Origin of the sequence: Rhodococcus oxybenzonivorans (assembly GCF_003130705.1) — a bacterium.
Taxonomy (GTDB): Bacteria; Actinomycetota; Actinomycetes; order Mycobacteriales; family Mycobacteriaceae; genus Rhodococcus_F; species Rhodococcus_F oxybenzonivorans.
The window spans coordinates 6,422,540-6,611,769 of the sequence record NZ_CP021354.1 but is presented as its reverse complement, the minus strand read 5'-3'; the positions used below and the strand labels follow the sequence as shown (position 1 = coordinate 6,611,769).

165 protein-coding genes and 6 pseudogenes (1 of these 171 cut by a window edge) are annotated in these 189,230 nt (G+C 65.3%); 94 read left to right on the top strand and 77 right to left on the bottom strand.

Annotated elements, in window-relative coordinates; translation table 11 throughout:
• Positions 1–706 precede the first annotated feature (706 nt).
• The 9 genes from rpmH to CBI38_RS30635 all read left to right on the top strand — a co-directional run bounded on the left by rpmH (position 707) and on the right by CBI38_RS30635 (position 8,855).
• Complete coding sequence (gene rpmH / locus CBI38_RS30680; protein WP_005263481.1) at positions 707–850, top strand: 50S ribosomal protein L34; 144 nt, start codon at positions 707–709, stop codon at positions 848–850.
• Positions 851–877: 27 nt separating this feature from the next.
• Positions 878–1,243 carry a ribonuclease P protein component gene (rnpA, locus tag CBI38_RS30675; protein ID WP_109334762.1) on the top strand — a complete coding sequence of 122 codons (366 nt, stop codon included), beginning with the start codon at positions 878–880 and terminating at the stop codon, positions 1,241–1,243.
• Between the two features lie 6 nt (positions 1,244–1,249).
• A complete protein-coding gene (gene yidD / locus CBI38_RS30670) occupies positions 1,250–1,642 on the top strand; it encodes a membrane protein insertion efficiency factor YidD (RefSeq protein ID WP_109334761.1) in 393 nt (130 codons plus the stop codon).
• Between the two features lie 4 nt (positions 1,643–1,646).
• Positions 1,647–2,756 carry a membrane protein insertase YidC gene (gene yidC / locus CBI38_RS30665; protein WP_109334760.1) on the top strand — a complete coding sequence of 370 codons (1,110 nt, stop codon included), beginning with the start codon at positions 1,647–1,649 and terminating at the stop codon, positions 2,754–2,756.
• Positions 2,757–2,775: 19 nt separating this feature from the next.
• Positions 2,776–3,330, top strand: coding sequence for a Jag family protein (locus tag CBI38_RS30660; RefSeq protein ID WP_109334759.1), 555 nt, complete (start codon positions 2,776–2,778; stop codon positions 3,328–3,330).
• 1,849 nt (positions 3,331–5,179) lie between these two features.
• Positions 5,180–5,863: a 16S rRNA (guanine(527)-N(7))-methyltransferase RsmG gene (gene rsmG / locus CBI38_RS30650; protein WP_109334757.1), complete on the top strand. Its 684-nt coding sequence runs from the start codon at positions 5,180–5,182 to the stop codon at positions 5,861–5,863.
• 69 nt (positions 5,864–5,932) lie between these two features.
• A complete protein-coding gene (locus CBI38_RS30645; protein WP_109334756.1) occupies positions 5,933–6,946 on the top strand; it encodes a ParA family protein in 1,014 nt (337 codons plus the stop codon).
• The gene (locus CBI38_RS30640; protein WP_109334755.1) at positions 6,943–8,004 is read left to right on the top strand and encodes a ParB/RepB/Spo0J family partition protein; all 1,062 of its coding nucleotides are present in this window, start codon (positions 6,943–6,945) and stop codon (positions 8,002–8,004) included. The genes CBI38_RS30645 and CBI38_RS30640 overlap by 4 nt, the downstream gene beginning before the upstream one ends.
• A 155-nt stretch (positions 8,005–8,159) precedes the next feature.
• Positions 8,160–8,855, top strand: coding sequence for a hypothetical protein (locus tag CBI38_RS30635; protein WP_109334754.1), 696 nt, complete (start codon positions 8,160–8,162; stop codon positions 8,853–8,855).
• A 3-nt stretch (positions 8,856–8,858) separates the two neighbouring features.
• On the opposite strand, the gene CBI38_RS30630 is transcribed toward CBI38_RS30635, so the two are convergent.
• The 5 genes from CBI38_RS30630 to CBI38_RS30610 form a co-directional block, all read right to left on the bottom strand.
• Positions 8,859–10,058: an N-acetylmuramoyl-L-alanine amidase gene (locus CBI38_RS30630; protein WP_109334753.1), complete on the bottom strand. Its 1,200-nt coding sequence runs from the start codon at positions 10,056–10,058 to the stop codon at positions 8,859–8,861.
• A gap of 168 nt (positions 10,059–10,226) precedes the next feature.
• Positions 10,227–10,550 carry a thioredoxin gene (gene trxA, locus CBI38_RS30625; RefSeq protein WP_109334752.1) on the bottom strand — a complete coding sequence of 108 codons (324 nt, stop codon included), beginning with the start codon at positions 10,548–10,550 and terminating at the stop codon, positions 10,227–10,229.
• A gap of 48 nt (positions 10,551–10,598) precedes the next feature.
• Complete coding sequence (gene trxB / locus CBI38_RS30620) at positions 10,599–11,582, bottom strand: thioredoxin-disulfide reductase (RefSeq protein ID WP_109334751.1); 984 nt, start codon at positions 11,580–11,582, stop codon at positions 10,599–10,601.
• Between the two features lie 108 nt (positions 11,583–11,690).
• Complete coding sequence (gene nox, locus CBI38_RS30615) at positions 11,691–12,878, bottom strand: 4,4'-dithiodibutanoate disulfide reductase (RefSeq protein ID WP_109334750.1); 1,188 nt, start codon at positions 12,876–12,878, stop codon at positions 11,691–11,693.
• A 36-nt stretch (positions 12,879–12,914) separates the two neighbouring features.
• The gene (locus tag CBI38_RS30610) at positions 12,915–13,886 is read right to left on the bottom strand and encodes an NAD-dependent epimerase/dehydratase family protein (protein WP_109334749.1); all 972 of its coding nucleotides are present in this window, start codon (positions 13,884–13,886) and stop codon (positions 12,915–12,917) included.
• An 88-nt stretch (positions 13,887–13,974) separates the two neighbouring features.
• Between CBI38_RS30610 and CBI38_RS30605 the strand changes: the two genes are divergently transcribed.
• Positions 13,975–14,532 carry a TetR/AcrR family transcriptional regulator gene (locus tag CBI38_RS30605; RefSeq protein ID WP_109334748.1) on the top strand — a complete coding sequence of 186 codons (558 nt, stop codon included), beginning with the start codon at positions 13,975–13,977 and terminating at the stop codon, positions 14,530–14,532.
• Positions 14,533–14,543: 11 nt separating this feature from the next.
• Here the strand turns inward: CBI38_RS30605 and CBI38_RS30600 are convergent, their stop codons facing one another.
• The 5 genes from CBI38_RS30600 to CBI38_RS30580 form a co-directional block, all read right to left on the bottom strand.
• Entirely contained in the window at positions 14,544–15,290 is a 747-nt protein-coding gene (locus CBI38_RS30600; RefSeq protein WP_109334747.1) for a hypothetical protein, read from the bottom strand.
• Positions 15,291–15,368: 78 nt separating this feature from the next.
• Positions 15,369–15,950, bottom strand: coding sequence for an RNA polymerase sigma factor SigM (gene sigM, locus CBI38_RS30595; RefSeq protein WP_109334746.1), 582 nt, complete (start codon positions 15,948–15,950; stop codon positions 15,369–15,371).
• A gap of 47 nt (positions 15,951–15,997) precedes the next feature.
• Positions 15,998–19,870 carry a murein biosynthesis integral membrane protein MurJ gene (locus CBI38_RS30590; protein ID WP_204165005.1) on the bottom strand — a complete coding sequence of 1,291 codons (3,873 nt, stop codon included), beginning with the start codon at positions 19,868–19,870 and terminating at the stop codon, positions 15,998–16,000.
• 113 nt (positions 19,871–19,983) lie between these two features.
• Positions 19,984–22,374 (bottom strand): DUF6049 family protein, encoded by a 2,391-nt coding sequence (locus tag CBI38_RS30585; RefSeq protein WP_109334744.1) that lies wholly within the window; start codon positions 22,372–22,374, stop codon positions 19,984–19,986.
• Positions 22,375–22,376: 2 nt separating this feature from the next.
• The gene (locus tag CBI38_RS30580; protein ID WP_109334743.1) at positions 22,377–22,952 is read right to left on the bottom strand and encodes an NUDIX hydrolase; all 576 of its coding nucleotides are present in this window, start codon (positions 22,950–22,952) and stop codon (positions 22,377–22,379) included.
• Between the two features lie 149 nt (positions 22,953–23,101).
• Between CBI38_RS30580 and CBI38_RS30575 the strand changes: the two genes are divergently transcribed.
• The 6 genes from CBI38_RS30575 (at position 23,102) to CBI38_RS30550 (ending at position 32,057) form a co-directional block, all read left to right on the top strand.
• On the top strand, positions 23,102–24,553 hold the full coding sequence (locus CBI38_RS30575; RefSeq protein ID WP_109334742.1) for a CCA tRNA nucleotidyltransferase: 1,452 nt from the start codon (positions 23,102–23,104) through the stop codon (positions 24,551–24,553).
• Between the two features lie 232 nt (positions 24,554–24,785).
• The gene (locus CBI38_RS30570) at positions 24,786–28,919 is read left to right on the top strand and encodes a bifunctional nitrate reductase/sulfite reductase flavoprotein subunit alpha (RefSeq protein ID WP_109335491.1); all 4,134 of its coding nucleotides are present in this window, start codon (positions 24,786–24,788) and stop codon (positions 28,917–28,919) included.
• 87 nt (positions 28,920–29,006) lie between these two features.
• Positions 29,007–29,411, top strand: a complete 405-nt coding sequence (locus CBI38_RS30565; protein ID WP_109334741.1) for a TOBE domain-containing protein — start codon at positions 29,007–29,009, stop codon at positions 29,409–29,411.
• Positions 29,408–30,178 carry a molybdate ABC transporter substrate-binding protein gene (modA, locus tag CBI38_RS30560; RefSeq protein WP_109334740.1) on the top strand — a complete coding sequence of 257 codons (771 nt, stop codon included), beginning with the start codon at positions 29,408–29,410 and terminating at the stop codon, positions 30,176–30,178. Before CBI38_RS30565 ends, modA begins: the two co-directional genes overlap by 4 nt.
• Positions 30,175–30,981, top strand: a complete 807-nt coding sequence (locus tag CBI38_RS30555) for an ABC transporter permease (protein WP_109334739.1) — start codon at positions 30,175–30,177, stop codon at positions 30,979–30,981. Before modA ends, CBI38_RS30555 begins: the two co-directional genes overlap by 4 nt.
• Positions 30,978–32,057 (top strand): sulfate/molybdate ABC transporter ATP-binding protein, encoded by a 1,080-nt coding sequence (locus CBI38_RS30550; protein WP_109334738.1) that lies wholly within the window; start codon positions 30,978–30,980, stop codon positions 32,055–32,057. Before CBI38_RS30555 ends, CBI38_RS30550 begins: the two co-directional genes overlap by 4 nt.
• Positions 32,058–32,089: 32 nt before the next feature.
• On the opposite strand, the gene CBI38_RS30545 is transcribed toward CBI38_RS30550, so the two are convergent.
• Positions 32,090–33,604, bottom strand: coding sequence for a DUF4185 domain-containing protein (locus CBI38_RS30545; RefSeq protein ID WP_109334737.1), 1,515 nt, complete (start codon positions 33,602–33,604; stop codon positions 32,090–32,092).
• Between the two features lie 244 nt (positions 33,605–33,848).
• Between CBI38_RS30545 and CBI38_RS40365 the strand changes: the two genes are divergently transcribed.
• On the top strand, positions 33,849–34,340 hold the full coding sequence (locus CBI38_RS40365; RefSeq protein ID WP_335743609.1) for a hypothetical protein: 492 nt from the start codon (positions 33,849–33,851) through the stop codon (positions 34,338–34,340).
• Between the two features lie 37 nt (positions 34,341–34,377).
• Entirely contained in the window at positions 34,378–34,788 is a 411-nt protein-coding gene (locus tag CBI38_RS30535; protein WP_109334736.1) for a PaaI family thioesterase, read from the top strand.
• Between the two features lie 19 nt (positions 34,789–34,807).
• Here the strand turns inward: CBI38_RS30535 and CBI38_RS30530 are convergent, their stop codons facing one another.
• The gene (locus CBI38_RS30530; protein WP_109334735.1) at positions 34,808–36,115 is read right to left on the bottom strand and encodes an MFS transporter; all 1,308 of its coding nucleotides are present in this window, start codon (positions 36,113–36,115) and stop codon (positions 34,808–34,810) included.
• Positions 36,116–36,125: 10 nt separating this feature from the next.
• Positions 36,126–37,067, bottom strand: coding sequence for an NAD-dependent epimerase/dehydratase family protein (locus tag CBI38_RS30525; RefSeq protein ID WP_109334734.1), 942 nt, complete (start codon positions 37,065–37,067; stop codon positions 36,126–36,128).
• 136 nt (positions 37,068–37,203) lie between these two features.
• Between CBI38_RS30525 and CBI38_RS30520 the strand changes: the two genes are divergently transcribed.
• The 3 genes from CBI38_RS30520 to CBI38_RS30510 all read left to right on the top strand — a co-directional run bounded on the left by CBI38_RS30520 (position 37,204) and on the right by CBI38_RS30510 (position 38,868).
• A complete protein-coding gene (locus CBI38_RS30520; RefSeq protein ID WP_109334733.1) occupies positions 37,204–37,899 on the top strand; it encodes a TetR/AcrR family transcriptional regulator in 696 nt (231 codons plus the stop codon).
• A 69-nt stretch (positions 37,900–37,968) separates the two neighbouring features.
• Positions 37,969–38,574, top strand: a complete 606-nt coding sequence (locus CBI38_RS30515; RefSeq protein ID WP_109334732.1) for a YqgE/AlgH family protein — start codon at positions 37,969–37,971, stop codon at positions 38,572–38,574.
• An 84-nt stretch (positions 38,575–38,658) separates the two neighbouring features.
• Positions 38,659–38,868, top strand: coding sequence for a hypothetical protein (locus CBI38_RS30510; protein WP_109334731.1), 210 nt, complete (start codon positions 38,659–38,661; stop codon positions 38,866–38,868).
• Here the strand turns inward: CBI38_RS30510 and CBI38_RS30505 are convergent.
• The 3 genes from CBI38_RS30505 to CBI38_RS30495 all read right to left on the bottom strand — a co-directional run bounded on the left by CBI38_RS30505 (position 38,856) and on the right by CBI38_RS30495 (position 41,122).
• The gene (locus tag CBI38_RS30505) at positions 38,856–39,638 is read right to left on the bottom strand and encodes a Mut7-C RNAse domain-containing protein (protein WP_109334730.1); all 783 of its coding nucleotides are present in this window, start codon (positions 39,636–39,638) and stop codon (positions 38,856–38,858) included. The two genes, CBI38_RS30510 and CBI38_RS30505, sit on opposite strands and share 13 nt — an antisense overlap.
• A gap of 94 nt (positions 39,639–39,732) precedes the next feature.
• Positions 39,733–40,698 carry a DUF1648 domain-containing protein gene (locus CBI38_RS30500; RefSeq protein WP_109334729.1) on the bottom strand — a complete coding sequence of 322 codons (966 nt, stop codon included), beginning with the start codon at positions 40,696–40,698 and terminating at the stop codon, positions 39,733–39,735.
• A 22-nt stretch (positions 40,699–40,720) separates the two neighbouring features.
• Positions 40,721–41,122: an SdpI family protein gene (locus CBI38_RS30495; protein WP_109334728.1), complete on the bottom strand. Its 402-nt coding sequence runs from the start codon at positions 41,120–41,122 to the stop codon at positions 40,721–40,723.
• A 117-nt stretch (positions 41,123–41,239) separates the two neighbouring features.
• Between CBI38_RS30495 and leuS the strand changes: the two genes are divergently transcribed.
• The 5 genes from leuS (at position 41,240) to CBI38_RS30470 (ending at position 48,511) form a co-directional block, all read left to right on the top strand.
• Complete coding sequence (gene leuS, locus CBI38_RS30490) at positions 41,240–44,077, top strand: leucine--tRNA ligase (protein ID WP_109334727.1); 2,838 nt, start codon at positions 41,240–41,242, stop codon at positions 44,075–44,077.
• 120 nt (positions 44,078–44,197) lie between these two features.
• On the top strand, positions 44,198–44,572 hold the full coding sequence (locus CBI38_RS30485; RefSeq protein WP_109334726.1) for a nuclear transport factor 2 family protein: 375 nt from the start codon (positions 44,198–44,200) through the stop codon (positions 44,570–44,572).
• A gap of 63 nt (positions 44,573–44,635) precedes the next feature.
• Positions 44,636–45,712, top strand: a complete 1,077-nt coding sequence (locus CBI38_RS30480) for a DUF6777 domain-containing protein (RefSeq protein WP_109334725.1) — start codon at positions 44,636–44,638, stop codon at positions 45,710–45,712.
• A 79-nt stretch (positions 45,713–45,791) separates the two neighbouring features.
• Entirely contained in the window at positions 45,792–47,531 is a 1,740-nt protein-coding gene (gene kstD / locus CBI38_RS30475; protein ID WP_109334724.1) for a 3-oxosteroid 1-dehydrogenase, read from the top strand.
• The gene (locus tag CBI38_RS30470; RefSeq protein WP_109334723.1) at positions 47,531–48,511 is read left to right on the top strand and encodes an alpha/beta fold hydrolase; all 981 of its coding nucleotides are present in this window, start codon (positions 47,531–47,533) and stop codon (positions 48,509–48,511) included. Before kstD ends, CBI38_RS30470 begins: the two co-directional genes overlap by 1 nt.
• Here CBI38_RS30470 and CBI38_RS30465 read toward each other — a convergent pair.
• Both CBI38_RS30465 and CBI38_RS30460 read right to left on the bottom strand, forming a co-directional pair.
• Positions 48,508–49,185 carry an IF2 family translation initiation factor gene (locus CBI38_RS30465; RefSeq protein WP_109334722.1) on the bottom strand — a complete coding sequence of 226 codons (678 nt, stop codon included), beginning with the start codon at positions 49,183–49,185 and terminating at the stop codon, positions 48,508–48,510. The two genes, CBI38_RS30470 and CBI38_RS30465, sit on opposite strands and share 4 nt — an antisense overlap.
• Positions 49,186–49,213: 28 nt before the next feature.
• Complete coding sequence (locus CBI38_RS30460) at positions 49,214–49,771, bottom strand: CsbD family protein (protein WP_109334721.1); 558 nt, start codon at positions 49,769–49,771, stop codon at positions 49,214–49,216.
• Positions 49,772–49,958: 187 nt separating this feature from the next.
• On the opposite strand from CBI38_RS30460, the gene CBI38_RS30455 reads away from it, so the two are divergent.
• The gene (locus CBI38_RS30455; RefSeq protein ID WP_109334720.1) at positions 49,959–50,609 is read left to right on the top strand and encodes a maleylpyruvate isomerase family mycothiol-dependent enzyme; all 651 of its coding nucleotides are present in this window, start codon (positions 49,959–49,961) and stop codon (positions 50,607–50,609) included.
• Between the two features lie 3 nt (positions 50,610–50,612).
• Here the strand turns inward: CBI38_RS30455 and CBI38_RS30450 are convergent, their stop codons facing one another.
• The 4 genes from CBI38_RS30450 to CBI38_RS30435 all read right to left on the bottom strand — a co-directional run bounded on the left by CBI38_RS30450 (position 50,613) and on the right by CBI38_RS30435 (position 52,975).
• Positions 50,613–50,954: a hypothetical protein gene (locus tag CBI38_RS30450; protein ID WP_109334719.1), complete on the bottom strand. Its 342-nt coding sequence runs from the start codon at positions 50,952–50,954 to the stop codon at positions 50,613–50,615.
• Between the two features lie 172 nt (positions 50,955–51,126).
• The gene (locus CBI38_RS30445; RefSeq protein ID WP_109335490.1) at positions 51,127–51,795 is read right to left on the bottom strand and encodes an SDR family oxidoreductase; all 669 of its coding nucleotides are present in this window, start codon (positions 51,793–51,795) and stop codon (positions 51,127–51,129) included.
• Positions 51,796–51,839: 44 nt separating this feature from the next.
• Positions 51,840–52,253 (bottom strand): TIGR03668 family PPOX class F420-dependent oxidoreductase, encoded by a 414-nt coding sequence (locus tag CBI38_RS30440; protein ID WP_109334718.1) that lies wholly within the window; start codon positions 52,251–52,253, stop codon positions 51,840–51,842.
• Positions 52,254–52,354: 101 nt separating this feature from the next.
• Entirely contained in the window at positions 52,355–52,975 is a 621-nt protein-coding gene (locus CBI38_RS30435; protein ID WP_204164850.1) for a LysE/ArgO family amino acid transporter, read from the bottom strand.
• 72 nt (positions 52,976–53,047) lie between these two features.
• On the opposite strand from CBI38_RS30435, the gene CBI38_RS30430 reads away from it, so the two are divergent.
• Complete coding sequence (locus CBI38_RS30430; protein ID WP_109334716.1) at positions 53,048–53,923, top strand: LysR family transcriptional regulator ArgP; 876 nt, start codon at positions 53,048–53,050, stop codon at positions 53,921–53,923.
• 44 nt (positions 53,924–53,967) lie between these two features.
• Positions 53,968–54,972, top strand: coding sequence for a PHP domain-containing protein (locus CBI38_RS30425; protein ID WP_109335489.1), 1,005 nt, complete (start codon positions 53,968–53,970; stop codon positions 54,970–54,972).
• On the opposite strand, the gene thiG is transcribed toward CBI38_RS30425, so the two are convergent.
• Positions 54,923–55,723 carry a thiazole synthase gene (gene thiG, locus CBI38_RS30420; RefSeq protein WP_418328356.1) on the bottom strand — a complete coding sequence of 267 codons (801 nt, stop codon included), beginning with the start codon at positions 55,721–55,723 and terminating at the stop codon, positions 54,923–54,925. The genes CBI38_RS30425 and thiG overlap by 50 nt on opposite strands.
• A 199-nt stretch (positions 55,724–55,922) precedes the next feature.
• On the opposite strand from thiG, the gene CBI38_RS30415 reads away from it, so the two are divergent.
• Positions 55,923–56,138 carry a hypothetical protein gene (locus tag CBI38_RS30415; RefSeq protein WP_109335488.1) on the top strand — a complete coding sequence of 72 codons (216 nt, stop codon included), beginning with the start codon at positions 55,923–55,925 and terminating at the stop codon, positions 56,136–56,138.
• A gap of 10 nt (positions 56,139–56,148) precedes the next feature.
• Here the strand turns inward: CBI38_RS30415 and CBI38_RS30410 are convergent, their stop codons facing one another.
• The 5 genes from CBI38_RS30410 to CBI38_RS30390 all read right to left on the bottom strand — a co-directional run bounded on the left by CBI38_RS30410 (position 56,149) and on the right by CBI38_RS30390 (position 63,529).
• Positions 56,149–58,326: a serine/threonine-protein kinase gene (locus tag CBI38_RS30410; RefSeq protein WP_109334714.1), complete on the bottom strand. Its 2,178-nt coding sequence runs from the start codon at positions 58,324–58,326 to the stop codon at positions 56,149–56,151.
• Between the two features lie 11 nt (positions 58,327–58,337).
• Positions 58,338–59,360 carry a glutamate ABC transporter substrate-binding protein gene (locus CBI38_RS30405; RefSeq protein ID WP_109334713.1) on the bottom strand — a complete coding sequence of 341 codons (1,023 nt, stop codon included), beginning with the start codon at positions 59,358–59,360 and terminating at the stop codon, positions 58,338–58,340.
• Positions 59,360–60,691, bottom strand: a complete 1,332-nt coding sequence (locus tag CBI38_RS30400; RefSeq protein ID WP_109334712.1) for a hypothetical protein — start codon at positions 60,689–60,691, stop codon at positions 59,360–59,362. Before CBI38_RS30400 ends, CBI38_RS30405 begins: the two co-directional genes overlap by 1 nt.
• Positions 60,692–60,832: 141 nt before the next feature.
• On the bottom strand, positions 60,833–62,236 hold the full coding sequence (locus tag CBI38_RS30395) for an amino acid permease (protein ID WP_230990291.1): 1,404 nt from the start codon (positions 62,234–62,236) through the stop codon (positions 60,833–60,835).
• A gap of 366 nt (positions 62,237–62,602) precedes the next feature.
• Positions 62,603–63,529 carry a hypothetical protein gene (locus CBI38_RS30390; protein ID WP_109334710.1) on the bottom strand — a complete coding sequence of 309 codons (927 nt, stop codon included), beginning with the start codon at positions 63,527–63,529 and terminating at the stop codon, positions 62,603–62,605.
• A 280-nt stretch (positions 63,530–63,809) separates the two neighbouring features.
• On the opposite strand from CBI38_RS30390, the gene CBI38_RS30385 reads away from it, so the two are divergent.
• The 4 genes from CBI38_RS30385 to pdxS all read left to right on the top strand — a co-directional run bounded on the left by CBI38_RS30385 (position 63,810) and on the right by pdxS (position 68,954).
• Positions 63,810–65,069 carry a hypothetical protein gene (locus CBI38_RS30385; RefSeq protein WP_109334709.1) on the top strand — a complete coding sequence of 420 codons (1,260 nt, stop codon included), beginning with the start codon at positions 63,810–63,812 and terminating at the stop codon, positions 65,067–65,069.
• A gap of 82 nt (positions 65,070–65,151) precedes the next feature.
• Positions 65,152–66,318, top strand: a complete 1,167-nt coding sequence (locus CBI38_RS30380) for a glutamate--cysteine ligase 2 (RefSeq protein ID WP_109334708.1) — start codon at positions 65,152–65,154, stop codon at positions 66,316–66,318.
• A 201-nt stretch (positions 66,319–66,519) separates the two neighbouring features.
• Positions 66,520–68,067, top strand: coding sequence for an amino acid permease (locus CBI38_RS30375; protein ID WP_109334707.1), 1,548 nt, complete (start codon positions 66,520–66,522; stop codon positions 68,065–68,067).
• Positions 68,064–68,954 (top strand): pyridoxal 5'-phosphate synthase lyase subunit PdxS, encoded by an 891-nt coding sequence (pdxS, locus tag CBI38_RS30370; RefSeq protein WP_109334706.1) that lies wholly within the window; start codon positions 68,064–68,066, stop codon positions 68,952–68,954. The genes CBI38_RS30375 and pdxS overlap by 4 nt, the downstream gene beginning before the upstream one ends.
• Before the next feature lie 23 nt (positions 68,955–68,977).
• On the opposite strand, the gene CBI38_RS30365 is transcribed toward pdxS, so the two are convergent.
• From CBI38_RS30365 to CBI38_RS30350, 4 genes are read right to left on the bottom strand one after another with little or no spacing between them, the layout of a single operon-like run.
• Positions 68,978–69,661 (bottom strand): phosphonatase-like hydrolase, encoded by a 684-nt coding sequence (locus CBI38_RS30365; RefSeq protein ID WP_109334705.1) that lies wholly within the window; start codon positions 69,659–69,661, stop codon positions 68,978–68,980.
• Positions 69,662–69,704: 43 nt separating this feature from the next.
• Positions 69,705–71,411 (bottom strand): cobaltochelatase CobT-related protein, encoded by a 1,707-nt coding sequence (locus tag CBI38_RS30360; protein ID WP_109334704.1) that lies wholly within the window; start codon positions 71,409–71,411, stop codon positions 69,705–69,707.
• Between the two features lie 10 nt (positions 71,412–71,421).
• Positions 71,422–72,390 carry an AAA family ATPase gene (locus tag CBI38_RS30355; protein ID WP_109334703.1) on the bottom strand — a complete coding sequence of 323 codons (969 nt, stop codon included), beginning with the start codon at positions 72,388–72,390 and terminating at the stop codon, positions 71,422–71,424.
• A gap of 10 nt (positions 72,391–72,400) precedes the next feature.
• Entirely contained in the window at positions 72,401–73,234 is an 834-nt protein-coding gene (locus CBI38_RS30350) for an IclR family transcriptional regulator (RefSeq protein WP_109334702.1), read from the bottom strand.
• A gap of 199 nt (positions 73,235–73,433) precedes the next feature.
• On the opposite strand from CBI38_RS30350, the gene xsc reads away from it, so the two are divergent.
• Together xsc and CBI38_RS30340 are read left to right on the top strand one after the other, a co-directional pair.
• Positions 73,434–75,242 carry a sulfoacetaldehyde acetyltransferase gene (xsc, locus tag CBI38_RS30345; protein WP_109334701.1) on the top strand — a complete coding sequence of 603 codons (1,809 nt, stop codon included), beginning with the start codon at positions 73,434–73,436 and terminating at the stop codon, positions 75,240–75,242.
• A 139-nt stretch (positions 75,243–75,381) separates the two neighbouring features.
• A complete protein-coding gene (locus tag CBI38_RS30340; protein WP_230990025.1) occupies positions 75,382–76,158 on the top strand; it encodes a sulfite exporter TauE/SafE family protein in 777 nt (258 codons plus the stop codon).
• Positions 76,159–76,178: 20 nt separating this feature from the next.
• On the opposite strand, the gene pdxR is transcribed toward CBI38_RS30340, so the two are convergent.
• Both pdxR and ald read right to left on the bottom strand, forming a co-directional pair.
• On the bottom strand, positions 76,179–77,648 hold the full coding sequence (gene pdxR, locus CBI38_RS30335; protein ID WP_109334699.1) for a MocR-like pyridoxine biosynthesis transcription factor PdxR: 1,470 nt from the start codon (positions 77,646–77,648) through the stop codon (positions 76,179–76,181).
• A gap of 105 nt (positions 77,649–77,753) precedes the next feature.
• A complete protein-coding gene (gene ald / locus CBI38_RS30330) occupies positions 77,754–78,875 on the bottom strand; it encodes an alanine dehydrogenase (RefSeq protein WP_109334698.1) in 1,122 nt (373 codons plus the stop codon).
• Positions 78,876–79,094: 219 nt separating this feature from the next.
• On the opposite strand from ald, the gene CBI38_RS30320 reads away from it, so the two are divergent.
• From CBI38_RS30320 to CBI38_RS30310, 3 genes are all read left to right on the top strand, one after another.
• Positions 79,095–80,465 carry an aspartate aminotransferase family protein gene (locus CBI38_RS30320; protein ID WP_204164849.1) on the top strand — a complete coding sequence of 457 codons (1,371 nt, stop codon included), beginning with the start codon at positions 79,095–79,097 and terminating at the stop codon, positions 80,463–80,465.
• A gap of 89 nt (positions 80,466–80,554) precedes the next feature.
• Complete coding sequence (locus CBI38_RS30315) at positions 80,555–81,583, top strand: phosphotransacetylase (protein ID WP_109334695.1); 1,029 nt, start codon at positions 80,555–80,557, stop codon at positions 81,581–81,583.
• A gap of 40 nt (positions 81,584–81,623) precedes the next feature.
• The gene (locus CBI38_RS30310; protein ID WP_109334694.1) at positions 81,624–82,355 is read left to right on the top strand and encodes a sulfite exporter TauE/SafE family protein; all 732 of its coding nucleotides are present in this window, start codon (positions 81,624–81,626) and stop codon (positions 82,353–82,355) included.
• Between the two features lie 10 nt (positions 82,356–82,365).
• On the opposite strand, the gene CBI38_RS30305 is transcribed toward CBI38_RS30310, so the two are convergent.
• Complete coding sequence (locus CBI38_RS30305) at positions 82,366–83,271, bottom strand: LysR family transcriptional regulator (RefSeq protein ID WP_109334693.1); 906 nt, start codon at positions 83,269–83,271, stop codon at positions 82,366–82,368.
• A gap of 101 nt (positions 83,272–83,372) precedes the next feature.
• Between CBI38_RS30305 and CBI38_RS30300 the strand changes: the two genes are divergently transcribed.
• The 4 genes from CBI38_RS30300 to CBI38_RS30285 all read left to right on the top strand — a co-directional run bounded on the left by CBI38_RS30300 (position 83,373) and on the right by CBI38_RS30285 (position 86,996).
• A complete protein-coding gene (locus CBI38_RS30300; protein ID WP_109335487.1) occupies positions 83,373–84,428 on the top strand; it encodes a YeiH family protein in 1,056 nt (351 codons plus the stop codon).
• 49 nt (positions 84,429–84,477) lie between these two features.
• A complete protein-coding gene (locus tag CBI38_RS30295) occupies positions 84,478–84,825 on the top strand; it encodes a DUF4193 domain-containing protein (protein WP_109335486.1) in 348 nt (115 codons plus the stop codon).
• A 300-nt stretch (positions 84,826–85,125) separates the two neighbouring features.
• The gene (locus CBI38_RS30290; protein ID WP_109335485.1) at positions 85,126–85,404 is read left to right on the top strand and encodes a hypothetical protein; all 279 of its coding nucleotides are present in this window, start codon (positions 85,126–85,128) and stop codon (positions 85,402–85,404) included.
• An 83-nt stretch (positions 85,405–85,487) separates the two neighbouring features.
• The gene (locus CBI38_RS30285; RefSeq protein ID WP_109334692.1) at positions 85,488–86,996 is read left to right on the top strand and encodes a protein adenylyltransferase SelO; all 1,509 of its coding nucleotides are present in this window, start codon (positions 85,488–85,490) and stop codon (positions 86,994–86,996) included.
• Positions 86,997–87,035: 39 nt separating this feature from the next.
• Here CBI38_RS30285 and CBI38_RS30280 read toward each other — a convergent pair whose 3' ends face one another.
• Positions 87,036–87,572 carry a DUF488 domain-containing protein gene (locus tag CBI38_RS30280; protein ID WP_109334691.1) on the bottom strand — a complete coding sequence of 179 codons (537 nt, stop codon included), beginning with the start codon at positions 87,570–87,572 and terminating at the stop codon, positions 87,036–87,038.
• A 189-nt stretch (positions 87,573–87,761) separates the two neighbouring features.
• On the opposite strand from CBI38_RS30280, the pseudogene CBI38_RS30275 reads away from it, so the two are divergent.
• The 10 genes and pseudogenes from CBI38_RS30275 to CBI38_RS30225 all read left to right on the top strand — a co-directional run bounded on the left by CBI38_RS30275 (position 87,762) and on the right by CBI38_RS30225 (position 94,178).
• Positions 87,762–87,976 (top strand): annotated as a pseudogene (locus CBI38_RS30275) (FitA-like ribbon-helix-helix domain-containing protein).
• 18 nt (positions 87,977–87,994) lie between these two features.
• Positions 87,995–88,162, top strand: a complete 168-nt coding sequence (locus CBI38_RS30270) for a hypothetical protein (protein WP_230990024.1) — start codon at positions 87,995–87,997, stop codon at positions 88,160–88,162.
• A gap of 81 nt (positions 88,163–88,243) precedes the next feature.
• Positions 88,244–88,447 (top strand): zinc-ribbon domain-containing protein, encoded by a 204-nt coding sequence (locus CBI38_RS30265; RefSeq protein ID WP_109335484.1) that lies wholly within the window; start codon positions 88,244–88,246, stop codon positions 88,445–88,447.
• 1,412 nt (positions 88,448–89,859) lie between these two features.
• Positions 89,860–90,786 carry an amidohydrolase family protein gene (locus tag CBI38_RS30255; protein WP_230990290.1) on the top strand — a complete coding sequence of 309 codons (927 nt, stop codon included), beginning with the start codon at positions 89,860–89,862 and terminating at the stop codon, positions 90,784–90,786.
• A 162-nt stretch (positions 90,787–90,948) separates the two neighbouring features.
• Positions 90,949–91,575 carry a VOC family protein gene (locus tag CBI38_RS30250; protein WP_109334688.1) on the top strand — a complete coding sequence of 209 codons (627 nt, stop codon included), beginning with the start codon at positions 90,949–90,951 and terminating at the stop codon, positions 91,573–91,575.
• A 47-nt stretch (positions 91,576–91,622) separates the two neighbouring features.
• Positions 91,623–92,213 carry a GTP cyclohydrolase I FolE gene (gene folE, locus CBI38_RS30245; protein ID WP_109334687.1) on the top strand — a complete coding sequence of 197 codons (591 nt, stop codon included), beginning with the start codon at positions 91,623–91,625 and terminating at the stop codon, positions 92,211–92,213.
• Between the two features lie 282 nt (positions 92,214–92,495).
• Entirely contained in the window at positions 92,496–92,996 is a 501-nt protein-coding gene (locus CBI38_RS30240) for a DoxX family protein (protein ID WP_230990023.1), read from the top strand.
• A 130-nt stretch (positions 92,997–93,126) separates the two neighbouring features.
• Positions 93,127–93,252, top strand: a pseudogene (locus CBI38_RS30235) (peroxiredoxin); the annotation flags it as partial.
• A 203-nt stretch (positions 93,253–93,455) separates the two neighbouring features.
• Positions 93,456–93,686, top strand: coding sequence for a hypothetical protein (locus CBI38_RS30230; protein WP_230990022.1), 231 nt, complete (start codon positions 93,456–93,458; stop codon positions 93,684–93,686).
• Between the two features lie 141 nt (positions 93,687–93,827).
• On the top strand, positions 93,828–94,178 hold the full coding sequence (locus tag CBI38_RS30225) for a Sua5/YciO/YrdC/YwlC family protein (protein ID WP_230990021.1): 351 nt from the start codon (positions 93,828–93,830) through the stop codon (positions 94,176–94,178).
• 21 nt (positions 94,179–94,199) lie between these two features.
• On the opposite strand, the gene CBI38_RS30220 is transcribed toward CBI38_RS30225, so the two are convergent.
• The 6 genes and pseudogenes from CBI38_RS30220 to CBI38_RS40680 all read right to left on the bottom strand — a co-directional run.
• Positions 94,200–94,565, bottom strand: coding sequence for a cupin domain-containing protein (locus CBI38_RS30220; protein WP_109334684.1), 366 nt, complete (start codon positions 94,563–94,565; stop codon positions 94,200–94,202).
• Between the two features lie 3 nt (positions 94,566–94,568).
• Positions 94,569–95,564: a zinc-binding dehydrogenase gene (locus CBI38_RS30215; RefSeq protein ID WP_109334683.1), complete on the bottom strand. Its 996-nt coding sequence runs from the start codon at positions 95,562–95,564 to the stop codon at positions 94,569–94,571.
• Positions 95,565–95,682: 118 nt separating this feature from the next.
• Positions 95,683–96,783: a thiolase family protein gene (locus CBI38_RS30210; protein WP_109334682.1), complete on the bottom strand. Its 1,101-nt coding sequence runs from the start codon at positions 96,781–96,783 to the stop codon at positions 95,683–95,685.
• Positions 96,784–96,814: 31 nt separating this feature from the next.
• Positions 96,815–97,654, bottom strand: a complete 840-nt coding sequence (locus CBI38_RS30205; RefSeq protein WP_230990020.1) for an HpcH/HpaI aldolase family protein — start codon at positions 97,652–97,654, stop codon at positions 96,815–96,817.
• Positions 97,655–97,844: 190 nt separating this feature from the next.
• Positions 97,845–98,513 (bottom strand): amidohydrolase family protein, encoded by a 669-nt coding sequence (locus CBI38_RS40055; protein WP_250645713.1) that lies wholly within the window; start codon positions 98,511–98,513, stop codon positions 97,845–97,847.
• 67 nt (positions 98,514–98,580) lie between these two features.
• Positions 98,581–99,060, bottom strand: a pseudogene (locus tag CBI38_RS40680) (amidohydrolase family protein); the annotation flags it as partial.
• A 400-nt stretch (positions 99,061–99,460) separates the two neighbouring features.
• Between CBI38_RS40680 and CBI38_RS30190 the strand changes: the two are divergent.
• Positions 99,461–100,147, top strand: coding sequence for a FadR/GntR family transcriptional regulator (locus tag CBI38_RS30190; protein WP_230990019.1), 687 nt, complete (start codon positions 99,461–99,463; stop codon positions 100,145–100,147).
• A 59-nt stretch (positions 100,148–100,206) separates the two neighbouring features.
• Here CBI38_RS30190 and CBI38_RS30185 read toward each other — a convergent pair whose 3' ends face one another.
• Positions 100,207–101,790, bottom strand: coding sequence for a class I adenylate-forming enzyme family protein (locus CBI38_RS30185; protein ID WP_109334677.1), 1,584 nt, complete (start codon positions 101,788–101,790; stop codon positions 100,207–100,209).
• Positions 101,791–102,040: 250 nt separating this feature from the next.
• Here CBI38_RS30185 and CBI38_RS30180 point away from each other — a divergent pair, with 250 nt between their 5' ends.
• The gene (locus tag CBI38_RS30180; protein ID WP_109334676.1) at positions 102,041–104,011 is read left to right on the top strand and encodes a helix-turn-helix domain-containing protein; all 1,971 of its coding nucleotides are present in this window, start codon (positions 102,041–102,043) and stop codon (positions 104,009–104,011) included.
• Here the strand turns inward: CBI38_RS30180 and CBI38_RS30175 are convergent.
• On the bottom strand, positions 103,980–107,288 hold the full coding sequence (locus CBI38_RS30175) for a protein kinase domain-containing protein (RefSeq protein WP_109334675.1): 3,309 nt from the start codon (positions 107,286–107,288) through the stop codon (positions 103,980–103,982). The genes CBI38_RS30180 and CBI38_RS30175 overlap by 32 nt on opposite strands.
• A 394-nt stretch (positions 107,289–107,682) precedes the next feature.
• Here CBI38_RS30175 and CBI38_RS30170 point away from each other — a divergent pair, with 394 nt between their 5' ends.
• Entirely contained in the window at positions 107,683–109,191 is a 1,509-nt protein-coding gene (locus tag CBI38_RS30170) for an MFS transporter (protein ID WP_109334674.1), read from the top strand.
• 613 nt (positions 109,192–109,804) lie between these two features.
• On the opposite strand, the gene CBI38_RS30160 is transcribed toward CBI38_RS30170, so the two are convergent.
• Positions 109,805–110,536 carry a MerR family transcriptional regulator gene (locus tag CBI38_RS30160; protein WP_109334672.1) on the bottom strand — a complete coding sequence of 244 codons (732 nt, stop codon included), beginning with the start codon at positions 110,534–110,536 and terminating at the stop codon, positions 109,805–109,807.
• 55 nt (positions 110,537–110,591) lie between these two features.
• Here CBI38_RS30160 and CBI38_RS30155 point away from each other — a divergent pair, with 55 nt between their 5' ends.
• Positions 110,592–110,891 (top strand): hypothetical protein, encoded by a 300-nt coding sequence (locus CBI38_RS30155; RefSeq protein WP_109334671.1) that lies wholly within the window; start codon positions 110,592–110,594, stop codon positions 110,889–110,891.
• A gap of 88 nt (positions 110,892–110,979) precedes the next feature.
• Here the strand turns inward: CBI38_RS30155 and CBI38_RS30150 are convergent, their stop codons facing one another.
• On the bottom strand, positions 110,980–112,023 hold the full coding sequence (locus CBI38_RS30150; protein WP_109334670.1) for a helix-turn-helix domain-containing protein: 1,044 nt from the start codon (positions 112,021–112,023) through the stop codon (positions 110,980–110,982).
• Between the two features lie 576 nt (positions 112,024–112,599).
• Here CBI38_RS30150 and CBI38_RS30145 point away from each other — a divergent pair.
• The 5 genes from CBI38_RS30145 (at position 112,600) to zigA (ending at position 118,161) form a co-directional block, all read left to right on the top strand.
• Positions 112,600–114,153: an amidase gene (locus tag CBI38_RS30145; protein WP_109334669.1), complete on the top strand. Its 1,554-nt coding sequence runs from the start codon at positions 112,600–112,602 to the stop codon at positions 114,151–114,153.
• A gap of 254 nt (positions 114,154–114,407) precedes the next feature.
• Positions 114,408–115,481: an aliphatic aldoxime dehydratase gene (gene oxdA / locus CBI38_RS30140; RefSeq protein WP_109334668.1), complete on the top strand. Its 1,074-nt coding sequence runs from the start codon at positions 114,408–114,410 to the stop codon at positions 115,479–115,481.
• A 64-nt stretch (positions 115,482–115,545) separates the two neighbouring features.
• Positions 115,546–116,169, top strand: coding sequence for a nitrile hydratase subunit alpha (nthA, locus tag CBI38_RS30135; protein WP_109334667.1), 624 nt, complete (start codon positions 115,546–115,548; stop codon positions 116,167–116,169).
• 26 nt (positions 116,170–116,195) lie between these two features.
• Positions 116,196–116,834 (top strand): nitrile hydratase subunit beta, encoded by a 639-nt coding sequence (gene nthB, locus CBI38_RS30130; protein WP_109334666.1) that lies wholly within the window; start codon positions 116,196–116,198, stop codon positions 116,832–116,834.
• Positions 116,835–116,949: 115 nt separating this feature from the next.
• The gene (zigA, locus tag CBI38_RS30125; RefSeq protein ID WP_109334665.1) at positions 116,950–118,161 is read left to right on the top strand and encodes a zinc metallochaperone GTPase ZigA; all 1,212 of its coding nucleotides are present in this window, start codon (positions 116,950–116,952) and stop codon (positions 118,159–118,161) included.
• Between the two features lie 930 nt (positions 118,162–119,091).
• Here the strand turns inward: zigA and CBI38_RS30120 are convergent.
• Positions 119,092–120,312, bottom strand: a complete 1,221-nt coding sequence (locus CBI38_RS30120) for a helix-turn-helix transcriptional regulator (protein WP_109335482.1) — start codon at positions 120,310–120,312, stop codon at positions 119,092–119,094.
• Positions 120,313–120,502: 190 nt separating this feature from the next.
• On the opposite strand from CBI38_RS30120, the gene hxlB reads away from it, so the two are divergent.
• Both hxlB and hxlA read left to right on the top strand, forming a co-directional pair.
• Entirely contained in the window at positions 120,503–121,084 is a 582-nt protein-coding gene (hxlB, locus tag CBI38_RS30115; protein ID WP_109334664.1) for a 6-phospho-3-hexuloisomerase, read from the top strand.
• A gap of 45 nt (positions 121,085–121,129) precedes the next feature.
• A complete protein-coding gene (gene hxlA / locus CBI38_RS30110; RefSeq protein ID WP_109334663.1) occupies positions 121,130–121,759 on the top strand; it encodes a 3-hexulose-6-phosphate synthase in 630 nt (209 codons plus the stop codon).
• Positions 121,760–121,860: 101 nt separating this feature from the next.
• On the opposite strand, the gene zwf is transcribed toward hxlA, so the two are convergent.
• A complete protein-coding gene (gene zwf, locus CBI38_RS30105) occupies positions 121,861–123,477 on the bottom strand; it encodes a glucose-6-phosphate dehydrogenase (protein WP_109334662.1) in 1,617 nt (538 codons plus the stop codon).
• A 240-nt stretch (positions 123,478–123,717) separates the two neighbouring features.
• On the opposite strand from zwf, the pseudogene CBI38_RS30100 reads away from it, so the two are divergent.
• Positions 123,718–124,104, top strand: a pseudogene (locus CBI38_RS30100) (GTP-binding protein); the annotation flags it as partial.
• Between the two features lie 16 nt (positions 124,105–124,120).
• On the opposite strand, the gene CBI38_RS30095 reads toward CBI38_RS30100, so the two are convergent.
• Positions 124,121–124,999, bottom strand: coding sequence for a DODA-type extradiol aromatic ring-opening family dioxygenase (locus CBI38_RS30095; protein ID WP_162603306.1), 879 nt, complete (start codon positions 124,997–124,999; stop codon positions 124,121–124,123).
• 164 nt (positions 125,000–125,163) lie between these two features.
• On the opposite strand from CBI38_RS30095, the gene CBI38_RS30090 reads away from it, so the two are divergent.
• The 3 genes and pseudogenes from CBI38_RS30090 to CBI38_RS30080 all read left to right on the top strand — a co-directional run.
• The gene (locus CBI38_RS30090) at positions 125,164–125,664 is read left to right on the top strand and encodes a MarR family winged helix-turn-helix transcriptional regulator (RefSeq protein WP_230990018.1); all 501 of its coding nucleotides are present in this window, start codon (positions 125,164–125,166) and stop codon (positions 125,662–125,664) included.
• Positions 125,665–125,779: 115 nt separating this feature from the next.
• Complete coding sequence (gnd, locus tag CBI38_RS30085) at positions 125,780–126,751, top strand: phosphogluconate dehydrogenase (NAD(+)-dependent, decarboxylating) (protein WP_335743608.1); 972 nt, start codon at positions 125,780–125,782, stop codon at positions 126,749–126,751.
• Positions 126,752–126,792: 41 nt separating this feature from the next.
• A pseudogene (locus tag CBI38_RS30080) lies at positions 126,793–126,961 on the top strand (glucose-6-phosphate isomerase); the annotation flags it as partial.
• Positions 126,962–126,990: 29 nt separating this feature from the next.
• Here the strand turns inward: CBI38_RS30080 and CBI38_RS30075 are convergent.
• The 3 genes from CBI38_RS30075 to CBI38_RS30065 form a co-directional block, all read right to left on the bottom strand.
• Positions 126,991–127,992, bottom strand: coding sequence for an NADP-dependent oxidoreductase (locus tag CBI38_RS30075; protein ID WP_109334659.1), 1,002 nt, complete (start codon positions 127,990–127,992; stop codon positions 126,991–126,993).
• A 37-nt stretch (positions 127,993–128,029) separates the two neighbouring features.
• The gene (locus tag CBI38_RS30070; RefSeq protein WP_109334658.1) at positions 128,030–128,932 is read right to left on the bottom strand and encodes an SDR family oxidoreductase; all 903 of its coding nucleotides are present in this window, start codon (positions 128,930–128,932) and stop codon (positions 128,030–128,032) included.
• A gap of 74 nt (positions 128,933–129,006) precedes the next feature.
• A complete protein-coding gene (locus CBI38_RS30065; RefSeq protein WP_109334657.1) occupies positions 129,007–129,732 on the bottom strand; it encodes a TetR/AcrR family transcriptional regulator in 726 nt (241 codons plus the stop codon).
• A 172-nt stretch (positions 129,733–129,904) separates the two neighbouring features.
• Between CBI38_RS30065 and CBI38_RS30060 the strand changes: the two genes are divergently transcribed.
• Genes CBI38_RS30060 through CBI38_RS30045 form a run of 4 tightly spaced genes read left to right on the top strand, consistent with a single transcriptional unit; the run spans position 129,905 to position 134,578 of the window.
• Entirely contained in the window at positions 129,905–130,873 is a 969-nt protein-coding gene (locus tag CBI38_RS30060; RefSeq protein WP_109334656.1) for an enoyl-CoA hydratase/isomerase family protein, read from the top strand.
• A gap of 8 nt (positions 130,874–130,881) precedes the next feature.
• A complete protein-coding gene (locus tag CBI38_RS30055) occupies positions 130,882–131,829 on the top strand; it encodes an alpha/beta hydrolase (RefSeq protein WP_230990016.1) in 948 nt (315 codons plus the stop codon).
• A gap of 11 nt (positions 131,830–131,840) precedes the next feature.
• On the top strand, positions 131,841–133,304 hold the full coding sequence (locus tag CBI38_RS30050) for a class I adenylate-forming enzyme family protein (protein ID WP_109335479.1): 1,464 nt from the start codon (positions 131,841–131,843) through the stop codon (positions 133,302–133,304).
• 29 nt (positions 133,305–133,333) lie between these two features.
• On the top strand, positions 133,334–134,578 hold the full coding sequence (locus CBI38_RS30045) for an NADH:flavin oxidoreductase/NADH oxidase family protein (protein WP_109334654.1): 1,245 nt from the start codon (positions 133,334–133,336) through the stop codon (positions 134,576–134,578).
• A gap of 43 nt (positions 134,579–134,621) precedes the next feature.
• Here CBI38_RS30045 and CBI38_RS30040 read toward each other — a convergent pair whose 3' ends face one another.
• Positions 134,622–135,215 (bottom strand): TetR/AcrR family transcriptional regulator, encoded by a 594-nt coding sequence (locus CBI38_RS30040; RefSeq protein WP_109335478.1) that lies wholly within the window; start codon positions 135,213–135,215, stop codon positions 134,622–134,624.
• 152 nt (positions 135,216–135,367) lie between these two features.
• Between CBI38_RS30040 and CBI38_RS30035 the strand changes: the two genes are divergently transcribed.
• The 3 genes and pseudogenes from CBI38_RS30035 (at position 135,368) to CBI38_RS39450 (ending at position 137,160) form a co-directional block, all read left to right on the top strand.
• On the top strand, positions 135,368–136,234 hold the full coding sequence (locus CBI38_RS30035; RefSeq protein WP_109334653.1) for an alpha/beta fold hydrolase: 867 nt from the start codon (positions 135,368–135,370) through the stop codon (positions 136,232–136,234).
• A gap of 157 nt (positions 136,235–136,391) precedes the next feature.
• A pseudogene (locus CBI38_RS39455) lies at positions 136,392–136,751 on the top strand (CocE/NonD family hydrolase); the annotation flags it as partial.
• Complete coding sequence (locus tag CBI38_RS39450) at positions 136,723–137,160, top strand: nucleotidyl transferase AbiEii/AbiGii toxin family protein (protein WP_335743630.1); 438 nt, start codon at positions 136,723–136,725, stop codon at positions 137,158–137,160. The pseudogene CBI38_RS39455 and the gene CBI38_RS39450, both read left to right, overlap by 29 nt.
• 304 nt (positions 137,161–137,464) lie before the next feature.
• Here CBI38_RS39450 and CBI38_RS30025 read toward each other — a convergent pair whose 3' ends face one another.
• Both CBI38_RS30025 and CBI38_RS39445 read right to left on the bottom strand, forming a co-directional pair.
• Positions 137,465–140,941 carry a serine/threonine-protein kinase gene (locus CBI38_RS30025; RefSeq protein WP_109334651.1) on the bottom strand — a complete coding sequence of 1,159 codons (3,477 nt, stop codon included), beginning with the start codon at positions 140,939–140,941 and terminating at the stop codon, positions 137,465–137,467.
• Between the two features lie 309 nt (positions 140,942–141,250).
• Positions 141,251–141,607 (bottom strand): formate dehydrogenase accessory sulfurtransferase FdhD, encoded by a 357-nt coding sequence (locus tag CBI38_RS39445; protein ID WP_230990288.1) that lies wholly within the window; start codon positions 141,605–141,607, stop codon positions 141,251–141,253.
• A gap of 233 nt (positions 141,608–141,840) precedes the next feature.
• Between CBI38_RS39445 and CBI38_RS30015 the strand changes: the two genes are divergently transcribed.
• Positions 141,841–143,166 (top strand): HNH endonuclease signature motif containing protein, encoded by a 1,326-nt coding sequence (locus CBI38_RS30015; protein ID WP_109334650.1) that lies wholly within the window; start codon positions 141,841–141,843, stop codon positions 143,164–143,166.
• 185 nt (positions 143,167–143,351) lie between these two features.
• Here CBI38_RS30015 and CBI38_RS30010 read toward each other — a convergent pair whose 3' ends face one another.
• The 5 genes from CBI38_RS30010 to CBI38_RS29990 are packed head-to-tail and all read right to left on the bottom strand — an operon-like array spanning position 143,352 to position 149,208.
• Positions 143,352–145,415 (bottom strand): heavy metal translocating P-type ATPase, encoded by a 2,064-nt coding sequence (locus CBI38_RS30010; protein ID WP_109334649.1) that lies wholly within the window; start codon positions 145,413–145,415, stop codon positions 143,352–143,354.
• 36 nt (positions 145,416–145,451) lie between these two features.
• Positions 145,452–145,769, bottom strand: a complete 318-nt coding sequence (locus CBI38_RS30005) for a metal-sensitive transcriptional regulator (RefSeq protein ID WP_109335477.1) — start codon at positions 145,767–145,769, stop codon at positions 145,452–145,454.
• Positions 145,770–145,771: 2 nt separating this feature from the next.
• Positions 145,772–148,033 carry a heavy metal translocating P-type ATPase gene (locus tag CBI38_RS30000; RefSeq protein WP_109334648.1) on the bottom strand — a complete coding sequence of 754 codons (2,262 nt, stop codon included), beginning with the start codon at positions 148,031–148,033 and terminating at the stop codon, positions 145,772–145,774.
• Positions 148,033–148,968, bottom strand: a complete 936-nt coding sequence (locus CBI38_RS29995; RefSeq protein WP_109334647.1) for a hypothetical protein — start codon at positions 148,966–148,968, stop codon at positions 148,033–148,035. The genes CBI38_RS30000 and CBI38_RS29995 overlap by 1 nt, the downstream gene beginning before the upstream one ends.
• A gap of 33 nt (positions 148,969–149,001) precedes the next feature.
• Complete coding sequence (locus tag CBI38_RS29990; RefSeq protein WP_109334646.1) at positions 149,002–149,208, bottom strand: heavy-metal-associated domain-containing protein; 207 nt, start codon at positions 149,206–149,208, stop codon at positions 149,002–149,004.
• 179 nt (positions 149,209–149,387) lie between these two features.
• Between CBI38_RS29990 and CBI38_RS29985 the strand changes: the two genes are divergently transcribed.
• From CBI38_RS29985 to CBI38_RS29975, 3 genes are all read left to right on the top strand, one after another.
• Positions 149,388–150,818 carry an amino acid permease gene (locus tag CBI38_RS29985; RefSeq protein WP_109334645.1) on the top strand — a complete coding sequence of 477 codons (1,431 nt, stop codon included), beginning with the start codon at positions 149,388–149,390 and terminating at the stop codon, positions 150,816–150,818.
• Positions 150,819–150,862: 44 nt separating this feature from the next.
• Positions 150,863–152,200, top strand: a complete 1,338-nt coding sequence (ggh, locus tag CBI38_RS29980) for a glucosylglycerate hydrolase (protein WP_109334644.1) — start codon at positions 150,863–150,865, stop codon at positions 152,198–152,200.
• 73 nt (positions 152,201–152,273) lie between these two features.
• Positions 152,274–153,020, top strand: a complete 747-nt coding sequence (locus CBI38_RS29975) for a glycoside hydrolase family 25 protein (RefSeq protein WP_109334643.1) — start codon at positions 152,274–152,276, stop codon at positions 153,018–153,020.
• Positions 153,021–153,078: 58 nt separating this feature from the next.
• Here the strand turns inward: CBI38_RS29975 and CBI38_RS29970 are convergent, their stop codons facing one another.
• Positions 153,079–155,148 (bottom strand): PhoX family protein, encoded by a 2,070-nt coding sequence (locus CBI38_RS29970; protein ID WP_109334642.1) that lies wholly within the window; start codon positions 155,146–155,148, stop codon positions 153,079–153,081.
• A gap of 154 nt (positions 155,149–155,302) precedes the next feature.
• Between CBI38_RS29970 and CBI38_RS29965 the strand changes: the two genes are divergently transcribed.
• The gene (locus CBI38_RS29965; RefSeq protein ID WP_109334641.1) at positions 155,303–156,319 is read left to right on the top strand and encodes a PHP domain-containing protein; all 1,017 of its coding nucleotides are present in this window, start codon (positions 155,303–155,305) and stop codon (positions 156,317–156,319) included.
• Positions 156,320–156,369: 50 nt separating this feature from the next.
• Complete coding sequence (locus CBI38_RS29960; RefSeq protein WP_418328355.1) at positions 156,370–157,137, top strand: alpha/beta hydrolase; 768 nt, start codon at positions 156,370–156,372, stop codon at positions 157,135–157,137.
• Between the two features lie 41 nt (positions 157,138–157,178).
• On the opposite strand, the gene CBI38_RS29955 is transcribed toward CBI38_RS29960, so the two are convergent.
• The 3 genes from CBI38_RS29955 to CBI38_RS29945 are packed head-to-tail and all read right to left on the bottom strand — an operon-like array spanning position 157,179 to position 160,017.
• The gene (locus CBI38_RS29955; RefSeq protein ID WP_109334640.1) at positions 157,179–157,790 is read right to left on the bottom strand and encodes a LutC/YkgG family protein; all 612 of its coding nucleotides are present in this window, start codon (positions 157,788–157,790) and stop codon (positions 157,179–157,181) included.
• Entirely contained in the window at positions 157,790–159,268 is a 1,479-nt protein-coding gene (locus tag CBI38_RS29950) for a LutB/LldF family L-lactate oxidation iron-sulfur protein (protein WP_109334639.1), read from the bottom strand. Before CBI38_RS29950 ends, CBI38_RS29955 begins: the two co-directional genes overlap by 1 nt.
• Positions 159,265–160,017 carry a (Fe-S)-binding protein gene (locus CBI38_RS29945; protein ID WP_109334638.1) on the bottom strand — a complete coding sequence of 251 codons (753 nt, stop codon included), beginning with the start codon at positions 160,015–160,017 and terminating at the stop codon, positions 159,265–159,267. Before CBI38_RS29945 ends, CBI38_RS29950 begins: the two co-directional genes overlap by 4 nt.
• Before the next feature lie 77 nt (positions 160,018–160,094).
• Here CBI38_RS29945 and CBI38_RS29940 point away from each other — a divergent pair, with 77 nt between their 5' ends.
• Complete coding sequence (locus CBI38_RS29940) at positions 160,095–160,778, top strand: FadR/GntR family transcriptional regulator (RefSeq protein ID WP_109334637.1); 684 nt, start codon at positions 160,095–160,097, stop codon at positions 160,776–160,778.
• 13 nt (positions 160,779–160,791) lie between these two features.
• Here the strand turns inward: CBI38_RS29940 and CBI38_RS29935 are convergent, their stop codons facing one another.
• Both CBI38_RS29935 and CBI38_RS29930 read right to left on the bottom strand, forming a co-directional pair.
• Positions 160,792–161,517, bottom strand: coding sequence for an amino acid ABC transporter ATP-binding protein (locus CBI38_RS29935; protein WP_109334636.1), 726 nt, complete (start codon positions 161,515–161,517; stop codon positions 160,792–160,794).
• 4 nt (positions 161,518–161,521) lie between these two features.
• Complete coding sequence (locus tag CBI38_RS29930; RefSeq protein WP_109334635.1) at positions 161,522–163,336, bottom strand: ABC transporter substrate-binding protein/permease; 1,815 nt, start codon at positions 163,334–163,336, stop codon at positions 161,522–161,524.
• Positions 163,337–163,627: 291 nt separating this feature from the next.
• On the opposite strand from CBI38_RS29930, the gene CBI38_RS29925 reads away from it, so the two are divergent.
• Positions 163,628–164,842, top strand: a complete 1,215-nt coding sequence (locus CBI38_RS29925; protein WP_109334634.1) for an acetyl-CoA C-acetyltransferase — start codon at positions 163,628–163,630, stop codon at positions 164,840–164,842.
• A gap of 68 nt (positions 164,843–164,910) precedes the next feature.
• Here the strand turns inward: CBI38_RS29925 and CBI38_RS29920 are convergent, their stop codons facing one another.
• Positions 164,911–165,705 carry an LLM class F420-dependent oxidoreductase gene (locus CBI38_RS29920; RefSeq protein WP_109334633.1) on the bottom strand — a complete coding sequence of 265 codons (795 nt, stop codon included), beginning with the start codon at positions 165,703–165,705 and terminating at the stop codon, positions 164,911–164,913.
• Between the two features lie 178 nt (positions 165,706–165,883).
• On the opposite strand from CBI38_RS29920, the gene CBI38_RS29915 reads away from it, so the two are divergent.
• Both CBI38_RS29915 and surE read left to right on the top strand, forming a co-directional pair.
• Positions 165,884–166,831: a 1-phosphofructokinase family hexose kinase gene (locus tag CBI38_RS29915; protein WP_230990015.1), complete on the top strand. Its 948-nt coding sequence runs from the start codon at positions 165,884–165,886 to the stop codon at positions 166,829–166,831.
• Complete coding sequence (surE, locus tag CBI38_RS29910) at positions 166,828–167,595, top strand: 5'/3'-nucleotidase SurE (RefSeq protein WP_109334631.1); 768 nt, start codon at positions 166,828–166,830, stop codon at positions 167,593–167,595. Before CBI38_RS29915 ends, surE begins: the two co-directional genes overlap by 4 nt.
• A gap of 31 nt (positions 167,596–167,626) precedes the next feature.
• Here the strand turns inward: surE and CBI38_RS29905 are convergent, their stop codons facing one another.
• Together CBI38_RS29905 and CBI38_RS29900 are read right to left on the bottom strand one after the other, a co-directional pair.
• The gene (locus tag CBI38_RS29905; protein WP_109334630.1) at positions 167,627–168,151 is read right to left on the bottom strand and encodes a TIGR04338 family metallohydrolase; all 525 of its coding nucleotides are present in this window, start codon (positions 168,149–168,151) and stop codon (positions 167,627–167,629) included.
• On the bottom strand, positions 168,148–168,966 hold the full coding sequence (locus CBI38_RS29900; RefSeq protein WP_109334629.1) for a DUF2786 domain-containing protein: 819 nt from the start codon (positions 168,964–168,966) through the stop codon (positions 168,148–168,150). Before CBI38_RS29900 ends, CBI38_RS29905 begins: the two co-directional genes overlap by 4 nt.
• Before the next feature lie 141 nt (positions 168,967–169,107).
• Between CBI38_RS29900 and CBI38_RS29895 the strand changes: the two genes are divergently transcribed.
• From CBI38_RS29895 to CBI38_RS29870, 6 genes are all read left to right on the top strand, one after another.
• A complete protein-coding gene (locus CBI38_RS29895; RefSeq protein ID WP_109334628.1) occupies positions 169,108–170,181 on the top strand; it encodes an ABC transporter ATP-binding protein in 1,074 nt (357 codons plus the stop codon).
• Between the two features lie 180 nt (positions 170,182–170,361).
• The gene (locus tag CBI38_RS29890) at positions 170,362–171,636 is read left to right on the top strand and encodes an ABC transporter substrate-binding protein (protein ID WP_109335475.1); all 1,275 of its coding nucleotides are present in this window, start codon (positions 170,362–170,364) and stop codon (positions 171,634–171,636) included.
• A 31-nt stretch (positions 171,637–171,667) separates the two neighbouring features.
• Complete coding sequence (locus tag CBI38_RS29885; protein ID WP_109334627.1) at positions 171,668–172,717, top strand: carbohydrate ABC transporter permease; 1,050 nt, start codon at positions 171,668–171,670, stop codon at positions 172,715–172,717.
• Positions 172,714–173,607: a carbohydrate ABC transporter permease gene (locus tag CBI38_RS29880; RefSeq protein WP_109334626.1), complete on the top strand. Its 894-nt coding sequence runs from the start codon at positions 172,714–172,716 to the stop codon at positions 173,605–173,607. The genes CBI38_RS29885 and CBI38_RS29880 overlap by 4 nt, the downstream gene beginning before the upstream one ends.
• Positions 173,608–173,613: 6 nt before the next feature.
• Positions 173,614–173,805: a hypothetical protein gene (locus tag CBI38_RS29875; protein WP_109334625.1), complete on the top strand. Its 192-nt coding sequence runs from the start codon at positions 173,614–173,616 to the stop codon at positions 173,803–173,805.
• A 132-nt stretch (positions 173,806–173,937) separates the two neighbouring features.
• Positions 173,938–176,148: a transglycosylase domain-containing protein gene (locus CBI38_RS29870; protein WP_109334624.1), complete on the top strand. Its 2,211-nt coding sequence runs from the start codon at positions 173,938–173,940 to the stop codon at positions 176,146–176,148.
• A 14-nt stretch (positions 176,149–176,162) separates the two neighbouring features.
• On the opposite strand, the gene CBI38_RS29865 is transcribed toward CBI38_RS29870, so the two are convergent.
• The 6 genes from CBI38_RS29865 to CBI38_RS29840 form a co-directional block, all read right to left on the bottom strand.
• The gene (locus CBI38_RS29865; RefSeq protein WP_109334623.1) at positions 176,163–177,413 is read right to left on the bottom strand and encodes a T3SS (YopN, CesT) and YbjN peptide-binding chaperone 1; all 1,251 of its coding nucleotides are present in this window, start codon (positions 177,411–177,413) and stop codon (positions 176,163–176,165) included.
• A gap of 129 nt (positions 177,414–177,542) precedes the next feature.
• Complete coding sequence (locus tag CBI38_RS29860; protein ID WP_005249652.1) at positions 177,543–178,625, bottom strand: inositol-3-phosphate synthase; 1,083 nt, start codon at positions 178,623–178,625, stop codon at positions 177,543–177,545.
• A complete protein-coding gene (locus CBI38_RS29855; RefSeq protein ID WP_109334622.1) occupies positions 178,618–179,175 on the bottom strand; it encodes a PadR family transcriptional regulator in 558 nt (185 codons plus the stop codon). The genes CBI38_RS29860 and CBI38_RS29855 overlap by 8 nt, the downstream gene beginning before the upstream one ends.
• 184 nt (positions 179,176–179,359) lie before the next feature.
• Positions 179,360–180,148, bottom strand: coding sequence for a DUF1707 SHOCT-like domain-containing protein (locus CBI38_RS29850; RefSeq protein WP_109334621.1), 789 nt, complete (start codon positions 180,146–180,148; stop codon positions 179,360–179,362).
• 6 nt (positions 180,149–180,154) lie between these two features.
• Positions 180,155–180,979 carry a DUF1707 SHOCT-like domain-containing protein gene (locus CBI38_RS29845; protein WP_109334620.1) on the bottom strand — a complete coding sequence of 275 codons (825 nt, stop codon included), beginning with the start codon at positions 180,977–180,979 and terminating at the stop codon, positions 180,155–180,157.
• Positions 180,980–181,003: 24 nt separating this feature from the next.
• Entirely contained in the window at positions 181,004–181,864 is an 861-nt protein-coding gene (locus CBI38_RS29840; protein ID WP_109334619.1) for a DUF1707 SHOCT-like domain-containing protein, read from the bottom strand.
• An 88-nt stretch (positions 181,865–181,952) separates the two neighbouring features.
• Between CBI38_RS29840 and CBI38_RS29835 the strand changes: the two genes are divergently transcribed.
• The 3 genes from CBI38_RS29835 (at position 181,953) to CBI38_RS29825 (ending at position 186,668) form a co-directional block, all read left to right on the top strand.
• Positions 181,953–182,384, top strand: coding sequence for a DUF5318 domain-containing protein (locus tag CBI38_RS29835; protein WP_109334618.1), 432 nt, complete (start codon positions 181,953–181,955; stop codon positions 182,382–182,384).
• A gap of 278 nt (positions 182,385–182,662) precedes the next feature.
• Entirely contained in the window at positions 182,663–185,029 is a 2,367-nt protein-coding gene (locus CBI38_RS29830) for a transglycosylase domain-containing protein (protein ID WP_230990014.1), read from the top strand.
• Positions 185,030–185,051: 22 nt separating this feature from the next.
• Positions 185,052–186,668, top strand: coding sequence for a glycosyltransferase family 87 protein (locus tag CBI38_RS29825; RefSeq protein ID WP_109334616.1), 1,617 nt, complete (start codon positions 185,052–185,054; stop codon positions 186,666–186,668).
• Here CBI38_RS29825 and CBI38_RS29820 read toward each other — a convergent pair.
• Together CBI38_RS29820 and CBI38_RS29815 are read right to left on the bottom strand one after the other, a co-directional pair.
• Positions 186,665–186,952, bottom strand: a complete 288-nt coding sequence (locus tag CBI38_RS29820; protein WP_109334615.1) for a CD225/dispanin family protein — start codon at positions 186,950–186,952, stop codon at positions 186,665–186,667. The two genes, CBI38_RS29825 and CBI38_RS29820, sit on opposite strands and share 4 nt — an antisense overlap.
• A gap of 111 nt (positions 186,953–187,063) precedes the next feature.
• Positions 187,064–189,230 carry the 3' portion of an ATP-binding protein gene (locus tag CBI38_RS29815; RefSeq protein ID WP_109334614.1) on the bottom strand. Its footprint extends 128 nt past the window's final position, so only the last 2,167 of its 2,295 coding nucleotides appear in the window; its start codon lies off the right edge, out of view; it ends in the stop codon at positions 187,064–187,066.

The following is a 189,230-nucleotide window of genomic DNA, read 5'->3' as shown; positions in this document are numbered from 1 at the left end:
GTGGTTCCTCCCCAGTTTGTCGAGATGTCGGTGCCGTCGCCGAGGTGGAATTGGGCGTTCCCCGACCTGAGGATGGACCCCGTACGGACCTACGAATATGCCATCTGAACTGTGTTTCCACACAATTATCCACAGATGTGGACAAAGCTTGGAGGACTGGTGTGAAGACGTCGTTACGAGGTGAAACTTCCAGATTTACCGCCCTGAACTGCGGTTTTGCGCAGGACGTCTGGATGAAGGGGGTGGACCGACCCGGGATGTGACGTGCGTCAGCAACCCTCGGGGTGACCGAAGGCGGGACACCGTCTGTGCCCTGTGGATGAATTCTGGTGAATGTGCAGATGAGAACGGTGAAGTCGAGAGCTGGGCACTCGATCAGGGTTCATCGGCGAGACCATGCTTCAACGCTAGCAACAGTGTCGGCAACCTCACAGCGGTTTGGCACATCGGAAGTTGGGGTGCAAGCATTTATCGAACCTCGGCGTGTCGGTCATCCCGTTCGCAGAGGAAGTGCAGGTGAGCGAGTTTGACCTGACCGGGAGTCATCAGTACTCTCGAACAGTCACCCTGTGGTGAGGTGGCGGTATCGTGCTGGATTCAGTCCAGCGGCGATGTCGTGTGTCACTGCTGGTTGACCACCTGAGTTTTCGACCATGTTAGATCCAGGACGCCGGGAGGCGTCGATGAATTTCGAGGAGTGTTGACCGTGGCCAAGGGCAAGCGGACGTTCCAGCCGAACAACCGACGCCGCGCGCGCGTTCACGGCTTCCGTCTTCGTATGCGGACCCGTGCGGGTCGTGCAATCGTTTCGGCGCGTCGCCGTAAGGGCCGCGAATCCCTCACCGCCTGATCCCGATACTGGGTTCAGGAGCTCGGGGTGTTGCCTGAGCCGTACCGATTGCGTCGTCATTCAGACTTTTCGTTGACTGTACGACGCGGTCGCCGGATGGGAAGACGCGATCTGGTTGTCCACGCATTCGACCGTGGACAGACAGATGAGCTGGTGAGTAGCGGCGGTCCACGATTTGGACTGGTTGTGAGTAAGGCTGTCGGGCCGGCGGTGATTCGACATCGAGTCGCACGCCGGCTTCGTCATATCTGCATCGACCTGGTGGGTGCTGTTCCAGCCACCACCGATGTGGTGATTCGGGCTCTTCCGGGAGCCGCGACTGCAAGTAGCCGGGATCTGGACAAGCAACTTCGTGCAGGTCTCTCCCGATTGGATCTTCTTGCGCATGAGTAACTTCGCATGAAAAGCGCACTCGACGAGTCGCGAGCCGCGGTGGCGGGTGCCGATACCCCGACGACGTCCACGTGGGCGACCATCCGTGCCCTGCCGGCGCGAATCCTTATCTTTCTGATCGAGTTGTACCGGACATATGTGTCGCCCCTGAGGTTGCCGACCTGCCGGTTCACACCCACCTGTAGCGAGTACGCAGTCGAATCCCTGCGCACCCACGGGGTTCTCAAAGGTCTTGTCTTGACGGTGGTCCGGCTGGCGAAATGTGCGCCCTGGCACCCTGGTGGGTGGGATCCCGTGCCCGGTGGGCCGGATTCGGTCCCTCACCAACATGCGGGTAGCCGTCATCCGGGTAGCCGTCACCACTGTCCGGTGAACGTGGACGAACAGAGGAGTACATAGAGCCGTGCTCGACTTCATTTACTATCCGGTGTCCGGGATCCTGTGGGTCTGGCACAAGGTTTTCGGGGCGATTCCCTTCCTGGGACCGGACAGTGGCTTCACGTGGGCCCTCTCCGTGGTATTCCTCGTCTTCACCTTGCGCGCCATCCTGTACAAGCCTTTCGTCAAGCAGGTGCGTACCACGCGCCAGATGCAGGAACTGCAACCGCAGATCAAGGCACTGCAGAAGAAGTATGCAGGTGACCGCCAGCGGCAGGCCGTCGAGATGCAGAAGCTCCAAAAAGAGCACGGATTCAACCCGATCATGGGCTGTCTACCCGTGCTTGCTCAGGCGCCTGTGTTCATCGGTCTGTTCCACGTTCTTCGGTCGTTCAACCGCACCGGTACCGGTTTCGGACAGCTCGGCATGTCGGTCGAGGACAACGCGAATACGCCGAACTACTTCTTCAGCGTCGAGGACGTCCAGTCCTTCCTGAGTGCCCGACTTTTCGGTGCACCGATTTCGGCTGCGATCACCACCCCGTCGGATCAGCTCGAGGCGTTCGCGATCTACGGTCCGGTCCCGACCATGCTGAACATTGCAGCGGTTGCTATCCCGCTCATGGTCATCGCGAGCGTTGCGACGCACTTCAACTCCCGCGCCTCCGTCGCTCGACAGAGCCCTGAGGCCGCCGCGAACCCGCAGTCCGCGATCATGAACAAGCTTGCGCTGTGGATTTTCCCACTGGGCGTCCTTGTCGGTGGCCCCTTCCTCCCCATCGCAATCCTTCTCTACTGGGTGAGTAACAACATCTGGACCTACGCGCAGCAGCACATCGTCTTCCGGAAGATCGATGCGGAAGAGGAAGAGAAGAAGCAGGCAGCGCTGGCTCGTCGAGCGGAGAACGCCCCGAAGCCAGGTGCGCGCCCCAATCTTTCGAAGAAGAAGAAGGCTGCGGTAGACGGAGCCCCGGGCGAACCAGAGGTCGTCGACGGAGTGGTGGAAGACGACGCCTCCGAACAGTCGACGGGAACTGTGAGCGGTGACGGTTCACCGACGGGCACGTCGAAGCCGAAACCCGGTGCCCGGCCTCAGACGAACCGCGGAAAGTCCCCTAAGCGCAAGCGGCGCTGATTCAGAAAAGAGAACGAGTATGGCTACTGAGCCTGACATCGCAGTGGACGGAGATGAGACAGACGTGACGGCTCCGACGCAGAACCCGGACACCGAGGTTGACTCCGATTCTGACGACTACCTCATCGAGGAAGGCGAGATCGCCGGCGACTACCTCGAGCAACTCCTCGACGTGCTCGATTTCGATGGCGATATCGATCTGGACGTCGAAGGCGATCGAGCAGTCGTCAGTATCGACGGGGGTGACGATCTCACCAAGTTGGTCGGCCGCAAAGGTGAGGTACTCGACGCACTCCAGGAGCTCACACGCCTTGCTGTGCAACAGGCAACGGGTGAACGCAGCCGACTGATGCTGGACATCGCTGGTTGGCGTGCCGGGCGTCGCGCGGAACTCACCGAGTTGGGTGCGTCCGCAGCACGCCGCGTGCTCGAGACCGGCGAACGGGAGGAGCTCACTCCGATGACCCCGTTCGAGCGGAAGATCGTGCACGACGCTGTTGCCAAGGTCGCTGGGGTCTCCAGCGAGAGCGAGGGCGCCGAGCCGTCGCGTCGCGTAGTCGTGATCAAGGACTGACTCAGCACACCACATTCGGAAGGCGGGCCCAGGGTATCCCTGGGCCCGCTTTCTTTCGTTCCGGCAACGCCAATCGGTGTCTCTCGTTTCACGTGAAACACACCAGACCCTCCCCTCCCCCACCTGAGTCGTCGGCCGGACGGCACGTGCACCGTCACTCACTGCAAGACATGGTGACGATCCACGGCCCTCGTGCGTGCAACTGCTGACGTGAAGCGCAGGACGGCCGTCCCGGACGGGCTGGGTAGGAGGAGACATCCGCAACTGCCGATTTTGCGAACTCGTCCTGGACCGGAACCGGTGAGTCGAGTCGACGTGCGTGGTCGTGACTCGACGAAGGACTGGTGCCACGCGCGTTAGGGCCTGGGGCCGGAGGGGCGTCGGTTGGCGGCACCGGCGAAAGGAAGGGGTTCTGGTCGATTGAGTTCCGCTGCAGCGAACCCGGGCGCCCGGGCCACCTTGCCCCGCGTCATACATCCACCGAGGGTGCCGACTGCCTACGACCCCGTGATCGTGATGCTCGTTTCGATCGAAGCGCGCGAAGGTGTGTGCCCGGAGCGTCGAAGCAGGCTGGTCTCGGTGTTGGCATGTGCGCCCCGCGGCAGGCGGTCGATGGTCCGGGATTCCTCTGGTTCAGGTGAGCCGGGCCGTGCCAGTACGAAAAATTGCCGAAACATTGAGTCGGTTTCCGGCCATCCAACCACCCATCGGAGTTTCGTCACTGTGATGATTCCGATTCGCCCTCGTCGACGCGCCGCAATGGGCGCGTCTCGGGATTCGTCAGGCAATCGGAGATACAGCGTTCGTGGCGGCAGCAGCGGCAGGATCGGAGGGCGACGATGTGACTTCTGGTGTCGACGGTCTCGTCAGCCGAGCGGGTTCGAATCGTATGCTCCCGCCCCGGGGGCGATGTTTCACGTGGAACCACCAATGGTGGCCGATGATGTTTCTCGGACTGACGCCGCCCGAGAAACTTGCCGAACGGCCGTTCGGAGTAGAGACCTCGCACCTCCACACGCCGGCCGCGCTGTGGTGATGCCTGAACTCGGGGGCACCTGCCGCCGGCACAGCGGCAGCCTAGCTTCTTCGCGTTCAATTTAGTGTTCGGTAGCTTCTAGGCCGCCGAACGGAAACATCGGTTCCCGGCAGCGCGCTCATCACGTCCCGGCAGGGCGCCCAGCGTCGCCGGTACCGCATGCCGCCGTCCTACCCACTGATTGTCGACGCCGGGCGCGCGGGTTCACCGACGCCGAGCTGAAGTTGAGGATGCGCCCAAATTGGGTGAAACCCTCGCAGTTTGGAACGCGAGGTCCGCCACAGCTAGTCAATGTTTCACGTGGAACCGGCGTCATTGCGGTACATCTGTGTCGAGGGTTGAAATCCGACGAAGAGATGCGCTTCAAGTCCTAATCGACTTCGCTAGGCCGGGCCGGGCCATGCGTATCCGCAGTGAAGTCGGAGACGATGCCGCGAAGCGTGTCAGCATGTTCCACGTGAAACACAGGCCGGATGCGACCCCTATTGGCCCCCACGGAACAGACGTCGCGGCGTGTGTCCGAGGGCCGCGCACACACGGCACCGCTTCCAATCGGGCACGGAAGCGGATGCCTCAAAGATCTAAAGCCCTCGACTGTGAGCAAGGCGGTAGCACAGCTTTCATCGTGCGCCGCTGATCGCCTGCTGTCCGTTCGGCGCCGGGTTTTCACCTACACCCCCTCCCCTCCCCCACCGCGGGTGTGGCGGTCTAGACACTCTTCGGCGTTGCGAGTGGGTGTTAGGGGACGCAGTCGGGAATCAGGGCGGATAATGGAGAGGCTGAGTTTGTAGAAGATGAGCTCTTCGCGGGAGGATGTTTCACGTGGAACCGAATGGTGAGAAGCCGGCCGACTGGGACGAACAAGCGGCGGCTCGCCAGGTGTTCGGTGAACGATTCGACATCGCGGAGCGGTACTACAAGTCTCTCGCAAGTGACGGTGTAGAGCGTGGCCTGATCGGGCCACGAGAGGTTCCTCGCCTGTGGGAACGGCACCTTCTCAACTGTGCAGTGATCGGTGAGTTGATCGCTGAGGGCGAGTCCGTGGTGGATGTCGGCAGCGGAGCGGGACTGCCCGGTATTCCGTTGGCGATTGCCCGTCCCGACTTGCGGATCACCTTGGTCGAGCCCCTGCTGCGACGATCTGTATATCTTGCGGAGTTCGTCGAGTCGAACGGTTTGGATGTGTTGGTTGTTCGTGGTCGCGCGGAAGAGTCTGGCGTGGTGAAAGAAGCCGGTGGCGCGGACGTTGTCACATCGCGGGCAGTGGCACCGTTGGAGAAGTTGGCCAAGTGGTCGCTGCCGTTGATCCACGAGCATGGGAGAATGCTTGCACTGAAGGGTTCGAGCGCGGCCGACGAGATCGCCCGCGACCGTGCCGCTTTGACTCGGCTGGGTGCTGGCAAGCTGGACATCGTGGAATGTGGAGTGGGTCTTCTTCCGGTTCCTACCGTGGTGGTTCGGGCAGAGCGTGTACCGAAACGCCGTCAGCGCCGATGAGACACTCGGGCGACGGATGCGGAGTGAGTATGTCGAGTAACGAGCGATTCCCAATCGAAGGAGTAATCAATGTCGGGTGGGCCTGAATCCGCCGTTTCACGTGAAACAGTTTCACGTGAAACCGAACATCGATCCGACCACGCGACGAGCTCGGGAAACGGAGACGACGGATTCACGGCTCCGTATAACGGCATCTCCGTCGAGGAGACTCCGATTGGCGCGGCCGCGCATAGAGCCAGCCAGGTACTCCACCCCCACTCCGTGACGCTACCCAAACCGCCGGAGCGCCGGATTCTCACAATCGCCAATCAGAAGGGCGGGGTCGGCAAGACCACAAGTGCGGTCAACCTCGCCTCCGCTCTCGCAGTGCAGGGTCTGACGGTCCTCGTGATCGACCTCGACCCCCAGGGCAATGCCAGTACCGCCCTCGGAGTGGCCCACCATTCGGGTATCCCGTCGAGCTACGAACTGCTCCTGGGTGAGGTAACCGCCGCCGAGGCGATCCAAACGAGCCCACACAACGAGCGACTCTTCTGCATCCCGGCGACCATCGACCTCGCCGGCGCCGAGATCGAGCTGGTGTCGATGGTGGCCCGCGAGGGCCGGCTGAAGGGGGCGCTGTCAGAAAAGGCGCTCCGAGATATCGACGCCGACTTCATCCTCATCGACTGTCCTCCATCGCTCGGCTTGCTCACGGTGAACGCGATGGTCGCGGCCAAGGAAGTTCTGATTCCGATCCAGTGCGAGTACTACGCGCTCGAAGGCGTCGGTCAATTGCTGCGGAACATCGAGTTGGTACAAGCCCACCTCAATCCGGACCTGCATGTCTCGACCGTGCTACTGACGATGTATGACGGACGCACGAAGCTCGCAGACCAGGTGGCAGCGGAAGTCCGGTCCCACTTCGGAGACGCCGTCCTCCGCGCGGTCATCCCCCGAAGTGTGAAGGTCTCCGAAGCGCCCGGATACGGGATGACGGTGTTGGACTACGACCCCGGTTCACGTGGCGCGATGAGCTACCTCGACGCGGGACGTGAACTCGCAGCGCGTACAGCACAGATCACGAAGCAGGAGCAGAGATGAGTCAGACGCGTAAGGGTGGACTCGGCCGCGGATTGGCCGCGCTGATTCCGACCGGTCCCACGACGGCACCGGGGCTGGGCACCGCCGCCGCCGATGTAGTGATCGGCACCGACAAGCGCCACATCCCCGCCCCGCCCACCCCGAACTCGTCGACCTCACCTTCCGACAGCGACCGAGCTTCTGCATCCACGGGAAACAACGGCGATGGGAAGGTTACGAATGGGGCTGAGCCCGTCCCCTCCCCCACCGGTGCGGTGTACCGGGAAATCGCCCCGAACCTGATCGTGCGCAATCCGAAGCAGCCGCGACAGGTCTTCGATGACGAGGCGCTGGCGGAACTGGTGCACTCCATCCGCGAATTCGGTTTGATGCAGCCGATCGTGGTGCGCCCGGTCGAAGACGGCAAGTTTCAACTGGTCATGGGTGAGCGCCGCTGGCGGGCCGGCCAGGAGGCCGGACTCGACACGATCCCGGCCATCGTCCGTGAGACGGGTGACGACGCGATGCTCCGCGACGCCCTTCTCGAAAACATTCATCGGGTGCAGCTCAACCCGCTCGAGGAGGCGGCCGCCTACCAGCAGCTGCTCGAAGAGTTCGAGGTGACTCACGAGGAACTGGCTGCGAAGATCGGCCGGTCCCGCCCCGTGGTGACCAACATGATCCGCCTCCTCAAGCTTCCGATTCCCGTCCAGCGCCGCGTTGCCGCGGGAGTACTGTCCGCAGGACATGCCCGTGCACTGCTGTCACTCGAGGCCGGCGCCGACGCACAAGAGGTGATGGCCGCTCGAATCGTGGCGGAGGGAATGTCCGTCCGCGCCACGGAGGAGGCGGTCACCCTGGCGAACCGCAATGACGATCAGATTGCTCCTCCGCAACGCAGGAAGCCGATCCAGATGCCCGGACTACAGGATGTTGCCGAACGGTTGTCGGACTCCTTCGACACCAGGGTGACCGTCAGCCTCGGTAAGCGCAAAGGCAAGATCGTCGTCGAGTTCGGTTCGGTCGACGATCTGCAGCGAATTGTCGGAATGATGGAGGCGCAACGAGCCGATTCATGACTGTCTGGGCGAGGTAGAAGCACCCGCGGGTAATCCGTCACTGTGACAGCACCGGTGACAGCATCTCGGGGGCAGATCAGCGAGGACAACGAGCAGTGAAGATCAGAGGACAACACATGACTTGTAGTAGTGACATTTGGAGGCTGATCTAGCCAGTGTCGACTCACGTCACGTCGCTCACCCTCGACGGCCTGGACAAGCTCTCCGCTCACGCTCGTCGTTGCGTCTTCTGGGAGATGGATCCCGCGGCCATCCATAGTTCGCGCGGATTCTGTGACCAGGAATTCGAGAAGGAAGCATGGCTGTCGATGGTCATGCTCGAGTGGGGTTCCTGCGGTCAGGTCGCCGTCATGGATGGCAAGCCGGTCGGCAGCGCGCTATACGCTCCCCCACGCACGGTGCCTCGGGCACAGCTTCTGCCGACCGCTCCGGTGGGTGCCGATGCCGTCCTTCTCACCAGCTTGCGACTAGAGCCTGCCGGCGAAGAACAAAATCTGGGTGCCACCCTCATTCAGGCGGTGGTCGCTGATCTGGTGAGGCGCGGTGTCCGCGCCCTGGAGGCCTTCGGTATTCGAGACGGTGGGTCGAGCGATACCGACCACTCCGGCATCGCATCGGCGACCGCTGCCATGGAATGCTCCCCCGAGGAATGCATGATCCCCGCGGAGTTCCTCGAAGACAATGGCTTCGAGATCGTCGCTCCACACTACCGGTTCCCTCGGCTGAGGCTCGAGTTGAATCGTGACCACGGGTGGAAGGAAGACGTGGAGGCTGCTCTGGAACGCCTGTTGCATACGGCATCGGTGAGCATGGTCGACATCGGTGAGCGCACCCCGGTCGGAGTGCGCTGACGGTCAGGACCGTTCTGAAGAGGACAGTTCCTCGGCGAGCAACTCAGCGAAGGTGAACGTACCGGTGGGCTGATCGTCCTGCCCGAGCAGGTACAGACGCTTCACCGAAATGAGGATGGCCTCCGCGATCGCGTCACGTGCCCGCGGGTTGGACAGGACGGCAGCATCGGACCGGTTGGTGAGATAGCCGAGATCGATCTGCACGGTCGGCATCTTGGTCAGGCGGAGCAGATCCCAGGTGCGTCCGTGCGTCCGGCAGTCTTGCAATGGGGTGCGGGCCACAATCTCCCGCTGGATGAAGCCGGTGAGAACCTGGCCGATCATCGACGTCGAACCGTGCGAGTTGCCGAAGTGGAAGCTTGCAACGCCGTTGGCAGCGGGGCTGGAGTTGCTGTCACATCGTAGGGAGATCATGAGGTCGGCGTCGAAGGCATTCGACGTGGACGCGCGTTGGATGTCCGAAGGGTTCGCGTGGTGCGGCCGGGACAGGAAGGTTTCCATCCCTGTCGCCGCCATCCGGCCTTCGAGCCGGCTGGCGAGATCCCAAAGGATGTCCGACTCCGAGATGGTGCCATACGGAGAATGGACAATCGTGCCGTAGGTGTCCCCACCGAGACCGGGGTCGATGACGATGCGCTTGCCGCTGAGCTGTGGACCCGAGCTGCGGACCATTTCTTCTTCGCTCATCGCGTGGGGCGAACCACCGGTGACCCGGGTACCGAGCAACTCGAGCGAACGGAGGGTGGCAGGGCCGCAGATTCCGTCGGCTGCGATCCCGATCTCCCGCTGGAACGACGACAGCGATTCGTGTGTCTGCGGTCCGAAGAATCCGTCGACCCGGCCGACGTAGAACCCGAGGTCCTGCAGCCGTGTCTGCAACGTAGCGACGTCGTCCCCGTACAGGGGTGCAGACAGTTGGTAGATCAGCGTGCGTGCGCCCAGGCGGTAGGACGCCTCTTTCATGGACCGATAGGTGGCCGGACCCACGACTCCGTCCACGAGGAGCCCACGTTGCTGCTGGAAGGCCCGCACGGCGCTGTCGAGGTGGTGGTCGAAGACGGCGTCGGGCGCAATCCAGTGCGAACCATTATTGGTGTCGCGGCGAGTGTCGGCGACACCGTCGTGGAGGAACCCGAGACCGGCGAGAGTGCCCCGAATCTCAGCGACGGCCGGACCATGGTCGCCGTGACGGAGTCGGTGCATGTTCGGGCCTCTCAGTCTGATTCCACGGCCGTGTGTATCACTACAGCACAGCTCTCTACAAACGAGTCGATCGACGTGTCCCGTTCGCGGATGCGACAGGAGCACATCGATCGATTGTCTCAGAGATTCCCACAAAATCGGGAATCGGGCAGGCTGTTCAGGTGTCGATCAGAGAACGTCGGCCAGCTCTTTCAGCAGCGCAGCCTTGCCCTTCGTACCGACGATGGTGTTGATCGGCTTGCCGTCCTTGAACAGGATCAGCGTGGGGATCGACATCACCTGGAAGTCGCGGGCGGCACCCGGGTTCGCGTCGATGTCGAGCTTGGCGATCGTCAGCTTGTCGCTGTGCTCGCCGGCGATTTCCTCCAGCACCGGAGCGATCATCTTGCACGGGCCGCACCAGGTAGCCCAGAAATCGACGAGCACAGGCTTGTCGCTGCCCAGCACATCCTGTTGGAACGAATCATCGGTGATGGTAACGGTGTTCGACACGGGAAATCCCCTTACTCGACGGATAAAACTTGGACGATCGTGGACAACTCAGGCGTCGACCGGTGCACCGGCGGCCGCGATGGTGTTCGCGGTGATGTCGCCGCGCTCGGCGAGCCAACGCTCGGCGTCGATGGCCGCGGAACATCCGGTGCCGGCTGCGGTGATCGCCTGACGGTAGGTGTGGTCTACCAGATCACCGGCAGCGAAGACGCCGTCCAGCGAGGTGGCGGTGGTCGGCGTCTGCACCCGTACGTAACCGGCCTCGTCGACCTCGACCTGTCCCTTGACGAGTTCGCTGCGCGGGTCGTGACCGATGGCCACGAACATTCCGGTGACGGGAAGCGTGGACTGCTCACCGGTGACGGTGTCGCGCACGACCAGACCGGTGACGCTGTTCTCGCCGAGCACCTCGATCGGTTCTGCGTTGGTGACGAACCGGATCTTCTCGTTCGACTTGGCGCGCTCGAGCATGATGCGGGACGCCCGGAACTCCTCACGGCGGTGGACCACCGTGACACTGCGGGCGAACCTCGTGAGGAAGGTCGCTTCTTCCATTGCGGAGTCGCCGCCACCGACGACCACGATGTCTTGGTCCTTGAAGAAGAAGCCATCACAGGTGGCGCAGGCGCTGACGCCGCGGCCCAGGAGCTTCTCCTCGCCGGGGATGCCGAGGTATCGGGCAGCCGCGCCCATCGCGAGTACGACCGCGTGTGCCTGATAGGTCTCGCCACCGACGACGACCTTCTTGATCGGCCCGGTCAGATCGAGTTCCTCGACGTCCTCGGTACGGATGTCGGCGCCGAAGCGCTTGGCCTGCTCGCGCATCTCGTCCATCAGGTCGGGGCCCATGATTCCTTGCCGGAATCCGGGGAAGTTCTCGACCTCGGTCGTCGTCATCAGAGCACCGCCGAACTGGGTGCCCTCGAAGAGCAGCGGTTCGAGTTCCGCCCGCGCCGCGTAGACGGCTGCGGTATATCCGGCAGGTCCCGAACCAACGATGATGAGTTCATGAACCGTCGATGGAGTGGTCATGCGGGCCTTCCGATAGGGAGCGTGCACAGTCGAATTGATCAACACCAGACTAAAGGGTGTTGTTCCCGGACTGTAGGTGATACCGATCGCTCCCCCACGGGCCTCTGATCAGCGAAGAGTCTCTCGGATGACACAGCGGGTGCCGGTGTAGATGGTGGGCATGCATTTGTTGCAGTGAATGCACAGGCCTTCCGCTACGTGCTGGTCGCGGAACTTGTTGACGAGGTCCGGGTCGCGGAGCAGTGCGCGGGCCATCGCTACGAACTCGAACCCTTCACCCAGTGCGGTGTCGATGGTGTCGAGTCTGTTGACGCCCCCGAGAAGAATCAAAGGCATGGACAGCGCTTCGCGGAACTGGCGAGCCATCGGCAGGAAGAACGCTTCTTCGAACGGGTAGGTCGGGAAGATACGGGGTCCGTAGAGCTTCAGGCCGTACCCGACCAGTTTCGGTTGTGATGCAACGAATTCGGCCATCGGCACCTCTCCGCGGAAGAAGTACATTCCGTTGAGGAGGGAACTGCCGCCGGTGAGTTGCAGCGCGTCGAGATGCCCGTCCCGTTCGAGGAGTCGAGCGATGCGGAGGCTCTCGTCGAGCCACAATCCCTTGGGAACACCGTCGGTCATGTTGAACTTCGCGGTGACGGCGATCGTGTCGCCGACGACGCGGCGAATACCCTCGACCACACGGCGTGGGAAGGCTGCCCGCTTCTCCAGGCTGCCCCCGTATTCGTCGGTTCGCTTGTTCAGGTTGGGGCTCATGAAGGAACTGAGCAGGTAATTGTGGCCGAGATGAACCTCGATGGCGTCGAAGCCGGCATCGACGGCCGCCCGCGCAGCGTTCTCGAAGTCCGCGACGACCTGATCCAATTCGGTGTGGGTGGCACCACGCACCAGTCCCATGGCGGGCGGACTCAGGCGCGTGGACGGGGCCAGCGTCTTCGTGCGATTCGAGAGCGTGTTCGCGACCAGTCCGGCGTGCCCGATCTGCGCCGACGCCAACGCTCCTTCGGCATGGACGGCATCGGTGAGCCGCCGAAGTCCGGGAACACTGGCCTTGTCGAGGACCAGGGTATTGGCGTGGACCCGTCCGCCGGGTGAGACGGCGCAGTAGGCAACGGTGGTGAGCGCGGCGCCGCCACGGGCCACTTCGGCGTGGAATTCGACGAGCTTGTCGGTGACCTGCCCGCGAGGCATGACTCCTTCGAAGGTGGCGGCTTTCATGATGCGGTTGCGCAGGGTCAGAGGGCCGAGACGGGCGGGTTCCCAGATCGTGCGCCGGTCGGTCGGAGTGGTCATTGTGTCTGCCTTCGGGCGAGGAGGTGAGTGCTGCGATCAGGCGAACGTCGACGCGAGGGCGTCTCGGGGCGGACGCCACTTCAGACCCAGTTCGTCGCGCGTGCGGAAGTCGTCGGTGGCAGTGGCCGAAGTGAGCAGCCAGGCGGCTTCGTAACTGAAGCCTGCGCTGACCGCGGTGTATTTGCCGACGGCATCGGCGAGCCGTCCCAGGAACCGCACAACTCCCCCGGGCAGCGAGATCCGGCGCAGTCGTCGTCCCGAAGAATGTTCGAGGATGTCGATGAGGTGATTGAACTCGATCAGCTCGCCGCCGCAGACGTAACGCCGAGGTCCGCGGCCGGGCTGCATCACGGCGGCGTGGACAGCGGCAACATCGCGCACGTCGATCATCTGCATGCCGCCGCGGAACCGCGGAGCTACCCCGCTGCCCAGTAGGACGGCCCAACCCTGTTCGGTGACACCTTTGGTGCCTTCGAGGCCGGGACCGACCACACTGGTGGGATAGGTGATGACGACCGGTGCTCCGGCGTCCTGCAGAGCACGGGCGACACGATCGGCGGCCGCCTTCGTCCGCCCGTACGCGCTGCGTCCCGCCGCGGTGGGACTGTCGGGCCCGATCACGGGATCCGGGGATGGAAACAGCGCGCTGAAACTCGCGACATGGACGATCGGGTCGAGACCGAGGAAGGCGGCTCGGACGAGAATGGCGGCGGTGGCCTGAGCGTTGACCTCCCACATCAGCTGCTCACGCCGGTCGTCCGTGCCCACGACCCCTGCACCGTGCAGAAGTGCGTCACACCCGTCGAGCAGCTGCTCGATGGACGTTCGGTCGCGGATGTCCCCCACTACGACTTCGATCCGAGCCGAGGCGTCCCCCGCCGACGCCACCACAACGTCGATCGACTCGTGTGGAAGGACGAGCAGGCGGACGGTGTGGCCGTCGGCGAGCAGCGCCAGGGTCGTGTGAGCGCCCACGTACCCGGTGCCGCCCGTAACCGCAATCTTCATGTGCCCGTCCTGTCGAATTACGATGCCAGTGGTCTCGTATTAGGTACGATATAGCGAGGACGGCGCTTTTGTCCCACAATTCGAGCTGATGAATGCCACCGGAACAGGACGACCCCGTGACCCGCGCATCGACACCGACGTGCTGGCCGTGACCCGCGCGATGCTCGTCGAGTCCGGCTGGGAGCAACTGAGCATGCGGGCAATCGCCACCCGTTCCGGGGTGAGCAGGGCGTCGATTACCAGGCGGTGGCCGTCCAAAGCGCATCTTGTGCTCGACGCGATTCTCGGTGCCACCCCCGACCTGACGCCGTTCGAGGGCACCGATCGGGAAGGCTGGATTCGGTGGGTCGTGACCGGCAGTGCCGAGCTGTTCGCACGGCCTGAGGTTCGCGCGGCAACTCCCGGCCTCCTCGCCGCGATCCGGGATCACGCCGATCTGCGTAATGCCTTGTGGCAGGGGTTCAGCGGGCCCAGCACCCGCCTGTTCGACGATGATCAGGGTGAGGCGAGTACCGCGAAGGCTCTTCTCGTCCTCGCTGCTGGTGCCGCGATGTTCGCGAGTCTGATCGCCGTGGAGGACGACACTCCCGAGTTGCGTGCCAAAATTCTCGAGCTACTCGTTCCGTCTGCGCACAGCACGACATGATGCGTTGTCGCTCAACCGATATCGGTGACCGACATGGTGGCCGGATTCGTGGCACTGCAGCTGTTTCCCACAACCAGCGCGGTGATCTGCGGTGGCTGAGGCCCGGCAAGAAGGAGGAGTACTCCGGGGGCGCCGTCGAGCCGCACTTCCCCCGACCCCAGGAGCGTACGAGACGGCTCGATTCCGTTCGCGCGCAAGCACTCTGCGAGGACTTCCGGGTTCTCGAGCGCGCCCAGTTGACGGGATCCGATCACGGTGAGGAGGCGCGCGGCGTCGAGATCGGCGTCCAGCTCGAGAACCGCTGGACCGGAGGAAGTTTCGGAGGTGCTCGGAGAAGCAATCGGCGGATCGGTGGGATTGCTGGTCGGCGTGACGACAGCGATCGCCACCACGACCGCAGCGGCCGCGGCCACTGCGCCGCCTGCCACAGCCGCCCACCTTCTGCGCCGCGCGAGGGGCACCACCCGAGAGACCGAGGACTCCCTTTCCTCCGCGAGTGCGCGAGCGATGCGGTCGGCAACGTCGTCGGGAATTGGTGACGCGACGGAATGGTCGCGGCCCAGTGCCCCGAGCTGCTCGGTGACCCTGTCGAGCGCGGAAATGACCTCCATAGCTTCTGGATCGTTCCGCACCAGGGGCCAGAGGCGCTCACTCACGGACTCGGGCAGCACTCCGGCGTGAAGATCGGACAGCAGATCGGCGGAGTACGGCGGAGCCGGCAGCTCTCCATCCGAAGAGCCGACATCATCAGTGGCCATGACACCTCCTCACCGATTCCGCTCGGTCCTGACCGGCCTGACAGTCCTGCGCTCCTATAAGAGTTTGACGCCACAGGATCATGATCGGTTCCCCTCGTCCCGGAAATATTCGAGAGAAGCGGCCAACTTCTTGCGGCCACGCGCGCATCGACTCTTCACCGTGCCCTCCGGAACACCGAGCAGCCTGGCGGCTTCACTGGTCGAGTGACCTTCGAGGTCTACCGCCACGATCGCGGTCCGCTGGTCGGGCGGCAGCTGCGCCAAGGCGCGATCGACCACCAGGCTCATCTCGAGCTCGGCGACACGATCGCGGGCGTCCCGGGGCTCGTCGTCCTCGTCGGCCGACAGAGACACCGCAGGGCGGGCTTTGTTCCGGCGGATGCGGTCGAGGCAGGCATTGACGACGATCGTGTGCAACCAGCTCCGGACCGCGGCATCGCGTCGGAAGGAGCCGGCATTGCGGTGTGCCGACAGTAATGCCTCCTGCAGTGCGTCCGCGGCATCCTCGCGCGTGTAGCTGGTGCGCGTCGCGACGTGCCACAGGTGGTCGTAATGGCGACCGAGCAACGTCGCAAAGGCGTGCGGATCACCGGCGACATGCGCAGCGAGCAACTCGACATCCGAGGGTCCGCCCTCGGCGACCCCCCGGAAGATGCGCACCGGCGGATGTTAGCTCAGAACGCCGGGCCATGAATACCGGGAGCCGATTACGTCGTGGCGTTGAATCCCACGTCTGCGATGGAGGATTGGTTCTTGCCCCCGGAAGTGCTGAGGCCGGTGATCCAGACCAGGACGTTGGTGGTGGGCGCCTCCGATGTCACGGGGATTTCGGTGACGCCGCTACCGAGCACCTGCGAACCGATGACCTGGGTCTGGTCGAGGGTGGGCTCCTCCGAGGGGGCGCTCCGAATTTCTACCTTGGTGCCGGGTGTCGGCGAGTTGATCCACACGCTCGACAAGTTGGCCGGCTCGTCCAAGGTGATCATCAGGCCGACACCGTTCTTCAGTGCCGGGAACGGCTGGAAGTAGGAGTCGGTACTCCACACTGTGGCGGTGTTGCCGTCGATGGCGAGCCGGGCATTGGCAGCGGAGTCGGGTGTGCCCTGCGGCGAGAATACGGTGGCCGACGCGGGGGTGACCGGTGCGACGTTCGCCGGCGGTGCCGGTGCGGCGGGAGCGGCGGCGCCCGGAGGCGGCTCCGCGGAGGTGGTGAGGCCGAAGTCCTGCTCGGTGAGCGGAGCGTCCGAACTGCTTCCGGTCAAGAACGTGGCCAGCCAGAAACCGAGCAGAGCCAACACGATGATGGTCACGACCCCGAGACCGACGAGAGCGGCGAGCATCCTGTTGGACTTCTTCTTCTCCGCCTCGATGGCTTCGGGGTCGGCGAGCTCATGCCCGGATATGCCGGGCGTGCGCTGTCCGAGCCGCAGGGCGGGGATCAGTTCGGTTTTCTCGTTGATGACCGACGCCTGGTCGAGAATGTGCTGAACCGTGGCGGCTGTGCGGATGCCCCCGTTCGGCTCCAGCGAGCGCAGCGCGACCGCCGAGATTTCGAAGGGGACTTCCGGGCGAATGACCCGGGGGCCGATGGGTTGGCCGTTGGAGTCGCGGTCGGCCAGCCGCATGCCACCGACACTTCCCGGCCGATGGGTGGGGTCGCCTGCCGGTGCGGAGGGATCGCCGAGCGGCCAGCGGGCGGTGATGAGCGCGTAGAGCATGGCGCCCAGACCGCGTACGTCGGAACTGGAGTCGGAATCGGCGAGGGTGGCCGGGAAGGCCAGGACGGCGTCGCCGTTGATGCTGATCCGGATGCGGTCGGGGTGATCGATGGACAGTGCCCCACCGGCCCGGTGCGCCGTCTCCGCTGCTGCGGCGAGTGCCCGGATGGCTTTGGCGGCACCGATCGGAGAGGGCTTGGTGTCGGCCATCTCCCGCAACGAACGTCCGGGCGTCCACTCGGCGACGACGATGCCGCCCGAGCTGCCACGGACCACGTCGAGAACCCGGGCGAGACCGGGCGAGTTGATGCGACCCAGGCGCAGCGTGCGGGACAGGATCGCTTGCGGTCCTTCGGGTCCGGCCGAGGTGGAACGCTGTTCGGCGTCGACGAAGGTGAGAGCGACCTCACGGTCGAGCTTGACGTCGAGGGCCTGCCAGAACTGCAGGCCCCGGGACCCACCGTGCGGTGTGAGCAGACGGTAACGACCACCGGCGACGGAGGCGCCCGGAATCAGCTTGGGGCCGCGGGGAATAGGACGCGGGCCGGCGCCTCGATCACGACCGGGTCCGGGAGTGATCGGAATCACGCCGGTGTCGAAACTGGTGTCGTGGCCCGCTGCTGAACCCGTCGGCCGGGGGTCCTTGCGCGCGGGACCGCCTGCATCGAAGGAGGCAGTCTCGGCCGGAACGGCAGTCTTATCCGGAACGGCAGTGTCGGCCGACACAGCAGAGCCGGCGACGTTCGGCCCAGCCGTGCCGTTCGCCGGTGGCGTCGTGGAGCCGGCGTCGGCGGTGGTCGCCTGGTCCGACTTGGTCTTCGGGGTGCCGGAAGTTGCGGGCTCCGATTCGATTCGCGTGGTGGGGGCGTCGACGCCATTCGACGAAGCAGCCGAATTCCGTTCGGACGCTTGCACCGTAGAACCTCCGGCTCGCTTGCTGCCGGCTACGTCGTCGTCGCTCACCCTCACTCCTTCATTTTCGAATGCCCAACTCCGACCCGTACCGGGCGGCGATCCGACCCGCTCGTGTCCAGGGTACGGGAGACCACCGGGTCGTTCGATACCACGCGGGCGACCACCGAAGTCGCGCGGTGTGGCGCGGACCACGGGAATCAGTTCTGTTTGGGCGTCGGCGAGCGGGTCGGGCTCGGGTTCCGGTTCCCCGCCGCGACCGCGCAGTGCCCGGATCTTGCGCGCGACGGCGACAGTGATCGACATGATTTCGGGGACCTTCGCGAACCACAGAATGACGAAGGTGACACCGAGCATCAAGATCCCGCTGATCGCGACTCGGGCCATCGAACCCGGGCCGCCGAACAAAGTGGTGAGGCGGTCCAATTGCAGGAGGCGTTCGGCCCCGAGCATCGCGAGCGCGCCGGCGAGGGAGGCGAGCACCACCACCCACACGGTTTTCCCGACGTTGGCCATTTGGAGGTTTCCGAGGCTGCGGTGCAGGAGGTACCCACCGATGAGTGCACCGGTGATGTACCCGATGCCGTTCGCGGCGCCCAGCAGGATCACCACCTGGTCGTCGCTCGAGGCGATGAGGGGGGTGAGTGCGGAGAGTGCGATCTTCACCGCAGTGATGCCGAGGACGATCCAGGTGGGAGTCCAGGCGCGTTCACGGGCGTAGAAGACACGGAGCTGGATGAGGACGAGGGAATACGGGATGAGTGTGAAGGCGGACCAACTGACGGCCTGGCCGAGACGCCCCGCGTCACCCGTACCGAAGTTGCCGTACCCGTACAGGGCCTGCCCCACCTCGGGTCCCGCGAAGGTGAGGAAGGTGATGATCGGAACCAGCGAGATCATCGTCAGACGCGTCGCCACCGAGAGGTCGTCGACGACGGCGGGGGTGTCGTCGGCGGCGGCATTGCGGCTGAGCCGCGGCATGATCGCCGTGAGCACGGTGACACCGAGCACGCCGTACGGCAGCTGCAGCAGGAGCCACGCGTTGTTGTAGATCGCGGGACCCGACGCGTCCGCGTGGGACGAAATGCGGGTGGCGACGATCATGCCCGCCTGGCTGATCAGCACGTACAGGATGATGGCGACGGCCATCCCACCGAACTGCTTGAGCCGGTCGTCGAGGCCCCACAGCGGTTTCAACGAGATGCCTTCGCGCCGGATCGCAGGCACGAGGCTGGCGGCCTGCACCACGACACCGAGGGTGACGCCTACGCCGAGGACCAGCAGTTTCGGGTCGCTCATCCGCACCGGGTCGAGGGTGATTTCGCCCGGCATCGCGTAGTAGATCACCAGCACGGTGAGCATCACGACGTTGTTGAGCACCGGGGCCCAGGCCCCGGGTTTGAACACCTGCCTGGTGTTGAGAATCGCCGTGAGCAGGGCGGAGAGCCCGTAGAACAGAATCGCCGGCAGGAGGAGAAACGACAGAGCTGTGGTGAGGGACGTGTTGACCTTGCCGTCGTCGGACAGGAACACGTGGGTGGTGAGCACCGGCGCGGCCGCGGTGGCGAGTAACGCTGCCGTTCCGAGGAGCACACAGGTGGCCGTGAACAGGCGGCGCACGAAGGCGGCACCGTTGTCCGGGTCCTCACGTTCCGCGCGGACCAGCACGGGCACGACGATGGCGGTCAGCACCGCGCCGAGCACCAGCTCGGAAATCATGTTCGGAATCTGGCTGGCGACGGTGAACGAGCTGGCCACCGAGCCGCCGAGCAACGTCAGGACCAGAAGTTGCTTGGCGAATCCGGTGATGCGGCTGACGAGTGTCGCCACCGCGATCGACCCGGTGGACGCGAGGAGGCGGGAGTTGCTCTGTTTCTGCGGTGCCGTCGACGGTCCCGAGTCCCGGACCGGCGGCGGCGGGGGGTCGACCCGGATGGCCGCGAACTGCACCGTCGGTGCCTCGTCCGGTCGAATCTCCCGTGCCCAGTGGTCCCGTTCCCACGGTGCGACCCGGGGATGCGAGCGATCGGGAAGCCTCTGGCCCCGGTCGGGCAAGTTCCCGGTCATGAACGTTCGTACCCTTCGTCAGCTGGATCCGGCTGGCCGCGGAATCGGTGCCACAGCCGGCGGCCGGCGAGGAACAGCAGCAGAGTGCCCGCACACGCTGTCAGGATCGCCAAGGCCTGCCCGTACGCGTTGGACCGTACCGTCACGCTGGTCGGCTCACCGAGTTGCTGCCCATCGGCCGTGGTCAGCGAGAATGTGACGACGAGCTTGCGGGAGTCGTTGGCCTCGGTGGGCACGGTCAGCGTCCGGCTGCCCCGCGGCGGCAGTGGCGTCGGCCCGATGTCGGTAATGGTCATCCCCGACGGCGCGGCTACCTGCAGCTGGACAGTGATGCCCACGGGCAGGTCGTTCCGGGCGACGAGCAAAAGGGGGCTCTGTTCCGACGCCAGGGTGTAGACACCGCCAGGGGACACGACGGTGACGGCTCCGAACAGGTCGTTCATAGTGTCGGCCACCTGCTCGGTGCGCAGGTCGGATGCCTCGCTCGCCGAGTCGTGCTTTTCGTCACGGCGATGGGCGAGACTCATCGAACGCAGCAAGTCTTCGCGCAGCGGTGCGGTAAATCGCTCCGGGGTCAGCGTGGCCTGCGGGTCGTCGATCAGCGCCGTGTCCAGTGTCTCGATGCGGGGTATCTGATCGGCGACGGCGTCGCGGTGGTGGGCGGGAACCCCGTCCTCGGTGGCCTGGTCCGGGTAATCCAGTGACGACAGCTCCGGTGATCCGGGCTGGCGACCCAGCAGTGCGGGAAGTGGCCGGGGGGTGGCGAGACCGGTCCGGATCATCGACGACACCGTCGACAGAATCGTCTCGGCGTCGTCCTCGCCGGCGGTCCACAGTTGGGGCGGGACCACCATGAGGGAGCGCGGTGTCCCGGCGCTGCGGGCGACGGCCGGTTCGAGTGCAGACCAGGACACGGCACCGAGGGCGTCCTGCAAACGGGCTGCCTGCGAGTCGTCGGTGAGGTCGAACCGGGCCCGCGCGGGGGTGTACGAGGGAGTCTGCGGCGTGGTGCCGGTCGCGGCCAGGGCAGCGCCCACCGCAGGATCGAACAGCAGCGCATCGAGGCTGCCGGTGGGCGCGGACGTCCCGGTGGCCGCGGGGGTGGTCTCACCGTTCCCGGGTAACGGCGACTGCGCCGGACTGGCCTCGATGACGTGGGCGCTGTCCCTCGGTGCGTCGGTGTCGATGGCGTTGGCGGCGAGCAGGGTGGTGGTGGGCTGGTCCCGGCGTAACAGCTGTGCAGTGTCGTCGTCGAGGACTCCGGCGTCGCTCCACACGAAGTTTCGCAGCGAGGTGACCCCGAGGATGTTGTCGACGATGTCGGCGGGAGCCTCGAGAGCGGCGGCGGTGAGCTCGGTGTTCCCCACGGCACTGATCGCGGACAGATCGGCCTGGGCGAACGGCACCGACGTGGTGCACATCGATGCGGCGAGCGACCGGGCTCGCTCGAGCCAGTCCGCGGCGGCCTCCCGGCCGGTACCCGCGTGCGCAGGCCCGGTGGGGTCGGACGGATCGTCCACCACTAGATAATCGCGGGTCATGTTCTCGACCGTGATCAGCAGGTCGGGGTCGACGGCCAGACACATGCTGTCGCGAAGTGCATGATCGCGATCCACCGCTTCACCGGTGGCGAACTCCGCGGACGCCAGCAACTCGTGAAGGCGTCCGCCGTCGGCAAGGGAGGTCGCGAGCTCGTCGTCGACGAGACGAACCGGGTCGGTGACCGAGCCCGGCACTCCGGCGGCGAGTCGCGGCCGGTCGGCGAGCGGCCACAACATGGTGACGGCGACGGGGCTGGAAATGTCGGGTGGAATCGCCGGCGTACCGGGCACCCCGAATACAGGGAGTAGGAAGCGGGCATCGTCCAGGCGCGCGGCGCCACCGTACTCGGGGGTCCCGTTGACGTTGACCAGCATGGGGTAGACGCCGGGTTCGGTGATGTCGAGTGCGGGATCGGTGTCCGACCGCAGTGGCAGGGACAACGTGAACTGCTTGCTCTGGCCTTCGTCGAGGCTCTCGGCGACCGTGTCGAACATGCCGACCGTGTCGAACCGTGACTGATCGAGTGTGAGGGAGGTCCGAAGGGCATCGCTGCTCGCGACGGCGGGGGCCCGCTGCAGACGCACGCTGACGTCGCTGACCGTGCGGTCGCCGATGTTCTTCACCGATCCCGACACCGTGACGAAGGGATCGCTGGTGGTGGTGACCGTGTTGGGGGTGACCTTGTCGATGTGCAGCTCGAGAAACTCCGGATCCTCGTCGACGGTCTGGCTCCCGGCGCTCACCGGCGGAACGGGATCCTGGGCAACAGCCACTCCGGTGCCGATGGGAGCGAGAGCAACCACGAGTGCGGTCGATGCCGCTGCCCCGATCCGGCGAAAAGCCATCCTCATCCGGCGTCGTGCCCCTTCTGAAGCTTCAGATCGGGGTCGGGCAGAGTGGTTGTCATCTTGGAGATCAATTCACCGGCGATTTCTGCGAGTTTCCGTTCGTCTGCGTAGGCCAGGCGTGACCCCAGCTCGGCGAGCGGCACCCACGCTACCTCGGTGACTTCCACGTCTTCGTCGGACAGTTCCCCGCCGAGGAAACGGAGCAGATAATGATGCACCGTCTTGTGGACACGCCTGCCCTCCGTGACGAACCAGTAGTCGATGCTGCCCAGTGAAGCCAGGACCGTGCCCTGTATGCCCGTCTCCTCTTCGACCTCACGCATGGCGGTCTGCTCGGCCGTCTCCCCTTGCTCGATGTGCCCCTTGGGCAGCGACCACAGCAGACGGCCGCGCCGATCGGTCCGCCCGATGAGCGCCGCGCACAGGTTCTCCCTGGGTCCACCGAGACCGTTGACCACCAGACCACCCGCCGAGGTTTCCCGAACCGTCCTCATGTGGGGTTTCGCGGGTTTGCCGACGGCGCCGCGCCGCCGCGAGTTGCGGCGACTCCTATTCGCACGTTCGGCAGCAGACACCCCATCGATAGTAGTTGCCTTCCTGGCCTCTCCTTGATTGCCGCACCCAACCGAGACGCTTCGTGACGGTCCTGTGGTGATCGAAACTTCGAGGTGACGCCCTCGCATGCATATCCCGCTATTTGCGCACCTCGGTAAGCTTCCTGGACGTGACTGTCCCTTCTCTCGACGACGAGCGCCGTACGCGACTGCTTGCCGGCGCCGCGGTGACGCTGCGCGAGCTGTCCGAAGTCCTGACGCCGCTCGGAGAGAGGTTCGCTGCGGCGGGCCACGAGCTGTACCTGGTGGGCGGGAGTGTCCGGGACGCGATTCTCGGACGCCTCGGCACCGACCTCGACTTCACCACCGATGCCCGGCCCGAGCAGGTGCAGAAATTGCTGTCGGGCTGGGCCGACAACCAGTGGGACACAGGTATCGACTTCGGGACGATCAGCGCCGCGAAGGCGGGGCAGCAGGTCGAGATCACCACCTACCGTGCCGATGCGTACGACCGGGTGTCGCGCAACCCCGTCGTCTCGTTCGGGTCGAAGCTCGAGGACGACTTGGTGCGGCGTGACTTCACGGTCAATGCGATGGCGGTGAAGATCGGTGCGGACGGTTCGCAGGACTTCGTCGATCCGCTCGGCGGCATGGATGCTCTTCTGGCCGGTGTGCTGGACACCCCGTCGGCTCCCGAGAATTCCTTCGACGACGACCCGCTGCGCATGCTGCGGGCCGCCCGCTTCGTGTCGCAGCTGGGTTTCACCCTCCACGAGCGCGTGCACCGGGCGATCACGGACATGGCACCGCAGATCGAACGCATCACGGCCGAACGGGTGCGCGCCGAACTGGACAAGCTGATTCTGGGCGAGTTCCCCAACGACGGCATCAACGTGATGTGTGAGACCGGGCTGGCCGACCACGTGCTGCCCGAGGTGCCGCAGATGAAGCTCGAGATCGACGAACATCATCAGCACAAGGATGTGTACTGGCATTCGCTGACCGTGCTCGCGCAGGCCATCGACCTCGAGGACGGCGACCCCGACCTCGTGTTGCGGTGGGCTGCGCTGCTGCACGACATCGGTAAGCCGGACACCAAGCGCAACGAGCCGGGCGGCGGCGTGAGCTTCCACCACCACGAGGTGGTGGGGGCCAAGTTGGTGCGTAAGCGGATGCGCGCCCTCAAGTACTCCAAGCAGATGGTGGACGACGTCTCTCAGCTGGTGTTCCTTCATCTGCGTTTTCACGGCTACGGCAAGGGTCAGTGGACGGATTCGGCGGTACGTCGCTATGTCACCGACGCCGGACCGCTGCTGCCGCGGTTGCACAAGCTGGTCCGCGCCGACTGCACCACGCGTAACAAGCGGCGGGCGGCGGCGTTGCAGGCCACCTACGACGACATCGAGGAGCGGATCGCGAGGCTCGCGGAGCAGGAGGATCTCGCCCGGGTGCGCCCCGACCTCGACGGCAACGCGATCATGGAACTGCTGGGCATCCCTGCGGGTCCGGAGGTGGGGAAGGCGTGGCAGTACCTGAAGGAGCTGCGACTCGATCGTGGTCCCCTCACCCGCGACGAAGCGGAGGCCGAACTGCTGTCGTGGTGGGCATCGCAGCAGGGCTGACCCGCGGCGACGGGTGAGAATTGCTTACCCGACCGGCTCACCTGCGGTGACACCCGTCACACGTATTGCTGCCATACCTCCCTCGACTCACCATCCCGGTGCTTCTCGGGTGCGACAGACGTCATCGAACGCTCACGGGGGTTAATCCCGACGAAACACACCAATCGGCACTCTTGATAGGGGCCGAGAACCAGGTGGACATGTCGCGGCCGTGCAGGTGAAGGAGCAGTCGATGCAGCAGCAGAAAGCCGGTACTTCCACAGTGAAGACCGCCTGCTCGTACTGCGGTGTCGGCTGCGGCATGGTCCTCGAAGTCGAAACGAACCCGGAGACGGGTGCGCGCCGCGTTCTGAAGGCGTCCGGCGACAAGGAGCATCCCACCAATTTCGGCCGGTTGTGCACCAAGGGCGCGACGAGCGCCGAGATGCTGGTGGCCGGTGGCCGGATGGAGACCGGCTACCTTCGCGACGAGCGCGGCGAGGCACCGACGGCTGTGCACGTCGACGCCGCAATCAGCGAGACGGCACGCCGCCTGAAGGAGCAGATCGACCGGCACGGTCCGGACGCGGTCGCCTTCTACGTCTCCGGCCAGATGTCCATCGAAGCGCAGTACCTCGTGACCAAGCTGGCCAAGGGGTTCGTCGGCACCAACCAGATCGAGTCCAACTCGCGCCTCTGTATGGCCAGTGCCGCCACCGGGTACAAACAGTCGTTGGGCGCCGACGGCCCCCCCGGGTCGTACCAGGACTTCGACAAGGCCGACGTGTTCTTCGTGATCGGCGCGAACATGGCGGACTGTCACCCCATCCTGTTCCTGCGTCTCCTCGAGCGCGTGAAGGCAGGCGCGAAGCTGATCGTGGTGGACCCGCGGCGCAACGCGACGGCCGACAAGGCGGATCTCTTTCTGCAGATCACGCCCGGCACCGACCTCGCACTCCTGAACGGCCTCCTGCACCTGCTCGTGAAGAACGGGCACACCGACCCCGCGTTCATCGCCGAGTTCACCGAGGGCTGGGAGGTGATGCCGGAGTTCCTCGAGGAGTACACGCCCGACAAGGTCGCGGACATCACCGGCATCCCCGAAACCGACATCCGACAGGCCGCCCAGTGGATCGGCGAGGCCGCCGAGTGGATGACGTGCTGGACGATGGGCCTCAACCAGAGCACCCACGGCACCTGGAACACCAACGCGATCTGCAACCTCCACCTCGCCACCGGCGCGATCTGCCGTCCCGGTAGCGGACCCTTCTCCCTCACCGGTCAGCCCAATGCCATGGGTGGCCGCGAAATGGGATACATGGGCCCGGGCCTGCCCGGTCAGCGGTCGATCCTCGCGGCCGACGACCGCACGTTCGTCGAGGACCTGTGGGACCTGCCCGAGGGCACCATCCGCACCGAGGTCGGCACGGGCACCGTCGACATGTTCGAGCAGATGGTCGCCGGACGAATCAAGGCCTGCTGGATCATTTGCACCAACCCTGTCGCCACCGTGTCGAATCGGCGGACGGTCATCGAGGGACTCGAGGCAGCCGAGCTCGTGATCACTCAGGACGTGTTCCTCGACACCGAGACCAACGGTTACGCCGACATCCTGCTGCCGGGCGCGCTGTGGGCCGAGTCGGACTCGGTGATGATCAATTCCGAGCGCAACCTGACGTTGCTGCAACAGGCCGTCGACCCGGTGGGTCAGGCGTTGCCCGACTGGAAGATCATCGCGCGGGTGGCCTGCGAGATGGGGTATGCGGACGCCTTCACCTACGAGACGTCCGAGGACGTGTTCGAAGAGATCAAGCGCACGTGGAACCCGAAGACGGGTTACGACCTTCGCGGCATCACCTACGAGCGGCTCCGTCATACGCCGGTGCAATGGCCGAGCCCGCCCGGTGACCGCACCGACCGCAACCCCATCCGTTACGTCAATGACGGGGTGAGTCAGAGGCTGCTGTCGGCTCCCGACGGCTCGCTCCCCCGGCTCGCCTTCGCCACCCCGAGCGGAAAGGCGGCATTCTTCCCGCGACCGCACATGCTGCCGGCCGAGCTGCCGGACGACGACTACCCGTTCGTCCTCAATACGGGTCGGCTGCAGCACCAATGGCACACCATGACGAAGACGGGCAAGGTGGCCAAGCTCAACAAGCTGAACTCGGGACCCTTCGTCGAGATCAACCCGGCGGATGCGCAGCGGCTGTCGATATCAGACGGTGACAAGGTCGAGGTGGCGTCGAGGCGTGGCCGCGCGGTGCTTCCCGCGGTCGTCAGTGACCGGGTGCTTCCCGGTGGTTGTTTCGCGCCTTTCCACTGGAACGACTCGTTTGGCGAGTACCTCAGCATCAACGCCGTCACCAACGATGCCGTCGACCCGATGTCGTTCCAGCCGGAGTTCAAGGCCTGCGCGGTGTCACTGACTCGCGTGGCACCGGTGTCGCAACCGGCGGTTCCGGAGACCGGCGGATCCCAGCTGCAGCTCGCGAGCCCAGCCGATGAACTGACCCAGCTTCTCGGACTGGATGATTCGGCTCCCCCGACGTTCGACGAACACGAACGCACATATCTTTCGGGGCTGTTGTCGGGACTGCGGTCCACCGAGGTCCGCGGCGTGCCGGTCCTTCCCCGGGACGCCCCGATCTCGGGTTCCAAGCGGGTGTGGCTCGACGGGATGCTCGCCGGTCTGTTCTCCCGTTCGGGCGACACATCCGGGGTCGGCGCGCAGAATGGCAGCGCCTCAGGTACTGAATCGGTCCAGCATCCTGTCGTGGTGGTGTGGGCCTCGCAGACCGGCAACGCCGAGGAGTTCGCCGCCGAATGTGCCGCGCAACTGCAGGCGGCCGGCCACGGAACACACCTGATCAGCATGGACGACTACGACGTCGGAAGCCTGCGCGGCGTCCGTGACCTCCTCATCATCACCAGCACGTTCGGTGACGGAGACGCGCCCGACAACGGCAGCAGTTTCTGGTCGGCCCTCAGCAGTGACGAGGCACCCACACTGACCGAAACCCGATATGCGGTATTGGCTTTCGGAGACTCCAGCTACGACGACTTCTGCGGCCACGGTAAGCGGCTCGATGCTCGGCTCGAGCAGTTGCAGGCCAAGCGTCTCACCGCCCGCGTCGACTGTGAACCCGACTACGAGGATCAAGCACGCGAGTGGCTGGAGCAGGTGCAGAAGCTGGTTCGCGACCGGGAGGCCGTCGATGGAGCGGCGGTGGTTTCCGTCGCGCCCGCACCCGCCCCGAAGAAGGCAGCGGCCTTCACGCGTAAGTCACCGTTCGTCACCCGCCTCACGAAGAACGTGCGCCTCAGCGCGGCGGGATCGTCGAAGGACGTGCGACAGTTCGGGTTCGAGGTGAGTGATCCGGAGTTCGTCTACGAGGCGGGTGACGCGCTGGGCGTCTGGCCCACCAACAGCGACGCCGTCGTCGACGAGTGGCTGAAGGTGACGGGGCTGAAGCCCGATGTCCCGGTGACCGTGGCCGACCTGCCGGAGATGGCGCTGCACGAGGCGTTGCGGACCAAATTCGAGATCACCAAGGTGACGCCCGAGCTGCTCCGGTTCGTCCAGAGTCGTACGCAGGACACCGAGCTGGCCCGATTGATGCGACCGCAGAACAAGATTGCCCTCCAGCAGTGGTTGTGGGGCCGGCAGTCGATGGACGTGCTCGGGCAGTACGGCGTTCACGCCGAGGTCGAGGAGTGGCTCGGCGTTCTCAAGCGGCTCCAGCCGCGACTGTATTCCATTTCGTCCAGCCCGAAGATCGATCCCGGCGAGGTGCAGCTGACCGTGTCGGCTGTGCGGTACAACCACGAGGGCAAGGACCGGTCCGGCGTCTGCTCCACGTTCCTCGCGGATCACTGCGACGAGGCCGATGTGCCGATCTTCGTGCAGAAGTCGGCGCATTTCCGACCGCCGGCGTCGGCGGATGCGCCCATGATCATGGTGGGTCCCGGCACGGGAATCGCCCCGTTCCGCGGTTTCCTGCACGAGCGGCGGGAACTCGGGCACACCGGCAAGAACTGGATGTTCTTCGGTGAGCAGCACGAAGCGACGGACTTCTACTACCGCGAGGAGATGGAAGCTATGCACCGCGACGGATTTCTCACCCATCTCGATGCAGCATTCTCCCGTGACCAGCGGCAGAAGATTTACGTGCAGGACCGCATCCGCGAACACGGAGCGAAGTTGTGGAACTGGATGCAGGAGGGCGCGTACCTCTACGTGTGCGGGGATGCCAGCCGGATGGCGAAGGACGTGGACGAGACGATCCGCGAAGTGGTCCGCACGCACGGCAGGCTCGACGAAGAGGACACCGAGCTGTACATGAAGCAGTTGTCCACTGACAAACGGTACGTGCGCGACGTGTACTGATCCGCTTCTGCGGGTCTCATCGCTTGATCATTCCGCAAACGCGCGCATACGATCATCTTCATGACGCATCTGCGGAGTAGTGCCTAGATGACGCGCATACGTATCCGGCAGGCGGCCGAACTGCTCGGCGTCAGCGACGACACCGTCCGGCGGTGGATCGACAACGGCAGCCTCCTCGCCCAGAAGGACGACTCCGGGCGCATGGCCGTCGACGGCGCGGCGCTCGCCGAATTCGCCCGCGCCCACGCGGCCGCGTCGCCGGACCTCCTCGGATCGGGTTCCTCGGCGCGGAATCGGTTCACTGGGATCGTGACGGGCATCGTCTCCGACACGGTGATGTCGCAGGTGGAGCTGCAATGCGGGCCGTTCCGGGTGGTGTCCCTGATGAGCAGTGAAGCGGTGCGCGACCTCGGGCTCGAACCCGGGAAGATCGCGGTGGCCGTCGTGAAGTCCACCACGGTCATTGTCGAAACCCCCGTCGAGACCTCATGAAACAGAACTCGGGCCGAGCAGCCGCCGTCATCGCCCTGGCCGTGCTCATCCTCGGGACTCTGTCCGGGTGCGGCTCCGACGACACCGACTCGGGTGAACGGATCACGGTGTTCGCGGCAGCGTCCCTGAAGTCCACCTTCACCGAACTCGCGGAAAGATTCGAGGCGCAGCATCCGGGATCTCGGGTGGAGTTCAGCTTCGCCGGTTCTTCCGATCTGGCAGCCCAGCTGGATCAGGGTGCTCGCGCCGACGTATTCGCGTCCGCGGACCAGCGCAACATGGCCAAGGTGGTCGATGCGGGACTCACTGCGGGCAGTCCTGTCGACTTCGCCACGAACACCCTGACCATCGTCACCGCACCCGGAAACCCTGAAGGGATTACCACATTCGCCGACCTGGCCCGTCCGGGAACATTGGTGGTCACCTGCGCGCCGCAGGTGCCGTGCGGCTCCGCGACGCAGAGGGTCGAGTCGTCGACGGGAGTCGATCTCGCACCGGTCAGTGAAGAGTCGTCGGTGACGGATGTCCTGAACAAGGTGATTGCCGGGCAGGCGGACGCCGGGCTGGTGTACGTCACGGACGCGACCGGAGCCGGTGACGCTGTGACGGCGGTGGCCGTACCCGAGGCCGCACAGGCTGTGAACACCTATCCCATAGTCGCTCTTGCCGATTCGGGCGCGCCGGAGACGGCCCGCGAATTCGTCGCGTTCGTCACCGGACCCGACGGCCGGGCAGTTCTTGCCGATGCAGGATTCGGTGAGCCGTGACCCGTCCGGCGCGTACGGTGGTTCCCTCCGGGCTGCCGCGCTGGCTCTTCGTCCCGGCGGCTGTCGGGGGGTTGTTCGTCGTACTGCCGTTGACGGCGATGCTGGCAAGCGTCGACTGGCCTCGATTCGTCGAGTTGGTCACCTCCGAGTCCTCGCTCGCCGCGCTGGAGCTGAGTCTGCGTACTGCTGCCGCCAGCACGGTGCTGTGCATCCTCCTCGGTGTACCGATGGCGGCAGTGCTGGCGCGCAGTAGCTTTCGGGGTCTTCCCGTGCTGCGGTCGCTGGTGCTGCTGCCGTTGGTGCTCCCGCCCGTCGTGGGCGGAATCGCATTGCTTTACACGTTCGGCCGGAAGGGTCTCATCGGACAGCATCTGGAAGTGGCGGGAATTTCCGTCGCGTTCACCACCACGGCGGTCGTGCTCGCACAGACCTTCGTGGCATTGCCGTTCCTGGTGGTCAGTCTCGAAGGGTCGCTCCGCACTGCAGGCAGGCGGTACGAGTCCGCCGCGGCCACGCTCGGAGCCGGACCCACCACGGTCTTCCGCCGCGTGACCCTTCCACTGGTGCTGCCGGGATTGGTGTCCGGCGCCGTGCTGTCGTTCGCGCGGGCACTCGGTGAATTCGGCGCCACCCTGACGTTCGCCGGCAGTCTCGAGGGGGTCACCCGTACCCTTCCGCTGGAGATCTATCTTCAGCGGGAAACGGATGCCGATGCGGCAGTGGCGTTGTCGCTGGTGCTGGTGATCGTCGCGGTGGTCATCGTGGTGGGGTCGCGCGGCTGGGCGTCGAGAGCGGTGCCGTGAGCGGGCTGAGCCTCGATGCGCGGATACAGGCCCGCGACATCGAGATGGCCGTCGACGTCGCGGAGGGTGAGGTTCTGGCCGTCCTGGGCCCGAACGGAGCCGGCAAGTCGACACTGCTGTCCGTCGCCGCCGGACTGATACGGCCCGACACCGGCCGGGTCGAATTGAACGGCCGGGTACTCACCGACACCGGCGCCGGGATCGCCGTTCCGCCGCATCGCCGGGGAATGGCGCTACTTGCCCAGGAGGCGTTGCTGTTCCCGCATCTCACTGTCGCCGCCAACGTGGCCTTCGCCCCACGCAGCGCCGGGCGAAGTCGCCGGGAAGCGCGGACCATCGCCCGGCATTGGATGGATGCCGTCGACGCCACGCAGTTCGCCGACCGCCGACCACACCAGTTGTCAGGTGGGCAGGCTCAACGTGTCGCGGTCGCACGTGCCCTGGCGGCGGACCCTCAGGCGCTCCTGCTCGACGAACCGATGGCCGCACTGGATGTGGCTGCGGCTCCCGCGTTGCGGGTGCTGCTGCGAAAAGTATTGCGCGAGGAGCATCGGACCGCGGTCGTCGTCACTCACGACGTCCTCGACGCACTGGCGCTGGCCGACCGCGTGATCGTGGTGGACGGCGGAAGAGTCGTCGAGTCGGGGTCCGTGCGCGATGTGCTCTCCCGGCCGCGCAGCTCGTTCGCGGCACGGATCGCAGGACTCAACCTCGTGGCCGTCTTCGCTACCCCGTCCGGGTTCGAGACCGAGAACGGCGTCCGGATGCACGGCCTGCCCGACGACGACGTGGGAGGCACCGCTCCGGCCGTCGCAGTGTTCGCGCCGCATTCAGTGGCGGTCCATCGGCGGTCGCCGGAAGGCAGTCCCCGCAACGTCTTCGGCGTGACCGTGACCGAAATCGAGGTGCGCGGCCCCATCGTGCGGGTGCGGGCGGTGACTCCCCGTGGCCGGCTGGAACTGAGCGCCGACGTGACAGCAGAATCCGTCGCCGAGCTCGATCTGGTGCCCGGACTCGACGTGTTCTTCGTCGTCAAGGCCACCGAGGTGGCAATCCACGCCGTGAGTACTTATTGACATCCCGTGGTTAACAAGTACTCACGGGTGCGTCAGCGCAGGGACGCGTGCATCAGGTACACGTTGTAGCTGTCCCACTCCGACATCGTGAAGTACAGGTCCTTGCCGGTGGACCACGGATGGATGAAGCCGCCGTACGCCTTCGGGTAGTCGGTGGTGTCGACGAGAGTGGCTCCGCCGGACCAAACGCCCTGTGGGGACGAGGATTGGCGGAGGATGATCCGCCCGCCGATGGGCTCGAGGTAGCTCATCAGCCACGTGCCGGTGCCGGTGTCGTAACGAACCGACAGCTCGCTGGCCACCCCACCGACGATCGGGGTCGCGAGATGTTCGGAGACCGGCGTCCATGTTCCGTTCGACCAGTACTGGTACGACGTGGTGTTGAGTACCTGATCGACGGGCACCCGGGCCAGACCGATGGTGCCGATGCGCCCGTTCGGAGTGCCGAACATGTACACGTAGTCGCCGTGGGGGACCATGGCCGACACCTGGAAACGGGCGCCGAAAATGTTGTGCCACTTGGCGTGCTGGTCCTTGGTCCACGTCTGACCGTTGTCGTCGGAGTACGCGATGCCGCCGTAGTTCGTGTACCACATGCCGGGCACCACACTCCACCGTTTCACCGACATGTAGCTCAGGAACTGCCGGTTGCCGATCGTGAACCCCGACGTGGGAATGGTCGTCGTCTCGAAGTTGGGGATGTGCCGGCTGTCGATGATCTCGGCGGCGTGGCAGCGGCTGTCCTGCACCATGCTGTCGATGGTCATGCCGTCGGACAGGTCGGTGTCCGTGCTGTGCCCGAGAACGTTGCTGCGCCAGTCTTCCCCGAAGGCGCCGGGCGGATTCCAGTCCTTACCGAAGGTGTCACCGAAGGCGATGGCCACCTCCCCGGGCTTCGTCTCCCAGATGATGCCGAGGTCCGTGCCGTCCACCTGCCAGCGCTTGTCGGTCCGATTGTCCGAACCGTGGCCCGTCAGCTGCGACACCAGGCGCACGTCACCGACCGCCGGGGTGCCGAGTGCTTCGGTGAGGGAGCCCCGTTCGGCCGGGTTGATCTGCACCGGGGGTGCGGGCTGCGGCGCGGGACCCGGGCCGCCGGGGACGGGGATCGGAATGGTCTCCGGGCGTGGGTCGATTTCGATCTTCGGAATGTGCAGCGCGCTCGACCCGGAAGATCCCGACGAGCCGACCTCCGGCTGGGGTTCCTCGATCTCGTCGGTGAGGTCCGGGCACGGGTCCGCGCAGGGGTCGGCAGGTAGATCTTGTGCCACGCGAGTCTGATCGACGGTGGGTCCGGGGACCGGCACCGGCACGAAGTCTGGGTACGGAATCGGGATGGCGATGGTCGGCGGTATCGGCGGTAGCAGCGGACCACCGGGAGTCGGGGGCTCCTTGGCCGGGTTGAACCCGGTCTCGCCACAGATGTTCACCGGCAACCACGAATTCGTCTCCGCCGCAGCGGGACCTGCCGAAAACCCGATCGTTGCCGCGACGACGGCGGCGACGCACAACGGTGCTCCGGCAACAGACCAGGACTTCTCGACCACGGGACCCCTCCAGATCGGTGGTCGGAGTCAGGATGGACCGACCTGCACGTTCAGGGCAAAAGGTAACACCCGGTGGCAGCGTTCTCGGGTTCAGTGCCCGGCGTGCCCGGTCGCAGTCCGGTTACAGTACGGTTTCACGGTCGCATACGATTTCGCAGATCGAGGCCACCCGGGGTGTGGCGAAGCCCCTGGGTTTTTCCCTTCCAGCGGAACCGGATGCGGTCGCGCTGCGTCGAATCCTTACATGGACCCTCTCGAGTATTCGTTCGGAACCGGCGCAGAAGCCCCCGCGACCTGGATCTCCCCAGCCGACCTCGATCTGGGTCTGCTCGGCGGAATGGACGCGGTGCGGCTCGACTTCGACGGCGACGGGCTTCTCGACGACGCCATGTGGGACGACAACGGGGACGGGGCGGCCGACCACTCGGTGCTCGACTACGACGCCGGGAACGAAGCCCGCTACTTCACCGACCCCAGCGGCAACGGGACGTGGGACCGCGAGGTGCGGGTGGCCGGCGACCACATCGAACCCGCGTACGACCTGCGTCGCCATCTGGATCCAGTGCCCGATCGACGCAATGACGAACCGTCCGACCCGAGCGTGCGCGCGGTGGCTTCCGATCCGATTCCCGGTGCCGTGACGGCCGGCGCACTTTCTCTCTGGCGGTCCGAGGCGGCACTCGGCCACGGCGGCGCCATTGACGTGGCCCCTGAGATCGGGGAGGGTAAGTTGTGATTTCAAACCCAGTGCGGATCGACAAGGAGAATGGACCATGACCGACCTGACCACGTCCGCGGCGAGCGCTTTCGTCGCCGCTGCCGGCCTAGAACTCGACGAGGTATCGGGCACGAAAGTCGTCGGCCACATCGATCTGTCCGCCGAGCACCACACGCCGTGGGGGGTCGTGCACGGTGGCGTCTACACGACGGCAGTCGAGAGCGCCGCGAGTATCGGTGCGAGCACGGCAGTGGCAGACCGCGGCCAGTTCGCGGTCGGTGTGCACAACGGCACCGACTTCATCCGGTCCCGCACCGAAGGTCGCGTCGACGTGGTGGCCCTACCGATTCAGCAGGGCCGTATCCAGCAGTTGTGGTCGGTGGTCATCACCGCTTCCGACACCGGCAAAGAGGTGGCCCGTGGACAGGTTCGTCTGCAGAATGTGCCGCTGCCCGGTTCCGGATAGGAGCGGCGTCCAGGACCGCTCAGGGTCGGCCGCGACGTGCGTTGAGTAGGGCAGCGCCGAGTCCCAGGGCGTAAAGGGCCGAACCGGCCAGTACCAATCCGAGTGATCGGCCGTCGGGGGCGATCACGAGGGCTGCGGCGGCGATCGACGCGATGAACGCCACGTTGAACACCGTGTCCTGGAGCGCGAACACCTGCCCGCGGCGGTCGTCTTTGATGTCGATCTGCATGGCGGCGTCGCCGCTCAGCTTGATCGACTGCCCGGCGAATCCGAGAACCAGTGCACCCCACAGCAGGGAGGCCTGGGTCAGGGTCGCCACGAGCGTCGTCTGCGCCACAAGGGCGAGGACCAACGCGGTGGTGATGGTGCGGGAGCGACCGATTCGCGGAATGGTGAACGGTGTGGAGATCGCGGCGAGCAGCATCCCCGCTGCGGTCGCGCCGACCGCGACACCGAACCCGGCCAGTCCTCCCGGTAGGGAACCGGCCCTGGACGTGTCTCGCAGCACGAGGACCATGATCAGCGTGTTGGCGCCGAACACGATCCGATGCGTGCCGATGCCGATCATGGCGGTGGTGACGCCCGGGGACCGCCACACGGCCACGGCTCCGTTGCGCAGTCCCGACGCGACGGCACGGACCACTCCGTAATCCGCCCGTTCATCCGCGTGTGGGCCGAGAAGCCGACGATGGAATCGGGACGCCGCGAGAGCGGCGACCACGGAACCGACCGCGGCGGCGGCGACGGCGATACCGGACCCGCGGTCGCCTGCGCCCGCGACACCGACGACGGCGACGGATGTTGTGGCTCCGAGAGCGGACACTACCGAACCGGTGGTGGTGAGCACGGAGTTGGTGGCGACCAGCCACGATTTGTGGACCACGCGCGGTAGCGCGGCGGAGACGCCGGCGAGTACGAACCTACTGACACCGATGGCGGCGAGGGCGAGGAGAAGGATCGGGAACTCTCCGGCCCCGGACCCCAGAAGGGCGGCGGTCACCAGAATCAGTACTCCACGTAGGACATTGGCCCACAGCAGCACCGTCCGACGATCCCAGCGGTCGAGGAGTGCCCCCGCGTAGGGTCCGATCACCGAGTAGGGAAGCAGCAATACCGCGAAGCCGGCGGCGATCGCCAGCGGGTCGGTCTCGCGCTCGGGATTGAACAAGATGGCGCCACCCAGCGCTGCCTGAAACATTCCGTCGCCGAACTGGCTGGCAAATCGCACGGTCGCAAGCCGGGCCAGCCCGGGCGACCGGCGCAGGGTGTGCGCGGTACGACGCCACGCCTCCCGTCGTCCTCGCGGGTTGCCGAGCTGTTCCGCCATTCACGGGACCTTATCCGGCCTGTGCGAGGGACCTCTCCCGCCACCACTGGACGGTCTGCTCTGCGGCCTCAGGCAGTGGCGTCGGCTTCAGCCCGAGGCGCTGCTCGCTGGCACTCGAATCCATGACGAACGGGTTCTCGAACTGGTACATCATCTCCGCCAGCTCGCGGGACCCCTCGTGGAGGCGGCCTGCCGTCCGGAGAACCCATCCCGGGAGAGCGCTCACCTTCGGTGCCGGCACCCCCGCTGCGTCGGCGTAAGCCTGGACCATCTGCCGCTGGGTCACCGCGGGGGCCGTCGGCGCGTGCAACACGGAGTTCCACAGGTCGCGGTCGTGTGCTGCGACGATCATCGCCGCCGCGAGGTCGGGGACGAAGGTGAAGGAGTGGGGCGTGTCGGCAGAGCCCAGGACGCGCATCGTCTTGCCGGCGAGCACAACCGGGACCATGCGCTCGCCGGCGTGGGCGCTGAGCACCTGCGGACCGAAGAAGTCGGAGGCGACGACACTGACGGTGGGGGTCGAGGAGGCGGCGCGAGCGTCGAGCAGCCGGGCACGGATTCCGCGCTTTCCCGTCGTGGCGGTGCGCGGCGTGGTTTCGGTCATGGGCTGCTGTTCGGTGTCGTAGGAGTAGAGGCTTTCCGGAAACACGACCACCGCGCCGACCTCTCCCGCCGCCTCCAGAACGGTGTGCTCCGCCGCGGGGAGGGTGCGCTCCCACGCCTCGGCGGTATAGGCGGCGTGAATGCAGTGGTAGACGGCGGCGGCCCCCTCGAAAGCTGCATGCACGGCCGAGGGGTCGGATACGTCGACCGCCCTTCGCTCGATCAGCGGGTGTTCCGGACCGCTTCCGGAGCGGGTGAGCAGGCGGACGCGTCGCCCCTGTTCTGCGAGCTGCTGTGCCACTGTCGCGCCGACGGGTCCCGCGCCGGTGACGATTTCGATGTTCGACATTTCTGCTCCCGATGTGTGTGGTGTCCAGTAGGGAGAGCACTGCTCTCTGTTCGAAGAGTGCGCCCGTATGAGCGCAAAGTCAAGAGCACTGCTCTCGTTTGTTGACACCGCTCTCTCCGATCGGCACCCTGAACCCATGCCGGCAACACCACGGGAACGTGCCCGAGAGCAGACGTTGCAGGACATCACCCGAATAGGCCGCGAACAGCTGGCCGCCGTCGGCGCCGCGGCACTGTCGTTGCGAGCGGTGGCCCGGGACCTCGGAGTGGTCTCGTCCGCCGTGTATCGGTACGTGAAGAGCCGCGACGAACTGCTGACCCTGCTCGTCGTCGACGGATACAACGAGCTCGGGGACGAGGTGGACGCCGCAGTCGCGTCCGCGCAACATCCGCGACAGCAGTTCCTGGCCCTGGGCCGCGCGGTACGGGCGTGGGCTCTGCGTGAGCCGGCGCGCTACGGACTACTGTTCGGCAGCCCGGTTCCCGGTTACGACGCCCCTGGCGAACAGACCACGACGCCCGGAACCCGGGTCATCTACGCGCTGGTCCGCATCTTCGACGGTGCCTACCGCTCGGGCCTTCTCGACGCCGACGCGTCCGCCCCCCTCGACGCCGGTCTTGCCGCCGATCTCGACCGGATTCGCGCGGAGCTCGTCCTTACCACTCCCGATCACCTGCTCGCCCGCGGGGTCCTGGTGTGGTCCAGCCTGTTCGGTGCGGTGAACTTCGAGGTCTTCGGTCAGTACGGGGCGGATACGTTCACCGATCCGGCTGCCCTGTTCGAACACCATCTCGCCGTGCTCGCCGACACTGCCGGGCTCCCGCCCGCCTGAATTCGTGCGAACCGGACGCAGCTCGCGTCCTGGGACACATCACTCTCGCCGCGGTGGGATGATGTTCGGGTGGCGCACGCAGAAGAACCCGAGGATCGAATGGCGTCGACGGAACCGGTGGTCCGCCCGGGGAGCTTGTTGGTCTCGTCCACCGATCTGGTCGAGCCCGCATTCCGTCGCACCGTGATTTATGTGATCGAACACAATGAGGCCGGGAGCCTCGGCGTGGTCATCAACCGCCCCAGCGAGACCGCGGTGCAGGAGGTGCTGCCACAGTGGGCACCGCTCGCCGCCCGCCCCGCCGCACTCTATGTCGGTGGTCCCGTCAAGCGGGACGCCGCGCTGTGCCTGGCCACCCTGCGGACCGGTGCGCTCATCGACGGGGTCGCGGGACTGCGCCGGGTGCACGGCCGCGTCGTGATGGTCGATCTCGACTCCGACCCCGAGGTCATCGCACCCCTGGTGGAAGGTGTCCGCATCTTCGCCGGTTACTCGGGCTGGACGTTCGGGCAGCTCGACTCGGAGCTGCAGCGTGACGACTGGATGGTGGTGTCCGCGCTGCCGTCGGACGTCGTGGCGCCGGCCCGCATCGACGTCTGGGCCCAGGTCCTGCGACGTCAGCCTCTTCCTCTCGCCCTGTTGGCCACTCACCCGATCGACGTCGAGCGCAACTGAGCCGACACACCCTCGAGCACGTCCCGGGGTCTGTCGGAGACGGGTGGTATCAACAGAGCAGGACGAAGTAAGGAGGCAGCAGACGTGAACAGACCATGCGGACGTTGCGAGACGGCACTCGACCACTGCCACGGAACGTTGATCGTGCACAGCCGGCGCGGCATCGAGTGCACCGACGAGTCGTGCGTCGAGCTGTCCGAGGTTCGCCATACCCTGATCATCGACTGCGAGGAACTCGGCGACGGATGCTTCTGCACCGCGGAGTTCACTGCCGAACTGCGTCACGCCTCCTGAGGGATCGGCCCCAGATCCACGCCCACCTCGTGCAGGCGACGGCGTAACCGGGAAAGGTGGCTGCCCGGCCAGTAGAGGTGGCCGCAGTTCCGGCACCGACTGAAGTCGCGCTCCCGTTCCGCCACTCCGGGCGGCACCTCATGGCGTGCCTCGTCCCAGGACACCGTGGTCAAGGTCCCATTGCACCCCGCGCATCGGGTGAACGGCGCGATCCGTGTGTGGAGGTCGAAGCGGTCCAGTACTTCCCGTAGCTGGCGGCGTGGATCGGTCTCGTGCAGGAAGGCGCCGTGAGTCACTGCCGCACGCTTGAGGAGGCCGGTGTCGCGGGTGAGGACGATCCGGTGCTCGGACACCGAAATCTCGACCAGTTCGGTGTCGGCGAAGTCGTTGCGGTACCGGGTGTCGAAGCCGAGTAACCGGAGATAGCCGGCGAGCCGGCCGAGATGCACGTCGAGGACGAACGAGGATTCGCGTAACGGTCGCGGTCGCAGTCGAGTGAGACCCGTGATGTCGACGCGTTCGAACACGGGATACACCGTGACCCGTTCGCCCCCGACGAGGCGGTGCGCGAAGTCGACCGAGATCTGGTCGACGAGCACGAGGTCAACTTCGGTGTGCGGCACGCCCAGCGCTTCGATGCGGTCCTTCACCGAGGGTGTGCCGATGAAGTAATGCGCGAATGTGCGCTTCCGCGACTCCGGCGCGAGGAAGTCGTTCAGCTCCTCGTAGAAGCGGAACTCGCACTGGCGAAGCGGTTCAGGCATCAGCATTCACTTCCTGAGGCCACAGTACTGGGCGACTCCTCGCGATCGCGCGTGTGCCGTCACCCTGCAACCGGTCGATGGCGACTGTCGACCCGGGCGCTCACTCCCGCCGTCGGTCGGCGAATGCGTTGAGGACCCCGGCCATGTCCTCGGCTTCCGCGGTGGTGACGGTCAATCGGTCACCGCACGCGGTGGTGACGATCACCGCGGGCCCGGTGCGGGTGACGACGCCGTAGTTCCGCGGCCCCTTCACTTTCAACCCCCACCCACCGAAGTCGTCGAAGGGCTTGACTACGTCGACGCGCGCACCCTCGATCTCGTCGATGCCGTAGTCGAGGGCGGTCATGCCCATGTTGATCACCCGGATGCCGTCCTCGTCCACGATGACACGGAAGCGCAGGAGGCTGACGATCAACAGCCCGACGGGAACGAACACGGCGAGCGGCCACCAGCCGCCGGAAATGCGGCAGACGACGAGGGCGGGGACGACGCCGAGCAGAAGAAGCAGGATTCCGGACCCCGCTGTCCCGAAACCCACGGATGCGGCCACTGCGGCGGGTGCGGCGGCCCGGGGCAGTGTGACGTCGGGTCGATGTGTGGCCGAGACCCGGCGCCGGTAGTCCCGCAGACACGCCGCGCCGATCATTCCGACACCGGCGCCGAGTACGGTCCCGGCGCCGAGGGACCACAGCGGAAGCTCGGTATCGGCCGGATGGGTGACATCGAGTTGGACGGCGAGTATCACCACGTGCACGGTGCTGACCATCCCGACCACAGACAACCCGACGACGAGCATGGTGCGGCGCATCATGAGCAAGGCCGGCGCGAGGGCGGCAACGGCCGCGCAGCCACCGCCGAAGAGGACCGTCACGAGAGCGAACGTCCAGGCACTGGACATCGGGGTGGAAAAACCGTCCGCCGAGGTGGTGGTCCAATGCGTGGCGATTTCCGCGGGCAGCCGGGGTTCCCACAGCTTCGTCAGGAGCACGCCGGACAACGCGGCTACCACGGGCAGGATCACACCGAAGACGGCTCCAGCGGGGTCGACGATTTTCGAACTGGGCACCGGGTGGGCCGTCTGCCGCCGATCAGGACGGCTGGCAGGCGTCCTTCAGCGAGCAGGCTCCACAGGAGTTGCCACAGGCACCGGTATCGGCGGCGGGCACGGCTGCCGCCGCCCGGGCACCGAGTGATCCGCCCGTACCCGCTGTGAGCGCAGCAGCGACGACGCTGACCAGGAGGGCGCCGATCCCGATGACTCCACCGACCAGAATTCCGGCGACACCACCGATGATCAGCAGCCCGGCCGCGGCGAGAAGCGTGGGGCCCGCGACCTTGTTCGCCAGGGTGAAGGCGTCGTCGTCGCGCAGTGTCTCGGCGGTCCGGACACCCGCCCACCGGTTGCGCGGCAGACGTTCGGTGAGGCCGGCCAGGGCGACGCCGGCAACGGCGACGGCGAGGACGAACAGCACGACGGAGGCAATCAACACGACACCAGGATACGGCGCACCCGGATGCGCAGGTGAGTCCGGGTGGGGTGAGGCTCTACCCTGGTTGACGGTATTCCTCTCCATCCACGAATGTCAGCCAAGTAGATAGCGACCACAGTGACCGAGCACGCGCAGCCCGCCAACCCGTCCGACGCGACCCCGCAGCACCGCTACACCGCGGAACTCGCCGGCCAGATCGAGCAGCGCTGGCAGGATCGATGGAGCGCGGAGGGCACCTTCGACGCGCCCAACCCGGTCGGCCCGCTGGCAGGCCCGGTTCCCGCCGACAAGCTGTTCGTGCAGGACATGTTCCCGTACCCGTCGGGGACGGGTCTGCACGTGGGGCACCCACTCGGCTACATCGCCACCGACGTGTTCGCCCGCTATCACCGGATGCAGGGCCACAACGTGCTGCACACGCTCGGGTACGACGCGTTCGGTCTGCCGGCGGAGCAGTACGCGGTGCAGACGGGAACGCATCCGCGGGCCACCACCGAGGCGAACATCATCAACATGAAGCGCCAGCTCCGGCGTCTCGGCCTCGGGCACGACGAGCGGCGCACGTTCGCGACCACCGACGTCGACTTCTACCACTGGACGCAGTGGATCTTCCTGCAGATCCATGACGCCTGGTTCGACAAGAAGGCTGGGAAGGCCCGGCGCATTTCCGAGCTCGAGGCGGAGTTCGCCTCGGGTGAGCGCACCGTGGAGGACGGGCGGGACTGGCAGTCGTTGTCGGTCTCCGAGAAGGAAGCCGTGCTCGACTCCTACCGGCTGGTGTACCACTCGGATTCGATGGTCAACTGGTGCCCGGGTCTGGGCACTGTCCTGGCCAACGAGGAGGTGACAGCGGACGGCCGCAGCGACCGCGGCAACTTCCCCGTGTTCCGGAAGCACCTGCAGCAGTGGATGATGCGGATCACTGCCTACGCCGACCGCCTTGTCGACGACCTCGAGTACCTGGATTGGCCCGAGAAGGTCAAGGCCATGCAGCGCAACTGGATCGGGCGCTCGCACGGTGCGCAGGTGCGATTCCAGGCCGACAGTCACGAGATCGAGGTGTTCACGACTCGTCCGGACACGCTGTTCGGCGCCACCTATGTGACTTTGGCGCCGGAGCACGACCTCGTCGACGAGCTCGTCGCCGCCGAGTGGCCCGAGGGCGTCGATCCGCGATGGACCGGCGGTGCGGCCAACCCGGCCGAAGCCGTTGCGGCGTACCGGAAGTCGATTGCGGCCAAGTCGGATCTCGAGCGTCAGGAATACAAGGAGAAGACGGGTGTCTTCCTCGGCACCTACGCGGTGAACCCCGTCAACGGGCGCGAGCTGCCGGTGTTCATCGCCGACTACGTCCTCACCGGGTACGGCACGGGCGCCATCATGGCGGTCCCCGGCCATGATCATCGTGACTACGAGTTCGCGACCGAGTTCGGTCTCGACATCGTCGAGGTGATCTCCGGTGGCGATCTCACGAAGGACGCGTACACCGGCGACGGCACCATCGTGAATTCGGACTTCCTGAACGGAATGACCGTCGCCGACGCCAAGAGGGTCATCACCGAGCGTCTCGAGGCGGACGGCACCGGTAAGGGCACCATCCAGTACAAGCTGCGCGACTGGCTGTTCGCTCGTCAGCGGTACTGGGGTGAGCCCTTCCCGATCGTGTACGACGCCGACGGCAATGCGCACGCACTGCCGGATTCCATGTTGCCGGTAGAACTTCCGGAGGTCGAGGACTACGCTCCCGTGTCCTTCGATCCCGACGACGCCTCCTCGGAGCCCTCTCCCCCGCTGGCGAAGGCTGTCGACTGGGTCAATGTCGAACTCGACCTCGGGGACGGACTGCAGACGTACCGCCGCGACACCAACGTGATGCCACAGTGGGCGGGCAGTTCGTGGTATCAGCTGCGCTACATCGACCCGACCAACCAGGACACGTTCTGCGACAAGGAGAACGAGCAGTACTGGACAGGTCCGCGGCCGGAGATCCACGGACCGAACGATCCCGGCGGCGTCGACCTGTATGTCGGCGGTGTGGAGCACGCTGTGCTGCACCTGCTGTACTCGCGGTTCTGGCACAAGGTGCTGTTCGACCTCGGCTACGTCAGCTCGAGTGAGCCGTACCGCCGCCTGTACAACCAGGGCTACATCCAGGCCTACGCCTACACCGATGCGCGCGGGGTGTACGTGCCGGCCGACGAGGTGGAGGAGAAGGACGGCAAGTTCTTCTATCAGGGCGCGGAGGTCAACCGCGAGTACGGCAAGATGGGCAAGAGCCTCAAGAACTCGGTGTCGCCGGACGAGATCTGCGAGGAGTACGGGGCCGACACCCTCCGGGTGTACGAGATGTCGATGGGCCCGCTCGACACGTCGCGTCCGTGGGCGACCAAGGACGTCGTTGGCGCTCAGCGTTTCCTGCAGCGCGCCTGGCGGGTGGTGGTCGACGAGGAGTCCGGCGCCGTGCGGGTCACGGACGACGCCCCCTCCGAGGACACCCTGCGTGCGCTGAACAAGGCGATCGCCGGGGTGAGCGACGACTACACGGCCCTGCGGGACAACACCGCGGCGGCCAAGCTGATCGAGTACACCAACCATCTCACCAAGGCCTACCCCGGCGGTGCCCCTCGCTCCGCGGTGGAGCCCCTGGTGCTCATGCTCGCGCCGCTGGCCCCGCACCTCGCGGAGGAGCTGTGGTCGCGCCTCGGCCACGAGAAGTCGCTGGCCCACGGTCCCTTCCCGGTGGCCGAGGAGAAGTGGCTGGTGGAGGACACCGTCGAGTACCCGATCCAGGTGAACGGCAAAGTCCGCAGCCGAGTCACGGTGGCGGCCGACGCGTCACGCGAGGAGATCGAGAAGATCGCGCTCGCCGACGAGAAGATCGTGGCACTGCTGGACGGCAAGGATCCGCGCAAGGTGATCGTCGTGCCGGGGAAGATGGTCAATATCGTCCTCTGAAGTGCTCCGCACCCGTGAGCACTTCTTAACACTCCGTGGTTGAGAAGTGCTCACGGGTGTCGTGTTTGCGCTACTGTCCTCGAATAGAACGCGTTCTAGTCGACTTCAGGAGCATTCGCCATGGCACCGTCCGCAGAAGACATCCGCAAGACCGTCGAGAGGTACGTCGAGGTGGTGGCCACGGGCACCGTCGACGACGTGCTGGCGCTCTATGCCGACGGTGCAGTCGTGGAAGATCCGGTGGGTACCGACCCGCGAACCACGGTGGAGTCGATTCGCGAGTTCTACGGGGTTATCGAGCCGCTACAGCAGACCAGCGAACTGCACACGCTGAGGATCGCCGGAAACACAGCGGCCTTCCACTTCTCGCTGGTCACCGAACTGGGTGAGCAGAAGCTCGAGATAGCGCCGATCGATGTGATGACCTTCGACGACGACGGCAAGATCACGACCATGAAGGCGTACTGGTCACAGGAGGACATGGTTACGCGCTGACACGCACACGACCACACCGGGATTACCGCCCGGTCGAGCGGACAGTGTGCTTACGATGTCGGTGTGGCCACCGACGACGCCGGGCCGGCCGCAAGGGGTGCCCGACGCAGAGCAGTCGCACGTGCAGGTACGCGCTTCCGGCGCGTACCGCGTCAGTGGCTGGTCGTAGCGGGTGCCGTCGCCGCCACGGTGATGGTGGCCTGCTCCTCCGGGTCGGAGGTCAGGACCGTCTCCGTCGAGCTCAACGGCGCCATGGACGACGGGTATCCCTGGACCCAGGTGCTGCTTCCGCCGCAGACGCCCACCACCGTTCCGTACGGTCCTGCCGGCACCGAACTGCCCACCGAGGGCGGCACCGGCGGCATCCGAGTGGTGGGTGACCGCACGGGTCTCTACGGGGGAAGCCCGGACCGGTTGCTGTGCGACCGCCAGAAGCTCGTCGACGACCTCGAACGGGACCCCGCCCGAATGACGGCGTGGTCCGGCGTATTCGACGTCGACGACGTTCGGAGTTACGTACGGACGCTGACGCCGGTTTTGCTTCGCGCGGATACCCGGGTCACCGACCACGGGTTCGAGGGGGGCCGGGCGCAGCCGGTCCAATCGGTTCTCGAGGCCGGGACGATCGTTCTGGTCGACGACCACGGCGTGCCACGGGTTCGGTGTGTACAAGGCAGCCCTCTCCTGGCCCCCATCCTCGGCGAGAATTCGGAAATGCAGGGTGACCCGTGGCCGAGTTTTCAGGAGGATCGGCTCTTGGTAGTGCAGCCGTCGAACCTGGCAATGAACGACATCGCCGTCGTGGACTTGATGACCGGAGGCCTTACTCCCGTTCCGGTCGGTGCGGGACCGGGGCAGCCGGCGGAGCGTCCGAGGGCGCCGGCGCCGGTGATCTCCGAAGCCCCTGTCGTCGATTCGCCGCCGATCGCGGTGCAGCAGGCTGCGCCACGTCCTGCCCCGGCTACGGTTGCGCCGCCGCCGCCACCGCCTCCTCCCCCACCACCACCACCACCGCCTCCTCCTCCGCCACCACCGCCGCAGGTCGAATTGCCACCGCCTCCGGCCCCCGCGCCGTTGCCGCAGCCGCAGATCCGGGTGCAGATTCCCGGCATGCCTCTCCTGGTCATTCCCATTCCCTAGGGATCGGAAGTGACGCCACCCTTGATCTATGGTGGAACGTGTTCTAGTTTTGGTACTTCACGTACCGATAGGGAGCCGTATGACCACATCAGGGGACAACCACGCCATCCTCCCCGCGAAGGAATCGGTGGACCAGAGCTTCGACGTGGTCGTGGTCGGATCGGGCGCTGCCGGAATGAGTGCCGCGATCACCGCGGCCGCGCGCGGACTGAAAGTGGTGATCGTCGAGAAGTCGCCGTATTGGGGCGGCTCCACGTCCCGATCCGGTGGCGGAGTATGGATTCCGGGAAACACGGTGCTCCAACGGGACGCTCCCCCCGACGATCTCGAGGCCGCCCGCACGTACGTGCGCAGCATCGTCGGACCGGTCGTCGATCCCGAGCGGATCGACACCTACATCGACAGAGGGCCGGAAGCACTCCAGTTCCTGATCGACCACAGTCCGCTGAAGTTGGAATGGGTGAAGAACTACTCCGACTACTACCCGGAGGCACCGGGCGGGCTGGCTACCGGTCGCTCGTGTGAGCCCGTGCCGTTCGATGCGCGCGCACTCGGCGACGACCTCGACACCCTGCATCCGCCGTACAGCAAGACCCCACTGAACGTCGTCGTGAAGCAGTCGGATTATCGCTGGCTGAGTACGGGATTCCGGACTTGGCGCGGACCGGTTCGGATGGTGCGGGTCGGGCTGCGCAGTATGGTCGCGAAGGCGCGGCGACAGCACCTGATCGGCATGGGTGCGGCCCTGATGGCGGAACTCCTTCTCGGGGTCCGCCAAGCGGGTATCCCCCTGCGGCTGAACACCGAGCTGACCGATCTGCTCACCGAGAACGGCCGCGTAGTCGGGGTGGTCGTGAAGTCGAACGAGCAGACCACGACGCTGCGCGCGGGGCACGGTGTCGTCCTGGCGTGCGGTGGATTCGACAACAATGCGGAGATGCGACGGAAGTACCAGCGCGAGCCGATCGGTTCCGACTGGACCACCGGGGCACCGTCGAATACGGGCGACGGTATCAATGCGGCGCTGAAACTCGGTGCCGGGGTGAGCTTCATGAGCGACGCCTGGTGGGGTCCGAGCATCCCGCTGCCCAAGGGACCGTGGTTCGCCCTCGCCGAGCGGTCACTGCCGCGCAGCATCATGGTCAACGACCGCGGCGAGCGGTTCATGAACGAGTCGCTGCCGTATGTCGAGGCGGTACATCGAATGTATGGCGGTGAGTACGGGCAGGGCGACGGCCCGGGCGAGAACATCCCCGCCTGGTTGATCTTCGACCAGACCTACCGGGACCGGTACCTCTTCGCCAGTGTCACGGCGCGTGCCCCGCTTCCCAGGAAGTGGCTCGAAAGCGGGGCGATCGTCAAGGCGTCCACTCTCGAGGGCCTTGCCGAGAAGATCGGTGTTCCCGCGGATCGTTTCACCGCCACCGTCGAACGGTTCAACGGGTTCGCCCGCCGGGGTGTGGACGAGGACTTCCACCGTGGTGAGAGCAAATACGACCACTACTACGGCGACATCAGCAACAAACCCAACCCGAGCCTGGGCGAGTTGACCAAGGGCCCGTTCTACGCGGCCAAGATGGTCCCGGGCGATCTGGGTACGAAGGGCGGCATCAACACCGACACGGCGGGGCGAGCACTTCGCGAAGACGGAACCGTCATCGAGGGACTCTATGCGGCGGGAAACACGAGCGCGCCGGTCATGGGACACACCTATGCGGGACCGGGAGCCACGATCGGTCCTGCGCTGGTCTTCGGCTATCTTGCGGCACTCGACATTGCGGAGAGGGCGCGGTCGATGGCAGGCACGTCCGGAGAGTGATGTCCGAACGCGAGGTCGTGGTCGACGGATTCCGTTGGAGTATCAGCGATCTGGGCGCAGGACCGCCGGTGGTGATGTGCCACGGATTCCCGGGACTCGGGTTCAGTTATCGCCATCAGAGTCGCGCGCTCGCCGATTCCGGGTTCCGGGCCCTCGCGCCGGACATGCCCGGGTACGGTCGCACGGACACCCCCGTCACCATCGACGACTACGCGAACGATCGCGTCGCCGACCAACTCGTCGGCCTCCTGGACACGCTCGGTGAAGATCGAGCGGTATTCGTCGGCCACGACTTCGGCGCCCCGGTCGCGTGGACGCTCGCTCTACGCCACCCCGAGCGGGTGTCGGGGCTGGTGCTCCTGGCGGTGCCCTATGCGCCCGACCGTTTCCCCGCCCGACCGTCCGAGTTGTATGCGGCGGTGGCGCGCAAGCACTTTCTGCACATCCACTACTTTCAGGAACCCGGTGTCGCGGATCGGGAGCTCGACGCCGACCCTCGCCGATTCCTGCACAGGCTGTTCCACGCGCTCTCGGGCGACTATCACTACCTCGACATCTGGCAGCACCCGTCCGAGGGCAACGGCTATCTCGACGTGTTGCCGCACGCACCGCCGTTGCCGTGGTCGTGGTTGTCGCAGGCCGAATTCGACCACTACGTCAGAGTATTCAGCGCTACCGGATTCACCGGGGGCCTCGACTGGTATCGGGCGTACGACGCGAACTGGGAACGCAGCGTGGACCTCGATGGCGCCCCCATCGAGGTCCCGACGCTGTTCATCGCCGGTGCCCGTGATCCCGTCCTCGCGATGAGCGGTTCGGCGGCACTCGACCGCATGCGGGAGGCCGTTCCCGACCTGCGGGGCGTGCACATACTGGAGGGTGCCGGGCATTTCGTTCAGCAGGAGCGGCCCACCGAGGTGAACACGCTCCTGCTGGATTTCGTAACCGACCTGGACGTCACCGGGTCGGCAGGCCACTAGCTGCCGGCGGCCTTCTCGTTCTTGCGGTTGGCGGCCTCGGACTCGGCCAAATCCTCCACGCGGTCGGCCCGCGCCCGCTTGTCTGCAGCCTCGTTCTGCTTGTCGGCGGCTTCCTGCAGTTGCTCCTTGGCAGGTGCAGCGGCCTTCTCCTCGGCAGCCTTGATCTTCTCCCGCTCGTTCCGTGCGGCGGCCTCCGCGGCCTGTTTACGCTGAGCTGCCTGCTCGTCGGCCTGCTTCGCGGCGGCTTGCTTGCGCTGTTCGGCCTCCTGAGCGGCGGCGCGCTTGCGTTCTTCTTCGCGCTTACGGGCTTGCTCGACCTCGCGCTGCTTCGCCTCCTGCGCTTCAACTTGCTGCTCGTTGGCGCGCTGCCGCCCGGCTTCCAACTCGGCGTCTGCCTCCGCCTCTTTGCGGCTCGCCTCGGCATCGAGTTCCGCTGCCCGCAGGAGCGCGTCGCTGCGTTTGGTGAGCGCCGCGCCGCGCTGCTCGACCTCCTGATCGCCCAGAACACTGCCGACGGCGCCGTCGAGGACGCCGAGAGTGCGTTCGTACATCACCCGCGCCGGCGCCTCGGTACCCAGCCGGGACATGAACTGGTCCTCGATCAGTTGCAACGGGAACCGCACGATTTTGTACTGCAGGCGCAGGACCGCTAACGGCACACTGACGATATTCATCGAATCTCCCTCGATACGTGGGTGGTGATCAGGACTGTTCGGCGTCGTCGCGCAGGGCCTCGGCTTCGCGACGTGCACGCTCGGCTTCGGCCCGCGCGGCGTCCGCTTCGCGTATCGACTGGCGATGCTCCTCGACGGCCTCTCCGGCGCTCTCCGCCGCGGCAGCGACCTCGGTGCGCGCATTCTCTTCGGCGCGACTGGTTTCGATCCGGGCGTCGACTCCGGCTCGGGCCTGCTCCGTGGCCACCTCACGGTGCTGCGCCTCTTCGGCCGCCCGGCGCTGTGCTCGGCGCTGCTCTTCGGCGGCTTGCCGTGCAACATCCGCCTCGTCCCGGACCTCGGCGCGTTCTGCGGCCCCTTCGGCACGCACTTCCTGGAGTTCCTCGGCCGCCTGCTCGGTCTCCGCCCGGGCGATGGCTTCGGCGGTGTTCGCCTCTTTGCGCTGCTGCGCCTCGGCTTGCTGCAATTGTCCCTCGGCGGTCAGCGAGTCGTTCCCGGTCACCGCTCCGGCGACCTCTTTCGCCTTGCCCTTGACGGAGTCCAGCAAACCTTCGCGGGCTTCCCCGGACGTGTCGCGATCACTCATGGATGGTTCTCCTACTGTCGTGGGCTGAACGGGCTGTCGTGTGCTGAAAAGGCTGTCGTGCGCTGAAAGGGCTGGCTTTGCCGTCCCGAACCGACGAGTAACCAGAATGGGCGACCGCGAATCGCGGGATTCTGTCGCAGTCGTTAATTCCGTGGGTTCTCCGGTGTGATCACCTAGCATCGGGGCCATGACCGCGCCGCACACCGATCAGTCGTATACCGCACTGCTCGAGGAGGTGGCCGCGTCGCAGCGGGCGCTCGAGTCGACGCTCGAGACCATGACCGACCAGCAGGCCCGTGAACCCTCCCGGTTACCGGGGTGGAGTCGTGGTCATGTGGTGACGCATCTGGCGAGGAACGCGGATGCTCTCAACCGGTTCGCCGTCGGCGTGATTACGGGGGAACCCGCTCCGGAGATGTATCCCGGCGGGCCTGCTGCCCGGGCAGCCGCGATAGAGGAGGGGGCGGGCCGGTCCGTCGAGCTCCTCGCCGCCGACTTTCGATTCGCCGGCCGCCGCGTGATCGATTCGCTTCGGGAGATCACCGCGGACCGGTTCGAGACGCCGGTGAACTGGCGTAAGCCGGTGACGGCCCGGGATGTGCCGGTACTGCGGTGGCGTGAACTCGAGATCCATCACGTCGACCTCGGCCTGGACCATGCGGTCGGTGACTGGCCGGAGGCCTTCGTCGACAACACGTTGGCGACGGAGCTACCCGAGTTGAAGACACTTCATCCCGACGTCACCATTCCGGAACTGCCGCATCACGAGCTGCTCGCGTGGTTGATCGGCCGTCCCACCCGTACCGGGCTGCCGTCGGTTCCCGCCTGGCCGTTCTGACCGTCAGGCGTATTCGGCAGTGTCGAAGGAGCTGGCCTCGTCGAGGCCGGCCCAGATGATGTTGCAGCGCTTACGGGTCATTTCGTCGGCGTCGGTGAGCAGGGCGTCGAGCAGGGAGCGGGGGGCCTTCTGCCACGACTGCTGCAGGGCTTCCACAGCGTGGGGCGGGAACAGCCCGGAGCGTGCGGCCGCGAGGGTCCACTCGCCGAACTCGCCATCGTGGATCCGCTCGACGGCGTCGTAGTCCACGTCGCCGTCGCCGAGATCGAGGGAGAACATCGAAGCGAAGAGATCGCCGCTCACGTCGATGACGGAATCGTTCGGCTTGCGCTGTTCGGTGTTCATCGTGGCGTTACCTCCTGAGCCGACGTGAAAAACCCGACTCGTGCTGGCGAACTGTGCTGACGTAAAAAACTGTAGGGCGGTTGATTGTGAGCAGCTTAAGGGTTTTCTGAAGGACCAAACAGTGATGTATCTCACGTCGGTTTTTTGCCGGTGCGTCGCGCAAGTCTCGCTGTCACCGGACGCGCAGCACGACTTCGGTGGGATGTGCGTCGGCCGGCGTCTCGACGGCCTGACGTACGGCAGCGGCGACCGTCGAGGCTCGGAGGTACCTCTCGGGACGGTATTCGTTGCCCTCGCCTGCGACGATGGCGCGTTGCATGTCCGTGTCGATCCGTCCGGGGTGAAGGGAGGTGACCCGCAGGTCCGGCTCCTCGAGCCGCAGGGAGTCCGCGAAGGCGCGGAGGGCGAATTTGCTCGCCGCATAGGATCCCCACCCGGCATTTGCCCGGATTCCCGCACCGGAATTGATGAGCACGACGTGTCCTCCGGCGGCGCGCAGGGCAGGTAGGAGGAGGCGCGTCAGCTCGGCCACGGCGATCACGTTCGCTTCGAGTGTGTGACGCCACTGCTCGACGCTGGACTCGGCGACGGTCGACAGGTCGGCGACCCCGGAGTTGTGCACCAGCACGTCGAGGTGCTCGATCGGCGCGCAGGCGTCGGCCACCGCGTCGTAGTCGGTGAGTTCGACGGGCCAGGGAGTCGCGGCGGGGAGTTCGCCGAGGATGGCGGTCAGCGACGCTGCTGTGCGGGCTCCGAGAAGGAGGTCGTGACTCGGTGCGAGTTCGCGGGCGATGGCGGCTCCGAGGCCGCGGCTGGCTCCGGTGATCAGGGCTGTGGGCACGGACCCGAGGCTAGCGCCCGTGAGCACTTCTCAACGCCCCAGTGTTAAGAAGTACTCACGGCGGACCAGTGATGCCAGCGCAGGGAGCGGACGGTGATTACCGGTCCCTGCGGACGGCGCGCGGCGTACTGCGGGTATTTGGCGGCGAGAGCGTCGATGGCGGCGGTTCCTTCCGCGGTGGTCGCGTCGAGTACCTCGGCCACGCCGTCCACCCGCACCCACCACAGCTGGTCCCAGTCGTCGTCGTAGTGATCGACGAGCATGCTGACGGACGGATTCGCGGCGATGTTCTTCAGTCGTCGTAATGCCGTGGTGCGCTTGGGTTTGAAGTCGACGCACGAGTAGATTTTGTCCTCGGCGAGGGCGAAGACCAACGGTACGAGATGCGGTGCTCCGTCGGGTCCGGCGGTAGCGAGCCGGGCGACGCGGGCAGCGGAGAATCGCTGCACGGGTTCCATTACGACTCCCTGACGTTCGCGTCCGACAGCGGCTGACTCGATTGCGAGGGCACGCTGCCAAGTATTGGTCGACCCGGCGAGGCACGTCAACCTCGAGTTGACTATGAAACCACCAATGTGATGCCGAGCGTGAGCATCAGCGCGGCGATACCGGCGTCGAGTGCCCGCCAGGCGGCGGGACGGGCGAATACTCGGTGCAGGAATCGGGCGCCGTAGCCGAGGGCGAGGAACCAGCTGACGCTCGCGACGGCCGCTCCGAGGCCGAACAGCCAACGCCCGGGATCTCCTTGATTGTTGGCGACCGATCCGAGCATCAGCACCGTGTCGAGGTAGACGTGCGGGTTCAGCCAGGTCAGTGCGAGGCAGGTGAGGACCGCGGTGGCGAGTGTGGCAGACCCGACTTCCTGCGGAGTGTCGAGGGTCCCGGGACGTAGGGCTCGACGCGCCGCGAACGCCGCGTAGGCCAGCAGGAACGCTGCTCCTGCCCAGCGGATGACGGTGATCGCACCGGGCGCGTGGCTGAGGATCGTGGCAATTCCGCTGATCCCGAGTCCGATGAGGATGACGTCGGAGACCGCGCAGAGAGCGACGACGGGAAGGACGTGTCGGCGGACGATGCCCTGCCTCAGTACGAAAGCGTTCTGGGCGCCGATCGCGACGATCAGTGACAGACCGGTGCCGAAGCCCGCTGCTGCCGTGAGCACACTGGGTGTGAAGTCCATGGACACCACGCTACGAAGCCGCCCTGCATCAGGCCAGCTAATTATCCTTCATTGCCATTAGCATTGCTTCACATGGAGCTGGACCTCGCCGCGCTTCGCACATTTGCCGCCGTTATCGACGAAGGCACGTTCGAGGCGGCGGCCCGAACCCTGCACATCACACCGTCCGCCGTGAGCCAGCGCATCAAGGCGCTCGAGCAACAGGTGGGACGCGTGCTGGTGCAGCGGGTGAAACCGGCGCGGGCCACGGACTCGGGGCGCGTGGTGCTCACCCTCGCACGGCAAGTGGCCCACCTCGAGCAGGAGACGATGGCCTCGCTCAATCCGAATACTGCGCAGACGAGCACGCTGCCCCTCGTCGTGAACGCGGATTCGCTGTCGACCTGGATGATCCCGGCCCTAGCCCGGTTGGCACCGGAACATCGTGTGCTGTTCGACCTGCACCGCGAAGACGAGTACCACTCCACGGCGCTGCTGCGGGAGGGAACGGTGATGGCGGCGGTGACGTCCGTTTCGGAGCCGGTGCAGGGATGCACGGTGGAAACACTCGGATCGATGCGGTACCGCGCACTGTGCAGCCGTGAGTTCGCCGATCACTGGTTCCCGGACGGGCCGACCGCAGAGGCTCTGGCAGTCGCCCCCATGCTCGACTTCGACCGCAAGGATGAGCTGCAGGCCAGATTCCTGCGGGGGTTCACTCGACGACGAGTGCATCCACCGCGGCACTTCGTTCCGGGTTCCTCGGCATTTTCGGACGCGGTCCACTACGGGCTCGGCTGGGGACTGCTCCCCGAACTGCACACGGGCAGCGACCACGGACTGGTCGAGCTCGATCCGGCGCGACCGATCGATGTACCGTTGTACTGGCAGCGGTGGAAGTTGGAATCGCCGCTACTCACGGCCCTCACCGGTGCCGTCCGCGAGGGGGCGCGCGAAGCGTTGCGGTGACGTGGGGTGGGCGCAACACTGGTGGCATGGACGCCGACAGCTCGATGGACCCGGTGCAGGCCCTCCGCGAGACAGCGTTCTGGCTCGAGCGATCCAGGGCGGAGACGCACCGGGTGAAGGCGTATCGGCGCGCCGCTGACGTGGTGGCGGGTTTGTCGGAGGAGCAGCGGGAGATCCGTCAGCGCACCGACAGCTGGAAGGATCTGCCGGGCATCGGACCGAAGACGGCGACGGTGATCCGTGAGGCACTCGACGGTGTTCCTGCCTACCTCACGGAATTGCGGGAAAAGGCGGAGCCCCTCGGTGGCGGTGCACTCCGCGAAGCGCTGAAGGGTGATCTGCACACTCATTCGGACTGGTCCGACGGTGGCAGCCCGATCGACGAGATGATGCGCAGTGCGGCTTCGCTCGGTCACGAATACTGCGCTCTCACAGACCATTCCCCGAGACTGACCGTGGCTAACGGATTGTCCGCCGATCGGCTGCGCGCCCAGCTCGAGGTGATCGCCCGCCTCAACGAGGAGCTGGCGCCCTTCCGTATTCTCACCGGCATCGAGGTCGACATTCTCGAAGACGGTTCGCTCGATCAGGATCCGGACCTCCTCGACGAACTCGACATCGTGGTGGCGAGTGTGCATTCGAAGCTTCGGGCCGAGAGTGGTGCGATGACGCGGCGGATGCTGAAAGCTGTGGAGAATCCGCGAGTCGATGTGCTGGGACATTGCACGGGTCGCCTCGTCACGGGAGGCCGCGGCACTCGGCCGGAGTCCACATTCGACGCAGAGAAGGTGTTCACCGCCTGCCGTGACCACGGCACCGCCGTCGAGATCAACAGCCGTCCCGAACGGCGCGACCCCCCGAGCAGGCTGATCGACCTGGCCATGGACCTCGGGTGTCTGTTCTCGATCGACACCGACGCGCACGCGCCCGGACAGCTTGCGTGGCAAGGGTACGGGTGTGAGCGGGCGATGCGGTGCGGCGTCGAACCCGAACAAGTGATCAATACGTGGCCGGCCGACGATCTACTGGAGTGGGCAGGTTCCCGGTAAGGGGAGAGGACGCCTGCGCCCAGAAGCGCTTCGGGATACGACCGGCATTCCGTGCGCGGCGCCCGGCTCGAACCGCGTCCGACATGGCCGCGGCCATGAGCGGCGGATCGAACGAGCGGGTGACGGCGGACGCGAGGAGCACGGCGTCGCACCCCAGTTCCATGGCCAGGGCCGCATCACTAGCGGTGCCTATCCCGGCGTCGAGGATGACCGGGACACCGGCGCGGGCGACGATCATCTCGATGTTGCGGGGGTTGGAGATGCCGAGTCCGGTGCCGATCGGTGAACCGAGTGGCATGACGGCGGCGCAACCGGCGTCCTCGAGCCGCATCGCCAGCACGGGGTCGTCATTGGTGTAGGGCAGCACGACGAAGCCGTCGTCGACGAGTTGCTCTGCTGCCGAGACGAGTTCGATGGCATCGGGAAGAAGGGTCCGCTCGTCCGCCACGACTTCGAGCTTCACCCATTCGGTGCCCAGCGCTTCGCGCGCGAGCCGAGCAGTGAGCACGGCCTCCGCGGCGCCCCGGCAACCGGCGGTGTTGGGCAACAGTGCGATGCCGAGTCGGTTCAGCAGTTCGAGCATGCCCGTCTTTCCTGCCGAGTCGACGCGGCGCATCGCGACAGTGGTCAGTTCGGTGCCCGATGCGAGGAGTGACTCCTCGAGAACGGAAAGGTTGGCTGCACCACCGGTTCCCATGATCAGCCGCGAAGAAAATGTGCGGTCTGCGATCGTGAGCGGGTCGACCCGGATCTCCGCCACCCTGCACCTCCTCCGGCCGGAACTTCTTCGTGTACCGCACCCTACGGGCCAGAGAACACGGAGGTGAGAACCACATGTGCGCTGCGTCATAGGTCCAGATTGGACCCACGGGCGCGCAACTATCTGGATCTTCTGGACCCGTACCAGGCCGGCCCAGAATGAGGTGCGAGGGCACACGATGGGAGCCGAGATGACCACGATCACCGGGCACAGAAACCGCACCCGCAGAGCGAGGGAGGCGGAGTGTCTCGCGGCGGAACTGGAATCCGCCCGTCGCCGCATCATCGAACTGATGGGCCAGCTCGACGAAACAGCACGTAGCCGGGACGATTTGCGCGACCGGATGCAGGCGATGGCGTGGAATGCCCGTTGGGGACGCGAGCAGATCGGGTTCGGCGTGCTGTGATTCAGCTGCGCTACAGCCAGGTGGTCGGGCGGATGAGATTGGCGAGATCCACCAGGGTGTATCGATGCCGACGCTCGGGCGCTTTGCGGGCGAGCGCCCGCAGTGCCGACTCGGCCCCGGTCCGCAGACCGTGTTCGGTGAACGGGACACCGAGAAGCGTTGCAGTCGTAGGGATTCGACCCGACCGCAACCAGTCCACTGCCACACCGAGCACGAGAACGCGGGTCTGCAGTGCACGTCGTTCGTCGTGGGCGAGGAGCTCGACCCGTTGGGCGGCTTCTTGTAGGTCCCGTTCGCACACGTCCGCGACGGGACGGTCGTGGACCAGCACGAGCACGCTCGTCAACCGCGCTTCTGCGTAGTGTCGCGAGGTGGGCGGCACCTCGTCGAGTGCCCGGACGGCGCCGTCCCGGTCACCACGGTGATCGAGTTGCCTGGCGAGGCCGAACGCCGCGCTGACGACGCCGTGATCCGTCCGCCACACTGTGCGGTAGAACTTCTCGGCCTCTCGCCGCCACACCTCGCAGTCCTCCCCTTCCCGGTACTCACAGCCCATCTCCGCCGTCGCCGCCAGCGCGAGCTTCGGAGCATCCTCGCCGGGAAGCGCAGTCAACACGGCGTCGAAACGGCCCAGCGCCGCCTCGAAGTCGCCCTCGAGAAGCGCACATATCCCGCTGTACCAGTCGATGCGCCACGCGTCTCCGCGCTCGAGCGGCAGAGAAGACAGGATCTGCGCTGCCTCCCGGGGATGTCCGAGGTCGAGGTGCGCTCGGGCTTCGGCGAGCGGAATCTCGATGCTGGGCCCCGCACCGCCCCGCAACGCTTCCCGCGCCCGGCTCAACGAATCCAGGAGTTCCTTCGGCCTGCTGTGCACCACCGTGAGGTACGGTGCCGCCGGATCATCGGGGTTGACGAGTGGGATAGGAAGCGCCCGAGCAACACCTATCGCACTGACGCGTTCGTTGCGGCGATGCCCGTCCACATACACATCGGTGCGGCTGATGGCGAGGTCCGTGCCGAAAGTGGTGCGCTGCGGGCTGAACAGTCGGGAGAGACCGGGACTCGGACGCCCGGTCTTCTGCGCGACGACCTCGCGGAGCACGCCCTCCAACTGTGTCGACATCTCCTCGGCGGAGACGAACCGACGTTCCGGATCGGCATCCGTGGCTCTGCGCAACAGCCGATGGTAGAACTCGTGCTCGGCCAGTAGCGGTGCCTGCTCCGGGGTGGGGAGACCGTCGACGTAGCGCCCCGAGTTCGAGGGCAGATCGATGGTGAGCGCGGCGAGCGTGCGGCCGACGGTGTAGATGTCCGAAGCCACCGTCGGACCGGTAGTGGCGATCTCCGGCGCCTGATAACCCGGTGTGCCGTAGATGTAGCCGTGGTCGCCGATACGCGCGACCGCGCCCAGGTCGATGAGCTTGAGCTGATCGTGGTCGCCGATCATGATGTTCTCGGGTTTGAGGTCGTTGTACACCAGTCCCATGGAGTGCAGATACGCCATTGCGGGTGTCACCTGGAGGATGTAGCCGATTGCCCGTTCCACCGGAAGCATCGGCCGCGGCGCACCGTCGGGTGTGTCCGCGTCGACCTCCGCCAGTACGTCCCGGAGTGTCCTCCCCCGGATGTACTCCATGACGATGTACCCGATGGGATTGCCGTCCAGCCCTGGGTGTTCGACGAAGTTGAAGATTTTGACGATGCTGGGATGCGTGACTTCTGCGAGGAACCGCCGCTCGGCCAGTGCGACCTCTTGCGCCTCGGGATCGCCCGAGTGCAGCAGTCCCTTGAGGACCACCCAGCGATCGTTCACGTTGTGGTCCAGCGCGAGGTAGATCCAGCCCACCCCGCCGTGCGCCAGGCAGCCCAGCACCTCGTACTGCCCGGCGACGAGCTCGCCTGTCTCCAGTTGCGGCGAGAAGGTGAACACGGTGCCGCAGTGCTCGCAGACGCCCTCCGTGGGCCCGGGTTTCCCGCTCGTCGAACGCCCGACCGGGCGACGGCATCGGTCGCAGAACCGTTTGTTCTCCGCCACCACGGGGTTGGTGAGGAGCATCGAAAGTTCCTGTGTTCCAGGGCGGTCCACAGTCGTCGGCGGCGAGTCGGTATCGTCGGCGAACGGGTCGAACCGCACACCGCGTGTGGATTGCGGCTCAACCCGGGGTGTTCGCTGAGTTTCGTCGCTCACGGCCCGACACCTCAATCCCGATAGGTCGGGGCGGGCGGGCCCGGAACCGGGCCGAGTACGGTCAGCCACCTGTCGTAGAGCGCCATCCACGTCCCGTCGGCCCGCATCCGATCGAGGGTGCCGTTCACGAAGCGCACCAGATCCTCATGGCTCTTGTTGACGCCGATGCCGTACGGCTCCGATTCCAATGGTGGGCCGACGATCTCGAGATTCGGATCCTGGGCGGCCAGCCCGGCGAGAATCGAGTCGTCGGTGCTGGCGGCATCGGCGTGCCGTTGCTGAAGGACCACCAAGCAGTCGTCCCAGTCGGGAACCGCGACAATCGTCGCCTCGGGTTGTACTCGCTGAACGGTGGCGAGCGACGTGGTCTCGGTGGCGGTGCACACTCGCTTGCCCGCAAGGTCCGCCGGTCCCTCGATGCCGGAACCCTTCGGTACCAGCAGTCGCTGGTAGGCCTGGAAGTAGACCGTCGAGAAGGCGACGCGCTCGGCACGTTCACACGTGATCGTGGTGCCCTTGACGACGAGATCCACCTCGTCGTTCTCCAGCGCGTCGAAGCGGCTACCGAAGGTGAGCAGCCGGTACTCGACCTTGGACGGATCGCCGAACAGATCGCGGGCAACCTCCTTCGCGACGTCGACGTCGAATCCCATCAGGGTGCCGGTGGTCGGGTCGCGGAAACTGAAGAGGTTGGTGTTCTGGTCGAGGCCCACGACCAGGCGTCCCCGGGCCAGGATGTCGTTCACCGCAGAACCAGGGGGTCGACTCCCTGGTGGGACAGCCGGGCCGGGCCGCAGGCTGGCGAGCGCACCGCACGTGTCCGGTGCGGGCGGTTCCGCCGGCGCGACGCCCGACGGCGGCAGAATCTGAGCCCCGTCGGACAACGGGAGCTCGGCGTAGTCGCCGCCGGGGATCGGCGAGAGCGGTTGCGGAACGGCGCACCCGGCGAAGAGGACGGTGGCGCACGCGCACACCAGGAGGTGCGGGCGGAAGGCGCGCCGTCTCGTCCGTGTCGGTCGATCCACCGGAACCATCAGTGGTACTCGTTCAGTCTTGGCCAGATCCCCCCACCGACGGCGAACCCGCAGAGGACGCCGATCACCATGCTACCCACCGCGAGCAGCGACAACGACCGATACGCTGCGGCCATTCCGTCCAGTTCCTCGGTGCGAAATCGCTCGATGCCGGTCCGGAGAGATTCGTCCAGGGCGGCGAACCGAGCGGTCGACGCGATCTCGCCCGAACCGATGGCGAGGGCGCTCGCACCCGAGTAGTCGCCGGCCGCGAGACTTTGCTGCAACATCTCGTGGGCGGCCCGCCACCCGTCCAGCGCGGCAAGCGCGTCGGCAACCTCGGGTCGCGCGTCGCTCTGTAACCGTCCGAGGGCGTCGGCCAGTGCGGAGGAGTGCGCCTCGTAATCGATCTCGGACTGCTCGTCGGAGCCGCGCTGCAACAATGCCAGTGTCTCGTCCGCCCGTGCCTGCTGGGCGAGAATGCGTGATTGTGTGATGGTGGCGAGTGGTTGTGCCCCTTCGCTTCTCGCCCGATCGATCGCCGATGTGGAGACCAGTGCGGCCGCGGCCAGCCACACCAGGAGGGTTGCGGTGAGAAGTGAGGCAACGACGAGACCGGGGTTGACGCGTCGCTTACTCTTGCGCGCCAGGTAGACCTGGGCGAGGACGAGTGCGATCAGCAGTCCCGCGGTGACGACGAATGCGGCGCGCGGCAGCCGGGCACCGTGGGCCTGTGTGTCGGCGACGGACCGCGACTGTTCGATGTACAGACGCTCGGCTGCAGGCAGGATGGTGTCCTGCATCAGGGCCGACGCGTCACCCAGATAGGCGACGCCCACCGGATTGCCCGACCGGTTGTTGGCGCGGGCGGTCGCGACGAGCGTGGTGTACACGGACATGTGCCTGGACACCTCCGACAGCAGGCGCAGCGCCCCGGCGTCCGTCGAAGACACTCCGTTCGACGCAGTCACCAGGGCGTTCGATGCATCACCGATCGCCTGGTTGTACCGGTTGCGTACCTCGCGGGGTTCGATTCCACCGGAAATGAAGGAGGTCGTGGCTGCGGCATCGGCGATCGACAGAGAGCTGTACAGAGCTTCCGCGGCGTACGCGAGCGGTTCGGTATGCGTCCGTAGTACGTCGATCCGCTGTTGACGGGCACCGATCGCGGCCGACGCGATGGCCCCGGTCGCGAGTGCTGCAGTCACCAGTGCGATGCCCAGCACGGAGAGCCGGCCCGGTGTCGAGGCAAGAAATTCGCGCCAGGGCTGCCGGCGGGATTCGGGCTCGACGAGCAGTGACTCGTCCAGCGAGTGCTCTTCGGTGACGGCGTTGTCTCCGCGGTGGAACACGGTGTCCTCCTCCGCCGAGGTGTTCTGCCAGTGTGCCCGATTTTCGCCGTATCGTGCCGAAAAGTCGATGTCGGGGGCCGGACACAGAAACGAGGACAGGGACCCGGTCCGGTCCCTGTCCTCGGATTCGATGGGGGTTCGTCAGAGTTGCTCGCGCGCTGAAACTCCGACGAGTTGTTCCGCTTCGGGGTTGGGCGCCGATGCTTCTTCGGCCGCAGGGACGGTGCCCTGCGGTTCCGCGCCGGCCCGGCTGCGACGGCGGAATTCGTATCCGATCAGGATGAAGACCAGGGTCACCACACTGAGCCAGAACTGCGAACGGGTAGTGGGCAGAACCGCCATCGCGGCAATCACGGCACCCATCAATCCGATGGTCGCGTAGCTCAGCCACGGGAACAGCCACATCTTCAGGCTGAGGGCCGAGGGGTCCTGCGCTTCGAGCTTCTTACGCAGGGCGACTTGGGAGAGGGCGATCATGAGGTAGACGAAGAGCGCGACGGCGCCGTAGGAGTTCACCAGGAACGAGAACACCAGGTCCGGGGAGACGAAGGCCGCGACCACGGATGCATACCCGATCACAGTGCCGGCCAGGATCGCGCGCCGTGGCACCCCGCCGCGGGACAGGTGCGTGAACATCCGGGGGGCGTCGCCGTTCCGAGTGAGGGCGAACAGCATTCGGGAGGAGGTGTAGAGCGCCGAGTTCAGGCAGGACAGCACCGCGGTGAGGATGACGATGTTCATGATCGTGGCGACTCCGGGAATGTGCAGGGCCGAGAGGGCTGCTGCATAGGGGCTGACTCCGACGGCCTCGGTGCTCCACGGCACGACCGCGACGACGACGAAGATGGAGCCGACGTAGAACGTGATGATCCGGACCACGATGGAGCGCATCGCCCGGGCAACCGCCTTCTTCGGCTCCGCTGATTCGGCCGCCGCGATGGTCACGATCTCCGCGCCGGTGAAGAAGGCGACGCAGGGGACGACCGCCGCGAGCACCGCGCCCCAACCGAGGGGGGCGAACCCGCCGTGGCTGACGAGGTTCGCGACTCCGGGAGTCGAGTCGGGCCACAGTCCGGTGATCCAGAGTGCGCCCAACCCCAGGAAGAGGACGATCGCGATCACCTTGATCGAGGAGAACCAGTACTCGAACTCGCCGAATGAACGCGCAGAGACAAGATTGGTACAGGTCAGGATGACGAGGAGGCCGAGACTGAGGATCCACAGCGGCGCGGACGGTAGATACAGCTGCAGTATGCGCCCGCCCGCAATGGCCTCGACGGCGACGACGATGACGAAGAAGTACCAGTACATCCACCCGACGGAGAAGCCGGCGCGATTACCGAGCGCTTCCCGGGCGTAGACGTAGAACGATCCGACGACGGGCCTCGCCACCGCCATTTCCGCGAGCATCCGCATGATCAGGAGGGTGATGACCCCCGCGATCAGGAACGACACGATCGCTGCCGGGCCGGCGTTCTCGATGACGACGCCGCTGCCGACGAACAATCCGGCACCGATCACGCCACCGAGGGCGATGAGGTTCATGTGCCGTTTCTTCAGGCCTTTTCCGAGGCCGGAGTCCTGAGTTCGGACCGGGGGTGGTGTTGAGGTCACGTCTTCCTCCACTGTGCGCTGACCGGGATCGTCAGGTCGCCATCGCGATCCGGGGGCGGACCGTCGGCGGTTCGGAACGGAGAACAGTGCCGGCGGGAGATACGGGAGACGATCTACCGCGAACTGAACTGTTGGTGTGATTCACAACACTGTATGGAGGGTGTGGAGGGGAGCACAGTGCCAGTTCGGGCACGCCTCTGGGGTCCAGATCCAGGTGAGGAGGAATTGGGAGGTACGCGAGAGGGCGGGGACCGTTCGATACGCCTGCGTGACCAACACGCAGGCGTATCGAAAGTCCTAGCCGTCGGTGTCACGGGCAGTCGCGCCGCACTCACCGCATGCCTGCATCAGCGCCGCACTGCGCGGGCGCCTGGCACGGGCCGGCAACCGAACCGCTGACCGCAAGCGTGAGGCAGGTCGGCCATGGGACGGATGGGTCCGGCGACCCGCTCTCCGCGCCGCCGGGAGGAGCGGCGACCAGGGCCAGTGCCGGCCGACGCTGTGCCGCGCCCGCAGGAAGCCGAGGCCGAGTACGAGCCCGAAGATCAGGTGCCCGATCAATGAGAGTGCGAGCGTCGTCGGCGTGAGCGGAAACATGGCTTGCTGCCCGTCCGGCGACAGGGCGACCGTGGCGATGAGGCCGGCCCACACCGGGAACACCGCAAAGGCGACGGAGGTGAGGACGACCGTGCGGCGTGACAAGTGCTGAAGGCCCAAGGCGAGGGCGATGAGAAAGAAACCGATTCCGATTCCGCCTCCGTCACCGATGTAACGCCAGAGATAACCGACGACTGCGCCGGTCCGGGTGTCGGATCCCGAGTGGAGCCAGGTACCCATTTTCGGAATGAAGTCGCCCCACAGGTCGAGCAGGTACACGGTGTCGAGGCGAAAGATGTCGTAGACCAGACACGCGAACATCCCCCAGCCGAGGCCATGGCCGACGATGCGGTCGATCGGGTGCGGAGCAAATACGCACAACACCGCGAGGGCGGCCGCGAGTGGAATGATCACCAGCGCGCCGGTGGTGTTCATCGGCACGACACCGAACACCTGCGCCGAGATCGCCAGTAGCGGTAGGGCGGCGAGCAGAAGGTAGAGGCCTGTCCGGGTGAGGGTCCAGTGGTGGCGGACTCGCTTCGGGCCGGATTCGACGGTGGGCGCGGCGGTTCGCGCCAACTCGTGATCGTGCGCGGCGGGGACAGTGGTGCCGAGGTTGTGCGACACAGTGGTGATGTCCTTTCGATCGAGGGGACTTCTTCCTCTGAGGGTTCCGTTCTGACGTTCTCAGCGTCCGGCAGATGGGCGGGTGTGAACAGTCACCTGAGGGTTAGTAATCGTCACCCTGAACGCGTTTGGATAGTCGAAGTTGTAAAACCGTTTCGACACAGTCAAATACGTCCCGCCTCCCAGAGACCGCCGCATACATGACTCCGCGGATATCGAGTTCTGGTCACGGCTCCGGTGTTAACGTGGAAGCACAGGGCGACCGGAGAGGTGCTTGTCGATGAATGGTTCCATTCGGAGATTGGCCACCGTGGCACTGACGCTGGTCGCTGCCGCGTTCATCGCCTCCCCACCTTCGGCGTATGGCTTCGCCGAAGACATCTGCTATAGCCCGGACGGTGCACCGCCACACAATTGCGCGCCTCTTCCACCCAGCTGTTCGCTCGACGACCCCAACGGCCCGATCTGCGGCCTCGAGGCATTTGCGCGCTACGGGTACACCCTGCGTCAACCGCTCGGTGGACGCAGCCTCGTGCACGCCGACTCCACGTACATCATCGCCCGCACCGTCGGCTTCTCAGAGCGAGATGCCTATTGGATCGCGGCATACGACGAAGCGACCGACCTCGGCACCTTCGCGCCGCGCGACATCAACGGCCGACTCGTCCCCGACTCGGACGCGTGGACCACCAAGGACATCGGCGGCCTCGTGCGCACCCACTTCGCCACCGGTGGGTTTCTGTTCCACTTCCTGCCGACGATGCGTGGACCGCTCGATCCCGAACCCGACGGCTCGCGACCCGATATCGGTGATCCCCGACACGAGGTCATGCTCACGCACGTGCGGCGCTGGGCGATGGCAGGCCCGGGTAGTAGCACTCCCCTGTGCACGGCAGGCTTCACCAATCTGTCCGCAGACGGCGACTATGCCACCGGCACAGGGTGTTACGGAGACGATCGGCCTGTGCAGATCAACGGTGTGTACAGCCTCGAGACCCCGATCGCAATCCCATTCACCAACGTGACCGGCCAGCAAGTCATTTCGGGGGAAGTCCGATCGTCGCAATTCGATTCCTGGATCGGTAGCGAATCTTCGAACGCGAGGATCGGCATCTACCTTCACGCACTCGGTGACCGCATTTCGCATCATGTCTGCACCGACGCCGGGACGATCAGTCCGCCATCGCCGGATCGGCCGGAGTTCCGGATCGATCTGAACAAACCCACGTGTGACCAGGGTCCGCACGCAGTCCGTCACGAGTACGAGACCGGTGTGGATTTCGCCGGGCTCGCGCCTGAGGATCAGACCACAGAGGCGGCGCTGTCGATGGTCTACGACGAGCTCGTCGACTTCGCACGAATTCGCGGAACTCTCGATGCCCGGGCCACGGCACCTGAGACGAAGAATGCACTCCTGCTCGACGGCCTTCTGCCGGCGCTGGAAGTCCGGCAGCCGGTCGAGCGCCTGCACGCCGTCACCGAGGTCGGATGCCGATTCGGTGTACCGGCATTCCCCGGAAATCCCGGGTGCCGCGGCTGATCGTTGCGCACTGAGCGGGCCCGCGCAGGAACAGCCTGGATGCTCGTAAAGTTGGTGGTATTCGTGGGTTGGAGGTACGAAAATGGCAACCACCACCGTGCCGACGAGTAGCTCGTTTCTCCCGGCGGGTCCGACTCTGGGGGTGGAGGAGGAGTTCGTCCTCGTCGACCCGAACACCGGACGACCCAGTCTGTACAACACCGAGGTGTGCGAGGCCGGGAACGAGCTGGGCATCGTCCTCCAGCGCGAGTTCTGTCGCTGCCAGATCGAAACGTCGACGTCGGTCGGCACCCACATCCGCGATCTGCGCGATCAGTTGTGTGAATCGCGCGCGGTAACCGCCGACGCCGCTGCCCGCACGGGATGCCAGCTCCTGGCAGTCGGAACGCCGATGTACGACCCGCCACCGAATTCGAATTCGATTACCGACACACCGAGGTATCAGCAGATGGCCGAGCGCTTCGGCGCCCTCTCCACGGGCGTGATGTGTGGCTGTCACGTGCACGTCGGCATCGAGGACCGCGAGCAAGCGGTGCAGGTGAGCAACCATCTGCGGCCCTGGTTGCCGGCGCTGCTGGCGCTGACCGCCAATTCCCCCATCGCCGGCGGCCTCGACACCGGTTATGCGAGCTGGCGGTACGTCCTGTTCGGCCGGTGGCCCAGCGCGGGACCGCCACCGTACTTCCAGTCCGCGCAGCATTACGACGACGCGGTGCAAGTGATGCTCGAGACCGGCGCCATCCTCGACACCGGCATGGTCTATTGGGATGTGCGGGTGTCGAATCATCTCCCCACTGTCGAGATCCGGATCAGTGACGTCCCCGCCACCATCAAGGAGACGATGACCCTGACCACCCTGGTGCACGCGTTGGTCATGACCGCGATCAAGGCGATTCACCGCGGCGAGTCGGCGCCGGCGATCGATCAGCAGGTGCTGCGCGGGGCGTGCTGGTTGGCGGCCCGCGACGGGCTCGCCGGGCACGGTCTCGATCCGGTGACCGCGCACCGAATGCCCGCGCACCGCCTGGTGTACCAGCTTCTGGCACACGTCAAGCCGGCTCTGGCGGAACTCGGCGAGTACTGGCAGGTGACCACGTCGCTGGCGTCGGTGCTCGATCAGGGCAACGGGGCTATCCGCCAACGCCAGACCCTTGCCCACCGGGGCAATGTTGCCGAGGTGATCTCCGAATGCGCACGCCGCACCTTCGAAGGTTGCCTCCCCGAACCGGGCGATGCGCTGCCGCTCTGAAACTGCGGGAGTCCCCCGCGCCCCCTGGTCCCTCTCCTTCCCTCAGATCTGGTTCTGGGCGGTCTGTATCTCCGAGTCGTAATGTGAGGTGACTCCCGCAAAGGTGATGTGAGTCACACATACCAGGGCGTTCGATCCGCGCCGCTCACCGGCAGGACAGGCAGGGTGGCGCGGACTTCGCCGCCGCTATTTGGAGGAAACGTGGACAGTACCGTTCCTGAACACACCGACAGCTCCGGTTTGGGCAAGGGGCTCAAACGCCGGCACATGAACCTGATCGCCCTCGGTGGCGTGATCGGCGCCGGTCTTTTCGTCGGCAGCGGTGTCGTCATCGGCGGTGCGGGCCCGGCCGCGATCATCTCCTTCCTCATTGCAGGCATCATCACGTTGCTGATCATGCGGATGCTGGCGGAGATGGCGGTAGCCAGGCCGGTGGTCGGGTCGTTCTACGTCTATGCCCGGCAGGCGCTCGGACGTCGCGCCGGGTTCGCGACGGGGTGGATGTACTGGTACTTCTTCGTCATCGTTGTTGCTGTCGAGGCCGTCGCCGGCGGCCGGATTCTGCAGCTCTGGCTGCCGATGATCCCGCTGTGGCTGCTGAGCCTCGGACTGATGCTGCTGCTGACGGCCACCAACATGGTCTCCGCCCGCTCCTACGGTGAATTCGAATACTGGTTCTCGTCTATCAAGGTCGTAGCGATCGTCCTCTTCCTCGGAATGGGTGCCCTCTGGATCACCGGGCTGTGGCCCGACTCGACGCCGGGGCTCGGCAACCTCGTCGACCACGGTGGATTCACCCCGCTCGGCTGGGGCGCAGTACTCGCCGCGGTCGTCCCCTGCGTCGCCTTCTATACCGGCGCAGAGATCGTGACGATTGCGGCCGCGGAGTCGGAGGAGCCGAAGCGGGCAGTGGCCCATGCCATGCGGTCGATCGTGGTGCGCATCGTGACGTTCTACGTCGGCTCCATTCTCGTCGTCGTCGCGATCCAGCCGTGGAACACCGAAAGCGTCGGTGTGAGCCCGTACGCCGCGGTGCTCGAGGTGCTCGGAATACCCGGCGTCGCCACGATCATGAACTTCATCGTCCTCACCGCGGTGCTCTCCTGCCTGAACTCCGCGCTGTACACCACATCGCGAATGTTGTTCGCGCTGACCCGCAACGGCGACGCACCGAAGTTGTTCACCAAGCTCTCCCACAACGGTGTGCCTCGCCGGGCGATCCTGCTCGGCACCACCGTCGGGTACGTTTCGGTTGCCTGCACCTATGTGTGGGGTGACATCGTCTTCAGCTTCCTCGTCAACTCGTACGGCGCCGTCGCGCTCTTCGTGTACCTCCTGATCGCTATCTCCCAGGTGGTGCTTCGGCGCAGACTCGAGCGTGAAGACCCTGCCGCACTGCAACTCCGGATGTGGTTGTTCCCCTGGCTGAGTTACGCGACTATCGCCCTGATGGCCACCGTCATCCTCGCGATGGCCTTCCTGCCGACAACCCGCTCCCAGTTCCTCATGAGCGGACTGACGCTCATCGCCATCCTGGTCACCTACGAAGTGCGGCGGTGGCTCGGCAAAGGCGGAGCAGACGACGACGCGCTGTCCGGTGCTCCCCCTATCGGTTCGCAGGACGAGTCGGTCGCGGAGGCCGAGAAGCGCATCGAGGCGATCGAAACGCTGGGCGGCTCGGACCTCGAACTGCTGGCCGCGGCGCAACAGGATCCACACACCGACCGTCATCAGAGGGGAGAGTCATGAGCGCATCCACCACCGGCACTGCGCGCGTCAAGCGGGGCATGGCCGAGATGTTGAAGGGTGGGGTCATCATGGACGTCGTCACCCCCGATCAGGCGAAGATCGCCGAGGACGCCGGCGCGGTCGCGGTGATGGCGCTCGAGCGGGTGCCCGCGGACATCCGCGCGCAGGGTGGGGTGTCGCGGATGAGTGATCCGGACATGATCGACGGCATCATCTCCGCGGTCTCGATCCCGGTGATGGCCAAGGCCCGGATCGGGCACTTCGTCGAGGCGCAGATCCTGCAGTCCCTGGGGGTCGATTATGTCGACGAGTCCGAGGTCCTGACCCCGGCCGACTATGCGAATCACATCGACAAGTGGAAGTTCACCGTCCCGTTCGTGTGTGGTGCGACGAATCTGGGTGAGGCGTTGCGGCGGATTACCGAGGGTGCGGCGATGATTCGGTCGAAGGGTGAGGCCGGTACCGGGGACGTGTCGAATGCCACCACGCATATGCGGACCATCGGTGGGGAGATTCGCCGGTTGACGTCGCTGAGCGAGGACGAGCTGTATGTGGCGGCGAAGGAGCTGCAGGCGCCGTATGACCTGGTGGTCGAGGTGGCGAAGGCGGGGAAGTTGCCGGTCACCATGTTCACCGCCGGTGGCATCGCGACCCCGGCGGATGCGGCGATGATGATGCAGCTCGGCGCGGAGGGTGTGTTCGTCGGGTCGGGGATCTTCAAGTCGGGTAATCCGGCGGAGCGGGCCGCGGCGATCGTGAAGGCCACCACGTTCTTCGACGACCCGGACGTGCTTGCGAAGGTCTCGCGTGGGCTGGGTGAGGCGATGGTCGGGATCAACGTCGACGACATCCCGGTTCCGCACCGCCTCGCCGAACGCGGTTGGTGACGTACCGAACTCACAGTCGTCGTTCAGCCCAGCAGTTCGGGGATCTCCGCAGCGCTGTCCAGGATGTGCGTGTGGGGCTCCAGGCTCAGAGTCGCCGCGTCGTGCGCGCCGGTCAGGACACCCACGACATACCGTGCCCCGGCGTTCGTCCCGGCCCGGAGATCGTTCGGAGTGTCACCACCCACCAGCACCTCGTCGACGCTCTGCACGCCGGCGAGTTCCATGGCGCGGAAGATGAGATACGGCGACGGCCTGCTCATCCGCACCTGATCGCTCGTGATCACCCCGTCGATGTCCCGCCCGATCTCCCACCCGACCTGCTCCAGTAGTGGTTCCGCGATCTGGCGTGAATAGCCGGTCTGGAGAACGACCTTGATGCCGCGCTGCCGCAACGTACCGAAGGCGTCGTGAACCCCGGGCAGTGCGGTGGGCGGAGTCTTGCGGTATGCAGCCAGAAGTATTGCGGTGAAACCGGATTCGACGGCATCCAGGACATTCTTCTCGGCCGGCACGCCGCTCTCTCGTAGCAGTCCCTCGATGGCCTGCCGCTTGCCCGTGCCCTTCCACCGGTCGAACCGATCGTCCGGAATCGGCTCGCCGAGGTGCTTCTCGACGGTGGCGCGTAACGCGACGTACACGGCGCCGCCTTCATCGACGCTCGTTCCGGCAATATCCAAGGTGACCAGGGAAACCCCGTGTTCGGTCATGGGTATGACTCCTCACTGTTGAGCCACTGGCAGGTGATGGCTGTCAGTGGGCGATCATCGACAGCACGTCGGCGATGACGTCGCTGTTGGTACCGCACGACAGATCGAGCGTTCGGCAGCGGTCGTAGTACGGGCTCAGGTCCAGCCCGACGCCGAGTCCGTACACCTCGACGGCCCGCTCGTCCTCGTATCGCTCGACCACGTCCTGCAGGTGGTGGTCCAGGTAGAACTCGTCGTTGGCCAGCGCGGTGGCGCCGTCCAGGGGGCTTCCGTCCGAGATCACGAACAGGAGCCTGCGGCCCTGGGTGCCCCGCAACCGGGAGCACGCCCAGTCGACGGCCTCACCGTCGACGCCCTCTTTGAACAGATCGTTCTTCAACAATCCCGCGATCGCGGGTCGCGCACGGCGCCAGGAGGTCTCGGCGTCCTTGAACACCAGCTGCCGGACTTCGTTGAGCCGTCCCGGGTTGTGCGGACGGCCGGACCGGAGCCAGTCTCGGCGGGCTCGGCCCCCGTTCCATGCAGCGGTCGTGAAGCCGAGGATCTCGCACCGGGCGTCGGCCAGTTCGAGGGCCCGGGCGAACACGTCGACCAGGACCGCGACCGGTTCGCCGAACTCCTTCATCGAACCGGAGCAGTCGATGAGGAAGGTCACCGTCGTGTCGGTGTGCGGCTCGGTGCGTTCGGCCCGGAAGAGTCTGCGCTCGGTGGGCGAGGTGACGAGCTGGGCGAGCCGGCGACCGTCGAGGTATCCCTCTTCCCGGCCGCCTTCCCATCCGTCGGTGACCGGTTCCGTGAGCACGGCTTTCAGCTGGCGTCCGAGTTTCCGGACGTTGAGGTGCTGCAGGTCGATGACGAGGTCGAGTCGCCGGCGGTACTCCTGGAGCAACTCCGGCCGGACGAGGGACGCGATCTGCCGGGTCTCGTCGTAGGCGCGGGTGAACACGCGGTATCCGTCTCCGTCCTCCCCCAGCGCGCGACTACGTCCCGATACCGCGGCCTGGAAGGTCTCGTCGTCTTCGGGGTCGAAGTCGAACAGGAAGGAGAACGCTGTCCGGCCGTCGCTCCGGTCGTCGGCCGAGACGTCCGTGTCGGTGGGTGACTCCAGGTGACGGCCGATCAGCTCGGCGACGGCCTGCGCGTGGATCCCGAAGTCGTTTTGCGAGAACCGGGTTCGACGCAGCCATGGAAGGTGGTCGCCGAGAACGGAGGCAAGAGCGAACCGGGTCGATTCGATCAGGTCCTCGGTGGCCTCGGGTATCGGTTCGGCGGTGATCCGGGCCCGGCACATCTGCGTCACCGTGAACAGCAACATCCCATGCACGGTCTCGGTCAGACCGGACGTCACGTAGTCCTGCGACCACTGCGTGAAGCGGCGGGAGAGGTTGGCGCGCACGCCGTTCCATGCGTCGGCGGCCAGCGACTCGACGCGGAATTGTTCCAGAATCTCGAAGATCAGCCGACCCGCCGTGTCGTCCGGGCACAGGCTGCGATGCAGGACGGGGTCGGTGTGGAGGAGGCGCGACGCCATGCCGTCCGCCGCACCGCGGAAGGACGTGAAGTCGGTGCCGTCGACCGACGGGTGCAGGTGTGTGGCGGGCATCGGTACGCGCCGATGTCCGCGGTGGAGTTCCGGTCCGCGGAAGTGCAGTTCGCCCTGGCCCGCGAGGGCGCGGATCGCGGCGGCACAGAGTTCGTGAATTTCCTGCTGACGGCGGACCGATGTGGGGCGCACGGACAGTTCTGTCATGACTGCCCGCTCAGGCCGTGCTCGTCGCGAGCATCGGCGACCGCTCCAGTTCCGAGTCGAAGCACCGCTGGAAGTACTCGGCGACGACGGGCCGCTCGGCCTCGTCGCACTTGTTGACGAACGACAACCGGAATGCCAGTGCCGGGTCGTGGAAGATCTCGATGTTCTCGGCCCAGGTGATCACCGTGCGCGGCGACATCAGCGTCGACAGGTCGCCGACCCGAAAACCGCTCCGGGTCAGGTTGGCCACGGCGACCATCGACCCGATGAGCTCACGGCTCAGTGACGGCACCCGTGCGGACACGATCTCGATCTCCTGTTCCGCAGGCAGGTGATCGAGCGTCGCGACGATGTTCCAGCGATCGATCTGCGCGTGATTGAGCCGCTGCACACCGTGATACAACCCGTTGAGATTGCCCAGGCCGACGGTGTTGGCGGTGGCGAATAACCGGAAGGCCGGATGCGGAGTCAGCACCCGGTTCTGATCGAGCAGGGTCAGTTTTCCGTCGCGTTCGAGGAGACGCTGGATGACGAACATGACATCGGGGCGGCCGGCGTCGTATTCGTCGAGGATCAGCGCGACAGGCCGCTGCAGTGCCCAGGGCAGAATGCCTTCCTGGAATTCGGTGACCTGCTTGCCTTCCCGGAGGACGACCGCGTCCTTGCCGATCAGGTCCAGCCGGCTGAGATGCCCGTCGAGATTGACCCGCACGCACGGCCAGTTCAGCCGAGCCGCGACCTGCTCGATGTGTGTGGACTTGCCGGTGCCGTGCAGTCCCTGGACCATCACCCGGCGGTTGCGGTCGAACCCGGCGAGCAGGGCGGTCGTCACCGCGTGATCGAACCGGTACGCGGGGTCGATGTCGGGGACGTGGTCGACGGGTTCGTGGAAGGCAAGCACCGTCAGGTCGGTGTGGAGTCCGAACAGCTCGCGCGCGGACACCACGTGGCTGGGGGCCGCAGTGGTCATTTCGGGCATGCGCCCTCCTTCAGTTCAGGTCTGTCACTTCGGTTTCCGTGACCTCGTTCTCGATCTCGCCGATGGCGTCGGCCGCCCGCCGCAACGCAGGAAGGAGCTTGAGCGCCTTGTCGGGGGTGAGTCGCATGACCGGGGCCTGGACCGCAATGCAGAGATTGGAATTGCCTGTGGCGCAGGGGACGAGCACCGCGGCGCAGACGAGTCCGGGGAGGAACTCTTCGTCGTCGATGGCGTAGCCGTCGCGGCGGACCTGCTTGAGTTCGGTCTCGATGAGCTCGATATCGGTGACGGTTTTGTTGGTGTAGCGCTCGAGCGGCATCCGCCCGAGGAGTCGCCGGCGTTGGGCGGGGCTGAGCTGCGACAGGATCATCTTGCCGCTGGCCGAGCAGTGCGCGGGCACCCGCGAACCCGCATGGAGCGTAAACCGAAGGGGCTCAGAGGTTTCCACTCGATCGAGATACACCACTTCGCTACCCGACAGAGTGGTCACGTTGCAGCTCTCGCCGAGTTCCGCGACCAGGTTTCGGAGGATGGCGTGTCGCGCACCGTGGTGGGTGTCGTTGAGCAGCAGATTCTCGGCGAAGCGACGCAGGCGCACGCCGGTGCCGTAATGCCTGCCGTTGTTCTGCCGGGTGAGGAGTCCGGCGCCCTCGAGCTGCTGGAGCATCCGGTGCAAGGTCGGCTTGGCCATGCCCGTCTCCTCGACGAGCCCTTGCAACGTGAACAGCTGGTCCTTGGACGCGATCATCTCGAGCAGCGCGAACAGGCGGAGCGTCGGCGTGTCCCCGGGTAGCTCCGTTGTCGGGTGTCCGTTCGACTCGTCGATCCGGTGAATCTCACCCACGGTTCCTCCTAGGCCCAGACGGCGACGCCTTCACGTCGTGTATCGAAAAATCATACATCCCGTTCCAGTTTTAGGAACATTCATTGACGAAGTGTGTGACGTGGCCTACTGTTCCAACACATCACAAAATCACGAACGAAACGTTCCGATTTTTGACATTCTCAGCCGTTTCCGGCGCACCCCTGAAGGAGGATCACGCATGAGCAAGAAGAAGAACGGTGCCGATCGCACCGCTGTCTCCGGTGTACAGAAGATGACACCGTCGGAGGCGTTCGTCGAGACCATGGTCGCGAACGGTGTGACGGACATGTTCGGCATCATGGGTTCGGCCTTCATGGATGCGATGGACATCTTCGCGCCCGCCGGAATCCGGCTCGTCCCGGTGGTGCACGAGCAGGGTGCGGGACACATGGCGGATGGATACGCCCGGGTCAGCGGGCGGCACGGCATGGTGATCGGCCAGAACGGGCCGGGAATCAGCAACTGTGTCACGGCGATCGCTGCCGCATTCTGGGCACATAGCCCCGTCGTCATCGTCACCCCCGAGGCCGGCACCATGGGCACGGGCCTGGGCGGCTTCCAGGAAGCTAACCAGCTGCCGATGTTCCAGGAGTTCACCAAGTACCAGGGCCACGTCAACAACCCGAAGCGCATGGCCGAATTTACCGGCCGCTGTTTCGACCGCGCGATGTCCGAGATGGGTCCGACGCAACTCAACATTCCGCGCGACTTCTTTTACGGTGAGATCGAGACCGAGATCCCGCAGCCCACCCGGCTCGACCGCGGTCCCGGCGGCGAAAAGAGCCTGAACGAGGCTGCAGAACTGCTCGCCCAGGCTGAATTCCCGGTGATCGTGTCCGGTGGCGGCGTGGTGATGGCCGACGGCGTCGAGGAGTGCAAGGCACTCGCCGAGCGTCTCGGCGCCCCCGTCGTCAACAGCTACCTGCACAACGACTCGTTCCCCGCCAGCCACCCGCTGTGGACCGGACCGCTGGGCTACCAGGGTTCCAAGGCCGCGATGAAGCTGATCAGCCAGGCCGACGTGGTGCTCGCCCTCGGCACCCGTCTCGGCCCCTTCGGCACGCTCCCGCAGCACGGCATGGACTACTGGCCCAAGAACGCGAAGATCATCCAGATCGATGCGGACCACAAGATGCTCGGCCTGGTCAAGAAGGTGTCGGTCGGAATCTGCGGCGACGCGAAGGCTGCCGCCGTCGCACTCACCGAACGCCTCGAGGGTAAGGCCCTCGCGTGCGACGCCAATCGGGCGGCACGCAGCGAGAAGATCGACGCCGAGAAAGCCGCGTGGGAGAAGGAACTCGACGAGTGGACGCATGAGCGCGATCCGTTCAGCCTCGACATGATCGCCGAACAGGAAGGCGAGGAGGGCAATTGGCTGCACCCCCGCCAGGTGCTGCGTGAGCTGGAGAAGGCGATGCCGGAAGACGTGATGGTCTCCACCGACATCGGCAACATCAACTCCGTCGCCAACAGCTACCTCCGGTTCGAGAAGCCGCGCAGCTTCCTGGCTCCGATGAGCTTCGGTAACTGCGGATACGCGTTGCCCACCATCATCGGCGCGAAGGCGGCGGCACCGGAACGGCCCGCCATCGCCTACGCAGGCGACGGCGCCTGGGGGATGAGCCTGGGCGAGGTCATGACCGCGGTCCGGCACGACATCCCGGTCACCGCCGTCGTATTCCACAACCGGCAGTGGGGTGCGGAGAAGAAGAACCAGGTCGACTTCTACAACCGCCGCTTCGTTGCCGGTGAGCTCGAGAGCGAATCTTTCGCCGGGATCGCACAGGCGATGGGCGCCGAAGGCATCGTCGTCGACAAGCTCGAAGAGGTCGGTCCCGCACTGCAGCGCGCGGTCGCCGCACAGATGAACGAGGGCAAGACGACGGTCATCGAGATCATGTGCACCCGCGAACTCGGCGACCCCTTCCGCCGCGACGCGCTGTCGAAGCCGGTTCGCCTGCTCGACAAGTACAAGGACTACGTGTAGTCCGCTTTTCCCACCACGTAGCCCCCGGCCCGACGTCGGGGGCTACGTCCCGTGCTTTTCTGGTACCGACGATCGGGTGCCGTCTGGATCTGTCGCTTCGCCGCCGCGACCCCCACACTTGCGACGGAGACAACGGCGAATGGAAGCGGTGCTACAGGGTATGGCGGCAACGGTGTGGGATCTGTCGCTGCCCGCCCTCATCCTTGCGCTCGGCATCGTGGTGGCCGGCGGCGTCGTCCGCGGTTTCGGCGGCTTCGGTGGTGCGATGGTGTGGGTGGCGGGACTCGTCGTCCTGCTCCCGCCGACGTCGGTGATCCCCACCGTGTTCGTCCTCGAGGTCGTCGCGAGCGCCGCGATGCTTCCTCAGGTGTGGCGGCAGGTGCACTGGAAGTCGTTGCGCTGGTTGTTCGCCGGCACCCTGATCGGCATGCCGCTCGGGATGTGGGCGCTCACGCAGCTGTCCGGTGACCTGGTGCGGGTGCTGCTGGGTGTGGCGATCATCGGCTCCGCCGTCGCGATGGCCGCCGTCCCCGACCGCCAGTCACTGCCCGGCCCCGGTGCGACCACTGTAACGGGAGTGGCCTCCGGCCTCCTCAACGGCGGCTTCGCCCTCGGTGGTCCACCCGCCGTCCTGATGTACTTCTCCGCGTCCTCCCACGTCGCCGCCGGGCGTGCCTCGCTCGTCGTGTTCTTCCTCGTCATCGACGCGTTCGGCGCCGCCGGGTCGGCTGCCGGTGGTCTCCTCACGGTTCCCGTCCTGGCGCAGATCGCCTTGTTCACGCCGCTATGCATGTTCGGCGCCGCCGCGGGAAAACGGTTGTTCGACCGCACCACCGCCCAGCAGGTCCGCCAGCGGGTGCTGTGGCTACTCGGCTTCCTCGGCGCCGCCGTCCTCGTGCAGGTGGCGTTGCCCTGAAGCGATTTTCGCCGCCGCAGTTACCGGGAGTGGCGGAAACTCGCCTGGCACGCCTGGCCGAGGAGCGCGATACCTTCTTCGATTGAGCGCAGAGGAATCGCTCCGTAGCCGATTCGAAAGTTGTTGCGCGGCGGCACGGGCTGTGTGTAGAAGATGTCACCCCGTTCGATGAGAACCCCGCGGGCTTCCGCCTCGCGCACCAGGACCCGGCAATCGAGGTTCTCGGGCCCGGTCATCCACAGGCTGACGCCACCGGGCGGATACGACTCCTGCGGCCAGGGAAGGTACTTGTCGACGGCTTCGCAGAGGCGTTCCCATTTGTGCTTCATCTGGCTGCGGTGGTGTCGTAGTGCGCGGTGGTACTCACCGCTGTCGATCAGCATCGCCAGGGCGCGCTGCTGATGGCCGGGTGGGTGGCGCAGCACGTACCGGCGGGCATTGCGCAGTTCGCGGACCAGGTCGGCGGGCCCGACGAGGTAACCGAGGCGCAGTCCGGGTGCCAGGAACTTCGAGAAGGTGCCGAGATACACGGCGTCGCCGCTGGAGTCGAGCGCCTTGAGTGCCGGGCTGGGACTGCCGTGGTAGCGGAATTCGCTGTCGTAGTCGTCCTCGACGATGACGGTGCCGGATTCGGCGGCGAGTTGTAGCAGGTGCTGACGCCGGTCGATTCCGAGAGTGGCGTTGGTCGGATGATGGTGACTGGGCGTCAGGTACATCAGATCGGTGCCACGCAGAGTGTCCGGTGGGCGCAGGCCCCGCTCGTCGACGTCGATGCCGTACACCTGGGCGCCGGTGCGCAGGAAGATGTGCCGGGCATCGAGATAGCCCGGGTTCTCGATGGCCACGCGGTGTTCCGGACCGAGCAGTACCCGTCCGACGAGGTCCAGGCCTTGCTGTGATCCGACGGTGATGAGTACTTCGTCCGCACTCGCCTCGATTCCGCGGGACGGCAGCAGGTGCTGGCGGATCATGTCGATGAGCATCGGGTCGTCCGCTCCGACGCTGTCCTGAAGGCTCGCGTAGGCGTGCGGTTGATACAGCGCGTCACGTAGGCAGCGCACCCAGGCGCGGGCGGGGAAGCTCCGGATGTCGATCTGGCCGGCCAGGAAGGGGTAGGGATAGCTGTGCCAGTCGAGATTCTTCTCTATGTGCGGAACGTCGACATCGGCGTAACGCCTTATCCGGGTGGACCAGTCGATGCGTGGGATGGTCGCGCGCGCGTCGGATGCCAGGGTCTCGATCATGTCGGGATTCACGAACATGCCCGACCGCTGATGGCTCTGGACCAGACCCTCCGCGATCAGCTCCTGATAGGCCAGATTGATCGTGTTTCGCGAAATCGCCAGGTCGACGGCAAGCTCGCGGGAGCTCGGAAGCCGGTGACGTGGATCGAAGAGCCCGTTGGCGATGCCGTGCTCGATCGCCCGCCGAACCTGGCGGTAGAGCGGCTCGGTGGAAGTGCGGTCGACCTCGATCAGTGTTCTCGGCACGCATCGCCTCCTGTACATCAATGGCGGGCTGACGACGAGGCCGGCCCGGCACACCGAGAAGTTCTCGGGTGAGCACTCCTCAGTATGCCGGGCCGGCGAGTGGAATCAGACGAGGTCGAGCGCTTCTTCCACGTCGATCGACTCGATTCCGAGTGCGACGCCGACGGCATCGTTGGTGAGCCGCCCCGCGACCGTGCTGACGCCCGCGCGGAGAGCGGCGTTCTCCCGCGCGGCGCGGGCGAGTCCCTTCTCGGCGATCTGCAAGGTGTAGGGCAGGGTGACGTTGGTCAGCGCATGCGTGGAGGTGTGCGGCACCGCTCCGGGCATGTTCGCCACGCAGTAGAACACCGAGTCGTGGACCCGGAACGTGGGGTCTGCGTGGGTGGTGGGACGCGAATCTTCGAAGCACCCGCCCTGGTCGATGGCGATGTCGACGAGAACGCTGCCTGGCTTCATCCGGGAGACCAGCGAGTTCGAGATGATCTTCGGGGCCTTCGCACCGGGGACGAGCACGGCGCCGATGACGAGGTCGGCCTGCATGACCTCCTGCTCGATGGAGTACGCGTTGGCGGCGAGGGTGCGGATCCGGCCCTGGTACATCCGATCGGCGGCGCGGAGCTTGTCGACGTTCTTGTCGAACAGGACGACGTCCGCCCAGGTGCCGGCGGCGACCGCGACGGCGTTCATACCCGACACGCCGGCGCCGATGACAACGACGCGGGCCGGCAGCACCCCGGACACCCCGCCGATGAGTACGCCTCGGCCACCCTCGGGCCGCATGAGTGCCTGCGCACCGACGAGGGGCGCGAGCCGGCCGGCGACCTCACTCATCGGGAACAGCAGGGGCAGTGACCCGTCGGGAAGTTGAACGGTCTCGTACGCAACGGAATTGGTTCCCGCGGAGAGTAGGGCGCGGGTGCACTCTTCACCTGCAGCGAGGTGCAGGTAGGTGAACAGTGTGAGGTCCGAACGCATCCGGTGGTATTCCTCCGCGATGGGCTCTTTGACCTTGAGGACCAGTTCGGCGCTCTGCCAGACGGCGTCGGCCGTGTCGAGGATCTTTGCCCCCGCGGCGCCATAGGCGTCGTCTCCGATCGACGATCCTTCTCCCGCACCACGTTCCACAAACACGTCGTGTCCGTGACTGACGAGTTCGTGCACTCCGGCCGGAGTGGCCGCTACCCGGTACTCGTGGTTCTTGACTTCCTTGGGGATACCGATCCTCATCTGAGACCTCCGTTGGCTGGGCTGATCACTGCTCCGTCCACAAGTCGTGGTGCCGGGGCGATAACGAAGTCTGGATCACTCTGGCATGGGACCAGAAGGACCAGTTTTGCGTCGGCTATCGGGACCAGTCTGGACCCATCGAATACCGCTCTTCTGGCCCTGACCTGCGGTCCGCGCCGTCCGTATGGTGTGGATCACAGCCATTCGACAACGAAGGAGATGGTCGTGGACGTCACCGAATTGCGAGCACGGGCCCGCCGGCACCTCGGACCTCATTTCACCCGCAAGGACACCTGGGACAGCGACTTCCCGGTGTTCGTTCGTGGCGAGGGCAGCTATCTGATCGACACTGAGGGGGACCGTTTCCTCGACGGTCTGGCAGGCCTGTTCTGCGTGAACATCGGTCACGGCCGTGACGACATCGCCAAGGCGGCGAGCGAGCAGATCGGGACGCTGGCGTACGCCTCGAACTGGGGCAGCGCCCACATTCCCGCGATCGAGGCGTCCGCGCTCATCGCCGACCTGGCGCCCGGTGATCTCGGGACGACCTTCTTCGTCAACTCGGGATCCGAGGCGGTGGAGACGGCCGTCAAGTTCGCCCGGCAGTATCACCGCAGCCAGGGCAACCCCCAGCGAACCAAGATCATCAGCCGCGAGATGGCCTACCACGGAACCACTCTCGGCGCGCTCTCGGTGACGCAGCTGCCCAAGATCAAAGATCCGTTCGGACCGCTGCTGCCCGGAGTTCGCTCCGTGCCCAACACCCTCGGTTACCTCGGTGACTGCGGCCCGGCGAACGAGCTCGACTGCATCGCTGCGATCGAAGCCGTCATCGAGGAAGAGGGCGCCGAGACCATCGCGGCCGTGTTCGCCGAGCCGGTTCAGAACGGGCGCGGCGCCCTCGTCCCGCCGGACGGGTACTGGCCCGCGCTGCGCGCGCTGTGCGACAAACACGGGATCCTGCTCGTCTCGGACGAGGTGATCTGCTCGTTCGGCCGCCTCGGACACTGGTTCGGGCACGGGCTCACCGGTGTGGTGCCCGACATGATCACGTTCGCGAAGGGCTCCACCTCCGGATACGCCCCGCTCGGTGGCCTGATCGTCCGCGAGCAGCTGGTTCGCGAGCTGTACGACTCGCCCAAGGGCGGCGTGTTCACGCACGGCGCGACGTGGGGCGGACACCCGGTGTCGACAGCGGTGGCGGTCGCCAACATCACCGCGATGCGCGACGAGAACGTACTGGGCAACGTCACCGCGCGGGGCCCGAAGTTGCGGTCGGCACTCGACTCGCTGATGAACGCGCACCGCTGTGTCAAGGACGTGCGCGGCACCGGCTTCTTCTACGCGATCGAACTGATGGCCGACAGCGACAGCGGCCGCGAGTTCACCGAGCAGGAGTCGCTGACGGTGTTGCGCAAGGTGCTGCCGGAGGCGTTCGCCCGCACCAAGGTCATTCTCCGCGGCGACGACCGTGGTGCCACGATGCTGATGATTTCGCCACCGCTCGTTGCCGACGACGAGGTGCTCTCGGAGCTGCTCCACGGAATCGACAGCATGCTCACCGACATCGAGAAGGCAATTCAGCCGTAGGGAACGATACGTTCCCCGAGTTCCAGCGGGTGGCGGTCGTCGAGTTCGACGACCGCCACCCCTATTCGTAGTGATGGGAGAGCGAGGCCATGGCCCCGAGCGTCACCGCTGTACCGCTCATTGACGCTGCACGACTACAGGATTCGTCGCTGATCGACCACTGGATTACCACCCTGAGAGGGGCGGATCGCGTCGTCGGTCTCGCGGACGGAGAAGACGAACGCGCAATCCGTGCGGCCCACCATCTGCACCACAAATGCGTCGTCTCCCCCCGGCTGTTCGGGCGGCGGGACGTCATCCGGCGTATCGCCGAGGGTGCGCGTATCCCCCTGCCCGAGGAACTCGTCGTCGACCTCGCCGAGGCGGCCGCCGACTCCGCGATCCGCGACGCCGTCGAATCGGGATTCGCCAAATACCCTGATCGGATCGAGCCGGCGCTGTCCGACCCGGTGTGCCTCGCCGCGGCGGCACTACGCGCGGGAATGGTCGATGCCTGCGTCGCGGGTGCGAGCAGGCCGACGTCCGACGTGCTGCGAGCCGGATTGCGCATTGTCGGTCTCGCACCGGGCTCGAGCATCCTGTCGAGTTCGTTCCTGATGCTGCTACCGGACGGCAGGCAGCTGACGTTCTCCGACTGCGCCGTCGTGCCCGACCCCACCGTCGACGAACTGGTGAATATAGCCCTGGCCGCAAGCGCCACTCACTTCCAGCTCACCGAGCAGCCGCCCGTCGCGGCAATGCTCTCGTTCAGCACCCAGGGCAGTGCCAGCCACCCGCGGGTGGAGAAGGTCCGCGAGGCGGTGCAGCGGGTGCGGTTGCGCGACCCGGACCTGCACGTCGACGGAGATCTTCAGTTCGATGCCGCCCTCGTCGTCGAAATCGCGGCGTCGAAGGCTCCGGATTCGAGGGTCGCCGGCCGCGCGAATGTCCTGGTCTTTCCGAATCTCGACGCCGGGAACATCGGATACAAGATCGCGCAGCGGCTCGGTGGCGCAACAGCGCTGGGACCGATTCTGCAGGGACTGTCGGCGCCGTGGAACGATCTTTCCCGCGGATGCAGCAGCAGCGACATCGAGTTGATGTCTCTGGTGAGTGCGATCCAATCGCTGGCCACCTGATCGACCTCGTCACCGAGGCCTCCGAACGAAGGGATTCACCATGGCGATGCTGATACTGGGTGCCCTCTGTATCGGTATTGCCTCGGTCATCGGTGGCGCCACCGGATTCGGAACGGCCCTCATCGCTACCCCGGTCATGTTGATGGCCGGATTCGACGTCGCCGAGGTGGTGTTCGTGAACCTCGTCGCGGGACTGGTCACCCGCCTCAGCGCGGCATATCAGCTGCGGAGCCAGATCAATTGGGGCAGAGTTGCGTTGCTGGGAGCCGGCAGCCTGCCGGGGGCCTGGTTGGGTGCCGTGACGCTGAGCTTGCTGCCGGAGCAATTCTTGAAACCGGCTGCGGGAGCGTTGGTCATGATGTGCGGAGTCGCCATGGCTCTTCCAGTGCGGACGGAGACACCACGGACGCCGTCGACCCCGGCGCTGGCGCTCACCGGTGCCGTCGGCGGATACCTCGGAACAACCACATCTCTCAACGGACCACCCCCCGTGCTGCTGCTCATGCGGGCGCGGCTGCCGCCACTGTCCTTCATCGCTGATCTCGCGGGCTACTTCATCGTCGCCAATGTCATTGCGTTGGCAATTCTCTGGTTTCGCGACGAGGTAACGGAGTCGATGATCTGGCCACGCCTTCCGGTATTCGTGCTCGCGGCCCTGATGGGCAACCTGATCGGACTGGCGATTGCCCGGCGATTGTCGCCGGGCGTGTTCCGCTCTGCCGTCATCGTGCTGGTCATCGCCGCAGGCGCGGTGACCCTCACCGTCGGATAGGCAGGCGAGCTCAGCGATCGGTACCGACTCGGCGGACCAGACGCACCAGTTCCCCTGCGGGACCCTCGAGTTGACGAGGTCCGCGCCACGCCGCGCGCAGTACGCGGTCGAGGTCGAGACCCTCCACGTCGATCACCTTCAGCTCGCCGGCCTCCACCTGCTCCGCCACTGCGAGTGTGCTCATCACCGCGGGGCCGACCCCGGCCAGCACACTGGTTCGAATAGCGGCGGCGCTCCCGAGTTCGAGGAGCGGTGCCGCCCTGTCGTATTCCTGCAACGCCACATCGAGCGTGGTGCGAGTACCCGAGCCCGGTTCACGGGCAAGTAGGGGCGTCATGGCCAACTCGGCTACGGACAGTGCTTTACGCCTGCGCGCCCACGGATGGGTGGGGTGAACGACGACCACCAACCGGTCACGCGCCACCGTGAGGCTTTTCAGGGGTCTCGGTACCGAGGGGGATTCGACGAACCCGACGTCGCACGTCCGGCCGGCTACCCGGTCGAACACCTGCGTCGAGTTATGCACCTGCAGATGGATGGTGACGTCCGGGTACAGGCTGCGGAACTGGCCCAGCCAGGCCGGCATCAAGTGCTCTGCCACCGTCATGCTGGCTGCGACCGTCAGTTCGGCGGTGCGTTCGGCGCGCAATCCGTCCGCCACATCGAGCAGTCGGCGGGTATCGGAGAGAACCCGGCGAGCCCAGTGCGCGATCACCGTGCCTTGAGGTGTCAGCGTGGAGCCAGTCGGACTGCGCTGCAGCAGTGTCATGCCGAACTGCCGCTCGAGTTGTTTCACGGCGCGGCTCGCGTTCGGCTGGGCCATTCCAGCGAGTCTACTGGCGGCGCCGAGACTTCCATGGTCGTCGACGCCGACGAGTAACTCGAGCACGGCGAAGTCGGGCCATTTGCGGGACATGCATTCAGTATATGGCCTGCGCGCAAGACATATCTCTTTGATATGTGCCCATGCCGAACTGACGGCTACCGCAGATGTCGATTCTGATCGACCGTAGACGTATGAGTAGTCAGCTGAGGGAATCGAAGTCCGAGGAACAGCGCGCCCCGAGCCCCGCCGCGCTGCCGCGACTGCACAGCGCCACGGCCACCCTCCTGCCGGGTCTGGCGCTGTGCGCCGTCGCGACCGCCATCGCCATGGGTGTCGGCCGGTTCCTTCCGACGGTGAGCCCGCTGCTCATCGCCATCGTTCTCGGCGCCGTTCTGTCGAACGTCGTGCATCTGCCCGAACGCCTGCGGCCGGGACTGCAGTTCTCCGCCAAGAAATTGTTGCGGGTGGGTATCGCGCTCCTCGGACTCCAGTTGATGCTGAGCGACATCCTCGGACTGGGCTGGGGCGTCATCGTCGTGGTCGTCTCGATCGTCTGTCTCGGCATCGTGGGAACGATGTTCGCGGGCAAGGTACTCGGCCTCAGCTGGACCCAGCGTCTGCTCATCGCCTGCGGATTCTCGATCTGCGGTGCGGCCGCCGTGGCAGCGGTCGACGGAGTCGTCGACGCCGACGAGGAAGAGGTGATCACCGCAGTCGCGCTCGTCGTCATCTTCGGCACGCTCATGATCCCCGCGATTCCGCTGCTGTCGCGGGCGCTGGGACTCTCCGACACCGACGCCGGCCTGTGGGCGGGCGGCTCCATCCACGAGGTTGCGCAGGTCGTCGCCGCGGGCGGCGCGATCGGCGGTGCTGCCCTCGGCGTCGCCGCGGTGGTCAAACTCGCGCGAGTCCTCATGCTCGCCCCGGTCATGGCCGTCCTCAGCGTGCGCCAGCGCAAGCTCGCCGGCACCGACGCCGACGTGAAGCGGCCCCCGCTCGTCCCGCTCTTCGTGCTCGCGTTCCTCGCCTGCGTCGGCCTGCGGTCGTCCGGCGTGCTGCCCTCCGCCCTGCTCGCAGAAGCCAAGATCGTGCAGACCGCCCTGCTCACCGCCGCGATGTTCGCCCTCGGCGCCGGCGTCCAGATCGCCACGATCAAGAAGGTCGGTGCGCGGCCCTTCGTGCTCGCGGGCATCTCCACCGTCTGGGTGGCCTCTATCGCGCTGGTCGGTGTTCTTCTGGTGGGGTGACTACCGCGGCATCAGTGCTGAACGGGTCCGGTACCGAGGAGATCCGCTTATTCGTCGGGAAGCTGGGCCACCACATCGTCGAACTCACCGCCCGTCACAGACGCACGGCGCACCCAGACTGAGTGGTCCGGATGATCTTGTCGAAGAGTCGCTCCATCAGCTCGAAACCAGGAAAGAACCCCGATCCCCCGACGTCGACATCGACCTCGATGATGCAGATGTCATGGAGTCGTTCGAGCTGCCGGGCGCCGACCTGTCCAGTGAAGAGCTCATGGTCAAGGTGGTACCGAAGCGAAGTGACGAGTTCACCTGCACCAGTTGCTTCCTCGTCCATCACCGTAGCCGGTTGGCCGAGCGCACCGACAGTCGGATGATCTGCCGCGACTGCGCCAACTGATCGATCTATCCGACCGCAGTGGACCCGGAACAGCGGTCTCGGCCGAGCGTGCGCGCTGGTGACCTTTTGCCCTGGGCAGTGGGGATGAAAGGTCGTTATGATCGGATTCTGCCGTCCCCGAGAAGACGAGGGCGGCACCGCGAAAAGCCCAGCTCACCGTGGGTGCGGTCGGCGGTCACCGTCGGCGCGGCGTTCGAGCCCCGGAACATTCCCGGCTTCGACGTTTCGTTTCACCGCGCCGACGGCAACGCCTGTAGGCAGGGGGCGAGACGCAGGCAGGACGCGAGGAGGACGAGCGCGATGACCATCGCACCGCACATCACCACCGATCACGACGAGATTCGCCGGTGGGTTCAGGCGCATCACGGGGCTCCTGCGCGGGACAGTGCGGGCCAGTTGCGGATCGACTTCCTCGGGACCGTTACCGGGCTGGAGCGTCTGTCCTGGGACGAATGGTTCACCGCGTTCGAGGAGCAGTCGCTGGCCCTGTGCTACCCGGAGCCGCATATCCGCGGCGGCACCAGCGCCTGGTTCGAATTGGTGCCCCGCGACGGGGCTGTACTCGGCGCGATCGAATGAGCGCCGCGATCCGGCCGTACCGCTGTGGATGAGGAGGTGCGGTGACAAGAGCAGTGTCCAGGTCGGGCGGTGGTTATTCTCGAATGATGGCAATCCCGGATTTCACGATCGGCGCTACCGCTGCGATGGCCGGCCTCGAGAGCACCTTCGCCGACGAGCTGGACGCCCTGACGGTGCCATGGCAGGGCGCACAGGCGCCCGACCCGAAGTTGCTCGTGCTCAACGAGCAGCTCGGCGCGTCGTTGCGGCTGGATACAGAGGCGCTGCGAAGCGAGGACGGGGTCGCAGTCCTGTCCGGGTCGACAGCGCCGGCTGGGGCCAAGCCGGTGGCGATGGCGTATGCCGGCCATCAGTTCGGTGGCTACGTACCCCTCCTGGGGGATGGTCGGGCGTTACTGCTCGGTGAAGTGAAGAATGGTGACGGCCGACGAGTGGATGTGCATCTCAAGGGTTCGGGGCGCACACCGTTCTCGCGGGGCGGCGACGGTTTCGCCGTTGTTGGCCCGATGCTGCGTGAGTACCTGGTCAGCGAGGCGATGTATGCTCTCGGCGTCCCCACTACGCGTGCGCTGTCGGTGGTGGCGACCGGCCGGCACGTTCTTCGAGACGGCGCCGAGCCCGGTGCCGTGCTAGCCCGGGTGGCCGCCAGTCACCTGCGCGTCGGCACCTTCGAATTCGCGGTGCGGCGGGGTGAGGTGTTGCAGCCCCTCGCCGACTATGCGATCGCCCGCCACTACCCGGAGCTGACCGAACTGCCGGAGACGGGTCACGGCAATCGCTACCTGACGTTCTTCGAGGCGGTGGTCGAGGCTCAGGCGTCACTGGTGGCGCAGTGGATGCTCACCGGGTTCGTGCACGGGGTGATGAACACCGACAACACGACCATTTCAGGGGAGACCATCGACTACGGTCCGTGCGCTTTCCTCGACGCATTCGATCCGGCTGCAGTGTTCAGTTCGATCGACCACGGAGGCCGCTATGCGTTCGGCAACCAGCCCGCCGTCCTGAAGTGGAACCTGGCGCGCTTCGCGGAAACCCTTCTGACGCTGATCGATTCGAAGGTGGATGACGCGATTACCGCGGTCTCGGCGGTCCTCGACACTTTCGACGAGCGGTACGACCGCCACTACTCGGCGGGTATGGCGGCAAAGCTCGGTGTCGCCGGCACGCCCATCGATCGTGCGTTGATCGACGACCTGTTGACGCTGATGGAGGAACACGGTGCCGACTGGACGGGCACCTTCCGTGCACTCGCGGACGAGCTGCGCGGGAACCCGACGCCTCTGGGCGAGCAAGTACCGCGCGAGCACATCGGGTCATGGTTGGAACGCTGGTGCGGCGTCCTGACCGCACACGGGCTCGGGGCAGCGGACACCGCAGCTGCAATGGACAGCGTCAACCCGCTGTACATTCCGCGCAACCATCAGGTCGATGCTGCTTTGCGCGCCGCGACCGGCGGTGATCTCGCTCCGTTCGAGAAACTGCTCGAGGTCGTCACGCATCCGTTCGACCACCGCGACGAGTGGTCCGACTACACCACGCCCGCACCGCGTGCATTCAGCGATACCTTCCAAACCTTCTGCGGCACCTGACCTACGGACCCACGGCCACGCCGAGCGGTTCGCGGTTGTTCACGACGACGCTCGGTCACAGTCCCAGACCACCCGTCCGTCGGATCGGACGCGAGCACCCGCCGCAGGCGGATGAGAGGTTAGCCGGCCGTCGTGCATGAGGTGCTCGACTTCGACCTCGTGGGCGAGGACGGCTACGTCGGCGACGAGGCGGCGGTGGCAACGCCACCACACACTCTCACTGCACATCATCGCCGTTCGCCGCCGACTCGCCTGCTCCACCAACTCGGCGAAGGCGTCAGCGAACTCGGCCGTGCGGGTATACGCCGCGTACGCAGCGAACTGGTCGACCTGCCACCAAGGATCCTCCCGCTCTTCGCCGGACGGCAGGCGCCGGCGCCCGCCCAGCCGCGGTTCATGGCGATAATCGATTCCCGCGTGCGGTAGCCATTGCGTGAGCACCTCACTGCTGACGTCAGGGTTGTGACGACTGCCTGGATATCGCCGAATATCGACTACCGCTTCAATGGCGGCCGTCTCCAGCAGCGTCGTCATGTCTTCCCGGCCGAGTCGGCCGTGCCCCACCGAGATCAACATCGTCTCGCCTCCTCCTCGGAACCGGCCAGTGGTGTCGGCTTCGTCGGACCTCCGCTCTGCGCCGGGATCGGACGGGGAGCGTTGGTGGTGATGTTACGAGTCGGTGAGTTCAGGGTCCGGGTCGCCGTCCACCGACACTCTCAGGCGATATTGTTGGTGGGATCGGAGGTGGTCACGGTAGAACAGATCCTGATTCGCAACCTTCCCGTGGGAACCAAGGCCGCCCTGCGGGCGCGTGCCGAGCAGCATCACCGGTCGGTCGAAGCAGAGGTACGCGCGATCCTCGGCGAGGCCCTCCAACGGGAGCCGGTCACGCTCGTCGACCTGCTGGGTACCGATGAGGGTGCCGAGATCGAGTTCGAGCTTGACGCCTCGGTCTGACCGCCCGAACTGCTGAGTTGTGAAGTACGTCTTGGACACGAATGTCGTGTCCGCGCTGCGTGTGCGGGGACGCGACAGCTCGCTCGAGCCTGTTCGGCATCGGTGCCGGTGGCGACCCGCAGGCCGAGATGATCGTTGCGACGCGCAACACCAAGCACCTCGAGCCGCTCGGCGTCCGATACGTCAACCCGTGGGAATCGAATTCCTGAGGGCCCAATCCGTCGATCGAGCGATAGCTTCTGATCTGCCAGCGGATGACCGTCTACCGATGTCCGCTCTATGCTGGTGCGGTGTTCTTACTATTCGGTTTCGGCACCAAGCGGCAACACCTCGGCGCGGGGCAGACCCGAACGTGCCCGCGCTGTCACAACACCACACAGTGGGCACGGATACGGGAATCCAAGCAGTTCACGTTGTTTTTCGTTCCCGTCGCTCGCTGGAATCGCCGGCAATTCGAGGAATGTGGCATCTGCGGAACCGCCGTCGAGGTCTGAGCGCCGCCGGGCAGTGTGGACGCCACCGATGGGTTCCGCGAGGAGGAACTCCGAACCGGCCGCGGAACTGTATACGCCCTGCCACCGCTCACTGACGTCGATCACGTCCACACCGAACAACATTCGGGCTTCGGCGAGCAGAACCTCGAATCCAGCCTCGTTCTGAAACGGCGAGGTGGTGATCTCACGAATGTGAGTGTCGCCAATGAGAATCGAGCCGTGGGGTTGCGGGGTGTACTCTGGTGCAACTCCAGATCCACATAGCCGGGAAACTGTGCGCGCAACTTTTCCGCCACGAGCGCGGTCGCCGGGAGGTAATCGAATCCCGAATCTCGATGCAGTGATCAGCCTGTGACAGCGGAGTCGGAAGCGGGAATCGAAGAGGCAGCGTGGCGCGAAGCATGTGCAACCGGCACCGTACCAAGCCACCGCGCTCGGCATGATCGGGTAAAAGCCGATCGATGTCGTGGTTCACGGTCACGAAGATCGTGTTCGCCCGGAGCGCGCCGTGGGAGGTGTAGACCGTACCGGCGTCGAAAGACGTTGCTGCCGTGCTCTAGTGGAAACGCACACCGGACTGCTCCAGCCACTTCGCGATCGTCGGAGCGGCCTGGCGCGTGGACCGACCTGAAAATCCATCGGCAGGTACATCCCTCCGATGTCGTCTTCCCCGAAGATCGGGATTCGGTCGAGAATCTGGTGGTGGTCGAGCAATCGCACACGGTCAGGACCGTGCCTTCCTACGTCGAAATAGAAAGGCTCGATCGCCGTCCGCAACACCTCTGACGGAACACAAGTCGTGTGTTGGGCTCCACGACGGCGACTCGATCGGGCGCGCTGACGAAATGTGGGGCTGCCGCCCTTGCATGTTGCGCGTCAGTCCCAGCCACACCCGCTCATCCCGCCAGTGGACCCTGCAGTTGATCTTCCTGCACGGCCGATCGAGTTTCCAGCCCCCGCCCGCTACCGAAGCCGGCCGACGAGATGTCTCGGCCGTACGGGTGTTGAGCAGGTGTTTCCCCCGGTGGTGGGCGTGTGGCGGAAAGTGATGGTTGACACAAGAGGCGGTTGCTGTAGATCATCTATAGGAACTGTTTCTGAGTCAGCAAAGGATTGTGGTGCCATGAGTAAGTACCGGGTTATCGACACTGATACCCATCTCATCGAGCCGGCGGATCTGTGGACCGAACGCCTGCCGAAGGCGTGGGGCGCGGACGTGCTGCACGTCAAGTTCGATGAGAAGACCCAGTCGGACCTGTGGTTCTTCGGTGATCAACCGCTCAAGGGCGCGTGGACGTGGGCGAACTGGAACTGGAAGAACTTCAACTCCGAGCTGCACGACGGGAGCGGCCCCCACCCGCCTCGACGAAGCCCATCCGGCGACCTACGACGTCGACGAGCGCGTGAAGTTCATGGACGATCAGGGCTTCGAGATGCAGGTGCTGTACCCGAACCTCGCCGGGTTCGACTGGAAGCCGTTCGTGCAGCATCCCAACCGGAACCTGGCGATCGCGCACCTGGCCGCCTACAACGACTTCCAACTCGAATGGGTGGCCAAGTACCCGGGCCGGTTCATCCCGATGATGGTGATCCCGTACTGGGACGTGGCGGCGTCGGTCGCGGAGATCGAACGCCTCGCCGATTCCGGCTTCGGCGGCATCGTGACCACCGGTGCCCCGCACGAGCACGGTCAGGCGCCCCTGGGCAGCCGCAAGTGGGATCCGCTGTGGAAGGCGTGCGAGGAGGCGGGCCTGTCGGTCAGCTTCCACACCGCCAGCGGCGACTTCCGCGAGATGCTCAAGCACGACGAGGACGACGGGTTGGTCGGTGGTGTTCGCGTTGCCGCCGACGGACCCCACATCTACCTCGCCAACGCCGTCATCGTCAGCGACCTACTCGTCTCCGGAATCCTCGCCCGGTTCCCGACCCTGCAGTTCGTCTCCGTGGAAAGCGGAATCGGCTGGGCCCCGTTCGTTCTCGACGCCCTCGACAAGCGATTCCAGAAGAACGGCGTGTTCCGCTCGCACCCCGAGTTCGGTGACATGCTCCCCAGCGACTTCTTCAAACGGCAGGTATCGCTGAACTTCTGGTTCGAACAGCTCGACGACTACCACCTCGAAACGCTCTCACTCAAGCCACTGATGTTCGAAACCGACTTTCCCCACCCCACCAGCTTCCACCGTCCCACCCTCGAGGAAAACATCGAACTCGTCCTCGGCCGCCAACCCGAAGAGGTCCGCCGCGCGGTCCTGTGGGACAACGCCGCCCGCCTCTACGGCAAGGCGATGGAAAAACAGGGAGTCAACCCGAGCCAAGCCGTGGCCGGCCTGACCAGCTGACCACACCCCACACCACCATCAAGCAAGAGCCGGGCGCTCTGGGGCACTCCACCCGCACCCGACGGTGCCCCAGAGCGCCCATCCCCACCACCCGACACGGTTCGTCGAAACTCGTGCGAACCATGTCGAGGAACCCCTTCGAAGCAAAGTGAGGAAGCGTAGATGACCACCGAGGCAACGGATTCTAAACCGGTGATCCTGACACAGGCCGGTGCTGCGACAGGCCGCCTCGCCGGTGTCAATCACCTGCAACTGATCGTCAGCGACATGGACGCCAGTGTCCGGTTCTACCGCGACGTCCTGGGGTTGACCGTTGTTCGCACCACCGCGGACTATCCAGCACCCGGGCGCGGATACCAGATCCTGAAAAACACCTTTCTGGATATGGGGAACGGGAACCTGCTGTCGCTCATTGTGGTAGGCGGAGCTGGCATCAGCGATACACCCACGACCGCAGAGCCCTCGGTCAGTGCCGAATGGTTGTGGCCCGGTGTTCCGGAAAACCAATGGACTCCGCGAAAGTTCGACCATGTCGCATTCAACGTCGACAGTCACGACGACGTGGTGTGGTTTCGGGACCACCTGCAGGCCTGCGGTGTCAAGACGAGCAAGATTATCGCCCGAGATCACGAGGCGTGGGTGGAGTCCCTCTACTTCTACGACCCGGACGGGATCCCCCTCGAAATTGCCACCTTCGACCTCGGCAACCCGAAGTGGGAAAAGCACCAACCGACGGACTGGTTCCGCGATCCCAACCCTGTCCCCGCACTCCGCGTGAACCCGGCGTGACGGAGACAAGGAGCGCAGTCGAGGGTAGCTCGACGCAATCGATCGATTTGCTGCTATACGACGGCTTGGCCGGCGTAGGTGATCCGCGGAACGCGGACCTGGCCGCTGCGGAGTCCGCTGCGCGTGCGTTTCTGGACGCGCTCGGGATCGATACCGGCGCCAGCGGTGTGCGGGATACACCCCGCAGGATGACACGGGCCTACCTTGATCTCTTTACCCCCAACTCTTTCGAGTTGACGACCTTCCCGAACGATGAAGGGTATGACGAGCTGGTGGTGGCAAAATCCATTCCGGTTCGCTCGGTGTGTGAACACCACCTTTTGCCGTTCAGCGGTGTCGCGCATGTCGGATACCTGCCGGGCGAACGCGTCCTCGGCCTGTCGAAACTTGCCCGCATCGTCGAGTTCTTCGCCCGTCGGCCTCAGGTGCAAGAACGACTCACGAAGCAAGTCGCGGATTGTTTGACAACAAGACTCGGGCCGAAGGGTGTGGGGGTCGTGATCGAAGCCGAGCACAGCTGTATGTCGATGCGCGGTATACGCGCCATCGGCTCTACCACCGTCACCTCGGCGCTGTCGGGATCGTTGCGCGATGATCCGCGATCACGTCAAGAGTTCTTCGCGCTGACAGGGGTCTAGGACCACGACGGAAACCTGCTCCTCCAGCTGAAGGCGAAGGTGTCCTGCTGCGAGAGCAATCCTCGATGCAAGCGATGCCGATGCGCAGGCCGGTAAACCATCGAAACGTCAACGTCATGCCCGTCGCGTCACCGAGGTCCTCGCAGGTTGGCGCGCCGGGTGAAACAGCACAACCCAGGGGTAGTAGCAATGAGAGCTGTGTCGGATCGAGTCAGGCAGAAACGCGGATTCGGTGGCGTTGACGTCGCGGAACTATTACTGAGAACGACTATCGGAGCGACGATGGTCGCACACGGAGTAAAACACGCTCGCTCGCTCGACGGCACGACGCGGTGGTTCGAATCGATCGGGTTCTGCGATCCCAAGTTTCAGGCAGTCACCAGTGCCGGCGTCGAAATACTCTCGGGAAGCGCCCTTATCGCGGGGACCATGACCCCGGTGGCAGCGGCGGCGGTGATTGGCACGATGGGTGTAGCGATCCGAACCGTGCATGCCCCCAACGGGTTCTTCATCACGGCCGAGGGATATGAGTACGCAGCGGGCCTTGCTGCCGGATGTGTGGCGCTTGTCAGTCTCCCCGCGGGCATGCTCGGTCTGGATCGGCATCTCCGGCTCGGACGATTCCGCGGTGGCAAAGCCGCATTGGCCACCTTGATCGTGGGTGCGGCATCGGCGGCGAGCCACACGTCCGTGTTCTGGAATAGTCCCCGACGTACCCCGCGAGACGCTCAACCGCCGACGCCCGATCTCGACACGGTAGAGCCGGGCGAACGAGCCGGCTGATCCGGCCACCGTAGCTCAATCACGCCCAAGCTCTCCGGAAGGAACTCCCATGGCGCTGCTGACCATCGGTAAACAGTTTCCCGCCTACAACCTGACCGCTCTCAGCGCTGCCGAAATCTCAAATAGCCTGTGCCACAATGTCGAAGAGGCGCTCCTGGTCCTCGACGCCCTGCAATCCGACCAGCTGTGCGCCTGCAACTGGACGAAGGGCGACCCCACCATCTCGCCAGGCGCACTCCTGAGTGGGAGCATCTGATCATGGTCGGACGAGAAATTGCGGCGACTGCCAGTGCGGTTGCGATGGCCGCCGGGGTCATCATTGCTCGACGAGTCGTCCCGTACGCCTCCGGGGTGCTATCAGCAAGAATGACGTGCCTGTCAAGGACACCACGGTCAGGCCTCGCCGGTAAAGCGTGGGACCGAAATCGGTTACTCGCAGATCTTCGGGACGGACCTGCGATGACCATCGATGAATTGATGACGCAATACGCGAAGCTCTCACCAGTGGGCGCGCGCACTGATGCCATCTTCTGGGAGTTGGTCGACGCACGTAGTGCGCTCAGAAAGTTCATCGTTGCCGCGGCATGTCGCGAAGATCGATTGATCGAGGTCAGCCAGCGCCTCCTGTCGGTGGAACTGCCAACGCGTTCGGACACCGCGACATCAGCGACGATGAGCCCTCGACGGTGACCACCCGCTGAACTGCCTTGTCCCTGAGGCCAGGCAGCACGGACTCTCCCACGCGGGTGACGCGCTCCGTTCAGGTCGCCTGATCGTTTCCCCACCGACACCCTGTACGCGGTCGGTTCCGACGCCTTCGACCGGGAGGCCGTGCACGCCTTGTCGGCTGCACAACAGCGCGGTAGTGACAAGCCGGCCTCGGTCCTGGTGGGAAGCATGGATAATTTGGACGGGATGGTTGCATCCGTGCCAGCACCGGCGCACCAACTGATCCACGCGTTCTGGCCCGGCTCTGTGTCGTTGGTTCTACAGGCTGCGCGGTCCTCGGAATCTCCCTCGGGGCGTGCCACATCGCAACACAATCGCCACCCGCAACCGCTCAGTTCCATGATCAGGAGGCAGGGCACCGACGAAGCAGCTTTCGGCACGACGGTCATAGCCCCGGCTACTCGCCCGATGCCCGTTCGTCACGGAGTCCACGCCCTTCATGACGTGAGTTGAGGCGCCCCACGTGGGTCGATTTCATTGGAACGGCACCACATCTTTCCCGCGGGCGGCATCGACATAGTCCTGTCGCAGGGGATGAAAGGCCTCGACGAACACAGCGCCCTCCCAGCCGACGACCAGGCCGTGTCGCACCTCGCCGGGCACCACGTAGCTGGATAACTCGGTCAACTGCACCTCGCCGGTGTCGAGCAACAGCGTCGCGTCGCCGCGGAGGAGTAACCCGATCTGTTCCTGCGGATGGGAGTGGATCGGCACCACCGTGCCGGGCTCGAAGGTGACATAGGTCAATTGCATATGTGCGCCGAAAACGGCACGCCCATCCATACCTTGCACGGGCTTGAAACCGATCATTTCTTTTACATCGAAAATGTTGGCCTGCATATGTCAACCCACTTCCAGCACGATTTTGCCCAGTACTTCGTTGTCGGACATCAATTGATAGGCCTGATCCGCTGCGCTCCAGGGCAGAACGCGGGCGATGACCGGGCGGAGCGTTTCGTGGATATCGCGGTGGGCGGCATGCGGGCGGAAGGGTGCAATGTCTCGCCGCAACGCGCGCACGATCTCGGCCCTTTCCTGGGGAGTCCTGGTGCGGAATGTCACGCCGACCAATTCGATCCGTTTGAATGCCAGCGCCTCCATATCCAGGAGTCCCTCCGCTCCGCCGAGACGTCCGATCCCCACGATTCGGCCCTTCACTGCCGCGGCCTGAATGTTCATCGGAAGGTAACTGCCACCGACGTGGTCGAGAACGATGTCGATCCCGTTGCCGGCGGTGATCTCCAGTGCTCTCGCAGCGAAATCGGTTGCACTGGTGTTGATCACTTCGTCGACCCCCAGGGCGTCAAGGAGCGCGTGGCCTCGATCCGAACGGGTGGTACCGACGATGAGCCGGGCTCCGAAGTAACGAGCCAGCTGGACGGCTTGCATGCCCACGCCAGATGTCGCGGCGTGTATCGCAACGGATTCGCCCCCGGCCATCCGCGCAGTTGTCATCAACGCGTTGTGGGCTGTCATGAAGCCCAGTACGGCCGCAGCTCCTTCAGGGTAGCTCCAGTTTTTCGGTATCGGGATGAGCATCGAGGCATCCACCACCACCTCTTCCGCCAGACCACCAGCCACCATCGTCATCACGCGGTCGCCTCGCGCAAAGTCGGTGACACCGAGACCGACTTCGATGATTTCCCCTGCCGCGTCGAGCCCCACCACCTGGGCCTGTGGACCACCACCAGCGGCATGGGTTCCGGCGAGCTGGGCCAGATCGGCGCGGTTCACCGAAGCCGCTCGCACTGCGATGCGGACCTGTGTGTCCCCTACCTCGGGTGGAACCACATCGACCAGATCCAGTCCAGGGCTATTCGACTTTCGATCGATAACCATTGCCCTCATTCTCAACCCCTCTTGAATCTTGGAAATAGAATTTGGCGAAGGCCGCCAGTTGCCGTGCCGTGACCACGGCCGTTGCAGTGCCTGTAGATCCGTGCTCACCCACGCGTAGTCAGGGGCTGTTCAGGCATTCCACGAGCAGGACGCCGGATCCTTCGGGATCCGACGTGGCCACCACCCCGTAGGTTCCGCCGGTATCCTCCAGGGCGCTGAGCATGGTTGTCACACACCGAATGCCTTCGAGTCCGCCCAGGTGACCGAAGGCCAATGCCCCGCCCCGCGGATTGAGCATGTAGGGATTCAGGCGGAACTGCTCGAGCCAGATCAGCGGTGTCACCGCCACCTCTTCCGGAACCTCGAACTGATCGATCCGGTTGAGCGGAACTTCGAGTGCCCGCAGATACGAGCGCACCGATTCAAGTTGAGAGACCGATACATTCGTCAACGGTATGTCGAACAGCATCTCGACTCCCACCAGACGCCCGCGAGGGTGCAGCCCCAGGTCGTCGGCGCGGGCGGCGCTGGTGAGCACCAGCGCGCAGGCGCCACTCGCAGCACGAGCGCTTTGATGCGGCGGGTGACAATCGTGGCCGGCTCCACCGTTCGAAGCCGGCGCACCGGCTGGCGTAAGGGCACCGCCCGGCTCGGGCACCTGCCGAAGCTCGTCGCTCGCGATGAACTCGGTCATCTCGTGGTCCAGGTGAACTTCGAGAGGGATGATCTCGCGTCGAAAATCGCCCGACAGGGCGCATTCCCGGGCGCGTCGGTGGGACGCGAAAGCAAAGTCGCCTTGCTTCTTTCGCGTGATGGACCATAGGTCCGCTCCCGGCGGCGTCGGCTGACCCGCAGGTCGTCCAGGTTCATGGAGAGAATGCCCGCCAACCGCTCCCGCCACCAACACCACCCTTCGCGGATCATCGTTGATCGCTTCACTTGCCAATCTGACTGCAGAAGTGGACGAAATCGTCTCGTGCAGATCGATATGATCGAACACATTCCGCCACGATTCGGCATACCGGCGCGACGCTGCCCCGTCACCCACAGTGACCAAGGTGGTGACAACGTCCTCATCGATCTTGGTGCGTTGCAGTAGGCCGTTGACGGTGACGTCCAACAGCTTTTCCACCGTGAGCTCGCAGGAGGTTCTGCCGTACATCTGCCGCTGGGTGAGCGGCGATCGCGCTGCCTCGACGATTACCACTTCGTTAGTCATCGGATTACCTCGAACTCCACACTCTGATATTTCAACGGTGCACTGAAGGTCGGCCGCCGGGCTGGACCATCGCGGACGTCGAGTCCGCAGTCAATGCCCCTTCGACAGTCTTACGAAAATCCTTCACCGATTTGCGGATGAAGGAGAAGACCCCACCGTGGACGATCAACTGCGCTCCCAGTTCAACCTCGGAGGCAATAAGATGGGGGCTCGGCTGGAACACGCCGTAGGCAATTCCGCGTTCGGCACAAAGCGCACGCACCCGTTCCTGCGCCTCGAGCACAAGGTGGTGTCGCGGATCTCCGGGCACTCCGTACAGTTGGGCAAGGTCCCCGTGCCCCACCAGTGCCAGGCCGATGCCCGGAAGGAGAAGCTCGTCCAACGCCTCGACCGCTTCCGGGGTTTCGATAATCAACCCAACAAGCAGATTGTCGTTGGCCCAGCGCATGACGTCTGTCGCGCTGGTGACCTCCTGATAATTGACGCCCGCTCCGCCGACCAAGGCGACGCCGCGTCGACCCCTGGGATGATAGAACGCCAGGTCGATGAGGTGCTCGACCTCGGACGGATGTCGCACATGCGGAATCAGCAAGGATTGACATCCCCCGTCCAGCAAACGAGTGATCCAGGCATAGTCGATCTGGGGTGGCCTGACCAACGGACTGATTCCGGCGGCATGGGCATGCGCGACCAACTCGAACACCGTCTCGGTGTTGTGCAGATTGTGCTCTTGGTCGATGAACACCGTGTCTGCACCAGCAGCGGCCATGGCGTACACCATGCCTGGGTCGCGCGCCTCATTGAGACTGCAGCCTAACGCAATTCGACCGGATTGTAGGGTTTCCATCAGGTGGTTACGTCTTAAGATCATGGCGATAGTTCTCCTCGCTCTCGGACGGCGAGTAGCAGTCGCCGATCAACGCACGGATAAACACAATCCCGCTGGGTGGCTGGCGCCTGACCGTGTCGGGTGGTGGGATGGGCGCTCTGGGGGCACCGTCGGGTGCGGGTGGAGTGCCCCAGAGCGCCCGGTTCTTGCTTGATGGTGGTGTGGGGTGTGGTCAGCTGGTCAGGCCGGCCACGGCTTGGCTCGGGTTGACTCCCTGTTTTTCCATCGCCTTGCCGTAGAGGCGGGCGGCGTTGTCCCACAGGACCGCGCGGCGGACCTCTTCGGGTTGGCGGCCGAGGACGAGTTCGATGTTTTCCTCGAGGGTGGGACGGTGGAAGCTGGTGGGGTGGGGAAAGTCGGTTTCGAACATCAGTGGCTTGAGTGAGAGCGTTTCGAGGTGGTAGTCGTCGAGCTGTTCGAACCAGAAGTTCAGCGATACCTGCCGTTTGAAGAAGTCGCTGGGGAGCATGTCACCGAACTCGGGGTGCGAGCGGAACACGCCGTTCTTCTGGAATCGCTTGTCGAGGGCGTCGAGAACGAACGGGGCCCAGCCGATTCCGCTTTCCACGGAGACGAACTGCAGGGTCGGGAACCGGGCGAGGATTCCGGAGACGAGTAGGTCGCTGACGATGACGGCGTTGGCGAGGTAGATGTGGGGTCCGTCGGCGGCAACGCGAACACCACCGACCAACCCGTCGTCCTCGTCGTGCTTGAGCATCTCGCGGAAGTCGCCGCTGGCGGTGTGGAAGCTGACCGACAGGCCCGCCTCCTCGCACGCCTTCCACAGCGGATCCCACTTGCGGCTGCCCAGGGGGCGCCTGACCGTGCTCGTGCGGGGCACCGGTGGTCACGATGCCGCCGAAGCCGGAATCGGCGAGGCGTTCGATCTCCGCGACCGACGCCGCCACGTCCCAGTACGGGATCACCATCATCGGGATGAACCGGCCCGGGTACTTGGCCACCCATTCGAGTTGGAAGTCGTTGTAGGCGGCCAGGTGCGCGATCGCCAGGTTCCGGTTGGGATGCTGCACGAACGGCTTCCAGTCGAACCCGGCGAGGTTCGGGTACAGCACCTGCATCTCGAAGCCCTGATCGTCCATGAACTTCACGCGCTCGTCGACGTCGTAGGTCGCCGGATGGGCTTCGTCGAGGCGGGTGGGGCCGCTCCCGTCGTGCAGCTCGGAGTTGAAGTTCTTCCAGTTCCAGTTCGCCCACGTCCACGCGCCCTTGAGCGGTTGATCACCGAAGAACCACAGGTCCGACTGGGTCTTCTCATCGAACTTGACGTGCAGCACGTCCGCGCCCCACGCCTTCGGCAGGCGTTCGGTCCACAGATCCGCCGGCTCGATGAGATGGGTATCAGTGTCGATAACCCGGTACTTACTCATGGCACCACAATCCTTTGCTGACTCAGAAACAGTTCCTATAGATGATCTACAGCAACCGCCTCTTGTGTCAACCATCACTTTCCGCCACACGCCCACCACCGGGTGAAACACCTGCTCAACAACCTGCGCTGCAGTGCGCACACATGACCCCGGAACGCAGGCCACCGTCGCATCGATTCCTCCGAAGCGGGACGGTTCACTCGTCGGGCCCGATTCCTGGCAAGTTCGTCAGCGCCGCACTTTGGCCCCGGCGGACAAGCCGCCTCTCGAGTTGTTCTCGTGTAGGCCCGATCTCGGGATGTGTTGAGCCACCATCAATTCGTCGGCGGTGCCGCCGAATCGGCGACCTCACCCGCTTACACTGCTTCACGCAGCGGTAATCCCTGGGGCGAGGGCTATCATGAGCGTTATGAAAGTTGTTGGCCGGAAGACTGCGCGACTGGTGGCGGGTCGAATCGTGCAGGACATTGGAGACGAAGGGCTCTCTCGGCTTCCCTCGGAAGCGGAGTTGCTCGAACGCTACGAGGTCAGCCGGCCGTCGCTTCGCGAAGCCCTTCGTATTCTCGAAATGTACGGAGTCATCTCCATTCGACCCGGCCCGGGTGGGGGTACCCGAGTAAATCAGGTCGCAAGCTCGCAATTTGCGAGCGCTTCATCGTTGTATTTCCATCTACTCGGCCTGACGCTCAGAAATGTGCTGAACACGCGCCTGCAGGTCGAGCCTTTGATGGCTCGGCTCGCGAGTGAACGCGTGAAGTCGGGTATACCCTGGGATCCTGACGAGGCGGACGGGATCGGGGACAACGCGGAGTCCGGAAGTTTCCACTTTTCAGTGGCCCGGTTCACCGGCGACCCGATCTTACTGTTATTCGCGGACGGACTCCGCAGCATATATGTCGATGAATCCGCCGACGAGAAGATTCCCCGAGAAGAATTGCCGGTATCGCACGATCAAATCGCCGACGCCATCAAGAGTGGTGATTCCGAAAAAGCTGAGCGCCTCATGCGTGATCATATTCGGAGTTATGTCGACGCGTTGGAGAAGAATTGTCCCGAGGTGCTGGACCAGGTAGTGGACTGGAACTAGTGTTCTCTGGCCTGGCGCGCGCTCCCGGGATTCTGCAGGGTGTTCGATGGACGTGACCGTTACGCGTCCTCACACCTCAGCTGTGAGCGTCTGATCTTGCCGACACTTGTTCGTGGAAGTTCCGCCACCTGGTGCCAATCGCGTGGACATGCCTGTGGTGGAAGGTTATTCGATGCCCAGGCGGTGAGCTCGTCGATGTCGAGCGGAGGCTCCACGTTCCGCGCTACTACATAGGCGACGGGAACAACGTCCCGAATGGGGTCCGGCCGCGGGACGACCGCGACCTCCAGAACACCCGGGGCCTGCGCCAATGCGGCCTCGACCTCGGTGAGGCTGACGTTCTCGCCGGAGACCTTGATGACGTCGTCGACCCGGCCGACGAATCGCAGGCGCCCGTCCTGATCGGACACCACCAGGTCGCCAGTTCGTAGCCACGTCTCGCCGCCTTCTTCGAGAAGTGCGGCCGACGTCGCCTTCTGATCCGAGAGATATTCCGCAAAAAGGTCACACCCGGGGGTGCCGGCTACCAACAAGAGACCGGGGGTTTCCGTTTCGACGGGCTCGAGGCTGTGGGGATCGACAATGGCGGTTCTCCGCCCTGCGTCACTGGGGTTGCCGATGAAGACCGGACTCGCGTCTTCACGGCGTTCCGCCGTGACCATGGCAACGGTTTCGGTCATTCCGTACAGCTGGCGCGGTGCACATCCCACCATCGACGCGAACTCGTCGAAGTGACCGGGAGCGAGGCTCTGGGCGAACCACACATGCCTGAGATTCAATTGTGGTGTGTCCTCGGGACGCCGCGCAAGAATCATCCGAATCGGTGCCGCGAATAAGCTGGCGTGGGTGGCCTCGAGTCGGGCGGCCTGCTTACCCCACTGAGAGGCCGAGAATGTGTGGGTCAGGGCCACGCTTGCACCTACCGCGATCGCCGGAGCAAAGCAATAGTATTGGGCGTTCGCATGGAACAGTGGAAGTGTGACCAACCAGCGATCCCCCGGTCTCAGGTCGGCGGCCTTCGCCATCGCCTGGGCGACGTGTGCATAGTTGCACTGCGTCAGCACAACAGCTTTGGGCTCGGATGTCGTTCCAGACGTGAACATCACTGCCAGCCGGTCATGCGGGCCTGGTTCGTCGACAAGACGTGGGAGGCGGTCGCGGGAGACCAGGAGGCTGCCAGGAAGCACGTCGATCGAGTCTTCCTTCAGGACAATAAGTCCTATATCGAGTGCCGGCCCCACACCCTCGTCGGACGCACGCTTGATGCCCTGGAGGTACGTGTCGGCATTCCGGGAACCGCACAGCGCCACAGTCGGTGTCGTTCGACGAATATGCATCGCGATGTCCCTGGCGGAGGACGCCGGATCGGCGAAGATGGCGGTTGCGCCGATGCGCGCCGCAGCGAGCCACACCGCCACGAAGGCGGGACAATTCTTCAAGACGACGTGGACCGCTGACCCGGGCGCAACCCCCGCCTCTTCGAGCGCGGCGGCCGTCGAATCGACGATTCGATCGAACTCCTCATAGGTCCATTGCGTGACGTCGTTCGTCGACCCTTCGAAGACCAAGAAGGTCTCGCTCGCGTGAACCGCGACCGTCTCGTTCCAGGTTCGTGCGAATGTTGCGCAGGCAACGGCGTCCAACGTGCACCTCACAGATTGGCGTACATATCTCGGATCGTTCTCGGTGTCTCGTCGAGCACCCACAACGTGTTCGGGCTGCCCTACACTTCGTGCGTCAATCGGGCCTCCGCCGAAGCCTACGTTCGTCGCGTCCGTGTCGATATGTCCGACGGAGACGGTACTTGCGCCGATTCTGGTCCGTGGTGGACATGCACCGTATGGTGAAGGCAACTGCTGCGGCTGAATGCGCGCAGGATGAGATGAGGCGATCATGAAACACGAATTGCGGCTCGCATCTTCCGAGAATCTCGCGGGTGGTACAGCCACCAACATCCTGCGAGTCGCCTCTGAGCTGGTGCGCGTAGTCTCCCGCACGGGCTCGGATCTCCGGGAGGTCGAGCGCACGGTCATCGAGATCTTGAGCGCGACTTCGGAGCTCCCGGTCAACGCTGAGGAGCCTGGGTTCCATCCGGCCCTGCTTGCTCTCGTCAGAGAAGTCGCCGGGCAGCACGAGGCGCGAGATGATCGGTATCGCGCACTGTTGGACACCGTCGCTGACATCACCTCGGAAGACGATCCGGACAGGCTTCTCGGCGGTATTGCCGATCGTGCGCGGAGGCTTCTTCGCGCCGACGTCGTTTACCTCTGGTTAGCGGAACGAGACGGTGAATACGCTCACCTGGGTGCGACCTCGGGGGGCATGACTTCCGAGCTTCTCGATCTTCGTGTACCGGCGGGGATGGCGATGACAGGGCGGATAATAGAGAGCGGAATGCCGTTAATCGTTACGAGGTACTTCGGCGATCCGAATTTTGTGCATTTTCCGGATGTCGACCGGGTCATGGAGCGGGAGAAAATCGTTGCGACCGTCGGCGTGCCCCTGGTCAACGGGTCTAAACGGCTCGGTGCGTTGATCGCCGCCAACCGTGACGAACGTGCCTACACTCCAGCGGATCTGGACCTTCTGCACTCGCTGGCTGGGCATGCCGCCATCTCGATCGAACGCTCCAGGCTTGCCGAGGAAACCAAGACTGCACTCCGGTCACTCGAGGACGCGAACCGAGAGCTGGCCCGGAGTAACGCCGAGTCCGAGCGCGCGACCACGGCTCACTTCACGCTATCCCAGGTCGCCTTGGCCGGCGGAAACATCGACAATCTCGTTCAGGAAGTCGTCAAGATCGTCGGCGGTGAGTTGGCTGTGTTCGATCCGGACGACCGCCTACTCGCTGACGTCGGCGACCTCAGCGGAACTGCGCAGCCTCCCGAGTTGATTCGTCAAGCGGCTCTCGCGCGGACCACTCAAACGTCCGGGAGCCTGGTAGCAATCCCGATCTTGGCGGCTGCCAGACTTCTCGGCATTCTGTACTACCAAGGTGACGAGACCCCCGCGAAGCCAGACATTCAGATCCTCGAACGTGCAGCAGTCGTCGCCGCCTTGCTCCTACTCTTGGCCGAGGCAGAGGCCGGAGCCGCGGGTTTTCGTCGCGACGACTTCATCGACGATCTCCTGTCTGGCGACGAAGCTCCCAGCCGCCTTATCCACCGCGCCGCGCAGCTGCGAATGGAGCTGCGTCAGCCGTACACCGTTCATGTCGTGCGAGCACCCTTGCAGCAACGTCGGCTTGCTTACCTCGCAGACGAAGCAGCGAAGATCCGAGGGGGCTTGGCCGGGCAAAGCCATATCCTGCAGCGCGGAAACAAGTCGTCGGTAGTAGCCCTGATTCCAGGAAATGATCCGCGGTCGAATTCCGCGGAGCTGTCCTCGGCAATCGCGCGCGCCGGACGGGTGACGCCATCGGTGGCCGGCGCGGGACCGGCGCGCGCGGTAGCCGGCGTGCGTGAGCTGTTCGACGAGGCAGTGACCTGCAGTGATGCAATGGAACGGATACAGGGCGGTGCCATGTCGGGCACCTTGGAAGATCTCGGGTTCGTCGGACTGGTTCTGAGCAATCGACCGAATGTGGATCGATTCGTGCGGACGACGCTTGCCCCAGTGGCCCGGTACGACGCGGCACACCACACCGAATTGTTGAGCACTCTCGAGGCCCTCCTTGCAACGGATGGAAGTCCGACAGCGGCGTCGGAAGTTCTGCATGTTCACGTCAGTACGGTGAAACAGCGAATGCAGCGGTTGAAGGACCTATTGGGAGACGATTGGAGAACGGTGGATCGAACGAGCGAACTCCGTCTCGCGCTGAAACTTCATCGGCTCAATCAGAACACACTGGAGGCTGATGCCTAGTCGGCTTCTGTTCGACGACCCACGCTGCGATCTGCGCGCGGCTGTTGAACCCGAGCTTGGACAGAATGTGCTCGACGTGGCCTTGAACGGTGCGCGGGGAAATGACCAATCGGGTGGCGATGGCCCTGTTGGTCAGGCCCTCCGCGACGGCCTCTGCTATCTGACGTTCTCTCTTGGTCAACTTCGCGGTCTCCCCAGGTGTGGGCGGCGGCGTGGGCGTTTTCTCACCGAGGGCATAGGCGATGGCAGCATTGAATCCGAGGCCTCGGCCGTCCCTTCGGGAAGCCGCGAATGTCGGTTCGCCGAGCGCCTGCATCGTTCTGCGCTCGCACTCGTCGTGATAATGGAGCAGGTTCGGGAACCACAGCGTGAAAGTCCCTACGGACTGCGCCATTTCCTCCGCGGCACCTATCAGTACAGCTGCACGCCGCGCATCTTTGTTCTCGGCTGCGATCCAGGCAAGGACCTCGAGGCACGTTGCGGTCGTACGGAGATCGCCTACCTCACGGGACAACTGCAGTGCGTGCCGCAGCAGTTCAACCGTGCCGGGGTGGTCTGATCGTCGCCATGCGGCGATGCCCAGTGCCCGGAGGGTCGCGGCGCGGTGTACGACCTCGCCGCAGGACTCGGTGATCGCGAGTGCCTGTGAATAGCACTCGTTCGCTCCTCGTTCGTCACCCGCCTGGTCACATGCCCGTCCGAGCATGTGAAGCACCTCGATGTGCGAGAAATCGTGAGCGCCGAACTTTTCGATCGCGGTTTCCAGCAGTGATCGCGCCCGCGCAAAATCGCCGCGGTACAGAGCGAGTGTTCCTTCGGCTCGGGCGACGAATGCATCTGCCGTAGAGTCGGAAACCCTCTGGGCCACCATGCGTGCCTCGGCTACCGAGGCGGAGGCCGCGGTCAGGTCGCCCTGCAGTTCGGCCAGGACGCTGTGTGCATGCAAGGCCTTCACCCGCTCCACCGTCGGAGTCTTCCACGGCACAGCAAGGAGTCGGTCGAGCCAGCGCCGACCCTCGCTGAACAGTCCACGCGCCTGCCAGAACGGCTGGAGGGCGGCGGCGATCGTCAGTCCGATCTCAGGATCGTCACCCAGGCAGAACTCCATCACCTCGCGAAGGTTGGTCTGTTCGCGATCCAAGCGGGAAATCCAGTCGAGCTGTCGGGGGCTGATCCAATCCGACTCTGCCTCGAGCGCCAACTGCCGGTACCAGTCTCGGTGGCGACAGCGCAGATCTGCGTACTCCTCGTTTCTCTGCGCGAATTCCCTGCCATAGTCCCGCAGGATGTCGAGCAACCGGAAGCGCACTACTGCGCCGGACTCCTCCCGAATAAGGATCGACTTGTCGACCAGAGAGGTCAGCGCATCGAGTACCTCCTGCGCATTCATGTCACTACCGCAAATCTGCTCGGCCGCATCCAGTTCGATGCTCCCCGCGAACACCGAAAGCCGGGCCCACAGCAACCGCTCTACGGGGTTGCACAAGTCGTAGCTCCAGTCGACGCACAGACGCATCGTTTGCTGCCGGGTCGGGGCGGTTCGGCTGCTGCGGGACAGCAGCGTGTAGCGGTCGGTCAGCCGCTGGAGGATTTGCTCTGGCGACATGGCTCGCACCCGGGCCGCAGCGAGTTCGATGGGCAACGGTAATCCGTCGAGCCGATGGCAGATCTGGGCGACCGTGCCCGCGTTGTCCTCGGTCAGTGTGAACGTCGGGAGAGCCGTGGCGGCGCGTTCGGCGAACAATGTGACGGCGTCGTAGCTAGGTGTTCCTCGAAGTGAGGGCACATGCTCGGGAATGGTGAGCGGCGGGACGCGCAGAACAGCTTCCCCGGCGATGCCGAGAGGCTCGCGACTGGTGGCGAGGATACGCAATTGCGGACAGCCGCGAAGAAGGGTTGCGGACAGCTCTGCCGCCGCGTCCACTACCTGCTCACAGTTGTCGAGCACCAGTAAGAGCTCGCGTGGAGCCAGAAAGTTCAACAGGCCGTCGAGCTGGTTGCTCGCCCGTTGATCCCGCAAGCCTAAAGCTGCAGCCACAAGGTCTGCCACCAATGAACCGTCCGATAGCTCGGCGAACTCCACCAGCCATACTCCGTCGTTGAATCCGCGTCGCACACTGTCAGCTGCCCTGAGTGCGAGGCGTGTTTTGCCGACGCCTCCGAAACCGGTCAGTGTCACCAAGTGCGATGTTTCCAGGGAGCGTTTCACTTCCGACAGTTCATGCCTGCGACCGACGAAACTAGTCAGCTCCACCGGCAAGTTCCCTGTCGTCCTGCCCGGCAACCGAGTCGGGCCAGGATAGGAACCGCCTCCGGCGGGACGAACAACCATGGAGTTCGGCAGGGCCTCTTGCGGCCGTTCACCTCCGGAACCGGTGTGGAGCGCCATGTCGTCGACCGCGAAACCGTGGTCGAATTGCGCGCGCCGGAGGGCCTCACCGAGGGTGGCGGCGGAGTGCCGGTCTGGTGCGGATGTGGCCATCGCCCGTTCCACCGCCGCACTGACGTCTTCAGCGATGTCCTGTTCCCGAAGGTCCGGAACGGGCTCGGTGGTGATGCGAACGAACTGCGCGACCAGCTGCTCACCGCTGCGCCGCTCGAAAGCAGCATGGCCGGTCAATGCGCAGAAGAGAGTGGCGCCCAGCCCATAGACGTCCGAGGCCGGGCTCGGCGACTTCCCGGCTAGAACCTCGGGCGCGGTAAACGCAGGTGAGCCGGTGACGGTACCGGTGGCGGTTTCGAAACTCCCCTGAATGCGCGCGATACCGAAGTCGGCCAGTGCGGGCTCGTCGTAGTCGGAGAGCAAGATGTTCGCGGGTTTGATATCGCGGTGCAGGATGCCGAGCCGGTGTGCTGTTTCGAGGGCGCCCGCTATCTTCACCCCGAAGCGAAGGGCCTCGTCCAGTGGGAGAGGTCCGTGCCGGCGGACTCGCGTGTCGAGGCAGCCACGGGCGTAGTAGGGCATCACAAGAAAGAGCCGACCACTGTCGGTGGTACCTATCTGCAGGACATTCGCGATGTTCGGGTGCCCTGTCAGCCTCCCCATCGCCCGCTGTTCGCGGAGGAATCGTTCCCGATTCTCGTTGTCGTCGAAGTCTGCGGTGAGAACCTTCACCGCGACAGTGCGGTCCAGAGCGGTCTGCGTGCAGCGATACACGACGCCGAAGCCACCGCGCCCGATCTCCTCGGCATTGGAAAATCCCGCCGATTCCAGGTCCGTCACCAACACAGCGTTGTCGACACGCTGTGTTGCGAAGGGATCATTGTCGGTCGCCATCTACGATGCGCTCTTTGCCCTGTTGAGGGGTTTGTCGAGGTGTCGGCCGACACCTCCTGGATAACCAGGATATCGCTGGAGGCGTCACCCAACAGTGTGCGACGGCCGTGGGCTGAAGACCGCAAACTGGAAATTCGACGGCCCCGCAATCCTAAAATGCACCGTCACGAACTCGCACTAACGGCTGGCTACCCCCTCGGGGACACAAAGTCGAGGGCAGTGTGTCTCCGGCGGACATTTGTCGTTGCTCCAACCAGGAATACTGTCTCTGTGTGTCGCGGATCACCACGGTCTCGCACGTCCGAGCTGACGGGCCTGGCTGCCCGATCAGCTCTGGTCCCGACCAACCCTGCTCGCTGGAAACCAAGGAGTCGCGCTACGCAACAGAAACCAGATGATCAGTGAAGTTCAGTCGGGTGCAATCGACGGCAATCACCATCATCTCTCCGGAGGACCAGAAGTGACATTATCCGAAAGATCGCAGGGGCGCCGCGTCAATCCAACGCTGACGCTTGCGGTCGTTGTTGCCTCAGTATTTGCCTACAAGGGTCTCGAATCGATCCTTTCCCCTGCTCTACCGCTGATTCAAGAGTCCCTCGGCGCAACAGAAGCTCAAATCGCGTGGGTGATTACCGGTGTGCTGCTCACGGGTGCTGTGGCCACCCCCTTGATCGGCCGCCTGTCCGACATTCGCGACAAGAAGTCGATCCTCCTTGCCGTACTCGCAATCGTCGCAACCGGAACCGCAGTCTCGGGTCTTTCGAATTCGATCTTGATGCTTACCTTGGGACAGCTCCTGCAGGGAGTTGGCCTCGCGGTCGTCCCCCTTGCCTTCGGGATTATTCGCGATACTCAGACCGAAGCCCGGATCAAGTCGGGCAATGGTTCGGTCATTGCCTTCATCTACGCTGGGACGGCGTTTGCGCTCGTCGGCTCCGGGCTGCTCGTGAGCGTTCTCCCGTGGCGTTGGTTGTTCTCAGTCCCCTTCGTCATCATCACCGTCATCTTCGTCGCCGCGTGGCGCCTGGTGCCATCGTGTCCTCCTGCCAATCACGGCCGCGTCGACTACACGGGCGCGACTTTCCTCGGCAGCGGAATGGCCGTCATTCTCGTCGGCATCACCAAAGCGCCCGAATGGGGTTGGCTTTCTATTGAATTCGGAACAACAGTGCTTGTGTGCGTTGCGCTGTTGACAACCTTCGTCGTCCTCGAGCTTCGTTCGTCCGAGCCGCTCATCGACGTGCGCTTGCTTGCGACGCGGCCACTTGCAGTGAGCTGCCTCGTGTATCTGCTGTGTGGGTTCGCTACCAATGCGCTGTTTCTGGCGGTACCCATGCTGGTGCAACAACCGACCGACACAGGGTTCGGTCTTGGCGCCTCCGAGTTCACGACGAGCCTTCTCCTGCTCCCCCTCGGCTTGGCCGGCGCCGTTGTAGCACCGCTGACAGGTTGGCTCGATCTTCGGGTCGGTGGACGAACCACCATGCTCACGGGTGTCATTCTGGCCGGGGCGTCGTTCGTCCTTCTTCTCACTGCAAACGGACATTTCCTCATGGTCATGGGAGCGACCATCCTCATTGGCGCTTCGGGTGGGATCACACTGACGCAGGCAATGAACACAGTGGCGTTGACGTCTCCGGTCAGCCGGATCGGGGCATTCAGCGGTCTCGCGTTTGTCGTCAAGGCAGTCGGTGGCACACTCGGCGTCCAACTTTCGGGAAGCATCCTCACTACCGGCACCAGTACGGCTGCGCCGACCTGGACTTCCTTCACGATCGTGTTCGTGATGGGCATCGTCGTCACAGCCCTGGTTGCCGTCAGCTGCTTGCTTCTGCCACGGAAAGTGACAACTTCGGCACAAGGAGCAGAACCACTGGTCCCCACCAGGGTTTCGACCGACTGACCTGACCCCACCCGGTTACGTCAGAAGTAGTCGTCGACTCGACGTCGTCGAAATTCGGGTGCGGCAGTCTCCGGTGAGTCCGCCACTCCGCTGACTGCCGCACCTGCACGGGTGACCACATCAGCAAACAGACCGCCAGGGTAGAAGCGGATGTCAGGAAGCTGTCCATTGACGCCAACAAAAACCGGCGCAGACTCTACGGGCGTCGAAACCTACACGCGCGAGTATCAGAAATCGCGCCGGACCAAACACACCAGGCGACAGATACAGACCGAGTGCAAGTCCCGGGGAGAAGCCGCTCGATTCATCGAATTCGCTCGAGCGTGGATTCCCTACGGCGGCGCGACTGACGAGGACATCTTCGTCAGCTTCGGCATGACACGTACTCGCTTCGTACAGATGCTTCGCCACTTCGTCGCCGAGGTCGGCGTCGACGCCGAAACCGTCAGAGCACTCGCCGACACCTATCCATATTCTCCCCCCTCAGGTCGATCGATGACCTGACACAGCCGACTCCGCAACGACAAGAACATCGCTCTCGCGGCTTCTTCACATCCGGCCCCGATGTTCCGCGGCGCGCGCTGACGGATGCACCGTTGTCTGTCGGGTCGAATCACGGGTCCAGTTGGTCACGTATCAGTGTGTCGAGTCGCTGCCATGCCGGGGACGAGGCGTTGACCGTCTGTTGGATCAAGGCAGGGATTTCGGAAGGTTCATTCAGCTCCGGGAGTTCGCCCTTTCCGTAGCGTTCCTGCGTCGCCGCCACGATCCGGCGCGCGAGGTCGTCGATACGGGGATCATCGGCGTCGAGGACGTACGTGTGGTCGTAGTCGCGGAAAAGCTGCCGCAGCAGCGGGTCGGCAAGAATGTCGGCTTGATCGTGAAACAGTGTCATCGCGTGGTCTGGGTGGGTGGCGAACACGAGGATCCACAGGTCGCGTTGCAGGTCGACCCAACGGGGTGTGAATCCCAACCGGAGTAGGTCTTCGAGATGGGCACCGACCTCCGTGGGCAGCGGCACCAGATGCCCGGCGGCGAGCTGACGCAGACGGCCCTGCGTTGCCTCCAGGTCACGAATGTGGGCGGTGAGTTTGTAGTCGATCTCGCGCAGCGCCTGCTGGAACTTTTCCTCGGTCGCCGACCTCAGGTCCCCGATACGGGCCAGGGGAACACCCGCTTCGGCCAGCGTTCGGATCTTGATCAGGTCGATGGCGTCATTCGCGCCGTACCGCCGGTAGCCGGATGAATCGCGGTCGGGTTCAGGGAGCAGCCCCTTGTCGTGATAGACGCGAATGGTTTTGATCGACACTCCCACGTATCTTGCCAGCTGCCCGATGGTGATCACTCGGCCAATCGTTCCACTTGACCTTTCCCCTGGGGAAGGGTTGCAGAATGGCCACATGGAGAACATCGATCGGGAGACCCTGCGCGCGCTGGCCTATGAGGGCAACGAGACCGCTCTGGACCGGTTGGCCGATCTCGCCGACGCGACCGGTGACCTCGCGGAGCTGAGCGAGTTGCTGGACGAGGGATCCATGCGCGCCGGGTTTCTGCTCACTCGACGCGCAGTGTCGGCCGGTGACCTGCGCGAACTGCAACGAATCTCCGACGCCGGCTACGACGACGCAGGCAGAGAGCTGGACCGGATGCTGAAAACAACTGCCGACGAGGGGAATCGAGAATCCGACCGGCCCCGGTAGCGGCGCTCGTTGCGCACTCAGTAGTTCAACGACGTCTCTTGTTGCTGCACAGTCGAACCGGCTATGGTCGAGCATTTCGGTCCATGATTCATCGATGTTGTTCGCGGTACCGGCTCGGACTGATGCCGTAGGTCGTCGTGAATGCTCTGCTGAAGACCGATAGATCGACGAATCCGAACTGGAAGGCGATGTCGGTCAGGGATCGGGATCTGTTGCGTGGAGCCATCATCGCGCGACGACAGGCCTCGAGCCGGTGCTCGCGAATCGTGGCGGCAGCGGTTGCGCCGAAGCGTGCGAACACTCTGTGAACCGTTCGAGTGGAGACGAAGAACGCCTGGGCGATACCGCTGGGGGACAGATCCGGATCGTCCAGGTGGCGTTCGATGTGCTGCACCATACTCGCGTAGAGGTCTCGCAGACCTGGATCAGGGTCCTTGGATCGACCTTCCTCTTGGGCCGCCGTGATGGCCAGGTCCGCCAGCCCGCTTGCCAGGCCGATGGCACCGGCGGACGATACCTCCCCATCGGCCACCAGGAGGGTGGAGAGCATCGGTGAGAGCAACTGTCCCACGGGTGAGGTGGATCGTACGGTCCGCGCCGTCAAGTCCTGCAACTGAGTCTCGGTGAGCGACAACGAGGCCCGTGGCCAAGTGAACACGCGCAGGTGCCACTCCGGATGCAAACTCCAGGTAAATGGCCGCGAAGTCTCGTAGAGGGCGAAATCTCCCGGGCCGAGGGTGCACGTGCGCCCGTCCTGGATGAGCTGCCCCTCACCGGCGACGACCATGCCGATCTGCATCAACTCGAGCGGATGGCGGTTGGCAAGCCTGGCCGTTCTGCGGAAGATCTGGGATGTGGCCGTGACGTCGGCCGCCATCAGGTGCGCGAAATGGCGGGTCTGCACCGCCCCGGTAAAGTTCTCTGGCTCGATCGGCGCGATGTCCAGTGCCACGAACGTGTCGCGGATCGTTTCGATCCAGGTGCCGAGAGCGGTGGTTCGCACCACTTCGCGGCCCTGGTGGGGTGTCGATGGGACTGGAGCAGGCGCTACCTTGATCAAGTCGCCGGAGCGGCGGCAGTCCGGGCAGTCATCGTCCACCATGTCACCATCCGGCGGCGGCAACGACGACATGAACGGCTCCTTCTGCTCGCGCGAACACCACGCTAAGAGCGATGAAATCACATGTCAACCTGCACGGACTGCCTACGTCGAAGCAGCATGCCACCGACCCGGCGGCGAGGAGCAGGCAACGCCTTGTGGACGAGCCGCCCCACCGCGCGCGGCGCCATGACCCGATCCGCTGAGTCCTCCGTTCCCAATCTGGTGATTGGCCCCTGCGACGAGTGTCGCAACGTGCAAAGTTGGCTGGCGCTCAGCGTCAAACGCCACGCCCCGGAAGCGCCTACCGTTCGAGTACGCCGGAAATCCCGGGGGTGTTCAGGGGACCTCCTGGACTGATGATGTTGTGTGCTGGAGGCTGCGCAAACGTGGACGAACAAGTCATCGACTGCGCCTGCACCGTCGGATGGTTCATCGCCACCGAGGCACCTGATGCCTGCTCGCGAGCACGCGGCCTCATCCACGGCCCCATCCGAGCCCTGCCACTGCCGATGAGATCTACTGCCCTGGCAGCACAGGACTCTCAACTGTCCTCGGAACATGCCCCTGCGGGCGTGCCGCGGTTCAACCGAAGGAGACACAGTTTTCATGTCGACATTGCCCCCACCCGATTCCGCACGCCTGGCCGCGCTTGACCGGCACTTTCGGTTCGGCCTGTCCGCTGCGGAACTCGAGGAATTTGCACCTGCGGTCGAAGCGTCCCTCGGTGCGTCGACCGCCGTCGAGAACCTCTATCGGCGCTCCGCCCCACCGACCCCGCAGCGGGAATGGGCGCCGGCCGCACCGGAGCGTAACCGTCTCGGTGCCTGGTACGTCACCACCGAGATCGCCGGCGCACCGGACGGCCCATTGTCCGGAAAGACGGTGGCAGTCAAAGACAATGTCGCGGTCGCCGGTGTCCCGATGATGAACGGATCCCGCACCGTGGAGGGCTTCATCCCTCGCCGCGATGCGACGGTGGTCCGCCGGCTCCTCGATGCCGGTGCGACGATCACCGGTAAGGCAGTGTGCGAGGACCTGTGTTTCTCCGGGGCCAGTTTCACATCACAGCCCGCACCGGTCCGCAACCCATGGGACCCGACACGCAATTCCGGCGGCTCCTCCAGCGGCAGTGGAGCACTCGTTGGGAACGGAGACGTCGATATGGCCGTCGGCGGCGACCAGGGCGGCTCCATCCGGATCCCCGCAGCGTTCTGCGGAACCGTCGGTCACAAGCCGACGCACGGACTGGTCCCCTACACCGGGGCGTTTCCCATCGAGCGAACCATCGATCACCTCGGCCCGATCACCCGCACCGTTGCCGATGCGGCCGTCATGCTCGGTGTGCTGGCAGGACCCGATGGCGCCGATCCCCGCCAGCCGACCGTGATCGAGGTCGTCGATTACCTGTCGGCGATCACCCAATCGGCGTCCGGGCTCCGTGTCGGTGTCGTCACCGAAGGCTTCGGCACACCCGTGTCCGATCCGGACGTCGACGCTGCCGTCCGGGCTGCGGTCGACGTCCTGCGCGGTGCCGGACTGGCGGCGGAGGAGGTGTCGATTCCCTGGCATCTCGACGCCATGCACGTGTGGAACGTGATCGCCACCGAGGGCGCCGCCTATCAGATGCTCGACGGCAACGCCTACGGGATGAACACCGACGGCTTCTACGACCCGGAGCTGGTCGCGCACTTCGCCGCCCAGCGCCTCCACAGAGGCCACGAGCTGTCCAAGACCGTGAAGCTGGTGGGATTGTCGGGTCGCTATACCTTCGAGGTCGGCGGCGGCAAGTACTACGCCATGGCCCGCCAACTCGTACCCGAGTTGCGCGCCGCCTACGACGCCGCACTGACCCGCTTCGACGTACTGGTCATGCCCACCGTCCCCTACACCGCCCAACAGATTCCCCCAGCCGATGCCGGCCTGGCCGATTACCTGCATGTCGCGCTGTCGATGGTGGGCAACACCGCTCCCTTCGACGTCACCGGGCACCCGGCGTGCTCGGTCCCTGCCGGTCTGGTCGGTGGCTTGCCGACCGGTCTGATGATCGTCGGCAAGCGTTTCGACGACGCCACGGTCCTGCGCGTGGCACACACCTACGAACATGCTGTTGGCGCGTTTCCTTCACCACCGGCGGCCGCGACCGCAAGAAGTTTCGCGTAAACAAAGTATTCGTCCTCAGGACACGGACGGGCTCGGCCTTGTCCTGACGCGGACTGTCTTCCGTGCCGAATGGGAGAAGGCCTGCGATTCCGGTCCGTTTCCGGCAATTCTCCGGCTTCTTCACTGACTGTCGCTCATCGTCGAACTATCAGTCGCTCGTGGTCAAATTCACACCGTTAGTGGACGGTAGCTTCTGACCTATACGAGTTTCCGAGATTCTCTCGAAGCCCCAACTCGATGAAACAGGAGTCCTTATGGAATCTGCAATCAGCGACCACCTCGTATGTCCCCGAACGTTGAGCCGACGTGTGCCCGACAACTACCAACCTCCCTTCCCCATGTGGGTCGGGCGCGCTGATGAAACCCTCCAGCAGGTGGTGATGGCGTATCTCGGCGTGCAGTTCCGCGGCGACGAGCACCGGACGGCCGCTCTTGCGGCAATGCGCGGCATCGTCTCGAGCTTCGATATGGAGGACGGCCCGCGGCACCACGACCTGACCCACCATGAGGACAACGAGGGCTACGAGAACCTGATGGTGGTGGGTTACTGGAAAGATGTTGCTTCCTACACCCGTTGGATAAGCACCTCCGTTGTCGCCGACTGGTGGGCATCGGACGAACGACTGTCCGAGGGACTCGGCTACTTTCGCGAGACCGTCGCCCCCCGGGCCGAGCAATTCGAGACTTTGTACGCCTTCCAGGAAGACCTCCCTGGTATCGGCGCGGTGATGGACGGGATCAGCGGCGACATCAACGAGCACGGGTACTGGGGCTCGATGCGCGAACGTTTCCCGCTGTCCCAAACTGATTGGATGCAGCCTTCGGGCGAACTGCGGGTGATCAGTGGTGATCCCGCCGTTGGTGGTCGGGTAATGATCCAGGGCCACGACAACATCGCGTTGATTCGCTCCGGTCAGGATTGGAAGGATGCCGAATCAGAAGAACGATCCCTGTATCTCGATGACATCCTCCCAACATTGCAGCAGGGCATGGACTTTCTTCGCGACAGCGGCGAGACGGTCGGCTGCTACAGCAATAGGTTCGTACGCAATATCGACCTGGAAGGGAACTTCCTTGATCTGAGTTACAACATCGGGCACTGGGCTTCGCTCGACCAACTGGAGCGTTGGGCAGAATCCCATCCCACCCATCTGCGAATCTTCACTACCTTTTTCCGAGTCGCCGAGGGTCTGTCGAAGCTGCGTCTGTATCACGAGGTATCGGTGTCAGATGCACGCGACCAACTGTACGAGTACATCAACTGCCATCCCCGGACCGGCATGCTGCGCGATGCACAAACCGTGGCATTAGCCGCTGACCTACCCTAAAGCGCTTCCCGACACACCAAATTCCCACTTCGTACGTACCAGCCCCCTACAGAAAGTGGAAACAATGACCTCAACGATCGAACACACACCAGACAATGCCGCACCAGCTCAAGCGCCGGCGTCGGATCGCGCGTGGGCACTGTTCCGTGCGCTCGACGGGAAGGGCGTGGTCCCCGAGGGCTACACCGAAGCGTGGAAGAAGACCTTCGAGGAGGACTTCAGCCCGAAGCGCGGCGCCGAACTCGTCGCGCGGGCCTGGACCGACCCGGAGTTCCGCGAACTGCTCCTCACCGACGGCACCGCGGCCGTGGACCAGTACGGTTATCTGGGACCGCAGGGCGAATACATCGTCGCGCTCGAGGACACCCCCACCCTCAAGAACGTGATTGTCTGCTCCCTCTGCTCCTGCACCGCCTGGCCCATCCTCGGGTTGCCGCCGACCTGGTACAAGAGCTTCGAGTACCGTGCCCGCGTCGTCCGCGAACCTCGAAAAGTGCTGTCCGAGATGGGTACCGACATCGCCGAGGATGTCGAGATCCGGGTGTACGACACCACCGCCGAGACCCGCTACATCGTGCTCCCCCAACGGCCCGCCGGCACCGAAGGCTGGACCCAGGAGCAACTACAGCAGATCGTCACCAAGGACTGCCTGATCGGGGTCGCAGTCCCGCAGGTCCCGGCCAACTGATCCACCGAATCATAGGAGATAAACCCATGGATGGAGTACACGATCTCGCCGGTGTTCAAGGGTTCGGCAAGGTGCCCCACACCGTCAACGCCGATATCGGTCCCACCTTCCACGCCGACTGGGAACACCTGCCCTACAGCCTGTTCTTCCTCGGAGTGGCGGAGCTGGGGGCCTTCAGTGTCGACGAGGTCCGCTACGTCGTCGAGCGGATGGAACCCCGCCACTACATGATGACGCCCTATTACGAGAGGTACGCCATCGGCGTTGCCACCCTCATGGTCGAAAAGGGCATCCTCACCCACGAGGAACTCGAAGCGCTTGCCGGGGGCCCGTTCCCGCTGTCCCGGCCGGCCGAGTCGGAGGGACGTCCGGCCCGCACCGACACCATCACCTTCGAGGTCGGGCAACGTGTCCGGGTGCGCGACGAGTACGTCCCGGGGCACATCCGCATGCCGGCCTACTGCCGCGGCCGGGTCGGGACCGTCACGCACCGCACCGGCGACCAGTGGCCCTTCCCCGACGCCATCGGCCACGGCCGCAACGACGCCGGGGCGGAACCGACCTACCACGTCCAGTTCGCGGCCGAGGACCTCTTCGGTGACGACACCGACGCCGGCAGCGTCGTAGTCGACCTATTCGAGGGTTACCTCGAACCGGCAGCCTGACCCGCTCCCACACTGTCACCAACTGCGTCGGCGGGTACGCATCCCCAGTTCGCGTGCCCGCCGCCGCCACATCCACAGCCGGGACCTCCCCGACCTCTCGGAAGGATTCAACGCAATGGCCGACACACGACTTCCCGTGACCGTGCTGTCAGGATTTCTCGGCGCCGGGAAAACCACGCTCCTCAACCAAATCTTGCGCAACCGTGAAGGCAGGCGGGTGGCCGTCATCGTCAACGACATGAGCGAGATCAACATCGACAGCGCCGAAGTCGAACGGGAGATCTCACTGAGCCGCTCACAAGAGAAGCTCGTCGAGATGACCAACGGCTGCATCTGCTGCACCCTTCGCGAGGACCTTCTCGCGGAAGTCAGTGCACTGGCAGCCGATGGACGATTCGACTACCTCCTGATCGAATCGTCCGGTATTTCCGAGCCGCTACCAGTCGCTGAAACGTTCACCTTCATCGACACCGACGGACACGCGCTGGCAGATGTCGCCCGCCTGGACACCATGGTGACCGTCGTCGACGCCCACAGCTTCCTCTACGATTACCAGACCGGTGGCCGCGTCGAGGCCGATGCACCAGACGACGAACGCGACATCTCCGACCTGCTGGTCGATCAGATCGAATTCGCCGATGTCATTCTGGTCAGCAAGTCCGACCTCGTCACAGCAGAGCACCTGACCGAACTGACCGCGGTCCTGCGCTCACTCAATCCCACTGCGCGCATACAGTCGATGTCCCACGGCCAGATCCCACTCGAAACCATTCTGGACACCGGTCTGTTCTCCTTGGAGAAGGCCGCCCAGGCCCCCGGATGGCTCCAAGAATTACAGGGCCAACACACCCCCGAGACGGAGGAATACGGAATCAGCTCCGTCGTCTACCGTGAACGAGCCCCCTTCCACCCCGGGCGGCTACACCAGTTCCTCACCCGCGAATGGGCCAACGGGCGTCTCCTGCGCGCCAAAGGTTACTACTGGAACGCGAGCCGATTCACCGAGATCGGCAGCATCTCCCAGGCCGGCCACCTGATCCGACACGGCTACATCGGACGGTGGTGGAAATTTCTACCCGAGTCCTACTGGCCTAGTGACGATTACCGCCGCACGGGAATACTCGACAAATGGGAAGAGCCAGTTGGTGACTGCCGGCAAGAACTGGTTTTCATCGGTCAAGAAATTGACCCCGACACACTGCGTCAGCAACTCGACGCGTGCCTGCTGACCACCACCGAGATCGAACTCGGCCCCGACACCTGGACAACATGGCACGACCCACTCGGCGACAATCTTACCGACCAGGTCACCCGCACGTTTGCCTGAAGAAGCGCCATCTGACCTCCGCCGTCCCGATGGCAGCAAATGCCGATCGGTCGCCTAGTTCAGGAACCCGCGCGGGTTCCCGGATTCTCGGTCATGAGACATGACTGACCCGTACTGGGTCAGTCGGACCCATCCTCGCCGGAACTGTCGCGGAGAAGGCGAATAACTGCGACCTGACCAAACCGGTGGAACGATGGCTGACCGCAGCCGGATGGACGGTCGCACCCGATCTCTTGTGCCCGGATTTCATGAGATATCGAAGCGGAATCGGTTCCGAAGTTCAGTGGGGTGGCTGAGAGCGGTGTGAATGCGCGGCGTGTAGGTAGCGCATCGCGGTCACGGTGCTGATTGTCATAGGCCAGGCCTCGTGTCATTCATGAACCCGAGCCGATGTCAGGCAGCATGCCAATCACGCGATCACCTCCCACCATGCCAATAGCGGTACGCCGATGACGTGGCTCAAATTCTGGCCACGTTGGCCGTGACGTCAGCAGGAACTGGAACGGCACGAGTCGCTGCGCAAGCCAATCCGGCCCGCACAACCGATCGAGGTGCCCGGCGCCGCCCATATGCTGTTCTGGGACGAACCGGCCGCAGCAGTGGCAGCACTGCGGAAGTTCTTGCAGCAACTAGTGTGGCAATAGACTTCCGGCAGGTTATCAACATTCCGAACATGCGGACATGGAGTAATCGGGTGCCGCGCGGGCATCACTCCCACTAACATTCAGGTCACTAGGGGTTGCTTTCTCGGTTTTCAACGGACCGATCGGCGTGAGATACTGAGCCACCAAAGCTGGGACCGACTCCTCGCACTCAGCGCGGCCGAGCCGTTCGAGAAATGACATTCGATCATTCGTCGTGGCCTGATGCCACCGCCGACTTCTCGAGCGAGAACACATGGCCCTCGATTACGCCGGCCAAGCACTGGGTCTACGGCACGATGCCGGCCCGCGCTGCAATGGCCCCGGCCTCTCCACGGTTGGCGACGTCGAGTTTCTTGAGCACGCCGGCGACGTGGAACTTGATGGTGCTCTGGCTGATTCCGAGTTCCTCGGCGATGGTGCGGTTGCGTTTGCCCATCGCGAGGTGGGCGAGGACTTCGAGTTCGCGCGGGTTCAGGGTGGAGAGTAAGTGCTCGTCGGGTCGGGCGGCGGGTGGGTCCAACGGAATGGTGAGCGTCACTCTGCTCCCCCACGCGGGGATCGATTCGATGTCAATCCGCCCGCGCAAAGTATTCAGGCGTCCGGACAGCTGCCGTGTCAGTGCATTTCGGTCGATGATCCCGGGACCCTGGTCGCGGACCTCGATCAGGACGTTGTCGCCGTCGCAATCCCACGCGATCCGCATTCTGGTCAGTACCGGTTGGGCGAGGAATGCCAGGACGATAGCCCGGACCATCGCCCGCGCCGCGTGCGCCACCTCACCGGGGAGTGGACGGCCGTCGGCCGGCGGTTCGATGTATTCGACGTCGACCTCACGGTGCTTGAGCAGTGGTCGCAATTCCCCGTGCAGTTTGGCGAATGCGGTGGTGACCGCTTCCTCGGACAGGGCACGGTCGGCGGCACTTGCGGACCGCAGCGAAATCAACGCGGCCGAGGCTGTTTCGCTGGCGGTGATCCGCGAACGGCGGTCGTCGAGATCGTTCGAGCGCAGGGTTCCGAGGATCGAGGAGAGGGTCGCCTCGTGAACCTCCGTCAATTCGGCAATGGTGCGGGCACGTTCACTCGACGCGGCCCGTGACTCGGCGAGATAGTCGGGGCTGGCCTGCGCCACCTGGTGCTGGATCGACGTGGCGACGATCCCGAACACGGCGGCGACCTCATCGGGGTCGGGTGCACCTGTCTCAGACGGCCGCGGAACCAGGACCAGCAGGGTGTCGCAGACGTCGCGGATGGCCCACACTCGGCGGCGGACGCCGGCCAGCATGGCGACGCCGTCGTAAACGCCGCCGGGTTCGAGGGATTGCTTGATCTCGTCGAGTTCGTCGATGGTGACCCGGTCGACGATGGCGCGTTTACCGGCTACTTTGCGGGGACGCCCCGTGCACTCGCGGGTGAAGATGACCAGTGCCTCGTGCGGCCACAACTGGCCGAGGAACCGGGAGAAGCGCGTCGCGATGTCCGGGAGCGGTCCCGTGATCACCTTCCGCATCTCCACCCAGGGGTCGACCTGCAACCGAACAGAGTCCTCCGTGCTTACCACGCATCCACCGTATCGCCGGTAGGGGCGGGCGGGCACTGGCCAATCGGCCAGCCCGAACCCACCGAGCGGCCGGGTGTCGAAGCAGGCGGTAGTTGGCAGTGTCGAGTTCACCACAGAACGGCTATCACCGAGGAGGATCATGACCGTCACCGTCGAGCAGACACGCACACGGTTCAGTGACGGGCGCCGCATCGTGCTCGCCGAGAACGAGCGGCTGCTCAATTCCGTTGCTGCGGAACAATGGGACCGCGCCGGCTCGCTGATCACCTCCGCTCGGGCGGTGTTCGTGATCGGCAACGGACGCAGCGGCCTGGCCGTGCAGATGGCAGCCATGCGGCTGATGCACCTCGGCCTGCGCGTGCACGTCGCCGGTGAGGTCACCGCCCCCGCGATCGGCACCGGTGACGTACTGATCGCCGTGTCAGGGTCGGGTACTACCGCATCGGTGGTCGGCGCCGCCGACACCGCGAAGAAGGTGGGGGCCTCGCTCCTGGCCGTCACCACCGCATCCGACTCGCCGCTCGCCCGGCGTGCCGACGAGGTGCTGGTCTTGCCGGCGGCCGACAAGCAGGACCACAGCGCGACTATCACCCGCCAATACGCGGGCAGCCTGTTCGAGCAGTCCGTGCTCCTCGCGTTCGACGCACTGTTCCAGGCGCTGTGGGACAACGAAGACCAGACCGCCGAGCGGCTGTGGGAACGCCACGCCAACATCGGCTGACCCGAAACCCCCAACCCCACCCGAGATAGATAACAGGAGAAACACATGACGAAGCTGCAGGTTGCAGTCGATCTGCTCACCACTGCTGACGCGCTGGCGCTGACCCACAAGGTGGCCCCGTACGTCGACATCATCGAACTCGGCACCCCGCTGATCAAGAGCGCCGGCCTCAGTGCCATCAGCGCGATCAAGGCGGCGCACCCGGACAAGGAGGTCTTCGCCGACCTCAAGACCGCCGACGCCGGCTTTCTCGAGGCCGACCTGGCGTTCTCTGCCGGCGCCGACCTGGTCACCGTCCTCGGTGCCGCCGGTGATGCCACCATCAAGGGTGCGGTCGAAGCGGGTCAGAAGCACGGGAAGAAGGTCGTCGCGGACCTGATCGGCGTCGAGAACCGTGTCGAGCGCGCCCGTGAGATCGCCAAGCTCGGTGTCGCGTTCGTCGAGATTCACGCCGGTCTCGACGAGCAGGCCCAGCCCGGATATTCCATCCAGACCCTCCTCGACGACGGCAAGATCGCCGGTGTCCCGTTCTCCGTCGCCGGTGGTGTGAAGGTCGACACCATCGCCGCCGTCCGTGACGCCGGTGCCGACGTCGCCGTCGCCGGCGGCGCCATCTACAGCGCCGAGGACCCGGCCGCGGCCGCGAAGGCGCTCAAGGACGCCCTCACCAAGTAGTCATCATCCAGTCGCGAAGGGCCCCGAACACAAAAGTGTTTGGGGCCCTTCGCTATTGATGGTGCGGTGTCGGCTGCAGTGTGCCTGTGTCCAAGACTGGATCAGCTTCTGTCCGCTAGCGAGGTGGGACCGAACCCCTCGATCGGTCCCACCTCGCCGAGCCTCCCTGCCCTATCGGGTCGGAGCGACCGCCACGCACGGCCGGACCGGCTGAGCATCCGATCCGCCGACTCCGGGCCGGACGTCCCGGAGAGATAGTTGTCCGGCCGACCGACACCGGCCCAATAGTCGAGAAGGGGATCGATGACCCGCCAGGACCATTCGACCTCTTCCCGGCGAGGAAAGAGTGTGGCGTCTCCACGCAGCACGTCGCAGATCAGCCGTTCGTAGGCCTCCGGGGCCGGGTCGAACACCGACCGGAAATCCATCCCGAGGCTGACCGGCTGAATGTGCATGCCGTCGCCGGGGCGCTTGGCGCCGATGTGGAGTTCGATGCCGTCGTCCGGTTGTACCCGGAAGACGAGCACATTGGACACCGCAGCAGCTCGCGCGGCCGGTGAACCGTGAGCGGGCGGTCTGAAGGTCACTGCAACCTCAGTCGTCCGCCGAGCGAGGCGTTTTCCGGTACGGATGAAGAACGGAACGCCGGCCCATCGGCGGGTCGCGACACCGACCGTCAGTGCCGCGAAGGTTTCGGTCGCCGAGTCGGCGGGGAATCCCGCCTCGTCAACCAATCCTGCTACGGGAACACCGTTCTCGATACCCGCACCGTACTGGCCGCGAGCCGAGGTCTCCGCCAGTGGGCCGAGGAGCTCGGTGGCAGAGAGGACCTTGATCTTCTCGGCGGCGATGCTGTCGGCGTCGAACGCGACCGGTTCTTCCATCGCGATCAACGCCAAGAGTTGCAGCAGGTGATTCTGGATGACATCGCGGGCGGCACCGACACCGTCGTAGTACCCGGCACGCCCGGCCACTCCGACACTCTCGGCCATGGTGATCTGCACATGGTCGATGTGCCGATTGTTCCACAACGGCTCGAACATCCCGTTAGCGAAGCGCAGTGCGAGGATGTTCTGCACCGTCTCCTTTCCCAGGTAGTGGTCGATGCGGTAGATCGACGACGGCGGAAACACCCTCTCCAGTGCGGCACCGAGGGCCTGCGAGCTGGCCAGGTCGTGCCCGAACGGTTTCTCCACCACTACCCGGCGCCAGCCGTGCGCAGTCCGGTTCAGTCCGGTGATCGCAAGTTGGTCGCAGACCGCCTCGAACGCCGAGGGCGAAACCGACAGGTAGAACACGTAGTTGCCCGGTTTGCCGCGGCGGACATCGAGCTCGGCCAGCCGGGCGGCGAGCCGGGCGAAAGCCGCGGTGTCGTCGAACGACCCCTGTACCAGGTCGATACGCTCGGCCAGCTCGTCCCACACCACCGGATCGAACGGTGTACGCGCGTGTTCCCTCACGGACTCGCGAAGGCGGGCTTTGACATCCGTGGTGTTCCGGGCAAACCCGATGAGATCGAAGTCCGGCGGCAGCTGACCACTGTGCGCGAGGTCGTAGATGGCCGGGATCAGCTTCTTGCGCGAGAGATCACCGGTGACCCCGAAGATCACCATCGACGCCGGCTCTGCGACCTGACCGGTGTTGCCGATCAATGCCTCGCCGACAACGCCTGGGCCGCCTGCCAGCGGGTTTCGCTCCTGCACTTCAGATACGGTCACTTCAGCTGCACTCCGTCTTTTCGCTCCACTACAGGCGCATTCAGACAATGCGTCGGGTACCAGTGTCGAAGGCGGCGAGCCGGAATGCACTTGGCCGAGCGGCCAGTGCTGGCTGCCCGTCCGGTCAGGTGAACGCGGTTGTGCCGCCGGATCGATGGGGTCAGGCCGCAGCCTGGGCGGGGATGGGCTCGCACCATTCACTGTCGACAGACACGGCCCCGGAAAGCGCGATGGCGTCCCTCAACCACCGTAGCAATGGATTTCGGACGTCTCACCCTCGCCGACGATCTGATCCTCTACCTGTTCGGCACCCCCGGGCAGCAACGGTTCTGGTTCATGTGGGACGACCTCGTGCGCGGCGCGGTCGGTGCGATCGTCCTGATCGATACTCGCCGCCTCGACGACAGCTTCGCAGCCGTCGACTACTTCGAATCCCGCAGGCTTCCCTTCGTCGTTGCTGTCAACGAATTCGATGGCGCGCCCCGCTATCCGATCACCGACATCCGGGCCGCGCTGGCAATCGCCGCTCACATCCCGATCCTGTCTGTCGACGCACGAGATCAGGCGTCGGTGAAGAACTGCCTGCTCGAAATCGCGGCCTACGCCCTCGAAACACTGATCCGATGAATCCGCCTCTGCGGGATCAAGTTACCTGAATTGACCGGATGGAGTTTCCCCAGGCGATTCGATCGATGGCGGTGGTCGCGGCGGCACCGACGTCTGTGGCGGCGCCCATCGTCAGTAGGAGTGGCACGAAGTGGTCGGCCGTCGGGTGCGCAACATGTGCACCGGGCGCCTTGGTGCGGTAGTCGACCAGGGCGTCGACGTCGCCGCAGCTCAGCGCGTCGGCGGCCCACTCGTCGAATGCCGTGATGTGTCCTCGCAGCCCGGGGTCACGCAGGACGGCGAAGCTGTGCGTCATGAAGCCCGACCCCATGATGAGGAATCCCTCCTCCCGCAGGTGGCGCAGTCGCTGGCCGAGGTTGAGCAGCGCCTCGGGGTCGAGGCTGGGCATGCTGAGCTGCACGACCGGTACGTCGGCGGCGGGGTACATCGCCATCAGCGGTATGAAGGCACCGTGGTCGAGACCGCGGTCGGTGAACTCGTGCACGGTGGTGGTGCGGCTGAGCGTTCGCGTGAGGCGGCGAGCCAGGTGGGTGGCGTCGGGTGTGGCGTACTGCAGGGTGTAGTAACGCGGATGGAAGCCGCCGAAGTCGTAGTAGAGCGGTGTACCCGCTGCCGCACCGGTGATGGCGACCGGGGCGTCCTCCCAGTGCGCCGAGACGACGACAATCCCGCGGGGCTTCGGCATGGACTGCGCCCAGGAGAACAGATCATCGAGCCACTGCGGGTCGTCGAGGGTAGGTGGCGCGCCGTGGCTGACGAACAACGACGGCAGCGGCCCGTCTCCAGCCGCCCAAGCCCTGTGTCCACGTGCCTGCGGCAACACGCGTGCGAGCAAGGCGTCGTAGGCGCCGGCGGGAACCGCGGGGTTGAACGGGTCGGGGGCGTGGGAGGTCATCGATATCCCTCACTTTCATCATCCGGGTTCCGGCGAACGTGTCCTGCGACTGCTCCAGCGCCACAGTTACTTAAATGTTCAAATGAAGACTACGGAGTATTACTTGAACAGTCAAGCCAACCCTACTCGCGTTCCACGCGTAGCAATCCGGATACGATGACCGAGTGAACGCGGAGGAAGAAGAACCGGACACCCGATGGCTGGAAGCGGACGAGCGCGCGGCCTGGTTGTCTCTGGCGAGCGTCCTCATGCGATTGCAACCGGCCCTCGATGCTCAACTCAAACGTGACGCGGGCGTGTCGCACTTCGAGTACCAGATCCTGGCCGCACTGTCCGAGTCGCCGGAACGAACCCTGCGGATGAGCGCACTCGCGGAGTTGGCCGAAGGATCGTTGTCGCGGTTGTCTTACGCAGTCGGGCGGCTCGAGAAGGCGCAGTGGGTGCGCCGCATACCCGACCCCGCCGACGGTCGCTCGACGTTGGCGATTTTGACCAGTGCGGGGTGGGACAAAGTCGTCGACACTGCCCCCGGCCACGTCACCGAGGTCCGGCGCCTTGTCATCGACCCCCTCACCAAGGCGCAGCTTCGCCAAATGACCGCAATCAACAGACGCGTCCTTGCCGCCATCGACCCCGAGGACGCCTACTCACGCTTCCCGGCATGACCGCGGCGCCGTTGGGACGAGTACGAGCTCCGAATCGCCGATCACCTCAGGCTTCGCGTAGCGCCGCCAAGATGCACTTGGCCGAGCGGCCAGTGCCGGCTGCCCGTCCGGTCAGGTGAGGTCGACCCGATTCCCCCGTAGACATAGATCTCGGCAAGATCGCCGATGTGAAACGGGAATGGTGACGATGAAACTGGGACTGGTCGGTCTGGGCAAAATGGGACTGAACATGCGGGAGCGTCTGCGCGACCGTGGATTACAGGCAATCGGATACGATCCGAATTCCGCCGACAGCGACGCGGACAGCCTCGAAGCGTTGGTCGAGTCACTTCCCGCTCCCCGCGCGGTATGGGTGATGGTGCCCGCTGGGGCGCCGACCCGTCAGGTCATCGGACAACTCTCTCGCCTCCTGGCCCCCGGGGACGTCGTCGTCGACGGCGGCAACTCCCGGTTCACCGACGACACGCTCAACTCGGAAATTCTTGCCGAACACGGCATTTGTTACCTCGACTGCGGCGTTTCCGGCGGGGTGTGGGGACGCGAGAACGGGTACGCGCTGATGGCCGGCGGCGACGCGGCCGACATCGACCGGTTGATGCCGGTCTTCGATGCGCTGCGCCCGGACGGTGCGCGGGAGGATTCCTTTGTGCACGTCGGCCCGGTTGGCGCCGGCCACTACGCGAAGATGGTGCACAACGGTATCGAATACGGACTGATGCAGGCCTACGCCGAGGGGTACGAACTGCTCGCGGCGGAGGAATCCATCGTCGACGTGCCCGCCGTGCTGCGCGCGTGGTCCAAGGGCACCGTGGTCCGTTCCTGGCTGCTCGACCTCCTGGTGCAGGCCCTGTCCGACGATCCCCAATTGGCCGCGATCTCCGGCTACACCGAGGATTCCGGTGAAGGCCGTTGGACCGTCGAAGAGGCCATCGCCCACGCGGTTCCCGCGCCGGTGATCTCCGCCGCATTGTTCGCGCGGTTCGCTTCCCGCCAGGACGACTCCCCCGCCATGAAAGCGGTTTCGGCACTGCGTAATCAGTTCGGGGGACACGCCGTCCGGTCCGCCGCATCGTCCGGAATCGCCTGACCCGTGACAACCTCGACCCAACCGGACATCGCCGCAACACCGAAATCCGGACCATCCTGACGTATCCGAACGATCTCGCCCGGTTTCGTGCTTACCCAGCAGTTGACCATGGAGTCCAACGGTGCAGCGGTGCAGGCCAATCGAGCTCTGGTCGGCACCATCACCCGGACCATCTGGTGGGTTGAGCCCGGCAACGACGGGCAGCACGCGTCGTCCGGCCGCCCGCTGCTCAGAAAATCTCACCTGACCTTGACGACGACCTTGCCCTTTGCGCGCCCCTGGTCGACGTATGCCAGAGCCTCTTTGGTCTGTTCGAACGGAAAGATTCGATCCACCACTGGACGTATGGCGCCGGAATCGATGATGGACGCGAGCTGGTGCAACTGGTCTCCACTCGATTTCATGAAGAGGAAGGAGTAAGTGACGTGGTGACGCTTGGCGTTTCGTCTGATCCGAAAGCTCAGAAGGCGCATCACCTGTTGCACGATCCAGTTCAGGCCGGCTTCTTTCGCGAAAGTGTGATCCGGCGGACCGGCAACCGAGATGACCTTGCCGCCCGGTTTGAGAACGCGGAGGGAGTTCGCGAGCGTGTCCCCACCCAGGGTGTCGAGGACGAGATCGTAATCGCGTAGGACCGCCGCGAAGTCTTCCTTCTTGTAGTCGATGACGATGTCGGCACCGAGACGTTGCACCCAGTCGATATTCGCGGTGCTCGTCGTCGTGGCCACGGTCGCACCGAGGTGCTTGGCCAATTGGATCGCGAAGGTACCCACCCCACCTGAGCCGGCATGGATGAGAACCTTCTGTCCGGCCTGCAGATTCGCCCTCTCGACCAACGCTTGCCACGCGGTCAGGCCGACCAGAGGTATCGAAGCCGCCTCCTCCATGGTGAGCTCTCGTGGCGCGAGAGCCACATCGTCTTCCCGCATTGCGATGAGTTCCGCGAAGGCGCCGATCCGGCCTTGGTCCGGTCGCGCATACACCTCGTCACCTGGCTGGAATCTCCGCACATCACGTCCAACCTTGACGACCACCCCGGCCAGGTCATTGCCCAACACGATCGGCAGGCGATACGGCAGGACGGGTTTGAGTTTTCCCTCTCTAATTTTCAGGTCGAGCGGGTTCACACTCGCGGCGTGAATCTGAACCAGGACGTCACCGGGGTCCACTTCCGGGTCGGGAGTTTCGCCGAACCGCACGCCGTCATTGCTTCCGTAACGATCGAGAACGATTGCCTTCATCGTGGTCTTCTCCTTGCTTTTTGTGTCGGGGCGCCGCTCAGGCGGAAACCGGGGATCGCTCTCGGCCGGACGACTCGAAGCGTGGAACGAGCTGGTCGTTGCGGCCCAAGGCGGCAACTTCGGTCTCGAGCGACGGGATTGTCAGGGCGGAGAACCGCCTCGTCCACGGCCAGACCAGCGGTGAGTTCAACAGGGCCTTCGCCCAGTTGGCGACGACGACGGCCCGCGGCACATAGACGCGACTGCGCCGGTATGCGAGTCCGTCCACGATCGCCGAGGCCGCCCGCTCGGCACTGGTCGTGACGTTCCCCGGATACGGGAGGCGGTTGCGCATCTGTTGGAAGGAGGGAATGTCGACCTCGGCGCCTCGCACCAGGTCGGTGTCGATCCACGACGGATGAACCAGGCCGACGGTGATCCCGAGATGGGCCACTTCACCGCGGTAGGCGAGCGCGAGCGCCTCGACCCCGGCCTTGCTCGCACCGTAGGAGGCAAGACCGCCTATCGAGGTGAAGGACAGCGCGGATGCCACGATCAGCACGTGGCCTCCGCTGCGTTGCAGGTGGGGTGTCGCATGCTTGAGTGTGCGGAATACGCCGTTCAAGTTGATGTCCACGACTCGCTCGAAGGACGCTTCGTCCGCGTGCCGCACCGTTCCATAGGCGGCCACTCCGGCGTTGGCGACGACCATGTCGACACCGTTCATGGCACCGGCGCACTCGTCGATCGCGGTCTGCAGCGCTGTGCTGTCCCGCACGTCCGCCTCGCACCAATGGGACGACGGCCCCAGTTCCGCGGCGAGGGCTTGCAGTCTGTCTGGCTCGAGGCCGATCAGAGCGACACGGGCCCCCTGGGCCGCGGCCAGGCGCGCCACCTGCTCGCCGATGCCTCGCGCGGCCCCCGTGACAATCACTTTCCGTCCCACCAGATCTCGTTTCATAGCTCGACTGTAACTTCGTTATGTGACGAGCGCAATACCCTCAACCGAAATCTGCACTGAGTGCGGCGAGCTCGCTACGCGCCCGAGGCCACTTCCGACTCGCCCGTCGAACTTCCCGCCGGCTCGGCCGACCCGTAGAGGCTTAACGCCCGCTCATGTGAGGCCTGGGCGAGTTCGCGGGTGTCGCCGAAGCCGACGGCAAAGTTCACTCCCATCGGCAACATAACCTGCAGCACCGCGTCGTCGAACTCGGCGAAATGCTCGCCCAGCTCGAGGGTGATGAAACCGTGGACGTAACTCCACAGTTGGGCAGCGACCACCTCTGGGGCGTGGGGCTCGACCCTGCCGGAACTCACAAGACGTGCACATGCATGGATGACGCGTGCGTAGGCTTCGCGGAACGCCAGGGAATGTCCACTCAATCGCACGTCCGACTCCAGCGGCCGGTAGGTAGCGCGGATGGACAGTCCGAACATCAGGTCGTATAGATGGGGGTTCTCGCGCGCCAGGCGCCGACACGCCAATGCCAGTGCGAACAGATCCACGACCGGATCCTCAGTCTCCGGCACTCGGGAAAAGGCGGTGCCGAGTTCGGTGAACCCATGGTCTGCGACCGCGCGGACGAGCTCGGGTATCCCGCCGAAGTGGTGGTAGACCACCATCGTCGACAGACCGGCCGCGGACGCCACGGTTCGCGCCTTGATCGCGGACGGGCCCTGTTCGGCCAGCAGACCGACCGTGGCCAGAACCAACCGTTCCGGAACACTCCCGGGAACCGGCACCGACGACGTCTCTCCCATATCTACACCTGACTTCGCATCTTCCGCTGGGGCATCCATCGATCCGAGTGACGGTTGCCACTAGCCAATAACGAGGTTACAGTACTCCCATAACGAAGTTACTGGCGGCTGGCACCGACTCCGGCACGCCGGACATGCTTCCCCCTTCCTCCATTCACGAAGGTGAAATCTCATGACATACAAAACCAAGGGACATCTCGAGGTCGAGGACCGCGGAGAGGTGTTGATCGTGCGGGTCGACGGCGGCCCGCACAGCCTGTTCGGCATCGATATCGCCAACCAGCTCGAGGAGTTGGTAGACCGGGTCGACCGGGATCCGGGCATCCGCGCCGTGGTGTTCACCGGCACACGGCCGGGCCGATTCGTCAGCCATGCGGATGTGCGGTGGCTGCAGGAAGAGGGGGCGGCGGTCCCGCCGTTCGGCCGGCGCGGTGCCTCCGCGATCGCGCGGGTGGCCCGAGGTGCGGATCGCGCTCGTGCCCTCGAGCCTGTGATGCGCAAAACCCCGCTGTGGGGAGCAGTCCAGCTCGACCGTCTGCATGCGACGTTCCTGCGGATGAACGCGAGCGGCGTCATTTTCGTTGCTGCCCTGAACGGTTCGGCGCTCGGTCTGGGTGCGGAGTTCGCCTGGGCGTGTGACCTGCGGGTCATGGCTGACGGCGATTTCTTCATCGGTCAGCCCGAGGTACTGCTGGGAATCAATCCGGGCGGTGGCGGTACTCAGCGCCTGACTCGACTGATCGGTACCCATAGGTCCCTGGTCGCCATACTCGAAGGCAGACCGTTCACCCCCGCGCAGGCCCTCGCCAACGGAGCCGTCGACGAGGTCGTTGCGCCGGGCGACGTGGTTTCCCGGGCGACCGAACTCGCCGAATACTTCGGCGCCCGCCCGAGGGAAGCGGTCGCGGCGGTCAAGCGGTCGGTGTATTTCGGCGGCTCGATGTCGCTGGCGGAGGGACTGCATGTCGAGCGCACCGAGTTCCTCGGTACGGATCAGTCCGAGGACGGTCAGCAGTTGATGCTCGACTATCTCGAGAGCACCGATTCCACCGGGGAGCTGCCCCTCTACAATCCGGACATCTACAAACAGGCGCTCGTATCCGGGCGCGTGCCCGGGTCCCGCTCGACGAACGGACAGTGAGACCAGCCATGGCCAACAAGAAGCCCTACACCCGTCACGACGTCCTCTTCTCCTCCGGTGACAGTTCCTGCGCGGCATGGCTGTATCTGCCCACCGGCGTCACCTCGCCGCCCGTGGTCATCCTCGGCCACGGCCTGGGAGCCACCCGCGACATGCGTCTGGACGCTTTCGCCGAGCGTTTCGCCAAGGCAGGCATCGCCGCCTTCGCGTTCACCTATCGGCACTTCGGCGACAGCGGCGGCCATCCCCGCCAGCTGCTGTCGATCAAGAAGCAGCTTGCCGACTGGGATTCCGCCATTGCGTGGGTCAAGGCTCGTGACGGTCTCGACAGCACACGCATTGCCGTGTGGGGCAGTTCCTTCGGCGGTGGACACGCCATCACCGTCGCGTCGCGGCATCCGGAACTGCGAGCAGCCGTCGCCCAATGCCCGTTCACCGACGGGCTGGCCTCCGCGCTCGCACTCGGTCCGGCCGCCTCGGTGAAAGCCTCGCCTCTGATCGCCCGGGATCTGGCGGCCAAGGTTCGCCGACGCGAGCCGGTCATGATTCCGCTCGCCGGCGCACCCGGTTCACTGGCCCTGATGAATGCCCCGGATGCACTTCCCGGCTACCGAGCTATCGTGCCGACCGGGGCGACGTTCCGAAACGAGGTAGCGGCCCGGGTGATTCCCAGCCTGGTCACCTACCGGCCGGGGCGCGCAGCGCAGAACATCGACTTTCCGATCCTGTTCTGCATCAGCAACACCGACACCGTCACCCCACCCGCTCAGACTCTCCGCTACGCGCGTACCGCACCACGAGGCGAGATCAAGACCTACGACGCCGGCCACTTCGACTTCTACCTCGGCGAACCCTTCGAAGCCCTGGTAAGCGATCAGATCGAGTTCCTCACCCGCCATCTCGATGCAGCACCGGTCACACCCTCACCGGGCCGGGCGGCACCACACCGAAGGTGAACACGACCACCATGACGTTCGCATCGCTGCCCGACCGCCGCGCCGATCTCGACCCGCACGGACCCGCAATCTCCGACGCCACCGGCTCGCTCACCAACGCTCAGCTGCTGAGCCGGGTCCGCGCGGCAGCACGCCACCTCCAGCACCGGGGAATCGGGCCCGGAGATGTCGTGGCCCTGAAGCTGGCGAACCGCTCCGAGTTCGTGGTGCTGCTGTTCGCGACCTGGCGACTCGGTGCCACGATCACCCCGGTCAACCCGGCCCTGACCGACGTCGAGGTCGCTCGGCAGCTCGCCGACTCCGCTGCACGGCTGCTCGTCGTCGAGGACGGCCCGACGCCCGCGGATGATGTCGTCACTCTCCGTGTCGCTGATCTGTACGACGCGCCCGTGGCGGCGGACCCCGCACCTCCCGCAGATACGTCGGCCCCCGCCCTCCTGATCTACACCAGCGGCACCACCGGAGTGCCGAAGGGGGTGATGCTCGACCACACCAACATCGACGCCATGGCCGAGATGGGTGCCCAGGCACTGCAACTGGGTGAGGCAGACCGATGCCTGCTGATCCTGCCGCTCTTCCACGTCAACGGCATCGTCGTCAGCGTCCTCACCCCGCTGCTCGCCGGCGCGAGCGTCGTCATCGCCGGCCGATTCGATCCTCGAACCTTTTTCGATCTCGTCGAATCCGAACGCCCGACCTTCTTCAGCGCGGTGCCGACGATCTACAGCATCCTGGCGGCCCTCCCGAACGAGGTTCGGCCCGACACATCCTCACTTCGTTTCGGCATCTGCGGCGCAGCACCCGCCTCAGCGGAGTTACTGGGCAGATTCGAGGACCGGTACGGATTTCCCCTCCTCGAGGGCTACGGGCTGTCCGAAGGAACCTGCGCGTCCACCCTCAACCCTGTGTCGGGGCCCCGGCGCGCCGGAACGGTCGGGATTGCCTTCCCAGGTCAAGAAATTCGCATCGTCGACCCGAACGGCACCGACATGGGTGTGGGTATGGACGGAGAGGTCGTCGTGCGCGGCCCCAATGTCATGCGCGGCTACCTCGGCCGCCCGGACGAAACGGCCCGCGTCATCGTCGACGGATGGCTGCACACCGGCGATGTCGGCCACCTCGATGCGGAAGGCTATCTGACACTGGTCGGGCGATCGAAAGACATGATCATCCGCGGCGGCGAGAACATCTACCCCAAGGAAATCGAGGACGTCCTCGCCGGCCACCCGTCCGTGCTCGAGGCCGCCGTGATCGGCGTACCCGACCACATTTGGGGCGAGGTCGTTGTCGCCTACGTGCAACCGGCACCCGATTCGACCGTCGATCCGGCTGCCCTGCATGCACTGTGCACGCAGAAACTCAGCCGCTACAAGCGGCCGACGTCGATCGTCGTCGTCGAAGCCATCGCCAAGAATGCGGTCGGCAAGATCGACAAGAACACACTGCGGGCCGCACATGCCCCTGCGCCGTCGTAACCATCAATCCCTGCGAAAGGTACTGCTTCATGGCCTCCCTGCACGATCCATTACCGTTGCCCTGCGGTCAGATACTTCCGAACCGAATCATGAAGTCCGCATTGAGTGAAGCGCTCGGTGATAGACGGAACTCTCCTGACCACCGCCTCGAACAGCTCTACGCCACCTGGAGCCGAGGCGGCTACGGGCTGCTCGTCACCGGCAACGTCATGGTCGACCGCACCCAGCTCGGTGAGCCGGGCAATATCGTCATCGAGGACGAGCGTGATCTCGACGCGCTGACCCGCTGGGCGAAGACGACCAAAGATGCCGGTGTCCCGATCTGGGTTCAACTCAATCATCCCGGACGTCAGGCGAACCCGCTCGCCCTCGGAAACACTCCCGTCGCACCGAGTCCGGTGCCGCTCGATATTCCCGGCGCGTCCACCCCGCGGGAGCTGACCTCCGGTGAAATCGAGGGCATCGTCGAACGTTTCGCCGCTGCCGCGCTCGTCTGTGAGACAGCAGGTTTCGACGGCGTGCAGATTCACGGTGCCCATGGCTACCTCGTCGCCCAGTTCCTCTCACCATTGGTGAACCGGCGCGATGACGAGTGGGGTGGTGACCCGCAGCGCCGGATGCGCTTCGTCCTCGAGGTGGTGCGTCGCATTCGCGCGCGGGTGTCACCGGGCTTCGCGGTCGGCATCAAACTCAACTCGGCCGACTTCCAACGCGGCGGATTCACCGAGGACGAGTCCCGCGCTGTGGTCGCGGCGCTGGCCCAGGAAGGCCTCGACCTGATCGAGGTCAGCGGAGGAAGCTACGAGTCTCCCGCCATGATGGGCAGTGCCGCGGCGAGTACCCGCGCTCGTGAGGCGTACTTTCTCGACTACGCACGCACTGTCCGCGCGCTGGCAGGAGATGTCCCGTTGGCAGTGACCGGCGGTTTCCGCTCCCGCACCGCCATGGAGGGGGCGATCGGTGCCGGCGAGTGCGATGTCGTCGGGATCGGACGGCCCACTGCGACGACCACCGATGCTGCCGACGTCATCCTCGCCGGGCGCGCCGACGCCCTCACCACTCATCAGTCGCGATCCGGAATGCGGGGTGTCCTGGGTAGGGTAGTCGACGTCAAGGCGCTGGACGGGCTCCTCGATCTCGGCTGGCACACCGACCAGCTGCACCGCATCAGCGCCGGTCTCGAACCCGATCTGAATCGGGGGCTGCTCGCCACCACGGTCGCACTGTTGCGTCGCAACGGCCGGACATCCTTTCGACCCAAGCGGGGCGGATAGGCCGGCCGAGGTGAACCGGTGGGTCGGCGACCTGGGGCGGTGCTCAGTGGGAGTTCGGCTCGGCGTGCTCCAGAAGCCGGCCCGCGTTGGCGATTCCAGAAGCCAGTATCTCCGCCGACAGCTGTTCATCGGTTACGGCTCGGGCGAGCTGCATCGTGCCGACAAGTACCGCAATGAGGCCAATGGCTGTGCTTCTGGCAGAAGCTGATTCGTCACCGTCGGCGCGGCTCGCCACCACCTCGATAATTCTCGCGATTCCTTCGGTATATGCACCGCGGATCTCAGTGCTCGCCCGCCCGATCTCGTCCAGCAAGGCGGCTGAGGGACAACCCTGATCTGGATGATCGCGATGGTCGCACGACAGGTACTCCTCGACGAATGATTGGAGCGAACCGTCGTCGGAGAGCAACGAACGCAGCGTTTCCTCCTGCGCTGTCAACTGATCCGTGACGGTAATGGCGACGAGCTGATCTTTCGAACCGAAGTGCGCGTAGAAAGCGCCATTGGTCAGACCCGCGTCCGGCATGAGCGCGCTCACGCCGGAACCATCGATACCGCTGCGCTTGAGTCGCCGACCCGCAGTGTCGAGTATGCGACGACGCGTCTGAGCCTTGTGCGCTTCGTCGTACCGCGCCATTTCTGCACCACCTTGCTTCATAGGTCACCACGGCGTCTTCCTTGCCAGCCATGAGTCTACGCGATAGCCTGACGTTCGTAATATTATGGTCGTACGCTAATCGGCTCGATGGTCGGCAAACGATCGATGTCGAGCTACAAGGAGTAGTAGAAATGTCTCTTCACAACGCGCAAGACAGCGACGCAATTGCTTGGGCAAAGGCGCCGACAAAAGTCATCGACGTCAACGGTGTGCCGTTCGCGTACCGCGAACTGGGGCCCAGGGGCGGAGTGCCGGTGGTGTTTCTTCACCATTTCACCGCGGTCATGGATGACTGGGACCCCCGAGTGTTGGACGGCATCGCTCGGCACCACCATGTGATCGCGTTCGACAATCGCGGGGTGGGTGCCAGCGGCTCGCGAGTACCCGCCGACCTCACGCAGATGGGCGTCGACGCAATTGCATTCATCCGCGCTCTCGGCCACGACGCGGTCGACTTGTTCGGTTTTTCGCTCGGAGGTGCGGTGGCTCAAGTCATCGCGCTGCGAGAACCTCGGCTCGTGCGACGAATGGTGCTCGCCGGTACCGGGCCGCGTGGGGGTAGCGGTATCGACAAGATGGCTCGAATCGTCACCAGTGCGTATCTGAAGGCAGCGCTCACGCGCAAGGACCCACGGCACTTCCTCTTCTTTCCCCGCACCTCTGAAGGCAAACGTGCAGCGAACGACTACTTCGCACGTTTGGCCGAGCGAACCGACGGCCGCGACAAGCCGATTTCCATCCAAGCCAGGTTTGCGCAAATCGCAGCGATCGTACGAGGCGGAAAGGCGACTCCGGACGACCTGTCGGTGGTCACCCACCCCACCTTCGTCGCGAATGGCGACCACGACCTGATGGTCGCGAGCGAGCACTCGGAGGACCTGGCGCGGCAACTGCCGAACTCGCAGTTGACGATCTATCCCAACTCCGGACACGGCGGGGTCTTTCAGTACCACCAGCGATTCGTTCCTGAAGTGCTCGAATTCCTTGCCCAGCCCTGAGTGGGGTACGTTTCCCTGCCTACTCGTACCCGTTTGTGTACCTAATGAGTGACCGCAATCACAGGATCCACACCCGGTGCTCCCGCACACTCCAGGCGCGTTCCCGAGCACCGGGTGTGCATCGAGTTGGTGTTCGAATGAAGGTAGGAAACCCCAAATGAGTCAGATCAGCATCGATCTCAATGTGGAGGTGCCGATGCGCGACGGCATGATTCTCAGGGCGGATGTCTATCGGCCGGCGGCGGCGGGTTCGTGTCCGGTGCTGATCCAGCGCACCCCGCACGACCGGACGGCATCGTTGAACGTTCTGATCTTCGACACCCTGACTGCAGTGAAGCGTGGCTACATCGTCGTGCAGCAGGACACCCGTGGCCGATCCGATTCCGACGGAGAGTGGCTGCCCTGGGCCTACGAGCAGCAGGAGGGGTACGACACCGTCGTCTGGGCGACTGGCCTTCCCGGCAACAACGGCAAGATCGGCATGTTCGGTGGAAGCTATACCGGTCAGACTCAATGGGCCGCAGCTCTCGCTCGCGGTGAAGATTCAACTCCTCTCCTCCACCGACCGCACCCTCTGGCCCACCGAATCACGCACCCTCATCCAGCGCTACAGCGACGCCCCACCCGCCCGGCTGTTCGTGCCCACCCTGCCCGCGTTCGCCGCATCCAAAACCGCCACCTGGTGCGATCGCGCCGCGGCCCGCGACCTCTGGGACCTATGGGGACTGACCAACATCGGCGCGATCAACCCCGAGACCGCGCACTGTTCCGCAAGCTCGGGCCGACCGGGAAGAACCTCGGCGCCTACGTCTTCACCCGCCCGCCCAGCGACAACGAATGGCACACACAACCCGCCGGCCAAACCAGACTCACCATCACCGCCACCGAGGCCCTCCACACCGTCCGCACCGCATGGGCGAGCCTGAAATGACTTTCGGGCGCGTCGGAGCCTGTGTGAACGTCCGCACGGGAGCGTCGCAGAAGCGGGTTGAAGCAGTCATAAAGGTTCGAGCGAGGCGGCCTATCCGGTACCGCAATCAGATGTCGGTCCCGTTGCATGCAGCAGTGGGGCCGCGCTTCGGGTCGAGTGGGTCCGCAATAGAAGGCCTACCGCATTTCACGGCGTCAGAACATCAGAAAGGCTGACGGGTCATCGAGCGAGAGTTGGCGTCACAAGGCCGTTCGGCCTGCCTAAGCCAACATTCCATACAGCGAGAGAGTCGTAGTCGCTCAGGTCGGTTGCTTCTCCAAGTCGTCGAGGTACTGGTTCAAGCCGGTGGAGGCGGCAGCGACGGCGCGCTCGTGAAGATGTGTGCGGAGACGTCGTGCCAACCTGCTCACCGCGGGTCCGGCGTCCAGTATCGGTCGTACCAGCCCGAGCCGAGCGCACTGCTCGGCGAGCGGCAACAGTTCCGTCAGTGCCTCATCTTCCTGTCCCATGGTGGCCGACACTTCCACCTGCAGCAGGGCGGCGTGCAGGAATGCCCGCGGGCGAACCCGTCGATCGATCGACTCGACGAGGGCGTGTGCCCTTTCGTAGACGGGCGCGAGGTCCTGATCGTGGGCGGTCAGTGCTGACCGAATCGCCGAATCCTCTTCCAGTTCGAAAGTCACGACGGCGATTCCGTTGTTCCGGTCGGGCATTTGTCGGCTCTCGAGGTCGATAACCGGGGGCCCGGAAGCCGCGTGTCCAATCCCGGTTCGAACTCGTTCGTTGGTAATGCGCGCTGCCAAACGGGGCAAGCCCAGTTGTTGCGCCAGCCGGGCACCCTCGTCGAGACGCGCCTTCGCCGCATCCTTTTGTCCGAGTAGGAGTTTCAGTCGGGCACCCGTGCCGTAGGTGGCAAGCATGAAGTCGACGGTGCCACCCTCGGCACCCAAGGTGTGGCTACGGTCGAGGAGTTGATCCGAGTCGGCGAGGTGCCCCTGTTCGTACAGCAGGTCGCCGAGTAGGGCAGCGGTGAGCCGGGTGCCGTAGCCGAGACCCTCTTCGGCCTCCGAGGCCAGTGTCATAGCGTGCCGGAAACTGGTCTCAGCCGCTGGCAGATCGAGTTGTTCGCGTGCCGCGATCCCGGCCATGCAATATCCGTACAACACGCTGAAGGGCCCGGCGGACCGTTGGTGGAAGGGTAGGGCCCATTTTTGCCATCGGCGGGCTTCGTCGAAATCGAATTGGTAGATAGCGCGGAAGGATGCGACGTCGGCGGCTCCGCACAGTACCCATGGCCGCAGTGTGTCCGCCCGGGCCATACACTTCTCGACGGTCTCATCGAGTCCGTCGATCTTGTCGTCGAACGCGGCGACAGCAGCCCGGATGGATGTCACTTCGACGCGCATATCTACGACAGCGTGGTCGCCATCGTCGCCGCTGGCCAGTGCGGTCTCCGCGACGGAAAGATTGTGTTCGGCGTCGCGCGGATGATGCAGCAACGCGTGCGCCCACGCGATAGCGATGTGTAAGCGGGGCCGATCGGTAGTTCCCTTCGCCGGCAGCTTCGCGGCGAGACCGAGAAGCGTCCCCATCTGCGACTGCTCGAGTAAATCCATCGCGGCGTCCTCGACGAGCGTGACAGCATCGTCTTCCTCACCTGCGAGGAGGTAGTGGTCAACCGCCTGGCTGAGAAGGTGCCGGTCCGCGAACCACCGACCTGCTCGACGATGAAGCTCGACAATTCGGTCGGGATCGTCACGCTCGAGGCGGTGTTGCAGGAACTCGGCGAACAGATGGTGGTAGCGGAACCATCTCCCTTCCTCATCGAGCCGTCGCAGGAACAGATCACGGGACTCGATGTCCTCGAGCGTCGCTTGCCCTTCCCGGCTGTCGGTGAGCGCGCGTGCCAAGCTGCCGCAGATTTTCTCGGTGATCGAGGTCGCGAGGAGGAAATCGAGGGTGCCTCGATCGAGATTGCCGAGGACGTTCTCGGCCAAATACTCGCCTATTGCCCGATTCCCTCCGGACAGGTGGTCGATCAGCCTCCGTGGGTCCGGGTGATCACGCAGGGCAAGTGAGACCAGTTGTAGTGCCGCTGCCCATCCGTCCGTCGACTGTTCGAGCTCGACGATGTCAGGTGCGTCCAGGTGGAGGCCGGAGCGGTCCACCAACAACTGGGTCGACTCCCGGACGTCGAAACGCAAAGCGGAGGAATCTATTTCGACGAGTTCGTTGCGCACGCTCAATCTACTGAGCGGCAGACCCAGCCGGGTGCGGCTGGTGACGATCAAATGTAGATGGTGGCAGCCGTGCTCGAGCAGGAATGCCAGCGCCAACCGCGTGTCTTCGTTGCTCACGCGGTGCCAATCGTCGATGACCACTGCGACGTGCTGGTCGGCCGAATGAAGCTTGTCGATCAACGAGGTGAGAACATACCGTTCGCGGTCCGCGCCGTAGACTTCGAGTTCACGAACCAGCTCTCGGCCGAAAGCTGGTTCCGCCACCGCAATGGACTCGATCAGGTGGGTGAGGAACCAGATGAGCGTGTTGTCGTCGTTGTCGATTGTCAGCCAAGCGGTAGCCACCCCTTCCTCCCGCAGGGCCGCAAGCCGTTGAGCGGCGAGCGTGCTCTTACCGAACCCGACAGGTCCGTGAATGAGCACTAGACGCCGACGCCCGCTCCGACGGAGGCGCTCGAGCAGTTGCGTGCGCGCCACCGCCGCACCCGATGTAACCGGTGGACGGTACTTGGTGGACGCACTCGGTGGCGGAGGACGATCCAGCCGGGTCCCGCTGCCCCGTCGGTATCGAAGGTACTCGGACACGCCGACCTCGACCTCATCCGAGGGCAGGAAGGGGCGGTCTGCCTCGTCGACGATCGGAAGCGGGATATCCGCCAGGGCCAGGCCGATGTGTTCGCCCGCCCGTCGCAGCGCGCCGCCCAGGTCCGCAGCAGTGGCGGGGCGCTCCGCTGGGTCCCGGGCCATTGCCGACTCGACCACGTCGCACACCGCTTCGGGGACACCCGCATCTCGCAGATCGGGCAGCGGCTCCGTGCCGATGCGCATCAGCTGGGCGAAGACCTGCTCGCCGCGGCGACGGGCAAACGCGGGCCGGCCCGCCAGTGCCGTGAACAGTGTCGCCCCGAGGCCATAGACATCCGTGACCACCGACGCGTCGGCGCCGCTGAGCAGTTCCGGGGCGGTGTAAGCGGGTGACCCGGCCACCAGACCCCGGGTGGTCTCCTCGCCGCCCGTGATGCGTGCGATGCCGAAGTCGGTCAGCTGCGGCTCGCCGTACTCGGTCAACAGAATGTTCCCCGGTTTGATGTCGCGATGCAGTACTCCCGCGCGATGAGCGGTTTCCAGAGCACCGGCGAGTTTGACACCGACGGCCAGCGCCTCTGCAGCCGTCAACGCGCCGTGCTTGGTGATCCAGGAATCGAGGGAATCACGGCGGTGAAATGGCATCACAATGTAGGGGCGACCGGTGTAGGTGATTCCCGCTTGCAGCACGTGGACGATGTTCGGGTGTCCGGACAACCGCCCCATCGCCTGTTGCTCGCGCAGGAAACGGGCCCGATCCATGTGGTCCGGGTCTGGGCTCAGGACTTTGACGGCGACCACGCGGTCGAGCGTCGGCTGCCGGCACCGGTACACGATGCCGAAGCCGCCGCGGCCGACGATGCACGCGTTTTCGAAACCTTCAGCCGCCAACTCCGCGACGACGTCTGCGTCGACCTGTCGTTGCGTGCTCTCGGTGGCGTCGTCCGGCATGGCAAGCCTCAGCGCACGTCGCCTGGTTCGCCGATGCGGCGTGCCCGGACCGACCAACACCTGCCCATGAGGGCCTCCTCGCACTGCGCCTACCCCATTCTAGATACCGGCAGCCATCCAGTCGCCGAAAAGCGTTTGCCGGCGTCAGGGTGGGAAGAATCGGGCGGACACCGGTCCAGAGGCCGATCGGTGCTAGGGCTGGTTCGTCAACGTACGGACGTTGATGATGTGGTGGGGGGTGGGTGTAGATGTTCATGGTGGTGCCGCGGAGGAATCCGAAGAGGGTCAGTCCGGTGTCGTGGGGGCGTGTCAACCGCGTTGTGCCGGCCGACGTCCTCCTTGACCGTCAGCAGGTCCCCGGTGGCAGTGAACATCGGCCGCGTGCAACCCGCCGGTGGTGTCGAACACCTTCTGCGCCGCCCGCAGGGTGTCCGACAACATTGCGGGGGTGGCCGAGTCGATGCGCACCGGATCGGTGGCCGGGGAATCCTTCGTGCGTTGCCGGATCGCGTCGAGGAACGCCGTCCCACATACCCCGCAGGAGGAGGGGGTGTAAATGTTGCGTTTGATGCCGTTGTCGGGCAGGAAGATCCCCGAGGCGAGGTCGACGTCGAGGACGTTGTAGGTGTTGATCCCGTGCCCGTCGACACTGTTGCAGTACCGGATCGCCGCGGTATCCGCCCTGTCGCCGATGATGCACTCGGTGAACAGAAAGCCTGCGCGAGTGTCACATCCGAACCCGGGACACCCGAGGCAACCAGTTGCCAGCCCCTGCGGTTGTGATGAATGAGCCCCTACAGATCTGTGATGTTGTCCAGTCGGCGCGTTGAGACGGCGTCGAGGACGGGTGGGTCGTTCTCGCCATTGACTCGAACAAACGTTCGAGCTAGAATTGAATCATGGGGATCGGGGAGGATATCCAGGGGGCGTTGTCGGACGAGATTCTGGCGACTGCGGTCGGTGATGCGTGGCGTCTGGCCGAGGCCGAGTTGCTCGAATCGGTGGTTGCTGTGTCGGAGGAGATTCAGCGACTCGAGGCTTTGCGGGTCAGGCTCGTCGGTGCCGTCGACCACCGCTGCAAGGTCGATGTGCTCGGGTTTCCGAACACCAAGATGTGGCTGGCCTCCACAACATTGCTCGAGGTCGGTGCGGCGGGACGAATCGTGATGTTGGGACGAGGGTTACGTTCCCAACCGGAAATCGCGGACGCATACTTCGACACCACGATGTCGGCGGAGCACGCCGCACTGATCATGAAATTCTGCGAGAGACCGCCCCAAGGCATGCCACTCGCTGCGATGGACGACTGCCGAAACGCATTGCTGTACGCGGCGAGCGGTCCTACCGCCAACACCGACGCCGTGCGGGCCGTCATCGCGCGCCTCGAACGCGCCTTCGAATCCGACGACCCGCCGCCCGCCGAAGACACCGAACTCAACGAATTCCACGCCTCCAGAACGCTCAACGGACGCGTCGCCGTCAAAGGCGACCTCGACGCCGTCACCGGTGAAATGCTGCTCTCCGCGCTCTCCGGACTCTCCCAGCCGCGACCCGCGCAGGACGGAACCATAGACACCCGCACCCCCGGACAGCGCAGGGCCGCCGGGTTCACCGAACTGCTGCGCCGGTACCTCAACTCCGCAATCGCCGGCGAAGAAGGCCGAGAACGACCCCACGTCTCCCTCCACATCAACGTCAAAGACCTCGCCGACCACGGCGACCATGCCGGCGCCAGCGCAGAAGATCAGCGCGGCGCCTGCGCGACCGACCCGTCGCTGTTCGCGGTCGACGGGGTCGCGTGGACCGAGTGGATGGGACCGCTGAGCCTGCGAGCGGCTCGGCTCCTCAGCTGTGACTCGATCTACACGCCGATCGTGCTCGACGACCACGACGCGCCACTCGACCTCGGCACCACCACCCGGACCGTGACCAAACGACAACGAAAAGCGCTGGTCGCGAGAGATCGAGGATGCGCATTCCCCGGATGCGGTGCACCACCCTCATGGTGCGAGGGCCATCACATCGTCCACTGGTCCAAAGGTGGACCCTCCGACATGGACAACCTCGTGCTGCTCTGCGGGTTCCATCACCGACTGCTCCACCACAGTGACTGGGAAATCGAAATCGGAGCAGACCGGCACCCCGCCTTCATCCCGCCCCGGCAAGTCGACCGGGAACGCACACCCATACCCGCGCACAACCAGGCCCGACCCCGAGCGGCCTGACCCCCGAGGCGCGACACACACTTGCCGACTCTGCAACAGGACCACTCCTGTTGCGGAGCCGGCATGCCGTCGTGCCAAATGCCAAGCGCCCAGGCCGGACGGCAGCGACCTCAGTCCTCATCAACCCCACCAAGCCCGTTGCTACTAAACCAGTTTTCGGCGCCGGTCTACTTCCGATGTCCCGGTCAGGACCGCCCCAGTCGTCGTGGATCGAGGTCGAGCCGACGCAGTAACTGGGCGTTGAGCGCGACGACGACGGTGGACACGGACATCAGGATCGCGGCCACTGCCGGTGAGATTGCGACACCGGCGAAGGCGAGCACACCCGCGGCCAGTGGGACGGCGATAATGTTGTATCCGGTTGCCCACACCAGGTTCTGCCACATCTTGCGGTAGCTGGCGCGGGAGAGGTCGATGATCGACAGCACCGCTCGGGGGTCGTCGGCGGCCAGGACAACGCCGGCAGATTCGATGGCGACGTCCGTTCCCGCCCCGATCGCGACACCCACATCGGCACGGGCGAGCGCCGGTGCGTCGTTGACACCGTCCCCGACCATCGCCACCCGATGTCCCCGCTTTTGCAGTGCAGCGACTTCGGCGTCCTTGTTCTCGGGCAGTACGTCGGCGAGGGTTTCGTCGATGCCGAGGTCGGCCGCCACGGCGTCCGCCACCTGCCGGGCGTCGCCGGTGATCATCGCGACCTTCACACCGCGGGCGTGGAGTGCGTCGACCGCCTGCCGCGACTCCGGGCGGACGGCGTCCTCGAGCGCGAGCGCACCCAGAACCGCCCCGTCGCGGACCACGTGCAGTACGGAAGCGCCACGATCGATCCATCCCGCGATAGTGCGCGTAATCGATTCCGGGGCAACGATCTCCAGTCCGGCAAGCATGGCCGGTCCACCCACCGCGACCGTATGGTCGTCGACGACCGCGCGCACGCCCCGGCCGGGATCCGAACGAAACTGTGACGCGTCGGTGTGTATGTTCGCGGGTACCCGGGCGGCGGCCTCGGCGACGATGGCGCGGGCCACGGGATGCTCGCTGTCTGCCTCGACCGCTGCTGCCAGAGCGAGCAGTTCGTGCTCCGTGGTGCCGGCGACGGCGACGACTCCGGTGACCGCATGCCTGGCCTGCGTCAGCGTGCCGGTCTTGTCGAACAGCACGACGTCCACATTTCGCATGCGCTCGAGTGCGAGGCGGTCCTTCACCAGCACACCGGCCTTCGCGGCGCGTTCGGTGGAGATGGCGATGACGAGGGGGATGGCCAGACCGAGGGCATGCGGGCAGGCGATCACCAGAACGGTCACCGTGTGCACGACCGCTTCGTCGACGTTCCCGAGAAGCGACCACACCAGGAAGGTGAGAACGCCTGCGAGCGAGGCGAAGTAGAAGAGGAACGCCGCGGCACGATCCGCGAGGGCCTGGGCGCGCGACGACGAGGCCTGGGCGTCGGCGACGAGACGCTGAATTCCGGCGAGTGCGGTGTCTGCCCCCACTGCGTCGACGTGGACACGGAGGGCGCTGTCCGTGGCGACGGTTCCGGCCACGACCCTGTCGCCGGTGGTGCGGAGGACAGGGGCGGATTCGCCGGTGATCATCGACTCGTCGACCTCTGCCTGCCCGTCCGCCACGGTGCCGTCGGCGGGGACACGGGCGCCTGCGCGCACCAGAACCAGGTCACCCGCCGACAATTCGGAGACGGGCACTTCGGTGATTCCGTCATCGGTAACCTTGTCGGCGGTGTCCGGAAGGAGCGCCGCGAGCGCGTCGAGTGCGCCGGACGCCGAGCCGAGGGCCCGCATCTCCAGCCAATGGCCGAGCAGCATGATGACGATGAGAAGCGCCAGTTCCCACCAGAAGTCGAGGTTGAACCCACCCAGTCCCAGTGTCGTCACCCACGACGCCAGAAACGCCACCGTGATGGCCATGCTGATCAACAGCATCATGCCGGGCCGGCGCGACTTCAGCTCGGCCCATCCGCCTGTGAGAAATGGGGCGCCGCCGTAGACGAAGATTGCGGTGCCGAGGACGGGGGGAATCCAGGACGCTCCCGGGAAGTCGGGAACCATGTAGCCGAGGAGGTCGGCGAACATGTGGCTGAACGCCACCACCGGCACCGACAGCAGAAGACTGACCCAGAACTTCTCCCGGAACATCTCGCCGTGAGCCCCGTGTCCGGCGTGCCGGTCACCGTGTTCCTGGTGGCTGTCGTGCCCGACGTGTACTTCTTGTTGATGTTGGTGAGACATGGCTGCTCCCTTGGAAGCTGTGCTCGTTTCGGTGGGTCAGGAACGCACCAGGCGTGCGATGGCGTCGGTGGCTTCCTTGATCTTGGCTTCGGCCTCCGGCCCGCCTGCGACGGCGGCGTCGACGACGCAGTGGCTGATGTGGTCGTCGAGCAGACCGAGCGCCACGGCTTGCAGCGCCTTGGTCATCGCGGAGACCTGAGTGAGGATGTCGATGCAGTATTTCTCGTCCTCGACCATCCGCTGAAGGCCGCGGGCTTGTCCCTCGATCCGGCGTAACCGCTTGAGATACTCGTCCTTTCCGCTGATGTAGCCGTGTCCGGCATGCTCGTCGTGTGGGGTGTCTGCGGAAGCCATGGTCATCGCTCTTTCGGGTCGGAGGTGAGTGGTTGGAATCGGCGCAGTCGTAAACTGTTGCTGACGACGAACACCGAGGAGAACGCCATCGCGGCGCCGGCCAGCATCGGGTTGAGCAGTCCGGCAGCGGCCAAGGGCAGTGCGGCCACGTTGTAGGCGAAGGCCCAGAAAAGATTGCCCTTGATGGTGCTCAATGTTCTGCGGGACAAGCGAATCGCGTCGGCGGCGGCCCGTAGATCCCCGCGCACGAGGGTGAGGTCGCTGGCCTCGATCGCGACATCGGTTCCGGTGCCCATGGCCAGCCCCAGGTCGGCCTGGGTGAGGGCGGCGGCGTCGTTGACACCGTCACCGACCATCGCCACCACTTTCCCCTCGGCCTGCAGTCGTTTCACCACATCGAGCTTGTCCTGGGGAAGGACTTCCGCGATCACCTCGTCGATGCCGACCTGGGCGGCAATGGCCCGTGCTGCCGATTCGTTGTCGCCGGTCAGCATGATCGGGGTGAGACCCAGACGGCGGAACTGCGACACTGCCTCGCGTGAGGTCGGTTTCACGGAGTCGGCGACTACCAGCACACCGCGGGCCTCACACTCCCAGCCGATCCCGACCGCGGTGCGGCCCTTCGCTTCCGCCGCGTCCACCACCTCGCGGAGCGCGGCGGGAAGGTGCAGTGACCAATCACGGAGCAACGTCGGTCGTCCGATGACCACCGCATGTCCGTCGATGACACCCTGAACGCCGAGTCCCTCGATGTTGGCGAACTGCTCGACCTCCGGCAACGTGCCGAGTCGGTCCCGCGCGGCGCGTGCGACGGCGCGGGCGATGGGATGCTCGGAGGCATCTTCCAAGGCTCCCGCGTACCGCAGGACGGTGTTCTCGTCCGTGCTTCCGTCGGTCACAACGTTGTGCAGCGACATCGTGCCGGTGGTGACGGTGCCGGTCTTGTCGAGCACGACGGTGTCGACGCGGCGGGTGGATTCCAGCACCTCCGGGCCCTTGATGAGTATTCCCAGCTGTGCGCCGCGCCCGGTGCCCACCATCAGGGCGGTCGGAGTCGCGAGGCCGAGGGCGCACGGGCACGCGATGATCAGGACGGCGACCGCGGCCGTGAAGGCTGCAGCGACGGAGCCGCCGGTACCGATCCAGAATCCGAGGGTCGCCACCGACAGAGCGATCACGATCGGCACGAAGATTCCGGAGATCCGGTCTGCCAGCCGTTGCACCTGCGCTTTGCCGGTCTGGGCGTCCTCGACCATTTCCGCCATCTGGGCAAGTTGGGTGTCGGAGCCGATCCGGCTGGCCTCGACCATGATTCGGCCACCGACGTTCACGGTGGCGCCCGCGACCTCGGAGTCGGGCGCCACTTCCACGGGCACCGACTCCCCGGTCAGCATCGACGCGTCGACGGCGGAAGATCCCTCGATGACGACGCCGTCGGTGGCAATCTTCTCACCGGGACGAACCACGAAGCGGTCGCCCACGGCCAGCCTGTCGACGCTGATCAACTGTTCGACTCCGTTGCGCAGCACCGATACTTCCTTGGCGCCCATCTCCAGTAGTGCCCGCAGCGCTGCGCCTGCCCGGCGCTTGGCGCGAGCCTCGAAGTAGCGGCCCGCGAGGATGAAGGTGGTGACACCGGCGGCGGCTTCGAGATAGATGTTGCCGCTGCCGTCGATGCGCGCGATCGTCAGTTCGAAGGGGTGTGTCATGCCCGGCATTCCGGCCGTTCCCCAGAACAATGCGTACAGCGACCAGCCGAACGCGGCGAGCGTGCCCATCGACACCAGGGTGTCCATGGTGGCGGTGCCGTGCCGGAGATTGGTCCAGGCGGCTTGGTGGAAGGGCCACGCACCCCAGACCACGACCGGTGCGGCGAGCGTGAGGGACAGCCACTGCCAGTTGGTGAACTGCAGTGCCGGGACCATCGCCATCGCAATGACCGGAACGGTCAACGCGGCCGAAACCAGGAGTCGCTGTCGCAGGCTCGCGGCGGGGTCGTCCTCCTCCACGACGGGTCGCCCGGTCTCGGGCAAGCGCGCCGTGTACCCGGCTTGTTCCACGGTGCTCACAAGGTCGTCGGGGGACACGTCGGCCGAGTAGTGCACCCGCGCCTTCTCGGTGGCGTAGTTGACGGTGGCGGTCACCCCGTCGAGCTTGTTGAGCTTGCGCTCGATGCGGTTGGCGCACGACGCACACGTCATTCCGCCGATCGACAACTCGACCTGGGAGCCCGCAGGCGCAGGAACGTCGGTGGTGCGGGTCATCATTCCTCCTCGGAATGTGCGGAAACCGTGAACTCGGCGGTGTGAACCGCCCCGGCGTGCTGGAAGTCGAGGAACAAGCGGTACTCGCCTGAGCTGGGTGCGGTGACCGCGAAGTCGATGCCGGGCCCCGCGGGCGTCACACCGTCCCCGGGATGTCCCTCTGGGTGCACGTGTAGATAGCCGAGGTCAGCGGTGCGAAGAGCGACCAGGTGGCCATAGGCGCCGAGGTAGGGCTGCAGGTCGGTGGCCGGCGATCCGTCACGACCGACCGCGAGGGTCAGGGTGGAGGTCTGTCCGGGTTCGAGGGTGCCGTCGAGGGTGACGGTGTAGCCGTCGACGGTGGTCGTCGTCTCCGCCGTCGGTAGGGGCTGCGGGTCGTAGCTGCCGGCGACCCGCAGGTCGGTACCGAGGGTCAGCGCGTCCCCGCCCGCAGGCATGAAGTCGGCGAACACCCGGTAATCACCTGCCCGGGCCAGATCGAGTGAGACGCTCCACGTGCCCGACTCGTCGAGGGTCGGGTGAACGTGCTGGTAGCCGGTCAGGTCGCGGCGCACCGCGATGAGGTGCAGTTGTTTCTCGTGCTGGTCGGCGTATCGCGTCACGGGAGTTCCCGTGTGGTCGAGGATGCGGAACTGCACGGGGACGTCGGTGCCGGTAGTGGCGACCGACGACGCCAGTTCCAGGGTGTAGCCGTCCTGCGTGGAGCGCAGTCCCTTCGGTGTCGCGTCGGCGGCTTCCGGGTGGCCTCCGGGGTCGTGGCCTCCGGTGTTATGGCCTTCGGTGCCGTCGCCCGCGGAACCGTGGCCGGGGTCGTCGGCGGCGTGTGCTGCGGGTTCGTCGATGTCCGGTCCGACCAACGCTCCCACTCCCGTCGCGGCAGCGAAGACGGCGACGAGACCGAGGGTGAAACCGGCGAACTTACCGGTGGCGTTCATGATGGTTACTCCTGCGGACAGGTGGGCGGCGATTCAGCCGGCGACGGAGTATCCGGCCTCTTCTACGGCGTCGGTGACGGCGCACGGATCGAGGTCGGTGGTGCTGTCGATGACGACCTTGCCGGTGGCGAGGTCGACGTCCACGGAGGTGACTCCGGGAATGGCGCCGATTTCTTCGCTCACCGACGCGACGCAATGGTTGCAGGTCATTCCGGTGACGATCACGGTCGAAGTGCTCACGGATGTGCCTTTCTCTCTCTGGGCTCTCGATGTCCGACTCTGACAGCTACCATACCCCCCTATGGTACTTGCGCAAGGTCTCCTGTCGCCTGGTTCGGCGTTTTCCGTCACACGTCGGTCGCGGAAGGTATTGAGTTGTTCTCACCTGCGTCTCGCGCCACTGGGAAAGGAAGCCGGCGATGTCACTCGTCACGTTGCGAACCCAACTGCTGCGCCGCAAACCGCTCGAGGAGATCGAGGAGGACACGCCTGCCGACGAGCGACTCGCCAAATCGCTCGGGTTGTGGCAGCTCACCGCGATCGGGGTGGGCGGCATCATCGGTGCCGGGGTGTTCTCCCTCGCCGGATCCGTCGCGCACTCGGTGACCGGGCCGGCCGTGTTGATTTCCTTCCTGATCGCGGGAATCGCCAGCGCCGCCGCCGCGCTCTGTTACGCCGAATTCGCGGGCATGATCCCCAAGGCCGGTTCCGCCTACACCTACGGTTACGTCGCCCTCGGTGAAGTAGTCGGCTGGTTCATCGGCTGGGATCTGCTCCTCGAGTACGTGGCGGTCGCCGCGGTTGTCGCGATCGGCGTGTCCGGGTACTTCCGGTTCCTACTCGAGCAGATCGGCATATCCCTGCCCGACTGGATGATGGGCGCACTCGGTACCGGTGACGGTCACGTCTTCGACGTCTTCGCCGCGTTGTTCTGCCTCGGCACGGCCTGGGTGCTCTCCCGTGGCATCAAGAGTGTCGGGCGATTCGAGACGGTCGCGGTCGCGATCAAGGTGGCGCTCGTCGTGCTGATCATCGTGCTCGGCGTGTTCCACATCGACAGCGCCAACTACACCCCCTACTTTCCGTTCGGCACCGCCGCAGTGATGACCGGAGCGGCGACCGTGTTCTTCGCCGTCTTCGGCTACGACGCGATGAGCACCGCCGCCGAGGAGTCGAAGGAAGCGAAGAAGCATCTGCCCAAGGCGATCCTGTACTCGCTCGGCATCGCCATGGCCCTGTATGTGCTCGCGACCCTGGTACTCACCGGAATGCAGAAGTACACCGAGATCAGCCCTGACAGCGGCTTCTCCACCGCATTCGAGTCCGTCGGGATGCCCGGAGTCGCGAACATCATCGCCGTCGGCGCCATCGTCGGCATCATCACCGTGGTGCTCACCTTCATGCTCGGCGTGACCCGGGTGTGGTTCGCGATGAGCCGGGACGGCCTGCTGCCCGAATGGTTCGCCAAGACCCATCCGGTGCGGAAGGTGCCCACTCGGGTCACCTGGATCGTGGGCGTCGGCTCCGCACTGATGGCCGGCTTCCTGCCCATCAACACGGTGGCCGAGCTGACCAACATCGGCATCCTGTCGGCCTTCATCGTCGTCTGCATCGCAGTGGCCGTCCTACGGCATACCCGCCCCGAGGTGCCCCGCTCCTTCCGGTTGCCGTTCATGCCGGTGGTGCCCATCATCGGTGTGGTCTTCTCCGGGTGGCTCATCCTCTCCCTCCCCTGGGAGACCTGGCTGCGATTCGGAATCTGGCTGATTCTCGGCCTCCTCGTGTACTTCTTCTACTCCCGGACGCACTCGAAACTCGAGTCCAACGAACCGGTGTCGCCGGCTTCATAGCCCGACGGCGCGCAATCCGACGGAACCCGCAGCACAATGGTGCGATGGCGGACCCCGGATTCACCCCGACACAGCTCGCAGCGCGTGCTGCGTACCTGCTTCGCGGCAACGACCTGGGCACGATGACCAGCGCGGCGCCCCGCCTCTACCCACACATGTGGAGCTGGGACGCCGCGTTCGTTGCTGTCGGTTTGGCGCCGCTGAGCGTCGAACGAGCCGTAGTCGAACTCGACACCCTGCTGTCGGCGCAATGGAAGAACGGGATGATTCCGCACATCGTGTTCGCTAACGGGGTGGACGGTTACTTTCCCGGGCCGGCCAGGTGGGAGACCGCGACGCTCGCGGCGCACGCCCCCAACGGGCCGCAGACGTCCGGCATCACGCAACCACCGGTCCATGCCATCGCCGTGCAGCGCATCCTCGACCATTCACGCCGGCACGGGCGCACCACCCGCGCCGTGGCCGAGGAATTCCTCGACCGTCGCTGGCCCGACCTCGTCCGCTGGCACCGATGGCTGGCCCACGCGCGTGACCTCGACGGTAACGGCCGGATCGCCCTGTTCCACGGCTGGGAGTCGGGCATGGACAACTCGCCGCGCTGGGACCTCGCGTACGCCAACGTGGTGACCGGGACGATGCCGAAGTACTTGCGCGAGGATCTGACCGTCGTCGCGGATACGTCGCAGCGTCCGTCCAACGGCGAGTACGACCGGTACCTGTGGCTGCTCGAGGAGATGAAGAGCGTCCGCTACGATGACGAAGAACTGGCCACCGCCATGAGTTTCGCCGTGGAGGACGTGTTCGTCAGCGCGGTCTTCTCGATGGCATGCGAAGTCCTCGCCACCATCGGTGAGGAGCACTCGATGCCGAATTCCGACGTGCGGGAGCTGCACGGCTGGGCCGGACGCTTCCGCCAGGGCGTGCTCACCACCACCGACGAACGATCCGGCGCCGCACGGGACTTCGACCTGCGGAGCGGAAAGTGGATTTCCACCGAAACCCTCGCCATGTTCTCGCCGCTGCTGTGCGGCGGTTTGAGCCGGGACGCCGAACGAGCCCTGCTGCGCACCTTCGAGGGCCCGAAATTCTGCGGACACCCCGATCTCCGGTATGCGGTGCCGCCGTCGACATCCCCGGTGTCGCGCGACTTCCGGTCCCGTGAATACTGGCGCGGCCCGGTGTGGCCGGTGATGACCTGGCTGTTCTCATGGGCTTTCGCACGGCGCGGGTGGGCGGAACGCTCGCACATGCTCCGATCCGAAGGCTTGCGACAGGCTAGCGACGGCAGCTTCGCCGAGTACTACGAACCGTTCACGGGCGAACCCCTGGGCAGCATGCAGCAGTCGTGGACCGCCGCCGCGGTGCTGGACTGGTTGGGCTGACCCGCCTGTGAGTACTTATTAACACTCCGCGGTTAACAAGTACTCACAGGCGCGAAGCGCTAACCTCGGGCGCATGGATATCGGGGAGAACGTCCGAAAGCTGTCCAAAATCGCACCAATTCTCGTCGCGGGGGCTGTTGCAGCAGCGGTGCCGGGGATTGCCGCCGCCGAACCCGTCAGGGGGCCCGACGTCGCATCCTGGCAACATCCGGGCGGTTCGCCGATCGACTGGTTCGCCGTCCGCAACGCCGGCCACGACTTCGCAATGGTGAAGGCCACCGAGAGCTTGAACTACGTCAATCCGTTCTTCGTGCAGGACTGTCTGGCCATGCGGGTGGCCGGAGTGTCCCGCGGCGCTTATCACTACGCCGACCCCACTCAGTCACCGGAAGCGCAGGCCGCCTTCTATTCGACGGTGGTGCTGGGCATCAACGGCCCCGGCGACATGCCACCGGTTCTGGACATCGAGCATTCCGGTGGGTTACCGCCCGCCGCGTTGATCGACTGGACGCACCGCTACCTGAACACGGTGCGGGCGCTCACCGGACGTCAGCCGATCATCTACACGTATCCCAACTTCTGGCGCACGGCGATGGCCGACACCCACGAATTCGCCGGGTATCCCCTGTGGATCGCCGATTACAACGGGCAGAACGCCCCCGGACCGCTTCCGGGCGGCTGGAACACGTGGAGCTTCTGGCAGTACACCAGCACCGGCCGCATTCCCGGTGTCAACGGCAACGTCGACCTCAACGTCTACAGCGGAGCGCAGGGCGACTTCGCCCGGTACTCCAACAGCGCGTCGCCGTTCGGCAGTTAGGCCACCTGTCGGTTGACCCCAGGCGCCTCGGTGAGCCGCCCGGGGTCAACCGACCGGGTCAGGCGCCGATCCGGCCGCCCGACTTCCACACGGCGACGACAGCGGGACGCGGCTGCGAACTTCCGCCGTCGGGCCAGTGTGAGGCGGGGTTGTCGGCGCTGGCGTCGTCGGATTCACCCGGGTGCTGCACGCACACGACCACTCGATCCTCGTCGATGATCGGCCCGCACGTCTCGGCGCCCTTCGGCACCGACAGGAACTGTTTGGTTTCGCCGCGGTTCGCGCCGTCGAGGGTGACGCTGAACAGTCCGTCGTTCGACTTCAGCGCGTTGCCGTCGGTGGAGATCCACAGATTGCCGTGCGTGTCGAACGCCAGGTTGTCGGGGCACGAGATGGGGCTGACCTTCGCCTTGTCGAACCCGCCGAAGTAGGTGTCGGCTTCTTTCGGGTCGCCGCAGACGAGCAGCAGATTCCAGGTGAACGACGTGCCGGCGTGGTCGTCGGTGAGCTCGAGAACCTGCCCGTTCTTGTTGTTGTTGCGGGGATTCGCCTCGTCGGCGGCGGCAGCGCCGTCGACGCCTCGCTTGGTGTTGTTGGTCAGCGCCACATACACCTTGCCCGTCTTCGGGTTCGGCTCGAAGTCCTCGGGGCGGTCCATCTTGGTGGCACCGACCCTGTCGCCGGCCTCGCGGGTGAAAACCGCGACCTCCTCGGCGCTCATGCCGTCGACGAGGGACTCGCCCCTGCCGTCTTCGCCGGTGCGAAGCAACGGAATCCACACGCCGGTGCCGTCGAAGGAACCGCTCGACGGCAGCGTGCCGGAGCCGTCGATCTCGTCCGAGGAGTTGCCGCTGAACTTGGCGACGTACAGTGTGCCGGCGTCGAGCAATGTCATGTTGTGGCGCACGGCCGCCTGGCTGTTGCCGTCCATCATCTTTCGGCTGGAGACGAACTTGTACATGTAATCGAAGCGCTCGTCGTCCCCGCTGTAGGCGACCACGGTGCCCTCGTCGGTGACGTGGATGGTCGCGGCCTCGTGCTTGAACCGGCCGAGTGCGGTGTGCTTGACCGGCGCGGACGCGGCATCCCAGGGATTCACCTCGACGACGTACCCGAAGCGGTTCACCTCGTTGGGGTCCTGCGTCAAATCGAAACGGCGGTCGAAACGCTCCCACTTACGTTCGGAGGCAGCACCTTCCAGGCCGTAACGCTTCAAGCGCGCGGCGACGACCGGGTCGGTGACCAGTTCGGCGTTCGCGAAGTACTGGTTGAAGTTCTCCTCACCCGACAGCACCGTGCCCCATGGCGTGAGGCCGCCGGAGCAGTTGTTGAGGGTGCCGAGGACCCTGGTGCCCGTCGGATCGGCAGACGTCTTCAGGAAGTCGCTGCCGGCCGCGGGCCCGGTGACGACGAACTCGGTGGTCGCGGTGATGCGCCGGTTGTAGGGTCCGAAACCGGGAGTGAGCTTGCCGGAGCCGCTCTGACCTTTCACCTGCAGCACGGACAGTCCATGGGCGGCGAGTGCGATCTGGAATTGTTCGGGAGATGGATTGTCGGCGTCATACCCCTTGAACATGAACGGCTCGCTGCTGTACTCGTGATTGACCACCAACAGGAACGTGTCGGGCCGGCCGTCGACGGGGAGGAGTCCGGCGAAGTCGTTGTTGTATCCGAACTGTTGCGCCTGCGCGGCCGCGGTCTGATTGTCGAAGTCGAATGCGGGGGCGCCGGCGAGGACCGGGTCACCCCAGCCGATCACGACCGCCTGCTCGTATCCCTCGGGAACGACGACGGCGTCCTCGGTGTTCGGGGCCACGGCCGTGAAGTTCGTGCCGTTCGGCGCGGCATTGTCCGAGCCCCCTGTGCTCGAACTACTGCCGCTGTCCGAGTCGGTCGAACATGCTGCGAGCGCACTGCCCGCACCCACGGCGAGCACCGCCATCCCGGCACCGCGCAGGACGCCCCGCCGGGAGAGTGCCGCACGGGCGATGTCGCGGAAGTACTCACCCTGCGAATCGTTGGGCACGTCGTGGGAGCAGGCGTTGCCGCACTTGTACTGGCAGGTGACGGCGGCGCGCGACGACACGCCGTCGTGGGTGACGAACAGTGCGAGGGGTTTCAAGCTCACCGTGGCTCCCGATTAGAAGTGGAATAACTTCGGCACCGTAGAAGTCGTAAACAAGGGAAAGGGAACACCTGCGTGAACGGGCGACGAACGAGGCGACCCTAAGTCGTTGCTTCTACGTCTGGCGGACGGCCTGTCGGCCGTGCACCATGGAGAGATGGACCCGGTGGAGGCGCTGCGGGAAATAGCGTTCTGGCTCGAGCGCTCACGTGCCGAGACATACCGGATTGCCGCTTTCCGGCGGGCCGCGGACGTGGTCGCGAATCTGTCGGCCCGGGAGCGAGCCGCCCAGCAGAACGACAACTGGAAGTCGCTACCCGACGTCGGGGCCGAAGCTGCCGCGATCATCCGGGAGTGCGCGGAGTCGGTGCCGCTCTATCTCACGTACCTGCGGAGTTCCGCCGAGCCGATCGGACTCGGCGGCATGGAATTACTCGACGCCCTCCGCGGCGACCTGCACACGCATTCGGACTGGTCGGACGGCCGGTGCCCGATCAAGGAAATGATGCGCCGGGCGGCCACCCTGGGGCACGAGTACTGCGCGCTGACCGATCACTCGGCGCGACTGACGGCCGCCAACGGACTGACGTCGGAGCGCCTGCTCGCCCAGTTGAGCGTGATCGCCGAATTGAATGCCGAACTCGCGCCGTTCCGCGTCCTCACCGGCATCGAGGTCGACATCCTCGACGACGGGTCCCTCGACCAGGACGACGATCTGCTCGCGGACCTCGATGTCGTCGTCGCCAGTGTGCACTCCCACCTCGACAGCGACCGCGCCACGATGACGAAGCGGATGGTGCAGGCGGTCAAGTCCCCACACGTCGATGTTCTAGGGCATTGCACCGGAAGACTCGTCGCGGGAAACAGGGGCACGCGGCCCGAATCGAAGTTCGATGCGGAGAAAGTATTCGACGCGTGCCGCGAGCACGGCACAGCGGTGGAGATCAACGCCCGGCCCGAGCGGCGGGATCCGCCCGGCCGCCTGATCGATCTCGCGCTCGCGAGCGGCTGCCTGTTCTCCGTCGACACCGACGCCCACTGCACCGGTCAGCTCGCGTGGCAGGGCTACGCCTGTGAACGCGCCGCCGAACGCGGCGTCGAGCCGGCGAACGTGATCAACACTCTGCCCGTGACCGAGCTGCTGGCGTGGACCGGCGCACCCCACCGGCACTGACCCGTGGCCTGCTCATTGCGCTCACGGTCGCCGCGTTGCTGATCGCTGCCATGTGGGCGTTGCAGCGAAAGCTGATTTATTTCCCCGACGCCTCCCCGGTGCCATCGGCCCTACAGCTGTTTACCCGCGCCGAGGACGTCACACTGACGACGTCGGACGGCCTCGAGCTGGGCGCCTGGTACGTGCCTCCGGTCGGTGCGAGCCGGGAGATGACCGTGCTCGTCGCCAACGGGAATGCGGGTAACAGGGCGGATCGGGCATTGCTGGCGTCCGATCTGGCGGACGCCGGTTTCGCCACCCTGCTCTTCGACTACCGCGGGTACGGCGGCAATCCCGGTGAGCCCAGCGAGAAAGGACTGGCACTCGACGTCCGAGCGGCATACCGACACCTCGTCGAGGAGCGCCGGGTGCCCCACGAGCGGTTGCTGTACTTCGGTGAAAGCTTGGGCACCGGTGTGGTCACCGAACTCGCCACCGAGTATCCGCCGGCGGGGATGCTGCTGCGATCACCGTTCGTCGACCTGGCCTCGCTCGGGGCCCGGCACTACCCGTTCCTGCCGGTCCGGTTGCTGCTGCGAGACCGATTCCCGGTCGCGGAGTCGGTGGCACGAGTCGACGTACCCACCACCGTGGTCTACGGGACGGCCGACACCATCGTGCCTCCCGACCACAGCGAACGGGTCGCCGACGCCGCCCGCGGACCGGTCGAGCGGGTGGCACTGCCAGGCGTGGGGCACAACGACGCCGTGATGTTCGGCGGTGCCACCATCGTCGACGCCACCGTGGCCCTCGCCGAGAGGGCGCTCCGCGCCCCGTGAGTGGTTAACGAGTCTCTGGACTCGCCGGCCACGCACAGGCGTTAGCGCACGATCACGACGTCCAGGGTGCGGGGGCCGTGGACGCCTTCGACGCGGTTGAGCTCGATGTCGCTGGTGGCGCTGGGGCCGCTGATGAACGTGAGCGGCCTGGTCGGGTCTAGGGCGTGGAAGGCTTGCGGCACGGTGTCGACGATCTGGTCGGCGCGGATGATGCAGATGTGGTGATCGGGGACCAGGGTCAGTGCCCGTCTGCCCTGACCGACGCCGCCGTCGAGAACAATTGTCCCGGTGGCCGCGATGCCCAGAGTGCACCCGGTGACGACGACCTCTATCGCGTCGAGTTCGAGTGTCGACAACTCCGCGGGTGCACCGTCGACGACGACGCCACGTCGTGGTCGCCACGACTCCGGCAGATCCGGTGGGACGACGGCGCGCGCCCCTTCCGCGATCAACCCGGTGACGACCTCGGCGACCGTGCTCTCGTCGGCGCGATGGACCTGGGCGTGGTAGTCGTCGACGGTGTGGGCGAACTTCTCGACGTCTCCGGGACCGGACATCGGCTTCCGGTGATAGTCGCGGGGCACGGGTTCGGGAGTGGGTGCATCAGCGATCGCCGATCGGATCCTGGCCAGTATAGCGTTGCGGGCGTACATTATTCGGTGTCCTCGTGGGTGCGGGCCCACCACTGCCGGAAGGTTTCCTTCGGTGGGGAGGGAAGGTCTCGGCTCGACGTCCACTTCGATCCCGGGTACGGCAGCGACGTGATGCGTCCCTTCTTCCCGCCGAGCACCCGGCCGATCCTGGACGCCGTCTCGGCAGCGGCGAACCGCTTCTCGGATCCCATCACGAAGCCGGCGGCCTTCATCGCGAGGTCCTGCCCGCCGGGGAGGCCGTGCCGTTCCGAATCGACTTGCTCGGCCCGCAGATGCACCAGGATGCTCGGGATGTCGATGCGTACGGGGCACGCGTCGAAGCACGCACCGCACAGTGTCGACGCATAGGGCAGTGAGGCATTGGGGTCGTCGTGGCCGGTGGTGCCGGTGAGTTGCGGGCTGAGGATCGCGCCGATCGGCCCGGGATAGACGGAGCCGTACGCGTGGCCGCCCGCTCGCTCGTAGACGGGGCACACGTTCAGGCAGGCGCTGCACCGAATGCAGTGCAGAGCTGAGCGTCCCACATCGTCGGCGAGAACGTTGGTGCGACCGTTGTCGAGCAGCACGACGTGGAAGTTCTGCGGTCCGTCACCGGGATGAACGCCGGTCCACATGGAGGTGTACGGATTCATGCGTTCGGCCGTCGAGGAGCGGGGAAGCAGTTGCATGAAGACTTCGAGGTCGGTGAACGCGGGCACCAGCTTCTCGACGCCCATCAGCGTGATCAGGGTGTCGGGGAGGGTGAGGCACATCCGTCCGTTGCCCTCCGATTCCACCACCGCCAGCGTCCCCGTCTCGGCGACACCGAAGTTCGCGCCACTGATCGCCACCCTGGCGGAGAGGAACTTTCGTCGAAGGTGTGCCCGCGCGGCCATTGCCAGCGCCCGCGGATCGTCGGTGATGCCGGCATCGATGTCCGGCATCGACTTCAAGAAGATCTCGCGGATTTCGGCGCGATTCCGGTGAATTGCGGGGACCAGGATGTGACTCGGCTTGTCGTGTCCGAGTTGCACGATGAGCTCGGCGAGGTCCGTCTCGATCGCCGCGATCCCGTTCACCTCGAGGTACTCGTTCAGGCCCGTCTCCTGGGTGGCCATCGACTTGACCTTCACGACCTCGTCGGATCCGGTGGCCCGGACGAGGTCGGTGATGATCCGATTGGCCTCTTCCGAGTCGCGCGCCCAGTGGACGGTTCCCCCACGGGCGGTGACGTTTTCCTCGAATTGCACCAACAGTTCCGGCAGCCGCGCCATCACCTGCGACTTCAGTGCACTGCCCGCTCGGCGCAGCTCCTCCCAATCGTCGACCTCGGCGACCGCGGCGATCCGCTTGTTTCGGATGGTGGTGGTTGCCGCCCCCAGGTTGGCGCGCAACTGGGTATCAGCGAGTGACTTTCGCGCCGCGTCGGGGAAAGATTCTGTGCCCCGGATGTTTCCGGTGCCCGCATGGAAGGTGGGTGAGCCGAGGAACGTGGTCATGCGTTGCTCCCGATCTTCTCGGTGCTCGCCAGAATCTCGGCGAGGTGGACGGTGCGCACTCCGCTGCGTAGCCGGGACAGTCCGCCGCCGATGTGCATCAGGCAGGACGAGTCGCCGGCGCTGCACACTTCGGCGCCGGTGCGGAGCACGTTGCCCATCTTGTCGGCGAGCATGGCCGTCGAGGTGTCGGAATTTTTCAGGGCGAAGGTTCCGCCGAAACCGCAACAGGAATCGGCGGCGGGAAGTTCGATCAGCCTCATTCCGCGAACCGCGCGGAGCAGTTGCAGGGGTTTATCGCCTACCCGCAACATCCGGAGCGAGTGGCAGGTGGGGTGGTAGGTGACGCGATGCGGGTAGTAGGCGCCGACGTCGGTGACACCCAGAACGTCGACCAGCAGCTCCGACAGCTCGTAGGTGCGGGCAGCGAGATCCTCGGCACGCGAGGCGAGGGACTCGTCACCGTAGCGTCGCGCCACCATTGCATGCTGATGACGGACGGACCCGACACACGAACCGGACGGTGCGACCGCCACATCCCAGGATTCGCTCTCGAACGCCTCGACGTGATGGCGGACCAGCGGAAGCGCCTCCGCCTGGTAACCGGTGTTGACGTGCATCTGCCCGCAACACGTCTGCTTCGGCGGAAACACCACCTGGTGGCCGAGGCGTTCGAGCAGCCGGACCGTGGCGGTGGCGCAGTCGGGAAACAGGGCATCCGCCAGGCATGTGGCGAACAAGGCGATCTTCATCGGTCCTCCAACCGGCTGGGCTGTGGTCTGACCACAGTAGCGCACTGTGGTCAGACCACACCAGGTAAACTCCGACTGTGCGTACACACGAGGTAGTCCTGCAGCGGATCGAGCGGGATCTGTCGGACGGAAAACTGGTGGTCGGCGGCCGATTGCCCGCCGAACGTGCGCTCGCCGAAGAGCTCGGGGTCGGCCGCTCCTCCGTCCGGGAGGCCATCCGAGTGCTCGAAGCGATGGGCATCGTCCGCACGGCGGTGGGTTCGGGCCCGGACTCGGGGGCAATCGTGGCGGCAGATCCGGCCGCGTCCATCGGAGTGGCCCTGCGACTGCATATGGCGACGCACACGCTGCCGATCCGTGACGTCGTCCAGACTCGCATCCTGCTGGAGTCGTGGGCGGTGCAGGAGGCTGCCGAACGGGCGAGCGAACTCGACCTGCAGGGGCTCGATGCACTGCTTGACGCCATGGACGACGAAACCCTGACGCCGGAGGCCTTCCACCGGCTCGACGCCGATCTGCACGTCGCGATGGCCGCGCTCGCTGGCAACGTCCTCGTCGAGGCCATGATGGTCTCGCTCCGCGAATCGATTTCCGGCTACGTCATGCAGGCCGTCCCGCAGCTCGACGACTGGAACGAGGTCGCGCAGAACCTGCGCTGCGAGCATCGCGCCATCGTCAACGCCCTACGCCGCGGGCACGGCACCAAGGCGTCCACCCTCGTCCGCGAACACATCGAGGGGTTCTACGGGCTGATTCGATAGGCGGCGCAGCGGCCTACAGCACCTGGGACAGGAACTGCTGCAGTCTCTCGGTCTGCGGTTTGTCGAAAAGCTGCTCCGGCGTACCGGTCTCGACCACAGCACCGTGGTCCATGAACAGCACCGTGTCCGACACCTCACGGGCAAAGCCCATCTCGTGGGTGACCACGACCATGGTCATACCGCCCTTGGCAAGGTCGGCCATCAACGCGAGGACCCCCTTCACCAGTTCGGGGTCGAGCGCGGAGGTGGCCTCGTCGAAGAACATCACCTCGGGTTTCATGGCCAGCGCCCGGGCGATCGCGACCCGCTGTTGCTGACCGCCCGACAGGTTGCCCGGCCGCGAATCGGCCTTGTGCGCCAGTCCGACGAGCTCGAGCTGTTCGAGCGCCAGCGTCCGCGCCTCCTCCTTGGACAGGCCCTTGAGCTTGCGTGGGCCGAGTGCGATGTTGTCGACGACGGTCTTGTGCGGGAACAGGTTGAACTGCTGGAACACCATGCCGATCTGCTGCCGCAACGTGTCCGGGTTGTCTTTCAGCACCGACTTGCCGTCGATCAAAATATCGCCCTGATCCGGTTCGTGCAGCCGGTTGAGCACTCGGAGCAGGGTGGACTTTCCGGAACCGGACGGGCCGATCACGGTGACGGTGTCCCCGGCGTCGACGTGGATGTCGACGCCGCGGAGCACCTTGTTGGTGCCGAACGCGAGGTGCAGGTTGGTGCCAGTGAGAGAGACGGCCATCGCCTTATCCCCTTTCCACGACGATGGACTGCTCCACCGGATCGAGCGTGCCGGACGTGTCGGCGCGGCCGGTGCGCAGACGGTGGTCGATGTAGTTGACGAGGTGTGTCAGCGGAATCGTCATGGCGAGATAGAACAGGCCGGCCGCGACGAGGGGCGACAGGTTTCCGGTTTGCGCGTTGAGATCGCGTCCCACGGCGAACAATTCGCGCTGCGTGACGAGCAGGCCGAGGAAGTAGATGAGCGACGAGTCCTTGATGAGGGAGATGAACTGGTTCATCAGTGCGGGCAGCACCCGCCGCACACCTTGGGGGATCACCACCAGCGTCATCGACTTGCGGTAACTGAAACCCAGGGCCCGGGCGGCCTCGAGCTGCCCCGGTTCGACGCTCTGGATTCCTGACCGGAAAATCTCACCGATGTAGGCGGACGCCAGCAGCGACAGTGCGGCGGCCCCCAGCCAGTACGGGTTGTTTCCGGTGAGGCCTCTCACCACCGGTCCCGCACCGAGCCCGACGATGAGGATGATCACCACGGCGGGAAGCCCGCGGAACACGTCGGTGTAGACCCGAGCCGGCCACCGCAGCCACCGCGTGCGGGAGATTCCGGCCATCGCGAGCAGCATGCCCAGCACGGTGCCGACGATGCCGGACGCCAACGCGAGAATCAGGGTGTTCGGCAGGCCGGTTTTCAGTAGATCGGGGAATGCCCGCGCGTACAGGTCCCAGTCGAAGAACGTGTCCTTCAGCTGTGCCAGTGTCGACTTCGGTTCGTTCACCGGGGTCTCGGCGTCGGTTTCGATGTTCTCGGCGGCGAGCGCCGCGAAGTCCGGCAGGTTCGGCTTCGGCGCCGCCTTGCTGCCGGGCTTCCATCCCTCGGGCAGTTCGCGAGGCACCCAGTCCGAATACAGTTCCGCCCACGTGCCGTCCTCGATGGTCGCGTCGAGACCGGAGTTCAGCGCGTCGATCAGAGGCTGGTTCTCCTTCGCGACAGCCCACCCGACGAAGTTGTTGACGCTGAACGTGTTCTGCGCGATCGACGTCGGATCCCCGGGCGCGATGGCACCTTCCGCCTGCTGCGACGGCGCCACCCATGCGTCGATCTGCCCCGACTTCAGGTTCGCGTACGCCGTGGCGTAGTCGGGGAACTTCACCGGGTCGAGCTTCAGTGTGTTGACGACGTAGTCGTCCTGCACGGTGCCCTGCACGACGCCGATGCGGGTGGACGCGTTCAGGTCGTCAAAGCCCTTGATGGGTCCGCCGTTGGGGACGACGAGGGAGAAATAGCCGAAGTCGTAGCCGTTGGTGAAGCCGACGGTATTACGCCGCTCGTCCGTCGTCGTGATCGAGGACGATCCCACGTCGAACCGTCGCCCCGACACCTGCGCGAGGAGTCCGGCGAATTCGGTGCCGACGAAGTCGACGCGCAGACCGAGCTTCGCCGCGACGGCCTTCAGGAGTTCGTTGTCGTATCCCGTGAACTGGTTCTCGGCGTTCACGCAGATGCTCGGGGGTGCGTCCGACAGCGTGCCCACTGTCAGAACGCCGGGGGTGATGAGGTTCAGCTTCGACGTATCGATCTGGTTCAGCGGGGTGACATCGGGCGTGGTGTAGCGATCTTCCGCGCCGGCGCCCGCCGATGCGTCCAGGTTGGTGGGCGCAGCGGTCGCGGCGCCGACTCCCGGTGGCGCACACAGATCCTGTGGCGCCGCCCCCGAAGAACTGCTGTCGCTCGAACACGACGACAGGGTCAGCGCCATCAGGGCGGTCAGCAACAATGCCACCACCACACGGATCTTCGCTCCCACGGAAGAAAACATGGTGAGCAGCGTAACCCCGGCGGTGGCTGACGAGCGGGGTCGGAAGACGCGTGAGCGACGCCCGTCACTCCTCTCGTTTGGCATACATACAAGAGGAGTGACGACGATGGACGAAGCACGGCGGGCAGCGCGCGCGACCCGTGAATCCGGCCGTCAGACCCGCGACAGCTGCTGACAAACCAGAAAGGCGCACGGGCCGCAGACCTTGACAGGATATGAGCCCGACAGTCAATATATGCAAACGCTTAGAAAATAAGCAGACGCTTAGAATCGAATCGGTAGGAGTTCCGCATGCCCGAGGCCGTCATCGTTTCCATCGCCCGTTCCCCGATCGGTCGCGCCATGAAGGGGTCGCTCAAGGGCATGCGCCCGGACGACCTGGCCGCGCAGATGGTGCAGGCTGCCCTGGACAAGGTCCCCGCCCTCGACCCCACCGACATCAACGACCTGATCCTGGGTTGCGGGCTGCCCGGCGGTGAGCAGGGCTTCAACATGGGCCGCAACGTCGCCGTGCAGTTGGGCTACGACTTCATTCCCGGCACCACCATCACCCGCTACTGTTCCTCGTCGCTGCAGACCACCCGCATGGCATTGCACGCGATCAAGGCCGGTGAGGGTGATGTGTTCATTTCCGCCGGTGTGGAGACGGTGTCCCGGTTCACCGCGGGCAGCTCCGACTCGCTGCCCGACACCCAGAACCCGCTCTACGCCGACGCTCAGGCCCGCACCGAGAAGCTCGCCCAGGGCGGCCAGCAGTGGGTCGACCCCCGCGAGGAAGGGCTCGTCCCCGACACCTACATCGCGATGGGCCAGACCGCCGAGAACGTCGCCCAGATCACCGGCATCACCCGCGAGGAGCAGGACCGGTGGGCGGTGCGCTCGCAGAACCGCGCCGAGGAGGCCATCAACAGCGGCTTCTTCGAGCGGGAGATCACCCCGGTCACGCTGCCCGACGGCACCGTCGTGTCGAAGGACGACGGCCCCCGCGCCGGCACCACCTACGAGGCCGTGTCGCAGCTCAAGCCGGTGTTCCGGCCGGACGGCACCGTGACCGCCGGTAACGCGTGCCCGCTCAACGACGGCGCCGCCGCCCTGGTGATCATGTCCGACACCAAGGCCAAGGAGCTGGGGTTGACCCCGCTGGCGCGGATCGTGTCGACCGGGGTGTCCGGGCTCTCGCCGGAGATCATGGGGCTGGGCCCGATCGAGGCCACCAAGCGGGCCCTGGCCATCGCCGGGATGGGTATCTCCGACATCGACTTGTTCGAGATCAACGAGGCGTTCGCGGTGCAGGTCCTCGGGTCGGCGCGGGAACTCGGCATCGATGAGGACAAACTCAACGTCTCCGGCGGCGCCATCGCCCTCGGTCACCCGTTCGGCATGACCGGTGCCCGGATCACCGCGACCCTGCTGAACAACCTGCAGTCCAGCGACAAGCAGTTCGGTGTCGAAACCATGTGCGTCGGCGGTGGCCAGGGCATGGCCATGGTCCTCGAACGGCTGTAGGCGGCTGCGCCGCCCGTGAGTGGTTAACGAGTGCAGAGACTCGTTAACCACTCACGGGCGCGGAGCGCCTATGCGAGGCCGGACAGCGGCGGCGGGGTGTTCTCGTCCCGCCACGCGATGGCTTCCTTCAGTTCGGTGAGGTCGAAGTCGGGTCCGCTGGTGCCGACGGTGAATAGTGTGACCCCGGCGTCGACGTAGGCGGCGGCTTCGTCCGAGCCCGGCCAGGACGTGGAGTGCGCAATGGTGTCGGGGTTGCGACCGTGGTCGGCGCAGCGGTCGGCGAGGATGCCCGACTTCCGCGCGTGGGTTTCGATGTCGCTGAAGCTGTGCCAGATGTCGCCGTATTGTGCGACGAGGGGCAGTGTCCTCTTCTCGCCGCCGCCCCCGATGAGGATCGGGATGTGCCGCGTGGGCGCGGGTTCGAGCTTGCCGAACCGGGCGGTGATCCGCGGCAAGTACTCGGCCAGCAGGTCCAGCCGCGACCCCTTGGTGCCGAAGTCGTACCCGTATTCGTCGTAGTCGCGCTCGAACCATCCGGAACCGATCCCGAGGATCAGCCGTCCCCCGCTGATGTGGTCGACGGTGCGGGCCATGTCGGCGAGCAGGTCCGGGTTGCGGTAGCCGGCGCAGGTGACGAGGGCGCCGATTTCCACTCGTTCCGTCTGTTCGGCGAATGCTCCGAGCATCGTCCAGCATTCGAAGTGGGCACCGGCCGGGTCGCCGTACAGCGGGTAGAAGTGGTCCCAGTTGAAGACGATGTCGACGCCGGCGTCTTCGGCCCGCAGAACGGCGTCGCGAATCAGTCCGTAGTCGGGCGCGTGCTGCGGCTGAATCTGGACACCGATTCGAACTGAACGGGTCATACGTGGCTCCTCGAATGAGTGCGGCGGCCCTGTGTCGAGGGCCCGTGCGTGCAGGTCGTTTACGAATCCATCTTGCTCGCCTCGACGGGGTACGGCCACCGACTCCGTGTGAACCGGTCAACTCCCGGGTACTTGACGGCAGGCCAGACCGTTGACGACCGAGATGAGGTTCGACCCGATGAGCGCTGTGTCCGCCTTCGTATTCGCACCGTCGCCCTTGCTGACGGTGACGATCGAAGCTGCCCCGGACGAGAGCACCGAACTGCACGTGCACGCCGGTGGACAGGGGGTATGGATTGCCAGGATGGCGGCGACGCTCGGCCTCGACGTCACGTTGTGCGGGGTGTTCGGTGGGGAGACGGGGGGCATCCTCCAGTCCCTCATCGAGCGTGAAGGTATAAAGGTCCGCGCGATTTCCACGGCCGGTGAGAACGGGTCCTATGTTCACGACCGCCGTGGGGGTGATCGGAAGCCGCTGGCCGAGGTCCGCCCACGAGTCCTGTCTCGGCACGAGGTCGACGACCTGTTCGGCGGGTCGCTGGCCGAGGGAATCACAGCGGATGTCGCGGTGCTCGGCGGCCCACACGAGAACAATGTGGTGCCCCCGGAGATTTACACCCGGTTGGTGGGAGATCTTCGGGCGTTGAAGGTTCCGGTGGTTGCCGACCTGTCCGGTCCCACGATGACGGCGGCCCTCGAGGGTGGCCTGACTGTACTGAAGGTGAGCCATGAAGATCTCATCGAGGACGGGCGCGCACAGTCGGAGAAGCCGGAGGATCTCGCCGAAGCGATGCGTGCCCTTGCGGCGGAAGGAGCCGACCACGTCGTCGTCTCACGAGCAGGAGATCCGGCGATGGCCCTCGTCGACGGCGACATCTGGGAGGTGCTGATTCCGCCCATGAATATCGTCGACCACCGGGGTGCCGGAGACTCGATGACCGCCGGTATCGCCGCAGCCTTGGCCCGCGGCACATCGATGAACGACGCATTGCAGTTCGGCGCCGCAGCCGGCGCTGTGAACGTGACGCGCCGTGGTCTCGCGACGGGACAACCGGACCTGATCGCGAAGATGGTGGAGAACATTCGGGTGCGGCGGATGACCGAGCCGAAGGGGCAGAAGCAGTGAGGGCTCTGGTCACCAATGACGACGGCGTGGACAGTCACGGTATTTCCCTGCTCGCCCGCCTGGCGTTCGCCGCCGGACTCGACGTGGTGGTCGCGGCACCGCACGAGGAGCGCAGTGGAGCGAGTGCGTCGCTGACCGCGTTGGAAAGCAACGGCCGGCTGCGGATGTCGAGGCGGGAATTCCCGGACCTTCCCGGGGTGGCGGTCCATGCGGTGGAAGCGTCCCCCGCGCTGATCAGTTTCGTGGCGACGAGCGGTGCGTTCGGGCCGCCACCGGACATCGTGCTGTCGGGAATCAATCACGGCCCCAACACTGGTCACGCGATTCTGCATTCGGGCACGGTCGGGGCGGCGCTGACGGGCGCCACGCACGGCACGCTGGCGTTGGCGGTGTCGCTGGCCACGTCGAACCCCAGGCATTGGGACACCGCCGAAGTCGTGTGCCGGCAGGCGTTGGACTGGATCGTCGAGAACGGCACCGCGGGCACGGTGCTGAATGTGAACGCACCGGACATTCCGCTCGACGAGTTGAAGGGGCTGCGCCCGGCCCCGCTCGCGGCATTCGGCGCCGTCCAGGCGAACGTCGGTGAAGCGGACGACGGGTTCGTGACCGTCACGTTCGCCGAAATTCACGCCGACGACAACGAGGATTCCGAGGAGACCGATGCCGGTGTCCTCGTGCGTGGTTGGGCGAGCGCGACCGCGCTCAGGGCACCTTTCGAGGCGGTCGACGTGGACATCAGCACGTTGAACTGGACACGCTGACCGGGCGATCCGGCTGTGCTGGTCACCGGCATCAACTCAGCCGCACACCACCCGCCAGCAGCATCGCCCGCAGGACGAACGCTGCTTCCGGGCCGATGATTTCACCCACCAAGGTGAGGTAGCGGTCGACGTACTCCGGTCCGTGTGCCGCGGTGCTCGGATCGTCGGGGTCGGAGGGGTCCAGGTGATGTGCGATCTCGTGCAGTACCACCAGTTCCCGGAATGCCCAGGCTTTGCCGCTGCGGTACTCGGGGACGGCCATTGTGGCGCAGTCACTTTCGTAGTGCGCGGCCTTGCTGCCCGCCCTCGTGCGCACATGGATCGGCGTGGCGGCTCGCGCCCACATCTCCCGCACCCAGTTGAGAGCGAGCACCCGGTTCACGTAGTCCTGCACCGACTCGATGGACGCGAATTTCCGTTCCACCGGCAGCGTCACCTGCGACCCCAGCACGTCGACGACGCGCAGCCCACGCTCGTCGGCGCGATCGAACATCGTGCGCACCAACGCTTCCGCCTCATAGACGGCAGCACGCTGGGTGTCGCGGGTGCGCCTCACGACGGAATCTGTTTTCGTGCGGTCGACAGCTCGGGCGAATTGCTCAATCGCGCCGTCCGTGCGGCCCGGTCCCCGGCCCGGCGAGCGCCCGACGCGTGGCCCGCCGACGCGCGCGCCCCACGCCACGTCCCGCGTGCCTGAGAGTTCTCGGAGTAGTAGTCCTTCAGCTCGAGCTGCTTGTCGCGCAGCACTAGCGCGGTCTCCGCCGACGACTCCGGAACGGACGTCGCCTCGTCCTCGGCGTCCCTCTTCGCGTCGGCGAGGCGGTGCCCGATGCGTGCTGCGTAGGCGAGTTGAAAGTTCAGCCGGGCGGTCACACCCGCAACCGGTCGCCGCACCGTGGTCCGGACCCGACGCCGTCCGCGCTGCTCGACCTGGGTGCGCATCGTCGTCTCGTTCCGGTACTCGCCCGATTTGATGTAGGCGTCGGACGCCCTCACCATCTGGATCAGCAGGCTCGTGTACAGGGCCTCGCACACGTCGATGTCGCCGGCGAATCCGTAGGCGTAGATCACGGCCGACGTCTGTGCGATGTCGCATTGGACGTCGTTGGCGGCGGCGATAACCAGAAACAGCTGCGCGTAGGTGCGCAGTCCCTTCTTGCCCGGTTCCCCGATGGTGATCAGGCGTTGAGCAGGGGTAGCCCGCTTCTCCTTGCCCGCAGCGTGTGACCGGGCCACGGCCAGGTCGATGGAGGCGGCCGTCGCGAGCCGCTGCGCCGCGGCCATGAACGCTTCACCCTCGTGCGGGTTGTCGGTGGATTCCGCCTGCCGGAGCAGCCCACCGATGCGGGTCAGCATCTTGTCGGAACTCACCAGGGCAGGCTACGCCCGTGAGTGGTTGACGAGTCCAGACACTCCTCAACCGCGCACGGGCGCGGAGCGCCTCGGGACCCGGAAAGGTACATTCGCACGCACGTGCGCGCGCTGCGCCGGGTAGAAGGGACTTCGACGTTCATGGCCACAGTGACCTATGACGGTGCCACCTGTTTGTTCCCCGGCTCGGACAAGCCGGCCGTCGATCAGCTCGATCTGAAGATCGAGGACGGTGAGTTCCTCGTGCTGGTCGGACCCTCCGGCTGCGGCAAGTCCACATCACTGCGCATGCTCGCGGGACTCGAAGACGTGCACAGTGGGCGAATCCTCATTGGCGACCGGGACGTCACCGGCCAGGAGCCGAAGCAGCGGGATATTGCGATGGTGTTCCAGAACTACGCCCTCTATCCGCACATGTCGGTGGCCGAGAACATGGGTTTCGCGCTGAAGCTCGCCGGGAAACCGAAGGCCGACATCAGGCAGCGCGTCGAGGAGACGGCCAAGCTGCTCGACCTCGAGCCGTACCTCGACCGCAAGCCCAAGGCGCTGTCCGGCGGTCAGCGTCAGCGGGTCGCGATGGGCCGTGCGATCGTCCGGCAACCTCAGGTGTTCCTGATGGACGAGCCGCTGTCGAACCTCGACGCCAAGCTCCGCGTGCAGACGCGGACGCAGATCGCGCAACTTCAGCGCCGCCTCGAGACCACGATGGTGTACGTGACCCACGACCAGGTCGAGGCGATGACGATGGGTGATCGGGTGGCTGTGCTCAAGGATGGGGTGCTGCAGCAGTGCGCTTCGCCGCGCGACCTCTACAGCAAGCCGGCCAACGTGTTCGTCGCCGGCTTCATGGGTTCGCCGTCGATGAATCTGTTCACCTTGCCGATCACTCCGGACGGGGTCGTGCTCGGCGACGCGACGATTCCCCTGCCCCGCCAACTGCGCTCGGAATCGTCCGAAACCCAGGTGGTGGTGGGCATCCGTCCCGAGCACCTCGAGCTGTCCACCACGGGCATCCCGATGGAGGTCGCGGTGGTCGAGGAGCTCGGATCCGACGCCTACATCTACGGTCGCAGCACCGTCAACGGCGAGACACACCAGCTGGTGGCACGCGCCGATTGGCGGAACCCCCCACGCAAGGGCGACCTGGTGAAACTGCACGTCGATCCCGCCGCGGTACACCTGTTCTCGGCGTCCGAGGGATACCGGCTGAGCTAGCCGCGGAGTCCGCGCCGCCGTTCCTGAACGATTCAGGTCGGGGGTAATGCGGCACTTCGGCCGTGTTCCGTGCCACAGTATGTTCCGACACCGCACCGGTGCCGACGGATTTCGTGTGCAATGTGCCGGAATCCCGGTGCCGGTGGCGGGTTCATCCACATCTACCTACGGGGAGACTCCATGGTTCAGATTTCGAGAGCGGTCCGGCGCGCCGCGGTGCTTGCCACCGCTGCGTCGCTGGTCACGCTCACCGCGTGCTCGAGCGACAGCGGCAGCGACTCCACGTCGGAGAACCTCGACGGCCGCGGACCCATCACGTACGTCGAGGGCAAGGACACCACCGAGACCGGGGTCGTCCGCCAGATCATCGACGCGTGGAATGCCGAGCACCCGGACGAGCAGGTGACGTTCAAGGAGCAGTCGAACGACGCCGATCAGGCGCACGACGACCTCGTCCAGCACCTGCAGGCCAAGCAGTCCGACTACGACGTCGTGGCACTCGACGTGCCCTGGACCGCGGAGTTCGCGGCCAAGGGCTGGCTGCAGCCGCTGACCGGTGAGTTCGCGGTCGACAACACCGGAATCCTCCCCGCCACCGTGGAAAGTGCCACCTACAACGGCACCCAGTACGCGGCACCCAAGAACACCAACGGTGGGCTGCTGTACTACCGCAGCGACCTGCTCCCCGCCGCCCCGAAGACGTGGACGGAACTCGTCGCGGCGTGCGAGGTGGCCAAGACCAACAACATCGACTGCTACGCCGGTCAGTTCGCGCCCTACGAGGGCCTGACGGTGAACACCGCCGAGGTCATCAACGCGTTCGGTGGTTCGTTCGTCGGTGAGGACGGCAAGACCCCCACCGTCGACAGCCCGGAGTCCCGCGCGGGTCTGCAGGTCCTCGTGGACAACTTCAAGAACGGGGACATCCCGGCTCAGGACACCACGTTCAAGGAGCCCGAAAGCCAGAAGGCCTTCGAGGACGGCAAGGCGCTGTTCCTGCGTAACTGGCCGTACGTGTACGCCAACGCCGAGAAGGACTCGTCCGCGGTGAAGGGCAAGTTCGCGGTCGCCCCGCTGCCCGGCAAGGACGGCATCGGCACCTCGACGCTCGGTGGCTACAACGCCGCCATCAGCGCGTTCTCGGAGAACAAGGCAACCGCTCGCGACTTCCTGACCTTCCTGCAGGGCGAGCAGGCGCAGCGCATCATGGCGATGGACTCGCTTCCCCCGGTCCGTGCCGCGCTGTACGACGACCCGGAGATCGTGGCGAAGTACCCCTTCATGCCCACGCTGAAGGTGTCGATCGAAAACGCTGTTCCCCGCCCGGTCACCCCGTTCTACCCGGCTGTGTCGAAGGCCGTGCAGGACAACGCCTACGCCGCCATCAAGGGTGAGAAGTCCGTCGACCAGGCGATCACGGACATGCAGTCCGGTATCCAGTCCGCGGGCTCGTAGCAACACCGGCTCGTAGAACACAGGAGTGAAGATGGCCGTTCCGACTGGGACCACCAGTGGGGCGCCGGCCCGTACCGCGGCCGGGGATTCCGATCCCGGCCGCGGTACGCGTGCGGAGAGTGAGAACGGGCGACGCTTTGGGCTGAGCGGTCGCCGCGCGTGGCTGTTCGTCGTCCCGACGCTGGCGGTCCTGGCCGTCGTCATCGGGTACCCGGTGATCCGGGCCCTGGTGATGTCGTTCCAGAAGGATGCCGGTCTCGACCCGTCGACGGGCATGTTCGTCGAGGGCGGTTGGGCCGGATTCACCAACTACACGCACTGGATCCTGCAGCAATGCACCTCTCCGGGGGGTGCGGCCGTGGCGTGCCCCCCGGGCACACTCGGGTCCCAGTTCTGGTCGGCGGTCGGTAACACGGCCTTCTTCACCGTCGTCACTGTCGGCATCGAGGTCGCGATCGGCCTGTGGATGGCGATCATCATGGGCAAGACATTCAAAGGTCGCGCACTGCTGCGCGCGGCCGTCCTGATCCCGTGGGCCATCCCGACCGCGGTCACCGCCAAGCTGTGGTACTTCATCTTCGCCTACGACGGCATCGCCAACCGGTTACTCGGCACCCAGATTCTGTGGACGTCGGACGAATGGCCGGCCCGCTTCGCCGTGATCATCTCCGACGTCTGGAAAACCACTCCGTTCATGGCACTGCTGATCCTCGCCGGTCTGCAGATGATTCCTCAGGACGTGTACGAGGCAGCCCGCGTCGACGGCGCCTCGGCGTGGCAGCGGTTCCGCCGGATCACACTCCCTCTGGTCAAGCCTGCTCTGATGGTGGCGATCCTGTTCCGCACCATGGACGCCCTGCGCATGTACGACCTGCCCGCCATCCTGACGGGCGGCAACCCTGCCACCACCACCGTGTCGATACTGGTGGTCGACCAGGTGCGGCAAGGGTTCAACAGCGCGTCGGCGCTCTCGACCATCACATTCCTGATGATCTTCGCGGTCGCATTCGTCCTCGTGAAGTTTCTCGGTGCCAATGCCGTCGAAACTCAGGAAGCACAGCGAAAGGGGCCGAAGCCGTGACGCATCGCGCACCGGAACCGGACGTCCCCGACACCTCGGCGCGGCGCAACCGTCCCCGGCGATTCGCTTTCAAGAACACCCGCATCTACGTCGGCGTCGCGATCATCCTCGTCTGGGGTCTCGCCCCGTTCTACTGGATGATGGTGACGGCGTTCCGCGACCCCGACTACACCTTCGACACCACACCGTGGCCGACGCACTTGACCCTCGAGAACTTCCAGAACGCGTTGTCGACGAGCAGCGGCAACAACTTCACGCGGGCCTTGATCAACAGCATGATCGTCGGTGGCGTCACCACCGCGGTGGCTCTGGCTGTCGGCATCTTCACGGCCTACGCCCTGGCTCGTATCGAGTTCCGGTTCAAGTACGTGGTGGTCGGCATCGTGCTCGGCGCGTCGATGTTCCCCGTCGTCGCACTGGTCACTCCGCTGTTCCAGTTCTTCACGAACATCGGCTGGATCGGCACCTATCAGGCGATGATCATCCCCAACATCTCGTTCGTCCTCCCGCTCACCATCTACACCCTGACGTCGTTCTTCAAGGAACTCCCGTGGGAGCTCGAGGAGGCGGCCCGGATCGACGGCGCCAACCGGGGCCAGGCGTTCCGGCTGGTGATGTTGCCGCTGGCCGCGCCCGCGCTGTTCACCACCGCCATCCTGGCGTTCATCGCCACCGTCAACGAGTATCTCCTCGCCAGCCAGCTGTCGAGTGATGCCACCGAACCGGTCACCGTCGCGATCGCCCGGTTCTCCGGCAACGACCCGCATGTCGTGCCGTACGCGGCGATCATGGCAGCGGGCACCATCGTCACCATTCCGTTGGTGATCATGGTGCTGCTGTTCCAGCGCCGCATCGTGTCGGGGCTGACGGCCGGCGGCGTGAAGAGCTAACACCAGATGCATCCGGTGGCGAAGCGGCAGCGACTCGAGGTTCTCATCGGAATCCTCGGGTTCTTCACGGTGATGGCGTTCATCGCCGCGGTCGTGGAGGTGGTGAACGGTGATCCCGGTGTCACACCGGCGCTGGTGTTGCTGGGTTGTCTGCTGCTGTCGGGGCTCGCAGTTGCTGCGCGCGCCCGCGTCCGCTGAAACAGGACAAGTGGTCGGATTATTTGCTGATCGGTAGCGCGGTGCGCGTCACACTCGGGGCAATCACATAACATACGTACGGGGTGGGTGCGATGATCCTCCGTGACCGGATACCTGACCGGGAGTGTGTAAGTGAGTTCTGGCAACGACGCGACGGGCGATGGCACCGCCGAGTCCGGTGGCACGCCTGTCGGTGACGACGGCGCAGCAGCGACGAGCACGCCGCGAGCAGGGAAGAAGAAGTCCCGCCGCTGGCGCACGGTCCGCCGCGTCGGTCTGGGCGTGATTGCGCTCGTGCTGGTCATTCCCCTCGTGATGTTCCTGGTGAGTTACGTCCAGGCCGAGGTCCCGCGCCCGTCGGATATGAAGACCAATCAGGTGGCGACGGTGTTGGCCGCGGACGGCGCCACCGAATTGGCCAAGGTGATTCCCCCGGAGGGTAACCGCACCGAAATCGCGCTCGGGGAGATACCGCAGCACGTCCGGGACGCTGTCCTGTCGGCGGAGGACCGGAACTTCTACTCCAACCCCGGCTTCTCGATCACGGGATTCGTGCGAGCCGCCCGCGACAACGTCCTCGGCAAGGAAAGCGCCGGTGGCGGGTCGACGATCACCCAGCAGTACGTCAAGAACGTGCTGGTCGGCGCCGACCGAAACGTGTATCGGAAGATGCGCGAACTCGTCATCTCCACCAAGATGGCCCGCGAGTGGTCGAAGGACGAGATCCTCGCGGCCTACCTCAACACCATCTATTTCGGCCGTGGTGCCTATGGCATCGAGGCGGCGTCGCGGGCGTACTTCGACAAGCCGGTCGGTGAGCTGTCGGTGGCCGAAGGCGCCGTGCTGGCCTCGGTGATCCAGAGCCCGTCGTACCTCGACCCCGAAGCGAACGTCGACCAGTTGCAGGCCCGGTGGAACTACGTGCTCGACGGCATGGTCGAGATGGGTGTGCTCACCGCTCAGGACCGCAGCGAGATCGAGTTTCCGGCCGCGGCGCCGGCCAATCGGCCCACCGACGCCAACTCCGCGCCCGGCCCGGAGGGTCTGATCCGCAACCAGGTCCTCCGGGAGCTGTCGGACGCCGGGATCTCCGAGCAGACGCTGAACACCGAGGGCCTACAGATCACCACGACGATCGACCCGAAAGCGCAGCAGGCCGCGATCGACTCCGTGCACGAAACCCTTGAAGGGGAGGATCCCGGTCTGCGCACCGCGGTGGTGTCCATCGATCCGCGCACCGGCGGTGTCCGTGCCTATTACGGCGGTGAGGACGGTGCCGGATTCGATTACGCGCAGGCTCCGCTGCAGACGGGCTCGTCGTTCAAGGTGTTCGGCTTGGCCGCCGCGCTCGAGCAGGGAATTCCGCTCTCTGCACGCTTCAGCAGCGCCCCGCTGACCGTCGGCAATGTGCAGATCGGCAACGTCGAGGGTGAATCCTGCGGGACGTGCACCATCGCCGAGGCCACCAAACGGTCACTGAACACCAGTTTCTACCGGCTCATGATGTCCTTGGACAACGGTCCACAGTCCATTGCCGACGCCGCGCACAAGGCGGGGATTCCCGAGTTCATCCCCGGGGTACAGGGCAAAACGTTGAGTGAGAACGGCGGCGAACCCGAGGGCGGCATCGTTCTCGGTCAGTACTTGTCCCGTCCGATCGATATGGCGTCGGCGTATGCGACGCTCGCCGCCTCCGGCATCTACCACCCGCCGTACTTCGTCCAGCGCGTGGTGACCGCCGATGGAGTGGTCCTGTTCGATCGGGCGCCGAGCCCCGGGGAGCGTCGACTCGAGGCCGCGGTCGCCGACAACATAAGCCAGGCCTTGATGCCGGTGGCTGCCTATTCCCGTGGTCACGCACTCGCGGGAGGACGACCGTCGGCGGCGAAGACGGGCACCGCGCAGCTGGGCGATACCGGTGAGAACAAGGACGCCTGGATGGTCGGTTACACGCCGTCGTTGTCGACGGCGGTGTGGATCGGTAAGGCCGACGCCACCGCGATCAACAACAGCTGGGGTGGGCTGATCTACGGGTCCAGCCTGCCGTCCGACATCTGGAAGGGAACGATGGACGGTGCCCTCGAGGACACCGACTGGGAAGAATTCCCCTGGCCGGACCCCATCGGTGGGCAGGCGGGTGTTCCTTCGTGGAGCGGCGTTTCGAGTAGCGGCAGCGGGTCCGGAAGTGGCAACGGCCAAACCGCAAACCCGCCGCCGGCTCCCGTAGAGGCGCCGCCGCCGCCGGCACCGCTACCGCCGATCCAGCCCCCGCCGCAGCTCCAGTTACCGGCGCCCACGCAGATCGAAATTCTGCCGGGCGTGATCATTCCGCTGCCAGGCTAGAGTCGGCCGAACTTTCAGCCCAGGCTGCGGTACCCACCGCCCGGTGGTGCACGATGCGGGAGCACCACGATTCGCAGCGCTGCTCGTAGGCTGTCGGACGTCTTGGCCCAGGACTGGGCTTCGCTCTCACACATGTCCGCTTCTTCGGAGTCGTTCTCGCGGGCGAGTTCCGCGTTGTGGCGCCACTCGACTTCCTGGTCGGAGCAGAGGCGCAGGAATTCGAGGATGGTGTCTCGATCGCGACCGCAGATTTCGGCGACATCGTCGGCGTCCAGCCCGCTGTCGGAGTCCAGATGAATCAGTGTCATCAGTGCCGCGGGCAGCTCGTGGCTGCCGTGCTCGTCGGTGCCGATCGGACTCGTGGCGGTGGTGTTGAGGGTGCCGCCCAGGCGTTCGGCGAATGCCTCGTCGGCGGTATCGACGAGGTGCTCGAAAGTGCGGAACACCGACAGCAGATGTTCGGCCGCGAAAGGCGAACCGTCGATTCGCATGACGGCGACCACGTTGTCGACTATCAGCAGGAATTTGATGTCGGACCACTGACGGTTGAGATCGGCCAACGCTTCCGCAGCGCGGGTCCGGTCACTGATCGAATGGACCACGCGGGCAAACACCTCGACCCGGGCGTCGTCGTCGAGCACCCTGACGTAGGTGGGCATGTCACCGACCCAGACGAGGATGTCTCCGTCCCCGTCCTTCTCCGGTGCTTGCCCGAGCATCGATTCGACGGCCGTGTCGACGAGTTCCCGTAGACCTGTTCCGTTGCGCTGCCGAGCCGGTGTCTCGTCGGGGACGTCGAGCGGCGGGACATCGTGTCGACCCCGGGTGATCGCGTGCAGGAACGACGGATGCATGAGATCCCAGATTTCCCGGAACACGGCGATGGTCATCGTCGCCAGCCGAGTGGCCTCGGTGCGGTCGGCGTCGAGATAGAACGAAGCAGAGCCGTTACCCTCGTCGACGTCCGCCACCGCGTCCGGGCGGTTCCACCCGAGTTCGATCAGCCGATCGTGATCTTCCTCGGAAAGTTGACGCGCCGGATGCAGGAAAAGGTTGGACGGCACCTCACACCGCACCGCGTCACCGGCCCAGGCGAAGAATCGCACGCACGCGGCCGTCTCGGTGAGGCCGTCGTCGGTGCTGTCGTAACGCGACACCAGCACCAACTCGTCGTCGTCCTGCATTGCGCGCACATACCGGGTCAGACGGTCCTGGAACTGCGTCCATGCGTCGTCGATCTCCCGATCGAAAATGTTCTCGGACATCACGCCTCCCTCGATGAATCCTGGGTGTCACCGTAGAGGGCGGGTACGACAAGTATTCGAACACAAAGGCGAATGCCCCTTACGGCGCGATGAAAAGCGTCGAAAGGGGCATTCGCCTCGGGAACGGTCCTACGCGTCGATGATGAACGCCTCGAGCTCGGTGCGAGCCTTGTCGTCCGCCATCTGAACCGGCGGGGACTTCATCAGGTACGCGGAAGCCGGGTAGACGGGTCCACCGATGCCGCGGTCCTTGGCAATCTTGGCGGCGCGGACGGCGTCGATGATGATGCCGGCCGAGTTGGGTGAGTCCCAGACCTCGAGCTTGTATTCCAGGTTCAGGGGCACGTCGCCGAACGCACGACCCTCGAGGCGCACGTACGCCCACTTGCGGTCGTCGAGCCAGCCGACGTGGTCCGACGGGCCGATGTGCACGTTGCCGGGACCGAGGTCGCGGGTCAGGTTCGACGTCACAGCCTGCGTCTTGGAGATCTTCTTCGACTCGAGGCGGTCCCGCTCGAGCATGTTCTTGAAGTCCATGTTGCCGCCGACGTTGAGCTGCATGGTGCGGTCGAGCTGCACGCCGCGGTCCTCGAACAGCTTCGCCATGACGCGGTGGGTGATGGTGGCACCGACCTGCGACTTGATGTCGTCACCGACGATCGGGACGCCGGCGTCCTTGAACTTCGCCGCCCACTCGGGGTCGGAGGCGATGAACACGGGCAGGGCGTTGACGAACGCGACACCCGCGTCGATGGCGCACTGGGCGTAGAACTTGTCGGCATCCTCGGAACCCACGGGCAGGTACGACACCAGCACGTCGACCTCGGCGTCCTTCAACGCCTTGACGACGTCGACGGGCTCGGCCTCGGAGATCTCGATGGTCTCGGCGTAGTACTTGCCGATGCCGTCGAGGGTGGGGCCGCGCAGCACCGGCACGTCGGCCGGCGGAACGTCTGCGATCTTGATGGTGTTGTTCTCGCTGGCGAAGATGGCCTCGGAGAGGTCGAATCCGACCTTCTTGGCGTCGACATCGAAAGCGGCGACGAACTGGACGTCGCGAACGTGGTACTTGCCGAACTTGACGTGCATGAGGCCGGGAACGGTCGCCGTCTCGTCGGCGTCCTTGTAGTACTGCACGCCCTGAACCAAGGACGAGGCACAGTTCCCCACGCCCACAATGGCCACGCGCACCGCGGTGCTGTTCTCACCCATGGTCGGGTTCTCCTTCTTTATTAGGTGTTGCTGTCGATTGCTCGGCGGCGATCAGCTCGTTGAGCCAGCGCACTTCGCGCTCGCTGGATTCGAGTCCGAGCTGGTGAAGCTGACGGGTGTAGCGGTCTATCGACCCGCTGGCCCGTCCCACGGCTTCGCGGAGCCCCTCGCGGCGCTCCTCGACCTGGCGTCGTCTGCCTTCGAGAATGCGCATCCGCGCCTCTGCGGGTGTGCGGCTGAAGAAGGCGAGATGAACACCGAAACCGTCATCGGTGTAGTTCTGCGGACCCGTGTCGGCGACCAGTTCCTTGAACCGCTCCCTGCCGACCGGTGTGAGCTGATAGACGCGGCGGGCGCGACGCTTGACGGTGCCCGGGGCACCTGCGTCCTCGGCGATCAGACCGTCCGCCTGCATGCGTCGCAGAGTGGGATAGAGGGAACCGTAGGAGAACGCGCGAAACGCACCCAGCAGTCCCGTCAACCGCTTCCGCAGCTCATATCCGTGCATGGGTGACTCGTGGAGCAGCCCGAGAATTGCCAATTCGAGCACTTGTCCACCCCCTGAGTCGCCAGACCTAACCGTGTGATGCGATGCCGAACTATATCGCACCGATATATACGAAGATACGCGTGGGCGATACATGGGACAAGTCGTCACAGATTGTTTGTGGGTGGCTTCGGCCGGCCGGTTCGCGGGTCAGCCGCGCCGTTCACAACCTCCGTAGGAACTACGTCTAGTCACCGAACGGGTAGACGGCGATGATCTCACCGTCGAAGGTGACGTTGAAGTATCCGGTGTTGCCGGCTTCGTTGTTTGCGTACACGGAGATGATCGGCGGCCCTTGTTCTTCGCCGGGCTCGAAGCCGAAGGACAGGTGATCCACGGTTCCGTTGGGCACTCGGACGCTTTCCGGTGCGCCTTTCAGCAGGCCGGCGAGGGCCGGAAGGTCCACGGCGGCGAGGTCGAACGACCGCTCGTCGGCGTCGCGGGTGGAGACGCTTCCCCAGCTGTCGAACTCTCCGTCGTAGTGGTACGGGTCGGACTGGGACGGGTTTCCGGTTGCCTGCCGGTCGAGAACGGCATGTTCGGGGAAGAGATCGACTTCATCTGCGATGGTGTCACCGAACTCTGCGCGGTACTCGTCGATGAAATATTGAACCCCGCTGCCGGTGGTCAGGGTGGGAAGCGACTTCGACGGTCCGGCGTCATCCCCGATCGACCCCGCGATTGCGCCGACTACCGCAGCGCTCGCGACGATCGCACCGGCGGCGATCCACCGTCGCCGGGACCTGCGCTGTTTCGGGCGGACGACGGGAGCATTGGCCAATCGACTCGGAATTTGCAGGTCACCGACGAGCCGGTCGAGCTCGTCGAAGGTCTTCGCGCTCATCGCCCGGGCCGTGCGGTAGCTGTGTTCCTCAGCCGAGATCTGACCGTCGGCCTGAGCCGCGTCGAGGACTCCGCATGCGTCGGCCCGATCGGAGTCGCGGGCCCGTAGCCCGGCGAGGCTGGTCTTGTTCATCGTGTCCTATCCACTGAACGGCGAGACGCGGAGGACCGAACCCGCCGGCGTGACCACGATCATTCCGCTCTCGTCGAAGTCGTTGCTCGCGTAGATCCGCACGATGGGCGTGCCGCCGTCGGTGTCGATTCCGAGGTAGTCGACCTTTGCATCCGGAACATTGATAGCCGTGGGCGCCGTCGCCACGATGTCCGCCAGAGCATCTACATTCAGGCTGGTGAGGTCGATGATCGGGGCGTCGACCTTCCGAGTGGTCGCCGGACGTGACGGCGAGAACCCGCCCCGGTAGTCGTACGAGACCAGCCGATTCGGCTCCAGCGGTTGTGCGCGCTCGAAGTTGGCGTGTTGTGGATACAGGTTCAACTCGTCGACGACCGTGTCACCGAACTTGGCGCGGTACTGATCGATGAAGAGGGTCATTCCGTCACGCGTGGTGAGGTCCGGCGTCGGTATCACCACCGGTGCGACTGCACCGAGATCGATGGAGGCCGGTTGCGCGGCGGGTGCGGGGGCCTGCGCGTCGTCGCTGTCGGTGAGGGTGAAGGCCCCGACAGCGGCAATGACGGCGGCGGCTGCGACTGCTGCGGTGAACAGGTGGCGGCGGGTTTCGCGGGGAGGCCTGGCGTCGGGCGGTGCATCCGCGGGGCGCTGCAGGTCGCCGACGAGGGCTTCGAGTTCGTCGAGTGTGCGCGCTCCGGCGGCGAGTTCCGACATGGCGCGGTGCTCGTCCTGACTGAGCTGTCCGTCCCCGAAGGCGCCGTCGAGTATCGCCGCGGTGTTGGCGCGGTCGATGTCACGCGCGCGCGTGTTCGCTGGGTATCGGCTGGCCACGCAGAGATCTTAGTGTGCGGACCGCTATTGCGCTGGGACGATCTGCAGAACTTCGCCGCCGAGGCCGGCCTTGAGGTACCCGCCGCCTAGGTTGTCGGCGCCGTTGACGTAGATGTTCATGGTCGGGCCCCTGCCACCGTCGGCGATGAGGACGTGGCCGATGCTGCCGTCGAGGGCGCCGACCAGCCGAGGAGCATCGCCGAGCAGTGCCCCCAGCACAGCGACGTCGACCTGCCGCAGATCGACGTCGGCGGTGCCGGGCAACCGCGCGGTGCGCGGTCCCCACGGGGTGAAGCCGCCACGGAAGGAGTAGGTGTCGGCCTGACCGGATGCTTCCGCCACCGTTCTCTTTGCGAGGGCATAGCCCGGGTACAGCGCTATTTGATGAGCCGTGAGGTCGCCGAACTCGCGCTGATAGGCGTCGAACACCGCTGCGATGCCGTCCGGTGTCAGCGGCTGAACCACCCCGGCGATCCGCGACTCGGCGTCCGCCACCGGCGGCTCCTGGACGGGAAAACCGACGGGCCGCTCGACCTGGACGGGTACGGAACCGCCGGCCGGCTCGGGGCCGCCGTGCTGCGTCAGTGCGACTGCGACGATTCCCGCTCCCACCACCACCGCGATACCCATGGCGATTCGCAGAACTGTTCCGGGGGTTCGGGCAGAGCGAACGGGTACTTCATCGGTGAGGCTGGCGGGCAACTGTAGGTCGCTGATCAGGAGGTGCAGTTCTGCCAGCGTCTTCGCCGACATGGCCTGCGAGGTGCGGTCATGGTACTCGCCGGCACCAAGCTGTCCGTCGGCGTAAGCGGCGTCGAGCTGGCTGCACGCATTGACGCGGTCGAGGTCGCGTGCGCGGGTGCGCGAGGACGGTCCGGAGGCCACATCGGCATCGTAGTGGGGGAACGGCGTTTGACCAGCGTCACTCGACCGACCCCTTTCCTCCTGACGCCACGCACGTACTCTGGTCTCCGTGCGGATACAGCGGCAGGTGGTGGACTACGCGCTTCAGCGCAAGTCTCTGCTGGCCGAGGTCTACTCGGGCAGGACAGGCGTCACGGAGGTCTGTGATGCCAGCCCGTACCTGCTTCGAGCCGCGAAGTTCCACGGCAAGGGCAGTGACGTCGTGTGTCCTATCTGCCGGAAAGAGCAGTTGACCCTGGTTTCCTGGGTCTTCGGCGACAAGCTGGGCCCGGTGTCGGGTTCGGCTCGGACGGCCGAGGAGCTGGTGCGTCTCGCAGCCACTCAGGAGGAGTTTTCGGTTCACGTGGTCGAGGTGTGCAGAACCTGTAGCTGGAACCATCTGGTTCAGTCTTATGTTCTCGGTAATGTGCCCGCACCGAAGAGGCCGAGGCGATCTTCGCCGAGGCCTCGGCCGCCGAGTCGGCGGACCGCGAGCGAATAGAACGCCCGAACACGGACGAGGGCCGAGGACTGCCCACTGACGTGACGCCGGACTGAAACAGGTCCACAACCACTGGAGATTTGTACGTGAGTTCCCCCCGCAGCAACGCCCCGGGTGATCGACCGAACGGACCGAGACGACCGAGTGGCCCCCCGCCACAGGGGCGCCCCGGAGGTCCACCACCCCGCGGCGGACAGCCTGCAGGTGGGCCGCCACCGCGCCGTATGCCTCCCCCGCCGCAGGGTGGTGGACGTCCCCCCGGACCGCCGCCGCGTCGTATGCCTCCCCCGCCGCAGGGTGGGGGCCGTCCTCCGGGGCCGCCGCCGCGTCGTCCCGGTCCTCCGCCGGGCCGTCCCGGTCCCCCGCCAGGCCGTCCGGTTGCCGGTCCTCGCAGTGCGCCGCCCCCTGGTGGGCGTCCTCCGGGTCCGCCGCCGACGGGCGGTCGCCGACCGGGAGGCAACGCTGGTGGACCGCCGCGGAAACCGCCGGCGAAGGACAAGTCGAGGTGGAGGATCGTGCGCCGCGCCGCCTACACATGTGTCGCGCTGGGCCTGATCATTCCGATCCTACTGTTCATGGCCGCCTACGTCGTGCAGGAAGTTCCGCGTCCCGGCGACCTGAAGACCAACCAGGTGGCCACCATCTACGCCGCCGACGGCACGTCGGTGCTGAGCAAGGTCGTGCCGCCGGAGGGTAACCGCACCGAGGTCACCCTCGACCAGATCCCGAAGCACACCCGGGACGCGGTGCTGGCAGCCGAGGACCGCGACTTCTACTCGAACCCCGGTTTCTCGGTCGGCGGTTTCGCCCGCGCCGCCCGCGACAATGTCCTGGGTAAAGACAGCGCGGGTGGTGGCTCGACCATTACCCAGCAATACGTGAAGAAGACGATGGTGGGTTCCGAACGGTCGCTGACGCGAAAGATGAAGGAACTGGTCATCTCGTCGAAGATGGCCCGGGAATGGTCCAAGGACGACATCCTGGCCGCCTATCTGAACACCATCTACTTCGGCCGTGGTGCGTACGGCATCGCGGCGGCGTCGAAGGCGTACTTCAACAAGCCCGTCGACCAGCTCACCGTCGAGGAGAGCGCGGTTCTGGCGTCGTCGATCCAGTTGCCGTCGCTGCTCGATCCGGAGACGAATCCCGAGGGTGCGCAGTCGCGGTGGAACTACGTCCTCGACGGCATGGTCACCGCAGGCACGCTCGAACAGTCGGCTCGCGCGGGCATGCAGTATCCGCCCTATGTGCCCCTCGCCCAGGTCGACAACGGTAACCAGGACACCGGTCCGGAGGGCTTGATCAAGAACCAGGTCCTGCGGGAGCTGGGTGACGCCGGAATCGGCGAGCAGCTGCTGAACACCGAGGGACTGCAGATCACGACGACGATCGACCCGGTCGCGCAGGCCGCCGCGGTGGACTCGGTGCGTTCCAACCTGGAGGGTGAGCCGGAGAACCTGCGGACCGGTGTGGTGTCCGTGGACCCGAAGTCCGGCGCGGTACGGGCCTACTACGGCGGCGAGGACGGCGGCGGTTACGACTTCGCCAACGCCGGACTGCAGACCGGTTCGTCGTTCAAGGTGTTCGGTCTCGCCGCGGCCCTCGACCAGGGCATCCCGCTGTCGCAGATGTACGACAGCTCGGAGCTCACGGTCAACGGCATCACGATCAGCAACGTCGAGGGCGAGGGTTGCGGCACCTGCACCATCGCCGAGGCCCTCAAGCGGTCGCTCAACACCAGCTTCTACCGTCAGCAACTCGAAATCGACGGCGGGCCGCAGGCGATCGCCGAGATGGCCCACCGGGCGGGTATCCCGGAGGAGATCCCCGGTGTCGGGCCGACGCTGACCGAGCCGGACGGCAGTGGTCCCAACAACGGCATCGTGCTGGGTCAGTACCAGTCGCGCGTGCTCGACATGGCGTCCTCCTATGCCACGTTGGCGGCGTCGGGTGTGTACCGCGCCCCGCACTTCGTGCAGAAGGTGGTCAGCGCGGACGGCACCGTGTTGCTCGACCGCGGTGTCGATCCGGGCGAGGAGCGCATCGACAAGGACGTCGCCGACAACGTGACGGCCGCGATGGAGCCGATCGCCGGATATTCGCGCGGCCACAACCTGGCCGGTGGACGGCCGTCCGCGGCCAAGACGGGTACCGCGCAGCTCGGGGACACCGGGCAGAACAAGGACGCCTGGATGGTGGGGTACACCCCGTCGCTGTCCACGGCGGTCTGGGTGGGCACCACCGATGGTCAGGCTCTCGAAAACAGCAACGGTGCCATGATCTACGGCTCCGGCCTGCCGTCCGACATCTGGAAGGACACGATGGACGGGGCCCTCGAAGGCACCCCCGTCGAGAAGTTCCCGAAGCCGGGTCCCATCGGAGGCCAGTCGGGTCTGCCGGCGTATTCCGCCCCGGCGCCTCCCAAGACGTCTGCGCCGCCGACGAGTACCTTCCAGCTGCCGACGCAGCTCGTGCCGCCTGTGGTGGTGACGCCGTCACCGGTCGAAATCCTGCCCGGCATCACCATTCCGGTTCCGGGTCTGGCGCCGAGACCGACCACACCGGCACCGGTGGTGCCGGCCGAACCGGAGATCACGACACCGCCGAACGCGGGCAACGGTCAGCGGCAGATTCCGACGGGTTAGCGACGACCGGTAGCCTCGCGTAGTGGCCGAAAACCCGAACGCGCACCTCGTCCGAGACGCGGGCGAGGTGGAATTCGTCTCGCCCGCACCATTGGCGGAGGATCAGCGTTCGGCGGACTGGCGGGATGTTCCCGGCCGCACCGACCCGCTGGTGTCGGAGCTGTCCGGGGTGATCGGTGGCCCGGTAGGTCGGCACGCGGTGGTGGGGCGCAGTCGGTTCTTCACGCCGATGCGGGCGATCCTGTTGTTGGCGGTCGTCTTTCTCGCGCTCGGCTGGTTCGCCAAGGCGCCCTGTATCCAGCAGGCCCCGGTGGGCGCGAACGGTGCGCTGGGTCTCGACTGGAGCGGTAACCGGCAATATGTCGCGATGTGTTACTCCGACACCGTGCCGCTGTACGGGGCCGAACGGCTGAACGAGGGCGCCTTCCCCTACAAGAAGTGGTGGGAGGAAGACGCCGGCAACGGCCAGATGCAGCGCCGCTACATGGAGTACCCGGTGGTGTCGGGTCTGTATCAATACGGCGCCATGGCGGTGGCCAAGGCGTGGGACGCCGTCCACTGGCTACCGGGTGCCCTGCAGGTCGCCATCTATTTCAATGTGGTGGCGCTCGGGCTGGCCGCGGCGTGGCTCGTCACCGTCTGGGCCAGTGCGCTTCTGGCCGGGCGCCGTGTCTGGGACGCCGCGCTGGTGGCCGGTTCACCGCTCGTGATCGTCCATGCGTTCACCAATTTCGACCCGCTGGCAACAGCTTTCGCTACCGGTGGCCTGCTTGCGTGGTCGCGGAAACGTCCGGTGCTCGCCGGTGTCCTACTCGGTCTCGGTGGCGCGGCCAAACTGTATCCGCTGCTACTCCTCGGACCACTGCTGGTGCTGTGCGTGCGCACCGGCAAGACTCGGGACTGGTCGGTGACCGCGTTGACCGCGATAAGCACGTGGCTCGCGGTCAATCTGCCTATCGCCCTGCTCTTCCCGCGCGGGTGGGCCGAATTCTTCAGACTCAATTCCGAACGCGGCGCCGACCCCGACTCGCTGTACAACGTCGTCACTTCGTTCACCGGGTGGACCGGTTTCGACGGCGTTCTCCCGGTAGGGCAGGCGCCGACCATCCTCAACGCGGTGTCGTTCGTACTGTTCGCTCTGGTCTGTGTGGGCGTGGGCTATGTCGCGCTCACCGCGCCGCAGCGTCCCCGGCTGACGCAGCTGTGCTTTCTGTTGGTTGCCGGTTTCCTTCTCACCAACAAAGTGTGGAGCCCGCAGTATTCGCTGTGGCTCGTCCCGCTGGCTGTGCTCGCCCTACCGCACCGTCGAATTCTTCTCGCGTGGATGACCGTCGACGCCCTGGTGTGGGTGCCCCGCATGATGTACTACCTCGGCGTCTCCAACAAAGGTCTTCCCGAGCAATGGTTCACCTCCGCGGTGGTGGTTCGTGATGTCGCGGTGGTTGCACTGTGCGTTCTGATCATCCGTCAGATCTACCGGCCCGACGAGGACCTCGTGCGGTACGGGTTCATCGACGACCCCTCGGGTGGAGTGCTCGATCAGGCACCGGACGCGCAGCCGCGCCGGTTGCCGATCTGGTTGCGGCCTCGAGTGTCGAAAAATGCACCACCACAGGACGCCTGGACGACGAGCGGCTAGCGGTTCGCGAGCACGTACGCGGCGCCGACGAGGAACACGGCGATAGAGACGCCGAGCGACATGGCTCTGATCGACCACTGGCGGGCGTCGGCGGCGGCCCGCACCGAACGGTCGTACTCCCCCTGCTCCCACAGTCGGTGGACGGAGAGCGCGCGGAGAAGAGCGACGATGCCGAACGGAACGAAGGCGACCACCGCCAGGATTGCAAGTGGCAGACTGCTTGCGGGCGGCGGCGCCAGCGGGCCGTCGAAGTCTGCCGAGGTGTCCTGATGCTGCGCCGTCATGCATGCCTCCCCGTGGTTCAGCCCACGACCGTGGGCGCCGTCGTGGAGTATAGACCCGCCCAGATGTCTGGAAGTACACCACCTTTCGAGCAGATGGTGGTTACGTTCCGGCTATCCGCCGGCCTGCCCGATGCGCGGGTGTGCACGGGCCGCGACCCAGGCTGCGACCTGGGTGCGCGAGCTGACGGCAAGCTTGTCGAGGATGTGTTCGACGTGGCCGTCGACGGTACGCCGTGAGATCACCAGTGCGTCGGCTATCTGACGATTGCTGAGTCCCTCGGCGAGGAGTTCGGCGATCTGCTGCTCACGACGGGTCAGCGGTGAGGCTTCCGCGGGTGGCGTCGGCGCCGCGTCCGGCCGAGTCCCGAGGGCAAGGTCGACGGCCTGATCGATGGTCAGCCCGACCGCGGGTGCCGCGAGCCGGGCGAACTCGTCCGCTCCGATTGTGCGAGCGGCCCTGCGCTCCGACGTCAGTGAGTCCTCGGTGATGTGCGGACCGAACGCCACGACGGACGTGCCGAGCCGGCGCCATACCCCCTTTGCTGCACCGCTGAGTGTGGCTGCCCCGCCGGCATCCCCGCTGGATGCCGCCACCCACGACAGCAGCTCGATGGACAGGGCCGTGCAGATCTTGTCCTTGAAGTCATGCTGAATGCGCAATGCCTGCTCAGCCGCCTCGACGGCGTCATCGTGGCGGCCGAGGTGGAAGTATGCGACGCTCGATACCCACAGGGCGTAGGCCTTGTTCCACTTCTCACCGTGTGCGTCCGCCACCGCGATCACCTCACCGCACGTCCGGAGGGCACTGTCGAGCTGACCGTCGTAGGTTTGAGCCATGCCCAGTTCGAACGATGCGGTCAGCACGGACGCGAGATCGCCCAACGAGCGGTGAACGGTGATGGCGTCATGGAACAAGCGGATGGCATCTGCGGGTTTGCCGGAGAACACGGCATGAATGCCGCGCCAGTGGTCGGCGTGTGCCCGCAGCCGATCGTCGCCGAGTGCGGTCGCGAGGTGGGTGCACTCGTCGAGGTGTGCGAGGGCAGCGTCATGATCACCCTGGATGAGGGCGGTCCAGGCGGTCACCCAGAGCACATCCCCCCGCTCGCGGGTGGGCGCGGCGAGATGCTGGAGGATCCGTTCGAGTCGGATCCGGCCGTCCGACAGGTAGCCGCCCGCGATCCAGTGGTAGCGCAGCGCGACGGCCAGCCGCGCCGCGGCGGCCCGCTGCGAAGCGTCACGAAGCGACCAGTCGAGTGCCGCGACGAAATTGGGGTGATCGATGCGGAGTCCGGCGAGAATCTCGGATTGTCCTGGCCCGCACCAGTCGATCGACGAGCGGTCGGCTCGCGTCGAGTAGTGCTCGAGATGGCGGTGAAATAATTCCTCGCTGTCGCCACTCTTTTCGAGAAGTTCATGACCGTATTCGCGCACGGTCATCAACTGGGAGTAGCGCAGCTGTTCGGTCGTACGGTCGACGGTGACAAGGCATTTGCCGATCAGCCGGTCGAGGACGTCGATGACCGGGGTGTCCGACAGATCTCCGAATCCGCAGATTGCCTCCGCGGCATCGAGATCGAAGCTACCCGAGAAGACGGAGAGCCGCGCCCACAGCAACCGCTCGGTGTCCGAACAGAGTTCGAAACTCCAGTCGATGAGGGCGCGCAGCGTTTGCTGCCGGGGCATCGCCCCCCGGTCGCCGCCGGTGAGGAGTGCGAACCTTTTGTCGAGGCGTTCGACGAGCTGGGACGGCGACAGCGATCGCAACCGCGCCGCGGCGAGTTCGATCGCGAGCGGGATGCCGTCGAGCCGGTTGCACAGCTGGGCAACGGCACGGGCATTGGTGTCGGTGAGTTGGAAGTCGGCGACCACGCTTTGCGCCCGTTCCACGAGCAGCGACACCGACTCGAAGTGCGCGATGTCGGCGGCCTGGCAGTCTTCGATCTCCCCTGGGGTGCTCAGGGGCGGAAGCATATAGACGTACTCACCGGCGATGGAGAGTGGTTCGCGACTCGTCGTGACGATTCGTACCTCCGGCGCCGCCGCGAGGACTGTGCTCACCAATTCGGCTGCAGCGGACAGCAGGTGTTCGCAGTTGTCGAGAACGATCAGCATGTGCCGCGACTGCACGTGATCGATCACCTTGTCCATGACTGCTCGGCTCGACTGGTCGGTCACTCCGAGGGCGACGGCCGCGGCGGACGGCACGGCCTCGGGCTGCCGCACGGAAGCGAGATCGATCCACCGGACGGAGTCGCGGAAGGCGCGGGCGGAGCGC

Excerpts from the sequence above, each read along its gene's own strand:
- CBI38_RS29950 (WP_109334639.1), bottom strand. The coding sequence starts at position 159,268 with ATGACCACGTTCCTCGGCTCACCCACCTTCCATGCGGGCACCGGAAAC.
- CBI38_RS30520 (WP_109334733.1), top strand. The coding sequence starts at position 37,204 with ATGCCGGCAACACCACGGGAACGTGCCCGAGAGCAGACGTTGCAGGAC.
- CBI38_RS30215 (WP_109334683.1), bottom strand. The coding sequence starts at position 95,564 with ATGGTTATCGATCGAAAGTCGAATAGCCCTGGACTGGATCTGGTCGAT.
- CBI38_RS30440 (WP_109334718.1), bottom strand. The coding sequence starts at position 52,253 with ATGGAACCCGTGCAGCGATTCTCCGCTGCCCGCGTCGCCCGGCTCGCT.
- CBI38_RS29885 (WP_109334627.1), top strand. The coding sequence starts at position 171,668 with ATGGCCGTTCCGACTGGGACCACCAGTGGGGCGCCGGCCCGTACCGCG.
- CBI38_RS30060 (WP_109334656.1), top strand. The coding sequence starts at position 129,905 with ATGACATACAAAACCAAGGGACATCTCGAGGTCGAGGACCGCGGAGAG.
- CBI38_RS30315 (WP_109334695.1), top strand. The coding sequence starts at position 80,555 with ATGGCCCCGAGCGTCACCGCTGTACCGCTCATTGACGCTGCACGACTA.
- CBI38_RS29920 (WP_109334633.1), bottom strand. The coding sequence starts at position 165,705 with ATGACCCGTTCAGTTCGAATCGGTGTCCAGATTCAGCCGCAGCACGCG.
- trxB (WP_109334751.1), bottom strand. The coding sequence starts at position 11,582 with ATGACCACTCCATCGACGGTTCATGAACTCATCATCGTTGGTTCGGGA.
- CBI38_RS30430 (WP_109334716.1), top strand. The coding sequence starts at position 53,048 with ATGGAGCTGGACCTCGCCGCGCTTCGCACATTTGCCGCCGTTATCGAC.
- pdxS (WP_109334706.1), top strand. The coding sequence starts at position 68,064 with ATGAGCGCATCCACCACCGGCACTGCGCGCGTCAAGCGGGGCATGGCC.
- CBI38_RS29965 (WP_109334641.1), top strand. The coding sequence starts at position 155,303 with ATGGACCCGGTGGAGGCGCTGCGGGAAATAGCGTTCTGGCTCGAGCGC.
- CBI38_RS30210 (WP_109334682.1), bottom strand. The coding sequence starts at position 96,783 with ATGACTAACGAAGTGGTAATCGTCGAGGCAGCGCGATCGCCGCTCACC.
- CBI38_RS29985 (WP_109334645.1), top strand. The coding sequence starts at position 149,388 with ATGTCACTCGTCACGTTGCGAACCCAACTGCTGCGCCGCAAACCGCTC.
- nthB (WP_109334666.1), top strand. The coding sequence starts at position 116,196 with ATGGATGGAGTACACGATCTCGCCGGTGTTCAAGGGTTCGGCAAGGTG.
- CBI38_RS30450 (WP_109334719.1), bottom strand. The coding sequence starts at position 50,954 with ATGAACACCGAACAGCGCAAGCCGAACGATTCCGTCATCGACGTGAGC.
- modA (WP_109334740.1), top strand. The coding sequence starts at position 29,408 with ATGAAACAGAACTCGGGCCGAGCAGCCGCCGTCATCGCCCTGGCCGTG.
- CBI38_RS30525 (WP_109334734.1), bottom strand. The coding sequence starts at position 37,067 with ATGTCGAACATCGAAATCGTCACCGGCGCGGGACCCGTCGGCGCGACA.
- CBI38_RS29890 (WP_109335475.1), top strand. The coding sequence starts at position 170,362 with ATGGTTCAGATTTCGAGAGCGGTCCGGCGCGCCGCGGTGCTTGCCACC.
- CBI38_RS29915 (WP_230990015.1), top strand. The coding sequence starts at position 165,884 with ATGAGCGCTGTGTCCGCCTTCGTATTCGCACCGTCGCCCTTGCTGACG.
- CBI38_RS30010 (WP_109334649.1), bottom strand. The coding sequence starts at position 145,415 with ATGTCTCACCAACATCAACAAGAAGTACACGTCGGGCACGACAGCCAC.
- zigA (WP_109334665.1), top strand. The coding sequence starts at position 116,950 with ATGGCCGACACACGACTTCCCGTGACCGTGCTGTCAGGATTTCTCGGC.
- CBI38_RS30170 (WP_109334674.1), top strand. The coding sequence starts at position 107,683 with ATGATCAGTGAAGTTCAGTCGGGTGCAATCGACGGCAATCACCATCAT.
- nox (WP_109334750.1), bottom strand. The coding sequence starts at position 12,878 with ATGACCACTCCGACCGACCGGCGCACGATCTGGGAACCCGCCCGTCTC.
- hxlB (WP_109334664.1), top strand. The coding sequence starts at position 120,503 with ATGACCGTCACCGTCGAGCAGACACGCACACGGTTCAGTGACGGGCGC.
- CBI38_RS30340 (WP_230990025.1), top strand. The coding sequence starts at position 75,382 with ATGGAAGCGGTGCTACAGGGTATGGCGGCAACGGTGTGGGATCTGTCG.
- CBI38_RS30385 (WP_109334709.1), top strand. The coding sequence starts at position 63,810 with ATGAATGGTTCCATTCGGAGATTGGCCACCGTGGCACTGACGCTGGTC.
- rsmG (WP_109334757.1), top strand. The coding sequence starts at position 5,180 with ATGTTTCACGTGGAACCGAATGGTGAGAAGCCGGCCGACTGGGACGAA.
- CBI38_RS30415 (WP_109335488.1), top strand. The coding sequence starts at position 55,923 with ATGACCACGATCACCGGGCACAGAAACCGCACCCGCAGAGCGAGGGAG.
- CBI38_RS29865 (WP_109334623.1), bottom strand. The coding sequence starts at position 177,413 with ATGTCCGAGAACATTTTCGATCGGGAGATCGACGACGCATGGACGCAG.
- CBI38_RS40365 (WP_335743609.1), top strand. The coding sequence starts at position 33,849 with ATGGACCCTCTCGAGTATTCGTTCGGAACCGGCGCAGAAGCCCCCGCG.
- CBI38_RS30205 (WP_230990020.1), bottom strand. The coding sequence starts at position 97,654 with ATGATCTTAAGACGTAACCACCTGATGGAAACCCTACAATCCGGTCGA.
- CBI38_RS29955 (WP_109334640.1), bottom strand. The coding sequence starts at position 157,790 with ATGTACGCCCGCAACGCTATACTGGCCAGGATCCGATCGGCGATCGCT.
- CBI38_RS29850 (WP_109334621.1), bottom strand. The coding sequence starts at position 180,148 with ATGAACAAGACCAGCCTCGCCGGGCTACGGGCCCGCGACTCCGATCGG.
- yidD (WP_109334761.1), top strand. The coding sequence starts at position 1,250 with ATGAAAAGCGCACTCGACGAGTCGCGAGCCGCGGTGGCGGGTGCCGAT.
- xsc (WP_109334701.1), top strand. The coding sequence starts at position 73,434 with ATGAGCAAGAAGAAGAACGGTGCCGATCGCACCGCTGTCTCCGGTGTA.
- CBI38_RS30075 (WP_109334659.1), bottom strand. The coding sequence starts at position 127,992 with ATGAAGGCAATCGTTCTCGATCGTTACGGAAGCAATGACGGCGTGCGG.
- CBI38_RS30630 (WP_109334753.1), bottom strand. The coding sequence starts at position 10,058 with ATGCACCGACTCCGTCACGGCGACCATGGTCCGGCCGTCGCTGAGATT.
- CBI38_RS30300 (WP_109335487.1), top strand. The coding sequence starts at position 83,373 with ATGAGTAGTCAGCTGAGGGAATCGAAGTCCGAGGAACAGCGCGCCCCG.
- CBI38_RS30355 (WP_109334703.1), bottom strand. The coding sequence starts at position 72,390 with ATGCCCGAAATGACCACTGCGGCCCCCAGCCACGTGGTGTCCGCGCGC.
- CBI38_RS30535 (WP_109334736.1), top strand. The coding sequence starts at position 34,378 with ATGACCGACCTGACCACGTCCGCGGCGAGCGCTTTCGTCGCCGCTGCC.
- CBI38_RS30155 (WP_109334671.1), top strand. The coding sequence starts at position 110,592 with ATGGAGAACATCGATCGGGAGACCCTGCGCGCGCTGGCCTATGAGGGC.
- CBI38_RS30465 (WP_109334722.1), bottom strand. The coding sequence starts at position 49,185 with ATGAATATCGTCAGTGTGCCGTTAGCGGTCCTGCGCCTGCAGTACAAA.
- CBI38_RS29820 (WP_109334615.1), bottom strand. The coding sequence starts at position 186,952 with ATGACGGCGCAGCATCAGGACACCTCGGCAGACTTCGACGGCCCGCTG.
- CBI38_RS30320 (WP_204164849.1), top strand. The coding sequence starts at position 79,095 with ATGGTCGTGGACGTCACCGAATTGCGAGCACGGGCCCGCCGGCACCTC.
- kstD (WP_109334724.1), top strand. The coding sequence starts at position 45,792 with ATGACCACATCAGGGGACAACCACGCCATCCTCCCCGCGAAGGAATCG.
- CBI38_RS30285 (WP_109334692.1), top strand. The coding sequence starts at position 85,488 with ATGATGGCAATCCCGGATTTCACGATCGGCGCTACCGCTGCGATGGCC.
- CBI38_RS30270 (WP_230990024.1), top strand. The coding sequence starts at position 87,995 with ATGTCGTGTCCGCGCTGCGTGTGCGGGGACGCGACAGCTCGCTCGAGC.
- CBI38_RS30360 (WP_109334704.1), bottom strand. The coding sequence starts at position 71,411 with ATGACAGAACTGTCCGTGCGCCCCACATCGGTCCGCCGTCAGCAGGAA.
- ggh (WP_109334644.1), top strand. The coding sequence starts at position 150,863 with ATGGCGGACCCCGGATTCACCCCGACACAGCTCGCAGCGCGTGCTGCG.
- oxdA (WP_109334668.1), top strand. The coding sequence starts at position 114,408 with ATGGAATCTGCAATCAGCGACCACCTCGTATGTCCCCGAACGTTGAGC.
- CBI38_RS30050 (WP_109335479.1), top strand. The coding sequence starts at position 131,841 with ATGACGTTCGCATCGCTGCCCGACCGCCGCGCCGATCTCGACCCGCAC.
- CBI38_RS30505 (WP_109334730.1), bottom strand. The coding sequence starts at position 39,638 with ATGCTGATGCCTGAACCGCTTCGCCAGTGCGAGTTCCGCTTCTACGAG.
- CBI38_RS30095 (WP_162603306.1), bottom strand. The coding sequence starts at position 124,999 with ATGACCTCCCACGCCCCCGACCCGTTCAACCCCGCGGTTCCCGCCGGC.
- CBI38_RS30055 (WP_230990016.1), top strand. The coding sequence starts at position 130,882 with ATGGCCAACAAGAAGCCCTACACCCGTCACGACGTCCTCTTCTCCTCC.
- CBI38_RS30000 (WP_109334648.1), bottom strand. The coding sequence starts at position 148,033 with ATGACCCGCACCACCGACGTTCCTGCGCCTGCGGGCTCCCAGGTCGAG.
- CBI38_RS29930 (WP_109334635.1), bottom strand. The coding sequence starts at position 163,336 with ATGTTTTCTTCCGTGGGAGCGAAGATCCGTGTGGTGGTGGCATTGTTG.
- CBI38_RS29860 (WP_005249652.1), bottom strand. The coding sequence starts at position 178,625 with ATGGGTGAGAACAGCACCGCGGTGCGCGTGGCCATTGTGGGCGTGGGG.
- CBI38_RS30070 (WP_109334658.1), bottom strand. The coding sequence starts at position 128,932 with ATGAAACGAGATCTGGTGGGACGGAAAGTGATTGTCACGGGGGCCGCG.
- CBI38_RS29875 (WP_109334625.1), top strand. The coding sequence starts at position 173,614 with ATGCATCCGGTGGCGAAGCGGCAGCGACTCGAGGTTCTCATCGGAATC.
- CBI38_RS30605 (WP_109334748.1), top strand. The coding sequence starts at position 13,975 with ATGAATGCCACCGGAACAGGACGACCCCGTGACCCGCGCATCGACACC.
- CBI38_RS30455 (WP_109334720.1), top strand. The coding sequence starts at position 49,959 with ATGACCGCGCCGCACACCGATCAGTCGTATACCGCACTGCTCGAGGAG.
- CBI38_RS29960 (WP_418328355.1), top strand. The coding sequence starts at position 156,370 with ATGTGGGCGTTGCAGCGAAAGCTGATTTATTTCCCCGACGCCTCCCCG.
- CBI38_RS30380 (WP_109334708.1), top strand. The coding sequence starts at position 65,152 with ATGGCAACCACCACCGTGCCGACGAGTAGCTCGTTTCTCCCGGCGGGT.
- CBI38_RS30470 (WP_109334723.1), top strand. The coding sequence starts at position 47,531 with ATGTCCGAACGCGAGGTCGTGGTCGACGGATTCCGTTGGAGTATCAGC.
- CBI38_RS30305 (WP_109334693.1), bottom strand. The coding sequence starts at position 83,271 with ATGTCCCGCAAATGGCCCGACTTCGCCGTGCTCGAGTTACTCGTCGGC.
- CBI38_RS30585 (WP_109334744.1), bottom strand. The coding sequence starts at position 22,374 with ATGGCTTTTCGCCGGATCGGGGCAGCGGCATCGACCGCACTCGTGGTT.
- CBI38_RS30250 (WP_109334688.1), top strand. The coding sequence starts at position 90,949 with ATGACCACCGAGGCAACGGATTCTAAACCGGTGATCCTGACACAGGCC.
- CBI38_RS30395 (WP_230990291.1), bottom strand. The coding sequence starts at position 62,236 with ATGAACCTCATCGCCCTCGGTGGCGTGATCGGTGCCGGATTGTTCGTC.
- CBI38_RS29945 (WP_109334638.1), bottom strand. The coding sequence starts at position 160,017 with ATGAAGATCGCCTTGTTCGCCACATGCCTGGCGGATGCCCTGTTTCCC.
- CBI38_RS30660 (WP_109334759.1), top strand. The coding sequence starts at position 2,776 with ATGGCTACTGAGCCTGACATCGCAGTGGACGGAGATGAGACAGACGTG.
- CBI38_RS30035 (WP_109334653.1), top strand. The coding sequence starts at position 135,368 with ATGTCTCTTCACAACGCGCAAGACAGCGACGCAATTGCTTGGGCAAAG.
- CBI38_RS30180 (WP_109334676.1), top strand. The coding sequence starts at position 102,041 with ATGAAACACGAATTGCGGCTCGCATCTTCCGAGAATCTCGCGGGTGGT.
- CBI38_RS30530 (WP_109334735.1), bottom strand. The coding sequence starts at position 36,115 with ATGGCGGAACAGCTCGGCAACCCGCGAGGACGACGGGAGGCGTGGCGT.
- CBI38_RS30045 (WP_109334654.1), top strand. The coding sequence starts at position 133,334 with ATGGCCTCCCTGCACGATCCATTACCGTTGCCCTGCGGTCAGATACTT.
- CBI38_RS30005 (WP_109335477.1), bottom strand. The coding sequence starts at position 145,769 with ATGGCTTCCGCAGACACCCCACACGACGAGCATGCCGGACACGGCTAC.
- CBI38_RS30025 (WP_109334651.1), bottom strand. The coding sequence starts at position 140,941 with ATGCCGGACGACGCCACCGAGAGCACGCAACGACAGGTCGACGCAGAC.
- CBI38_RS30120 (WP_109335482.1), bottom strand. The coding sequence starts at position 120,312 with ATGCGGAAGGTGATCACGGGACCGCTCCCGGACATCGCGACGCGCTTC.
- CBI38_RS30015 (WP_109334650.1), top strand. The coding sequence starts at position 141,841 with ATGGGGATCGGGGAGGATATCCAGGGGGCGTTGTCGGACGAGATTCTG.
- CBI38_RS30040 (WP_109335478.1), bottom strand. The coding sequence starts at position 135,215 with ATGGCGCGGTACGACGAAGCGCACAAGGCTCAGACGCGTCGTCGCATA.
- CBI38_RS30065 (WP_109334657.1), bottom strand. The coding sequence starts at position 129,732 with ATGGGAGAGACGTCGTCGGTGCCGGTTCCCGGGAGTGTTCCGGAACGG.
- CBI38_RS30310 (WP_109334694.1), top strand. The coding sequence starts at position 81,624 with ATGGCGATGCTGATACTGGGTGCCCTCTGTATCGGTATTGCCTCGGTC.
- CBI38_RS30435 (WP_204164850.1), bottom strand. The coding sequence starts at position 52,975 with ATGGACTTCACACCCAGTGTGCTCACGGCAGCAGCGGGCTTCGGCACC.
- CBI38_RS30600 (WP_109334747.1), bottom strand. The coding sequence starts at position 15,290 with ATGGCCACTGATGATGTCGGCTCTTCGGATGGAGAGCTGCCGGCTCCG.
- CBI38_RS30230 (WP_230990022.1), top strand. The coding sequence starts at position 93,456 with ATGACCATCGATGAATTGATGACGCAATACGCGAAGCTCTCACCAGTG.
- CBI38_RS30405 (WP_109334713.1), bottom strand. The coding sequence starts at position 59,360 with ATGGTTCCGGTGGATCGACCGACACGGACGAGACGGCGCGCCTTCCGC.
- ald (WP_109334698.1), bottom strand. The coding sequence starts at position 78,875 with ATGAGGATCGGTATCCCCAAGGAAGTCAAGAACCACGAGTACCGGGTA.
- CBI38_RS30485 (WP_109334726.1), top strand. The coding sequence starts at position 44,198 with ATGGCACCGTCCGCAGAAGACATCCGCAAGACCGTCGAGAGGTACGTC.
- CBI38_RS29975 (WP_109334643.1), top strand. The coding sequence starts at position 152,274 with ATGGATATCGGGGAGAACGTCCGAAAGCTGTCCAAAATCGCACCAATT.
- CBI38_RS30290 (WP_109335485.1), top strand. The coding sequence starts at position 85,126 with ATGACCATCGCACCGCACATCACCACCGATCACGACGAGATTCGCCGG.
- CBI38_RS30175 (WP_109334675.1), bottom strand. The coding sequence starts at position 107,288 with ATGGCGACCGACAATGATCCCTTCGCAACACAGCGTGTCGACAACGCT.
- CBI38_RS29895 (WP_109334628.1), top strand. The coding sequence starts at position 169,108 with ATGGCCACAGTGACCTATGACGGTGCCACCTGTTTGTTCCCCGGCTCG.
- CBI38_RS30645 (WP_109334756.1), top strand. The coding sequence starts at position 5,933 with ATGTCGGGTGGGCCTGAATCCGCCGTTTCACGTGAAACAGTTTCACGT.
- CBI38_RS29830 (WP_230990014.1), top strand. The coding sequence starts at position 182,663 with ATGCCTCCCCCGCCGCAGGGTGGGGGCCGTCCTCCGGGGCCGCCGCCG.
- CBI38_RS30220 (WP_109334684.1), bottom strand. The coding sequence starts at position 94,565 with ATGCAGGCCAACATTTTCGATGTAAAAGAAATGATCGGTTTCAAGCCC.
- CBI38_RS30240 (WP_230990023.1), top strand. The coding sequence starts at position 92,496 with ATGGTCGCACACGGAGTAAAACACGCTCGCTCGCTCGACGGCACGACG.
- CBI38_RS30570 (WP_109335491.1), top strand. The coding sequence starts at position 24,786 with ATGCAGCAGCAGAAAGCCGGTACTTCCACAGTGAAGACCGCCTGCTCG.
- CBI38_RS30280 (WP_109334691.1), bottom strand. The coding sequence starts at position 87,572 with ATGTTGATCTCGGTGGGGCACGGCCGACTCGGCCGGGAAGACATGACG.
- hxlA (WP_109334663.1), top strand. The coding sequence starts at position 121,130 with ATGACGAAGCTGCAGGTTGCAGTCGATCTGCTCACCACTGCTGACGCG.
- CBI38_RS30425 (WP_109335489.1), top strand. The coding sequence starts at position 53,968 with ATGGACCCGGTGCAGGCCCTCCGCGAGACAGCGTTCTGGCTCGAGCGA.
- CBI38_RS30565 (WP_109334741.1), top strand. The coding sequence starts at position 29,007 with ATGACGCGCATACGTATCCGGCAGGCGGCCGAACTGCTCGGCGTCAGC.
- CBI38_RS30145 (WP_109334669.1), top strand. The coding sequence starts at position 112,600 with ATGTCGACATTGCCCCCACCCGATTCCGCACGCCTGGCCGCGCTTGAC.
- CBI38_RS30365 (WP_109334705.1), bottom strand. The coding sequence starts at position 69,661 with ATGACCGAACACGGGGTTTCCCTGGTCACCTTGGATATTGCCGGAACG.
- CBI38_RS30255 (WP_230990290.1), top strand. The coding sequence starts at position 89,860 with ATGGACGATCAGGGCTTCGAGATGCAGGTGCTGTACCCGAACCTCGCC.
- CBI38_RS30460 (WP_109334721.1), bottom strand. The coding sequence starts at position 49,771 with ATGAGTGATCGCGACACGTCCGGGGAAGCCCGCGAAGGTTTGCTGGAC.
- CBI38_RS30640 (WP_109334755.1), top strand. The coding sequence starts at position 6,943 with ATGAGTCAGACGCGTAAGGGTGGACTCGGCCGCGGATTGGCCGCGCTG.
- nthA (WP_109334667.1), top strand. The coding sequence starts at position 115,546 with ATGACCTCAACGATCGAACACACACCAGACAATGCCGCACCAGCTCAA.
- CBI38_RS29935 (WP_109334636.1), bottom strand. The coding sequence starts at position 161,517 with ATGGCCGTCTCTCTCACTGGCACCAACCTGCACCTCGCGTTCGGCACC.
- CBI38_RS30190 (WP_230990019.1), top strand. The coding sequence starts at position 99,461 with ATGAGCGTTATGAAAGTTGTTGGCCGGAAGACTGCGCGACTGGTGGCG.
- CBI38_RS29925 (WP_109334634.1), top strand. The coding sequence starts at position 163,628 with ATGCCCGAGGCCGTCATCGTTTCCATCGCCCGTTCCCCGATCGGTCGC.
- CBI38_RS30610 (WP_109334749.1), bottom strand. The coding sequence starts at position 13,886 with ATGAAGATTGCGGTTACGGGCGGCACCGGGTACGTGGGCGCTCACACG.
- CBI38_RS29995 (WP_109334647.1), bottom strand. The coding sequence starts at position 148,968 with ATGAACGCCACCGGTAAGTTCGCCGGTTTCACCCTCGGTCTCGTCGCC.
- CBI38_RS30150 (WP_109334670.1), bottom strand. The coding sequence starts at position 112,023 with ATGTCGTCGTTGCCGCCGCCGGATGGTGACATGGTGGACGATGACTGC.